Below are 230,686 nucleotides of genomic sequence, written 5' to 3'. Positions count from 1 at the left end.
GAAAGCAGGAATGATTTTCACCATTGAGCCAATGATTAATGCCGGTAAAGCCGCCACCAGCGTCCTGTCTGATGGTTGGACAGTCGTCACCAAAGACCGTTCTCTTTCAGCACAATGGGAACACACCATTGCCGTGACGGAAACCGGTTACGACCTACTGACACCTTGGCCTGAAGGCACCGGAGAATACGCTGCAATTTAGTTACTCTGGCTGCTGACAAAGTTAATTAGCGGGGAAATGTGCTGAATGGGTCCCTACTTGTTTAAAATACAAGTGGCGTAAGCCGTAGGAGCGCCTATTGATACAGTCGCCCCGCTAGTTTCCGAGTCATAAAATAACTTTGTCATTAGCCTTAACGGTAATAAACCGCGATATGTTGCTCTTGCACTTTTTCTATTCTGATTTTTATATCAAAAATTTCTTCTAGGATATCCGGCTGCATGATTTCTTCGGGTGCGCCGCGATAGATAACCGCACCGTCTTTCATGGCGATAATATGGTCGGAATAGGCAGAAGCAAAATTGATATCATGAATCACTAAAATGATTGTTTTCTTCAATTCATCCGCCGCACGCCGCAATTGCTTCATCATCGCGACACAATGTTTCATGTCCAGATTATTTAATGGCTCATCCAGCAGGATATATTTCGTATCCTGACACAACACCATCGCCACATAAGCACGTTGCCGTTGTCCACCCGACAACTCATCAAGATAGCGGTCTTTCAGCGGCATCAGATTGAGGAATTCCATCGCCGCATCAATATATTGGCGATCGTTTTCATTGAGCCGCCCTTTCGAATAAGGGTAACGGCCAAATCCTACCAAATCTGAAACTGTCAGTCGGCTGGTAAAGTGGTTTTCTTGCCGTAGGACTGAAAGGATAGTCGCCAATTTATCCCCGGAGGTTTGGGCAACATCCAGCCCGTTAAACTGAACACGCCCGAGATCTGGCGTCAGTAAACGGCTCATAATCGACAATAACGTCGACTTACCCGCACCATTTGGCCCGATAATTGACGTTATTCCGCCAGAAGGAATGCTCTCATTTATATTACTGAGTACCGTTGTATTCTGGTATTTTTTATTAATATCCGTTATTTCAATCACACCGGAGCCTTTTTTATTAAAAGATAAATAAACAGCGCGCCACCCACAAACTCAATGACCACAGAGAGTGTTCCCGACATGTTCAGCAAACGTTCAAGGATCAATTGCCCACCGACCAGCGTAATGACCCCTAGCAGAAAGACCCCTGGCAACAAATATTGATGCCGGAATGATCCTACCAGCGGATAAGCCAGATTCGCGATAAGCAGACCTAAGAAGGTTAATGGCCCGACAAGTGCTGTTGATATAGCGACCAGTAACGAGACTAATAGTAAGATAGTGGTGATCTTTTTCTGGTAAGCAACGCCCAAATTAATTGCTGTATTTCTACCCAAAGCAATAATATCGAGGCAATGGCGCATGCGCCAAATGGTTATCGCCACGAGAATAATTATCCCAGTAGAAAGCGCAATAATTTCCGGCGCGGCGCGGGTAAAGGTAGCAAATACCCGGCCCTGCAAAACAGCAAACTCTCCGGGGGAGAGCAGGCGCTGCATCAAGCTGGATAAACTGCGGAACAACGTGCCACATACCAACCCGACCAATAGCACCTTGTGCAGATTAATCCCTACTCCGGTCAGCAACCAGCGATAGAGAAATACTGAAAACAGCAGTAGCAAAGCCGATTCACAAAGAAACTTTCCAGTAATTCCGAGCACCCTGAACCCATTAGCATCGACAAAAAAGATCAACATAGTTTGGATCAGGATAAACAGCGCCTCAAGTCCCATCACTGACGGCGTCAAAATCCGGTTATTAGTGACAGTTTGGAATAACACGGTGGCAATACCGGCGGCAAAGGCAACCAATACCATAGTGGCTAAAATAAGGCCACGATGCACCAGAACATATTGAATATTGCCTCTAAGATTAATGGTCATGAAAATAACCATTGCGATAAGAGCAATAATACTCAATAACAATAATCGTTTTGCCGGGGAGCTTAAGCTTTTATTTTTCTCTTGGGATAGAGAGTTTAGTGAAGAAGACTCATTAGCCTGCATGACGTTTTGTCCTAACAATTAATAATAGGAAAACGAGTGCGCCAATTGCGCCCAGAATAACGCTGGCAGGTATTTCAAACGGGTAACTGACTAATCGACCAATGATATCGCATAACACCACTAGGCCACCGCCACACAACGCCACCCAAGGGATGGTTCGCCGTAGGTTATCACCCATCGCCATGCTGACAATATTGGGAACTATTAATCCGAGGAAAGGCAGTACACCGATCACTACCACTACCACGCCGCTGGTGATAGCAATAATGGACATCCCCATGAGCATAACCCGCTGATAATTCAAGCCGACATTAACCGAGAAATCCCGCCCCATACCAGCGACAGTAAAGCGGTCAGCGATCAAACAAGCAATCAACGTCAATGCACCCACTATCCACAGCAGTTCATAGCGGCCTTGCAACACACCCGAGAAATCACCCGATTCCCAACTGCCCAATGATTGCAGCAGATCAAACTCCATTGCCAAGAAAGTGGTGACTGCGCTAAATACCGCCCCCAGCATAATGCCGGTCAGCGGCACCATCAGCGCCGATTTCATTCTCATTCGTGCCAGTAGCAGCATAAAAAGTGCGGTACCGCCCATAGCAAAAACGGTCGCTACTAACATCTTAACCATTACCGGTGCGGCGGGGCTAAATACCATAACCAACAGTAAGCCGAGACTGGCCGACTGGGTGGTACCGGCAATCGAGGGTTCGACAAACCGGTTCTGAGTGAGCATCTGCATAATAAGGCCAGCAACACTCATGGCACTGCCAGCCAGAACCAAGGCTAATGTTCGCGGTACACGGCTTATCAAAAAGATGTCGCTCATGTCGGGATCTGACCACACCTCGGACAAGGTGACATTCCCGGCACCAATAAATAGGCTGCATGCCATAAGGCCCAGTAAAATAACCAGGCCTGCTATAAAGCTAAGATTTTTCATTAGTGGGTATTACTGCGCAGCAGCTTGTTTATCCAGCACTGAGCTGATTTTATCCATCAGTTGCATATAGCTCTGCACACCACCGGCAATATAGAGCGAGGCAGAATCGAGATAAATCACGTGATTATTTTGCCATGCTTTGGTCTTGCGAATCAGAGGGTTATCCAAGATTTGTTGTGCAGACTGATTTTCAGTACGGCCAATGGCATTATCGCGATCAAGGACAAATAACCACTCAGGGTTAGCATTGAGGATAAACTCAGAAGTCACCACGTTGCCATGATTACCGGCTTCAGTGAAGCTGGCCGCAGGAGTGAAGCCTAACTCGTCAAAAATAAAGCCAAAACGCGACCCCGGTGTGTAGGCCGACATTTTTCCGCCACTGACCATCACTACCATGGCAGACCCAGCATTAGCTGACTTCTGCTTGATAGCATCTATCTGAGAAGTAAATTTACCCAGCAGTGTTTTCGCCTCTTCTTCTTTACCGAAGATAGATGCTAATTGTTCCGTACGCTGTGTCAGACTTTGGGTAAAGTGCTTAGGATCGATATCCAGTGCGATAGTCGGGGCAATGGCACTCAGTTTGTCATAGGCGTCTTGAGCACGCCCCCCAGCGATAATTAGGTCAGGTTTAGCCTGACTCAGGGCTTCATAGTCAGGTTCAAATAAGGTGCCGGCATTCAGGTATTCTGAACCGGTGTATTTGGATAAAAACGCCGGAAGGTGTGTGCTGGTTTGGGGAACACCGGCCACTTTGATATTCAGGGCATCGGCCGTATCCAATACGGAAGGGTTCAGTATGATGACTTTTTGCGGATTAAGTGGAACCTGAGTGGTGCCTTGTGCATGTTCGATACTGATTTTTGCTGTGTCTTCAGGGGTTGCCGATGAGTTATCACACCCGGTAAGCACCGCTGTGAGCGCCAGTAATGATGAAAATAAAGCTAAACGTAATCGCATTTTCTCTCCTGAAAAGTGGGGATGTAGATATCCTTGATTGGGAACGACAATGATTTGCATTAGTAATATCAGGATAATACCGATATATGTCTGTTATTAATAGTTTAGGTCACCGAATCAGCGGATAAATCTTCACTCGGACGAGGAATCAAACCCGTCATTCAAGTTTTTCAGATGAGAGTTTTAACTCTAATTAATTGTTTTAATTAAATATAAATTCAACCATGACACATACTGTTCCATGATTTCGCCCCGCGCAGATTGGCAGTCAGCAGCTCTGATGATAAAGGGTAGTTCCTAGCGCTAAACCGTCTCAACTACTGATAGGAAACTATCGGTTTCTATCAGGCGGTTTAATTTAAGTATTCTTATCTATGGCTGGCTTTATTGTATCAGCACCCAAATTTCGTGAAAATCCCAAGCAGTTATATGACAGTTTCGTGAACAATCTCTAAAGTAATGATAATTAATTTGACCTATCTACGCGGGTAGATACACTAAAAAGACGAAACAATATTAATGTTATCTAATATTTTCTCGTTTAACTCAGTTTTGCTGATTAAGCCCGGCAACGGAGTAACAGACGTATAAAGACACATTAATGCGTGAACACGATGCTTCAACACCAGGGGAACTTTTTTAATGACTTCACTAAATAGCTCGGCGGCAGACAATGCTCCATCAGAGAGCATGGCTGCAGAAGAGCGTTTGGCTACGCCCGAAGGTCGCAAAGACTTTTGGCGCGCAACCTTTTCGTGTTGGCTCGGCACGGCCATGGAGTATGCAGACTTTGCACTTTATGGTTTAGCGGCTGGCATAATATTTGGTGATGTCTTCTTCCCGGAAGCAACACCTGCAATCGCGTTGTTATCCAGCTTCGCCACTTACTCTGTCGGCTTTATTGCCCGCCCTATTGGCGCGCTGCTGTTCGGTAGATTAGGTGACCGCAAAGGCCGGAAAGTGGTGATGATTACGACCATCAGCTTGATGGGAGCGTCCACTACCATGATTGGCCTGATCCCAAGTTACGCCTCTATCGGCTTGTGGGCTCCGGCCTGTCTGGCTTTCTTGCGTTTTATGCAAGGTCTGGGAGCGGGTGCCGAACTGTCTGGCGGCGCGGTGATGTTGGGGGAATATGCCCCAGCTAAAAGGCGAGGTTTAGTCTCCTCCATTATTGCATTGGGATCTAACAGCGGTACGCTGCTGGCGGCACTGGTGTGGTTGCTGGTCTTGCAGATGGACAAACAAACTCTGCTTGACTGGGGCTGGCGCATTCCATTCCTTTCCAGCATTTTAATCGCTGGTGCAGCACTGTTTATCCGTCGTCACATGCGTGAAACTCCGGTCTTTGAGCGCCAAAAATTGGTGTTGGAACAACAGCGCCAACAAGCATTAGCCTTCGGCCGCGAGCATACGGCCGAAGTGGATAATCGCACTTTCTGGCAGCGCAGCAAATCGTTTTGGATAATGGTGGGCTTGCGTATTGGCGAGAACGGCCCGTCTTATCTGGCTCAAGGTTTTATGATTGGCTATGTTGCCAAAGTGCTGATGGTGGATAAATCGGTGCCCACCATGGCGGTATTTATTGCTTCCTGTCTGGGCTTCTTGATTATTCCATTGGCCGGCTATCTATCAGACCGCTTTGGCCGCCGTATTACTTATCGTTGGTTCTGCTTGTTATTAATTATCTATGCTTTCCCGGCATTTATGCTGTTGGAAACCCGCGAGCCGATTATTGTAATGGGGACTATCATTGTAGGTATGGGTTTGGCGTCACTGGGTATCTTTGGGGTGCAAGCAGCATGGGGTGTCGAGTTATTTGGTGTGACTAATCGCTATACCAAAATGGCAGTCGCGAAAGAGTTAGGCTCCATTTTATCCGGTGGGACTGCACCATTAATAGCGGCAGCCATGTTGACACTGACTGGCCACTGGTGGCCAATTGCACTGTATTTCGCCGTAATGGCGGGAATTGGGTTTGTTACCACGTTCTTTGCACCAGAAACTCGTGGGCGTGACCTCAATTTACCAGAAGATGCGGTTTAGTAGTAGAAAACGCCATTCTCTGATGTAACTATCTGTTATTCCCAGTAAAGTGAGTTTATTCCCACCTTTACTGGGATTTCCCCAGATATCTCCTTCAGGGATGTTTAGTATTGAGGTAACTTTGGTCAACCCGCAGTCTCGTCGTATTACACGTTCTGATGTTGCTCGCGAAGCAGGAACTTCTGTGGCGGTAGTGAGTTACGTCATTAATAATGGGCCACGGCCCGTTGCTCCTGCCACTAAACAGCGCGTGCTTGATGCGATTAAAAAAACCGGTTACCGCCCCAATGAGATTGCCCGATCATTAGCGCGTGGGACCACTCAAACCTATGGCTTAATTGTTCCCAATATTTCCAACCCTTTTATCTCTTCAATGGCCCATGCTCTGCAACGTGAAGCCTTTGCCAACGGGCAAGTGTTGTTATTGGGCGACGCGGGAGATGACCGACAGCGCGAACGCGAACTTATCAATAATCTGCTGCATCGTCAGGTTGATGGTTTGTTGTATACCAGTGTTGACCGCCATCCCTATATCGAATTAATTCAGGCTACTGGTACGCCTTTTGTCATGCTCGACAGAGTCGACGATGCACAACAGATCAGTGCTATTCGTGTGGATGAACGCGCTGCGGCATTTCAGGCAACTCAACATCTGATTGACCATGGTCATCGTGACATCGCCATTATTTGCGGCCCGCTGGACATGCTCAACACTCAAGATAGATTGAACGGCTGGCGCGATGCATTGCAACAAGCAGGGCTAAAAGTACGTAATGAGTGGGTTTTTTCGACCACATATACCCGCCCCGGCGGGTATCAAGCCGCGCAACAAATGTTGAAAGGGGCATTGCCACAGGCACTTTTCGCCACCAATGAATTACAAGCATTAGGTTGTTTACGCGCGATGGCCGAGCATAATCTGATCGCACCGAGAGATCTGGCGCTTATCTGTTTTAACGGCACCATTGAGTCTGAATATAACGTGCCCTCATTAACGACCGTACGCCAGCCGTTGGATGCCATGGCGAAAACCGCCATCGAAATGCTAAAAAATTGGGACGGTAAACCGACTATTCGTGAATTCGATTTTTCGCTGCAAATCGGTGAATCCTGCGGTTGTTCCCATACCCAAAGAAATTGATTTCCCATTATAAAAGTTAAAAACATGCGTTTAATTATTGATTGTGACCCAGGAAATGGCGTACCCGGCGCCAATGTCGATGATGGTTTGGCACTCGCACTTGCCATCGCCGCCCCAGAAATAACATTAGAATTAATCACTATCGTGGCGGGAAATACCCCAAGCGAAGTAGGATTTTCTGTTGCCCATGATTTAGTGAGCCGTCTGGGATTAGATATCCCCATCATTCGAGGCGCGTCGCAAGCTCTGGTGGAGCCAGCGGCACTTTGGCGCGATAAACTCGATAATGGTGCTGCCAGAAATGGATTAACCGCACTTTGGCAACAAACACCCGTGCCACCCAAGGTGGCTTCCGGCGCGCCGTTAGCGGCCCACGCCATCGGTGAGTTAATTTGCAATAACCCCGGTGAAATAACCTTAGTGGCTATTGGCCCACTGACAAATATCGCCCATGCCATGCAGCTTTACCCGCAAATGGCGTCATCGGTGGCAGAAATTGCTATCATGGGAGGTGTCTTTAATGTCGAGGGTTATCTTAAAGACACTAATTTTGGTATCGATCCCGAAGCTGCACATGTGGTGCTGACCAGCGGTGCTAACATTACACTAGCACCTTTGGATGTCACTACGCAGACCCAAATGCTGCATCAAGATTTGGATAAGATAGCGCAAATTGACTCGCCACTCAGCCGCTATCTGGTAGAAACCCTGCGCCCGTGGATCAGCTACTCGATGCAAACACGCGGTCTGCCGGGCTGTTGGGTTCATGACGCATTGGTTGTCGCCTGGTTACTGGATAAAAGCATTGTAGCCACCACTCGCGACTATATTGATGTTGCGCTGGGAGGGGCACTGACCCGTGGTATGACATTACGCTTTAGCCCGGAGAATCTGCGTTTGGATGTCGGCATTCCGGCCCCACAGGGCAAACCGGTAAAAATACTGCAAACCGTTGATAATAAAAGGCTTCTGGATACTATCTATCAATCCTTAAGCAATTTCACCTATGCCCAAAATAATTCGAGTTGCAGGAAGACGGCAACTGAGAAAATCCCCGGGAGCTTACACAAGTAAGTGACTGGGGTGAGCGAAGGCAGCTAACGCACATGCAGCTTGAAGAATGACGGGAATAATCTGGAGCCACTCACCACAATCTGAGACTGACCATGCTGACACTGCTTCATCTGCTTTCATCCGTCGCCCTGCTAGTGTGGGGCACACACATCGTCCGTACAGGTATTATGCGGGTTTATGGTGCTGATTTACGCCGAGTTCTGAGCGCCAGTATCCAGAAAAAACCAACGGCATTTATGGCTGGGATTGGCGTCACCGCGCTGGTACAAAGCAGTAATGCTACGGCGTTACTGGTGATTTCCTTTGTCTCTCAGGGACTGATTTCATTGTCCCCTGCCCTGGTGATTATGCTAGGGGCCGATGTCGGCACCGCACTCATGGCGCGGGTGCTGACCTTTGATCTCTCCTGGTTGTCGCCCCTGCTGATTTTGGGCGGGGTAATTGTCTTCCTCGGGCAACGCAAAGCGCGTGTGGGCCAGATGGGGCGAGTGTGTATTGGTCTCGGGCTGATTATTCTGGCGCTGCAACTGATTGTCACCGCTGCCGGGCCGATTACACAGGCGACTGCGGTTCAGGCTATTTTCTCCTCCCTGACCGGCGATACCATTCTGGCGCTACTGATTGGCGCGCTGTTTGCCATGATCAGTTATTCCAGTTTAGCTGCCGTGCTGCTGACCGCGACACTCGCGGCCACCGGTCTGGTGCCGCTGAATATCGCGCTCTGCATTGTAATTGGTTCAAATCTGGGCAGCGGATTTCTGGCCTTAATCAGTAGCCGTGGGCAGAATGCCGTCTCCCGTCAAGTGGTGTTGGGGAGCCTGCTATTTAAGGTTATTGGCTGTATTTTGGTGCTTCCCTGGATCAATATGTTAGGGCAATGGCTGTTCGGGCGAGACTTACCTGCCGCCGAAGTGGTTATTTACTTCCATGTTTTCTATAACCTGCTGCGCTGCTTGTTGATGTTGCCACTTGTTGGAGTGATGGCTCGTATTTGTAGCCGGTTAGTCAGTGATGATCCCAATACCGCACAACCCTCAGCACCGCGCTATCTCGATATTACCGCTATCGATACTCCGTCACTGGCATTAGCCAACGCAGTACGGGAAACCCTGCGCATGGGGGATGTGCTAGAGCAGATGTTATTTCGCTTTAAGGAAGTGTTGGAAGGTAATAAACAGCAAAAGCATGAAGTGAGCTTGTTGGAAGATGAAGTCGACATGCTGTATAGCGCGATAAAACTGTATTTAGCCCAAATTCAGCAAGATGAATTAGGTGAGATTGATTCACGGCGATGGGCTGAAATTATTGATACCGCAGTCAATCTGCAGCAAGCGGGCGATATTATTGGCCGCATGACCTCGGATGTCGCCGCCAAATCACTCAATGCGCGTAAGCCGTTTTCAGCCGAAGGGTTGGAGGAATTAAATACCCTGCATGCCCGGTTGGTGACGAATCTGGATTTAGGGATGTCAGTGTTTTTATCGCGCGATATCAATAATGCCAAGCGCCTGCGCCGCGCCAAACATCGTTTTCGCTTACTAAACCGCCGTTACTCTCATGCTCACGTTGAGCGCTTGCATCAACAAAACGTGCTAAGTATTGAGACCAGTAGCTTGCATATGGGATTATTGGGGGATATGAAGCGCTTGAACTCATTATTCTGTTCAACGGCATATCATGTATTAGAAGTGCAAGAAGAAGCATTGGATTAAGTCAAAAATGGGGAGTAAAAACGCTCCCCAAATTATCTTAGATAAATAGCATTAAGAAAATATATCCAAAACATTTAACCAGCCCAATCTGCAAGAATTTGCTGTGTGGTTTTTACAGTAATACGATTTCCCGGAATGGCAAGTTCGGACCAAACTTCATTATGTTGCGCGATAAGCTGCTGGGCTGTGACGTGTTGCCTATCCGCAGTGGTATGGGCATCAGAGGCAATGGTCAGAGCGTATCCCTTGCTAGCTGCAATTTTAACTGTGGTATCAACACAATAATCCGTGGCACAACCGCAGATAGTGAGATGAGTCGCCCCCAATTTAGCAATAACATTATCGAGTGAAGTTCGATAAAACGAATCACAAGCCGTTTTGTTCACAGATATTGCGCTTTCAGGGTGATGAAGCTCCGGCAATAGCTGCCACAACTCACTCCCCTCGGTCATTTCATCTTCAATGTGCTGTATGAAAATAACCTGGTCAGCATGATCTATCAGTTGATTAATACGGGCTACTCTACCGGCGCTATCAAAACGAGGATTAGCTAAAACGCCATTTTGCATATCAATGACGACAACCACTTTTTCTCGACCCATAGCCAACCTTTGCCTTTTATGCGAAATATTGACCTAAGTTAAAACAAAATCAGCTGGAACAACATAGGTTAAGTAAATTCAGGCTTTATCCCAAAGGCTAACTCTAGAACAGAACAGACTGGTCTCTGCCGCTATTTTTCGCCTGATAGAGGGCTTTATCTGCTAACTCAATGGCATCATCAAATGAGCTATCTTTGACATACAAAGCGGCACCAATTGAGATAGTAATGTTTAAAGAGTGGTTGTCCGGAGTAAAAAATAGGGTGTCTCGAATATGTAAAATAATTCGTTCCAAAATCTCACTAGCAATCTTTCTATCAGCAGTATGAATCAACAACAGAAACTCCTCACCACCATAACGCCCCAGAAAATCATTTCCTCTAATTATTGATTTCAGCTCCTGAGCAATATCATATAAAATTTTATCACCCGCCGAGTGACCATGACCATCATTGACCTTTTTGAAAAAATCTATATCAATCAAAGCAATAAAGCAGTCTTTTCGTGTTTGCTTAAAATTATCCAAATGACGATTGATACTAAATCTATTCGGTAGCTTAGTGAGTTGGTCAGTCGAGGACTGAAATTTCAGAATAGAGAATTTGCTGAATGTTTTTTTAAAGCGGGTAAAAATCAGATAGAGCATTGAGAGTAGGATGATACTCATTGCTGATTTAAATATGGAACGAGGAAGAAATCCCAAATGTACTAGCCTATCAAAATTAAGGGCTATATTTATGCACTGAGGAATGAATATCGAGAGAAAGAAAGTATAATATTTTTTGTTATCCCAAATTTTCAGTGCTATTGATAAGAACATAAAGGACATTATAAAAATATCATAAAACGGTGATAAGCCGAACACAAAAATAGCATGAATAACATAACTGACCAATAATGAAATGGGGCCGAAAACCAATGCGGTAAGCACAATCGGACTGATGATCAATCCATACAGTGTAGTACTGGTTTGATTATGAAAATCGGCCAGGTAAGTTGCTGTAAAACCTGCAATTATCCCCATCAAAATTTTATAATGAAGTTGATTGGGATCTTTTCGGGTAAGAATATATAGATAAGGTAACGAGATACAAAAATAGATAATGCACACCGCATTAAAAGAACTGGTCAAAACACTTTGTATCAGTTGAAACATAATGAAATCTTCTGTACATAATAAAACCGATTATGATAAACATCAGTCGGAAATTCAGAGAGGAAATACTGATGACATTGGTTGTTTTTGTCTAAGATTACATATGGCATCATAAAGAAAAAGATTATAGCTCAAAAAGTGTTTTTTTATAAATAACTTATTCATCGAGTATTTTATTTTTAATAATTTTAAATAAAAATTATCTTACCATGACATTTTAAACCAACATAACAAGCATAGACAGGATTTAATAATTTAAAAACACCAATAATATGATATTACGCACCTCTAAAGATACCCAATAATAGACAATCAGCCGCTAAGCTGATTATCTAATTAACCTTTATCTTAGACTGACTGTAGTCAGGATTATTTCTGCAAATGCAATGTTGTCATACAAGTTTGGCTTTCAGCTTGGGTCGCAAAAGGTGATATCGCTTTGAGACCTTGATAGCTCATTTCAATCGTCCCTTCTATATTACGTGGTAACCACACACCAATAAAACCATTCTGATAGCTGCTCAGTGTATCTTGCAGAATAACTTTCCCGGCTTTATCAGTAATTTTCACATCAAATACGGTATCAGCCAATTCACCACGACAGCCTGATAAACTGTGGTTAAAACAGGGATGGGTTTGGTTTATATAAGGAGCAAATGAGAGATAGAACTTATCTCCCACCGGGAAAGAAAACTGCTGCTGCCCATCTGATAATTTTAATTCAGTCCCTGTTACCGCAGCTGAATAGGACAAAGGCCGTTCTTGTTTGGATTGATCGATAGTTTCAATCATCTGCTCAGTGGTTTTTCCAGATAAACCATGTTGAGCCAAAAATTCTGTTTGTGTCGTCGCCAAGGCGAAATGGCTGAAAGTGACGGCGGCTAAAGCAATAATAGCCAGTCGGGCAGTTGAAGCAAATGTCTTTTTCACTGTCATGGTATCCTTCCGGTAAGAGGAAAATATTTAGGTAAGTTGGAATCATGACCGATAATTTAAACCCTCCCCCAAGGGGAGGGTCAAAGACAGATTTGAATGGAAACGTAAGCTATTGTATAGAAAAGAATTTTATTGATCCAGATCAAACTAAAACTGTGATACTCCTCTCAAACAGTTTTAATTAATATCCGGATGTTGAGCAATCAGATTCTTTCTTTTTTTCTCAAGCTCCACTATTTGCTCGTCAATATCCTCAATATTTTGTTCAATGTGATCATGATGTTCCTGCAATATCTCTTTGGCTTCGGCCTTATCTGAAGCCGCAGGTGTAGCCCCTTTCAACGGCTTATTTGCCGTTTCCTTCATAAACACCCCAGTAACCAAACCAATAACCGCTACCACCATCAGATAATAAGCTGGCATAAACAGATTCTGAGTGGTTTCAACCAACCATGCGGCTGCTGTCGGTGTCAGGCCTGCAACCAATACAGAGATATTAAAGGCAATAGCCAGTGCGCTGTAGCGAATATGGGTTGGGAACATTGCCGGTAATATCGATGCCATCACACCGGTAAAGCAGTTAAGTAAAATCGCCAGAATCAACAAGCCACAGAATATCAAACCGATAATGCCACTGTTAATCAAAATGAAGCTTGGGATAGCGAGAATAAACAGCCCAATACTGCCGCATATAACAAAAGGTTTACGGCCAAATCGGTCACTCATTAACCCCATGACGGGCTGAACAAATAACATACCCAACATGATGGCAATAATAATTAATACACCGTGATCTTCTGAATAATGCAGGCTGTGAGACAGATAGCTCGGCATATAGGTCAGCAGCATGTAATAAGTGACGTTAGTTGCAATCACCATACCGACACAAATAGTCAGGTTCTTCCATTGTTTAGTCAGAATTTCGCGGAAAGAAACCTTCGGTGGCTGAGCAATATTATGGCGCGAGTCGTTATCTATTTTGTCGACGTGTTGCTGGAAAGTCGGTGTTTCTTCCAGCGCATGGCGCAAATAGATACCAATAAGCCCTAATGGGGCTGCCACAAAGAACGGGATACGCCATCCCCATTCAAGGAAACTAGCCTCGCCGACAATACTGGATATCAGTAATACAACTCCCGCCCCAAGAACAAAACCGGCAATGGAACCAAAATCCAGCCAACTGCCGAGGAAGCCACGTTTTCTGTCCGGTGAATACTCAGCAACAAAAATAGCTGCACCGGTATATTCGCCGCCAACCGAAAAGCCCTGCGCCAATTTGGCTAATAACAGCAAGATGGGCGCCCAAATACCTATCGAAGCATAGGAGGGAATCAACCCAATACAGAAGGTACTGACTGACATAATAATGATGGTGACTGACAGAACTTTTTGTCGCCCATACTTATCACCCAATGCACCGAAGAATAGGCCACCGAGAGGCCGAACCAGGAAAGGAACGGAAAAAGTCGCCAGTGCGGCAATCATCTGAATACCGGGGTCAGCGCCGGGGAAAAACACCTGACCAAGTGCAAATGCGACAAAACCATAGACCCCAAAGTCGAACCACTCCATAGCGTTGCCCAGCGCAGCTGCAGTGATAGCTTTCTTTAGTTTAACATCATCAATGATCGTAATGTCGTTGATTTGCATAGGTTTAACACTTTTTCTTCGTAGTCCCATTTTTTCTTCCTTATGTTCCTGATAGTTCCACTGCATAAAGTATGAAAATGATGGTGCGCAGCAATACCCAATTAGTATTAAAATTTCGTGAGATATTTATAAGAATAGTTGTAAAACGAGGAGGTGCGTAGGTGACCTAGCCTGCAATTATTAAGATATATTAACTTATTATCACCCAAAATGCATTAATAACAACCATAAAATAACGAAAAAAATGGATTTTTATATCAAATTCACTATAAAAATCAGATACATATTTTATGCTGCGACCAACTACATAAGTGAAGCTTATACGCCAGATAAACTTCTCTCATGGTCACTAATCAGTCAAACTCGAAGATATAGCATTGTCAGAGGAACTCTTCAGATCATTTGAAATCGATCAATCTGTCTCTGTTGACGATAATGCCCCCGCAATCATCATTCATCTCACTATCTTATGTACCATACTCCGCGATATATGGTTTCTTGGCAAAATATAGCTATCAAAATATAGCTATATAGATGTTTTCTTTCTTACTTCTTCATCCATTTCCCATATATGCTCGAGATGCTCATTGATTATACCATAAGTGTTTTTTGCAAAAATCATGTGCTCTCTTCTTTCATCCCCAATAATAACTAAGATACATAATGTTGACTATCAGGTTTTTTATTTTAGACATAAAATCGTCTTGCGATATCTGATATAAGATGAATACAAAATCACTGAGGTATTCTTCACAGCCAAAAATCTATATTAATATTACGGACTAGAAAAATAGCGTTGCAACACTATTTTGAAAAAAATCGGTATGCCGCATAAAACCCGGAGTCAATAAATCAATAATAATGATGCTGCCATCGCAATATTTTAACCTCACGAAATTTTGACATTAAGAAAACATATAGGCCACATCAAATAGCAATATTTATATCAGAGTGATTAAACATCTATCACTAATAAATATCCATAAAAATAATGATCTTTTTTACTACTAAACGCAGGTATTCATCTCAACGAATGAATGATAAAAGGCGAGGAGTTGATACACAAACCTCGTTCAGGTTTTCAGATATCAACTCGTCGCCGACTATAGCACTTTAGTGCGGGAAATCGGATTTTGGTTAATTAATGCTGTGGGTCATTATCCGAAGGCTGTTTACGCGATTTTGCCCATTCGCGTAACCGCTGAATATGCAGATACAGGGCAGGAATAAACAAAATTCCAACAGCGGTGGCCATCAACATCCCGCCAAACACAGTGATACCAATAATCTGACGACTCATTGCTCCCGCACCACTGGCAAACACCAACGGCATCACGCCAAGGATAAACGAGATTGCCGTCATCATCACCGCGCGGAAACGCTGTTTGGCGCCATCTTGTGCTGCCTGTGCAATAGTCGCCCCCTCTTCCCGCCGGGCTTTGGAGAATTCGACAATCAATATCGCATTCTTGGCCGCCAGCCCTATCAAGAGCACCAGTCCGATTTGTGCGTACACATCATTGGCAAAGCCCATCGCTGACAACCCTGCAACCGCACCGCCTACCGCAAATACCACCGAGAGGATCACCACCAGCGGTATGCTCCAGCTTTCATACTGAGCCACCAGGAACAGGTAAGCGAACACTAACGCCGCCAGATAAATAAACACGACCTGCCCGCCGGTTTGCTGCTCTTGCCATGACATCCCGCTCCAGCTATAGCTATAACCTTGCGGTAAATTCTGTGCCAATAGCGCCTCCATCGCCGCCATTGCCTGTCCAGAACTGGCCCCATCAGCCGCAGATCCGCTAATCGCTACCGAGGGGAACTGATTAAAATTACTGATAAACGGCGCGCCAACTGAGGGGGTCAAAGTGACTAGATTCGCTAAACTGACCAATACGCCGTTATCACTGCGCACATTTAAACTGTTGATCTGCGCGGTACGCTGACGGAAATCCATATCATTTTGTAATTGCACTCTAAACATACGGTTATTGAGGGTGAAATCACCGGCATTCATCCCCCCAAGTGAGGTCTGTAAAGTCTGGAAAATACGGCTAACTGGCACCTGTAATAACGCCGCACGATCGCGATCAATACTTAGGTTAGTTTCAGGGACTGAAGCACTGAAGGTGGTAAATACCCGGCTCAGTTTTGGGTCTTGATTAGCAGCAAAAATAACCCCCTGACTCACCTGTGCCAGTTCCTGTGGGGTTTGCCCCAACAGGGCTTGAATCCGCAAATCAAAACCCGAAGCACTGCCTAAACCGGCAATCGCCGGTGGGTTAACTGCCATGATCATCGCGGAGGGAATGGCCGCCAGATTGGCCTGAATACTCGCCAGCACCTGATCAATATGTGGCCGTTGCCCCCAAGGTTTGAGCATCACAATCGCAAAACCGGCATTCGGCGAATTATTGCCACTAAGCAAGCTGAACCCAGTGATTTTGATCACATCCTCGACCGCATCATTGGCAGTGACCTGCTGGTACATCTGCTCCATTACCGTCTGTGTGCGATTCAAAGACGCCCCATCGGGCAGCTGCAAGCTGACAAAGAAATAGCCCTGGTCCTCTTCCGGCAAGAATGAGGTCGGCAAGCGGCTATAGCCCCACCAGGTTGCCAATCCCACCAACAGCAATGCGGCAATACTGAATACGGCGCGGCTACTGATTCGTCCTGTTAATGAGACATAGCCATCACGGGCACTGTCCAACCCGCGGTTGATACCACCAAACACGCCGGTAGTCGACAACGTACGGCGCTTAAGTAATACCGCACATAGCGCGGGGCTCAAGGTTAATGCATTGATACTGGATAAAATAACCGCTGCCGAGAGGGTGACAGCAAACTGTCGATACAGCTCTCCAACAATGCCGGGCAAGATAGCAATGGGCACAAATACCGCCATCAGCACCAGTGTGGTGGCAATAATTGGCCCTGCAATCTGGCTCATTGCCTGTTTGGTTGCTTGCGCTGGGGTGAGATCTGGATCATTTGATAATAAACGCTCGACGTTTTCGACCACCACAATGGCATCATCCACCACAATAGTCAGGGCCAAGATAATAGCAAATAGACTGAGCGTATTTGCTGAATAACCAAAGACATACAACACAGCAAAGGTGCCCAGCAGTGAAACCGGAATGGTGAGCGCGACAATGAAGGTCGCCCGCATACTTTGTAAAAACAGATACACCACCGCTAACACCACAATCAGCGTCAATGTCAGTGAAAGCGCGATTTCGTGCAAGGTTGCGGTGACCGGCAAAGTGGAATCGTAGTTGATTTCATAGGTCAGATCGGGAGGGAAAGAGGCTGACAGGCGAGCCATCTCATCCCGCACGCCATTTGCCACATTTAACGCATTGGCACCGGGTACCGGATAAACTACCAAAAAGGCTGACTCAGTTTGGTTTTGTGCCGCACTGACTTGATAGTTTTGCGCCCCGAGCGCCACGCGTGCAACATCACCCAGCCGAATCATTCCCCCCTGGGAATTGCTGCGAATAATGACATTGGCAAATTCCTGAGGGTCACTTAGCCGCCCTTGCCCGCTAATGGTCAGGGTTTGCTGCTGGTCTGGCGTCGACGGCGACGAGCCAACCTGTCCTGCTGCTGCCTGCACGTTCTGCTGTTGTAATGCAGCTACAATGTCCTGCACGCTAACATTCAGAGACTCCATGCGTTGCGGATTCAACCACACGCGCATGCTGTAATCCCTCGCACCAAACACCTGCACATCACCCACACCATTGATTCGCGCAATAGCATCACGCAGCTGTATGCTGGTGTAGTTACTCACAAATAAGGCGTCATGAGTCTGTTTCGGTGAAAAGACACTCACACCTAGTAGCAGGTTAGAAGCGCGTTTGCGCACTGAAATACCGTTCTCATTCACTTCAGCCGGGAGCTGAGCGCTCACCTGAGAAATACGATTTTGCACCTCAACCGCCGCCATATCGGGGTCAGTACCGCTGGCAAAAGTAATACTCAGTTGATAGCTACCGTTATTGCCACTGGTGGACTCCATATACAGCATATTGCTGACACCATTGACCTGAGCCTCCAGCGGCGACGCAATAGCTTGCGCCACATCGCGGGCACTGGCTCCCGGATAAACAGCACTGACCGACACAACCGGCGGCGTGATATCCGGATATTGTTCGACTGGAATCACATGCAGTGACACCCAGCCAACAAGGGTTATCACTAGCGCAATAACAATGGCGAATTTGGGGCGACGAATAAAGAAATGTAGCATCTGTCCTTCCTCTTAGTTCGCAGTCAGTGGCGTCGCAACACTGGCGCTCACTGTCATACCCGGACGAACATGCTGTAGCCCCGACACAATCACTCTCTCGCCCACTTTCAGCCCATCTTTCACTTCATATTGCTGTTCAAACTGCTCGCCGAGGGTAACCGGCCGCACTTCTACCTGATCTTTGTCTGTAACTACCAACACAAAATGGCCCTGCTTATTCTGTTGCAATGCGGCAATTGGGATGGCGGTAACCGCTTTTGCCGTTTCGGCAGCCAGCGACACATTCACCACCCCACCGGGCAATAACAAATGTCGAGGGTTATCAAAACGGGTGCGAATCGTCACCGTGCCGGTCTGTTTATCAATTTGATTATCAACAGATTCAAAAATACCGCTTTCTGGATATTGCTTACCATTTGCCAGTTGAATATGCGGAGTAAAATGCACAAATGCCAATGCGCTGTTGTCGCTGGTAGAGGCGGCGCCGGTGGTGGATAACTGATAAGTGGCAGTGATGTAATCTCTTTCATTTACCGCTATAGCCACCCGAATAGGGTCAAGTTGTACAATACTCACTAAGGTGCCACTGGCTGGGTTAATTAAACTGCCAACATTGAAGCGACTATGACCAATTTGGCCGCTAATCGGAGCATAAATACGGGTAAAACTGAGTTGCAGTTGCTGAATCTGTAAGTTTGCTTGCGCCTGAGCTACCGCCGCTCGATTGATATCTCGCTGCGCTTGAGCTTCATCGACCTCAGCCTGGCTGACCGAGCGGTTATTGCCTAAACGCTGTAAGCGGGTGAAATTCACCTGCGCATGGTTGGCGCTGGCGGTTGCACTGTCTAACTGGGCTTGTGCCTGAGTCACAGACGCCTGATGCAAAGCTGGATCAATTTCATATAGGAGATCACCCTGCTTAACCATCTGGCCTTCAGTAAACAATCTGTCGGCAATAAATCCTTCTGTTCGGGTTGTTACATCCACTGCCTGAATAGCTTCCACCCGTCCGAGAAACTGCAATGCGCTATCAGGAGTTGCTGAGGTCACCACTGCGACTGTCACCGCCGGTAAAGGTGTTGCGGCATTGACGCTATGAGTGCTAATACCCAGTATTAATACAGCAGCATATACGGGCAGATAATCGCGCCGAGCACATAAGACTCGCTGCACGTTAAGCATTATCGTGTCGCGAACCCAATTTAGTGTAGACATGGTCATTCATTCCTTGCTCTCGGCGGGTAATTAATTTCGACAGGATGTAAAAAGCTTAGCTTGATTAATAATAATCTGAAGTCACTTTAACGCCTTGCGACAAAAATTCATATTGTTGACCGCTACCAGGGCCATAACCATCTCAGTACACCTAAATAGATTCATAGCGCAGTAAATAGGGTAGGTAAATCGCATATTTGGCTTTATTCTCATTCTTTTCGAAAGAAAAAAAGCAAGAAAACATCATATTATTCTAAGCTCAAATAATAAGTCAGATGAATTATGCTAGTTTGTATTGCCTCTGAGCCTTCATTTCCTGTGGATTAAACCGATATTTAATAAGTATGCCCCAGAGATTTCCAGTTACCGGGAGATGCAGTAAGCGAGAAATTAATCAGTCTGGAGCCAATTTGGACGATGACGGGTATAAAGGAATTGACTATGACAAACTCCACCCCGCCAGAACCGCGGGCAAGAGGGGAAAATGTTTTCTTTGCCAAGCGGACTTTGCAAGCCATGGCATTGCTAGTTGCGGCAACGATTATTATTGCCGCAGCGGGCATTATCTACATCGCTTCACAATTAAATGAACAGGCGGTATCTCAAAGTCGGTTTATGGTGGAAAAAGCATGGGAAATGCGCCAAAAATCCATAAAAGCCAGAATAAAAGATAACGCTTTTTGGGGGGATGCTTATAAACATTTGCATGTCACAGTTGACTCTGACTGGGCCTTTATCAGCCAAAATATGGGGCCATCACTTTACAAAAACTTTGGGTATGAGGGTATTTTTGTTATTGATGGGCAAGGTAACTCTCGTTATTCCGTCATTAACGGCCAATTGGCGGATACCCGCCTACAAGACTGGCTCCACGAAGATATTACGCCGTTTATAGATTCGGTGCGTAGTCAGGCTGAAAAAGAGTATGCAGCCACGGAAATCATCAATGTGAATGGGCTACCGGCAGTCATTGCTGCGGCCGCCATCACCCCTGGCAATGACCCTCGAGTTCAAGCAGTTGCTGGCCCGCCGTCAGTCCTGGTCTTCGCCAACTTATTGACCCAAAGTGAGTTGAATATTCTGGGGGAGAATTACGGTCTTCATAAACTCCGCATTCCCCAAGATGAAAAAGATGTCGCGTCCAATCCCTCAGTACAATTATCGTCGAATGACAACAGTAGTGTAACCCTGCTTTGGAATCAAAACATGCCAGGCGCTCAACTACTCAATATCTTGCTGCCACTGCTGGGATTGGTTGCCTTGGTGCTTGGACTGAGCGGTTGGTGGGTTCTGCGCCGTGCCATGACCGAGGCACGCGCTGCCGATGAAAATAAAGCAGCGTTAATCGCCAGCGAAGAGCGCTTTCGTCACGTGGCGGAAGCGGCCACTGATTGGCTGTGGGAAACGGATGCCGATCTACGCATCACTTATCTATCTCAACGATTCTTAACTATTACCGGGCTAAGTGTTGAGCACTGGCTGGGACGTAATCTCGATTCACTGTTAAATTGTGACGTGATCCCGCTGCGCTCCTGGCTGCAATACACACATTTGACTGAGTCGCGCAATGAGCTGCAATGCACTTATTTCTCAGCCAAAGGCGACAAACGTATTTGTCGGATTTATGCCAAACCTATCATTAAAAATGACCAAAACATTGGTTTTCGGGGTACCGCGTCGGACATCACCCGAGAGATAGAAGCGCAGGAGCGAATCCAACATCTTTCTCTCCATGATGCACTGACCGGTTTACCCAACCGCCTGCGAATGAAAGAGTTTTTGGAAAACAAACTGCGCAACCTGGCCGCTGCACCGCATCCGTTAGCTATCCTCAATGTTGATCTAGATCAATTCAAACCAGTTAACGATACTTTCGGTCATGTCGCGGGCGATCAGGTGTTACATCAGGTGTCTGAACGCCTGAGAAGCTGTTTGCGCGATCAGGATTTAGTGGCTCGCCAGGGAGGGGATGAGTTCATTCTGATTATTAGCGGACTATCTTCAACCAAAGAAATAGAACAGCTCTGTGCCCGTGTTATCTCACGTATCGAAAGCCCATATCTCATTAATGAGAAAGATATTTTCATCAGTGCCAGCATCGGTATTGCCTTAGCACCGCGAGACTCTATGCAAGCTGAGGAGCTGTTGCGTTTTGCTGATATTGCCATGTATGAGGCTAAAAACAGTGGCAGCAACCGTTGGAGTTTCTATTCCAGTGAAATGAATGACCGCCTGATGCAGCGCAGTGAACTGGAACGCTTCTTGCGCCAGGCGATTAAGCATAATGAATTCAGTCTTTACTATCAGCCGCGCTATCGTATTAAAGGAACGCAACTCACCGGAGCTGAAGCACTGGTGCGCTGGAACCACCCAGTATTGGGGCTGCTGATGCCAGACCAATTTATTGCTCTGGCAGAAGAAACCGGCCTTATCACTGCCATCAGTGATTGGACAATGCTTCAGGCCTGTCAGGATGCGGTAACATGGCCGGCATCACTGATTATATCAGTCAATATTTCTGCTATTGAATTCAGAAGCCAACGGCTAATTGAACGAGTACGGCAAGTCCTACTGTTGAGCGGGTTACCCAGTCATCGGCTGGAACTGGAAATCACTGAGCGGATAATGATTGAAGATGCAGATGGAGCATTTAAAACCATGACAGCCTTGAAAGCCTTGGGTGTGCGTTTATCAATGGATGATTTTGGAACCGGATATTCGTCACTAAATTATCTGCGTCGTTTCCCCTTCGATGGTCTGAAAATTGATAAAAGCTTTATTGATGAACTCACACAATCCCATGAGGGTCAGTCGATTGTGGAGGGTATTATTAACCTCGGCCATGCCTTGTCCATGACCGTGACCGCTGAGGGGGTTGAAACCACAGCACAACTTGAGCATTTGCAAACGTTAATGTGTGATGAGGCTCAGGGTTATCTGTTAGGAAAACCGATGAAATTAAGTGAGCTGTTAAATATTACTCATCAGGCTGGATACAGTGAATAACCTTTCAAGAGTTACCGCTCAGCCTCCAGATTAATAGCCTCACAGAGGCTGAACGGTAATAGGTATTTTACGAGGCGGGTTGGCTTTTGGCTTTGAAATTAATAATGTCGTAGACCAATCCATCTATTGTACTTTTTACTTCATCAGCGGTAATAGGTTCACCACTGTTACTCACTTCCTTACCATAAGCTTTACGTACCACGACAATGACCGGTTTTCCGGTATTGGAGTCGATAACCTGTACTTCCAGGTAAAGTGCGGCTTGTTGTGCCCTATTACCACTGGCTGCCATGGTTCCGGCAATAACAGCGGCGATAGGTATCATCTCATAGACTTCAAGATTTTTATCTTCGGCGGAAACAGCAGTAATGGCGGCCCGAACAATCAGTGTATTACGTCTTTTCGGAGAATTGACTAGCGGCAATTGGTGGCTAATAGCTTCTTTAAGTCTTTTATTCGCGTAAGCCAGTATTTCGTCTAATGTTTTCTGATTTACTCGATAAGTAGGTGTAGAACTTGGATAATAGACCAATGGTGTATAATAAACACCGGTGTATTTCTTAGCATTAAAATCAGGGGAGACCCACCTTAATACTTTTTGGCCACTCGCGGATTCAGCTTCTTGTAACTTACTATAATCACTAATAAAACCGGAGTATTGCGCGCTGGTTGTTACGTTTGAAGTGCATCCTGCCACAAATATTCCGATGGTAAATAACGCCGCTATTTTATAACTATTCAGAATGGCCATTGTATTTTCCTATATGTTTATTAGGGAACTAAAAAACAGGGATGTAGAAAAAGACCAAGAAGACAAAAAAATGACAGTTCTCTCCATTCAAATTTTAAACCATGCCAAAACATTTGCTGAATATTATTTAAATAATAAAAAGCCTCCCAAAGAGGCTCATAATTAATTTGAATTTGGAAATAAAATCAGGCGAGACTTAATACGTCAGGGTTTCCAATTGATACAGACCATCAAGGAAGGCTGGCACAAAACTCCCCGGCCCTGCAACGTGTTGAGAGACTTGCCCTCCCACCTGCGACATAATCCGACAAGCGGTCGCAACATGGTGCAAACGGTCCCCTTCTAGCGCACAAAACGCCGCCACTACCGCAGACAACGCGCAGCCGGTTCCGACCACACGAGTCATTAGCTTATCGCCACCGGTCACTGCAACATCGCGCTGGCCATCAGTGATGTAATCTACCTCTCCCGTCACCGCAACCACTGTCTGGACGCGCTGTGCTAATTGGCGAGCTGCCGGTAATGCCGCCCGTGACGTATCGACACTATCAACACCACGCCCCATGGTTGCCATACCACTCAATGCCATGATCTCTGAGGCATTTCCGCGTATAGCCGCAGGTTTTAGGGTGAGTAAATGACGGGCAAAATCAGTGCGATATGCCAGACCACCCACAGCAACCGGATCGAGTACCCATGGCGTGCCCGCTTGATTCGCCGCGGTTATCGCGCTCAGCATCGACTCTGCTCGCGCCCGATGCAAAGTACCAATATTAATAAGCAAACTGTTCGCCATCGTACTGAATTGCGCCGCCTCTTGTGGCTCTACCACCATCGCAGGGAAAGCCCCCAGTGCGAGTAACACATTGGCTGTAAATGACTGCACCACTTCGTTGGTCAGACAATGTACCAATGGCGGCGTGGCACGAAATTGCTGTAAGCAAGCGCTGGCCTGTGCATCTGGGAATAAATCCATCAAATAATCCTCCAATAGCCACTTTTGGTCGCACCAACTCTAACAAGGCAACCTTTCTGTTGTAGTCGTTTGATATTACCTGTGATCAGCTGCGCGCAGCCGCTATTAATGCCTGCCCCAGCGCCAGACCACCATCACCGGCTGGCAGGCGCTGGGGCATCAATAGCTGGAAATCATGCAATTGTTCGCAGAGTAATTCACGGAGCAATCGGTTATGCAGCACGCCGCCAGAAAATGCAATAGTTTCAATGCCAAAGCGCTGTGCTGCCTGTCGGGCCAAAGTTGAAAACCCCTGTGCGAGAGCGAAATGGAAAGCATAAGCCCTTTCAGCCGGTGCAGCATCAAAAGCCAGCCATTGACGCCAAAAGGTCGCTAAGTCCAATTGATTATCGCGCAGCGGCACAGTTACGGGAGGAACTGCTCTGGAACTTTGCCATGCCAGTGCCTCCAGCAGACATGCCGCCTCACCCTCCCAGCTGATGATCTGCGGTACAATATTTAGCGCCGCCGCTACCGCATCAAATAGTCGCCCCGCCGACGAGGCTAATGGCGCATTAATACCGCGCACAATCGCTCGCGCCAGTACTTCACCCTGCGATTGAGGGATAGCCCCCGCTTCCGGCAAGTTTTGCCAATTCGGTACAAAGCGCTGAAACTGCGCCAGTAAATTGCGCCACGGCTGACGTGAGGCTAGATCCCCACCGGGTAAGGACACCGCAGGCAAACCGCCAACATATTCACAATTCACATAATCCACTCGTAGGCATTCGCCGCCCCATAACTTCCCTTCCGCGCCATATCCCAACCCGTCCAGCGCCAAGCCTATCACCTCACCAGCTTGACGCGGCCAACCATGTTCTGCCAAGCAAGCTGCCAAATGAGCATGATGATGCAGCACTTCCACGCAGGGAATGTTGTGCTGTGCCGCCCATTCTTGACCAAATTGGTGACTAACATAATCGGGGTGCGCATCCACCACCACCGCCTGCGGGGTAAAATGATAAATATCGCAAAATAGCGCGAGTAACTGCTGCTGTTGCTGCGCAATATCGCGATCGTCCAGATCACCCAAATGCTGACTTAGCACCGCGTTGCTGTCTCGCAGCAAGCAAAAGGTATTTTTCATATCGGCCCCCAGCGCCAAAATAGCGGGTTGCTGGCTAAACCCTGGCGGCAGCTCGAAAGTGTCTGGTACATAACCTCGGGCACGGCGCAGCATTTCAGCCCCGCGCGGTGTCAGGCGCACCAATGAGTCATCTGCGCGTTGCACGATTTCCCTATCGTGCAGCAGCCAGTGATCGGCAATGTCACTCAAGGCACTCAGGGCCTGTTGATTACTCAGTGCAGGCGGCTTACCTCTACCATTACCGGAGGTCATCACCAACGGGCGCGCCACTTGTTGCAGCAGCAAATGTTGCAGTGGGTTAGCAGGCAGCATCACGCCAATTTCGGGTAACTCGGGCGCGAGCGCGGCACAAAGTGGGCTTTCCGGCGACTTTGCCACCAGAACTATCGGGGCGGCCGGGCTGCGTAGTAAACCGAGCAATGCAGCATGATCAGCACTTGGTACACAGCTTTGCAACCAGTCGGTATCCGGTAACATTACCGCCAACGGCTTAGATGGCCGATGTTTACGCGCGCGCAAGCGGGCCACGGCGACAGCATTGGTGGCATCCACCGCCAGATGAAAACCACCCAATCCTTTGACGGCCACAATTTCGCCCGCCAACAGCGCAGCAGCGGCTTGCTCTAGTGCGGAAAACCCCTGCGCCACGGCCTGCCCGTCAGCTCTCGTCAGCCACAGTTGCGGGCCACAATCCGCACAGGCATTGGGCTGGGCATGAAAACGGCGGTCTGCGGGGTGATCATATTCGGCCTGACAAGCCGTACACAACGGGAATTTACTCATGGCGGTAAAGGGGCGGTCATATGGCATGCGCTGGATAATAGTAAAACGTGGGCCGCAATGGGTGCAGTTGATAAAGGGATAATGGTAGCGACGGTTAGTGGGGTTATTCATTTCACTCAGGCAAGCATCACAGGTCGCGGCATCCGGTACAATTTGGGTGTCCATCTGCCCGGCCCCGCTGTGCTGAATGACGAAATCCAGCGGCGGCTGCGCCCAGTGGTAGGGCGTGGTGGCGATGCTGTCAATATGCGCCAATGGCGGGCAATCTTGTGGCAATGCTTGTAAAAAATCCGCCACCGCTGGGGCTTGCCATAGGTGAACCGTCACCCCCGCGCTGTCGTTACTGACATCCCCTTGCAGCCCAAAACGGTGAGCAAGTTGCCAGATATAAGGGCGAAAACCCACCCCTTGCACTTTGCCCTTTATCCGCAGACTAAGACCGTTTTTATCCACAGAAACTCCTTCACGAGGTTGCTAGCAACCTATTTTATAGCCAGGAGATTGCGGGGCGACTGCACCGATGGGCACTCCGACGACTTACGTCGCTACGACCCATTCGGCACATTTCCCCACTTATCAACTTGTTAATCGCCTGTTACTTCCATGACAAATGGGATCCCAAAAGTCATTGGAGTTGCAGGTAGGCAGCGAGTAAGTAAATCCCGATGAGCTGACACTAGTCAGTGATTCGGGTGCGCGACCGCAGCTAACACCCTTGCGGCTTCCATGACAAATGGGATCAGCAGATTCGAGGTAGCGGCTCATCTAACGGCAAATCCAGTTTACGTGAAACACCAAATGCGCCGCATAACCGCACCTGTTTATTCTCAGTCACCTGCCCGATTACTGCGGCATCACGGCCCAGTGGATGGCGCTGTAATTCAGCTAAAACAGCATCTTGCGCCTCAGGTGAGACCACCAGCACCAGCTTGCCCTCATTGGCAAAGTTGAGTGCATCTAGCCCAAGTAATTCGCAAATGCCGCGTACCGCCGGTTTTAATGGTAAATCCGCTTCGTTGATTTCCATCCCACAGCCGCTGGCGGCGGCAAATTCGTGCAGAATTGCCGTAACCCCACCGCGAGTGGCATCACGCAGCGCTCGCACACCCGCAATATGGCGTAGTGGCGCAATCAACGGTGCCAGTAGCGCGCAATCACTGGTCAGTTCCACCTCCAACCCCAAACCTTCGCGTAGATTCAGGATGGTTGCGCCATGATCACCTAGGGTGCCGCTGACGATGATCCGATCGCCCACACGGATCATCGCCGTTCCCCACTGGATATCCGCTGGGATCACGCCGATGCCAGTGGTATTGATAAAGATCTTATCCGCCGCGCCGCGCTGAACCACTTTGGTATCGCCGGTGACTATCTGAATGCCCGCTTGCTGTGCGGTGACCGCCATTGAATGCACAATGCGCTCCAGAGAAGCCATCGGTAGCCCTTCTTCCAGAATAAAACCACAGGAAAGATAACGCGGAGTCGCGCCACTCACCGCCACATCATTGGCCGTGCCGCACACCGCCAGTTTGCCGATGTCACCGCCGGGAAAGAAAATAGGATCAATCACATAGCTGTCGGTCGATACCGCCAGTCGATCTCCCTGTATAACCAGATCCGCCAGCGCAATACGCGCCTGATCTTCCCGCTCATTCAGTGCCGGATTAGAAAACGCCGCCAAAAACAGAGATTCGATCAAGCTCTGCATTGCCCGCCCGCCACTGCCATGTGCCAGGGTAATCTCTTTTTTATTCATTTAGTTGTGACCCATTGAAGATAATACCCAAAGTAATTGGAGTAGCAGATAGGCAGCAAGCGAACGCATCCCGATGAGCTTACACAAGTAAGTGATTCGGGTAAGTGAACGCCGCTAACCCCCTGCGGCTTCAAGTACGAAGGGCTATCGGTATTGGTGATAGGCAGAGCAAGCCCCTTCGGAGGAAACCATCAGCGCCCCAAATGCATTATCTGGTGTGCATTCGCCACCAAACAGCGGACATTGATCCGGTTTGCAACGTCCGGTCAGTACATCGCCGCAACGAGATCGCGGATCATCTGCCACTCGCTGCTGCTGCGGGGTGAAACGCTGCTCAGCATCAAACATCTGATAAGCCGGGCTAAGTTGTACACCGGAATCGACGATTTCGCCCAATCCACGCCACTCGCTGCGCTCTTTGGTTACAAATACCTCGGTCAGCGCCTGTTGTGCTAGCAAGTTACCGCTGTCGGGAACAATGCGCCGATATTGGTTTTCAACCTCACAGCGCCCACTGACCATCTGCTCCAGCAGCATCACCAGCCCTTGCAAAATATCCAGCGGCTCAAAGCCGGTGACCACCAGCGGTTTATTGAATTGGCTGCATATGAAGTCGTATGGCGTAGTGCCGATCACCATGCTGACATGGCCGGGTGCGAGGAAACCGTCAATGCGCACATCGGGTTGTTGTAGCAGGCTGCGCAAGGTCGGAATGATGGTGATGTGCTGGCAGAACACGGTGAAATTGGTCAGCCCCAGTCGTTTGGCCTGTTGCAGTGTTAAGGCCGTGGCGGGCATGGTAGTTTCAAAACCGAGGCCGAAAAATACCACTTCGCGATCCGGATGCTGCTGTGCCAACGTCAGGGCATCCAGCGGCGAGTAAACCACACGGATATCTGCTCCGCGCCGCTTGGCATCCAGCATTGAGCCATTACGCCCCGGCACCCGCATGGCATCGCCGTAAGTGCAGAAAATCACCTGTGGGTGAGCGGCAATTTCCAGGCAACTGTCGATACGGCCCATCGGCAATACACACACCGGGCAACCCGGCCCGTGAACAAATTCCAAACCGTCTGGCAGCAGTTTATCCAGACCAAATTTGAAGATTGCGTGCGTGTGGCCGCCACACACTTCCATAATTTGTAGCGGCAAGCGTTGTTGATCGGCAAGTTGTGGCAGTAAGTTTTCGATCCGCTGTAATAATGCACTGACCAGTGCCGGATCGCGGAATTCATCAACGTAGCGCATCATTAGCCCCGCTGGCGACATCATCCAGATCCAGCCCAACAGCTTGCATATGGGCTAATGCCGCCAGTGTTTGCTGGGCTTCTTCTTCATCAAGCAAGCTCATAGCAAACCCGACATGCACCAATACCCATTGGCCGAGCAGATCAGACGGTGACTCGTCGCACACCAACGCGATATTGATTTCACGTTTGACACCGCTCACTTCCACCCATGCCAGTTGATGGATATCTTCCCCCACCCCTATAATTTTGCCGGGTACGCCTAAGCACATCGCTGCGCCTCCAGCCATTCAAGCCACATATCCATTCCCTCGCCACTACTGGCTGACAGCGCAATCACCTGAATTTCAGGATTCACCTGACGGGCATAATGAATACACTGCTCAATATCAAAATCCAGATACGGCAGCAGGTCGATTTTGTTGATAATCATCAGAGTGGAAGCGGCAAACATATGGGGATATTTCAGCGGTTTATCTTCGCCTTCCGTCACCGAAAGCACCGCCACTTTATGCCGTTCGCCCAGATCAAAGCTGGCCGGGCATACCAAATTACCCACGTTCTCAATAAACAACAGGCTGTCATTACTAAGATTCAAGCGGTCCGCGGCATCATGCACCATCTGCGCATCCAGATGACAGCCTTTGCCGGTATTGACCTGAATCGCCGGGACACCGGTGGCGCGAATGCGTTCGGCATCATGAGTCGTCTGCTGATCACCTTCAATCACCGCGCAAGGCACTTGCCCAGCCAGCAGTTGCAAAGTGGTGGTCAACAGCGTGGTTTTGCCGGAACCGGGGCTGGAAACCAAATTCAGCGCCAGAATATGTTGCTCGACAAAATGCTCACGGTTATGGCTGGCTAAATGATTATTTTTGCTCAGCACATCTTGCTCGATCTGTAACAAACGGCGCTGCCCCATGCCCGGCGCATGGCTACCGGCTTCACCCTGACCATAATGCAGCCCTTGCTGGTCAGCATGAACTTGCGGGGTGAAAGGCTCGGTGGCAGGGACGTCTGTGTTATCGGGTACGATGTGTTCAGATGCAATGGTCGCCATCGGCTCTGGCGCTTTGCCATGATAGTGATGATGAACATCGCCCTGATGGTAATAGTAGTGGTGGTGAACAATCACCGGTTGTGTCCCCTTGGCAACATATTTTTGTTTATGTTTATGCTGAATCTTTTGCGCCGAAGTATCACATTCATGCTGATCATGGTGGTGATGATCGCGGTGGTGGCCGTCATCGTGATGATGGTGGTGATCGTCATGGTGGTCGTGGTGGTGATCATCATGTTGATGATTGTCGTCGCCCTCGATCTTTCTCTCGCCGCTGGCGCAACCACAAGTCGTACACATAGGAATTCACTCCTTCAGAATTATTCCACTTCTATCTGTTTCACCTGCAAATTGCTGCCACTCTCTACTTGCAGAGCATGGCTGCCGCAATGCGGGCACCCGGCATCATGCCGTTCAATGGCAACACTGTTGCTGCACTCCCAACACCAGGCCACCGCGGGCAAGGTGCTGAGATGCAATTGGCAATTTTCTGCCAGTGTTTTGCGGCTGGCGGCCTCAAAACTGAAGCGTAAGGCACTCTCTTCAATACAGGAGAGCGCGCCAATTTCCAGCCAGACCGCGGTTATCCGTGTAGCACCGTTAAGCCGCGCCTGTTTTTCAATCAGCTCCAGCGTGCTGAGACACAAACTGATTTCATGCATGCTGATTCTTTATTTGGCTAACTTTGTTAAACAAAGCTCGCCGCCGTGGGTTGGCGGGAGCATCGGCATCCATCACCGGCAGTGAGAGCGCCATACGTGCACTTTGTTCCGCCAGTTGTAACGCCCGTTCAGCGCTGAGTGAGGTGTCCAGCGGTGACATCAATGAGCGGCTCAAATACTGACCGCAGCCTGCAATCTCGCTAACGGTAAACCCCATGCTGCCGCAAGGAAGTGCCAGCATCAGGCGCTCCCCCACTGCACGACGTTGCCAGCTCTGCTGCGGCCCCGGTAATACCACCAAACTCAGCATCCACGGGGTCAATAACGCACCGATCCATTGCTGCTCGAATAACTGAAATCCGCAGGCACGCAGCGGAATGTGGTCACGGTAAAATGGCAAGTCGCGCATTTCCTCGGCAGCCACCTGACCGAAAACCTGTTCCAGCAATGCCGCTGGGTTTTGTTCATGACCGGCAATAACATCAGACATGACTTTCTTCTCGTGCCTTAAGTGTGATCCCACTGGCCTGTAATGCCGCCAGAATCTGTTCCAGCGCTGGCTCTATGGCCCGCGTGACTGTCGGCGTCAGGCCGATATTCGGTGCCAGTGATTCGGGCACCACCCCCACCAGAGTCAGCTGGCGCGGGAACTCATCGGTCAATTGCAGCGCCATCAGCACATCACATAACCCCAACTGATGCGGTGACACTTTGCGGCTAAACATCGTCGGGATCTCTTTATCGCGCAGTACCGCAACACTGCCCGGTGGTTGCCCGGTCAGCACTGCATCAGCCACAATCAAATGCTCACGATTCGCCATAGCTTCCATCAGTTCCAGCCCAGCCGTGCCACCATCCAGCACGTCAAGCTCCGGTGGGATGTGAAAGCGCTGCTCCAGCGCTTCAACAATTCGCACACCGACAGCTTCATCGCTGAGTAATAAATTACCTATACCTAATACCAAAATCCCCATCACAGCACCTTGACTTTGGTCACTTCGTTGCCCGTTGTATCAACAATATGTACAGCACAGGACATACACGGGTCGAATGAGTGAATGGTCCGCACCACTTCGAGTGGTTTGGCTGGATCTGCAACGGGTGTCCCCACCAGCGCTTGCTCGTAAGGCCCCGGCTCATCGTTATAATTGCGTGGGCCAGCGTTCCAGGTTGATGGCACCACCGCCTGATAGTTGGCGATTTTGCCATCCTTGATAACCACCCAGTGCGACAACATGCCGCGCGGCGCTTCTTCAAAGCCCACGCCACGGATTTCACCGCTCAAAGGGATATCCGGCTTGATAAAGGTTTCGACATCACCAGTACCAATGTTGGTGACCAGCGCCGTCCATTGCTGGGCCAAGGTTTCATGCAGCACACAGCAATGCACCGCACGGCCAATAATACGCCCCAGAGTCGAGGGTAATTGTTCGGCGGTAATGGTCTGCCCGCTCAGTTTGTGGTAAGCCGCACCGATATCAGTGAAATGCTGTTTAGTCGGTGCATATCCGGCGGCCAACCCGCACATGAGCCACGCCAGCGGCCCCACTTCCACCGTTTTGCCGTAGAAAGTGGGGGCCTTTACCCACGAATATTTGCCGTCTTCCTGCCAGCCGGTGTAATTCGGGTTGGTTTTCCCCTCCCACGGTGCCAGCGGTTCGTCATCCTGATACCAGGCGTGTTTGCCGCTCTCGGCAATGCCTTTAATCAAGTACGGATCGTTGTGATTGGCGATCGGGCGGAAAGACCCTTTTTCCAGATATCCCCCCGGTAACAGGAAGGTTTCCCCTTTACGATCGGTTGGCAGCTCCGGCACGCTAAGGTAGTAATCTGCCCCTTTGCCCAGATTGAGCCAGTTCGGATAGTGAGCGGCGATCACCGCGGTATCGACCTTATAAACCTGCTCAATAAAGCTGCCCAGCCGGTCAATAAAGGATTTCACCAACATCAGGCGCTCTAGATTGAGCACACTGGGCATATCCAGATTAATGGGGTTGGCAACCCCGCCTACTGCCAGATTCTGAATATGCGGTGTTTTGCCGCCGAGCACCGCCACTATACGGTTGGCATCGCGCTGGCACTCCAGTGCTTGCAGATAATGCGCCACCGCAATCAGATTGACCTCTGGCGGCAATGCCATCGCCGGATGGCCCCAGTAGCCATTAGCAAAAATACCTAACTGCCCGCTGGCGACCAAATCTTTGATTTTCTGCTGCACACGGGTGAATTCTTCCGCGCTGTTCAACGGCCAACTGGACAACCCACTCAGCATCGCGGCCGCTTTTTGCGGAGAAGCTTGCAGCGCCGAGGTGACATCCACCCAATCCAGTGCCGAGAGTTGATAGAAATGCACGATATGGTCATGAATACTGTGCGCGGCCAGAATCAAGTTACGGATATGCTGAGCATTAACCGGCACTTCCATTCCTAATGCATTTTCCACCGCTCGCACCGAAGCAATGGCGTGAATGGTGGTACAGACGCCGCAAATGCGCTGCACAATCATCCAGGCATCGCGCGGATCATTGCCTTGTAAAATTTCTTCCATGCCACGCCACATGGTGCCGGAAGACCAGGCTTTAATGACTTTGCCGTCCTCAATTTCGCAGTCGATCCGCAGGTGCCCCTCAATACGGGTGACGGGATCAATGGTGATGCGTTGGCTCATGCTTTACCTCTGTCTGATTATTCTTATGTAACTGTCCGTGAGCAGGAAGCACCGGCAACAGTCGAATCAATAAAATGTAGGCGCAGACCTCAATGGCAACGAAGCCGATGGAGATCAGGATTTCACTGGTGGTGGGGAAGTAGTTATAGCCGCCGCCGGGGTTGAAGGCTAAGAGTGAGTAATTAAGCCGCCACAGCGCCCCACCACTTATCATGCAAAGCGCTCCGATAAACAGTAAGCGGCTATCTTCTCTGGCCCGCCGAATGCGGAAGATCAGTAGCGGCAAGGCCATCAGGACAATTTCAGCCCAGAAAGCGATGGCATAGCGGTCAAAATGCCACAAGTATTCCGTCTTATGGCGCACCATAACTTCACCAAGACGTAGCACAATAAACAGCAGTAAAAAGACGTCGATGATGGTGGTTAATCGTCTGAATAATGGCGCTTCATTGGCTCCCCTTCCTCGTAATCCGGCCTGTACCAGAGAACCTTCGAAAATAACAATCGAGAAGCCCAAAATGGCGGCGGTCAGTAGTGAGAACAGCGGCAACATCTCGTAGCTTTGCCATAACGGATGGATCTTGGCACCGGCGGCGATCATTAATGATCCCATTGAAGACTGATGCATGGTCGGCAACAGCGCACCGAGCGCGATAACAAAAAACATCACTTTGTTCAGCCGCTTAAGCGAGACTTTCCACCCCAACCGTTCAAACAGCGCCGGAGCAAACTCCACTGCCATCACGCCGATATAAATAGTCATACAGACGGCGGTTTCGAATAGCACCGAATTGACGTTGAAATGGCCGGGAATAAAGAAGTAAGGCAGGTTCCAGTATCGGCCCACGTCGATGGTGATGGAAAGTCCACCAAGCGCGTAACCAAACAAACTGGCGAGCAGTGCTGGGCGCACCAACGGGTGATATTCACCCCGATTAAACACGTAAACCGCCCAGGCCAATGCCCAACCGCCACACGCCAAACCGGTGCCGACCAGTAAATCGAAAGCAATCCAGATCCCCCACGGGAAACCACCATTCAAGTCACTGACCGACCCCAAACCCAAGACCAAACGTTTGACAATCAACAGCGCGCACAGCACAACAAAAGGCGCTAACAGCATCACCGGCCAACTGACCAGCCGCCCACCCAGTGGGCTGGATTTATGCATCGTCATCATGACCGTCCTTTTTATCGTGCTTGTCAGTATCACTGTCTTTGCGCTCATCACGGGTATTGCGATGCACCAACGCAGTAACTCCAGCCAACACCGCCAGCGGCAGGATCATGCCCTTGTACAAGGTATGCTGGACATGCTCAGAACGCGCGCCGGTCGCCAGCTCTGCCAGAGGAGGCAAATCCAGTTTCTCGGTCGGGATGCCCGCCAGCACCAATACCTGAGTGCCACCGCCCTCCTTCTCGCCATAAACATGCGGATCATAGTGGGCAACCGGATGCTCGTAGGTGTCATTGGCGCTGAGAGTTTGGCGTGGGAAGCGGTAATTTTCGCCCGGTTTCAGCGTCAACCGCCGCTGCGCCTCGGACAATAACTCCTCGCGGGTGCCAAATATCACCGCTCCAGTCGGGCAAACCTCGACACAACCTGGTAAGCCGCCGTTATCAAGCCGCTCGACGCCCTTCTGGTTGCACAATTCACATTTATGAATCTGGCCAAACGGATTGTGATAATCGTATTTCGGCACATTGAACGGACAACCAACCATGCAGTAGCGGCAACCGGTGCAGACATCCGGGTCGTAGTGAACAATGCCGGTTTTAGCATCTTTGCGCAGCGCACTCACCGGACAGACGGAAACACAATTGGGATCAACGCAGTGCATGCATTGCTTTTTGATATAGGCGTAACCGTCTTCCAATTGATCTTTATGAATGCCCGCGCCGCTAGTCCAGACCTGAATGATATTGTTGGTGTAGGGGCTGAGTTTGTCGTTGTCTGACCAAAGGGCCTCGCCACTGGCATAGACCTCACTATGATTGACCTGCTGACATTTGCTCACGCAGGCCTGACAACCAACACATAACGTAGAGTCATACAACATGCCCAGCGCACCGGGGATCGGTGGTCGATTCTGTACCTCAGCTTTGCTGTTGGGGGAAAGCCCCGCCAACAGCACGCCGCCGGAAGCTAGTTTGAAAAAGTGACGTCGATTCACGGCTATTCCTCCCGCGATGAGTGATCGTCATCTTTGCGGCGCTGCTTCTGTTGCCGCCCCAGTTCACGAACCGTCATCAGGCTGACACCGGCGACCAATCCCACTACGCCGCCCAGTAGTGCCGTCGCGGTCGTCGAAATCTCGCCGCCTTCTGGATTATGAATGAGGGGTTTTTCAGCACGCGGTGTTGGATTCTCGACATTCGCCAGTTGGGCGATGCCTTTGGTGAACCCAATTCCTTCTTCATTACAGCCATAGCAAGGGTGCCCAATCCCCACCGGCCAGACCCCGCCGCCAACATCGCAGAACTCCAGTGTCGGGCAGTTGCCGTAGGTCTCCGGCCCTTTGCAGCCAAGATGATAAAGGCACCAACCCTGCCGATGACCTTCATCACCAAACTGACGGGCAAAACGGCCAGCATCAAAGTGTGGTCGGCGCTCGCAGTTTTCATGGATCAAGCGACCATAAGCAAAGGTCGGACGGTTTTTGCTGTCCAATGCCGGTGACCGCCCGAAGGTAATGATATGGGCCACTGTTGCCAGGAAATTATGTGGATTGGGTGGGCAGCCAGGGATATTTATTACAGTTTTACCCGGTAGTGCTGCTTGTAAACTCACCGCGCCGGTCGGATTCCCACCGGTCGCTGGCACACCGCCCCAGGCGGAGCAGGAACCAATGGCAATAATGGCAGCCGCATGTTCTGCGGCTTCACGGATATGCTCGACAATCGGTTTACCCGCCACCATGCAGTAAATTCCACCGTCTTTCAGTGGAATCGACCCATCCACCACCAGCACATATTTTCCTTTGTATTGCTCGATGGCCCGGTGTTTATTCTCCTCCGCTTGCTCACCAAAAGCGGCAGAGAGCACTTCGTGATACTCCATTGAGATAACACTCAACAGCAAATTCTCAATGGTCGGGTGAGTTGAACGTAACAGTGATTCAGTACAACCGGTACACTCCTGAGCGCCAATCCAGATAACCGGCGGGCGCTGGGGTGAACTGACTGTGTTGGCAATTTCAGCGGCAGCCTTGCTGCTGAGACCCATGGTGGCCGCCAATGCGGCACAGAGCTTCATAAAATCACGACGGTTAACGCCATGCTGGGAAAGCATGTCTTTTTCCCCTGTATTATTATTCTATTGTTCACATACCCGATATTAACAACGGGTATATCCCCATTAAAAACGTGGCTTTCTGTTAATAGTTTGTAACTCTGCAACTTTAATTAAGTTGATCTTTATCAATGGAAATTGATTGAATTAGCGCGGGGGAAATATCTGTGAACTAAAACCGTTTCAGCAACTATTTCATTTGCCAGAAATTTAAAAATCTGTCAGGTAGCAATATGAAGTGGGTTAATACAATTGAATATCATTAGGCCAAAAAGTGTGATTCGCCATAATGAATTTAATTAATTATTAGTTTTTTTAGTTACTTAACTAGAAACGAAAATTTCATTACTATAGAAAATGAAATGAAAAAAATTCGTAAATATAAATCTAACCAGGGAATTTATAATTAATTTAACAGCGACACTAATATGAATTGTTAAATCTGGCGACTATCAGATTTTTATTACTCTCATTCATTTTGAAGATTTATCACTCGTGTTTTTATCCTTTTAGCCACACATCTTAATGTTAAAAAACGGATCAGCATGGGATAACGGGTAAAATACAATGAGTTAATTATATATTTTGTGCATGAATCAATTTATGGCAAAGCAAGTCGTGCTATGATTAATTTACCGGTCACTATTCAACCGGTTATGTGATAAATGTTATCTGGCAACAACTTCAACCAGGAAGGGTCTCTATGATTAAGCCACTCATTGCTGTTGCTATCGCCGTTGCCACACTCAGTGGCTGCGCCAATAATAATACTCTTTCAGGCGACACATTCAGCAGTTCTCAGGCCGGTCAAGCCCAGGCTGTCAGTTATGGAACGCTGGTCTCGGTACGCCCGGTCACGATTCAGGGCGGAGATGGCAATAATATTGCCGGTGCCGTTGGCGGCGCGGTAGTCGGCGGGTTCCTGGGTAACACTATCGGTGGCGGAACAGGCCGTCGTCTCGGTACCGCGGCGGGGGCTGTTGCTGGTGGGGTTGTTGGTCAGCAGGTCCAAAGCATGATGAACCGCAATAGTGGGGTTGAATTGGAAGTGCGCCGTGATAATGGCACCACCTTCCTGGTGGTTCAGGCTCAAGGGGTAACGCAGTTCCAGCCGGGCCAGCGAGTCACTATTGCAACTCACGGCAATACGGTCACCATCACACCTCGATAAATACTCACTATGTCTCAAGTTACTGGGAGGATTAACTGCCTCCCTACACCACGAAATCAATAAGGTATCTAATAGCTTTATTTCATCATCATCGCCAGTGGCAATACCTAATTCCAGCAGCGAATAGCGTTCAGATTTATTATCACCCAGAGTAATAATCATATTCTTCAATTCTACAAACTGAACCACTTTGTCGCCACGGACAAAAGACTTACTGACAGCCACTAACTCATGGTTTAACTTCGCCCAAGACGCGTTATAGCTAAATAGAATTATGCTGGTTAAAATAATTAAACATAGAAATAACCACATTCTCAAAGAAAATTTTTCTGCCTAATAAAGGTATTGACGAGGAAAGATCAACAAAAAAACCGCCTATTCATCAATACTGCAAACCGCTCCCACTAACTTCTCCAGTTTATTAAAGACACTGCCAGCGATCGTGCTTTAGTCTTTACCTTTCACCAAAGGTAAATGCATCCCTTAATGATGAGAAGTACTGATACGACCACTTGCTTAGGATTGTCGAAAAATAATATGAAAAACTGCACGTATATCGTTAATTATTGGTCAATTGATATGACTTCGGGTTTTATTACTCACCAAATCACACAAGAACAAAAGCGGTTGGGTGAATATCAGCTCAAACTTGTTTCAGCTTTACTGGAACATACCGGTGAAGTTTTATCCCGCGAGCAATTAACCCTACGGGTATGGCAACACCGAGTTATTGGTAACAATAGCCTGCCGAATGCTATTCATACTTTGCGTGTCGCGCTGGGTGACGAAAATAAGCAGCAGCGGATTATTCAAACTATTCCGAAAATGGGTTATAGGATAGACCCCTGCTTTTGCAACATGATTGCTACTGCCGAAAGAACTGAAACCGAGCGGGTTAAGTTCAGTGAACCCGTAGTTAACGAGCAGAAGTCTACTGTTTACATCATGTCAGAGCAAACAGCGGATTCCTCAGAAAATGAACAAGCTGCAATGACGGTAGAAACGGACCATCACTCACGAGTATCGATACTTAACGCAATAATGCCTGTGCAAGGTATTTTCAGCAACAAACGTCTTTCTGCCTGTTTGTTATTAACCATCATGGTAATTTTCAGTTTGGGCTATTTGATGCAGGAACGAAATGGTGGCTCAAAACATCAGACCATCGAGCAGAATTCGTACGATTACATGAGTTCATTCCAGCCAGCAGTGAGTGATGATAATTTATCATTAGCATCAGAACGCTCATCAACTTCAGAGTAATTCTAGTCACTACAATTGGCTGAATGTCATCAGGAATTAATGGATTTGATCGCACATAATTGCCTATTTAGTTTAGATAGGTGGAAGTATAAAAATGGGCAATTACATAAAAACATCACAGTATTGATATACTGATTTTATCGGCGATAAAACATGCTATTTTCACAGAAATAAAATAGCATGTCATTCGTGGGGTGGATATTAATCTCCATTAAAATAAAAGTTATAATTAAATATTCTATTTTTCTTTTTTTCCAAAAAAGACATCCAGAATGATAGGCTTGTTTATTTTTATACCCAGTCATTTCTTCAAATAGAATATTTATTAATATCTTTATTGATATCTAAAAAATGAAAATTAACAACCTTACTTTATATTTAAAGCCAATCAATAACATATGCTAACTTAAAATTATTTTTATAGCCAAATTCATCTAGCAATAACGTACCACCATCAGCTTGCTCAAATTTACCGGCAATACTGGAGGGCGCGTTAGCAACAAAACCATGATCATGATTAGAAAACACCCCGCCAGCATCTTGCTAGTAGGGTGGCAGCTATTCAAATTAATATTATTAAGCAGCCTGAGTCTTATCCGATAGATTAAAAGCAGACACCGCTTCTGTTAGTTGACGGGCTTGTTCTTCTAATGAAGCAGCTGCGGCAGCAGATTCTTGTACTAAGGATGCATTTTGCTGCGTGACTCCATCCATTTCAGCGACGGCCTGACCAATTTGGCTAATACCACGACTTTGCTCATCTGAAGCTGAAGCAATTTCGCCCATAATATCGGTCACATTCGTCACCGCCTGAACAATGCTGTCCATGGTTTCCCCCGCTCTTGAAACTTGCTGTGACCCCATATTAACCCTTGATACCGACTCACTAATTAGCCCTTCAATTTCCTTAGCCGCCTGTGCGCTGCGTTGTGCTAAATTGCGGACTTCACTGGCAACCACTGCAAAACCCCGCCCTTGTTCACCGGCACGTGCTGCTTCAACCGCCGCGTTTAATGCCAGAATATTGGTTTGGAATGCGATACTGTTTATCACGCCGATAATATCGGCGATGCGGCGTGAGCTTTCAGTAATGCTGCTCATGGTCGCAACAACATCATTAACAATGCGGCCTCCATTTTTGGCTGTTGTAGAAGCATTCTCGGCTAACTTGCTGGCCTGATGGGCATTCTCGGCATTCTGTTTCACCGTCGCATTTAACTGTTCCATGCTGGCAGCGGTTTCTTCCAATGCCGCAGCTTGTTGCTCGGTACGCGAAGAAAGATCGGCATTTCCAGCGGCTATTTCGCCAGCACCAGTGTAAATCGCATCGGTACTACTTCGAATAGTCGATACTGTATTTACCAGGCTATTTTGCATTTCTTGCAAGTATGGGATTAATTGTCCAACACAGTTACGGCCAAATCCAGACATTGGCCTACCTAATTGCCCTTGTGCTAATCGTCTAAAATGCACCTTAATTGAATCCAGTGGGCGCACCAAATAGCTAACAATATAACGATCGGTTAATACCAAAATAACGATGCCAGCAATAAGTGCCGCCAGTAGCGCCCGCTCACACCATGTAACCAGAAATTCCACTCGCAAACTGGCTGCCTCTGTTGATTTATCCACTGCCGAATTGTATTTCTCGATTGTGGCGCCAAACTCTCGGCTGAATTGTGGATACTCATTGTTAAACATCCGGTTATAGTCTTCAAAGCGACTCGCAGACACCGCTTTAAACATCGGTTCAATCCCTTTATCCAACAGTGTTGACCAGCTTTGGATGGTTTTCTCTGTCAGAGCCGTATCCATTTCTTCATGAGATTGCAGCTTAAATTTCTGCAATGCTTCTTGTGTGTTTTTAAGGGCAACACCGGCTGAAGCTAATTCACGATCAGCATCGGCAATTGCCCCATTTTGACGATAAGCAGCAGCACGAGTTAAACGAGTAACCACACGGAAATATTGGTCATTACCCCGATTAATAATATTAACGCTTTTCTGTTGCTCCGAACTCAAATGGAGGGACTGCGTTAATTGGTTAAGTGAAAATAATGTCAATGTTGAAACGCCTCCCCATAGCAACAAAAATACAACAAGAATAGAGAATAACGCCATCCTGATGGTGATATGTTTTAGAAAATTCACGGGAATACCCCTGTATTTTATTTTTTTAGTTTATTTCCTTGAGATTTCAAGGTGTTTATCGCTGATAATTTAGGCAGGGAAAAAGCTGATTATCAGGATTAAACAATAAAATAGCATAAAACCAATACAAAAGATCAAGCTCACCGATCAATAGCAGCTAACCGATTGATTTCATCTATTAAAATGTAAATGACCATCGTTTATTTTGATTTTAAAAATCATTAATAAATTTCAGTATTTTTACGAAATATGTATTTATTTTGAATATAAATACAGCGCCGATATTCTTATTAAATTAAAAAATCATAAGCAAACAAATTAATTTAATTACAGGTAGGTCATTACCCATTTTTTCATTAACAGAATTAAATATCTTATTAAATAAGATTTAGCGTGATAAATAAAATACTAACAAAAATTCATATCAAACCATCAGGCGTGATATACAGCAAAATTAATCTATTTATCCGAGTAGTTTTATGTGGTGTTTTTTTGAGCAATAAAATAGGAACAGAGAAATAATCTTTTTATTCATTCAAATGTGATTAGACATATCACACCGCATATGATCGCTGGCTCCAACATTTAGGTAATCTCACTGTCACAGCTCTCTGTGACACGGACGATTAGCAATGGCTAGCCACAGAGGGTCTGCGATTATTAACCGCGCACAAATGATAATAATAATTACTACTATTCATTTTTTGCATGCTAAATTACGACTTATTTTCAAACAGTATGAGCAAACAGCGATATGTTCCATTACCCACATGCTATTCAATCCCAAGGATGGCGCTCATGGTTGGCTGGGCTGGCTTGCCTGAGTCTGATGTTCAGCTTATCCGCTTGCAAACCTGCACAAGAAAAACACACTTCACCGGCAGACGAAAAACCATCGGCATGGACTCGTACCGTAGAAACGGCGAAAGGGCCGGTGACACTGACCCAGCAGCCCATGCGGATTGTTTCCACCAGCATCACTATCACCGGAACTTTGCTGGCAATCAATGCTCCAGTCATTGCCAGTGGGGCGACCGTACCTGGTACCACAGTAGCTGATAACCAAGGTTTCTTTACTCAATGGTCAGAGGTTGCCAAAGCTAAAAAACTGGTGCCGATATACCAGACAGAGCCAAATGCGGAAGCTGTCGCGGGAATGAATCCAGATTTGATTATTATTTCTGCCACTGGCGGAGATTCAGCGTTGAAGTTGTATGAGCAGTTGTCGGTTATCGCCCCCATATTGGTGATTAATTATGATGACAAGAGTTGGCAGCAGCTGGCGATTTTGCTTGGGCAGGCGACAGGGCATGAGGCTGATGCGCAGCGAGTCATTGCAACATTCACTGATCGACTCAATGAGGTAAAGCAGAACATTACGCTGCCACCACAACCCACCTCAGCCTTTGTCTATCAAGCGGCCGACAGTACCGCCAATTTGTGGACTGAAAATTCAGCGCAGGGAAAATTGTTGCAGGAATTGGGCTTCACACTGGCTCAGGTTCCTGATGCAGTGAAAGGCAATACCAGTATGGGTCACCGCAAAGACATTATTCAACTGGGTGGAGAGAAGCTGGCCGAGGGCCTGAATGGCGAGACTATTTTACTGTTTTCCGGCGATCAACCGGCAATTGATGCATTGAAAAGTAATAAGTTTTTAGCTCATATCCCCGCAATTGAACACAATCGAGTGTATGCCGCAGGCTATGATACCTTCCGATTGGATTACTACAGTGCGAGTAAATTGTTAACACGGCTTGAGGAAATGTTTAAAGCTAAGTCTTAATCATCTTAAAGCAGGGCGATAGAGAGAATATTAATCTTACTTAGCATGGGGTTTTACCCATGCATTCTCATAATAAGTCGTGTTAACATATATTAGAAAATAATAATGATAATTAAAACGATAACCATTTATAAATAATCAGCATTTGTTAAAAAGAGTGACAATGCCAGCGACTGTTCCCCCAAACCAATTTTCATCAAAGCGGCTCAAACCTGCCCCTGCACTCGGTAAATGCACTCGACCTCACCGTGGACTTTTACTATTACTCAGCATTGTTATATTGATGCTAGTGATGGCCGCCAGCTTGATGCTCGGTGCCAAAGCCATCCCCTTTTCAGTGGTCTGGCAAAGTTTACTGGGCGAACACAGCAATGCTGATAGTATTTTAATTCTGGAGTCCCGCCTACCCCGCACCTTGATTGGTGTGCTCGCCGGTGCCGCCTTAGGGTTATCGGGTGCCGTCATTCAAGCACTGACCCGTAACCCACTAGCTGATCCGGGAATTTTGGGGGTCAATGCTGGGGCCAGTTTTGCCGTGGTGATAGGTATTACTCTTTTTGGCGTTCATGCCATTCACGGCTATATGCTTTCGGCCTTTATCGGCGCGATGATCACGACCCTAATCGTGTATTGGGTAGGAACTCAGGGCGGCGGGCGAGTCAACCCTTTGCGCCTAACACTCTCTGGGGTGGCTATCGGGGCAGTATTACTCGGGATCTCGACCGGTATCTCATTGACACATCCACAGGTCTACGACCGGGTTCGCTTCTGGCAAGCAGGCTCACTGGATATCCGTGATATGTCGGTCGTGGCGGCAGTCGCGCCCGCTATTCTTCTCGGCAGTGTAATTGCCTTGCTATTGGCACGCCCTCTCAATGCCATGCACATGGGGGAAGATTTAGCCGCCGCAATTGGTGCACGCATTGCCCAAACCCAGTTTTGGGCCGTGGTGACAGTGACCTTGCTGTGTGGTGCTGCTACCGCCGCTGTTGGTCCGATCGCCTTTGTCGGCCTGATGGTGCCACATATTGCCCGCTGGATTGTCGGCCCGGATCAATGCTGGATCCTCCCTTTCACCCTGGTAATGACCCCCATTTTGCTATTAGTTTCAGATATTGTGGGGCGCTTTCTGGTTCCCGGTGAATTACGAGTTTCCATCGTGACGGCGTTCATTGGCGCTCCTTTATTGATCTGGCTGGTTCGCCGTAATAAAAGGATGACCGCGCTATGAAACACGCCACTCCGCCGTGGTTATTTGGCCGTTCTAATGGCCCCATCAATCTGCGCATCCAGCCCCGTAGCTTGATGGTCGGTGGGTTGCTGCTATTGGCCTGCTTGCTGGCGGCCATGCTGGCTTTAATGGTCGGGACATTACCGCTTACTCCGGGGCAAGTATTTGAAGCCTTATTCGGCCATGCCAGCGGTGCGGCGAATATTATCGTCAATCAATGGCGTTTACCGCGGGCAATGATGGCGTTGATTTTCGGGGCCGCACTGGGGGTCAGTGGTGCCATATTTCAGTCTCTGGTACGTAACCCATTGGGTAGCCCCGATATTATCGGCTTTAATGCAGGCGCTTATACTGGCGCGTTGGTGGCGATTACTCTGTTCAATGGCAACTATTTTGAGATTGCCAGTAGTGCACTGGGAGGCGGATTACTGTCTGCTATCGCGGTATATCTGTTGGCCTACCGTCAGGGGATTCAGGGCTTTCGGCTGATTATTATCGGTATCGCCATGGGCGCGATGTTAACGGCATTTAATACCTGGCTGACTATCACCGCTTCATTAGAAGCGGCTATCACTGCCGCCGCCTGGGGAGCCGGTTCTCTCAATGGTTTGACGTGGGCAAAGGGCCTGCCATCAGTGATGTTTATTGCCATCGCCGCCGTGGTGGCTATGTTACTGAGCCGCCGTATGCCGTTGCTGGAAATGGGTGATGATGCTGCGGGCGCTTTAGGTGTTCCAGTCGAAAAAACGCGGTTGGGCCTGATGGCTATTGGCGTCATTTTAATGGCAGCAGTCACGGCGGCGGCAGGGCCGATTTCCTTTATTGCACTGGCCGCACCGCAAATCGCCAAACGCCTGTCAGGCACATCATCAGTGACATTGACCGCGTCTGCGTTAATGGGAGCCCTGTTATTAATTGCCGCTGATTTGTGCGCCCAACATCTGTTTTCACCTAATCAATTGCCAGTCGGTGTTGTGACTATCAGCATCGGTGGTCTGTATCTTATTTGGCTTTTAATCCGCGAGTCTGGACGATCATGAGTAATGCTAGTTCCACCACTTCACCTATCCCTCGCTTACGGGCTGAAGCGCTGACCTTGGGTTATGACGGCAAGATAATCAGCGAAAACCTGAGTGTCGCCATTCCTGATGGTGAGTTTACGGTTATCGTCGGCCCCAACGCCTGTGGTAAATCGACACTGCTGCGCGCCTTGAGTCGCTTACTGAAACCGCAGGCAGGTCAGGTGATTTTGGATGGTAAGAACATTGCCAGCCTTGATACCCGACATGTTGCGCGCCATTTGGGCTTATTACCACAAAGCTCGCAGGCACCGGACGGGATCAGTGTGCTGGACCTAGTGGCGCGTGGCCGCTACCCTCACCAGAAATTATTGCAGCAATGGACACTGGCTGATAAGCAGGCAGTCAGCGATGCCATGCAGGCCACTGGCGTCAGTGAACTGGCAGACAGGTCAGTGGATGCTTTATCAGGCGGGCAACGCCAGCGGGTTTGGATAGCGATGGTGCTGGCCCAGCAAACACCATTATTGTTATTGGATGAGCCAACCACCTATCTGGATATCGCCCATCAGATTGATTTACTTGAATTATTTAGTAACCTGAATCAACAGCATAACCATACCCTGGTTGCTGTGTTGCATGATCTGAATCATGCCTGCCGCTATGCCACGCATATTATCGCCATGCGCGATGGAAAGATTGTCACCCAAGGAAAGCCGCGTGAAGTGATCACCGCAGATCTGGTGGAGCATGTCTTTGGTATGCCCTGTTTGATCATTGATGATCCAGTGTCGCACACCCCTCTGGTTATTCCAAAGGGGCGGTTTAAGGTGTGACTTAGGCTCCGATTTTAGTAGGCAAGCAAGCGGTGTAATCCATCAATCAACCCACCGCGCCAGCAGAGCGAGTCATGCCCGCCAGCATAAATCCGATAATGTAATCGATGCCCCGCCTGACGCAGCGCCTCGCTCATGGCCTCATTAACCTGATAAATCACATCTTCACGGCGACCCGCCTCCATAAAAATATTCAATGGATGATCATTACCCAAACCTTGGTAAACCTGTTCTGTCAGCCAGCCCTGACGCTCGGCAGTTCCGGCAGTCAGAGCTTTGAAGTTATCAACATCCGGCCACCAGAAGGAACCGGACTGACTCAGCACACAACCAAAACGCTGCGGCCAATGTAATCCGGCATATAGCGAGGCCAATCCACCAAAACTTTGCCCTGCCACCACGGTGCGCGAGGCTTGGTCAGTAAAGGGTTGTCGCGCAGCAACTTGCGGCAATAACTCTGTTTGTAGCGCCAGCCAAAAATCCTGATTGCAAGGCAACTCTACTGAGCGATGGGGCTGGTCAATAATGTCGATCAGCACATACACACTGGCGGGCAAACGTCCGGCATCAGTTTCATTATCCAGCACACCGAATATCGGTTGCCTGGTCGCCCAATACTGCCCATCAAGCAAGATAGCCAATGGCCGCTCGGCGTTATCTGCTGTGCCGTGTGTGTGGTAAATCCACACATTGCGGCTGTTACCTAGCAATTCGCTATGCCAGGTAATCAATTGCAGCCGTTGCGTATCCGTTGGGAGTTGCTGGCCTGCATCAATTGGCTGCCAGGCGGTCTGAGGTAGGGCATCAGTTAAATGCACCGCAGAAAGTAGCCTTCCGCGATAGCTGGAATGGGGGGCGGTGTGATTGAACGGATCGTTTTGTGCCAAATCCATCAAGGAGATCCACCAATTGCGCTGTGCCTGCCGGCGTTCTTGTGGCGTTCCCTCAGGTACATTCAGGCAATGTTCCGCAGTAACCGGCATAAAACTGTAGCTGCCACGAAAATCAGATTCCACTTCAGCCTGCCAATACCACACATCTGTTTGGCCCAGGCGTTGTAGGGTTTCAGGATGAGTACTGTGATGGTCTGTCACGCCGTTAACATCAATGTAGACACGACTATAAGTCGGTTCATCTGCCTCTGCTACCGGCTCCCGCCAAAGAAACGTCAGTCTGACTTTATCCTCAGATATCGGCTCCACCAGCGGCGTTCCCCACTGTGCAATCTGCTGCCACCATGATTCACTACCGGCTAAAGTGTCTGCTAGTAAGCGCTGGCTATCAGGATGTTCATTCGTCGTGCTCACACTCAATCCTCTTGATTTCATTGCCAAGTCTATTCACCACTCATCGCACAAAGGTATGCCCGCAAGTGGTCAGGTTAAATACATTTGAGGTTAATGATAAAGCTATTGATAACTCAGTGAGTAAAGGGTTTACCCCACCTCGGGGCACTCCGGTGGCTTACGCCACTACGACCCCAACGGCGCGCTTCCCCTTCGTTTGACGTTGTTATAAATCCAATGTATTTGTTATTTCCATATGAATACAAATAATATTGAGAAGTATTATTATTTGCAATAACATAGTATGCGTTCTTTCTTGAGCGTCACCTTATTCCCGAATATGTATAAGGATACAGCCGCAACTGATTGAATGGGCAGAAATCTTTTTTATATCCATACCGGATAATAAATAAATCTGGGTGGATCCAGCACTTTTATTATTGTATTTCCAGGTAGGGATAAATCATGTTTGATATTTCCGGCAAGAAAATGCCAAGGAAATTGCCATTCCAGGCAAGCTACACCTCAAAAACCTTATTATTGACCTCCGCACTGATATTCATACCCTCTCTACAGACTTTAGCGGCAGCTACCGCGCAAGAAACGGTAGCAGCAAAAGAAGATAAATTAGTGGTAGTTGCCAAAACGGATAGCGGACAACAAGATACGGGTTTTGCCGCCAAAAACAGTTCAACCGGCACAAAAACTGATACTCCGCTGATGCGCACTCCGCAATCTATTTCGGTTATTACCCGCCAGCAAATACAGGATCAAGGCGCAACTTCTGTTGCTCAAGCATTGCGTTATACCGCTGGTGTGGTACCGGAATATCGCGGTGGCTCTAATATGAATGACGAAGTGATCATTCGTGGTTTCGGCTATGCACCGCGTTTTCTCGATGGCTTGAGCTACAACTCACTGGGTGGCGCACGGCGTGGTGGTCAGATTGATCCGTGGTTATTGGCGCGGGTGGAAGTGGTTCGTGGCCCGGCATCAGTGCTGTATGGCCAGGTCAATCCGGGTGGTCTGATCAACATGGTCAGCAAGCGCCCAACGGCTGAAAGTATTCACAAAGTGCAGATAGGAGCGGGTAATAATAGCCTAGCGGAAGCTGCTTTTGATTTCGGCGGTATCTTAGATGATGAAGGGAAAGTTCTCTATCGCCTGAATGGGATTGGCAGAACGCAGGATGATGCGGTGAATACCTACAAGCAGGAACGTTTTGCTATCGCCCCGGCAATAACCTTTATTCCGAATGAAGACACCACCTTTACCTTATTAACCAGCTATCAGAAAGAACCCAAAGCCGGTTCACGTAACTTCTTACCGGCGACCGGCACGGTATTTGGTACCGCTTACGGCAAAATACCTTACGATTTTAACGTCAGTGATCCGTCATTTGATCAATCTGAACGCGAGCAAACCTCAGTCGGTTATGCCCTTGAGCATTACATCAATGACACCTTTAAATTCCGTCAGAATCTGCGTTACAGCTATAACAAGCAAGACTATAAGTATCTGGTCTTTATGGATTTACTGGCCGATAGCCGCACCATGACACGCCGCCCACAAATTGAACGCCAGACCACCGCTGAGTTTGCAGTCGATAACCAATTGCAAGCTGATTTCTGGACCGGTCAACTCAACCATACGGTGCTCACCGGGTTGGATTACAAACGCACCCGCATTGATAGCCGATTCTACATGGGCACGGTACAGACAAAATATAATCTGGATTGGGTATCACCGGTTTATGGCCTGAATATCAAAGACAGTGACCTGTCACTGAATAGTAGTGATTTGACCAAACTGGATCAGGTGGGGGTGTATTTACAAGATCAAATCGAACTGGATAAGTGGAACTTCCTGTTGTCCGGGCGCTATGACTGGTCACAGTTAAAAACCATGAACCGTAAAACCGTCATGCAAGATCAACAAGACGATCATGCATTTACCGGCCGTGGCGGTGTGTTGTATGCCTTTGATTCTGGTATCTCACCCTATGTTAGCTACAGCACCTCATTTGAGCCAAGTACCGCCAAAGGTGCACCTGGTACCGGTGCATTAGACCCGGTCACGGCACGTCAGGTCGAACTCGGCGTTAAATACCAGCCGCCGGGCAGCAGCACTTTGCTGACCACCGCACTGTATGATTTACGTCAGAAAAACATTAGCCAATACGATCAGTCACTGGCCTATAACGTACCCATTGGCGAAGTTCAGTCTCAGGGGATCGAAACGCAGTTAAACAGTGAGATTAACGATAATATCAACCTTATTGCCGCCTATACCTACACCAAAGGGAAAGTACGTGAAACCAAGACCGCCGCTGAATTAGGCAAAATGCCCGCTCGCACACCCAGTCATTCGGCCTCACTGTGGGGTATGTACAGCTTTGATAAAGGTGTGATAGATGGTTTATCCACCGGTGTTGGCGTGCGCTACATCGGCACCAGTTGGGGTGATGCGAAAAACAGCTTTAAAGTCCCGGCGGTTACGTTATATGACTGGATGATGCGTTATGAACTGGGGCAAGCTTTACCATCAATGAAAGGCACCAGTTTGCAGGTCAACGTTAATAACGTATTTAACAAAGAATATGTAGCCAGTTGTGCACAAATGGCGGCCTGTTTCTATGGCAGCGGCCGTGTTGCTACCGCCACCGTCAGTTATTCCTGGTAGATTTTCACTTTCAGCCGCGCCGGTTATATATGCTGGCGCGGTTTTTACCCTAATGCGTTTTTATCCTAACGAATAAGAATTGCTTAAAGAAAAGTAAATTTTTGCTCCAACCTATGCCATCTTAGCGGTTTTATTAAAAATAAATATAATAAATTCAACAGTATAACCTTTAGGCAACCTTTCATTTCATTTAGCGTAACCGGACAATCCATTCTAAAAACAGTGGGATAATTCTATACTCGCCAATAGCATCATTTAATTGCGCCATATTCAGGGTAAACATGCCAGCATTTAAAGGAATATCACAGCTTATGCACCGAACGCGCGCCTGTAAAAAGCGCCTGTGCGGCATGCTGCTGATTACCTGCTGGTTTTTTCTGAATACCCAACTGGCGATAGCCGGCCATCAGTGTGATATAGCCCCTGCCGACTCGCCGGTCTTTAGCCAGCATCAAGGGCATTTACAATCAGACCCGATGCAACACATGTTGTCGGCGATGGAAATGTCTCATGGTCAGGCGCAAAACTCTCTGTGTGAAAAGCATTGTATTCCTGACTCAGTTCAATCTGACAGCGGGATGCTGGTACTGGCAGCTTTGCCGACCCACACTGAATTAGTGTTGGCGGATATACAGCAAGCCCCACGCATTCACCGCCTTGACTGGCATATGCCGCCCATTGTCGGGCCACCCACCGAAATCGCGCTCTGCCGATTTAGAGAATAGATCCAGACAGATTTAACCACATTATTCACGCGCCTTGCGTGCTGTGCTTATTTTATGTTTTGGAGCTATTCCTATGAGTACTTTATTTAACGCCGTATCTACCACTTTAGTTTGCGCTGTTGTTCTTTTCTCTGCCCCGCTGTTGGCCGCCACCCTATCAATAACAGAAAGTATGCCGATGTCCCATAACCACGGGGCAATGATGGCTGATACCACCACGACCCATACCAATGACTATCACTCTCGTGGGCAAATAAAAGCCTGGAATGCCAGCAGCGTATCCATCGCCCACAGTGCCATTCCAGCCCTAAACTGGCCACCAATGACTATGTCCTTTGACCTGCCGAATAACCTTGCTGCAACCTCAATCCCAGTAGGCACCCAGGTCACATTTAGCTTCCGCCAGACTGAACAGGGCTATCAGCTCACCGCCATTTCAGCACAGCAACCGTAAGGCGGGAGCCATCATGAACCCCTTATTGAATCACCCAATGCCGGTGCGGCCTGCGGCTGCGTTGCGCTTAGGAATAGCCCGCCTGTTGATGGCTGCGACATTCAGTTTACCCGCCCTGAGCCACGCGGCGGACATCACTCTGGATCAGGCGCTGGTTTCCGCAGAGCGCTACTCTGCTGAGTTATCTGCCAATCAGCATCAGGTTAATGCGCTGGAAAATATGGCCAGTTCTGCCACCCAACTGCCTGATCCCAAATTGAAATTTGGTATAGAAAACCTGCCTGTTGGGGGCAACAATGCCCGCCGTTTTACCCGCGAGGGCATGACCATGCAGCGGATCGGCATCATGCAGGATTATGTCAGCAGTGATAAACGGCAAAGAAAAGCCGATACCCTCAGTGCCGAAGCGCGTAAAACTGCAGCGGGCAGCGAAACCATCCGTACCCGATTACAAAAGGAAACCGCGCAAGCCTGGCTGGATCTGGCGCTCACCGAGCAAGCCGCGAGTGATGCCAAGGTTTTAGTGCAGGAGAGCGAAAAACAGGTAGCACTACAACGGGCTGGAGTTGCCAGCGGTGGTGCGTTACCCAGCAGTGTGCTGGATGCACGTCTGACCCTGGCGGCGATGCAAGATAGATTAACCACCGCACAACGCGACGTGACTTTGGCGCAAACCCAACTGACCCAGTTAACCGGTATTGATGTTCAGCACGTCGATGGCCCATTGCCCAAGTTCTCCCGCCTGCCAGCGGATATCACCGTATTGCGAGACACCATCAATCAACATCCGGAAATCTTGCTCGCCAGCCGCGAAGCGGAGGTTGCTAAAGCACGTTCGGCGCAATCAGCCATTGCGGCGATACCGGATGTCGGTATTGAAGTTTATTACGCCAAACGTGCAGAAGAATATGAGGATATGGCAGGAGTGATGGTAACCATCGATCTGCCGCTATTTCGCTCGCAACGTCAGGATAAAGACTATGCCGCGGATGTCTCGCGAACCTTGGAAGCCAATGACCAGCTTACCCTATTGACCCGCGACCATCGGGCGCAGCTCGACACGCTGCTGGCGCAATATCAGGCTACACAGCAATTATGGCAGCGACAGATTAATGATGTTTTACCGCTGCAAAAACAACGTGTTGATTTGATGATGGCACAGTATCAAGCCAATAAAAGCGATTTGAGCAGTGTACTGGAAGCCCGGCGCGCCCTGCTCGATAGCCAGCTCAACACCAGCAATGCCGCCAGAGAATTAGCTCGTACCTGGGCTGCTATCCGTTATCTGACCCCGCAGGAGAGCGTGCGATGAAAAAGTATTTTAGCCTGACTTTAGTGGCCGTCGCCGCCATCATTGGCATCGCGGGTTATCTGCTCGGAAAACCGGCATCACATACCACATCAACCGTTGCTGCAAGCCCTGAAGTCGTAGCAGAAAACAGCCGCACAGTGCTGTATTGGTACGATCCGATGTCCCCCGGCCAACGCTTTGATAAACCGGGAAAATCACCGTTTATGGATATGGAACTGGTACCGCGCTATGCCGGTGAAACCGCGGAAGATGGCGGCGTCACGATCAGCGCCCGTCAACAGCAAAACTTGGGGCTGCGCACCGCGTCAGCAGAAATGCGCACACTCAACTATCGCCTTACTGGCTACGGTACCGTGGCAACAGATGAGCGCAGTGTACAAGTCATCGCTGCCCGCGCTAACGGCATTATCGAGCAATTATATGTACGCGCTAATCAGCAGCCAGTGACAAAAAATCAACCCTTGGCGCAGTTATGGATTCCCGATTGGAGTGCTGCTCAGCAAGAATATCTGGCTATCCGTAAATTGAGGGACGGCGCATTGACTGCGGCGGCTCGCCAGCGTCTACAACTGCAATTTATGCCGGAAGAGGTGATTCGCAGTGTCGAAAAAAGTGGCCAGCCACAAACTCGGGTGACACTGCGCTCCCCTGCCAATGGCTATGTCAATAAACTGGATATCCGTGCCGGTTCGCAAGTCACAGCAACGCAATCCCTGTTTGAGTTAGCCAGCCTCGATCCAGTATGGATCGTGATGGATTATCCGCAATCTCAAGCCAGTTTAGTCCGGATCGGCAGTGAAGTTACTGCGACTACGGCCAGCTGGCCGGGTGAGTCCTTTCACGGCAAAATCAGTGAATTATTGCCCAATATGGATCTCACAACCCGTACTCTTAAAGCGCGTATCACCTTGGAAAATCCACAACAAAAGCTCAAACCAGGTATGTACCTGAATGTGCAATCGACACAAACGGATACGCTTGAACCGGTGCTGGTCATTCCACAGGAAGCCTTACTGATGACGGGCAATCGCAACACCGTATTACTGGCAGAAGGAAATGGTCACTTTAAGCCGGTTGAAGTCAGTGCCGGGCAAACTCAGGACGGTTGGGTCGAAATCAAATCGGGGCTGAGTCATGGTCAGTTGGTGGTGACCTCCGGACAGTTCCTGATTGATTCAGAAGCCAGCTTGCAAAGTGCCTTGCCACAAATGGCTGACACTCCAGAAACCGTAGTGCCAGCCGTTGATAACACCGTATCGGCGCCGGTCGATATTTACTCGGTACAAGGGGAGGTCAATGCGATTAATGGCTCAACAATCACGCTTTCTCATGGCCCGATAGCCGCCTTGAAATGGAGCGCGATGACGATGGATTTCCTGCTACCACCGGGCAAACTATCAGCGGATATCCATGTTGGTAGTGAAGTCAATTTCACCTTTACGTTGACTGAGCAAGGCGCGCAGATCCGTCAGATCCAACCGGTAAAAACCAATAACGCCAATAACAACATGGATACTCATGGGAGTCACTTATGATTGCCGCCATTATTCGCTGGTCGTTGCGCAACCGGCTATTGGTGCTGTTGGGCGCAGTAATGATGGCCGCCTGGGGGATTTGGTCACTGCAACAAACCCCACTGGATGCGTTACCAGATTTGTCGGACACGCAAGTGATCATTCGCGTCAGTTACCCTGGCAAAGCCCCACAAGTGGTGGAGGATCAGGTTACTTATCCGCTGACGACCACCATGTTGTCGGTGCCCGGCGCTAAAACTGTGCGAGGTTTTTCCATGTTCGGCGATGCCTATGTCTATATTTTATTTGATGATGGCACCGATCCTTACTGGGCGCGCTCAAGGGTACTGGAGTACCTCAGCCAAGTGCAATCTACCCTGCCCTCCGAGGCTAAAGCGGCTCTGGGGCCAGACGCCACCGGTGTCGGCTGGATTTATGAATATGCACTAATTGATAGAACCGGCAAACACAGTCTGGCCGATTTACGCGCGTTGCAGGATTGGACACTGAAGTTTGAACTGAAAACGGTGCCCAATGTGTCGGAAGTTGCCAGTGTCGGCGGCATGGTACGCCAATATCAGGTGATTCTTGATCCGGAAAGGATGCGTGCGCTGAATCTATCTCATCAGCAAATCGCCAGTGCCATTGCCGACAGTAATCAGGAAGGCGGCGGCTCAGTACTGGAAATGGGGGCCGCCGAATATATGGTGCGCGCCAGCGGCTACCTGAAAACGCCGGATGATTTTAGAAATATTGTGATTACCGCCCGTGATGGCATTCCTATCTTACTGTCTGATGTTGCCAGCGTGCGCATGGGGCCAGAAATGCGGCGCGGCGTGGCCGAATTGAATGGTGAAGGGGAAGTCGCTGGCGGCATCATTGTGATGCGCTACGGCAAAAATGCCTTAGAAACCATCAACGGCGTGAAAGAGAAGCTACAACAGATTCAGCGCAGCTTACCCGTCGGAGTAGAAATTGTGCCGGTTTATGACCGCTCACATTTGATTACTCAGGCCATCGACAGCTTGTCATTTAAGTTGTTGGAAGAGTTTTTAGTGGTCGCGGTTATCTGCTCGCTGTTTTTGTTCCACTTCCGTTCGGCGCTGGTCGCCATCATCACCCTGCCCCTTGGCATCCTTGGTGCCTTTATCGTTATGCACTATCAAGGGGTTAATGCCAATATTATGTCGCTGGGTGGCATCGCCATAGCCATTGGTGCCATGGTAGATGCGGCGATCGTCATGATCGAAAACATGCACAAAGTATTAGAACAATGGCGGCGGGATCACCCCGGTCAAACACCCGTCAGCCAAGATTATTGGCGCATTTCAGAGCAGGCGGCGATTGAAGTCGGCCCGGCTCTGTTTTGCAGTTTATTGATTATCACTTTGTCATTCATTCCGGTCTTTACCCTACAGGCGCAGGAGGGGCGGATGTTTTCCCCACTGGCCTTTACGAAAACCTATGCCATGGCGGTTTCTGCCGGTTTAGCGATAACGTTGGTGCCGGTATTAATGGGGTATTTTATTCGCGGAAAAATCCCTGACGAAAATGCGAATCCGATTAACCGCTGGCTCATCGCCCTTTATCACCCGGTATTGACCGCGGTGCTGGCGCGCCCCAAAACTACCCTGGCCGTCGCAGGGATGTTATTGCTGGTAACCTTGTACCCGCTAAGCCACTTGGGCAGCGAGTTCATGCCCGCTTTGGATGAAGGCGATTTACTGTATATGCCCTCAACCTTGCCGGGAATTTCAGTGCGAGAAGCCAGCCATTTGCTGCAACAAACGGATCGTTTAATCAAAACAGTACCCGAAGTGGATACCGTGTTTGGTAAAGCGGGGCGTGCAGAAACAGCCACCGATCCCGCGCCACTCACTATGATCGAAACCACCATTCGGTTTAAACCCAAAGAACAATGGCATCCGGGCATGACTATGAATAAGTTGATCGAGGAACTGGACGCCACGGTCAATGTTCCCGGTATTGCCAATTTGTGGGTGCCACCGATCCGCAATCGACTAGACATGCTATCTACCGGGATCAAAAGCCCGGTGGGGATCAAAGTGAACGGCAAAAATGTGCAGCAAATTGAACAGGTGGCACAGCAAATTGAGCAGGTGGTACGTAAAGTGCCGGGCGTAACCTCAGCGCTGTCTGAACGGCTGACCGGGGGCCGCTATGTGGATATCGACATCGATCGCAAACGAGCCGCCCGCTATGGTGTTTCAGTCAAAGAGCTGCAATCGTTGGTGGAAACCGTGATTGGCGGACAAAACATCGGTGAAACCATTGAAGGCCGCGAGCGCTATCCCATCAATCTGCGTTATCCACGGGAAATTCGTGATTCACTACAGAAATTACGCGACTTACCGGTTGTCACCGCCAGTGGCGGGCAAGTGGCATTATCTGAACTGGCGGATATTAAAATCACAGAAGGCCCGCCAATGCTGAAAAGTGAAAATGCGCGCTTATCCGATTGGGTTTATGTCGATCTGCGAGGGCGGGATTTAAAATCGGCCGTCACAGATATGCAGCAAGCCGTCGCACAGCAAGTCAAACTGCCGGAGGGCGTATCACTCAGTTGGTCTGGGCAATTTGAATATCTGGAGCGGGCAACAGCGAAACTGAAAATTGTCCTACCGGTTACCTTGACTATCATTTTCGTGCTGCTGTATGTGACTTTCAGCAGTGTCCGCGATGCCGCCTTGATTATGGCAACCCTGCCGTTTGCCTTGATTGGCGGGGTCTGGTTGCTCTATGGGCTGGGCTATAACTTTTCAGTTGCCGCCGCCGTCGGCTTTATTGCGTTGGCGGGGGTAGCGGCAGAGTTCGGCGTGATCATGGTGCTGTATCTCAATCAGGCAGTGAAAAAATATCAACGGCCCGGTATCCCGATGACGGCCAAGGAAATGAGTGCTGCCATTCACGAAGGTGCGGTATTGCGAGTTAGACCAAAAGCCATGACAGTCGCCACGATTATGGCCGGCTTGCTGCCCATTATGTGGGGAGGTGGTACTGGTTCGGAAGTTATGCAGCGCATCGCCGCCCCGATGATCGGTGGAATGGTGAGCGCGCCATTGCTTTCCATGCTGGTTATTCCGGCGGTGTATATGTTGCTACATAAAAAAGACAGGAAACAACACTAAATCTCAAAAGTATGACTATAGCCCTGCGTTCTGGTTTGCAGGACTCAGGGCTTTGTTATTGATTTCTCATAACTTCTCAGCGCGCCCAGTACGACGAAAGGTTAAGTTAATCCGGTATGCTCTCGCAGCAGGAGAACACCCAGCTTTGATCGGCAATACACCATGATAATTCAAACGTGATGGCTCCCCCCACACCACCACATCACCTTCGCTCAATAAAACTCTCTGACATTTAGCTTCACGGGATGCGCCACCAAATTGAAATACCGCTGGCAGGCCCAACGAAATGGAGACAATGGGTTGGCGTAAATCCAATTCATCTTTATCTTGATGCAAGGATAACTTAGCCCCCACCTCATAACGATTTATCAAACAGGCATCGGGCTGAAAATGCGCAAAACCGGCTTGTTGCGCCGCAGAAACTGCCAGCGATATAAAACTTTGCGGCATGGCGGGCCAGCGTAATTCTGTTAACGGATCAATCGAGCTGTAGCGGTAACCCCGAGCATCGCTAACCCATCCCAACAGACCACAATTACTCATGGCGACCGACATCCGGTAACCACCTGGAGTAATTAAATGCCGAAAAGGAGCTACGGTGGTGATAGTAGTGATCTCAGCCAACAGCGAGGATGCCTGCTGTTGTGCAAAATGATGTAAAACAAAAGCGCCAGGAGCTAACTCTTCAATCCAAGGCTCATTGGGTAACTGAGAAAACAGATCCATGGTCATGATGGCCTCACTATATCTCAAGATAACGCATGACTAAAATCAACATAGTTTACGCTACGTACTCATTTAGCGTCATAACGTTATCGCCCAATTTTCTTCATCTTTATAAAGTGAAAATAGTAAGATTAAAAATCTTAAAGATAATAAAATTCAGAATAACGACATTTCAATAACAGTTAAACAAAAGAGAGAGGATAATAGGAAAATGATAAATAATGATAAATAATAACAAAAAATAGTATATTCAGGTTAAATACCCGCTTGTTTAGTGAAATTAAATTATGCAAAAATATGCAGCGTAGTTATTTAAAGAATTCTAAGAGTTAAAACAAAGACAGATAAGTAATAGATTAATAACCTTAGAATTAACAATACATGGTAAAAAGCCATTTTCAACATACACAACATCAAAGAGAAATACTTACTTAGCGTAAATCTTATTTATCGATAATAAGATAAAAACTCATACACCGCAAAGAGTAAATATACACCTTATACAGGATAGGTAGCCGTCGATATGGAGACAAATGAGATTGTGTTTGAACTAGAAGGAACAGTGCTATTTTCTCCAGCACAGCGTTGCTTGAATGGCCCCAATGGTTCAGTGGTAATTTTAACTGAAAATAATCTGAGATTCTTACAATTGTTACTTGAAGGAGTAACTGAGAAAGAACTGATTATCAATCAGGTATGGAAAGAACAGCGCGGAGCTATCAGTGAAAGTAGCTATTATGGGCAACTCTATATGCTGCGTAAGGCTTTTATTCAGGTAGGGCTGAATGAATCTCTTATTCATACTATTCCACGCAAAGGGGTTCGTTATACCGGTTCAGTAAGTCAGGTGATGACAAGTAAGGGACAAGAAAAACAATCAAAAATTGATGATAACCATGAGGTGATTGCGCCCCCTGCTCTTTCTCATATAGCTACGCTTGCTGTGCCTACACATAGTGCGATATCACCAGTTGCTCCGGTACACATTAAACAAAGTTTTTTGCAAAGCAATCGCTGGAAAAAATTGATCTCATTACTCGCTTTTTTCTCTTTCTGCTGGCTCTCATTTCTCTCAGCCTTGGTCATTATTATCTTATTAGATCGAAGCAAGTAAAAGCCTTAATAGATTCACTTAAATAAATATGATTTTAAAAGACTAAATGATGGTATTAAAAAGGATTTAATACTGACAAAAGCATTTAATAGCTGCCACTACGAACGAGGCGAAAATAAAAATATCAATTCTGGTAGTAGCGATATACGGCCTCAGTACAAAATTTAAAGTGCTGGGAAAATCTCAATATAATTAACAAGGATAGTAAATCATGATAAACCTAATAACTAAAGGTTATGTAGCAGTACAAGTTAATGCGCAAGAGTTTCTGAAAGATAATCGTGGTTCTATTATTGAATACGTCATGATTATTGCATTAGCGGGTATCCTTATTACTGCGGCTAAAGACCCACTAACCAAGCTGGTAACCGATTTAGTTGCAGCAGCTCAAGTAGCTGTGACTAAATAACTTATATTCAACACTGTTAATATGGCAGCACAAGGCTGCCATATTTTAGTCATAGCTAGTGCAGGAAAAGTAGTGAATATATTACAAATATCGTTAACCACATTTTTAGTATTGCAATTACTATTAATCTGTTATAGCGATATTCGCCATCGGGTCATCAGCAATAAACGGGTGACAACAGTTGCCATCAATACGTTGTTCTTAAGTCTAATCATATACGATGCGGTTAGCTTTATTATTCCTCTATTAGCATTACTTACAGGATATATTGTCTTTTACTTCAAATTGATAGGGGGCGGCGATGTTAAATTAATCACCGTACTCTTGTTTGCATTAAATCCAGAACAATCACTTAATTTCATTCTCTATACGGCAATTATGGGCGGAGTTGTGATGATAATAGGTCTACTGTTCAATCGTGCTGACATTCACCAGAGAGGTGTCCCTTATGCTGTTGCGATTTCAGCTGGCTTCTTAATATCTTTTTTTCCCTAAATACCAATCGCATCACTGCAGTTAATATAGGGTTATTAATATGAATCGTAAGTTTATTTTATTATTATCTATTCTTATTATCGCGATAGGTATCACTGGCATACTGATGGGATCCGAAGATGATAAAAAAGTAATAAATAATCTCACAACAAGCAACGGTGAAAATGTCACTATTGTATTAGCACAAACTACCAGAGATTTATCTTCAGGCACTTTATTAAACCATGAAGACTATGCAGTAAAAAAATTAAGTGTCTCAGAATCCAGTGAACTGATAAATAATGACATATCAGGAAATAAAAACATTAACAGCCACTTATTAAAGACCAACACGTTAGCTGGATCCTACATCACGAAAGACATGTTAGTTTCACCTGAAAGTGATGAATTTAATTATCTGAATTTACAGAAAGGCCAGATTATCTATAAGTTCCAAATAAAACAAAAAGATGATTATTTACTGGATGCACTGAGTATTGGTAATATACTGACTCTCCAGTTAATGGTTCTTGAGACAGATAAAAGAAAAGGAATGGAACATGGCACTGGCATTAATACAAAAGAAATAAACGATAAAAAGAAACAGAGCTATTCATTGAATGATGTAATATCTAACATGAAGATATTAAGAATAAAAAAGTATTCTACCAGTGAGTTATCAGAAAAAAATAACAATAATCAAAAGACTGAAGACATGTTAGTAGGTTATATTGCCGTCATAATAAAAACAGAGGATCTTGAACTTATACATATCGCAGAAAAATCAGGTGATACATTACTAATACCAACTAAAAAAGATGATGACAATAAGGGTATATCAAAAAATTTATATGACATCATTCCTAAATTACGTACAACAAGAGAGCTAAGAGGATGAAAGTATTTAAGCTCGGGTATAGAGTTTGTAGCATATTAATTTTTATGTCTATTTTTATCCCTTGGCAAATCTTGGTAAATTATGCACATGCTAAACCTATTTTATTATCCACTGGCGAGTCATATATTCTTAAAACACAAAATGAAATAGATACTGTCTTTGTTTCTGCAGCAGCGATAGCTGACTATGAACTCATTGGTAAAAAAAGCGTTATTGTTTACGCAAAAAAAGAAGGAGTAGCAGAGTTTATCTTATTCGACATAAACAATAAACCGCTTATAAAATCAAAAGTTTTCGTCAATAACATCATTACTGCTGCACATAAGAGAGTTCAACTCGAATATCCAGATAGCAACATAGAGATAAATAAAGTAGGTGATAGTTATGTGCTAACGGGCACAGCAGAATCAGAGGATGCTAAAGACACTATTACCACTATTGTTGGTGAGGCTATTGGTAGTAAAAAAAAAGGAAATAGCGATAGCCAATTTATTAATCATTCTGATTATTCAGCTATTATCAATAAAATTAAATTACCACAATCCAATCAAGTGAATGTGAAACTAACAATTGCCGAGGTCACAAAAGATTTTACTGAAAATATCGGAATAAATTGGAGCACACCAGGAGACTCAGTTGGTAGTTTTCAATTTTTCAAGTTCAATGCAAAAGGAATTAGTACCTTAGTTCATGCTATTAACGACAATTCTATAGCTCGTGTTTTAGCTGAACCAAACCTCTCGGTATTATCAGGTGAAAGCGCATCATTTCTAGTCGGTGGTGAAATACCCATCGTGAGTACTACACAAAATAGTAAAGAAATTAGCTATAAAGAATTTGGCATAAAACTAAACATTGGTGCCAAAGTAAATGATAAAAAACGTATTCGTATTATCTTAAATGAAGAGGTCAGCAGCATAGGAAAATCATTTAATATTCAAGGAGGAGACTCCTATCCTTCATTAAGAACACGCAAGGCGGCCACAACATTAGAACTGGGAGATGGGGAGAGTTTTATTTTAGGCGGGCTTATCAGCAATACGGAGAGGGAGTCACTGAAAAAAATACCATTAATTGGAGATATTCCTATATTAGGTGCATTTTTCCGTAACGCACAAACAGAACAAAGCCAAACAGAATTGGTGGTGATAGCAACTGTGAACCTGGTGAATCCAGTCTCAGAAAAAGAAATTGAGTTACCCGATTTTATGCATACCTCAACACTTGAGCGATTTTTTAATTTTACCCCTATAATGGAAGGGAAAAGAGAAAAAATTGCCAGGGAATTTCTACGTAAAGGTGGTTTTATTAAATTAAACTATCAATAATAGGTATGATAATACTATTTACTCACATAAGTCAGGCAGCGCCAACCATCAAACCGATTGATGATGATCATTCATTTTATATAATGAAAGAAAATCAAGAAAAAAAAATAAATAATCCCAGCATCAAAAATTATAATGTTTGCATTAAGAATAAAAGTTGTAATTATAGTACTAATGATTTTCGTCACGAAAAAAAAATGGAAGTTGGTTGCGCAGTAAAGACGAATAGAAAGAAGTCAATATTAATGGTGACATATGCAATTAATCCTAAATAAGGACTTACTGAAGAAACAAGATAGTAAGGTTAAAAACGCTATCGTAGTTATTTCCAAGAGAAGTTGGCTGATAGAAAAAGTATCAGAGAAAATCCGCCTGGCGGATATAAAAAATATTAAGGAAATAAATAACAATATATTCATCACATCATCAATTCATTTATCAGAACAAACAATGGGTGTTATTATTGATGTGGAGGATAATAAGAATATAGAAGAAATAATAGATTTAGTAAAAACTCATACACCGCGAAATTGTTGGTGCATATTAGTAGGCGACATAGACTCAATCAGTATTGCACAGCAATTTACGGAGCGAGGGATATTATACTTAAATATACACTCACAATCCGATGAGTTAACTCAACTATTACTTAAAGGCATTCAGATAGAATCAGAGAGGAAAGCTTTCTTTATTAGTACCCTTGGTTGTAAAGGAGGAATAGGAACTACGTTACTCAGTTATCATTTAGCGTATGAAATCACTCGAATAAAAAAAGCGCCCACATTATTATTGCAAGGTAATCAAGGTTCTCAAGACCTTGACCTTGTTACAGAGAAGAAAATGAGCGCAGAGGTCACTGAATATCATAAAAACCTAGACCTTATGCTATGTAAAGAGAATGAATTAATTGATATTGATAACCTAACAAATAAAAAACATAATTTCATCATTTTAGATCAGCCTATCAATAATGTTTCAAAAGAAAAAATAATCGATTATATTGTCCAATTCAACTGTATTATTATATTACTTGATAACAGTATGATGTCAGTTCGTGTGGCCAAGGAGTTTATTTCAACCTATGACAGATTCCAAAGAGATAATAGGCAAACTACTCGACTAATTATTTGTTTAAACGAAAGTAGGCCTGTAACCAAAGATATGTTAGACAGCGCTGATATACAATCATTATTAAAACGAGATATAGACGTACATATACCTTATATAAATAGCACTAAATCATCATTAAGTGATCCTAACTACTTCGGTAGAAAAAAATCCAAAATAAGTGAGCTGGCAAAAAATACGCTGGGTATAAAAACAAAAAAAATGATTAATGAAATAATCTGGATAAACAAAGTAATAACGATATTTAAAGGAAGAAAATAACAATGGGAATATCATTAATCACTCAAGAATTAATTCGTGAAAAGATGCTGTCAAATATTGACATAGATAAAGTCGAACATCTTATTACTGACTATAGCAAACTTAGCGAGTTATTATCTCAAACATTTGATGACTTATTTAATGATAATGAATACCAACTTACAACTCAGGATCAGAAACAGATAATTTCAATGATTGCTGATGAAATTACGGGATTTGGACCATTAAGAGAACTCATGGAGGATGACTCTATTAGCGATATTATGGTCAATGGCCCTAATAAAATATTTATTGAGCGATACGGCCTGATAACCTTAACTGATCGTCATTTTATTAATAATACTCAACTAACAGATATCGCCAAGCGTTTGATGCAAAGAGTAAATCGCCGTATTGATGAAGGCCGCCCCTTAGCTGATGCTCGATTAATTGATGGTAGCCGTATTAATGTAGCAATGAGCCCGATTGCGCTTGATGGAACTGCGCTTTCAATTCGAAAATTTAGTAAAAATAAACGAAAATTAGAAGACTTAGTTGATATGGGAGCGATGAGCAGTGATATGGCAAATTTTCTGATTATTGCAGCTAGTTGTAGAGTCAATATCATTATTTCTGGCGGCACCGGCTCAGGTAAAACAACTTTGCTCAATGCATTATCAAAGTATATCTCTCAAAATGAGAGAGTTATTACCTTAGAAGATGCAGCAGAGTTAAACCTTGAACAGCCTCATGTTGTCAGAATGGAAACTCGACTCGCTGGTTTGGAAAATACTGGGCAGATCACTATGCGGGACTTGGTGATTAACTCATTGCGGATGCGCCCAGATAGGATAATTATTGGCGAATGCCGGGGTGAAGAAACCTTTGAAATGCTGCAAGCAATGAACACCGGACATAATGGCTCAATGTCAACATTACATGCTAATACCCCTCGCGATGCTATTGCCCGTTTGGAAAGTATGATCATGATGGGGCCAGTTAATATGCCCATCTTCACTATCCGGCGGAATATAGCGTCTGCAATCAATCTTATTGTCCAGGTTTCGCGGATGAATGATGGTACAAGAAAAGTACGCTATATCAGTGAAATTATGGGGATGGAAGGCGACAATGTTGTATTACAGAATATATTTTCATTTAAACCAAAAAAGATACGTGATGAACAGGGTAGAATTCAGGGTGATTTCATCAACCATGGATTATTCAATCGCTCCTCCGTCAGAATAAACGCTGACATATATAACTTATCTCAGGAATTAAATAGTATTTTTTCCATGGTGGAAAAATGATTTATTACGTAATATTACTTTCTGGATTATCATTACTATTATTAAGTAATCTTAAATGGATGAAAATAAAGAAATCAGTCAGTGACTCGGAAAAAACAAGATCTAGAAATATTTTTTTTATGAATTTACTTTTGAAAAAAATGTTTTCAGAGTGGTTACACTATTGTCATGAAATCACTAAAGAAAAAAATAAGCCTCATATAATTATCCCTATAGTTTATTCAATATGCATTTATACTGCCAATATTTTTTGGTTTCATTTAAACATATTTATCATTCTACCTTTTACATTAATAAGCATTATATATTTTCAATTAATAGTATCGAGGAAGGCACACCATTCTCTTTTTAAACAGAACTTCCCAGAAGTCCTCTTGATGATAAATATGGCAGTCAGTAGTGGTGCGAATATTAATCAAGTATTAGAGCGCTGCGGACAAGAAATCAGCGGCCCATTAGGGCAGGAAATGAGTCTTATTTGTCGAAGACTCAATCTGGGTGAATCACCAGAAACTGTTTTTTATGATGCTTATAAACGGTTTAATTATCCCGAATTTTATTTCTTTATAACAATTATCTTGCTTAATCTACAACAAGGCGGTCAACTAAAAGAATTGATTAATAGATTATCGCAAGTGATAACAAAAAATAAAACATCCGAACAGAAAAAATCAGTAATGACTGCTCAAACAAGGACGTCAGTTAATATCATTTCTATTATGCCTATTGCATTCTCTCTTTTGCTATATTTTATTGATCCTACAAATATAGACTCCATGTGGAACCACGCCATAGGAAAAGTCATTTTTTACTATATTATTATCAGTGAAATAATCGGTATTTATTTAATAAGAATAATGCTAAGGAAGGCGTTATGAAGATAACTTTTATTTTATTTTTATTATTAGGATTTACGATCCTATTTAGATCGAAATCAAAAGTAAAAAGACTTTTGATATATAACAAGTTAAATAAAAATGAAAATAATCAAGAAAAAAAAGATAGTAAAAAAGACATCAATGAACAAGATAAAAATATCTCTCATTTCATCATCATTCCTTTTTTTCTTAAAAAAATAATTTACTTAAAATCGCTCATTGTAGTTTTAAACCTGATAATAATATCTTTGTTAGTGACATTAGATATTATATTAGTTAGTTTTTTAAATTTAATAACTTGTGGGTTAATAGTTTTAACGTTGACCATATACATTCCTAAGGTAGTCATAAAAAATGTTGTCACCAAAAGAACTGAGTCTGTACTTAGATCACTTCCCTTTTTCATTGATATTACAGCTGCGTGTGTTCAATCTGGAATGACAATAGATAACGCTCTTAGTTATGCCGCGAAAAAATTCAAATTAATCAACTCAGATTTAAGTTTAATTATCATTAAAATGACTAAACGAGCAGAGTTGCATGGGCTAGAGTCAGCAATTAAAGAGTTCCATCAATGCTCTTCAGCCACAGAAATAAGAATGTTTTGTAATACACTTCAATACAGCATCATTTTTGGCTCAAGTATATATGAACAACTTAATAAATTATCTCAAGACATGAGAGAGATGCAATTATTAGTAACAGAAGAGAAGAACAGTAAATTATCAGCAAAAATAACATTCCCACTATTTATATTTATTCTTATTCCATTTATCGTATTAGTTATATCACCGAGCATATTAGAGATACTTACCTATGTACAAAAAAACCAATAAATTTATTATTTTTACAATTTTCACTTTACTACTAAATGGTTGTTCCTGGAAAAATAACATGAGTCAAAAGGATTTTTATTATCGTGAAAACATTTTAACCAAAGCAAATAATTATGGTGGGCTAATTAACTTATATAGTAATAAATTAAAAGTAAAAGAAGATGATAGTATCAGACTAAAACTAGCTAATGCTTACTATCTTGCAGGTGATACTCATTCCTCATTATATTATTTGGGCCCTATAGCCCATAAGAGGAATGAATATATTTATTTATTACTCGCAAAAAACCTTATTAATAATAATGATAATGTAGGGGCAAAAGTTGCTGTTGATAAATTATTAGAGATGTCACCAAGTAATGCTGAAGGTCATAATATTAATGGTATTATTTTAGCAAATAATGGTGATCTCAACAAAGCGGAAAAAGCTATTGAAAAATCCAGACATCTATTTATTTCTGATGAAACTGCCATGAATAATCTTGCTGTAATAGCTATACTCGATGAACGCTATAGAGATGCTGTCAGAATATTACTCCCTGATTATCTGGCAGGGAAAAGAGGCAGCTTAATGTTACATAACTTAATATTTTCATTGGTAAAACTTAAAGACAAAAAATATGCCAAAAAGATAATCATAGCAGAGAAAATAACTCGAAAACCTGATGAGTTAATACTTGCACTTAGTCAAGTTAGTACCCCATACCAAGGTAAATTATCTGAAGAGATCAAACAATGAAGGGAATGCTTCAATATTTTTTTCACTCAAATAGAGGCTCTATCACTGTAGAGTTCTCATTCGTACTTATTTTATTTTTATTTATTCTACTGTCTGGTGTTGAAATTGCTCGTTTGTTTTATATTTCCGCGAGTTTGGATTTAGCTGTTTCTGAAGCAGCGAAATCAGCTAAGAACAAGGAACCCACTAATAATTCTAGCTATACTTCTGTATTACAGCAGAAATTAACCACACACTATGGCGTGTTAGGCTCATTTATCACTACAGAAAACGAGATAAAAACTAATGTTGTTTTTAGTGAAAATATTTTAGATATGATTAACAATAAAACTTCAAATAACAATAAACTCCCTCTAGCCAGATACAGCGTAAGTTATTTATATCGTCCCGTTTTCTTTCCTCTTTCACTCTCTTGGGCGAATACATTATTATTAAGAGAGGTTATTTTTGTGCAAGAAAACTAACCCCAAAAATCTACTTTCAAACACTCATGGTGCGGTTATTGTTGAGTTTTCTTTTATTATTTTCGTCATAATTATCTTTATAAAGACGTTACTGTCAGTTTCAGAGTATTATTCTACTATAGGAAAATTAGATCGAATCTCATATTCATTAGCTGGAATAGTGCGTGAAAGAACCCTCTTATACCAGAGTGATAATGAATTAACACAATTGCAAGTTGATCAATTAAAAAAATTAGCCGAAAATATGTTATCTAATTCAGGATTAGCTGAAGATAACCTTGCTATAAAGATAGAAACTGTACACTTCAATCCCACTCAATCATCAGCGGTCGGAAATAAAATCATCAACAATGCGAAAAGTTTATCATTCAACATTGGTTCTTGTGGGCCGGATAAACCACTTAGAGAGTTAATCCAATTATCATCATTCAGTAATACCGGAAGGTGGATACCTCTGTATCAAGTGACATTGTGCTTACCTGCCAACACTTGGTATAACACGTTATTTAATCAAAAAGGTGCGACCACTTTTATTAAGTCATCCGCCATGACTATAGAACGCTAACTTATAAATAACACCGATAAGACTATCACAATAGTAAAGGCTATTTATGTTTAAAAAGCACATTAATTTTATAAAAAATGAAAGCGGCGCTATATTACTACCATTTATTATCCTATTACCTTTTATTATTGGACTGATTTTTTTGTCTTTTGAAATCTCTTATTTTATACAAAAAAAAGCCAAACTTTCGGATGCCATAGAACAAGCCACATTAGCGCTGACTGTGGAGAACGACAGTAATAACCCCACTGCAACACAGATAGCAAGAAACACTGCCTTGGTAACTTCTTATGCTAATGCCTATCTGCCATCAGAAAATTTTACCGTCCCGGAAATCGAGATAATACCTCATTCTACTCATCTTGAATATCGGGCAACAACAACAATGAGTTACGCCCCTCCATTCTTAACCAAAAGTACTATTACAAAAACAGATATGAATATCCGCATGACTGACAATGCGACAGCCAGAAAAAACATATTTTCAGCGCCAGTTGAAAAAACTGAAGTGGTTTTTGTTGTAGATTATTCCACTTCAATGAATGAGCCATTTAATAAGGGAGAATCAACTAAAAAAATAGATGTATTGAGAAGAATATTTAAAAAATTAAATGATACTATATTGAGAAGTGATTATGTTAAGAGTGTTGGATTTGTTCCATTCACATGGGGAACGAAAAAGAGAGTTAAAACTAAAGAGGATGTTAATGAGTATTGTCACTTTCCTTACTCCCCCAAAAAATATAGGCCAAATAGAGATTATCTACGCGGATACACATCTGAAGAGTTAATGAACCTCCCTGAGTTAAGCCACATAGAAGGTCTTGATAAACTCGAGTCTGGCAACATTAAGTACGATGACTTTATCAAAATAAAGAAAGAATTGTATAGGGTGTATGGAATAAAAGGAGAACCTATAGATTATGGATATGGTTCATACTTTGAAGATGATAGAGATAAAAACCATGTGGCTATTGAACGTCTTAATAATATGTACTATGCAAAAACGCCTGTTTTTGTACAAAGTATAATAGCTAAAAATATCGACTATACAGAAACTATTAATTCAATAGTAAACGACTCAAAGACAATTGATATTCCTATGAGTGATATATATTTAAAAAGTTTATGTCTAAAAAATTCTGAAGCACATTCTTTAGTGCTAGATGATACTAATGATAGTTTGAGTAGCATAGAAGAATTTGAGCCAGTCGGGGATACATTAATAAGCTCTGGGATATTAACTGGTAATAAACTACTGAGGGAATCAGATAGTACAAATAATAAACTGATGGTTATTTTATCTGATGGCAAGGATAGTGTTTCTCAATATAACGTAACAAAAATGCTTATAGCAAAAGGAATGTGCGATAAGATAAAACAAAATAGTATCAGAATGGTATTTATTGCTATTGGATACTCAGCAGATGATTCAGGTAGCATTGATTGGAAAGAGTGTGTTGGTGAAGGCAATTATTATGAGGCATACAATGCCCATGAGCTAGAAACCGATCTTCGCCAGGCTTTAGGGGAAACTAAAATTCGTGAAGTTGGCCGTAATATACCTAAAAACTGAGATCAGGCGCAGTAATATTCACCGCGCCTGCTTTGATTATTTCGCGCCGCCCGCTTCCATGCCGACTAACCCAACTTTGAGATATCCTGATTTACGTAATGCATCCATCACGCTCATCAGTGTTTCATAATCCACCACTTTATCCGCCTGGAAGAAAATGGTGGTTTCTTTATTTGATTGGGTCACTTTATCCAGCGCAGCCGCCAGTGTATCGCGGTCAACCTGCTGATCACCAACATAAAGCTGATTATCGGCTTTCACTGTCAGAAATACCGGTTTCTCTGGCCGCGGCTGTGGTACCGCTGAAGATGCGGGTAAATCAACTTTGATATCAACTGTGGCCAATGGCGCTGCCACCATAAAAATAATCAGCAATACCAGCATGACATCGATGAAAGGGGTCACGTTAATTTCGTGCAGTTCACCGCTTTCATCAAGGTTATCGTTCATCCGCATGGCCATAAATCACCCCGCACGCAATTGATGAGGTTGCTTAGGAGACTTTGCTTCAGCGCTGCTGCTCAAATCAAGATCACGGCTCAGTAGTAATAATACCTGCGCAGCAACATCCCCTACCTGAGCACGGTAAGACCCAATCAAGCGAGCGAAGATATTATAGATAACCACCGCGGGGATTGCGGCCACCAAGCCGAGTGCTGTCGCCAGCAATGCTTCTGCAATACCCGGAGCAACAACCGCCAGATTAGTTGTTTGTGAGTGGGCAATACCGATAAAGCTATTCATAATGCCCCAAACCGTACCAAATAAGCCGACAAATGGAGAAATAGCACCGATGGTTGCCAGGAAGCCGTTGCCTTTACCCATTTGGCGGCTGATGGATGCCACTCGGCGCTCCAGACGGAAAGCAGTACGTTCTTTAATACCGTTGTTATCGTTCGATTCTGCCGATAACAAGCGCTCATTTTGTGCCTCACGCAGTAACAGGCCGCTGATACTCTCTGGAGAAAAAGCCTCTGCCCGCTCGGATGCAGTATCAAGGTCAGTAACCGTACCAATAACCTCATGCTCTTGCTGTAAGCGGCGACGTGCGCGGAATAACTCGGTACCTTTGGAGAATAAAATAGTCCAGGTCACAATGGATGCCAGAACCAGACCTATCATTACGCCTTTAACCACCACGTCGGCATGTTGATACATGCCCCAAACAGAGAGGTCCATTGCCAGCCCCTGTGGTGCTGGAGCCGTTAGTGACTGCACCATTGGCGCTGATGTGGTAGGGGTAACAGTGTCTGCATTAGCAGGAGTTGCCGCGACTGGGGTGATTTCCGGCGCAGGTAACGGGGTTGATGTTGCCGTAGCAGCAGATGCAGCAACGGCACTGCTGTTGCCTGGCGCGGCAAATGCATGACTGGTTAAACCTACCACCAGCAATAATGCCATCGCACCTTTCATCATTCGGCCCTGCACGAATGACTTATCTTTAATTTTTTTGCCAGCTGTTTTCACGCTGTGCCTCCACCCAATATACAGATCAATTTAAGGACGAAATCAGCTGCCGATCATATCAAACAAATGGGGGATTGATAGTAATTATCATTAGTATTTACGCCTATTTTTTGAGAAAAAACAAGAATTGCCCTGATATCAGGGACTACGCGGCATGATAATCGGGTAGGAGATCTTGGCTGTAAAGACGGAATGACATGTGGTGTAAAGATAAGAAAGGATTAATTGCATAAGCTACGCCCACATCATTAAGGCATCACTTAACGCCCCTTCCTTAATAAATTCCCTATTTTGCTACTTACGCAGCATTTTTACATCGCAAATTAACAGAAAACAGCAAGTCACCCTCTTGAGTTATTTTCATGGTGAAAGCTACTCTCACACCACAATCATCATGCTAACGTAAGTAATAAATACATCCCAATAATGAATGCTGGCCATCGAATAATGGGCACGCTGATAAGAAGGTGACAACGCGACATGTCTGCAAATAAACCTACGATAGAAAAACTGGAAACAGCCTTAGTTAGCGCGGGCAGGAGTAAGAGATTCACCCAAGGCTCGGTCAATACCGTTATTCAGCGCGCATCTTCTCTGATATTTGACTCGGTGAAAGCGAAAAAACATGCCACGATTAATCGCGGCAATGGTGAGTTATTCTATGGCCGCAGAGGCACGCTAACCCACTTCTCCTTGCAAGAAGCGATGACTGAACTCGAAGGCGGCGCGGGTTGTGTGCTTTATCCTTGCGGTGCAGCGGCTATCAGCAATGCCATTTTATCATTTGTTTCCACCGGTGATCACGTGTTGATGACCGGCTCGGCCTATGAACCGGCGCAAAGTTTTTGCGATAAAATTTTATCGCGCATGAACATCGCCACCACTTATTTCGACCCCATGATGGGCGCGGAGATAGCCACATTAATCACACCGGAAACCAAAGTGGTTTTCCTTGAATCACCTGGCTCCATCACCATGGAAGTGCAAGATATTCCCGCCATAGTGAAAGCTATCCGTACAGTTGCTCCTGAAATGATTATCATGATGGACAATACATGGGCGGCAGGAGTGCTATTTAAAGCATTGGATTTTGATATTGATATATCCATCCAATCAGGTACTAAATATATTATTGGCCATTCCGATGCCATGCTGGGGATTGCTGTTGCCAATGAGCGTTGTTGGGAGCAACTGCGGGAAGACTCATACCTGATGGGGCAAATGGTGGATGCCGATACCGCTTATCTTGCCAGTCGAGGCTTACGTACGCTGGGTGTGCGCTTAAAGCAGCACGAAAAAAACAGCATTGAAATTGCCAACTGGCTAGCAAAGCGCCCGGAAGTTTCTACGGTTTATCACCCCGCACTGCCCGGCTGTAAAGGGCATGAATTCTACAAACGAGATTTTACCGGCTGCAATGGTCTGTTTTCTTTTGAATTAAAAGAAGAGTTAACGCAGCAACAATTAGAGGCCTATCTCGACCACTTTACCCATTTCAGTATGGCTTTCTCATGGGGTGGATTTGAGTCCTTGATTCTGGGTTATCAGCCCAAAGATATCCAGGCAATCCGCAAATATGAGGGAGAGGGAATCAAAGGCACACTATTGCGTCTGCATATTGGACTAGAGAATGTGCAAGATTTGAAGGACGATTTAACCGCTGGGTTTGAGCGCATCAAAGCCACGCAGTAAAACTTCTGAGTGATAGGGTTTGTTAATGCGCGGTGACAATATCTGCGCATTAATCCCCTCTTACATTAATAATATCAACAGCACGTATATATACCCTCAAAAATTTGGTTATTGAGGATAAGATCAATGTGGATCAGCGCCATTACGGATACACTAGGTAAGACCTTACAACAATATCCTCACACGATAGGCAAACAGGAACAGAAATGGATGTATTACGCGAAATCCTTCATGCCTTATGGCAGCAGGATTTTAGTAAACTTGCCGACCCGAATGTGATTTGGGTTATTTACGGCATACTCTTTACCACCCTCTTTTTAGAAAATGGTTTGCTACCGGCTTCTTTCCTCCCCGGTGATAGCTTGTTGCTATTGGCGGGTGCATTAATTGCCAAGGGTGTCATGGGATTCTTGCCCACCATGATAATTTTGACCGCCGCGGCCAGCCTGGGTTGTTGGCTGAGTTACTTGCAAGGGTTGTGGTTGGGGGATACCAAAGTGGTGAAAAGGTGGCTGTTACAACTGCCGGTTCACTATCGCCAGCGCGCCCATAACCTGTTTGTGCGCCACGGTTTGGCGGCGCTAATTATTGGCCGATTCCTGGCTTTTGTACGGACTTTACTACCGACTCTGGCAGGCATTTCCGGCTTAAACAGCACTCGTTTTCAGTTCTTTAACTGGCTCAGTGGGCTGCTATGGGTGGGGAGTGTCGTGGGGTTGGGCTTTGCACTGAGCCATATTCCGCTGGTTAAGCACTATGAAAATCAAGTCATGACAGCATTGATGATTTTGCCGATTGTCTTGTTACTGGTAGGGTTGGTTGGTACGCTGGTGTTGGTCTGGTGTAAACGTAAAAGTGTGACTGAGTAAAGCTCTGCTACTCAAGCAGTTAAACGGCGCTTGATGCGCCGTTTTTCTTGAATGTCACCTCAGTTAGTACGCAGCTTGGCGACTTCTTCGCTCGGCGTGAGACCAAAATAGCGCTTAAACTCACGGCTAAATTGTGATGCGCTCTCATATCCCACCTTATTCGCAGCGGTACTGGCTTTTAGCCCATCGTGTAGCATCATCATTCGCGCACGGTGCAACCGGTAAGATTTCAGATATTGCAGCGGAGAGGTGTTGGTCACCGCTTTGAAATTATGATGAAACGCCGAGACGCTCATGTTCACATCCGCGGCTAATTGTTCAACATTCAAGTTATCTGCAAACTGATTTTCGATACGCCGCAATGTCTTGGTAATTTGATTGAAATGACCGTGGCGATTAACTAATGCCTGCAATGCCCCGCCACACTTGCCACACAACACGTAGTAGATAATTTCCCGCACGATTTGTGGGCCAAGCACTTTGGCATCACGCGGTTTGGACATCACATCCAGTAGCCGCTCGGTGGCGCACAGCATCTCTTCAGTTAATACAGATGAATTGACGCCGGAAGTATTGCCGAAAGGTTTATCCAGCTCATCATCACCAATATCGATTAATAAATCCTGTAGCATCTGGCTATCAATATGAATAGAAATCCCAGCCAAAGGCATCTCTGGACTGGCAAAAGTCTCACACTCGAATGGTAGCGGTACTGTCATGATCAGATAGTTTCTAGGGTCATACTGAAACACTTTACTGCCCAGATAACCGACTTTGTGCCCTTGAAAAATAATCACCACGCTGGGAGTGTACATTACCGGGGTACGCGGTTGATGCACGGTGGAATACAGAATCTTTACTCGAGGTACCGCAGAAAGCGTTAAACCATTGCCCTGAGCCAACAGAGTAATCTTCGCCGCCATCTGCGCCTGAATATTATCAACTTCAACCATAGTGCCCTCACCTGCCCTGTTAGCCGGATATGACCGACTACCTATCTTACAAATTATTTATTGTGCATATAATCTGACACTAATTGTGCCTTATTTATCCCAATTTCCACAGTATTTTGTAGGAATAGGCAAGAACAAGGCAGGAATGTGTCAATAGAAAGTAGGTTGATTCAGCTTTGCGGTGCAATCACTGAATCCTTAGAGGATAAAACCATATTAATCAATCATATAATTGGCATTAAAAGTATTAATACTCGTTTTATGATATTAATAATAATAATTCATATTTAATATCTATCAATGGTTTTTCTAGATTGGTTTCACATATAAATAAGCTTTTATCTTAATATCTCAATGTATTTATCAACATGCTATAGGTATGAAATTACATTTATCGAAATTTTAGGATTGGTGGCCCCTAGAAAAAAACGTTATATTGATTTTATAAGGAAGTTATAGAATGAAGTATTATCGGACATTATTAAATTTAATGGTTTCAGGAGCATTATCTATTACTGCAGTGAACGTTAATGCCGCTAAACCTGGTTGTGCCGGTGAAGAAATACCATCGATAAGCAATGCAACACTCATCTGTGCTACCGAACTTGGCATTAAACCCAATCAAGAGATAGATCTATCAACTGAAATTCGTGCAGCATTGTCTGATGGTAAGTCCATATTTTTCCCTGCTGGTAGATATCTTATTGGCAATGATATTGTGCTGAATGAAAAAAAATAGTTTGGTGGGTTCTGAATCCGGTACGACGATTTTTTATGGTGTAAATCAGGATAAGTCCATAACTATTGGCAATAAAGTTTATGGCGTCCCTGTTAACCAACTGACAATACAAAACATTATCTTTGATAATGCAACGGTTGATTTTTACGGTAACAAAAAAAACATAGAAATAAAAAACAATGCTTTTATTAATACAATTTCTGCAGAACAGCAACTTACTGTATCGCATCATCCTTTCACTATTCATGGCAATGTTTTTTTGCGGGATAAAAACCATCCTGGAAAGGGTATTAGCACCTATAGAAACTCTAAAACAAGAATTGAGAATAATGTCATAGGCGATATCTCTGACGAAAATATCCTTCTAACGATGAATTATTATGATATTGGTACCTTTAATGTCATTAATAAAATTAAAGAATCAGCAAAAAACCAGCAACTTAACGTTTTAGATGAACAAGGGCACTTTATATCAGCATGGTATGCGACCGATGGACTAATTAACTCCAACTTTAGTAACAATGTTATTTCTGGTAATACACTGAATTGTTTAGATGTTAATAAAAAGACCGGCAACTCTAAATGTACAATGATCAGAGACCACGTTATTTATATAAAACAATATAATAATGTGAATGTGGTTAATAATTACTTTAGTGGTTGGCCCCTTGGTGCGACTGGTCATTTAAAGTTCCGGAATGCATCACATCTTTATTTTGCTGGTAATTATCTCAATAAAACTGAATTCAATGCCAGACCTTACTCTGGTGGAGTTAATCTAAATATGAATAACACATTCATATTTAATAATATCATAAAAGAGAGTGTCGTTAGCTATTGGCAGAATTTTACAGATACCGATGATCAATATATAAATACGAATAATTTTACAGTTTTCGATAATTTATTTATCGCTGAAGATCAAGCTATCAAGCGGATCAGTGGTACCTGGCGTAGTACTCATGGTGAATTCTTAGAGGCTAATAATCTCTATGCTGATCAGACTCCAGTGGGGACTCAAGAGTTTAAGTCGGTGGATATTATCAGTGCTAAAGAACGCTTGCCTGCTGACAAAGCAGCATTGTTAGCAGTGAAACCGATTCCATTATGGAAAAAGGTAGGCGATATCAGTGGCAAAGAACTGAAAGATAACCAATTGGTCAGATTAGATATTGAAACTGACGGTTATCCATCTCAATTTGTAGTTTATGCACCCGATAGAAAAGATAATTATCACCCCCACCGTTGGGCGGCAAAGTTAACAGCTTTATTTAATGAAAAAATAAAAGGGGCGTGTGCCGGGGTACTAACCAATAGCGTGACCACAGACAATAGCTGTAAATTTATGGCGCCAAAAGGATCAAGTTATTTAAACAATATTTATACCACTGAAGGTGGGGCTGCCACTTACACCACCAAGATCATCGATAAATATCTCGAGGTTGGCTATATTTCCGGTTCAAAAATCCAACTGGGTCAGACTGTGAAATTAGCGGTAACGTTCGAGGATGGAACACATAAGGAAGTGACTTATACGCCTGACGACGAAAGCCGCACAGCAGACCATCGCTGGACAACCGAGTTGGCACATAAAATCAATGCCAATATACCGGGCTTGTGTGCAGGTCAGTATGGTGAATCCACAGACCAGGGCAATAACATCTCTAAATGCGGATCCGTAATCCCCACGAGCTCATCATATTTAAACAAGATTTATACTGTTAACGGCCAGTCAGCAAAAATAGCTATCAATACTCATTAATTATTAAGCCTGAAAAGGTAAAATGCTGGCAATTAATTAAACGGACAGATAAATTTATTTTCTGTCCGTTTTTTATACATTACGATATCGAGTTAGACAGTGGCAAAGCCCACAACATCCATTTCGAAAAATTACTTTACAAAATAATCTGACAATAAATTATGCAATATTTTGCTTGTTTTCTACAGTGATTTAGAGAAATAGGCAAGAGCAAGGCAGAAATGTGCATTGAGGTATGGCATCAGGTTGCCGACAATAGCTATCACAGATACGGCGATAAAAACTATTGCGCCGAAAGCGAACCTTCAGTTCTTATTATTCATTACCCAACGCTGGAAGACAAATCATGCAAAATTTTACCCTTCACACCCCAACGAAAGTACTGTTTGGTACTGGCCAAATCGCGCAACTGACGAAAGAAATTCCTGCTAATGCACGTATTTTGATTACTTATGGCGGCGGCAGCATTAAACAAAATGGTGTGCTCGACCAGGTTCACCAAGCACTGAAAGGCTTTGATTTTCTAGAGTTTGGTGGCATTGAGCCGAATCCTACCTATGAAACTCTGATGAAAGCGGTTGAGGTTTGCCGGAAAGAGAAAATTACTTTCCTGCTGGCAGTTGGTGGTGGTTCTGTATTGGATGGCACTAAATTTATCGCCGCGGCCGTCAATTATCCACAAGACCCGTGGCATATTCTGGAAACTACTGGCAGCGATATCAAAGAAGCTCTGCCGATGGGTTCAGTATTAACCTTGCCCGCAACAGGCTCCGAAGCTAATAACGGCGCAGTTATCAGCCGCCGTAGCACGGGTGATAAACAGCATTTCTTCTCCGCTCATGTGCAACCGCTTTTTGCCGTACTTGACCCAGAGGTGACTTATACTTTGCCACCGCGTCAGGTCGCCAATGGCGTGGTCGATGCTTTTGTTCACACTATCGAGCAATATCTGACTTATCCGGTCGATGCCAAGGTACAAGATCGCTTTGCTGAAGGCTTGTTACTAACACTGATTGAAGACGGCCCTAAAGCTTTAAGCGATCCTGAAAATTACAATGTACGTGTCAACATTATGTGGAGCGCGACTATGGCATTAAATGGCCTGATTGGCGCAGGTGTCCCGCAAGACTGGGCAACACATATGCTGGGTCACGAACTGACCGCACGTCACGGGCTGGATCATGCACAAACATTAGCGGTGGTATTGCCGGCTTTGTTGGTGGCGAAGAAACAACAAAAACGCGCCAAACTGCTGCAATACGCAGAACGAGTTTGGGGGCTGCATGACGGTAGTGAAGAACAACGAATTAATGCTGCCATTGAAGCAACTCGTGACTTCTTTGAAGGCATGGGTGTCGCCACTCGCTTGTCCGCTTACAAACTGGATGGCAGTACTATTCCTGATCTCATTAAAAAGCTAGAAGAGCATGGTATGACTGCGCTTGGTGAGCACGGTGATATCACTTTAGCCGATAGCAAACGTATCTACGAAGCTGCGGTCTAATAGTCATAGCTTGGCGGAATGTTAAGAGGTTAATAATATGGTTCTTTACAGTCCGCCTTTGAGCTATTTCCAGGCAAGCTAATAAGTCGAGTCATCACGACTAGACTTAGATCATCGGCAACAGGCTGATACAGCCCAATCACGACCCCAAGACATTGCAGTTGTAGGCTTCCTTGCAACTGCATATACGAAGGGTACGTATGCTAAGGAGATAAATATGGCGACGCAACCCATTATCAAATTGCACGATGGAAATCTGATGCCACAGCTCGGCCTTGGCGTTTGGCAAGCAAGTATTGAAGAAACACAAATTGCTGTCAGCAAGGCGCTGGAGGTGGGCTATCGATCAATCGACACTGCGGCTATTTATAAAAATGAAGAGGGTGTTGGTCAGGCGCTGAAATCAGCACATGTCGACCGTGATGAGCTATTTATCACCACTAAGCTGTGGAATAGCGACCAGGATAATCCGCAGCAAGCCCTGAAAGAGAGTCTGAAAAAACTTCAACTCGATTATGTGGATCTCTATCTGATCCATTGGCCAGATCCAACACAAGATCGCTATGTCAGTGCCTGGCGTGAGCTGATCGCATTGAAAGAGCAAGGGTTGATCCGCAGTATCGGCGTTTGTAACTTTAATATTCCCCATCTACAGCGGTTAATTGACGAAACTGGCGTTGCGCCTACCGTCAATCAGATTGAGCTTCATCCCTTACTACAGCAACGGCAAATCCATGCCTGGAATGCCACTCATCATATTGCGACAGAATCCTGGAGCCCGCTGGCCCAAGGCGGAGATGGCGTTTTTGATCAGGCAATTATCCGTCAGTTAGCGCAGAAATACAGTAAAACACCCGCACAGATAGTGATCCGCTGGCATCTCGACAGCGGGTTGATTGTGATTCCGAAATCGGTGACACCTACGCGTATTAGAGAAAACTTTGAAGTGTTTGATTTTAAATTGCACAAAGATGAACTGACGGCAATTTCGAAGTTGGATAGCGGCAAGCGGCTGGGGCCAGACCCGGATGTCTTCGGATCTGACCGCTAGTTTAATGCTTGGCTTTCCCTCTGCCTGCACTACCGAAAGGTTTATTTCCCGGTGCTCTGTTTGCGCCGGGTTTGTTGCCTGTTGTTTTCGGTGCTGAACTGCCGGTCGTTGTCTGCGCCGCTTTGCCCGAAGGTGCTTTACTCGCAGGAACCTTACCTGCTGAAGCTACATTTGTTCGGTTACCCGGCTGACGCTGACGCGTGATCGAGGTGTGCTTGGTCAGCGCTGGCGTATGCTGGCGATACGCCCGACGTGCTTCACGTTGTTCTTCCAGCGTAGGAGCAGGAACCAAACATTCGCGGCGGCTACCAATCAAATGTTGTAACCCCATTTCTTCTAATGCTGTGCGGATCATCGGCCAGTTAGCAGGATCATGATAACGCAGCAATGCCTTATGCAACCGACGCTGACGATCGCCTTTCGGCACCACAACATCTTCACTCTTGTAGTCCACTTTACTCAGCGGATTCTTGCCGGTGTAATACATGGTGGTGGAGTTAGCCAACGGTGATGGATAGAAGTTCTGCACCTGATCTAAACGGAAGCGGTTTTTCTTCAACCAGAGCGCCAAATTGACCATATCTTTATCTTCGGTTCCCGGATGAGCCGAGATGAAATACGGAATCAAATATTGCTCTTTACCCGCTTGCTTGGAATAGGTATCAAACAGCTCTTTAAAGCGCTGATAGCTGCCCATCCCCGGTTTCATCATTTTTGAAAGCGGCCCTTCTTCAGTGTGCTCCGGGGCTATCTTCAAGTAACCGCCCACATGGTGGCTGGCTAGTTCTTTGATATAACGAGGATCTTCTACTGCCAAGTCATAGCGGACACCGGAGGCGATCAGGATTTTTTTAATCCCTTTCAAATCCCGCGCTCGTCGATACAGAGAAATGGTCGGCTCATGGTTAGTATCCATGTGCTGGCAGATTTCAGGATAAACACAAGATGCACGTCGGCAAGTTTGCTCGGCTCGCGGCGACTGGCAACGCAGCATATACATGTTGGCTGTCGGGCCACCCAAATCAGAGATAATACCGGTAAAACCAGGAACTTTATCGCGAATTTCTTCTATTTCACGAATGATGGAATCTTCAGAGCGGCTCTGGATAATGCGTCCTTCATGTTCGGTAATTGAACAGAACGAGCAACCGCCGTAGCAGCCACGCATGATATTAATCGAGAAACGAATCATATCGTAAGCCGGGATCGGCGATTTCCCATAAGACGGATGCGGCACACGTTGATAAGGCAGGGCAAAAACGCTGTCCATTTCTTCGGTGCTGAGCGGGATTGCCGGCGGATTAATCCAGATATAGCGGTCGCCATGTTTTTGCATCAAAGCTCGCGCACAACCGGGATTCGTTTCATGATGTAAAATCCGCGAAGTGTGGGCATACAGCACTTTGTCAGCTTTCACTTTTTCATAAGAGGGCAGCAAGACATAGGTCTTTTCCCAGGGCTTAGGTTTGGCAGCCCGCACAGTAATAGGTTTGGCTTCTGGTTCGGGAACGCTGTCTGTTGCACAGGGTAAATCGTCACCGTAAGGGTTAGGAATCGCTTCGATACGGCCCGGTTTATCCAACCGTGTAGAATCCACACCACTCCAGCCCGGCAATGCCGTTTTGCGCATCACAACGGTGTTACGGACGTCCTGAATATCAGCAATTTTCTCACCCGCCGCCAAGCGGTGTGCGACTTCAACCAGAGGTCGTTCACCATTGCCGTACACCAGCATATCGGCTTTGGCATCAACAATAACCGAGCGGCGCACAGTATCCGACCAATAGTCATAATGAGCGATGCGGCGCAAGCTGGCTTCAATCCCACCAAGCAAAACCGGCACATGGCTATAGGCTTCTTTACAGCGCTGGCTATACACCAACGTGGCGCGGTCTGGCCGTTTACCACTTTGATTATCCGGTGTATAAGCATCGTCATGGCGTAACTTGCGGTCAGCGGTATAGCGGTTGATCATCGAATCCATATTGCCCGCAGTGACCCCAAAGAACAGATTTGGCTCCCCCAATCGCATGAAATCGTTTTTATTGGTCCAATCAGGCTGAGCAATGATTCCCACACGGAAACCCTGAGCTTCCAGCATGCGGCCAATGATAGCCATACCAAAACTGGGGTGGTCAACGTAAGCATCGCCGGTGATCACAATAATGTCGCAGCTATCCCAGCCTAATATGTCCATTTCTGCGCGAGACATCGGTAAAAATGGCGCAGTGCCATAGCACTCAGCCCAATATGGCTGATAAGAAAACAGGTCACGCTCTGGCTGGATCAGGCTGGTACTCATGGCAATACTCTTTGAATTGGGGAAAGTTGAGGTGGTTCGGGTTAAGAAATCATCACCGGGCGGCGATTATACGCATTTATCCATGAAAAGAGGAAGGATATATCTTTTGATAATGTGATTAACGCTAGCAGTTAAAACAGGATCACCGAACGATTATTCATCGAAACAATGATCCCATTCTTCTTAACCGAGCGTCGGTGCCGCTTGTGTCACCAACTGACCTACGGAGCCGCGATCTGCCATCTCAAGGCTTTGGCTGTAGAATAGGAATGGAAAATGCTCGGAAGAAACCTGATTGAAGTACACCAGTAGCTCCACACTCCCATCAACCCAGACGGTATCTTTCCAGCCACGATCTTCAGCCATCGCCGGTGCACCATTCACATTTTTCACCAAGAACGAGACGCCCTGTATATGGAATGCTTGCGGCATGTCTGCGTGTATGGTCCAGCGCTCCCAAGTCCCTTGCTGTGCTTGAGCATCAACCCGACTCATATCCCAGATAACGCCATTGATTCCCGGCAGGTCATCCCCCAAGCGAAACTCTCGGGTACGCACCACACTGCCATCAAGAATCTGATCAGAGAGCAAACGCATTGGCAAGTTATCAGTAACCAACGGCAGCAAGCCGGTCGGCTTTAATGTCAGAACCAAAGTAGAAATTAAAATACTCGATGGCTCAAATAGCCCGCGCAGTCTGTCCATAATCCCGGCTGACTCCCCCGCCGTGATAGACACTTCACTACCCTGCGACATATCAATAACCACTTCACGCCGCTCACCGGGAGCCAGTGAGAGCTGTTGTACTGCAACTGGTGCAGGCAGGAAACCTTGATCACTGGCCACCACATGCAGTGGGCGACCGTCACTCAATTGCAAGGTATAGCGGCGGGCATTGGACGCATTGAGTAAACGTAAGCGCACCCAACCACGGGAAACTTCAACAAATGGGCTTTGCACCCCGTTAACCAGCAATGTATCGCCGATAAAGCCGCCTTTGGCGGGCGGGTCGTATTCCGGCACACCAAAGTTATCAAGCCGCTTATCCTGGATAATAATCGGAAAATCATCAACGCCGTAATGGCTTGGCAATGGCATCGCTTTGCTGGCTTCATCTTCCACCAGCCACATACCCGCCAGCCCATTATAAACGTGGGGAGCCATGCGGTTGGGCGTATTGGCATGATACCAACAAGTTGCAGCGGGTTGGCGTACCGGCAAAACCGGTGACCAATCAACGCCAGGGGAAATCATGCGTGCCGCCCCCCCCATTAACGTACCCGGCACCTGTAACCCACTGATCGTCATGGATACCGGCTCAATCAGGCGATTGCTGTAAATGAGCTTAACATCATCACCGCTGTACACCCGAACCGTCGGCCCCAGATACATCCCGTTAATACCCCACACCGCAGCTTTCTGCCTGCCACTGAATGCCCAATGCGCCCGTTGTAAAGTCAAAAACAGCGGTTGACCACGACGAGATTCCAGTAAAGGTGGAACAGGTAACGAGGGTTGCTGGGTACTATTAGCCTGTGCCCTCAATGGCAACGAACCCGCGCCAAGCGCTAAGCCCGTAGCCTGAATGAACTGGCGACGACTGAGTGACATATCTTCTCCGTGAAAACCACAATCAAACCTACTGCAAAATTTTGCCTGACTGCGAATAACGCTGAAGGACGGCAAAACGCTCACGACCAGAGTCGTTTAAATAAAAATAAAAATGGATTCAGGCAAAATAATCAATGCTGAATCAACCTACGGCAAACAACTCATAGATTATTTTTCAGTTGCTGCCTGTTGGGCTATTTCTGCATCAAGTTGCTCAATTTTAGCCAGCATTAAATTGCGGCAATGCTCTGACAACTCGCGCACGCGTTCTTTACCATAACCAGTGGTATCAACGGGTGGCATTATTTCTACAATAACTTTGCCATTTGACCAACGGTTTAACTTGATATTATTGGTGCTGGATACGCAGATTGGCACAATGGGCACCCCAGCCGCGATAGCAGCATGGAAGGCTCCGGTCTTAAACGGCAGCAAACCACGGCCACGGCTACGAGTTCCTTCAGGGAACATCCAGATAGAAACGTTCTTTTTTTTCACTTGCTCAACCACTTGAGCAATAGTGCCATGTGCTTTGGCGCGATTATCGCGGTCAATAAGCAGGTTGCCAGTCAACCAATACAATGGGCCAAATAGAGGTATCCACAACAAGCTCTTTTTGCCCACAGTGACGGTGCCGGATTGAACCACATTAGACATCGTGACCATATCGTAGTTATTTTGATGGTTAGCGATGTAAATGCAGGTACCGTAGTTCGCTGCTTCTGCCGGAATCCGTTGTTCAACGGTAATCCCAAATAACACTGACATCCGGCCAAATAGATGGGCGAATGTGGCGAGATTACGCGGATTTCGTGGGCGAAACAGGCAATAAATCGAACCAAATACACACACCAGAACACAATATAAAACTGCCAGTACCGTGCGCAAAATTAATAGCATAACAACCTCTTAAACACTTATTTTTATGAAACACTCACTTCTATTAAACACAGACTCTTAGATTTGTAATCGGCGCTAGTATAGCGGCTTCCTGATAAAATACCGCGCAGATTCCTTACCTAATGATGTTACGCGAAAGCGCGCGAATGATGCGCGCGCTCTGTTACATCGACTAGCTACCTCATGATTCTTCATTATCTGTTGGTGTCGCCCGCTCTGGCGCATCAACATCAACACGGTCAATACGCTGTAGCCCACGAGGCAATGGTGAACCTTTGCGACCGCGTTCGGCACGGAATTTCTGCAAATCTTCCGGCCGTAAGGTTAGCTTACGTTTGCCGAAGTGAAGTGTAATTGACGTTTGCGGAGGTAAGACGAATAACCATACCAGGCGATCTTTACCCGCCGCCGCATCTGCCGCCGGGATCGAGACAATTTTATTACCTTTACCTTTTGATAATTCAGGTAAATCCGCCACTGGGAACATTAACATACGGCCAGCCGCAGTTATGGATAACAACATGTCATCCGGCCCATAAATCTCTAATGGTGGCAGCGCTTTAGCATTTTCCGGCAAGGTAATCATGGTCTTGCCTGCACGGTTTTTGGCGACCAAATCATTGAAAGTACATACAAAGCCATAGCCGGCATCTGAAGCCATCAATAACTTCTGGTCATCTGCGGCCATGAGTACGTGTTCAATATTGGCTCCCGGCGGCAGAGTCAACTTACCGGTCAACGGCTCCCCTTGTCCACGCGCAGATGGCAGAGTCAGTGGATCTAGTGCGTAGCTGCGGCCGGTGGAGTCCATAAACACCACTGGTTGGTTGCTCTTACCGCGGGCGGCTGCACGGAAACTATCCCCAGCTTTATAACTTAGCCCACTCGGGTCAATATCATGGCCTTTGGCACTGCGCACCCAGCCCATTTCTGACAGCACGATGGTCACCGGCTCAGACGGCACAATGTCATGCTCACTCATGGCTTTAGCTTCTTCACGCTCAGTCAGCGGCGAACGACGATCATCACCATAAGCGGCTGCATCAGCCTGAATTTCTTTCTTAATCAGAGTATTAAGTTTGCGTTCTGACGCCAACAAAGCTTGTAACTGGTCACGTTCTTTGGCTAATTCATCTTGTTCACCACGGATCTTCATCTCTTCCAATTTGGCTAAATGGCGGAGTTTCAGTTCGAGGATCGCTTCAGCCTGAGTTTCAGAAATTGCGAAACGCTGCATCAGCAGCGGTTTTGGCTCATCTTCAGTACGGATGATATGAATAACTTCGTCGATATTCAGGAAGGCAATCAATAAGCCTTCTAAAATATGCAGCCGCTTCAGTACTTTTTCCAGGCGATAATTCAATCGGTTACGTACGGTTTGACGACGGAAGACCAACCACTCGGTTAGGATCTCCACCAGCCCTTTCACCGTTGGGCGATGATCCAGGCCGATCATATTCATGTTGATACGATAACTTCTCTCCAGATCCGTGGTGGCGAACAGATGGTTCATCACTTGATCCAGATCGACGCGATTGGTACGTGGAACTATTACCAGACGAGTAGGGTTTTCATGGTCAGATTCATCACGTAAATCTTCAACCATTGGCAATTTCTTGGCGCGCATCTGGCTGGCAATCTGTTCCAACACCTTAGCACCAGAAACCTGATGCGGTAGTGCAGTGATGACCGCGCTGCCGTCTTCTTTTTTCCACAAGGCGCGCATCCGCACCGAGCCACGACCACTCTGGTAAATCTTACGAATCTCATTACGTGGCGTGATAATTTCCGCTTCAGTCGGGAAATCAGGCCCTTGCACAAACTCCAGCAACTCTTCCAGTGAAGACGTTGGCTTATCAATCAGCGCAAGCACCGCCTGCGCAATTTCTCGCACGTTATGTGGCGGAATATCGGTCGCCATGCCCACCGCAATACCGGTCGTGCCATTGAGCAGAATATTGGGCAGGCGTGCAGGTAGCATTTTCGGCTCCTGCATGGTGCCATCAAAGTTCGGTACCCAATCGACAGTTCCCTGCCCCAACTCCCCCAACAACACTTCTGCATATTTGGATAAGCGAGATTCGGTATAACGCATTGCCGCAAAGGATTTAGGGTCATCCGGTGCCCCCCAGTTCCCTTGTCCATCAACCAATGGATAGCGGTAAGAGAATGGCTGCGCCATCAGTACCATTGCTTCATAACACGCGCTGTCACCATGTGGATGATATTTACCCAGCACGTCACCCACGGTACGGGCTGATTTTTTGAATTTAGCGCTATTGTTCAGCCCCAGTTCGGACATTGCGTAGATAATGCGCCGTTGCACCGGCTTCAAACCATCGCCGATAAACGGCAACGCCCGATCCATGATGACGTACATGGAATAGTTCAGATAGGCGTTTTCAGTAAAGGTGTGCAGCGGTAAGCGTTCTGCACCGTCATGAGTCAAATCACTCATTACTCAATTATCCTCAGACTCTGGAGGCGATCACTGTCAGTCAGCAGATCGGCACCGCAAGTTCATTGTCAATTTCTGCCCGCGATAGTACCTCATCTGCGGGGTTACTGTCACAACCCACAGAATCAATGTCGTGTCGGCTGATACGCAATTTTGCAGTTAAACCGCTGCAATCCAGGTGCTTTATTGCTTATGAAGCAACAGTGTTATGCATTGTTGTCTATTTTTCTCTGGTAGAGAAACCATTAGCATACTCAGTATTCCGGGTTGGGCAGTTTCAAGCCCCTATTATTTAAATGAGTTATAGCTTTAAAAAGGTATATCAATGAGTAACGTACTAATTATTAACGCAATGAAAGAGTTTGCGCACTCCAAAGGGGCGCTCAATCTGACTCTCACTAATGTCGCTACCGATTTTCTACAAGAAAATGGTCATCAGGTTAAGATCACGACTGTTGACCAAGGTTATGATATTGAAAGTCAAATTGAAAACTATCTGTGGGCCGATACTGTCATTTATCAAATGCCGGGTTGGTGGATGGGCGAACCCTGGATTTTGAAAAAATATATTGATGAAGTCTTTACCTATGGCCATGGCCGCTTGTACCAAAGTGATGGTCGTACTCGTTCAGATGCCACTAAGAGCTATGGTTCTGGTGGTTTGATTCAGGGTAAAACCTATATGCTTTCAGTGACCTGGAACGCACCTCTTGAAGCATTTACTGATCCGAATCAGTTCTTCGAAGGGGTCGGTGTTGACGGTGTTTACTTGCATTTCCATAAAGCAAACCAGTTCCTTGGCATGAAGCCATTGCCGACATTCATATGTAACGATGTGATTAAACAACCCGATATTGAAGGTGACATTAACCGTTATCGTCAACATTTGGCCGAAAACTTTAAGTGTCAGGCTATTTGATATCACAGCATCACACTTAAGTTGGAGTCACTATGATTACCGTTTTTGCAGAAATAAAGGTCAAACCGGGCCGTCGCCAGGCGGTGTTGAATGCCATTGAAAAACTGATACCTGTCGTGCTGGCGGAAGAGGGTTGTGGCGGTTACGTGCCGATGATTGACGTACCCACTCAGCTTGACTGGCAAAAGAATTCGCCGGACTCAATTTTCATGTTGGAGAAGTGGCAAAGTGTTCACCATCTGGAATTGCATTTACAGATGGAACACATGCATCAACATCGTGAAGTGATTAAAGATGATGTTCTGGATGTGAATATTCATATTTTAGATAACGCTTAATCAACCGATCCCCAAAGTAATTGAAGTTACAGGCAGGCGGCAAGCAAACACATCCCGATGAGCTTACTCAAGTAAGTGATTCGGGTAAGTGAGAGTGGCCAACCCCCCTGCGGCGTTAAGAACGAAGGGGATCTTTTAGCCAATGACTGCCCTGCAACTTGATCTGCTCACTCACGTAATCCAGAAAACAGGTAATCCGCGCTGCAAGCTGAGTATTGCGATAATAAACCGCGTTAATCGGCTGCCAGGTTTCCAGAATTTGATCTGCCATTACCTCAACTAAACGCCCCTCCAGCTGATCTTCTCGGGTCATAAAATCAGAGAGTTCGACGATCCCTTCCCCCTGTAAAGCCAACAAGCGCAGTGTTTCACCACTAGAGGCGGCCAGATTAGGGGTAATTGATGTGCGCCCACCGGGCAATTGAGGTAGCGACCACTGATTAAGAAACTCCGGCTGAGTGAAACCGAGCAAGCTGTGATTTGCCAGGTCATCAATGGTGTGGGGAGTGCCGTGGCGTTGCAGATAATCAGGGCTGGCGAGGATACGCACCCGACTGGCCCCCAGCAGACGTGCATGGATGGTCGAATCGCGCAACGCACCAATACGAATCGCAATATCAGTGCGTTGTTCTAGTAAATCGATATTCAGGTCATCGGTATTCAGTTCAAGAATGATTTGCGGATATAGTGCGCGGAAACCGCTGATCATCGGCAAAATCACATGCTGCATAAAAGGAACTGCCGCATTCACCCGCAACCGCCCGGCAGGTTTTAGCCGCCGTAGCGCAATCTGCTCTTCAGCATCATCAACCGCACCGAGGATCTGCCGTGCGTGAGAGAGGAACAACTCCCCCTCTTCCGTCAATTCCAATCGCCGAGTGGTACGGCGCAGCAAGGTGGTCGCCAGCTTCTGTTCCAGCCGACTTAATGCCCGGCTGATGCCCGATGTGGTTTGTCCGCGCTGCTCCGCAGCCGCCGTAATAGAGCCGCAGTCGACGACCGAGGTGAACGCCAGCAACTCTTCTAAGGTGACCTTCATCGATCAGACCTCAATCTCGGCGGTATCCCCTTTCTCTTGTAGCCAATTACGGCGATCTTCTGAACGCTTCTTCGCCAATAGCATATCCATCATCGCCATTGTTTTATCAATATCGTCATCACCAATGGTCAACTGCACCAAACGACGAGTATTGGGATCAAGCGTTGTTTCGCGTAACTGCAACGGGTTCATTTCACCCAATCCTTTAAAGCGCTGTACATTCGGCTTGCCACGTTTGCGTTTTAGCTGCTCCAACACACCGGCTTTCTCTTCTTCATCCAGCGCATAAAATACTTCTTTACCCAAATCGATGCGATACAACGGTGGCATGGCCACATACACATGCCCATTACGAACCAGGGCACGGAAGTGGCGCACAAACAGTGCACACAGCAAGGTGGCGATATGCAAACCATCGGAATCCGCATCCGCAAGGATACAGATTTTACCGTAGCGCAGTTGGCTCAGATCTTCGCTGTCGGGGTCAATACCAATCGCAACTGAGATATCATGGACTTCCTGCGAGGCCAGGACTTCATCAGAAGACACTTCCCAGGTATTCAGGATCTTCCCTTTCAGCGGCATGATCGCCTGATATTCACGGTCACGTGCTTGCTTGGCAGAACCGCCCGCGGAATCCCCTTCCACCAAAAACAGTTCGGTCATGCTTAAATCTTGCGAAGTACAATCGGCCAGTTTGCCGGGCAGTGCCGGGCCGCTGGTCAGTTTCTTACGCACCACTTTTTTGGCCGCACGCATGCGGCGCTGGGCGCTGGAAATAGCCAATTCAGCTAGCTGTTCAGCCGCTTGTACGTTCTGATTCAGCCATAAGCTAAATGCATCTTTTACCACGCCGGACACAAAGGCCGCGCACTGACGCGAGGAAAGTCGCTCTTTCGTCTGACCAGCAAATTGTGGATCTTGCATTTTAACTGACAACACGTAAGCACAGCGTTCCCAGATATCATCTGCCGAGAGTTTGACGCCACGCGGCAGAATATTGCGGTATTCACAAAATTCGCGCATCGCATCAAGCAAACCCTGACGTAAGCCATTAACGTGAGTGCCACCCTGCATGGTTGGGATCAAGTTGACGTAACTTTCAGTCAGCAACTCGCCGCCCTCCGGTAACCATAACAGCGCCCAATCAATCGCTTCGGTATCCCCGGCAAAAGAACCGACAAACGGCACTTCTGGCAAGGTAATCAAGCCGTTAACCGCTTCCATTAGATAATCGGTTAAACCATCAGCATAACACCAGCGCTGCTCAGTATTATTGACCTGATCTTTAAAGACGATTTCTACACCGGGGCACAGTACCGCTTTCGCTTTGAGCAAATGAGATAAGCGAGATACTGAGAAACGCGGGCTATCGAAGAAAGAAACATCTGGCCAGAAATGTACGCTGGTACCGGTATTGCGCTTACCGCATGTGCCGATAACCTGTAGTTCCTGCACTTTGTCGCCATTTTCAAAGGCAATGCTGTAGATTTGACTATCGCGACGCACCGTCACTTCTACACGCTTGGATAAGGCATTCACAACTGAAATACCTACACCATGCAAGCCACCAGAGAACTGATAGTTTTTATTTGAGAATTTACCGCCTGCATGCAAACGGCACAAAATCAGTTCAACCGCAGGAACGCCTTCTTCAGGATGGATATCAACCGGCATTCCACGGCCATCGTCAATCACTTCCAGTGATTGATCGGCGTGCAGGATGACATCAATGCGACGGGCATGTCCTGCCAGTGCCTCATCGACGCTGTTATCAATCACCTCTTGACCAAGGTGGTTTGGTCGCGTGGTGTCCGTATACATTCCCGGACGACGACGCACTGGTTCTAAACCGCTGAGTACTTCAATGGCATCAGCGTTATAGCTGGATTCAGTCATGGTTTGATTAATATTCGGCTAATGGTTGGAAGGCTAGCGTCGATAGGCCTGACAGGCCATAACGGCCTGCGGTACCCTACCCGCTGTATTGGGTGATGCTTAAACCGCCAGATATCAAGCGGTCGCTAGCCCTAAAAAAGTCACAATCGGGGAGAAATAATGATCAAAACCGACAAAGGCATGATTCCCACCTGATTCTACTGTTTGCCGACAAGAGGTGTAATAGGCAACCGCTTGACGGTAATCGAGGACTTCATCCCCGGTTTGTTGCAATAACCAGAGTAAATCCGGTGATTCCAACTTTTCAATCTGCATAGCTTTCAGATCGTAAATATGCCGAGACTCTAACACATATTTTTGCCCGGTGTAGGGGTTCTGATTTTCGCCCAGATAATCACCGAGTAGCTCAAATGGCCGGACTGCCGGGTTAACTACCACTGCGGGGATACTGAATCGCTGAGAAAGCCAGGTCGCAAAATAGCCACCAAGAGAAGAGCCAACAATACCCATGGATTGTCCAGCTTTATCCATGACGATGCTTTCCAGCATTTCTGCTGCCTCCGCCGGATAAGGCGGTAATTGAGGTATCAGCATCTCAATATGAGGATGGTGTTGCTGCAACCAACTTTTGAATGTCGTTGCTTTGACCGAGCCAGGCGAGCCATTAAAGCCATGAATATATAGAAGAGTACTCATCAATAACCATCCGAGTCCATGTCCGGGCAGAACTCATCACTGGCTAATCGACGAACTTCAGTTTCAAGTCTTCCATCAGGCAGTAAGTCGAGGTAGCGCCATCCCGGTGCCACGGTATCAAGTGTAAAATTAGTACAGTGCGGTTTGAACTGCACGCAAGTAGAAGGGCTAGCCAACAGGCGCTTACCATACCAATCAAGATCCAAATCCTGATGGATATGGCCACACAATAAGGTGGTTACACGCGGATAGCGGGTCAATACTGCCGCGAGCATATGTGCATTACGCAAGCTGTGCTGATCAAGCCAGGTGCAGCCTGAAGGCATGGGATGATGGTGCAATAATATCAGTGTGTAGCGTTCTGGATGTGCCACCAGACAGCGCTCCATCCACTCCAACTGATACTCACTCAATTCACCATAAGGAACACCAAAGACCTGACTGTCCAATAATAGAATTTGCCAGTTATCACCCACCAAAACATGCTTTGAAGGGGCGATGCCAGCACTGGCTAAGGCATCCACCATAGCCGGTTGGAAATCATGATTACCAGGAAGCCAGACACAGGGCGCTGGCAAACGGGAGATACCCTTTGCGAAATTTTGATATGCGGCAACAGAATGATCCTGAGCCAGATCACCTGTTGCAACAATAAGATCAAAGGAGTGTTGCTCAGCAATAATCGCATCCAGCACAGCGCGATAACTGCGAGAAGTATTTACACCCAGCAAGGTCTCATGTTCCCCCGCGAAGAGATGGGTATCTGTTATTTGTAAAATTCTAACCCTGGCCCCACTCGCCATAGGCAGTTTAAACAGGCTTTCCAAATGGTGTCCTTGTTTTTGCACCCTTCCCAACCAGATTCGTCATGTAGCTTTATCTTTGTAGGTCAGGCTATAAGTCTGTCTAACAAACCGGAACTGCCACCGCTCCATGCGCCAAGCAATAGCGCAACCAGTCAGCAAGAAACTGGTTAATTTGATGCTTTTCGTCCCGCTGATGCAACTTTTTATTCGGATAATCATAACTTGCTTTGAAGCGGAAGATCTGCTGACTGGCACACACTTCCGCGACCATAGCATCATGATAAAGCCGTACCACCATAGAGGGTAGGCTCCAGTATCTGACGGCGGGCTCGATTTGGACAATCTCAACGACAGAAGTGTAGCGGGTCGATTCAATAATTGTCAGTTGATAACTGGCGCCATTAACCTGATAAGCCACGCTTTCGCCCACTTCGTCGACTCGTGGTATCAAACGACGTAATTGGGCAAAGTTAGTTTCGCATACCCGCATCATCTCAGGGAAATCAGGTGTGTAGCGCTTATTCATTATTTTCTCTCTTTCTTATTACCGCCATTCTGCTCTTAGCGACTGATGGTGCAACGCCAGCCATTGTAATGCAATGATTGAGGCTGCGTTATCAATAGCACCTTCGTCGACCCAGCGACAGGCTTGCTCACGGCTGACAACATGTACCCTGATATCTTCATTTTCATCGGCCAGCCCATGAATCCCACTCGCCGTTGTTGCATCGACTTCCCCGACCATAATGGACAACCGTTCACTGGTGCCACCAGGGCTGGCTAAGTAACTCAGCACAGGTTTACAGCGGCCAATATGAATTCCCGCTTCTTCCTCAGCCTCGCGCCGCGCTACTTCCTCAACGGTTTCGCCCTCTTCAATCATCCCTGCAACCATTTCTAATAACCAAGGTGATGGGCTGCTGTCAATGGCAGCAATACGCAACTGTTCAACCAACACCACTTCATCACGCACCGGATCGTAAGGTAATAGTACAGCGGCGTGGCCGCGCTCAAAAATCTCGCGTTTAACTTCTCCACTCATTTCGCCATTAAACAAACGATGACGAAATCGGTATAAATTCAGTGAAAAAAAGCCCTTATACAGTGACTCTCGTGCAATAATTTCCACATCGTTTTTATCGAAAGTCACCGGTGAGGGTTGTTTTGATGACATATACTTCTCTCCAGATGTCAGTATCAGACCTAAATTGTACTTTTTGATGACAGCCAAACGACACAGGCTACACCCTAAATAATTCGAGTTGCCGGAAGGCGGCAAGCGAGTGACTAATCGGTTGAAAACCGATTTGAACAGCATTTATGCTAGCCCGCAGGGTGAGCCTCTTCGAGGCTCATTAATCCCCATGAGCTTACATAAGTAAGTGACTGGGGTGAACGAAAGCAGCCAACGCACACGCAGCTCGAAGTATGACGGGTATCCAGGATTTTAAAATAGCAAGCATAGCGTTAGCCGATAGAAATGATTTTGATAAAGATTATTTGACAAAGATGGCCGATACAGATTAGTTGTCTGAATACTCACATAGCTTTGTGTTAGATTTAGGTAAATTAAGGCAGGATGGCACAATCAGCCACCTCATCCCATTGGCAGACTCTGATAGAATCGGCAACAATTCGTCTATCGACAGCTACCATAGTAATATTGTCGCACAACTGCTGCACAACAAGGACTGCAAATGAAGAAACTGCTCCCCCTTCTTATCGGGCTGAGTCTGGCTGGTTTCAGTAGCATGAGCCAGGCAGAGAACTTGCTGCAAGTTTATAAGCAAGCCAGGGATAGTAACCCGGATTTACGCAAATCAGCGGCTGACCGCGATGCTGCATATGAAAAAATTAATGAAGCTCGCAGCCCACTGTTACCACAGTTAGGTTTAGGTGCGGGTTACACCCATACCAATGGCTTCCGTGATGCTTCTGATAACCCGGATAGCAATTCAACGTCAGGCTCACTGCAACTGACGCAAACTATTTTCGACATGTCCAAATGGCGCGTTCTGACTTTGCAAGAGAAAGCCGCCGGTATTCAGGATGTGACGTTCCAAACCAATGAACAAGCGCTGATTCTGAACACGGCAACCGCCTACTTCAATGTCCTTAGAGCCATTGATAGTTTGTCTTATACCGAAGCGCAGAAACAATCCGTTTATCGCCAGTTAGACCAAACAACCCAGCGCTTTAATGTCGGTTTAGTGGCTATTACCGATGTGCAAAATGCCCGTGCTAGCTACGATACCGTGTTAGCAGATGAAGTTACTGCGCGTAATAACCTCGATAATGCGCTGGAAAACTTGCGCCAAATTACCGGCGTTTACTATCCAGAGCTGGCATCACTCAATGTTTCTCGTTTGAAGACGGAACGCCCACAAGCCGTAACTAACCTGCTGAAAGAAGCTGAAAAACGTAACCTTTCATTGCTTTCTGCACGTTTGAGTCAAGATTTGGCGCGTGAGCAAATTAAGTCAGCAGAAACTGGGTATATGCCAACCATCGATTTGACGGCATCAACTTCAGTCACTAATACTCGTTACAGTGGCGGTACACCAAGCACTCAGCAACAGAATAACGATGCGGGTCAGAATAAAATTGGCGTACAACTGAGCTTACCGCTGTACAGCGGTGGAGCGACTAATTCTGCCGTGAAACAGGCACAATACAACTTCGTTGGTGCCAGCGAGCAGTTGGAAAGCGCACACCGCGGTGTGGTGCAAACTGTACGTTCCTCATTCAACAATATCTCAGCCTCCATCAGCAGCATCAAGGCTTATGAGCAGGTGGTTATTTCTAACCAAAGCTCATTAGATGCAATGGAAGCGGGCTATCAGGTGGGCACTCGTACTATTCTGGATGTATTGACTGCAACGACTAACTTGTATCAATCCAAACAGCAATTAGCCGACGCGCGTTATAACTACCTGATAAATCAGTTAAATATAAAGTCCGCTCTGGGCACGTTGAATATGAACGACTTGATGGCACTGAACGGTGTACTGGATAAACCCGTCCCGACATCGGCCACCAGCCTGGCACCGGATAACGCTAACCAGAATGCTTATGCTGATGGTACCAGCACGCAGGCTGCACCGCGTGTTACCACGGTTAGCCAACCGACGACCACAGCGCCAGCCGCTGCGCGTAACGGCAACCCATTCCGTAACTGATTTTACGGATTTGGACTCACCGGGCATAGCATTAAGCCGTGCCCGGTTTATTTTTCTTGACTCCCTCTCTTGGCTCCCCAGCATTTTTCGGCAATGAAAAAAGCGAAGTTAGTCGCAGCATTTCGTATAACTTTGTAAAGTCTGCGTCTCATCAGCCCTCACGCTTTAATTTCATACACATTTCCCCTATTCTTAGGACACTTACTGGGAAAGGGCATTGAACGCCCGGAAATGAGACAAATAAAGATGAAACGGACTCAAAACATCAATCAAGAGACTTTCCGTAAATCCTGGCGCAGCTATCGCCTGGCGCCAGTTGCTTTAGCTATCAGTGCCGTATTTATGCTGGCTGGCTGTGAAAAAACCGATGAAACCGTCTCTTTGTACCAAAATGCTGATGATTGCTCATCGGCAAATCCGTCCAAGAGCGCGGAATGTACCACTGCTTACAATACGGCTTTGCAGGAAGCAGCTAAAACTGCGCCCAAGTATGCAACTCGTGAAGATTGCGTAGCGGAATTCGGTGAATCACAGTGTACTCAAGCTCCTGCGCAAGCAGGTATGGTACCAACATCTTCGTCACCTTCTGAAACAACTGCCGCTGCACCACAGCAAAGCGGTAGCATGTGGATGCCACTGATGGCGGGTTATATGATGGGCCGAATGATGGGCGGCGGTGCAAGTCAGCCGTTGTTTACCTCTAAAGCACCTAATAGCCCGGCTAACGGCAAGTTTGTCGATGCAACTGGCAAAAACTTTGGTTCAGCCACCACTGGCCGTACTATGACAGTGCCAAGAACGGCGATGGCTCCGAAGCCAGCGGTGACCAATACCATCACCCGTGGCGGTTTTGGTGAGTCAGTAGCTAAGCAGTCTTCGATGCAACGCAGTGCGGCAACCTCATCCAAAACCAGCACGCGCAGCATGGGTGGCTAAGGTCTGATTAATGAAACGTTTAGCGATTAGTGAACGCCCGGACTGGCGCGAAAAAGCCACTGAATTTGGTTTCCGTTTCCACACCATGTATGGCGAACCGTACTGGTGTGAAGATGCATATTACCAATTCACACTCGCACAAATTGAAGAGTTAGAAGATACCACCGCAGAGTTGCATCAGATGTGTCTGCAAGTGGTTGAGAAAGTGGTTAATAGCGATCAACTGATGGCAAAATTCCGCATTCCAAAACATTGCTGGGATTTTGTTCGTAGCTCATGGAAGACCAATCAGCCTTCACTCTATTCGCGTCTTGATCTGGCCTATGACGGTGTCAATCCAGCTAAATTGCTGGAAAACAATGCAGATACCCCAACGTCATTGTACGAGGCTGCTTTTTTCCAATGGTTATGGTTAGAAGATCAGATCAATGCAGGCAATCTGGACTCAGAGTCTGATCAGTTCAACAGCATGCAAGAGAAGCTCATTGAGCGTTTTGCTGATTTGCGTGATAACCACGGTTTTAGTTTACTGCATCTGGCTTGCTGCCAGGACAGCGAAGAAGATCGTGGAACTGTGCAGTATCTGCAAGATTGCGCATTAGAAGCCGGTTTGCCGACTGAATTCATGTTTATGGAAGAAATTGGCTTAGGGGAAAAAGGGCAATTTACCGATCTGGATAATCAGGTTATCAGTAATCTGTTCAAGCTCTACCCGTGGGAATTTATGTTCCGCGAAATGTTCTCCACTAAACTGGAAGATGCAGGTGTACGCTGGCTGGAGCCGGCCTGGAAGAGCATTATCTCCAATAAAGCCTTGCTGCCACTGCTGTGGGAGATGTTCCCAAATCACCCTAATCTGTTGCCTGCGTATTTTGCTGAAGATGATCATCCAGCCATGGATCATTATGTCACCAAGCCGTTATTCTCGCGGGAAGGTGCCAATATCCAGATAGTGGAAAACGGAAAAGAAGTGGCGCGAGTTGATGGGCCATATGGTGAGGAAGGTATGATTGTTCAGCAATTCCATCCTTTACCTAAGTTTGGTGACAGCTACACGTTGATTGGTAGCTGGTTGGTTAACGATCAACCATGCGGCATTGGTTTGCGTGAAGACCGAGAATTGATCACCCAAGATCTGTCACGTTTTTACCCACATATCATTTTGGGTTAAAGCTGCGTAAGAGCAGATATAAAGGCTAATACCTTAAAATTATTGATAAAACTGAACCAAGGGGAAACACTCCGTTGGGGCCGTAACGGTGTAAACCGTCGGAGTGCCCGTAGGAGTGGTCAACCCTTGGCTCACTGACTTTATCAGTTCAAGCGTTTTTTATAACACCTAACTATCCAATTCTTACCGACAACATACTCAGCGATCCCATCTCAATCCCATCGGTTGGAATCGAAATCGGCTCTTCACCATCCCAACTCCCCAACACATACAGTAATGGCAGATAATGCTCAGGTGACGGGTTAGATAACGCTGCCCCTTCATGTTGCATAAAGTTCACCAATGGATGGCTACTACCCTGATAATTCAGGTTATCCCGTACAAATTGGTTGAAAGACTCTGCCCACGGATACGGACTACTTTCCCCCTGCCATTTCACCATGCGCAAGTTATGTACCACGTTTCCGCTAGCGACAATCATCACGCCCTGCTCACGCAGTACCGCCAGCTTACGACCTAATTCATAGTGATACTCTGCCGGTTGTGTGCCATCAATACTCAATTGCACCACCGGGATATCCGCATCAGGGTACATTTTGATCAACACTCCCCAGCTGCCGTGGTCCAAACCCCACTCACTGGTATCAGCTTGCACGGCAATAGGTGCCAGTAGTTGCTGAATCTGGGTTGCCAACTCTGGCGAACCAGGAGCCGGATATTGCGTATCAAACAACGCCTGTGGGAAACCACCAAAATCATGAATCGTCCGAGGTTTCTCCATCGCAGTCACCGCGGTGCCTCGGGTATACCAATGAGCGGAAATAGCCAAAATTGCCTTTGGACGCGGCAATGTCTCACCCAACGCACGCCATGCCTGAGTGTGACTGTTTTCTTCCAGCACGTTCATCGGGCTACCGTGGCCGAGAAACAGTGCAGGCATACGAGAGGTGTTCATAGATAATCCTTACTGTTAAGAAAAAGTGCGGCGCTAAAACCATAAACAATACATTACGCGCTTTTTTTTCATTACACAGCCGGATAACAGTGATGAAGATATTCAATAATTTTGAAAAGGAAAAATCGTGGAAAAACATCAAGGATAGAGGGAACGTCACGAAATAGCCGGGCGGCGATCTATTCGATAGAATACTGGCAACCCGGTGTGTAAACCACGTTATCAATAGGCAATATCAGTAGATATTGCCATCAGAAATCAGCTGGCTTTTTTTTCTTGAGACTGGCGGTACTCAGCCAAGTCATCAATAGTTACGACTGGCATATCATGCAATTTGGCAAACTCAATCACTTCTGGTGCATGCGCCATGCTACCGTCATCATTGGTCAGTTCACACAAAACGCCCGCTGGTTTGTAGCCTGCTAAGGTCGCTAAATCGATGGAAGCTTCCGTATGCCCACGGCGTGATAATACACCACCCGGCTGACCGCGTAGAGGGAATACATGGCCTGGACGATTAAGGTCAGTAGGTTTTGCGTTATCAGCGATTGCCGCACGGATAGTGGTCAAACGGTCAGCCGCAGAAACCCCAGTTGTCACGCCTTTAGCCGCTTCGATTGTTACGGTAAATGCAGTTTGGAACTGGCTGGAGTTGTTGGCTACCATCATTGGTAAATCAAGCTGCTGACGGCGTTCATCAGTGATACAGAGACATACGATGCCACTGCCGTGGCGGATAGTCAGCGCCATTTGCTCTACAGTCATTGCTTCAGCAGCAAAAACCATATCGCCTTCGTTTTCACGACTTTCGTCATCCAACACCATAACGCCGCGGCCATTACGCAGAGCGTCAATAGCACGTTCAACACGCTCAACAGGCGTGCCGAAATCTGATAGAAGGGTCTGATTCATGGTAAGAAACCTCATTAAAATTATGGATTACCAGAACCAGGGCGGTCTTGAGGAGTAAATGGCCACTTTAATATATCAATAACTGCATATATCAATATAAATAGCCGAAATAACGCAAGCGAGCTACTTAATACAATAAATAGGCTCGGCAGATACCGTTACTCTCTCCCATCCGGACTATAACCGTCGGCCCCGGAATTACACCGGATCTGCTGACCTCTACCCTGCTCTCTTTGATAAGAGAAACAACGTGAGCGCTCGCGGGCTTTTGCACCACGACATGATATGCCGCAACACAATTTACCGCCGGTGGGGACTTGCACCCCGCCCTGAGAATAAGCCCTACGACTATAGCGCTATTGATTCGTCGGAGCAATTAACAAAATGGTGATTGAGAAGGTTTATACATTCGGCATCAAGCATTACACTAGTAGGAGTAACTTCACATCTAATTAGGGAAATACCATGATTGACCCGAAAAAAATTGAACAAATCGCTCGCCAGGTGCATGAGTCTATGCCGAAAGGTATTCGCGAATTCGGGGACGACGTCGAAAAGAAAATTCGGATGGTGCTGCAATCACAGTTAACCCGTCTGGATTTGGTTAATCGTGAAGAGTTCGACGTGCAAACTCAAGTACTGCTGCGTACCAGAGAAAAGCTGGCGTTGTTGGAACAACGTATGAGCGAACTGGAGGCCAAGTTCAACAGTGCTCCGACCACCGCTGAAGCAACGGCCACTATTGATGATAAAACCGGCGAGTAATCTGAGTCGATTATTATGATTGGGGCGCCATCTGGCGCCCTTTTTAGTGCTGTATTATGGCTCCACGCGACGTCGACATTAGCATCCACAACAGCGCAAACATCAGTAAAGCATATAAGCTCTTCCAACCAATCATCACCAGCAATACACAACACAGAATACTGCCAATCACCGACATTATCCGCGAGCGCCCACTTAATAAGCGGATCCCAGCCAGCATGCACAGCAAATAAATCAGCACAAAGATGCCGTTGGCATACACAATCAGCAGATCTAATGGCAGAGACAGCCAGTAAGTCAGTAAAGTAAACAGCAGGCAACTACCAACTACTGCCGTCAGTGCATTCACTGGAGTTTGCCCGACAGACAGCTGTGCCAACTTGCTTTGTGGGCGCGCCTGCGACCACACCATGCGAGCGAAACTCTGGGTATAAATATTTACACTGGCAAAACAAGCTAAATAGCCAATAATGCAGGCAATCCATAGCGCATGTTCACCGAACAGTTGCACCACAATTCCCGGCAAGGAGGCGGCAGCAGCTTGCTGTTCACCATAGGCATGGAAATGCAGCACCGCCACGGTACATCCCCAATAGACCGCACCCGCGACCAATAGTCCGACCATCAGGGCGCGCGGAAAATCACGTTCTGGGTGACGGAATTCTGTCGCCAGATGAGCGAAAGCTTCCAGCCCGACAAAGCACCAGAACATCACTGCCAGCGCACTGAACATATTCGATGGGATAATATCTTGTGGTACGGGCCAAGGAATTTGTGATGGCTGAATGTCACCCTGCCACCAAATAGCCACCACCAGCGCGATGACCAGTAAGGCAATCAATGTTTGCACGTTGGCACTGGAGCCAGCACTGCGGGTTCCCAGCAACCAAATAACCAGCAAAGTCACCAGTTGCACCATCAATAATCCGCTGTCACTCCAACCAAAAGTGGCTTGCCAGAAACCAGCCGCAATTTGGAGCGCGGCGGGTAAACCGACCGGAATGACGGACAAAAATAGCCAACCGGTGACTTTGCCAAGCTTCGGCCCGAATGCCATGGTGACAAAGTGGGCCGCGCCACCGGCACTGGGAAAGTGGCGGCCTAAAGCAGCAAAGGCGATAGCAATCGGGAAAACCAGCACAATCAATACCGGCCAAGCCCATAAACTATCTTCACCGGCCAACATTGCCGCCAGTGCAGGCACGGCAAAGACACCGGTTCCCAACAGTGAAGTAGACAATAACCCAACTCCCTGGGCCAGACTCAATTCCTGTTTTAGTCCACTCACACACTTCGCCTTTTCTATATTTATAGCTGGCCTATATCCAAATTAATGGGGGTATAACACGACTAGACTAGAGCTGAATCACCCCAAGCCATTCTTGATGGACTGAATAATATTAGTGGTAGAAACACCATCTTCGAAATTCAGCACTTTCACTTCCCCACCAGCAGCCCATACCTCTGCACTACCGGCAATTTCATCAGGTTTATAATCCCCGCCCTTCACCAGTAAATCCGGCAAAATATCGGCAATTAAGCGCTGCGGAGTATCTTCTTCAAATGGCACCACCCAATCCACAGCTTCCAACGCGCCCAGCACAATCATGCGCTGATCCAATGGATTCACCGGGCGTTTCTCACCTTTCAACCGTTTGGTAGAGGCATCACTGTTCACTGCCACAATCAGGCGGTCACCCAGCTTACGGGCATTGGCTAAGTAAGAAACATGACCGGCATGAAGGATGTCAAAGATGCCGTTAGTCATGACAACTTTTTCACCACGCTGGCGGGCCTGAGCCACCGCTTTTTTCAGTTGCTGCTCGTCCATCACGCCGAAACCGGTTTCAGCACGGCCACGAATCGCATTTTCCAGCTCAATCGGGGAAACAGTAGATGTCCCCAATTTACCGACCACCACACCGGCTGCGGCATTGGCCAGGAAACATGACTCTTCAAGCGAATTTCCAGCCGCTAATGCAGCCGCTAGCACACCAATAACCGTGTCACCGGCACCGGTCACATCAAACACTTCTTGTGCTTGAGTCGGTAAATGTAATGGAGATTTGCCCGGCTGTAATAAGGTCATCCCTTGCTCAGAACGGGTCACCAGCAAAGCGGAAAGCTCAAAGTCAGCTACCAGCTTCATGCCACGGCTCACCAACTCTTCTTCGCTTTTGCAATGCCCCACCACCGCTTCAAACTCGGATAAGTTTGGTGTCAGTAGTGTTGCGCCACGATATCGTTCGAAATCGCTACCTTTGGGATCGATAAGCACCGGAACTTTTGCTTTTCGCGCCAGTTGGATCATCTTCTGCACACTGTTCAGCGCACCTTTAGCATAGTCGGACAGCACCAGAGCACCAATCTGTGGCAGCGCTTGTTGAATGCGCTCAAAGATAGGTTGAGGGTCAACGCCATCAAAACCTTCTTCGAAATCCAGGCGAATGAGCTGCTGATTACGGGAAAGTACCCGTAGCTTGGTGATAGTTGGATGAGTGGGCACCGAGACAAAATCACAACGCACCTGCACTTCGTTTAGCTTGCTGGTCAGTGCGCGTGCGGCATCATCAATACCCGTCAACCCAACTAATCGGGAGATAGCGCCAAGGGAGGCGATGTTCATCGCAACGTTTGCAGCACCGCCGGGGCGTTCTTCGATGGTATCAACTTTGACAACCGGCACCGGTGCTTCTGGTGAAATGCGGCTGGTTGGGCCATACCAATAACGGTCTAACATGACATCACCAACGACTAATACACCGGCGCGGCGAAAGTCAGGCAGCGTGACTTTCATACGTTAGCCCCCCAAAGTGAGCTGTTATTAACCCCGAAAACACACATCCCTTCGCTCCAATTTTGTGTTTGTTATATGGTGACGGATAATATCACAGACGCCCTGCATACCATTAATAACTGGAATCTATACGCCCGAAGGCGCTGCAACCAACCATTTATGCCAACTGGCGGCTACTTGTTTTCTTTCTGTGGCAAAACAATCAGCTGAGACCTTGCTTGATTGCTCCTGCAATGCCAGATGATGAATTTCATCACGCATGGTGACATAAGCGCGAGTCAATGCCGCCGCTTCCGCCTCCGGCATAATATCGTAATTGGCCATTAGCTCGAAAATTCGCACATTATCAGACCAACGGGTCAAGCGCGGTTCGTTGGCGGCATAGCGCAGCACCAAATATTGAGCGATAAATTCAATATCGGTGATTCCTCCCTCATCGGCTTTGATATCAAAAACATCACGCTGTTTACTGCCTAAATGATTGCGCATCTTCTCGCGCATTTCGCGAACTTCCTGCTGTAATTGCGAGCCTTCGCGCGGGCGACAAAGAATTTGCTGGCGAATAGCGTCAAACTTTTGTTGCAATTCAGGGCAACCATAGACAATGCGAGCGCGCACCAGCGCCTGATGTTCCCACGTCCAGGCTTCATTTTGCTGATAGTCAGCAAAGGCCTCTATGGTACTCACCAACATACCCGCTTCACCGGATGGTCTTAGCCGCGCATCAACTTCATACAAAATACCTGATGAGGTGCGAGTGCTGAATAAGTGCATCACGCGTTGTGCCAAACGCAAATAGAACTGGCGGCCATCAATACTACGCTCACCGTCTGTCATCACATCCAGCGGGCAATCAAGCAAGAACACCAAGTCCAGATCTGAGCTGTAACCCAGCTCCCAGCCACCCAATTTGCCATAACCAATCACAGCAAAACCACGACCTTCGCGCTGTTGCAAATGACTTGGCTGACCATAACGGGCCACCATTTGATTCCATGCTTGCTGGATAACCGCATCAATCATGGCTTCTGCCAGATAAGTTAAGTGATCACTCACTTTCATTACCGGCAGCGCTTCGGTGATATCTCCAGAGGCAATACGCAATTGTTGCGCCTGCTTAAACTGACGTAACGCCTCCAGTTGTTGCTCCTCATCATCGGGCGGCACCCGTAACAAGTATTGACGCAATTCATCACGATAGGCACTGGGTTCCAAAGGCTGATAGAGTGATTGCGGATCAAGTAATTCGTCCAATAACAGTGGATAACGGGCGAGCTGGCTGGCGACCATCGGGGAGGCAGAACACAAGCGAATAACATGCTTCAGTGCCGCGTGATATTCCACCAGCAATTCCAGATAGGTGGTACGAGTCACAATACTTAGCAACAGTTGAATCAGTCGGCTAAGAGCAACATTAGCGTCTGGGCGTGGGCAGACTTCAGCGAACAGACGTGGCATCAGTTGATCCAACACCTCTCGGCCACGCGGACCAATGGTGCGCTTATCCACATCATGGCGAAAATGATTAATTGTGACCAATAATTGGCTGCGCGCCGTTTCATCTAAATGTGGTGTTAGTGGCGCTAAATCACTCTCTTCCAATGCATCCTGCCACAAACTTTTATACAAACCGTGACTGGGATCTTCGCCAATATCGGGGGTATCGTCGCCAATCAGATCATCAAATACCAAACGCACTGCTTGCATATGCTGTTCTAGTGCAGCATTCATCGCTGCCCAGTCCACATAGCCCATACCACAAGCTAAACGGGCCTGGTTCAAGGTATCACCGGGCAAAGTCTGAGTTTGCTCGTCGGCAATGGCTTGCAGTAGGTTTTCCAAACGGCGCAAAAATAGATAGCTACCACTGAGATCCGCCACCTGTTGTTCCGGCAATAATCCCAACTCGGCCACGGCCTGTAAGGTCGGCAGCAAAGCACGCTCTTGTAGACGCGGTTCACGGCCCCCCCGAATCAACTGAAATACCTGGGTAATGAACTCGATTTCACGAATTCCACCCGCGCCCAGTTTGATATTGTCTTTCAAGCCGCGCCGACGAACTTCACGGGCGATCATCCCTTTCATATTACGCAGCGACTGAATCACACTGAAATCGATATAACGGCGAAAAACGAAGGGGCGTAAAGTTTGGCGCAGTTCCTTGCTGTAGTAGTCTTCCGCTCCACCCATCAGGCGAGCTTTCACCATAGCGTAGCGCTCCCAGTCGCGCCCTTGCTCTTGGTAATAATCTTCCAGTGCAGCAAAGCTCAACACCAGCGGGCCACTATCACCAAACGGGCGCAGACGCATATCTACCCGATAGACAAAGCCGTCTATCGTTTGCTGGTCTAATGCTTTAATCAGCCGTTGCCCCAGGCGAGTAAAGAACTGGGCATTATCCAACTGACGCCGCCCACCCTGGGTCTGGCCACTTTCTGGATAAGCAAAGATCAAGTCGATATCCGACGAGAAATTCAGCTCGCCGCCACCTAATTTCCCCATACCTAAAATAAGCAAAGGCTGCGGCACACCTTCACTGTTACAGGGCGTACCGAACTCGCGACAGCACGCCTGATATAACCAGTCGCGTGCAGCAATAATCAGACTTTCAGCCAACCAACTTAGCTGTTGCAGGGTATCCGTCGTGGTGCTGGTTTCCAGTGCCTGCGACCAGGCGATACGCACCATAATTCGGCGGCGAAATAGTCGCAATGCTGCTAGCAGCGCGGCTTCATCTTGCACCTCGGCCAGTGCCTGACTGAGCCATTGTTGATAAAATTGCCACTCCTGGGGTTGTGGCGGCTGCTGATGCAGCTCATCCAGCCAATCAGGGTGAATCAGTAACATATCACTGACAAAATCACTCAATACCAATACTGCGATATCTTCTTCACGTAAGCTCCGTGGAGCCGGTAACTCATAAAAGCGCTGCTGTATATTCTGCGCCTGAATCTGTAATTCTGAAGGGAGTGGCAACATATCATTCCTCAAGCGGCAATCGATTAACGCACAGCCCCATTCAACCAGAACGCGGGCTGAGACAGCGCTTCTTTACGGGCGGTATCACGCCAGTGACCCTGCCGCTCCATAATGGCCTGCTGTAAACCAAACCAGCCATCAATATATGGATGCCATTCACTTTGTGGATAGAAACCGGAAAGTAACTGGAAAGACATAATCTGCCGGTTTAAACGCGGAAGTTGTGCCAAATAACCGTCATCATCCATATTATGGCCAAAGGCCTCTTTTAGGTCAGCAGCGCTACGGCTCAGCATGATGTCGCAGAAGCGTTTGAACGAACCCTCAAACTTGGTTCTCGCTTTGTCATCCATAAATGGCCGCCAGCCAGAAGTCACCAACCACGATGTGAGCGCTAACTTACATTTCAGATAATCGGCGCTATAACAAATGAGCTCAGCCTTAGCATTTTTCGGCTCTAACTGGGGTTCCAACGCAATTAATGCCGCACGTAATTCAGTGCTGGCTTTGCGTGGCACCAACCCACCAAAAATAGCCAATGTCTGACGAATCATCCCTAAAGCCTCGATGATCATTGGCTTGGCCGCAGTCTCACCGCGCAACCATAATTCCTCATGATACTGCCAGTGGTCCAACGCCATTTCCAGCCCGGCAACCATGCCTTGCTCGACGGTTGATTTCGGCGCAGGTTGTAACACTAATAACGGGCGCAATGCACATGCCGGATTGCCTTGTGCTAAATGATAGCCGCGTGCCGCTTTACTCAAGTTTCCCTGTCGTAAACCCCCGATTTGTGCCAGTTCAGTCGCCAATGCCAGTAAATCGGTCTGATTGCCTTTCTTGAGTTCCAATTCAATTTCACTCAATGGCTCTGACAACTCACCTGCACTAATAGTCCCTTGGTCAAGAGCAAGCTCTATCTCGCTCTCACCGTAAGTAATTACCCACTTCTCACGGGTAAAATCGGTACGGAATAATGGCTGTAACTCGGCTTGTAGCGCGTCAACCGCCCACCCCTCTGGCCAAATATCAGCGGGGAAACGCGCCAGATCTAATTTATCATTATCAATATCAACGTTATATTCAGGCCGTTGATGCAAACCGCCGACCACTTTGCCGCCAGTCTTAACTGTCATTTCATAGTGGCCATCATAACCACGAATACGTAAGCCAATATCATGTTGGCGCAGACGGTTTTCCGCCGTTTCAAAATAGATATTCGTCAGAGTTTGCGGCGCAGAATGCTGGCTTTGCCAAGAGGTGATTCGCTCTGGCAAAGCGGCAATGGCCGCAGGAGTAGCAATAAATTTTAATTCTATTTCAACGGTCATAATTTCATTCACACCGGTATGTTGTGAGATTATGGGCATTATGCCTTTTTCGCGGTGATTTGCCTGTTTTACACAAACTTCTCTGCTAGAAAACAAAAAACACGCATGCGGCAGCCCTGAGTCAAACTCTATTTTAACCTGTTTTCACCGGACTACCCTAAGGCTTCATAAGACAAATTTTCACCGTCGTTAAAATAAGCAATCAAAGGGCTAAAGCCGCGCTGGCTATGAGAGTAAGATAGTTCTCATTCCGGTTTATGCGTTGCGTCGGCAAACTGAACACACTACTATCGTCCCATAAATTCACTCATAAATGACTCTCTAATGCAGAAATTACGCCTAATTTGCCTCACTGTGCTAAGTCTCACTCTTTCCTTGAGCGCTTACGCTGAAGAAAAACGTTACATCTCTGATGAGCTGGATACCTACGTTCATAGCGGCCCCGGTAACCAATACCGTATTGTGGGTACGCTAAAAGGTGGGGATGAAGTTACCCTGATAAGCGTTAATGACGGCACAAATTACGGTCAAATCCGCGACAGTAAAGGGAAAACCACCTGGATTCCACTAGATCAATTGAGCGAAACACCCAGCTTACGCGTTCGGGTTCCCGACCTTGAACAACAGGTCAAAACACTCACCGATAAACTGGCTAATATTGATAATAGCTGGAATCAACGCACCGCTGAAATGCAGCAAAAAGTAGCCGCCAGTGATAGCGTTATTTCCGAATTACAAAAAGAAAATGAGTCATTGAAAAACCAGTTAGTGGTGGCTCAGAAGAAAGTCAACGCGGTAAATCTGCAATTGGATGACAAGCAGCGCACTATTATTCTGCAATGGTTTATGTACGGCGGCGGTGTTGCGGGGATCGGCTTATTACTGGGCCTGATTCTGCCACATCTGATCCCCAGCCGTAAAAAGAATAACCGCTGGATGAACTGATCACGGTTCAATAAAACTGCAACGTCAAGAACGAAGGGCCTATATGGAGATCTATTTAGTCGGCGGTGCCGTACGCGACAGCTTATTAAACCTACCTGTGACCGAGCAGGACTGGGTGGTAGTAGGCGCTACGCCAGAACAGCTACTCGCGCAGGGTTACCAACAGGTCGGTAAAGATTTCCCGGTATTTCTTCACCCCGTCACCCATGAAGAATACGCATTGGCCCGTACCGAACGTAAATCAGGCCAGGGCTATACCGGTTTTACTTGCTACGCCGCCCCGGATGTCACTCTGGAAGAAGATTTACTGCGCCGCGATTTGACCATCAACGCTATTGCGCGTAATAGCGAAGGTGAATTATTTGATCCCTACAATGGCCAACAAGATATAGAGAACCGAGTATTACGCCATGTCTCAGATGCATTTGGTGAGGATCCACTGCGGGTTCTGCGAGTAGCTCGTTTCGCTGCCCGTTTTGCGCATCTGGGCTTTACTGTCGCCTCAGAAACTCAATTATTGATGGCAGCAATGGCTAGAAGCGGCGAACTTTCTGCTTTGACACCAGAACGCGTGTGGAAAGAGACCGAAAAAGCACTCAAAACGCAAAGCCCGCAAATCTATTTTCAGGTATTACGCGATTGCGGCGCACTGGCGGTGCTATTCCCAGAGATTGAGCGATTATTTGGTGTCCCTGCGCCGGAAAAATGGCACCCGGAAATCGATACCGGCATTCATACTCTGATGACGCTGGCTATGGCGGCGCAACTCAGCCCTGCGGTTGATGTGCGCTTTGCCGCACTCTGCCATGATCTAGGTAAGGGCCTGACACCTAAAGAGCTCTGGCCCCATCATTATGGGCATGGCCCTGCGGGCGTGAAATTGGTCAAACGGCTATGCCAGCGTTTACGGGTACCAAACCCAGTGCGAGATTTAGCAAAACTGGTCGCTGAATACCATGACCTCATCCATACGGTGAATAAGCTCCGGCCTGAGACCCTGCTTAAACTGTTCGATGCTATTGATGTATGGCGTAAACCAGAACGCCTTGAGCAAATGATAATGACCAGCGAAGCTGATGCTCGAGGCCGTACTGGATTTGAAGAAAACCCCTACCCGCAGGGAGACTATTTACGTGCTGCATTCCGTATTGCTAGTGGAGTCTCAGTGCAGGAAGTGGTTGCCAGTGGGCTGCAGGGTTTGGCTATTCGTGATGAACTGAAACGCCGCCGCCAGCAAGCTTTAGCCGAATGGAAACAGAATCAGGAAGTGGTTTCTCCCTAAATTGACTTTCTGGCGATAAAACAAAAAAGCCCTGATAATTCAGGGCTTTTTTATATTTTGCTGCACTTTTTATACCCTAAATAATTCGAGTTGCAGGAAGGCGGCAAGCGAGAGAACCCGATGAGCTTACATAAGTAAGTGATTCCGATGATGAACGTAGCCAACGCACATGCAGCTTGAAGTATAACGGGTATATTACATAAAGACCCAGTACACCGCTCCCGCGACAATAAAGCGATAAATCGCAAAAGGTACGAAAGAGATACGCTTAATCAGTGACAGGAAGGTTTTGATAGCAATTAGCGCGACAACAAATGCGGTGATAAACCCAACGGCAAACATCGGTAAATCGCCCCAACTCAAGAAATGTAGACTCTTATACAAATCTAATCCGCTGGCCCCGAGCATCATCGGTACGGCTAAGATAAAGGAAAATTCAGAGGCTGCGTAGCGGTTTACACCGACCAGCATCCCACCTGAAATGGTGGCACCCGAGCGGGAAAAACCCGGCCATAACGCCAAGCACTGGAAACAACCAATGGCAAAAGCCTGCCGATAGGTAATATCATCCAGCCCGATAGCCTTAGGATTTTTAGGTTTAAACCACTCCGCGGCCAGCAAGAGCAAACCGCCGGCGACTAATGCATACATGACACTTTGCGGGTTAAATAACGATTTAATGACATCATGGAAAGCCAATCCCAAGCCAACCGCGGGGATCATCGCCAGCAAAATATGGCCTAATGTCAGGTGGCCGTTGGTTTTCCCTTCATGAGGCACTTTACCAAAATGGATACCGATCAGGCCAAATAAGCGCCGCCAGAACACTACCACTACGGCTAGAATCGACCCTAACTGAATAATGACCTCAAAGGTTTTTGCTTTGTCGCCGGTAAAGCCTAATAGCTCACCGACAATAATCATATGTCCAGTAGATGAAACCGGCAGGAACTCAGTAAGCCCTTCAACCACGCCCAAAACAAAAGCCACAAACAGCGAATACATATCCGTCATCTACGATACCCAATGCCCTGTAATAGAAATCCACAAAAAAACGGCAATGTGAGAAACAGTGCCGTTCAATTTCAGTCTGTAAAAAATATCACGTTAATCAATAATTCGGACCATATTATCAGTATAGGGTTGCATTTTTATGTCGTGGCGCGGAAAAAATCAGCCAATCCGTTGACCGCGTTCAATAACCACACCGACATTACGCGCCTGAGCAACCGCTCCCGGCTTGCTCACCTTAATCCGCACCCAAGGCGAATTAAATCGTTGCAACAATAGATCGGCAATCTCTTCAGCCACTCGCTCAACCAGCGCAAAACGCTGTATTTCTACGTGTTTGATGACTGCATCGCTGATATCTGCATAGCTCAGGCAATCATTGACATCATCGCTGGCAGCAGCTTTGCGGTTATCCCAACCCATTTCGATATCGAACACGAGTTTTTGCTGAATGGTTTGTTCCCAGTCATAAACACCGATGGTGGTTATGACACTGAGTTCCTCAATAAATACGATATCCATCACGTCATTCTCTGTTTTTGTGCCTGCCGGATACCACTTCCAGCCGAATATGCGTATTATCCACAGATGTTGCGATTAAAACGATCAATATTCAACAGGGCGGTGTTATGAGTGCTATCGCGCTTGGCATGATTATCTTCGCGTATTTGTGTGGCTCAATTTCCAGTGCTGTCCTGGTATGTCGAGTTGCCAAGCTACCCGATCCGCGTGAACATGGCTCCGGTAATCCCGGGGCCACCAACGTACTACGTATCGGTGGCCGCGCCGCCGCGGCAACCGTACTGATTTTTGATGTGCTGAAAGGTATGTTACCGGTTTGGATAGCTTACCTGCTGCATGTTTCGCCACTGTATCTTGGACTTACTGCTATTGCTGCCTGTCTGGGCCATATTTATCCGGTATTTTTCCACTTTAAAGGCGGCAAAGGCGTCGCCACTGCCTTTGGTGCCATCGCACCTATCGGCTGGGATCTGACTGGCCTGATGACGGGCACTTGGCTACTGACGGTTTTATTAAGCGGCTATTCATCTTTGGGCGCAATTATCAGCGCGCTGATCGCACCATTTTATGTCTGGTGGTTCAAACCACAATTCACCTTCCCTGTCGCTATGCTCTCCTGTCTGATCCTGATGCGTCATCACGACAATATCCAGCGTTTATGGCGCGGCAAAGAAAGTAAAATCTGGGACAAACTCAGAAAGAAAAAGCAAAAAACCTCCGCTGAAGAAGCCGCAGAGTTGGAAGAGAAAGAAGAAGATTAATAGCAATGTGCTCAGTGCGGAGAGAACAGGCAGATCGTAAAGACGTCGTCAACACGTCCATGTAGGTTCAAGCCGCGCCATCCTTGGCGCGGACGCTTTACTCTCTACCTGCCCCCACCACTTAAGATCGAGTTATCGGAATCTAACGTTGGAGATTTAAATAGCGAGTCCAGAATGACGCTAGCACAGCCCCGCTCAGACTTTCGGCAACTCAGCCAAAGGCCAGCGCGGCCTAACCGACACACTCAACTCGCTATTCACACCACTTTTCAGCCTGATCAACCCAGCATAGGCGATCATCGCACCATTATCGGTGCAAAATTCTGGCCGGGCGTAGAATACTTCGCCGCCACGTTTTTGCATCATTTCAGCCAATTTACTGCGCAACGTGCGATTAGCACTCACGCCGCCAGCAATCACTAAACGTTTAAAACCGGTTTGATCCAGCGCGCGTTTTGATTTGATTGCCAGTGTATCGACCACCGCATCTTCGAATGCTCGCGCAATATCAGCCCGAGTCTGATCATCAGTGCCGTTGGCACGAATAGTATTAGCGGCGAAAGTTTTCAGGCCAGAAAAACTGAAATCCAGACCCGGACGGTCAGTCATTGGGCGCGGGAAAGTGAACCGTCCAGCCGTTCCAAGCTGTGCCATCCGCGACAACATTGGCCCGCCGGGGTAATCCAGACCTAGCAATTTCGCTGTTTTATCAAAAGCTTCACCTGCTGCATCATCGACAGACTCGCCCAGCAACAGATATTCGCCAATGCCAGTCACACTAATTAATTGCGTATGGCCACCGGACACCAACAAGGCGACAAACGGAAACTCGGGTGCATTTTCTTCCAGCATTGGAGCCAATAAGTGGCCTTCCATATGATGAACGGGCACGGCGGGAACACCCCAGGCAAAAGCTAATGCACGCCCTACAGTGGCACCGACCAGCAATGCGCCAACCAAGCCGGGGCCTGCGGTATACGCCACGCCATCAATATCTTTGGCGGTCAAATTAGCTTCTTTCAATGCAGCCTGAATCAATGGCACGGTTTTGCGCACATGATCTCGGGAAGCCAGTTCAGGCACAACGCCGCCATAATCAGCATGCAATTTAACCTGACTGTACAATTGGTTAGCTAACAGACCGGTTTCATCGTCATACACTGCAATTCCGGTTTCATCGCAGGATGTTTCTATACCCAAAACTCGCATTACATTTCCCATCATTCACGTGCGGCTGGTAGTTTAGCATAACCGTGTCGCTCGTCATGATTTCTGATACCAAATTGAACGGAAAACCGGCATTTTGGCTATCCAACAGGATGAATGTTGTTGATAGTTGTCACATTTGAAAATAATGTTGATAAATTCGATCAATGGCCCTGTTTAGTATATAATCAGCGGCCGTCGCACTCCTGGCACCAACTTTCTTGTAAAGAACGAGGGCGACATCACAGGGGCGTGCCTGTTTCAATTTGCTGTGGTGCTTTACAAAGCAGCATCCATTGAAGTAAAATTCCGCACCATTTTGAGAAGGCTGGCGATTGGCCAGCAGCAAACCGATTTCTATTGAGGTGAGAGGCACATGCCGGTAATTAAAGTACGTGAAAACGAGCCATTCGACGTAGCTCTTCGTCGTTTTAAACGCTCTTGCGAAAAAGCAGGTGTATTAGCTGAAGTTCGTCGTCGTGAGTTCTATGAAAAACCGACTACCGAACGTAAACGCGCTAAAGCTTCTGCTGTAAAACGTCACGCGAAGAAATTGGCTCGCGAAAACGCACGCCGCACTCGTCTGTATTAATTCTTCGGGGGTAACCCCACCGCGTAGTTTTTTATGTTCTAAGAACGCGCAGATCGAGTAGTTGCATATGAAGGCCGTGCTTTCCGAAAGGAATGCGCGGCTTGTTCTCGTTTATGGACTGACCGAATAGGGGCTTATGGCTGGACGAATTCCACGTGTATTTATCAATGACTTGCTGGCTCGCACCGACATCGTCGATCTTATCGATGCTCGGGTAAAGCTGAAGAAGCAAGGCAAAAATTACCATGCGTGCTGTCCGTTCCATCATGAGAAAACACCCTCATTCACCGTTAACGGCGAAAAACAGTTTTACCACTGTTTTGGCTGTGGTGCGCATGGCAATGCTGTTGATTTCTTGATGAATTACGACAGGCTTGAGTTTGTCGAAAGTATTGAAGAATTAGCCACCATGCACGGGCTGGAAGTGCCTTACGAGGCAGGAACCGGCACCACCCAGTTAGAACGCCATCAGCGACAAAGTCTTTATCAACTGATGGAAAGCCTGAGTGCATTCTATCAACAATCACTCAAAGGCCAGAATGCTAATCAGGCACGCGAATATCTTAAACATCGCGGTTTGAGTGAAGAAATCATCCAACATTTTGCTATCGGTTTTGCCCCCCCAGGTTGGGACAACGCCTTAAAACGTTTTGGTCGCGATGGTGAAAGCCGTACCGCGCTGAACGATGCCGGGATGCTGGTGACTAATGATACAGGGCGGGTTTACGATCGTTTTCGTGAACGTGTTATGTTCCCCATCCGCGATAAACGCGGGCGGGTTATCGCTTTTGGCGGGCGAATTCTGGGTGACGGAGTGCCGAAGTACCTCAACTCCCCAGAAACAGAAATATTTCATAAGGGCCGCCAGTTATACGGCTTGTATGAAGCGCAAGTGAGCCACCCTAACCCAACACGGCTACTCGTCGTGGAAGGTTATATGGATGTAGTGGCACTGGCGCAATTTGGTATTGATTATGCTGTTGCCTCACTGGGTACAGCTACAACTGCGGAACATATTCAATTATTATTCCGCGCAACGGACAACGTAATTTGTTGTTATGACGGCGATCGTGCCGGTAGAGATGCCGCCTGGCGCGCATTAGAGACAGCGTTGCCCTATCTAAATGATGGGCGTCAGCTACGCTTTATGTTTTTGCCTGATGGCGAAGATCCAGACACTCTGGTACGCAAAGAAGGGAAAGATGCATTCGAACAGCGGATGGAGGAGGCGCAGCCACTCTCAACCTTCTTGTTCGAAACATTAATGCCACAGGTGGATTTGAGCAGCCCAGATGGGCGCGCTAAGTTAAGTACACTGGCACTTCCATTAATCAGTCAGGTGCCTGGTGAAACCTTACGGCTATACCTGCGCCAGCAACTCGGTAATAAGTTGGGTCTGCTTGATGACAGCCAGCTCGATAAGCTGATGCCAAAGCAGGCTGAAAATGCAAATACCTACCAGCCTCCCCAGCTAAAACGCACAACCATGCGTATACTTATAGGGCTACTGGTACAAAACCCACAACTGGCGACACTCATCCCCTCACTACAAGGTGTCGAGCAAGCCAAGTTGGCCGGTTTACCGTTATTTATTGAGTTGGTTGAGACGTGTTTAGCCCAACCAGGGCTGACAACCGGGCAGTTATTAGAACGGTATCGTGATAATAAATTCAGCCAACAACTTGAAACTCTCGCAACATGGAACCACATGATTGTTGAGGACATGGTTGAACAGACTTTTGTCGACACGCTAACCAGCCTGTATGACTCCATATTGGAGCAACGTCAGGAAACACTTATAGCGCGTGATCGTACTCATGGATTAAACGCCGAAGAACGTAAAGAGCTTTGGTCTTTGAATCTGGCGTTAGCCAGAAAAAAATGAAACACCCAACGGCTTAATTGCCGATAAATGTGGGGGCAAATCCCCACAATATGCCGTCATGGCGGGCAGCGGCGACAAAAAAAAGCCCCAAATGCTATTGTTGGCGGTTTCGCCGACCGACACCAACCCAAATACTCTGAAGTGTGGATACCGTCTTATGGAGCAAAACCCGCAGTCACAGCTGAAGCTACTTGTCACCCGTGGTAAGGAGCAAGGCTATCTGACCTATGCTGAGGTCAATGACCATCTGCCGGAAGATATCGTCGATTCCGATCAGATCGAAGACATCATCCAGATGATTAATGACATGGGCATACAGGTGCTGGAAGAAGCCCCTGATGCCGATGATTTAATGCTGGCCGAGAACACCACTGATACCGACGATGACGCGGCTGAAGCTGCTGCACAGGTGTTGTCCAGTGTTGAATCCGAAATCGGGCGTACAACCGACCCGGTGCGTATGTACATGCGCGAAATGGGTACCGTTGAGCTATTGACGCGTGAAGGCGAGATTGATATTGCCAAACGTATCGAAGACGGTATCAATCAGGTCCAGTGCTCAGTGGCTGAATACCCTGAAGCGATTACTTACCTATTGGAACAATATGATCGCGTTGAGGCGGGTGAAGCCCGTCTATCTGACCTGATCACCGGCTTTGTTGATCCAAACGCCGAAGAAGATATTGCGCCGACTGCAACTCACGTTGGTTCTGAATTATCCACTGAAGAAATGGATGATGACGACGACGAAGATGAAGACGAAGAAGAAGAAGAAGACGACAACAGCATCGATCCAGAGCTGGCACGCCAGAAATTCAGCGAATTGCGTGAGCAGTACGAAAACGCACGTTTGGAAATCAAGAAAAATGGTCGTAGCCACGCCAATGCTGCTGCTGAGATCCTGAAGCTTTCTGAAGTGTTCAAACAGTTCCGCCTGGTACCGAAGCAGTTCGACTATCTGGTCAATAACATGCGTGCCATGATGGACCGCGTTCGTACTCAAGAACGTATCATCATGAAACTGTGTGTTGAACAGTGCAAAATGCCGAAGAAGAATTTCGTTACCCTGTTTGCCAGCAATGAAACCAGCGATACTTGGTTTGCAGCTGCAATTGCTATGGGTAAGCCATGGTCTGAAAAACTGAAAGATGTTTCAGACGATGTGCAACGTAGCTTGCAAAAACTGCGTCAGATCGAAGAAGAAACCGGCCTGACCATTGAGCAAGTGAAAGACATCAACCGCCGTATGTCTATTGGTGAAGCGAAAGCGCGTCGCGCCAAGAAAGAAATGGTTGAGGCTAACCTACGTCTGGTTATCTCTATTGCGAAAAAATACACTAACCGTGGCTTGCAGTTCCTTGATTTAATTCAGGAAGGCAATATCGGTTTGATGAAAGCAGTAGATAAATTCGAATACCGCCGTGGTTATAAGTTCTCAACCTATGCAACTTGGTGGATTCGTCAGGCTATCACCCGCTCTATCGCGGACCAGGCACGTACCATCCGTATTCCGGTGCATATGATTGAGACCATTAACAAACTCAACCGTATTTCGCGCCAGATGCTGCAAGAGATGGGTCGCGAGCCAACGCCGGAAGAGTTGGCTGAACGCATGCTAATGCCGGAAGACAAAATTCGTAAAGTATTGAAGATTGCGAAAGAGCCAATCTCAATGGAAACCCCAATCGGTGATGATGAAGATTCACATTTGGGTGATTTCATTGAAGATACCACTTTGGAACTGCCGCTGGACTCTGCCACCTCTGAGAGTCTGCGTTCTGCCACTCACGACGTGTTAGCTGGCCTGACCGCGCGTGAAGCGAAAGTTCTGCGCATGCGTTTCGGTATCGATATGAACACTGACCACACTCTGGAAGAAGTGGGCAAGCAGTTCGACGTCACCCGTGAGCGTATCCGTCAGATAGAAGCTAAGGCACTACGTAAACTGCGTCACCCAAGCCGCTCTGAAGTGCTGCGCAGCTTCCTTGACGATTAATCGTCGGTTGCCGTGACAAGCACACAAAAACCCCGGCCTGCCGGGGTTTTTCTTTTTGGCCATTCAGGCCCTTCTTAAGACCAATATTCATGCGCCGTTAGCTGCTATGTCCGTAAAAAACCTTAATTTTGCGCAGAAAACATCCATCTGATTTATCAGCTCTAGACCGCAGGATAAAAACTACCGTATAATCAGCGTCCAAGTTTGGCCCCTTAGCTCAGTTGGTTAGAGCACGCGACTCATAATCGCTTGGTCACTGGTTCAAGTCCAGTAGGGGCCACCAAATTTGTAAGGAGTCAGATGAGCATTCATCTGACTCCTTTTTATTTGGTTTGAATGAATGATTGCACTACCCAAGATAATCATCATAAAAAAGGGGGGCAGCTGTCACAACGTCAAAGAAAAATAATAGGATTTAAGGATAAATTTTATATTTCTCTCGTAACTTCAGATAATTATCAAGATCGGGCTGCCAGCTAGATTCCAGATGATTCACGGTTTCATCGATAGTTAATTTCTTCTTGTCTGCCTCTTCCATTAATTTAACCAGATTGCGCGTACCTGCTAATTTAGCCAACCATGTTGGTCGTATTAGAAAATACTTCTCCTGATGTTCCAGATAATTTGCTTCCATCTGAGTTGGGATCACCATGGAATAACCCGCATCTTTAAATTTAAACCACCATTCAACAAAGTAACGTATCGTCGGCTTAATCTCAGTTATATTGGCGGCATTAAATCTTTCGCCACACACTTCTTTGCCCGCTTGCGGCCACCCTGTCTTCTGCTGGTTAATATCTACGTGATAGCAGGTGTTAATATAAAACTTCTTGGATGGGAAACCCAACTGCTCAAAGGGATAGTCTGAACCTCGGCCCATATTGACACTGGTTGCTTCAAATAATCCCAAAGAAGGGTAAAGCTGAATAGCCAAATCACTGCGTAAATTTGGCGAAGGTCTTACTGGCAATGAATAAGGCGAATTATGTGTGTAATTGCCCATGGCGATAACAGTCAAATCTTCGGGAGGAAACTGGTAAGCTTTGATACCAAATGCCTGCCAATTAGAATCATTGAAATGTGTTAACCAGCCCTCATTTATTATCATACGAGCAAACTCTCCAGACGTCAGCCCGTGCACTATAGGGACAGGATGCATACCAATACCAGAAATGTTCTCCTCTTCAAGAATTGGGCCATAAACATGATTTCCGAGCGGGTTCGGACGATCAAATACCATAAACTGTTTATGAGACTCCTGCAGACTTTCTAACATATGATGCATAGAAATAGTGTAGGTAAAATAACGAACACCAACATCCTGTAAATCATAAATAACGATATCAACATCAGATAACTGCGCTTCAGTGGGATGTGCTCTCATTCGCCCATCTTTATCTCTTCCATATAAAGAAATAATAGGAAGACCGCTCGGTTTATCGATGTGATTATCATCCCCCAGTCCGGCATCTGCATTCCCGCGGATACCGTGCTCAACAGAGAATAACTTTGTCACTGTAAAATGGAATTTATTTTGCTCGGATAACAATTTATCGATGGTATGACGTCCTTCCTTATTAATCGAGCTTTGGTTGACCATTAAGCCAATACGCTTATTTTTAAGCAGTGGCCCATAAACATTTTCCTGGTCAATGCCTAAAATAACTTTTTGCGTAACGCTGGCATGTCCAGTAGTTATAATAAATAGTCCATACAGACATAATAATATTCGCAGGAAATACCCCATCCCTAGTCTCTCACTATTAATAAATTGATGTTCTGACATCTCTTATTAAGTATCAGAAATTATGCCTCAACTCCACAGCCCAAAACCAAAAATTATTGCTGGTTTTGTTGTTGTTAGTCCAGGTTTGCTCAGGGCGATAATAGGTGTCAGCAAAAATTGAAGTCTGCTTCGTTAACGGATAGAGCAACTGTAAACCATAGCGACTGCGATTCTTTTCTTTATGTATAGTTTCATGATTATTCGAGTCACGAAAACTCTGCGATCCTTTAACCAAGGCCAGACGCGTATAAGGCATAAACATAAGACCATTATCAAACTTATAGCGGTAAATTCCCCATAAGAAATGCTCTTTATTATAAAGCGTATTGACCAATTGCTCATCAATGTATAAATAGTTTAACCAGAGTGAGTTTTTCTGATTAAAGATGATATTGGTGCCAGCAAAATGCTCATTGATTTGGCTCCAATCTCGTTTATATACTCCATAGTTCCCTTTAGCACGAGCATAGTCTAATTTACGATCAATCAGGCGAAATGAGAAACTGGCGTTAAAACTTAGATTCTCAGAATATTGATAATATGCCTGTGGACGGATCCAAATTTCATGCCGCTCTTCACCTTTACGAACATCCCCCTTGTACTCAGGAGTGGCCAATGCTGGATTGCTTATTGAAGGATAATGCCAGTTATCATTACGGTAGCCTAAGCGTAATTTCGTATTACCACTCTTACCATCGTAGGTGAAAGGAAAAGTTCTGGTGACCCCTGCCTGCCAACGAGTACGATCATACTCTGGATTATTATCCAGATATGTTTTTAAAAACTGAACGTCATATAGCCACAGTGAGTCATTCTGGTAAATATAGGCTCCAACATAAGGTGAGGTTGCCATACTGCCTTTAATAAACTTCCAACTTTCATCACTGTCTATCTCTTGTTCTGCACCAACATAAGTTTCGAAGTTCCAGGATTTTTGCCTTAACTTATCCTGTATTTCTTTTTTTTCATTTTCTATTTGCTGAATTCTCTTATTTAATTTATAAATCTCCTGGTCATAGTCAGTTTCAAATTCATCTGCTAATACGGGCGAACACATTGCTAGTGTGCTGAAAACCACCATTCCTTTTAAGATATTCATTTTCACCTTCCGTATTTTATAACGTCGTTAATCCATAACCACGTGGATAGAGTATCTGGCTATTATCAGGACTTCTAATATCTACTGGTAATTTCCCATGTGGCTCTGCCAATACATCTAATGTCCCTTTTGGCCCCTGAAATAACGTTCTTAGCCCACTACGGATATTAGTTTCTAAACTGTTTCGTACATTATTGGTTACATCGAACCCCGTAATACCATAAATAGCAATATTAGCCCTTACACCGGATAAATAAGCAATATCATAAGGATTACGACTTGATATAACGACTAAAGAAATATTAGCCTTATTGGCTTCATCGATGATTCGCTGCGCATTAATTGGTTCGACTTTAAGATTGTATGTAGCAAGAATAATAATATCCTGGCCTTTAATTTGTTCGGCGATATATTGAGAACTTGCCTCACTTTTATCCAGTTTTATTACTTCATCTTTAATGGTAAAGTTAACATTAAATTTATTAGCAATTTCATGAAGATGTTTAGTAATGAGTTCGTTGCGTGGTTTCTCGTCAGAGAATACTATTATGTTATTTTGTGGTTTTACTCGATAAGGTAAAACATGATCATTTTTGATTAACGTGATAGCCTGTTCAGAAATAAAGTTTTCAATATTCTTATGATTTTTTGATGCGACAACTTTTTCCGCGATAGCAATATCATGCGGTTCAGGAGAAATACGCTTATTCAGTTTGGTGTAAATGACTCGCTGGGCTGAGTCCTCAATACGCTGTTTAAGCTCAGGATCTTTTACGGTTTCGATTTTTAAATAATCATAAAGTGCATCGAGTTGTTTAATACTGGCACGATTTTTAATTTCCATTGGCATTAAGACAATATCATTACCTGCCATAATGGCCTGTTTGATAGACCAGTTACGTTCAAAGTTACTGGTAATCGCGCCCATATCCATAGCATCTGTCAGGATCAAGCCATCAAACTTGAGCTGATTACGTAAGATATCAGTCAGAATGGGCTTTGATAATGTGGCTGGAGTGCCCACTTTTTCGCCCTTAATATTTGTTAACATTGAATTATCCAGAGCTGGCACAACCACATGGGCAGTCATAATTGCATCAGTAACTGGCATGACTTCAACAAAGGGTTTCAGTTCGACTTGCTGCCATGCAGTTTTATCAATATTGACCGTTGGCAAGGCAAAATGTGTATCCGAGGTGACATTCCCATGGCCTGGAAAATGTTTGAGTGAGGTGAGTACATTGTATTTGTGAATGCCACTGATATAACTACGGGCTAACTCCGCAACCAGCACCGGATCATTGGAATATGAACGCACGCCAATGACAGGGTTATTCTGGTTATTATTAACATCAACGACGGGGCCAAAATTAAAGTTAAAACCCAAGCTAGATAATTCATAACCGTGGATACTTCCGGCCTGCTGAGCAAACTTAGATGATCCAGTAGCCCCTAGTGCCATATTTCCTGGCATTTCAGTACCCACACGTAGCCGGGTGACATACCCTCCTTCCTGATCGGTGCTAATAAATAGAGGGAGATTGCTGCGCGCATTTTGAAGATTATTAATTAACGTAACTGTTTGTGGAGTATCAATCAGGTTTTCACGGAAAAGAATAATAGAACCTAAATGATAATCGCGAATCATCTTACTAACAGCCTCATTAATTTCAATGAATGCTGTTTTATCGCTGTTATCCGCATGCCCCCAGGAACGAATATCAACCATTAATATTTGCCCCAGTTTTTCTTCAAAACTCATTTTTGAAATGACTTTTTCAGCAGATATCTTTGGCGACGACCACATATCTTTAAGTTGTGCATCTGGAATAACATCTGCATAAGCACAGGTGCTAAATAAGAGAATCGCAGGTATTAATTTTTTCATTAACTCCTCCATTAGTTATGTGAGTCGGGCGATTTTACTTTTTAGCTCGCACAATAAAGTGATAATTATCACAGTTGATTGATTCGCCTTTTTACTCGAATAAGGAATAATAACACTTATTTTTTGTGAATTCATTTCCGTAAACCCACTATACAAGGCAGTAAAGCCAGGAATAACTTATTACCATCAGGAATACTTATTAATAAATTAGTGTAAATATAATCATCTAATGGCAACGAGAGTTTGTAGGTAATTTCTGATAAAAATAAAAAACTGAAAGTAGCATAGGGCAATGAGATAATTAAAATATATTACCTTCATTACCTTCATTACCTTAAATTTATGAATTGATATGCCCTCACATCAGTCATCCAAATTGTTTATTGTCATACTGGCATTTAGAATCAAGGGTTTAGCTATTTCTTTCCGTTGCTGCATCAGTGCCAAGAATATCAGATCAGTTAGGGTATTTTGGGCCGTTCGGGAAGAAATTGAAGAACTCCGCCACTCATTTTCATCCGAAATACTTTCAAGGACATAATCAGCGATCTTAGCCAACGGCGAGACTTTACTGCCAGTAATCGCGATGACAGTTGCTCCTTGCGCTTTAGCAACTGTTGCAGCAATTCTCATGTCTTTTCTTCTGCCGGTGAAAGAAAGAACAATCTGTACATCTTTGGGTGTGAGGGTGAGTGCTGCCGCAATCTGCACATGTAGATCGGCTTCAACCAGGGTCATTATGCCTATTTTTTGTAATTTATAGCTCAGATCTTTTGCAGTAAGTCCTGACCCCCAAATACCCACTATTTGTACGCGTTGAGCAGTATTAATGAGCGAGATCACTTGCTGGAAAACAGAAAAATTAATTTTCCGCGTTGTTTCCATAATTGATGCCATCTTTTCATGCGCAAGCTTTTGCGCCATCACCATCAATGAATCTTCGGATGAAATAGAATTGTGTAGCGCTTTATGTGGATAGGATTTAAATAAGTTATTTCTGCTTAATTCTTCACTGATGGCGATTTTTAGTGCTGGAAAGCCTTTCATGCCAATCTTCTGACTAAATTTGACAATCGCAGATTGGCTGACGCCTGCATCCTCTGCAAACTGAGAGGAAGATATACTGAGAATAGACTCCGGATTATCAAGAATGCACTTCGCTATTTTTTTTTGGTTTTCAGCCAGTTCAGGTAGTAACCAGGTTATTTCATTCAAAATCGACATCAAAGATTTCCCGTTAAAGATAAAAGATTATTCCAGCCAAATACCTTTCATGACTAAGGTGTAACTGCATAAATGTAATGAAGATAATTTATTTATTTGTTCTATTTTATCTGTATTTATTCCTCATAACCCCAGTAATTAGAATAGATTTTACCGTGATATATATCACGTTTAATAAATAATTAATTACTTAACATCGCCGATAATTTAAATAAAAGGAAGTCCCCATGACAATTAATCTAAGCTCAATGGTTACGGAAAGCCGAAACCCTGCCAGTGCTCAAATTGATACTCTTTCAGCACTGGAGATACTCAAGATTATCAATCATGAGGATAAAAAGGTGCCCTTTGCAGTTGAGGAAAAACTGCCCGAGATTGCCCAAGCCGTTTCGCTTATCGCCGAGTCTTTCGCGCACGGCGGTAGATTAATTTACTGTGGGGCTGGTACTTCCGGGCGACTGGGAATTCTGGATGCTAGTGAGTGCCCGCCAACCTATGGGACGCCGCGAGAAATGGTCGTCGGCCTTATCGCTGGCGGCAATACAGCTATTTTACAAGCGGTTGAGAATGCAGAAGATAGCCACGAAATGGGTGAGCAAGACCTGCGAGACCTACATTTCAATGCACGAGATGTGCTCGTTGGAATTGCAGCCAGTGGTCGCACACCTTATGTGCTGGGGGCGATGGCCTATGCCCGTAGTGTTGGGGCTAGTGTAGTGGCGATTTCTTGTAATCAGAATAGCGAAATGAGTAAAGCGGCAGATATCGCTATTGAGGTGCTAGTCGGCCCTGAGATTGTCACGGGGTCATCACGGATGAAAGCAGGAACTGCACAGAAGTTAATTCTGAATATGCTGACAACTGGCGCAATGATTCGTAGTGGGAAAGTGTATAGCAATCTGATGGTAGATGTTGAGGCGACAAACGCCAAGCTGGTGCAACGTCAGGTAGATATTGTTGTTCAAGCGACGGAGTGCTCCCCCAAGGAGGCACAAGCTGCACTTGATGAATGTAACCGTCACTGCAAAACAGCCATTATGATGATTCTGAGTGGTATGTCTGCAGAAGAAGCTGCCGATATCCTTATAAAAAATAAAGGATTCATCCGTAAAGCGCTTAAGGAGATCAAAGTATAAACATGGCGAAAATAACCAGCACTACGATAGACCAGATCTTACTCTTGATTGGTGGGAGTCAGAATATCATCGTCTGTGGAAACTGCATGACGAGACTGCGCCTGACCTTAAAAGATCGTCAACTCATACAGCATGAAAGCTTAAAAAAGATACCCGGAGTAATGGGGATCGTTAACGGCGATGATCAGTTACAAATCATTCTCGGGCCGGGCAAAGCTCAAACTGCCAGTGAGATGATGAATAAAGTGCTGAGTTCTGAACCGCAGCCGCAACATGAAAGTACTCAGGATGCAGATTTGCATGTACTGGCCAGCCAGACAAAACAACAAATGAAAGCGAGACAACAAAGTACTGTTCACAATTTTCTGACCAAATTCGCCACCATATTTACCCCACTCATTCCCGGATTTATTGCCGCAGGATTACTGTTGGGGATCGCAACATTGCTCCAGCAAACACTGGCATTGGATGGAGTGATTCAATCCCCGTGGTTGGCGGCGCTGATTGCTTACATGAAAGTATTCAGTATCGGTTTATTCACCTTTCTCAGCATTTTGATTGGCTTTAATACACAGAAAGCTTTTGGCGGGACAGGGGTTAACGGCGCAATTATCGCTTCGTTGTTTATTTTACGCTATGTGCCGGAAGGCACTGTCGGCTACTACGGCGGGATGGAAAGCTTCTTTGGCCTGGCGATTGACCCACGCGGCAATATCATCGGCGTTCTGTTGGCCTGTATGTTAGGTGCCTGGATTGAGCGGCAAGTGCGTCGTTTTATTCCCGATAATCTGGATATGATTCTGACATCGGCAATCACGTTATTGATTACAGGTGCAATCACTTTCGTTGCCATCATGCCAGTAGGGGGCGAGCTATTTAAGGGCATGTCATGGCTGTTTATGCATTTAAATGGTAACCCGTTCGGCACCGCGATTCTGGCTGGCTTATTCCTAATTGCCGTGGTGTTCGGTATTCACCAAGGTTTTGTTCCGGTCTATTTTGCCTTAATGGACGCACAAGGTTTCAACTCATTATTCCCTATTCTGGCGATGGCAGGAGCGGGCCAGGTGGGTGCAGCACTGGCACTATATGCCCGTTCGCCAAAAGGTTCCATCCTGCGCACACAGATTAAAGGGGCCATTTTCCCAGGGTTATTAGGGATTGGTGAGCCACTTATTTATGGTGTGACATTGCCGCGCCTGAAACCTTTTATTACGGCGTGTTTAGGTGGTGCTGTAGGCGGCTTCTTTATCGGTCTGGTTGCCTGGTTGGGGCTGCCGGTTGGGTTGAATACGGTATTTGGCCCATCGGGATTGGTGTCTATTCCACTCATGACATCGGCCCAGGGGATTTTTGCCGGGATGATGGTTTACGTGGTTGGTCTTCTCATATCATATGTGGCGGGTTTTATTCTGACGTGGTTTTTCGGCCATAAAGATATTGATTTAAGCTAGTTACGATATTTAATTTGGCCCTGCTGCACCGCAGGGCCGCTATTAGAGATTAAAGCGAACCTTTATAGAGGTTATATCCCAACTGTTGCGCCACTGATGCCACCATTTTTTGGCCACGTACACTATTGCCTACCGGGTCAAGAGGCGGCGAAAATGCCGCAATGCCCATGACACCCGGCACGACCGCCAGGATCCCGCCACCGACACCACTTTTACCCGGTAAACCCACGGTATATGCCCAATCTCCAGAGCTGCCATACATCCCTTCCATGGTCATTTCAGCCAAAATAAATGGCGTATTACTGGCCGTCAGCACCCGCTTTTTAGTCACCGGGTTGACTCCCGCTGCCGCAAAGGTTGCCCCCATCGTGGCCAGTTCAATAGTATTAAGCAATGTTGAGCACTGACGAGTATATACGTCACAAGCCTCCATCGGGTCGCAGTACATAGCCTGAGCCGAATAAAGCAGCCATGCAATGGCACGATTATGAAAATTGGTGGTTTGTTCTGAATGGTTAACTTCATCAGAAAGTGCAATTGGCGCACCAACCAGTTGCTGTTGCATATCCAAAATCCGTGCCCAGCGATCCTCTCTATTACTGGCCTTAATCGCACTTACTGTCGACATCGCTCCTGCATTTACCAATGGCGACAAAGGTTTACCATTGTGCAGCTCCAACGCAATGACCGAGTTAAAAGGTAGACCGGTAGGATCTGCGCCTATCTTGTCTTGCACAGCTTGCGGACCAATATCTTCTAACGCTAAGGCAAGAGAGCACACTTTCGAAATAGATTCCAAGGCAAAACGAAAATCGGTATCACCTTGTGAAATAATATCACCATCAATCGTGACAATAGCTAACCCAGCAAGCTGACTGGGAACACTGGCCAGATAAGGAATGTAGCTGGCATTCTCCCCTCCGGCGAGGGTGGAATATTGTGAATAACTATCCTTTACAACTTGATTCAGGCGAGCTAGGTCAATAGTCATAACACTGACTCCAACACTAAATATTATTGAGCAGGGGGCCGAAACCACCCTGCATGAAGAGGAAGAACGTTAACTTTTCGGCGCTTTTGCTGCCGCCGCAGTGACGTCATTGGTATGTGTCGCCGAAGTGTTCGGAATACCTGGATGACTATTTTCTGCTTGCCAGGTAAATGGGGCAAAATCACTATTGGCATCACGCCAGTGGGGTTTGCGAACGATATATATCAAGAATGGCAACACAACAAAGAACAGCGTGCTGGCGATCAGAATGCCGACATATTCTGTTGGACTGCCTACTGTAATTTGGCTGGGGGGAATAAAGCTGAATACGAAAGCCAAAATTGACCCAATAAGCCCCGCTCCACCAATAATCCACATGCCAATTGCCCCTCCGGGAATATGATATGGGCGTGGACGATTCGGCTGGCTATAACGCAGATAAATAGCAGAGCTGAACATCAGCATATACATGATGAGATATAAAATAACGGTCATTTGACTCATTATTTGATACGCCGCCTGCACCGAAGGTAATACTACAAACAGTATTGCCAACAAGGAAACCAGCAGAGCCTGTAGTAGCAGAATATGGGTCGCCATGCCATTCTTATTGGTATGTTGCCACCAGCGTGGCAAATAGCCCGCTTTCGCCACTACCAACAAACCTGAAGATGGGCCAGCAACCCAAGTCACCACCCCCGCCAACACGCCAATAGCCAAAGCAAAAGCAACCACTGGCCCCAACCATTCCAAATGCGCCCACTTGAACATATCATCGTAAGCCACTAATAGGCTTTGCGTCAGGCTAATTTCAGACTGTGGAATAATAAAGGCGATTGCCAGAGTTCCTAATACGAAAATAAGTACCGTCCCGACAGCGGACAACATAATAGCAATAGGATAGTTTCTATTCGGGTTATCCACATCTTTAACATGGATGGCATTCATCTCCATACCGGCATAGAACAAGAAAATACTGGCGGCCAGCACTACGTTATCAAAGTTGGTAAAGTCGGGAACCACCTGATCCCAGGCTAATTCTACTTGTGGGGCCCCACCGCCAATTAAGTAAGAAAAACCCAACACAATCAAAATTACCGCAGGAATAATCGTACCGATAATACCGCCCCATTTTGAAACTTTGGCGAATGTATCGACGCCTTTAAAGGCAATAAAGGTGGCGAGCCAATAAATAAATAGCACTATTCCCAAGACAAAGAATTTATTGGCAGACAGGGCCTCGTCCCATCTTTGTTCTGGGCCAATAAAGGCCAGTGATACCGCGGCAAATGTCAGTGCGGTGGGGAACCAGACGGTGACCTCAACCCACAGCATAAACATGGCAAGAAAAGCTAACCGCGGACCAAATGCTTCGCCAACCCAGCGAAATACCCCGCCTTTTTCAGGCCAACCTGTGGCTAACTCCGCTGCCACCAGTGAGACAGGAATTAAGAAAAATACCGCAGCAAACAGATAATAGAAAATTGAACTCAAGCCATATTCGGCTTCAGCGGGTAATCCCCTGAGGCTAACTACAGCCACAATATTCATGATCGCTAGTGTAGCGATACTCAGCTTTTTAACGGGAACAGCGGATTTACCTGTCCCGGAGCTATTATTCGACATAATTTATCCACCTTATTTGCGGGCATAACGCCATCTTGAAGGTTAATAATCAGAATAAAGACCACTATCCGGTTTATGTATGGCTAAAACTATTCTGACTTGCCTCGCCTCCAAGAGATGGATGTTCACTCAGATATTTCAGTGAGGATTTAAAATCATCCAAGAGCAGCCCGGCGAAATCCATCTCGAACCCACGACGGCACATAATGCGCATAACTACCACATCAGACATCTTGCCACTAAGGGTAAATGCGGGAACCTGCCAGCCACGAAGCCTTAAACGCTCGGAGAGGTCGTAGAGGGTATACCCCGCCTTGGCTCCTTTTTTGATGCGGAAACAAATAGCTGGAATGCCCTCGTATGGGCCACCGCTGCAATAGAATTCATAAGGCCCAAGCGGGGCTATTTCTTTAGCGAGGAATTCAGCTACCTGATAGCAGGCGCTTTGTACTTTGGTATAACCTTCACGACCTAAGCGTATAAATTCATAGTATTGGGAAATAACTTGCCCCGCCGGACGTGAAAAGTTGATAGCAAATGTGCCGACCTGACCACCAAGATAATCGACATTAAATATCAGTTCTTCAGGCAACGCCGCAGCATCACGCCAAATAACCCAACCACATCCCAGCGGGGCCAGCCCGAATTTATGCCCGGAAGTACTGATTGATTTGACCCGTGGCAAGCGGAAGTCCCACTCAATATCCGGCGCAACAAAGGGAGCTAAAAAGCCACCGCTCGCCGCATCAATATGCATATCAATATCGAGGCCAGTATCCTTTTGCAGTTTATCCAGCGCGTCATGCAAGGGTTTAGGTAATTCATAATTGCCGGTGTAAGTCACACCGAAAGTTGGCACTACACCAATAGTATTTTCGTCACAGGCCTCTATCATCCGCTGCGGGTCCATAAATAATTGCCCTGGAATCATAGGGATTTCTCGAATTTCCACATCCCAATAACGTGCAAATTTATGCCAGCAAACTTGTACTGGCCCACAGACAAAATTAGGCTTATTGGTGGGTTTACCTGCCGCTTCCATTTTTTTGCGCCAGCGCCACTTCATAGCCATGCCACCCAGCATGCAAGCTTCTGAAGAACCAATGGTATTCGTCCCTACCCCTTGCTCACCGTTTGGTGTTGGGGCATTCCACAAATCAGCCATCATATTCACGCAGCGCATATCTATTGCCGCTGATTGCGGATATTCCTCTTTATCAATCCAGTTTTTATTTATCGAAAGATCCATCAGTTTGTGGACATTATCGTCATCCCACGTCTGACAGAATGTGGCGAGGTTTTGTCGCGCATTACCATCAAGAAATAGCTCATCACTGATGATTTGAAAAGCAATATCCTCACGCATCTCCTCTTTAGGGAACACTTTATTTTCTGAAATATTACGAATCGCTTTAGAGCCAAAGCGAGAGTCTAATAAATCTGAGCGATAATTATCCAGAGACTTTCTAGTCATTTCCTACCCCTATCCTAAATGATATAAAATTCGATTAAAAATGATTGAAATCAAAAAATTATAGAAATTAAAATTATTTATTATTGAGCACAGAAAATATATCGATAGAGCACTATTATGATTTCATATGCTAATAAACGTTAGCACTGGAAAAAAAATGTGCCACTACAAATACGAATATGTTTGTTTTAGGTAGGGGTGATTATTGTATTATTTTCATGCTAGTTTCTATTTATTAAGAAATTTTACGAGTAGTCTTTTCGAAAAGATATTCCTCCTTTTTTATCACTCAGGTTCTGTGAATAAAACTATTTCTATAGTGAATTATTTAACATTTAATCACTTTTTCCCGATGGCAATCACTGGCCTCCAGAACCTGACCTTGCTGCGAAGATACCGCCAATTTACTGATAGGTCGCCCACTCAGATTATCAACTAAAATAGAATGTTTCTCGCCCGCTGAAAATAGATGCTCTTCGCCCCATTGGCGTAAGCTGACAATAATCGGGAATAATTGATGGCCCTTCTCAGTCAGCACATATTCATGGTAAGCGCTGCCATCAGAGGCGGGAGCTACCCTCAAAATTCCGTGTTCCACTAGATCGCGCAGACGGCCAGCCAAGATATTTTTCGCCAATCCAAGATTGTTACGAAACTCGCCAAAGCGGCGAATCCCATCAAAAGCATCACGAATAATCATCAACGACCAGCGATCTCCCAAGATCTCAAGTGTTCTGGCAACTGGGCACTCTGCTGCTTCGGCCTGCTCTTCACTCATTTTAGACATTCTTTGACTCCGGTCTGGCGTAGAAAACTAGTTGCATATTAAAACCACCTCTGTTAAAAATCAATTAAGTGGTTTTAATTAGAAACCAGACTATGAATCAGGCATTTTATGTCCACTGTAAAAGAATCGGTAAAAAATCGCATCCAGCCATTACCTAAACCGGCTTTTACGCCGCACCTCAGCTCAATTATGGTACTGCTTTTTGCGATGATATCGGCCATGGCTGTGGCCAATGTCTATTTTGCTCAGCCTCTACTAGACATTATGGCGGGGGAGCTGAACGTTAGCCCATCGACGATTGGCCTGGTGGTAACACTGACACAAACAGGTTATGCCCTGGGGCTCATATTCATAGTACCGCTGGGTGATCTTTGGGATCGTCGAAAATTAATTATTGGGCAGTTATTGCTGTCTGCTGCGGCATTGACCTCGGCAAGCTTTGCCCCCACTTTTTCACTGCTACTGATAGCAATGCTGATTATCGGGCTGATGGCTGTTGTAGTGCAGGTAGTAGTTGCCTTTGCCGCAACCCTGGCACCCGAACAACAAAGAGGAAAAGTGGTGGGTAAAGTCACCAGCGGAATTGTATTGGGGATTCTGTTGGCGCGCTTTATCTCCGGTGTAATGGCCGATTTTGCCGGTTGGCGTTCAGTCTATTTTTGTTCAGCTGCAATGATGTTATTGATGGCAATAGTGCTCTATCTAGTGATACCTCCCGCAGCTAAATCAGCTCCGTCATCCTATCGGCAACTGCTGCTTTCGCTGTGTGAGTTATTTATCAATGAGCGTGAACTTCGCATACGAGCAACCCTCGCATTGTTGATATTTATGGCTTTTAGTGTGCTATGGACAGCAATGGTATTACCACTGAGCAGCCCACACTATGCTTTGTCTCATAACCAGGTGGGGTTATTTGGACTCGCGGGTGTCGCTGGAGCATTAGCCGCAAGCCACGCTGGGCAACGTGCCGATCGGGGATTGGGGGCGAAAACAACACAGATTGCCTTGGTGCTGCTGCTATTTTCCTGGCTTCCTATCGCATTTTTGCCCCACTCCTTGTGGTGGTTAGTTATCGGTGTAGTGATATTGGATTTTGCCGTACAAGCGGTGCATGTCACCAATCAGAGCATCATATTTGCACTCCGACCAGACGCCCAAAGCCGTCTGGTCGCGGGTTATATGCTGTTCTACTCGATTGGCAGTGCCGTCGGGGCTATCGCCACAACTTGGGTATTTGCCCATGCTGGATGGTCAGGTGTTTGTATGCTTGGCGCGACAATAAGTGCCGTTGCAATCCTGTTTTCACGTCTGACTTACAGAAAAGATTCCATACATGTAATCAATTGAATATCATAAATTTTATTTATGTTTCTATTATTCGGCTTATACTAATGTTAGTTATCTATAACTGAGTTCAGACCTTACAGGAGTAGTCGTTATGCTGAATATAGATCGGAAATACCTTCTGAGTATTGATGAAGGAACCTTAAAGAAACAACGGCTTATCATGCGAATCATTGCCATATTACTGCTGCTCGGTGGGATTTTTTGTCTGATTAACCCATTAGCTTCAGGAGCGGCCTTGAGTATGATTATCGGTATTCTGCTGTTGCTCAGCGGGATCGCGATGATAGTTGGGATGATAGCCAATCGCACTAATAACCTTTGGCCGATGGTCTCCGGTATATTGCTGGGTGTGGCATATATCGTAATGGGCTATGTATTTATTACCAACCCTGCGGTGGGAATGATAAGTCTGGCGATAGTGCTGGCGGTGCTGTTTGCCTTCGGTGGGGTTATGCGCCTGATAACTGGCTACAGAACATGGGGATTGCCGGGTGCATGGCTGCATATTTTACTGGGGATATTGGACTTAGTTATTACCTATTTGCTGGTCAGTGCCGGGCCGTTGATGTCAATCACTATGGTAACCACCTTGGTGGGGATTGAAATGCTCTTCAGCTCATTTAGCTGTTTTATGGTCGCGGGTTTATATAAACGCCAATCTTAATTCTTCTTCCTTAGCGGTATCGTGGACTGCGATACCGCTGTCCTGGAAATATTTTCATGTTCTCTAACAATTATTGATACTCGCCGTGGGAACTGCCACAGTGATATCCATCTACTCAAATTAATTGCCCAAAAAAAATATAGGCAGGTTATGTGAAACTCACTGATTTTTTAATTGCTCTATTGATCACTGCCATCTGGGGCGTAAACTTCTCTATTATCAAACTTGGTCTAATTACCGCAGATCCGCTTATTTTAGCGGGTATTCGCTTCACTCTTTGCGCGTTACCAGCGGTCTTTTTTATTAAGAAACCAGAGACTTCATGGCGTTATATAATAGGTTACGGACTCTTATTTGGTATCGGTCTCTGGGGGATTGTTAATCTGGGTATCAAAGCCGGCGTATCTGCAGGAATTGCATCTTTAGTGCTGCAATTTGGTGCTTTTTTTACTATGATTCTTGGCGCATTCTTATTTCACGAGAATCTATCGAAATATCAATATAGGGGTATTATCGTCGCACTATTAGGGCTAACTAGCATCATATTTATCAGTGACGGCTCAGTGACATTTATTGGTCTGGCTTTGGTATTATGCGGCGCAGTGGTTTGGGGGTTAGTCAGTATTATTATTAAAAAATCTAATACTAAGCAGGTATTTTCATTTTTGGTATGGTCGAGTTTATTCTCTCCTATTCCACTGTTCATTCTGAGTTATCTCTTTAATGGGCCAAGTGGATTTACTGAATTCGTTATGCATTTTAATACAACCACGCTATTTTCTATTTTGTTTCAGGTTTATCCAAATACATTATTCGCCTATTGGGTGTGGAATTCATTGCTCACTAAATATCCCGTTTCAGTCGTCGCACCGTTATCCCTGTTAGTGCCGATTTTCGGCATGCTAGGCTCAGTGATGATTTTCAATGAAAGTATTCCCTCTGGGAAAATTATCGCGATGGTATTCATTATTAGCGGACTAATTATAGGTCTATATGGTCAACGACTGAGGAACCTACTAAAGAAAAAATCTTCAGTTTCCCTCATTGAATAAAACGCAGTCATATTCATGACGGCTATCACAATCAGCACATTGTGATTTCCCAAGTTGCATTGCACCGTCTAAATTTGAATAAAAAATCTCATCCGACCACTGGCGAAACGCAGTTGTAACGGAGAGGAATAACAATAATGGAGACTGCAATGTTAGCTTACCCTCACCTGCTCGCCCCCTTAGATCTTGGTTTCACCACCCTGAAAAATCGCGTATTAATGGGCTCGATGCATACTGGGCTGGAAGAGTTGCCTGATGGTCCACAACGCCTAGCGGCATTCTACGCTGAGCGCGCTGCAGGAGGCGTCGGCCTGATTGTCACTGGTGGTATTGCGCCCAATAAAAAAGGCGTCGTGTATCAAGGTGCATCGGTGCTAAATGACGCCACACAAGTGCCACACCATCAAATTGTGACTGATGCGGTACATCGTGCAGGCGGTAAAATCGCGCTACAAATTTTGCATGCGGGCCGTTATAGCTATCAAAAACAGCCAGTCGCCCCCTCAACATTACAAGCTCCGATTAACCCGTTTGCCCCTCAGGCATTAAGTCACGACGAAGTGCTGCAAACCATTACTGACTTCGCTCACTGCGCACAGTTAGCCAAACAAGCGGGTTACGACGGCGTCGAGGTAATGGGGTCTGAAGGGTATTTGATTAATCAGTTTCTGACCGCGCGAACTAATCAGCGCAATGATGAATGGGGTGGTGACTTTACTCGTCGCATGCGTTTTGCCGTTGAAATCGTACGGGCCGTTCGAGCGGCAACGGGCCCAGATTTTATCTTGATTTACCGCCTCTCGATGCTCGATTTAGTGGAGGATGGCTCCAGTTGGGATGAAATTGAACTGTTGGCGCGAGCAGTCGAGCAAGCCGGTGCTACCTTGATTAATACCGGTATCGGCTGGCATGAAGCCAGAATTCCTACGATCGCCACCATGGTGCCACGCGCTGGATTCAGTTGGGTGACCCGCAAATTGATGGGGAAAGTGAATATACCGCTCATCACCACCAACCGGATCAATGACCCCTCAGTGGCAGAGCAAGTTCTGACCGACGGCTGTGCAGATATGGTATCGATGGCACGCCCCTTCCTTGCTGATGCGGCTTTCGTGCAAAAAGCGGCACAGGATAGGGCTGATGAAATTAACACCTGTATCGGATGCAATCAGGCCTGTCTGGATCAAATTTTTGACGGCAAGCTGACTTCGTGTTTGGTCAATCCTCGCGCCTGCCGTGAAACCGAAATGCCCGTATTAGCGACAGAAGCGCCAAAACGGCTTGCTGTCGTCGGTTCTGGCCCAGCCGGATTAGCTTTTGCCGTCACCGCCGCCAGCCGTGGCCATCAAGTCACACTCTTTGATGCCGCAACCGATATTGGCGGCCAGTTTAATATCGCCAAACAGATCCCCGGCAAAGAGGAGTTCTACGAAACTCTGCGTTATTTCCGCCGTCAATTAGTGCTTCATGGTGTTATTCAACAGTTGAATACTCCAGTTCAGCCGGAGCAACTGGCTGATTTTGATGAAGTGATCCTTGCCTGCGGTATTCAGCCACGGTTACCTGCTATTAAAGGTATCGAACATCCCAAAGTACTCACCTATCTGGATGTCTTGCGTGATAAAAAACCGGTGGGAGAACGAGTCGCTATTATTGGTGCGGGTGGAATTGGGTTTGATACTGCCGAATATCTCAGCCAATCGGGTGATTCCAGCAGCCTGGATAGCCGCGCATTCAGCCAAGAATGGGGCATTGATCAGGATTTGGCCCATCGCGGCGGTTTATCTCCCGCCGGGGGAAAAGTCCATCTATCACCACGACAGATTTTTCTGTTACAACGAAAAAGCAGTAAAGTGGGTGAAGGATTAGGGAAAACAACCGGTTGGATACACCGCACCAGCCTGGCTATGCGCGGAGTGAAAATGCTCAACAGTGTCAGCTACGAAAGTATTGATGATGAGGGCTTACATATCATTCGAGCAGAACAAGCCAGTTGCCTGCCTGTCGATACCATTATTATTTGTGCCGGTCAGGAGCCGCGCCGGGAGTTGCATCAACCCTTGCTGGAAATGGGAAAAACGGTGCATTTAATTGGTGGTGCTGATATCGCCGCCGAACTGGATGCCCGTCGGGCAATAGATCAAGGAACGCGGCTGGCGCTGGCGATATGAGCATGAAGTTAGCTAAATAGGAGCGAGGTTAATTATAGTTTAGTGAGTGAAGGGTTGACCGCACCTCGGGGCACTCCGACGGCTTACGCCGTTACGGCCCCAACGGCACGTTTCCCCTTCATTTGACTTTGTCAGTAGAATCACAGGAGGTAGAAGCCGCCTGTGACTCTACGATTAGAAATCGCTGTACGACATGTCGAGGCTACCCGACCCACCACCCTCAGAGCGTGATGAGGCCGTCTTCACGGCCTTGAGCACCATAAACTTCTGATTGGAATCCAGCGTCTCGCAGTTTCCAAATAACCGTTTTAGTTTGTGGAAATAATCCAGATGACGGTTACCAACAATCATCAGTTCGCCGCCCACTTTCAGACAGCGTTTGGCATCACAGAACATCTGCCAGGCCACATGGTCACTGACGGCGTGTTGTTGATGGAATGGCGGGTTACATAACACCAACTGTAAGCTCTCGCGCTCAACACCAGCCAAACCATGACTCACCATAAATTCACAACGCGGCAAATCTTGCGGGCGGTTATAGGTCACATTCAGCTCACTGGATGCCACCGCCATGTATGACTCATCAACGAATAACATTTCTGCCAGCGGGTTTTGCTCCAACGCGATTAAACCCACTACCCCATTACCGCAACCCAGATCGGCTATTTTACCCTCAACATCATAGGGCAGAATTTCCATAAAGAAGCGCGCACCAATATCCAAATTATTGCGCGAGAAAACGTTCGCATGGTTATGGATGACATATTCGGTATTTGCCAGCGGCCAATCGATCGTTTCCGGCGCATCCTCAGCCAGAGGAATATCGGCCACTTCGCAGTGAATCAGGCGTGCTTTTTTCCATGCCAGCGTGGTTTTGGTCGGCCCGAGAATTTTTTCGAACAATTGCAGGGTTGAATTATGCACATCACGAGATTTCGCCCCGGCAATAATCACCGTGTCTGGCGCAACGACACGACGCAAAGCACGTAATTGATGCTCCAACAACGCCAAAGCTTTAGGGATCTTAATCACCACCAGCTTAGGGGCCTCAGGCAAAGCATCCATACTGCTCAGCAATGTGACAGCGTCTTCATCCAGATGGTTTAAACGTAAATTATGTGCCGTTGCCAGTTGGCTCATATAAGAGTCGCTGACACTAAACGGGCGATAAGCATGTAAAGCACAGGTCAGCGTACCGAACTGATCATTAAACACCAGCACCGGACGGCCATCAATTTGGTTTAAGTCAATGTTTTGTAGCAGATATTCATCTGCTGCTTCCCATGCCTGTAAGGTATTGGAATTTTCTTGTGGGGGGAAACGCTCAAGCTCAAAGCTTTGTGTCCCCAGTAAGACTTGGCTCATCACCGCTCCTGGCTTCTATTAGAAATAACAAATTTGGGCTGTTTATCCCCTAAAACAGGCGCTCAGTAAAATGTTTTTTTACTTAAATGCTGTTTTAGGTACAGACATGTAGCCTTCGGCTATGCCGTTGGAGGCAGATTTTACACTTTTGCGCTGAAAACATCCTGCTAAACCATAGCTCTTAATTATAAAAGGAGATAAATATCTCTTATTAAAATATGAGAATAATAAATCACAAGGAAATTAAGACTTATTAATAAATAATTTCCGCATGAAAAAATAAAACATTATAAATACTAAGTCACATTGCAACATAATCAACAGTTACAAGACTTACTGATCATAGTCATTATAAATTTAAATCAACCATCAGAACCTCACCCCCCAAAACAATAAGTCATGGGGTACTCAGCCATTATAAGGATTAGTGATATTAAATTATGGAAAATATAAATAACTCAAGAAGAAACATATTAAAAAAAAGCCCTATAGCTAAATTTATTGCATCCGTATTATTTATATTAGGGAGTGCATCTACAAACGTAAACGCAAATATAGCTAACACTCATGAGGGAGCAGTGAATGATGAAAATGTAAAACTAATATTGAATCAAAAAGCAAAGAATTCCAGCCTAAATGGCTCTAGTTCATTAACACTCACTGATAAGGCGGAAGCTTCCGATACCATAATTGATACCGATAGTATATCTTCATTATTTTTATTAACAGGAAAAAGTCAAGCCAATACCACTAAAATTCGAAATGGTAGGATGGAGGTAACAGACAGCGCCACTGCATCTAAGACCTTTATCGGTTTAACTAAAGAGGAAAATGAACCGCTACCAGCAGATCCTGAAATAACGGGAAGAATGGATATATACAAAATCGGAAAAGCCGAAGATACCACGGTTGGAATGCATGGCGAATTCTACCATGGTGGTAGTGGAACTGCAGAAAAAACACATATTAAAAAAGGAGGGAAATTAGTCGTTCAAAGTATCGAGATATTATATCCAACACTATCAAACACCTCAGTTGAAGGTATCTTAGAATTAAACAGTGATGTAAACCTAAATGGCACTACCGAATTTTCGCCTGGCTCAGAATTAAAAACAAATGGTTATGATATTATAAACGATGGAGATATTATTTTCAGCGGCATAGGTGGAGGAATAGTAGCAAATATAGAAGGCAGTGGTTCATTAACTATAGACAGCCCTGAGAAAACATTCACATTACAAGGTAGCAGTTCTAGTACATATATGTACTCCGGCCTAACACATATACGAGCAGGTACATTAAAACTATTAGAAGCAGATTTTTCTTCCAGCCCAATTATAGGTAAGGCGGATGCTGAACTCATATTATCTCATAGTACACTAGATACAAAAGTTAACGGTGTTCGTATGATTATCGATGGGAAAAGTAAATGGTATATGGCTGGAGATTCAAGTGTTGCTGCACTTAATATTTCAGAAAATAGCCAGATCCATCTAAATCATGGCCAGGCAGGTAATAAATTAGCTATTGCAGGGGATTATCACAGCGATGGCGGAACGCTAGTTTTTTATAGCAAGCTAGAGGGAGATGAGTCTGAAACTGACAGTATGTTGGTTGAGGGTAATACATCGGGACATACGAAGATTGTAATTAATAATTTAGGCGGTAAAGGTGCGAAAACTGATTTAGGTATTCCATTGATTGAGGTTAAAGGTGAATCTAATGGTGAATTCGAACAAGATGGTCGTGACGTCGCTGGCGCGCATGAATATTTTCTCAGACGTGGGAGTGAAGCTGATCTTAACAAGAACTGGTATATGATCAGTGATGCTGCAAATATTGAAAAGAAACCTATGGCTGAGAAAAAGGTAGAGGAGGTTATACCAGAGTCAGAAGTAAATAAGACAAAGGTAAATCCACAGCTACCAGAGTTAGCAAAAAATGATGATTCAGATAACTCAGGCGATGGTCTATATCATCAGGTTGAAAAAACACGCAGCAAGCATGGCCTCCCTGGCCCTAGCAACAATCCAGTAAGTGCATTATTCGCTTATCTACCAGAAAAAATAAAAGAAGAGGAGGCTGAATTAGCTGCCACATCTCAAGAGAAGGATTGGAAAAAAAATTCAGATAACACGCTAGCAGCTAAAGGTGCTGAGGAACAAGAAAATCCGCAAACAAAAGACACTGTAGTAACAGCACCAAATAAAGCCAAAACTGAGAACAAAAACATTCCCCAAAAAACCTATCAGCCCGTTTATCGCCCAGAAAATGGCAGTTATATTGCCAATCTATCAATGGCGAGACATCTATTCACCTCTGACTTAGACAATCGTTCTGGGAATTATAAATATAAGGATGCTGCTACCGGAGAATGGCGCACTTCCAGTATGTGGATACAAACTCAGGGTGGAATAAAGCAGTTTGGTAATACAGTTGACCAACTGAATATCAAAGGGAAATACTACTCAATTCAGTTTGGCGGCGATGTTGCTCAGTGGGATATTGGCACGCAAGGCAGCGGGCGAATCGGTATGTTGGCTGGGTTGGGTAAAGCAACCAACCACAGCAAGTCTAAGGTTACAGGCTATTATTCTAATGGTTCTGTTAATGGCTATAACCTTGGTGTATATGCGACCTGGCTATCGGATCAGCAAAATAAGACAGGGCTTTACATTGATACCTTGGCGCAATACAGCTGGTTTAATAATGCCGTTAACGGCCAAGAACTAGCAGAGGAAAAATATAAGTCCTCCGGTTTTACCAACTCAATAGAAAGCGGTTATACCTTTAATATTGGTAGTACTGAGCAATTGAGTTACTTCATCCAGCCCAATGCAAAAATCACCTTGGTAGGAATCAATGCTCAAAATCATACTGCAACCAATAAAGATATCATCAATTATACTAACAAAGGCCAATTGATAACCCGTATTGGTGCTAAAACATATCTGCAAACCACCAATAACTCAGGTCAAGAATTCATGCCATTTGTTGCTGTTAACTGGCTTCATCAAAATTACAATACCGGCACACAACTTTCAGGACAAGGTATTGAGAACATCAGTAAAAACAGTGCTGAAATCAAAATTGGCGTAGAAAGTAAAATTGACCAACGTTTGCATGCCTGGGCAAATATCAATCATCAGATTGGAAATTATAATACCAACGATACTAATGCCTTGGTTGGCATAAAATACGCTTTCTGATAACAATAAAAGATACCTGTAAATATAATATTGCAGGTATCTTCACTTTAACAATACGTCACAACTCACATACCCTCTCCGGTGTAAAAATAATATTGGTATTGCTCCTCTGTGGCTAATAGTTAGAAACCATTCAAACGGCTGGATTTTTCTAAGCAACCGGATTTTGTCTAACCCATTGGAAAACGCTATTATCAGCATCAAGATACACAAAACTATTGGCAGCCAGAGCACATATATATGCAGGAACTCACCTATCTGCAAGGTTATCCAGAACACTTACAGTCCCAAGTACAGCAGCTTATCAGTGAACAGCGGTTGGGAAGTGTATTACGGCAACGCTATCCGCAACCTCATGATTACAATACAGATAAAATGTTGTATCAATATACGATAGATTTAAAGAATCAATATCTGCGGAATGCTCAACCACTCAGTAAAGTGGCCTATGACAGTAAAATCCAAGTGATGAAACATGCGCTAGGGCTGCACACCGCTATCTCCAGAGTGCAAGGTGGCAAATTAAAGGCCAAAGCAGAGATCCGGGTAGCTACGGTATTTAAAAATGCCCCTGAAGCTTTTTTAAAAATGATCGTGGTGCATGAATTAGCACATTTGAAAGAGAAAGATCACAACAAAGCGTTCTATAGTTTGTGCTGCCATATGGAACCGCAATATCATCAATTAGAATTTGATACGCGCCTTTATCTGACACATTTGGATCTGTTTGGTGCGATTTACTAGCCTTTAAAAAACCAATCCGTTGTTCGCGGGGCGGTTCAATGTGTTTTTCTTCTGTAAGAATGGAGTTCACTATGATTCGCTTCGCTGTTATTGGTACCAATTGGATCACCGCGCGCTTTGTTGATGCCGCCCACGAAAGTGGTAAAATGAAACTGGCTGCTGTTTACTCGCGTAAATTGGAGCAAGCTAAAGAGTTTGGTGATAATTATAACGTTACTGAATGTTTTGATGATCTTGAAGCTATGGCGGCAAGCGATCAGATTGATTCAGTGTATATCGCCAGCCCAAACGCCTTGCATTACTCCCAAGCCAGATTGTTTCTCAGCCATAAAAAACACGTTATCTGTGAAAAGTCATTAGCCTCAAATATTGCAGAGGTTGAAGCGTTGACTGCCTGTGCCCGCGAGCATGATGTGGTGTTATTCGAAGCGTTTAAAACGGCCTATCTTCCTAACTTTATTCAATTAAAACAATCTCTTCCGCGTGTGGGGAAATTGCGTAAAGCCTTTATCAATTTCTGCCAATACTCTTCACGTTACCAGCGCTACCTGAATGGCGAAAACCCTAATACCTTTAACCCAGCATTTTCAAATGGCTCTATCATGGATATCGGTTACTACTGCCTGGCCAGTGCTTTGGCATTATGGGGAGAGCCTAAATCCGTGATGGCGAGCGCGAGTTTATTACCGAGTGGTGTTGATGCGCATGGTACAGTTTGCCTAAATTATGGTGATTTTGATGTGGTGATTATCCATTCAAAAGTGAGCCAATCCGATATTCCCAGTGAAATACAGGGCGAAGATGGTTCATTGGTTATCGAAAGCATCTCTGAATGCCTGTCTGTGGCCTTTACCCCCCGAGGCAGCCATTCACAAGATCTGACGCAGCCCCAGCATATTAATACTATGCTGTATGAAGCTGAGGTTTTTGCCAATCTGGTTGAAACCAATCAGGTCGAACATGATGGCTTGCAACTGTCATTACTGACGTCACGTATCCAGACGGATATCCGCCGCCAAACAGGGGTTATCTTCCCAGCGGATTCCCAGCCACCGGCAGTATAGCCAAAGTCATTGGTGTTGCTGGTAAGCTGCGCATATGAAGGATACATAGTTAATATTTTGTTTCAGCGATTGACGTGTCGGCCATTTTCCATTATTTTTGCGCGGCAAAGGGGAGTAACTTCATTGCCGGTTTGCCGTCATTACGGTGCGAAAGCACCCGGTTACCGGGCACCTCATTAATGTTCTGGCATCTGTTTAGATGCTTCCATACCCAAAATAATTCGAGTTGTAGGAAGGCGGCAAGTGAGTGAGTCCCGAGGAGCTTACATCAGTAAGTGACTGGGTGAATGAATGCAGCCAACGCACATACAGCTTGAAAGATAACGGGTATACATTAATAGAGTTGTAAGTGAGACCTTGCCGGAAGGCGAGGTTTGCTTGCAGCTCAGACATAGCGGCTGGCGTCTTCCGACGTTGGCCGTTTTTGTTTTTATGAGGTTCCTTAATGATGAATACCGTGGGTACACCCTTATTGTGGGGTTGTTTTGCCGTTGTTGTGACAATTATGCTCGCCATCGACTTATTGTTGCAGGGGCGTCGTGGCTCACAAACCATGACTCTACGTCAGGCTGCCTGTTGGTCGCTGGTGTGGGTGAGTTTATCTTTGCTGTTTAACGCCGGTTTCTGGTGGTATCTGACCGAAACTATGGGCCGGGAAATCGCCGACAAACAGGCGCTGGCCTTCCTCACCGGCTATCTGATTGAAAAAGCACTCGCTGTCGATAACGTCTTCGTCTGGCTGATGCTATTTAGCTATTTTGCTGTTCCTGCCAATTTGCAGCGCCGAGTACTGATTTACGGTGTATTGGGCGCGATCGTGCTGCGTACTATCATGATCTTCGCAGGAAGCTGGTTGGTATCACAATTCAGTTGGATTTTGTACCTGTTCGGCGCCTTCCTCCTGTTTACTGGTATCAAAATGGCATTGGCGAAAGAAGACAGTACACCGATCGGCGAGAAGCCGCTGGTACGCTGGATTCGCAATCACCTGCGCATGACTGACGAGCTACATGGTGATCGCTTTACTGTACGCAAAAATGGCCTGCTCTATGCCACGCCATTAGTATTGGTACTAATTCTGGTAGAACTGAGTGATGTGATTTTTGCCGTCGACAGTATCCCGGCTATCTTCGCGGTTACCACCGATCCCTTTATTGTTTTGACCTCTAACCTATTTGCGATTTTAGGCCTGCGCGCCATGTATTTCTTGTTAGCAAACGTGGCTGAGCGTTTCTCCATGTTGAAATACGGTTTATCCGTGATATTGGTGTTTATCGGTGTCAAAATGATGATTATCGATCTGTTCCATATCCCTATTGGCATTTCATTAGGCGTGGTGGCAGGTATTCTTGCCCTAACATTGTTAATTAATACGTGGGTAAATCATCGTGCAGATAAGCATTTAGCAGCAGATAATACTACCAATAAATAGTTATCATCACGATACAATATATTATGCGGGGTGGTTACTGCCCCGCATTTATCTCGCTTATTTCGCCAGCAACCAAATGTTATTGCCATCACACAAATGTAAACGAAATGTTATGCAAATTTGATCTGCATTGGATTTTGCCGATTGTTTCTTTCCTGCTCAATAGATTCCCTTATACTGTCAAAGCAAACACACCCAGTTACAAATAATACAAAGTTACAGGTGTGAAAACTCTACCCCAAATAATTCGAGTTGTAGGAAGGCGGCAACTGAGTGCACCCCGATGAGCTTACTTAGGTAAGTGATTCGGGTAAGCGAGGGCAGCCAACGCACATACAGCTTGAAGTATGACGGGTATCAGTGCGTAGCCCCGTTCCGGCTCATGCGCTAATTAACTAAAGATTGGGAAGAGGTATCACTGGAAACTATGGAAAAGACACAGTCTGGCTTTATCGGATTTATTATCCGCGGCAGTTTGGTCAAGCAAATTCTGGTCGGGTTGATTGCCGGGATTATTTTAGCGCTGGTATCAACTCAAGCCGCACTGGCAGTGGGTTTGCTGGGTACATTGTTCGTCGGCGCATTAAAAGCAGTCGCCCCTGTTTTGGTTTTGATGCTAGTTATGGCCTCCATTGCCAACCATAAGCAAGGCCAAAAAACCAGTATCCGCCCTATTCTGTTTTTATATCTGTTAGGCACATTCTCGGCAGCTCTGATTGCGGTTGCTGTTAGCTTTATGTTCCCATCCACTTTAGTATTGGCTACGCAGAACGCGGATATCACCCCGCCAGGTGGGATTGTTGACGTACTGAAGGGCTTGTTAAACAGTGTGATAGCAAACCCAATCCATGCGCTGCTGAATGCAAACTATATCGGTATTCTGGCCTGGGCTGTTGGTCTGGGTGTTGCTTTGCGTCACGCGGCAGATACCACCAAGGCATTGATTAATGATATGTCTGATGCCGTCACTGTGGTGGTACGTGTGGTTATCCGCTTCGCACCATTAGGTATTTTTGGTCTGGTGGCATCCACGATGGCCGAAACCGGCTTTGGCGTGTTGCTGGGCTATGCACACCTGCTGGTGGTATTAATTGGCTGTATGTTAGTCGTAGCGTTAATAGTTAACCCACTGATTGTTTACTGGAAAATCTGCAGCAATCCCTATCCACTGGTCTTCGCCTGCCTGCGCGAAAGTGGCGTTACCGCTTTCTTTACCCGCAGCTCAGCCGCAAATATTCCCGTTAATATGGAAATGTGTAAGAAGATGAACTTACACGAAGATACATACTCCGTTTCTATTCCATTGGGTGCCACCATCAATATGGCGGGTGCCGCTATCACCATTACCGTGTTAACGCTGGCGGCGGTTCATACCTTAGGTATCCCAGTAGATTTGCCAACTGCGCTGCTATTAAGTGTGGTGGCTGCTATCTGTGCTTGTGGGGCATCCGGTGTTGCCGGTGGCTCATTACTGTTGATCCCACTGGCTTGCGGTATGTTTGGTATCCCCAATGAAATCGCTATGCAAGTAGTGGCGGTTGGTTTCATTATTGGCGTATTGCAGGATTCAGCTGAAACTGCGCTGAACTCGTCAACTGACGTTATTTTTACCGCCGCAGCTTGTCAGGCAGATGATGCCAGATTAGCAAATCCTGATCCGCTGGCGAGCCGTAAATCAGTCTGAACCATATTATAGAGATAACTATCGGGGGCAATTTGGCCCCCGTTTCTTATTATTTTGCGACGTTCTTTTCGACCAGAAAAGGGTCTATCCCTTGCCGTTGCAGACGATAAAAACGGATAATATTAAAGCCATTAAGTAATAAGAAACTGCCCTCAATCAATGACCCTCCGATCGACCCCAACCAGACGTTATGAATAACCCAACAAACGGTGGAGACCCACATCACGCAGCGGGTTGTTAGGCCTGTAGTGCGAAATATCGCCCAGGTGCTGATAACGGTGCCAAAAATTGGCAAGATCTCGATGGCATGCTGCATACGCCAGAGGCCAAAAGCCACTATCAGAATAATAAACACCAACATAGCAATACTGCTGCGGGTCTTAGCCGCGACCAGATTACGTAATGCATTCAGCATAGCGCTGCTACCGGCAGCACTGGCCCCCATCAGGAAGAAATGGCAGCCAATAATGGCGCTATAAGCAGAAAGTTGTAACCTGAAACGCCGCTCATCGCGGTTGAAGAACATGGTAATGCCGACAAAAAATGCCAGCACACCAACGGCTTGAGCAAACCAATAGAAAGTCATGAAGGGATAATCCTGGTGTACGGTAACCGTACAAATTAATAAGCAAACGGCACTCCCCTTCGTGCTTGAAGTCGCAGGAGCTAGCTACCTGCGACTTCAATACCTTGGTAGAGTGTCTTATCCATAAAAAATAAAACACCGTTTCATATTAATCAAAAGGCACAATATTTACAAGGTGACACCGCTTTTAAAGATTGCCAGTTCACGGAAGTCATTGACTTCATTGCGCGCGGGTTTGCCATTGGCAATGTCGACAATCAAATCAACAAACTCTGCCAGCAAATCATCCATTGACGTGCCATGAATCAGTTTACCGGCATCGAAATCAATCCAATGGGGCTTTTTCGCAGCCAGTTCACTGTTAGTTGCCAGTTTCACTGTCGGCACAAAACCGCCATAAGGTGTACCACGTCCGGTACTGAACAACACCATATGACAACCTGCGCCCGCTAATGCACTGGTGGCTACTGCATCATTACCTGGTGCACTGAGTAAATTCAGCCCAGGGTGCTGTAAACGCTCACCATACTTCAACACATCAACCACTTTGCTCTGACCCGCTTTTTGGGTACAACCCAGTGATTTCTCTTCCAGCGTGGTGATACCACCTGCTTTATTGCCCGGAGATGGGTTTTCGTAAATCGGCTGGTTGTGCGCAATAAAGTACTGTTTGAAGTCATTGACCATGCTAACCGTCTTTTCAAACGTCGCTTCATCACGGCAGCGACTCATCAGAATCCGCTCAGCGCCGAACATTTCCGGCACTTCGGTTAGAACAGAAGTTCCGCCATTGGCAATCACATAGTCGGAGAAGCGGCCCAGTAATGGGTTAGCGGTGATACCAGATAACCCATCAGAACCCCCGCATTCCAGACCAAACTTGAGTTCACTCAGCTTACCCGCAACCCGTGGGTCATTGCGCATAACCTGATACAAAGCATGCAGATGCTCAAGACCGGCTTCGACTTCATCATCCTGCTGCTGACAGACCATAAAGTGCACACGATCTTCATCAACCTGCCCCAACGTGGTTTGGAAAACGTCTACCTGGTTGTTTTCACAGCCCAAACCGATGACCAGCACCGCACCAGCATTGGGGTGACGCACCATGTTTTGCAGCATGGTACGGGTATTTTCGTGGTCCTGACCCAGTTGTGAACAACCGAATGGATGGCTGAACAGATAGACCCCATCAATACCATCCGCGTCTTGTGTTTCTTTCAGAAAACGTTGTTGGATCTGACGGGCGATCCCATTCACGCAACCTACCGTTGGGATAATCCACAATTCATTGCGCACCGCCACATCTCCGTTGGCCCGGCGATAGATCTGCACTTCGCGATCTGCCATTTGCGGTGGTAACTCACTGAATTCTGGCTGATACTGATACTCATCCAGATCGCTAAGGTTAGTTTTAGCATTTTGCGAATGAATATGTTCGCCGGGCTGGATCAGGGTTAATGCATGGCCGATCGGCAAACCATACTTAACGATCATTTGCCCCGGTGCGATGGCCGTTAAAGCAAATTTATGACCACGCGCTACTGGCTGAGCCAATTTAACACTGAAGTCTCCAATTTCGAGAACATCATCTGTGGCTAAATCTTGCAGTGCGACAGCAACATTATCCAACGGGTGAATTTTTATAATACTTTGCATAGTTAAACCTTTAGCTGTATGCCGCGACCGCAGCTCTCATTCCGCTGTCAATGATGGTCTGTAGTTGCTCTGTCACTTGATTTGCCAGTTGTGGTACCGCAGTCAGATCCTGTCCCCAATGGGCGGTATCAGACAGTACCGTGTTAACCAATTCAGCCAGCTTGATATCGCCGTGCTTTACACCATTCCACAAGGTGGAATAGCGCTCCAGCCAGTGAGCATCATCCTGCAACGGGTAAGTTTGACCATCACGTTCACCACGATAAAAGGCGATCAGAGCGGCCAGTGCAAAAGTCAGGCGTGGCGGCAACTTGCCTTGTTGCTGCTGATAAGTTAGCAATTGCGGTAAAATGCGAGTACGGAATTTGGTCATGCCATTCAAGGCAATAGATAACAACTGATGCTGAATGAACGGGTTACGGAAACGGCTCAATACAGCCTGAGAGAATGACAACAACTCGTCTTCCGGTAAATCCAATACCGGCACAATCTCTTCAGTAATGGTTTTCTCAACAAAGCTGCTGATTTGCGCGTCATCCATCGTCTGACCAACCGTGTCCAGCCCAGACAGGTAAGCCACTGGCACCAATGCAGTGTGCGCACCGTTCAGAATCGCAACTTTGCGTTCTTTATAAGGTTTGATGTCATCGACGATACGGACATTCAGGTCTAATTTATCGAGGCGAAGCTCTTGTGCTAATTCTTTTGGCCCTTGGATAACAAACAGATAGAAGTATTCGGCGGTATCCAGGAAGCTGTCTTGATAACCTAATTCGGCTTGCAATGCTGCTACTTCATCACGCGGATAACCTGTCACAATGCGGTCAACCAATGTGGAGCAGAACGTGTTGTTCTCAGTCAACCACTGGGTAAATGCCGCAGGCAGTTGCCAATGGCTGGCATAGCGTAGAACTAACTCACGCAGCGCTTCACCATTATAATCAATTAGTTCGCAAGGCAGCAGCACCCAACCTTTGTCCGCGGCACCGGAAAAATGCTCAAAACGTTCGAACAGTAAACGGGTCAATTTAGCTGGGAAAGAACTTGGCGGTGCATCGTTGAATTGATCCGCTTCGTTCCAGGCAATACCGGCTTCAGTGGTGTTCGAAAACATAAAGCGAATATTAGGATCACGAGCTAGCGCCAGATATTCATCAAACTGGCGGTAAATATTAATTTCACGGTTAACCGAACGGATCAGGCGGGATTCACGCACCGCTTCGCCTTGTTCGTTCAGACCGCGGATCACCGCAGTATACAGGCCATCCTGAGTGCTGAGTGACGGTGGAAAATCGGTGTCAATCGGACGGATCACCACAATCCCGGCATTGAGATCGGTGTGCTCATTCAGTAAATCGATCTGCCAGTCAACAAAGGCTCGCAGGAAGTTACCTTCACCGAATTGAATGATTTTGTCAGGGTGGCTACGGCCAGGAAAGTCACGACGGTTCAAAGTTTGCATCAGGATTCACCTCATAACGCATACAGCCGGGCGTTAAATATTCAATATGTTAATGTTATAAGGGGCTGATATTCAGCCCCGAGATTGTTATTAGTTATTCATCACAGAAGCAGTTCAGCGATTACAATTCGATGGCAAAATATTGCTTAGCGTTATCAAAGCAGATGTTTTTCACCATAGAACCTAGCAGTTCAATATCCGCTGGAGCTTCGCCATCCTCGACCCAGCGGCCAATCATTTGGCACAGGATGCGACGGAAGTATTCATGGCGGGTATAAGACAAGAAGCTACGGCTATCAGTCAGCATGCCGACAAAGCGGCTCAGTAAACCAAGCTGTGCCAGTTGGGTCATTTGACGTTGCATGCCATCTTTTTGGTCATTGAACCACCAGCCAGAACCAAATTGCATTTTCCCGGCAGCGCCTTCGCCCTGGAAGTTACCCACCATAGTGCCGATCACTTCGTTATCACGTGGATTCAGGCAGTAAAGGATGGTTTTTGGCAGTGCATTACGCAGGCCTTGCGCATCCAATAAGCGAGATAAAGGTTGAGCCAGTGGCTGGTCATTGATGGAGTCAAAGCCGATATCCGGCCCGACCAGATTGAACATGCGGCTGTTATTGTTGCGCAATGCGCCGATGTGATATTGCTGCACCCATTCGCGGCGGTGATATTCGCCAGACAGGAAGATCAACACGGCTGTTTTGAACTGTGCGATTTCTTCAGTACTTGGCTGATTACCCGCCAGGCGGCGAGCAAGGATGCCGTCCAGCGTCGCTTCATCTGCTTCACCGTAAACCACCACATCCAACGCATGATCAGACACTTTGCAACCATGAGCGGCAAAGTGATCCATACGTTTATTCAGCGCGGTACACAAATCGGCGAAGCGACTAATTGACGTGTCAGCGGCAGCTTCGAGGCGCTGCATATAGTCATTGAAACCTGCGGCTTCAATATTGAAAGCTTTATCTGGACGCCAGCTTGGCAAAACTTTGATATTGAAACTGCCATCAGCAGCAATCGCTTTATGATGGCGCAGGTCATCGATCGGGTCATCAGTAGTACCGACCATTTTGACATTCATCTGCTGCATGATACCGCGGGCAGAGAAGCTATCCTGAGCCAGTAGTTCGTTTCCGCGCTGCCAGATTTCATCTGCAGTGGCTGGGGACAATAACTTACCTGTAATACCAAACGGGCGGCGTAATTCGAGATGCGTCCAATGGTAGAGCGGGTTACCAATAGTATGAGGAACCGTTGCTGCCCAAGCATCAAACTTCTCGCGATCACTGGCATCACCGGTACAGAAACGCTCAGCCACACCATTAGTGCGCATCGCGCGCCATTTATAGTGGTCACCTTTCAACCAGATGTCATACAGATTCTTAAAACGGGTGTTTTCTGCAATCTGTTCTGGGGGTAAATGGCAGTGATAATCATAGATCGGCTGATCTTTTGCATAATCATGATAGAGACGACGGGCAAATTCGGTGTCGAGCAAAAAGTCTTCGGTCAAAAACTGCGCCATATTAGGTTCCTCACTTGAGTACATCTAGAGTACTGCTTTCTGTTATCGCGAAGTTATCACACCAATTTCATCTATCGTCCAGCATTTTTTGTAGATAGAGATCGCAAAAATCTAACAAAAAGAACAAATACCCAACATTTATAGTCCATTTAGTCCCTTGCGGCACTAAGTCTGGTGGGTTCTATTATTCCCTAATTGAAAAGTGGTTTTTGTGATATCACTCAACTTTTAAATCTGTATGACAAGTTATTGTTGCGTCGCCATCAGTCATCTCATTCGTCATGTTCATCAAACGCACTGATTTGACCTCAATGGAAATACCTAGAGTGAGCGCCGCGCCAGCACTACGGCCTCAAACAAGAGAAGGGATAGCCAAAGAGTTGAAGTTGGCACAGCACGGCCAGCCTCAATTAAATAAGAAGAGCCAGGTACCACCGCGATGTCGGATTGGACCAAATTGCGCCATGAAACGTCACGACAGGCGGCGTTTCATGGCAGTAATCTAAGACTGGGAGAAGTTATAAATGATGCGTAAAATTAAAGGCTTACGCTGGTATATGATCGCTTTGGTCACCGTTGGCACCATATTAGGTTACCTAACACGTAACGCTATTGCCGTTGCCGCACCAACGTTGCAAGAGCAGTTACATATCACCACTCAGCAATATTCTTATATTATCGCCGCTTATTCAGCCGCTTACACCCTGATGCAACCGGTAGCCGGTTATATTCTGGATGTGATGGGGACGAAAGTCGGTTATGCCATGTTTGCCGTTATGTGGGCCATATTCTGTATGAGTACCGCATTAGCCAGCAGCTGGGGTGGTTTAGCGATCGCTCGTGGTGCTGTGGGTGCAGCAGAGGCAGCGATGATCCCTGCGGGTCTGAAAGCAACCAGTGAATGGTTCCCGGCAAAAGAGCGTTCTATTGCTGTAGGATATTTCAACGTAGGTTCTTCTATTGGCGGCATGATTGCACCACCATTAGTGGTGTGGGCTATCGTGATGCACAGCTGGCAGATGGCATTTATCATCACCGGTGTACTCAGCCTGATTTGGGCCATTGCCTGGTTAATCCTGTACAAACACCCGAAAGATCAGAAAAAACTGTCTGATGAAGAACGTGAGTACATCCTGAGTGGTCAGGAAGCGCAGCACTCTACTGCAAACTCCAAAAAGATGTCCGCACTACAGATTATCCGTAACCGCCAGTTCTGGGGTATCGCAATTCCACGTTTCCTGGCAGAACCCGCCTGGGGAACATTCAACGCGTGGATCCCACTGTTCATGTTTAAAGCTTATGGCTTTAACCTGAAAGAAATTGCCATGTTTGCCTGGATGCCTATGCTGTTTGCCGACCTGGGCTGCATTCTGGGTGGTTATCTGCCACCTTTGTTCCAGAAATACCTGAAAGTTAACCTGATTGTGTCACGTAAGTTAGTGGTAACAATGGGCGGCTTGTTGATGATTGGGCCGGGGACCATTGGCCTGTTTACCAGCCCTTATGCTGCTATCGCCCTATTGTGTGTTGGGGGCTTTGCTCACCAATCATTGTCTGGCGCACTAATCACACTGTCTTCTGACGTCTTTGGTCGTAACGAAGTGGCCACCGCCAACGGCTTGACGGGAATGGCAGCCTGGACTGCCAGTACCATGTTCGCTCTGGTGGTAGGTGCTTTGGCAGATACTATGGGCTTCAGCCCACTGTTTGCCGCACTGGCGGTGTTTGACGTGTTGGCCGTCGTGGTTATCTGGACGGTGCTGCAAAACCGTCCGGCAGCGGAACCGGCTATTGATCCGGTGCAACAAACACCAGCCGGACAGAATTAATTCACATCACGATTTGAAGTTATTGACATCACCAGCCCGGCAAAATCTGCCGGGCTTTTTTATACCCGGCCTCCCCCTTCTACCGCACATTTTCCATCATAACTGTGATAGCAATAACTAGAACACAATTGGGATAAGTGGTATAACAAGTCCCATTGTATCTCCTACGGGATATCATGCCTTCCAGACAAAATGAGCCGCAAAATTTGCTGCCTCAATTGATCCCAAGAGCCTTAATCATGGAATTCACAGAAACCAGACGGTTGTACCAACAGTTAGCCGCAGAGTTAAAGCAGCGCATCGAAGCCGGTGTTTATCCGGTGGGCGATAAATTGCCCGCAGAACGCTACATTTCCGAAGAAATGAATGTCAGCCGCACCGTGGTCCGTGAAGCGATTATCATGCTGGAAGTAGAAGGCTATGTAGAAGTGCGCAAAGGCTCCGGCATCCATGTGATGTCGAATAAACAAAAGCACTTGGTTATGCCTAACCATGGCATTGAATTCGCTACAGCGGGTCCTTTTGAGCTGTTACAAGCGCGCCAATTGATCGAAAGTAACATTGCCGAATTTGCGGCCACGCAAGTGACGCGACAAGATATCGTGCAATTAATCGAGATCCAAAAGCATGCGCGGCAAGAGGATCGTTTTCGCGACTCGCAGTGGGATTTGAAATTCCATGTACAGGTAGCGCTGGCGACACAAAACACCGCCATGGCAACGATTGTCGAAAAAATGTGGAGCCAGCGGGTACATAACCCTTACTGGATCAAGCTGCATGAACATATCGATGATAAATCGATCGAGAGCTGGTGTGAGGATCACGACAGGATCCTCGAAGCCTTGATGCGTAAAGATCCTTACGCGAGCAAGCTGGCCATGTGGCAACATCTGGAAAATACCAAGCAGATGCTGTTCCGCGCAACCACCGATGATTTTGAGTTTAATGTGGACCGCTATTTATTCACTGAGAACCCGGTTGTTCACCTCGATATACCCAGTGTTGCCAATAGTGTTGCTAATAGCAAAAACTGATCTCTATCCTATAAAGAGATAATCCGTGGGGGGAGAAAGTGACTCTATTCTTTCTCTTCCCGGCAAGATTATGCCGCTTTGAGGTCAGTAAATGTCGAGTTCTGTCAGCAAACGTCAGTGTCATGCCTGTTTTTTAACTATTGCTTAAAAAACACTCAATTAGCATCTATATTTCCCTGTTTCATATCCTGCTATTTTGCTAAAGTGACAGCACTTTTTTATTCGGATATGTTGGGAGCGAAACGCAAATATATGCGCTGGTTGTTTGCTCTGTTTATTGCAGTGTCTGGCTGGGCCGCTTCGGCTTCCGGCAACCTGCTATCGCCCACGCACCCAACACCAGGTATCGCCTTACCTGCGCTTGACTGTAACTATGTCAGCAGTACTTCATCATCGATGAATATAGCTTCGTCAGATTTGCGTCTGCAAAAAAAAGCCTTTTATTCTCAATTACGTTTAATGGGCATGCCCGCCAAAAAAACCGCCATAAAAAACCGGTTGGGTACACTTAAATTTATCGGTCCAGTTAATCCTTCGCTTGCCAACAACATCTGGCATGGCACCTATCTGGCGATGTACCGCAGTCATCGTGCGGATGAAATCTACAAACAGCCACGGCAATCTCAGCCGCTGCTGAATTATTCCAATTGGATATTCCATGCATCGACACAGCAAAATCGTGTGGGTGGTTGGAAAGAGAGTAATACTCAATATAGCGGGATGCTTACCTATCACATTATGGCGTGATGCTTTTTCTATTGTCGTAATACATGGGCATCGCAACAAGAAGTAAATTTACCTCAAGATATCAGCGAATTGGTTTGCCCTGGTTTATTTATCATAACCATCGCTAAGACACGAGAAAGTATCAGATATCTTTGTGATCGTGTTTATATCCATAACGATGCATACAACAAACAATGACGTTTTAGGAATACCAGATGGATATCATTAAAGAACTCTTACATGCTTTATGGGCACAAGACTACGAGACGCTCGCGAACCCGTCGTTAGTATGGGCCATCTACATCCTGCTATTTGTGATACTTTTTCTGGAAAATGGCTTGCTCCCGGCAGCCTTTTTACCTGGCGATAGCCTGTTAATTCTGGTGGGCGTACTGATTGCAAAAGGTGCCATGAGTTTCCCAGTCACACTGGTGGTGTTAACCACCGCAGCCAGCCTGGGTTGCTGGGTCAGTTATATTCAAGGCCGATGGCTGGGGAATACAAAGGTGGTACAAGGGTGGCTATCCCACCTTCCAGCACATTATCACCAACGCGCGCATAACCTGTTCCACCGTCATGGGTTATCCGCACTGTTAGTCGGGCGTTTCCTGGCATTTGTGCGCACCTTGTTACCAACAATTGCCGGTCTTTCCGGTCTGAATAATGCACGCTTTCAATTCTTTAACTGGATGAGTGGCTTCCTGTGGGTGTTGATCTTAACCACGATGGGCTTCGCTTTTGGTAAAACGCCGGTATTCCTGAAATACGAAGATGAAGTGATGTTTTTCCTGATGTTACTGCCTCTGGCACTACTGGTGATCGGCTTGTTTGGTTCTTTATATGTACTTTGGCGCAAAAAAAATACCACGTCAGTGAATGATAGTAATGACAAAGGTAAGCCAGAGTGATTAACCTCCGTGGCCGTTTTGGCCGCCAAGTTTGGCACTATCTTATCCTGCCGGTGACAGTTTTATTGCTGGCAGCCCTGCTGTTTACGCCCATTATTATGTGCACCGAAAGCGCGCTAAAAATTCGGCCTAATCAGCATGGGCTGTCATTACCTGATGGTTTTTATCTGTACCAGCATCTTGATCAGCGGGGGATTCGCATCAAAAGTATCACTCCAGAAAATGGCAGTTTGGTGGTGAGTCTTGAGTCTCCAGAGCAGCAACAAGAAGCCATTACAGCCTTACAAGATATCCTGCCAGGCGGTTATGTCATTGTCTCCAGTGAGTCAAAGAAACGTCAGAGTTTATTGCCCGCACTCAGAAATAACCTACAGAATGTAGGATAATCCGCATCCCGGGGAGTGGTTTTTCCTTAATTATTGCCAGATTATCCTGCTGATTTATGATTAATCTATAAAAAATCCTGTAATAGACTTGGGTATCATATAATTCAGCGCTATGCTTAGTCATTCATAGTTGCCTATTTCATCCCGACTCTTGTTGTAAAAGGAAGCAATACCATGTTGTTACGTACTATTTTTTCTCCACGGGCCTTTCTCCTGCTAGCATTACCGATGACCGTATTTTGCAGTGTCGCCCAGGCAAATGAATGCGATATCAAAGCCAATGAGATCCAACAACAGATTGATTATGCGAAAAAACATGGCAATACTCATCGCGTCGCAGGTCTGGAAACGGCCTTGAACCAAGTTAAGAATAATTGTACGGTTGAAAGCCTGGAAGCCGACCGCCAGAGCAAAATTAAAGAAAAGCAGCACAAAGTCGCTGAGCGTCAGGAAGAGCTAAAAGAGGCTCAAGAAACAGGTAATGCTGAGAAAATCACTAAAAAACAGAAGAAGTTAACGGAAGCGCAAGCCGAGTTAGAGCAAGCTCTGGCACATAAGTAGCGACTCCGGGTTTAAATACAGACACAGTGAGTCATTTGAAAATTATTAGGATAATTAACCTATCAACTTTCAGAGAAATTCACTAGATTAAGTATTCACCTCAGTTATTCTAAGGAGTTATTAAATGCCACAAGATAAAACCTCTGAACATTTGCGCGCTGAACTTAAGTCACTTGCGGATACTTTGGAAGAAGTGCTGCAATCTTCGACCGATAAGCCGAAAGCTGAGCTAGATAAGCTACGGGCCAAAGCGGAAAACGCGTTGAAAGATACGCGTGAACGTCTTAGCGAAACGGGTGATAGAATCGCCGCCCAAACCAAAGAAATTGCTGATAAAGCCGATAACTATGTCCATGACAACCCTTGGGCTGGCGTAGGTATCGGTGCGGCTGTTGGCGTGGTGTTAGGCGTTCTGTTGTCTCGCCGCTGATTATGGCTGAACTTCCTCAAACTAAGGGCCCCGGTAAAGGGGTCCTCGATACTGTCCACCGCATCGCTACCATCGTGGTTGGCATGGTCGAAACCCGTATTCGGCTAGCGGCTATTGAACTGGAAGAAGAAAAAGCAACACTGATTCAGTTGCTGATGATGGCGGGAATTACTCTGCTGTTTACCGCTTTCGGTTTGATGAGTCTGCTGGTGTTGGTGATATGGGCGATTGATCCTGCTTATCGCTTAGTTGCATTGGGGTCGACAACGGCAGTGCTCTTAGCACTGGCGATAATCGGTGTTATCTGGACACTCACCAAAGCGCGCCATTCCACCCTGCTGGGGTCAACCCGCAAGCAACTGGAAACGGATCGCGAGTTATTGGAGAAAGAGCGTTGAGTCGCCGTCAATTAGCACAGGAAAAGGCCGCATTGTTACGGGAGATCCAGCAGCAACGTCTGGATCTCGCTAACAGCGCCGCGCATTGGATCGAAGTCACCGCACCTTATGATCGTGGCTGGGCGAAAATCGTCAGTATGCGAAAATATCTGATGGTGGGTTCAAGTCTGGTGGCGTTATATGGCATTCGCCATCCCAGTAAGTTAATCCGCTGGTCGCGCAGAGCGGTCAGTGCATGGGGTGCTATCCGATTGTTTCGCAGTACTTTTTTATTACGTTGATCCCTCATTCCACTGCACTGTACTGACACGCAGCCATCATCTTATGTTTGATAAAGCCAGCATATCATTCAGCCTGCTGTAGCATCATTCCCCATAAGCAGGCTTTTATATTCTGTCACTTCAATTTTTTTGATAAAAAACGACAGTTTTACTTGCTAACAACTTATCAACTTCTCGACTAACATTCTCTCATCAAGTCAGGGCGTTTGCAGAAATACACCGGCAAACAATCACATATATACTTTTTGATTAAAAATTAACGCCAGCAGATGCCAGGCATTAATACAAAACACTTTTTGGAGAAGTCGTCGATGAACAAATTACAAGATACTGGTCTGTTGGTAGCACGTATTCTGATGCCAATTCTGTTTATTGTTGCCGGTTACGGCAAAATGGGTGATGCCTATGCCGGGACCCAACAATATATGCAAGCAATGGGTGTCCCTGGTTTCTTCCTGCCACTGACTATCCTGTTGGAATTTGGCGGCGGTTTGGCCATTCTGTTTGGTTTCCTGACTCGCACCACCGCGCTGTTCACTGCCGGTTTCACCATTCTGACCGCACTGATCTTCCACACTAACTTTGCGGAAGGTGTTAACCAACTGATGTTCATGAAAAACCTGACCATCGCTGGCGGTTACATTGTCTTAGCGGTTGCCGGCCCTGGTGGTTTCAGTATCGACCGCCTGTTGGGTAAGAAGTGGTAAGGCTATACTTTAATATGCAATCCCCCAAGTAATTGGAGTTGCAGCCAGGCAGCAAACGAATGCATCCCGATGAGCTGACTCAGATCAGTGATTCGGGTAAACGAGAGCAGCTAACAACTCTGCAATTTCAAAAACGAAGGGGATAAAATGGGACAACTTGTAGACGGTATTTGGAAAGATATTTGGTATGACACCAAATCTACCGGTGGTCACTTCAAGCGCAGTACCTCACAGTTCCGCAATTGGATCACGGCTGATGGCCAGGCTGGGCCCCAGGGCAAAGCCGGTTTTAAAGCCGAAGCAGACCGCTACCATTTGTATGTTTCTCTCGCCTGCCCGTGGGCGCATCGAACTTTACTTTTACGTACTCTGAAGGGCCTGGAGTCACTGATTTCTGTTTCCGTCGTGCATCCGCTAATGAAAGAGCATGGCTGGACATTCGGTGATGATTTCCCCGCCGCCACCGGCGATTCGCTTTATCACCTCGATTATCTTTATCAACTCTATTTGCGTGCTGACCCCCACTATAGCGGGCGCGTCACCGTTCCAGTGTTATGGGACAAACAGCAGCAAACGGTTGTTAGCAATGAGTCAGCCGATATTATTCGTATGTTCAATAGTGCTTTTGATGGCGTGGGTGCCAGAGCCGGGGATTATTACCCATCCGCATTACAACGCAATATTGATGACATAAATGGGTGGGTCTACGATCAGGTTAACAATGGTGTATATAAAGCGGGCTTTGCTACCACACAAGCAGCCTATGACGAAGCCGTCAATACCCTGTTTGATGCCTTGGCGAAGCTGGAGCAGATTCTGGGAAAACACCGTTATCTGACCGGTGACCAACTTACCGAAGCGGATTTGCGTTTATGGACCACATTGGTACGTTTTGATCCCGTGTATGTCACACATTTTAAATGTGATAAACACCGGATCAGCGATTATCTAAATTTGTACGGTTTCCTGCGTGATATTTATCAAATGCCAGGTATTGCCGAGACGGTAGATTTTGCTCATATCCGCAATCACTACTATCGCAGCCACGACACGATTAATCCTTATGGCATTATCTCCATCGGCCCACAGCAAGATCTGCTGGAGCCACATGACCGAGATATCCGTTTTGCTTAGTTAACCGATTAACGCACAGTCGCCGTTTATTTATTCACAAAGAGTTTAGGGATCTCGCGCAGACACCACGACTTAGCCTCACCCATACTGTCACGCCGCCAGGCCATAATAATATCGGCCTCGCGGCTGTATTCTGGCCCGACAACCCGTAAGCGCCCTGCTTCAATATCTTTCTCAACCATTTCATACGGCATGGTCGCCACCCCCAAACCGGCCAGCAATGCCCGCCGCTTATCTTCGATGGTGCTCACCGTTAACCGCTGCTGTTTATCCAGCAATTGCACGGTCAAAACCGGCCGTTCACGAGCGGTATCGGCTACAGCAACACCACGGTATTTCACCCGAGTTAGCTCTGATAGCGGCTCTGGTTCCTGATGGATTGGATGGTCAGGGCTGGCCACATAAACACTGGTGACTTTGTACAGTTTGCGACTATTAATTTCCGACGATGCGCGAAAATGCATGTCTGGCGCAATCACAATATCTGCTCGCCCCTGCTCCAACCGTTCCCAAGCACCTGCCAATACTTCAGTAAAAATAGAGACTTGCGTATTTGCTTTCAGCGCCAGTCGATCAATCAACGGGAACAGTTTCCATGCCGGAGACAACGTTTCACTGACGATAGTGATATGGGTTTCCCAACCACGCGCCAATGCCTCAGCATCCGTGGTCAGCTTATCTGCAGCTTCCAGCAGTACTCGCCCACGATCCAACAGCATACGACCCACATTGGTAAACTTGGTGCGATGCCCGGAACGGTCGAATAGCACCACATCCAGCTCTTCTTCGAGTTTTTGCATGGTGTAGCTCAATGCCGAAGGTACACGCCCCAATTCATCGGCAGCTGCAGCAAAACTGCCACGGCGGTCAATGGCATCCATCACTCTCAAGGCTTCTAACGTTAGCGCCCGATCTTTGCCCATCGTTTTCTCAATCAGGAAATTTGAATATAGTGACCAGATTAACTGGCTAACAATCTGGCGTCCAGACGCTTACCATTTGTTTATCGATTAATATCAGCAAAGAGCGATCATTGTCATGATTACATGCAGAACAGCAAAACAGTGCGGGCAAGCAGACTTTGGTTGGCTCCAGGCGCGCTATACCTTTTCATTCGGCCACTATTTTGATCCAAAATTATTAGGCTATGCTTCACTGCGCGTGCTGAATCAGGAGGTTCTCGCGCCGGGTGCATCATTCCAGCCGCGAACTTATCCACGGGTTGATATTTTGAATATCATTCTACAAGGCGAAGCAGAATACCGAGATAGCTTAGGTAACCATGTGCGCGGTAAAACTGGCGATGTCCTGCTATTTTCTACCCAAGCGGGTGTTAGCTATAGCGAGCATAATCTCAGTGCCGACAAACCATTAACGCGAATTCAGTTATGGCTCAATGCTTGCCCCGAGCAAGAAAGTCAATCGGCTCAGCATTTATCGCTGTGTACCCAACCATTAAGACTATTGGCTTCCCCTGATGGTGAAAAAGGCAGCCTGAAGTTGCGCCAGCAAGTGTGGATCCATCACCTGAATTTGGCAGCGGGTGAGCAATATACGATTGATTTGCACGGCTCGAGGGCTTATCTGCAATCTATTCACGGAACCGTAGAAGTGACAGGCCCGCAAGTGAGCGAAGCTCAGGGCTTGACCTGTGGTGATGGCGCTTTTGTGCAAGAAGAGCAGCATTTAGTGATTAGAGCGCAAACCCCCCTGCGGGCATTGCTGATTGATTTACCAGAATGACCGGGCATTCGCCCGGTCGATTTTAAATGCTGCAGTCGTATTTATATCTATCATTGATGAGCTTCTTACGCTTTCAATGATGCCATATCAATAACAAAACGGTATTTCACATCACTTTTCAGCATACGTTCGTAGGCATGATTAATATCCTGAATATTAATCATTTCGATATCTGAAGCAATGCCGTGCTTCGCGCAGAAATCCAACATTTCTTGTGTCTCAGCAATACCGCCGATGCATGAACCCGTCACCGAACGCCGTCCCAAAATCATCGGTAAAGTGCTCACCATTGGGCTGATATCCCCCAGGAAACCGACAAATACCAATGTGCCATTAATATTCAGCGTCGGCATATAAGGGTTGATATCATGCACATAAGGCACAGTATCAATAATCAAATCAAACTGCCCTTTGGCCGTAGCCATTTGTGCATCATCGGTAGATAAAACAATATGATGAGCGCCCAAACGACGAGCATCCGCCTCTTTGTTAGGTGAGCGGGTAAAGAGAGTCACTTCAGCACCGAGCGCATTAGCCAGCTTCAAGGCCATATGACCCAACCCACCCAGCCCCACCACTGCCACTTTACTGCCTTTACCCACCTTCCAGTGACGCAATGGTGACCAGGTGGTGATGCCAGCACACAGCAGTGGTGCGGCCGCTTTTAGATCCAGGCCAGCCGGCATCTTTAACACGAAATCTTGTGATGCAATAATAGATTGTGAATAACCGCCATAGGTTGGGGTATGGTCATGGCGGTCAATACCATTGTAGGTCTGCACATTCCCTTCTTCGCAATACTGCTCTAATCCCTGTTGACAGGGTTGGCAATGTCGACAGGAATCCACCATGCAGCCAATGCCAGCAAGGTCACCGACCTTGAACTTTGTGACATCCTTACCCACTGCAGTGACGCGCCCAACGACTTCATGACCGGGAACTATAGGATAGGTACTAAATCCCCAGTCATTACGCGCCTGATGCAGATCAGAATGGCAAACGCCGCAGTAGAGCACCTCCATCACCACATCATCGGGTCGAGGAGCACGACGAGTAAACTCAAAGGGTGCCAGAGGAACTTTTGCTGACGTGGCAGCATAACCGAGCACTTTCATTGTCATGGTGTATCTCCGGTATTATAAACACTGTGATTTACAGCTCGATAAACCTTAAAAAGATCAAGGTAAGCGGTATAACTGTAGACGCTACGAGCCATTTCACCGTGATTCCTGAGGGTGTTCAGGTGACAGATCAAAGTCCGGTCAGTTTTTCCAGTGCTTCAGGGTAGCGCTCCCCGATTAATGTCACTTTTGCAGCAGCGCTGTCGATTTGCTGAAGATCTGCAGCGGTCAACTCAAGGTTGGCGGCACCCATATTTTCTTCCAGCCGATTGAGCTTGCGTGTCCCTGGAATCGGCACAATCCACGGTTTTTTTCGCCAATAACCAAGCCAAGGCAATTTGCGCCGGTGTCGCACCTTTTTGCTGCGCCACATCCTGAATCAAGGCTATCAGCCCCTGATTCGCTTTTAATGCCTCCGGTGTGAAACGCGGCAAAGTGCTACGGAAATCATCACTGGAAAACTCGGTGCTTTCCGTCATTTTACCAGTCAAATAGCCTTTACCTAGTGGACTGTAAGGCACCAAACCAATACCTAATTCTTCCAGCGTGGGGATAATTTCCAGCTCCGGTTTTCGCCACCACAAAGAATATTCACTCTGTAGTGCAGTAACCGGCTGAACCGCATGGGCACGACGAATCGTTGCAGCCCCCGCCTCGGACAAACCAAAGTGTTTAACTTTGCCTTCTTTAATGAGATCTTGTACCACTCCAGCCACATCTTCGATAGGCACATTCGGATCCACACGATGTTGATAAAATAGATCAATAACATCGGTTTTCAGGCGCTTAAGAGAGGCTTCCGCGACTTTCTTGATATGTTCAGGTCGGCTATTTAAACCCACCCATCTTGGCCCACCATTCGGATCGGCCTGAAAACCAAATTTGGTCGCAATGACCACCTTATCGCGCAAAGGAGCCAACGCCTCACCCAATAATTCTTCATTGGTATAAGGCCCGTAGACCTCTGCGGTATCAAAGAATGTCACCCCAAGATCTACCGCTTTGCGTAGCAATGAAATCATTTCCTGTTTATCTGTTGCTGGGCCATAGCCAAAGCTCATTCCCATGCAACCTAAACCCATTGCTGACACTTCAAGATTACTGCGGCCCAATCTGCGCTTTTGCATTGTCTCTACCCCTGTCTATTGTTGTTTACCATCACATGGCATTCACCAAATGAATATCGGTTGCAGAAAAGGTAGCAAATGCCTGAGCGGAGTATTAGAGGGAGAAATACGCATGAGTATATGAATTTAATTCATAAATTGAGCTACACTCAAAATCCTCAAGGCTAACAGGCAGGAACCCTGATGTTAAAAGAGAATTTTAACGATTTAATTTCATTTCTTATGGTCGCCAGAGAACGTAGCTTTACTAAGGCTGCGGCGAAACTGGGGGTTTCCCAATCAGCCTTGAGTCACTCAATTCGCGGGCTGGAGGAGCGCCTTGAGCTGCGCTTGCTGACCCGCACCACCCGCAGTGTTGCCCCGACGGAAGCCGGCGAAAGGTTGGCAAATAGCCTCGAACCCCGTTTTGCAGAAATTGAGAGCGAGCTGGATGCACTGAGTGAGATGCGGGCCCGCCCCGCGGGAAATATTCGTATCACTGCCGGTGAACATGCTGTCGATTCAGTGCTCTGGCCGGTGCTGAAATCCTTTCTGGCCGAATACCCTGATATTAATGTAGAAATCACGGTCGACAATACCTTAACCGACATTGTAGCAGGCCGTTTTGACGCGGATATTCGCTTGGGAGAACAGGTCGCAAAGGATATGGTCGCCGTGCGGATTGGACCAGATATGAGTATGGCCGTGGTAGGCTCCCCTTCTTATGTGGCTAAATATGGCATCCCAACCACGCCAGCAGATTTACAAAATCATCGCTGTATCAATATGCGCCTACCAACTATGGGTGGCCTGTATGCGTGGGAGTTTGAAAAAGAAGGGCGTGAGTTAAAAGTACGTGTTGATGGTCAGTTAACTTTCAATAGCATACGACAACGTATTGATGCCGCCGCCATCGGTTTTGGTCTGACAATGGCACCAGAAGATGCTGTGAAAGCTGAAATTGCCAGTGGCAACTTAATTCGCGTTCTGGAAGAGTGGTGTGAGCCTTTCCCCGGTTACTATCTTTATTATCCCAGCCGCAAGCAACATACCACTGCATTTTCGTTACTCGTCGATGCTTTACGTTATCAGCGATGAACAAACAAAAACCCCGCCGAAGCGGGGTTTTATGGAATGAGTGGAGTTGACCGGTAAGGCAACTAGCCAAATGAAAGGCCGTTTCCTGCTGCATTTACACGCAGTTATAAGGTTAGTGTGTATCTCAGTTTGTATCCCATCATAGCAAGCTAATTGTCTTAGCGCAGCCCGATGATGTATCTCACTTGCTGGGGGAGCCCCATTATCTGCACTATTTCGTTTACTCCACATAAAACACAATTTCAGTTTTAATTGCCTGATCCATCATTATCCCTTACCTTTTGGGCAGATTGCCAAAGTGATATTGGCAAATGGGTAAATAAGGGATAATCATGGCAACAGGATATTGGATAGTCAAAGGTGATAAGACAAGCTGTGGCGGAATAGTGCATGAGGGGATGCCAGAGAGACAGTTTGCAGGTCATCCGATCGCAGTGAATGGCAGTAAAGTCTCGTGCGGCAAACACCCCGGTAGCTATAGCGTGGGGGGAGGACATCCGGGCGAGATAGTGTATGGGCATTACGTTGCCAGCACGCTGTATAGCCGCTCGACGTGTCCATGCAAAGCATTTTTTATCCCGTCACAGACATGGGCATCTCATGGTCCTTATCAAGGAGGGCAACAGCAGACAGTGGCTTCCCGGGCAGCGGTAGATTCAACGACGACTGAGCCACAACAGTTCGCTCAGTCGGCTAAAAAAGCCAGTTTCCCCCCCTATCTCACCGGTGAAAAACCACTTTCTGAGTTTGTCCCAGATTACCCAGTGTTACGTAATACCCATACTCTACCGGATGACGCTTTACGCGCTATGTTGGCACGAACCAATCAAGATGTGATGCTACTGACTCTCTCGGAGAGTTTGGAAGTGCTCCAATCATGGGGTTGGAAAGACACGAAAACAGCTTGGGTGGAAACGACTCAGTCCGGTGTCGGGCAAGTGATGGTTAATTACGGTGTGAATGGAAAGGATGTTGTCACCACCTCGATGATTATTGCTCGATTAGGTGACTTCGGTATTAGGGCTACGGTCTACGTTAATCATAAAGGCACTGAGTTAATCAAACTGACAGGCTACGCTGGTGTTAGAAAAGTATTAACCGCGCCGGTATTTGCATTAAAAAACCCGAAGGTGGTTGATTTGGGTATTGGTAAGTATGGGCTGAAAAACTCGATTATCAGTGGTGCACGATTAACGTTTTATGTGGCAGCAGCTTACCGAACGCTTGATTTTATATTGAACGATGCCAACTCACTGGCTGAGTTTATCGGTTCCTTGGCAACTGATGTGGTGAAAATAGGTATTGCGTCGGCTGTTAGTTGGGGGATTGGGACAATCGCTCTAGGCGTTGTTTCTACCGTTGCAGTTCCTTTGGTTGTAGTCGTTGTCGCTGGGTTGGTTTCTGCAATTGGTTTAAACTATTTAGATGATAAATTTGGTTTTACAGATCAAGTTGTTAAGTGCATTGAAGGTGCACAGCAAGAATTTTTAGAAAAAGCTCGCGAGGTGGAACAGGGGCTTTGGGATTTGGGATTTGGGATTTGGGATTTGGGGGCAATGTATGCAGATAAGATGCTTGATAAAGGTAAAGACGTTATTGAGTATGAAGTCAGAAACTATATCAAAGAAGTATTGAGTAACTTTAATACTAGGTGGTTTTAATGTACGAACTCACATTAAAAAGAAGAGTATCTATGTTTTTTGGTGTGCTATTTTTAGTTATACCTTTAAGCGTAGGAGGTGTATATCTGACTTTAGATACCATAAATGAGTATTTATCATTTCCTGATATTATCGTTTTCTCATCTTTTATCATATATGGAATTACGTGTTTTCTTATACTTACCCCTCTTACCTTTCTTTCTATTCCCCCTATTTTTTTAGGTCGTCAAGCACCCGATTCCATCCAAAAGCCTCTATCTAGATTTATTGTCTTCTGCTTTCTTACATCTATTATTTTTCAGATAGGGTTCAGATTTTATTTTATAAATGAATTTGAAAAAAGAGGATATGTAGCTTGTCAGGGCATACCATCAGGCTGGATGCCGGGAATGGCAACTAAATATGTAACGAGTCAAGCGCTGTGCTTGAAAAAGCCCAATTGAAACGCTCTTCTCTCAGAGAATTTCTTAAGCACTCAACGACCGCCACTGCTACTGACAGTGGCTTTTCATTTTCAATAAGCTATTCAGTGCCGCTTAGCCGTTTCCATAAAGTACAAAACCTAGCGCCGATCTTTCTCAAATATCACCCATCATCTGTCTTAGATACCGAATCGGATGGTTTCACCCTAGAAAGGGTAGTAGGCATTGCTGGCGATGAAATATATAAGGTATTTGAACAATGACCGAGGGATTAATTAAACAGTTGATTTTGCTATTGGCTGTAATTTCGGCAATTTTAATATACTTTTCATTCTTCTATTCATATCTTAAAAAGAATAGTCATATAAAATTATGTAAGCTATTCTCAGATAGGTTCGGTTCTTTACCAGAACTATTTTACCCTATAGAAATGGGGGTTTTATGTTTACTTTTCAAAAAGATACATACTTCCATGTAATTCTGACATTTAAAAAACATTCTTGGCCTGTAAGAAACATCCCAGATGAATATTACGACTTTATAAGGAACCTCCCTCCCCAATTTACTCGATGGATAAAAATAAAATTCTATCTTTTTTTTATTGGTTTAGCCGGATTATTCCTAAGTGCATTGCTATTCTCTTACTTAAGATAATTATTGATATCAATTGGGAAGATCATTTTGAAGTGATTGACTCTCGGCCCCGTAATAGCGAGCTACTCGTCTAGAGACAGTCATTCCTTTAACTTTGTACTGCACCAAACAAAAACCCCGCCGAAGCGGGGTTTTATGGAATGAGTGGAGTTGACCGGTAAGCCGGGTTCTGTCGTGGACAGTCATTCCTCTAGGCCAGCAATCGCTCACTGGCTCAAGCAGCCTACCCGGGTTCAGTACGGGCCGTACCATGTGAACCCCTATTTGGCCTTGCTCCGGGTGGAGTTTACCGTGCCACGGACTGTTGCCAGCCGCGCGGTGCGCTCTTACCGCACCCTTTCACCCTTACCTGATCCCACTTGCGTGGGCCATCGGCGGTTTGCTCTCTGTTGCACTTGTCGTAGGCTTGCGCCTCCCAGGCGTTACCTGGCACCCTGCCCTATGGAGCCCGGACTTTCCTCCCCTTCACCTGTCTCCCCCGAAAGGGACGGCAGCGAAGCGGCGACTGTCTAGTCAACTCCGCGGCGGATTATAGTCACATTAGCGCTGAATGTCATCTTCCCGTTGCACTAGATCACCATCAAGCTGTTCAAGTGCGTACTTATAAAGCGCATTCTTTTTCACGCCGTGGATTTCAGCGGCCAGCGCGGCCGCTTTTTTCAGTGGCAGCTCTTTTTGCAACAGCGCTAAAGTGCGTAAGGCAGCGGCAGGCAGTGCATCATCAACCTGTACTTTATGGCCTTCGACTATCAGCACCATTTCGCCACGACGGCGGGTTTCTTCTTCCTGAACCCAAGCCAATAACTCGCCAACCGGCGCGCCGTGGATAGATTCCCAGGTTTTGGTCAGTTCTCTGGCGAGTACCACATAGCGTTGTGGGCCAAGTACGGTTACCATGTCCTGTAAACTTTCCAACAAGCGGTGAGTTGATTCGTAGAAGATCAGTGTTCGAGGTTCCTCAATCAGCGCTTGCAGAGTATCCTTACGTCCTTTGGTTTTTGCTGGCAGGAAGCCTTCGTAGCAAAAACGATCTGAGGCAAGACCCGCGGCGGAGAGTGCGGTAATCGCCGCGCAAGCGCCCGGTAATGGCACAACTCGGATGCCAGCTTCACGGCAACGGCGCACCAGATGGTAGCCCGGATCGTTAATAAGTGGCGTACCTGCATCTGAAACCAGCGCAATACTCTGGCCTTCTTGCAGTTTCGCCAGTAAATGATCGGCTTTTTGTTGTTCGTTATGGTCATGAAGTGCAAACAGGCGGGCGTTGATCGCGAAATGCTGTAACAGCAACCCTGTATGACGTGTATCTTCTGCCGCAATCAAATCAACGCCTTTCAGTACCTCTAACGCCCGGTGGGTAATATCCCCTAAATTACCGATGGGGGTAGGTACCACATAAAGCGTAGATGCAGAAATCACTGCTCGATCGTGTTGATTCATTGTTTCATCCGAATTACCGATTTAATATTGAGCATCTTGAAAAAAACATCACTGGATACAGTATGCTTTCCTCAACATTCGTTCGTTCCAAAGCAGGGCTTGTCCCTGTTGTTCTGGCTGCGTTGATACTGGCAGCTTGTTCAGGCAGAGCACCACAGACGCCGCCACCCACAAATATACAGGACGAAGCAAGCGCTAACTCTGACTATTATCTGCAGCAGTTGCAACAGAGCAGTGATGATAACAAGGCTGACTGGCAATTACTCGCCATTCGTGCCCTGCTACGTGAAGGGAAGCTCCCTCAAGCGGCAGAACAGCTCAGTACTCTGTCCGCTAATCTGAGTGACGCGCAACGTCAGGAGCAGCAATTACTGACCGCAGAACTGCTGGTGGCTCAGAAAAATAATCCTGCGGCTGCTGATATTCTTGGTAAGTTGGATGCAACTCAGCTCTCAGCTAACCAACAGGTTCGCTTCTATCAGGCACAAATTGCCGCCAATCAGGGTAAAGCCACATTGCCGCTGATACGTGCCTTTATTGCTCAAGAACCCCTGCTAAAAGATAAAGCACATCAAGATAATATTGATGGAACCTGGCAAGCGCTGGCGCAACTCACCCCACAAGAATTGAATAATATTGTCATTAACGCAGACGAAAACGTGCTGCAAGGCTGGCTAGATTTGCTGCATGTATATCAGGATAACAAGCAAGACCCTGATCTGCTGAAAGCCGGTATTAAAGATTGGCAAAACCGTTATCCACAAAATCCGGCGGCGAAAAGCTTGCCAACGGCATTAACGCAGATCAGTAACTTCAGCCAGGCATCTACGGCGAAAATTGCTTTATTGCTGCCATTAAGTGGCCCGGCACAAGTCTTTGCTGACGCCATCCAACAAGGCTTTACTGCGGCGCAAAATGGCTTGCCAGTGAATGCCCCAGCGCCGGTGACACCAGATGCCACGGCCACGACACCAGCTGATGCCACTGCAACACCAGTGACTGACATTGCCACGCCAGCGCCAGTGGCAACCCCTGTTGCCACCAGCAATGCACAGGTAAAAGTCTACGATACCACCACTCAGCCCGTTGCTGCTTTGTTGGCACAAGCCCAGCAAGATGGTGCCACATTAGTTGTCGGCCCACTGCTGAAACCTGAAGTGGAACAACTGAATGCGACACCCAGCACCCTGAATATTCTGGCGCTAAATCAGCCGGAAGTTAGCACTAACAGCCCGAATATCTGTTACTTCGCCCTGTCTCCAGAAGATGAAGCTCGTGATGCAGCGCATCATCTGTGGAGCCAGGAGAAGAGAATGCCATTGTTGCTAACCCCGCGTGGTGCCTTTGGTGATCGCGTTGCCAAAGCCTTTGCAGAAGAGTGGCAGAAACAAGGTGGGCAGACAGTATTGCAACAAAACTTCGGCTCTACTGCTGAGTTGAAACAAGCCATCAACAGTGGTGCAGGCATCCGCCTGACAGGCCAACCGGTGAGTGTTTCAAGCGCACCTGCCGCAGCACCTGCATCAGTCACCATTGCCGGCTTGACCATTCCTGCACCACCAGTCGATGCACCAGTGGTATCAACATCTGCTGGCGGTAATATTGATGCGGTATATATCATTGCAACACCTGCTGAGTTGACACTGATTAAGCCAATGATTGATATGGCGACCAGTACACGCAGCAAACCAGCGCTGTTTGCCAGCTCACGCAGCTATCAGGCAGGCGCTGGCCCGGATTATCGGCTGGAAATGGAAGGTATTCAGTTTAGTGATATCCCATTGATGGCAGGGGCAAATCCTGCGCTGATGCAACAAGCATCGGCCAAATTTGCCAACGACTATTCACTGGTACGTTTATACGCCATGGGCATTGATGCGTGGACATTATCGAATCATTTTGCTGAAATGCGCCAAATTCCTGGTTTCCAGGTGAGCGGAACTACCGGTGATTTAACCGCATCAGCCGATTGTGTTATCACCCGTAAATTGCCTTGGCTGCAATACCGCCAAGGCATGGTAGTACCGGCGGCGTAAAGTGATCAGGGGGCACCCCTGCAACTTCAAGGACGAAGGGAATATGAGCCAAAGGGATACTGGCACACACTACGAAAACCAAGCCCGCCACTATCTTGAGCGGGCAGGTTTAGTGTTTAAAGCAGCAAATGTCACCTATCAAAGTGGTGAGATTGACCTTATCATGCGCGATGGCGACACTTGGGTATTTGTTGAAGTACGCTTTCGCCGCAATGGCCGATTCGGCGGGGCTGCCGCCAGTATCACTTACAGCAAACAACAACGGCTACTCCGAGCCGCCGCCATTTGGCTGGCGCAGCGAAACGCCTGTTTTGCTACTACACCGTGCCGTTTTGATGTTTTTGCCATCACTGGTAGCGAGCTAGAATGGCTGCCAAACGCCTTCAATGCGGATTGATGATTCCTTTTCGGTTTTATACCGGAATTTTAAATATTAAGTGAGTTAAATCAACGTGCTGGATAGAATCAAAGGTTGCTTTACAGAAAGTATTCAAACCCAGATTGCCGCGGCTGAGGCACTACCTGATGCCATATCCCGTGCAGCAATGACGTTGGTTCAGTCACTGCTCAACGGCAATAAAATTCTCTGCTGCGGTAATGGGACTTCTGCAGCTAACGCACAACACTTTGCAGCCAGCATGATAAACCGTTTTGAAACAGAGCGACCAAGCCTGCCTGCCATAGCATTGAATGCTGATAATGTTGTGCTGACAGCCATTGCCAATGACCGTTTGCATGACGAAGTCTATGCAAAACAGGTGCGCGCGCTCGGTCATGCCGGAGATGTTTTGCTCGCCATTTCCACTCGTGGCAATAGCCGTGATATTGTGAAGGCGGTCGAAGCAGCAGTCACCCGTGATATGACCATTGTTGCGCTTACAGGTTATGATGGTGGTGAACTGGCTGGCCTGTTAGGTCAGCAGGATGTGGAAATCCGCATACCTTCGCACCGTAGCGCCCGGGTTCAAGAATTACACATGCTGACAGTGAATTGCTTGTGTGACTTAATTGATAACACTCTATTTCCCCATCAGGACGATTAAAGGAGCACGAATGAAGGTTGGTTATATTTTTGCCATGCTATTCAGCGCCCTGCTATTACAAGGTTGTGTCGGTGCTGTCGTAGTTGGCAGTGCGGCCGTTGCAACTAAATCTGCCACAGACCCTCGTTCTGTCGGCACTCAGGTAGATGATGGCACACTTGAAGCCAGAGTCGTCAACGCGCTGAGCAAAGATCAGCAGATAAAGAGCCAAACACGTTTTGTTGTGACAGCTTACCAAGGAAAAGTTTTGCTGACCGGGCAATCGCCAACTGCTGAGCTGTCCAACCGCGCCAAGCAAATTGCAGCCGGTGTTGACGGTGCCACTGAAGTGTATAACGAGATGCGCCTGGGTAAACCGGTCGATCTGACGACTGCATCAATGGATACCTGGATTACCACCAAAGTCCGCTCACAGTTACTGACCGCGGACTCGGTTAAATCCTCCAATGTAAAAGTGACCACAGAGAATGGCGAAGTGTTCCTTTTGGGCCTGGTGACTCAGCAAGAAGGGCAATCAGCCGCTCAGATAGCCAGCCAGGTCAGTGGCGTTAAGCATGTAACCACTGCATTTACTATTGTAAAATAATCAATTAGTTAGAAGAAGCAACACTATCATGGGCCGGGAGAAATCCAGGCCCATTTTTAGCGCTACAAAACATGAAGCCATTAATCTAAATCATTCGCCTGTATGAAGTCTTTCCCACCCAATTGCCGCATTTGGCGCAAAATCCACTGTTGGCGGGAAATAACATAACCGGATGCTGCATTCGCCTTAAAACGCAGTGGATTGGGCAGAACTGCGGCTAATAGAGCAGCTTCTGATGCGCTCAATTTGCTGGCCGGTTTATTGAAGAAATGGCGAGCGGCTGCTTCTACGCCAAAAATACCCTCACCAAACTCCGCAATATTCAGATAAACCGTCAGAATACGCCGCTTGGTCCACACCAACTCAATACCGGCGGTCAATCCGACTTCCAGCCCTTTGCGTACCCAGCTACGGCCATCCCACAGGAACAGATTTTTGGCAGTTTGTTGCGATAAAGTCGACGCACCGCGGATACGGTTTTGGTTACGCTGATTATGGGCTAGCGCTGACTCTATAGCACCGACATCAAAGCCCCAATGCTCGGGGAATTTTTGATCTTCCGCAGCCATTACCGCCAACGCCATGTAAGGTGAAATCTCATCCATCGGCACCCAATCAGAGTGCGCGACGTACGAAAAATCGCCGGTCAACCAGGCACCGAGTTGTCTTTCAATCATGACCATGGAAAAGGGAACCGGTAGGAAAGCAAAAATCAAAATACCGGCCAACCACAGGGCAACAATGCCGATGACGGCCCGTTTCCCCCAATACCAAAGCCAATTTAATCCACGGCGGACTAAAATCATTCGGTTAAATCCAGCACCTTCGCCACCAGTTTATCAATTCCTTTTGCTGCTTCAGAAATTGATGCCGCCAACATGTAAGCAGGTGTTGTGACCACTTTATTCTCTGCATCGACCACGACGTCATCAGCAGGGCAAATAACATGCTCGCCCCCCATAATTTCAATCGCCTCAATGGTATCGGGATCGTTACCAATTGTTAGACGAACAGGCTTACCCAATAACTTTGGTAACATAACGGGAGAAATACACATAAACCCAATTGGTTTGTTCGCCTTATGCATTGATTGAGTTAGCTTATATAAATCCGGATCGATAGCACATTCAGAACTCTTAATAGCAAAATCGCTGAGGTTCTTTGCCGCACCAAAACCACCAGGAACAATAAGGGCATCCAAGTCCTCTGGATTAGCGGAGGAAAGTGCTTTAATCACGCCACGAGCAATGCGTGCGGACTCCACTAAAACATTCCGCTGCTCGGTGGACTCTTCACCGTTAAGATGATTAATAACATGGAGTTGTGGCTTATCTGGTGCGAAGAATACAATACGTGCTCCAGCACGATCTAATGCCAATATAGTTAAGACAGACTCATGTATCTCTGTGCCATCGAAAACGCCACACCCGCTAAGCACTACACCGACTGTTTTCATCACACCTCTCCTTTTCTTACTCTGTCAATTGCTTAACTCGTTCTAGTGACAAAGACGTATCTCTATCACATATTTTAATGAATCTTGTAACAAGAGCGCTTACATTTGCTATGTTATTGCTTGTATGATGTATGAAAGAATTCTAACAACCTGCAAATCCACTCGAAATCGAAATTATTATGCCCTAAATAATTCGAGTTACAGGAAGGCGGCAACTGAGCGAATCCCCAAGACCTTACATCAGTAAGTGACTGGGGTGAACGAAGGCAGCCAACGCACATGCAACTTGAAGTATGACGGGTATTGCAGGTTGACGATTTCCCTGGTGTTGGCGCAGTATTCGCGCACCCCGGCCTCGGTCGGGGTTATTTTTTTTCAGCTTCAGCTGCCCACTCACGTAACACCTGAACATCATTACGCCATTCTGATTTTAATTCATCGACCCAATCTTGCACGTTGTCCCACCATGCGGGCAGTGTTGGGGTTTGAATTTGCTGTGCAAGTTGCTGGATATGACGTAAGCCAACGGAACCGGCCGCCCCTTTAATTTTATGCGCTTCCTCCGTAATACCCTTTTGATCTCGCGCCGTCATGTTTGAATCCAATACAGCCAAATAGCTCGGCATCATTTGCTCAAACATTTCCAGACTTTGATGAATTAATTGTGGACCAACCAAATCGATGTATTGTTCCAGCATGGCAGTATCAAGTAACGATTCATGGGTTTGCATCACAATGTGTTCCTGTTTTTTAGCGGCAGAAGAAGGCTTATGATCCCAGAATTGCTTAATCATGGCCGTGAGCGCAGGAACAGATAACGGCTTACTCAGCACATCATCCATCCCAGCATCTAAATACTCTTTTTTGTCTTTAAGCACGTTGGCAGTCAAGGCCACCAATGGCGGTAAGGATTGCTGCCCATAATCAGCCCTAATTTGGCGAGCAATATCCAACCCACTCATATCTGGCAATTGAATATCCAGCAGTACTAAATCAAAATCATCGGGTTTGAACATCGCCAGAGCGTCATGACCATTCATCGCCACCTCGACACTGTTGCCCAGTTTTTCCAACACTGAGCGCGCAACAATGACATTCAGCTCGATATCCTCCACCAGCAATATGTGAAGAGCTGGGAGCGGGGTATCGTCGCCTAATGGTGCACTAGACGCGGCCTGCACGACAGGTGCTTTAATGGTCAGGGTAAAGCATGAACCGGCCCCTTGGATACTTTTCACCGTAATATCGCCGCCCATGCTCTGTGCCAGACGTTTAGACACCGCCAGCCCAATGCCGGTGCCGGTTGCCGGACGGCCGCCATTACTGTCTTTTACCTGATAATACATGGCGAAAATCTTGTCCTGCTCGTCTTCAGGGATCCCCATGCCGGAATCTTCCACTTCGAAAATCAAGCGGTCATTGCTTTCACGCCTAACCCGCACCACAATTTCACCTTGCTGGGTAAACTTCACTGCGTTGCCGATTAAGTTCCATAAAATCTGACGCAAGCGGGTGCCATCGGTAATCACTTTCTCCGGCAATGGTAACTGCGGTTCCATAATGAACTTCAGCCCTTTCGGTTGCACCAACAGGCCAGAAAGGTTCTCTAAATCCGCCATAAAGCCAGTAAAATCAATTGGTTGATTATCAAGCTGAACTTTACGTCGCTCCAATTTATCCATCTCTATAATATCGTTGAAGATATTACCGAGAGTAATAGCACTGACATGAATGGTTTTCAGGTATTTTAGTTGTTCGCTGTCTAATTCGGTATCTAACAGGATACGGCTTAGGCCCACAATGCCATTAAGCGGCGTCCGCAGCTCATGGCTGATGGTTGAGATGAAAGTCGTCTTATCCCTACTGGCATTCTCCAGCGCATCCTGATAGCGCTTACGCTCAGTTATATCGCGCCCAAACCCCATCAACCCATGTCGTTTACCGACTCGGTCATAAAATGGTACTTTTCGCAATTCAAAACAGGCTTTACGCCCATCGGGATACACCAACCATTGCTCATAAGTCAGAGAAACGTTGTGACGGAAAACTTTCTCATCGGTTTCCATGACTTTTTCAGCGATGTCCGGCGCATAGACATCTTTAGGGGTCAAGCCGACCAACTGTTTCTCACTTTTGCCAGTCAATAGTTCCATCGCCCGGTTACAGCCGGAGAACTCATTATCTTCGTTACGGTAATAAACCAAATCAGGTGAAGCATCCAAAAAAGAGCGTAATAAGGCCGACTGTTGCCCTAATTCAACCTGTGCCTGCTCACGGTGGCCCATCTCTTCTTTCAGTTTGTCGACCACTTGCAGGTGAGCTTTCTCCGCTTTCTCACGTTCGACAATTTCCTGATTGAGTTGAGCAATGTTTTCCGTTAGTTGTTTATTCAGCTCTAAATCGCGATAACGCATTACTTCAAGCTTATCAACCAACCGGGATAAGCGCTGGCGCGACTCTTCCAGTTGCTCAACCACCACCGACAGGAAATACACAGCCCACGGGGTTATCAGCAAGCCAAAGAAAATGGAACGCACCAGATCGAGGGTTTCCACCGAGCCACTCAATACAAATGTCACCGCCATCTGAACCACCATGGCCAGTAACACCAGCACAGATGCCAGCAGCAGTGAGAAGCGAACCAGCCCTAACTTAACCATTAAATCAACGTAGTACTGGGCTAATACCCTGATTTGCTTCATAGCAACCCCTGTCTGTGTTTCTGGATATCCCTTGGAATCTATACCCAAAGTCATTGGAGTCGCAGGTAGGCAGCCAGCAAGCGAATCCCGATGAGCTTACACAAGTAAGTGATTCGGGTAAGTGCGCACAGCTAACAACCCTGCGACTTCAAGTACGAAGGGTATAAATCATACCGTAAAACTGGGCCAAGATAAGATGGCTTGCTGAGAAGTGTGGAAAAGATTGCAAATCACAATGAGAGATTGAGAAACAAAGCGCAGTAGCCGATCACAGCGCAGAGGCTTGCCCGCCATGAGCCAGCATATAATTATTCAGCTCATTCATACCCGTCCAACGATTCGCGCACCATAGTGGCGCAAGCAAAGTTGGTCTGCGGGCGCTGGCAGAAATGCGGTGATAGACAATTCCGGCGGGGGTATGGCGGATCATTTCACCGGCGGTAAACACATAATCTTCCAGTGCCAGTTCGGGCAAACGCCCCGCCCGCCATGCTTTGGCCATGATACTGCCCTCCACGATATGCAGTGGGTGCAGTTTTATCCCATCAACGCCAGTGACCACCACTTTCTCCAGTGTTTCCATACACTGCGCCTGCTCCTCACCGGGTAGACCGACAATCAAATGGCAACACACTTTTAACCCTCGGGCACGAGCGCGACGGGCTGTTTGTTGGTAACAGGCAAAATCATGACCACGGTTAATACGTTTGAGTGTTTTATCATTAGCAGTCTGTAACCCCAGCTCTAGCCAAACTTCATAGCCTTGCTGGTGATAGCCACTTAATAAATCCAACACCGCGTCTGGCACACAATCGGGCCGAGTTCCCACACACAAGCCGACAATGTCAGCTTCAGCCAAAGCTTGCTCATACATCACCGCCAGCGCATTGACCTCTGCATAAGTACTGGTATAGGCCTGGAAGTAAGCCAGGTAGCGTTTTGCCCGATTGGCTTTTTTAGCTTGCTCCGCCAATTGCTGCGCAATGCCCTGTTGCTGCATTTGTTCATCAGCAAATGAAGCCACATTACAAAAAGTACAGCCCCCGCGACCAAGGGTTCCGTCCCGATTAGGGCAGCTAAACCCGCCGTGTAGCGTGAGTTTATGAATTTTTTCACCATAGCGGCGCTGTAAATCCGCACCAAACATATTGACTAATTGCTGCAACTGCATAATCTTGGCACTGCCTGTCAAAAAAGAGCTTTAGGCTACCCGCTAGCGATATAATTCGCGATGACAGAGATCAACTCCCAAGCCCTTGGGTGCAACTGTGCATAACCATTCATTATAAATGCAAATAAAATCACTTGACCGATGATTAAATTTTCTTATTTCCACTCTGTTCTGAGTGCTTCTATTACAATTCAGTGAAAAATAGTGTTAAAAACCAGAAAATACACACCATACAGAACATTACCCCACAATCCCCGCCAGCACTAGCATGGTGCAGAGATTTGTCGATTGCACTATAGTGAGACAGCTCACACTTTACCATCAACCCTATGAAGCATAGTGGCATGAAAAAATGCCAATAAATTCATATTTTTCATTACCATAAACCTCTTTATTACCTTAAAGATAGTTCTTAAGCCTATATTTGACCTGAGTATTCTTTCTCGCTAAGTTGGAAGTCCGCTGGAAGCTTTCTAGACGGGCAAACGTCTAGTCATAATTATGCAGTAATTTAAGACTCCCTCTTAAAACAAGTCTTATACCACTTGTGAGAACCGTCACAAGAGGCCATTGCCGGAGGGCGGAAAAGCAGATTTGCCGCGAAATACGCGCCTGTCAGCCCAGCCCGCCTGATGTCGAGATGGTCTTCTGGAGTCGGTTTGTGAGAGTCTCGCAGAGCCTGGGGAGGTTCACTGATATGTTGTACGATAAATCCCTTGAGAGGGACAACTGTGGTTTCGGCCTAATCGCCCACATAGAAGGCGAACCTAGCCATAAGGTCGTGCGTACCGCAATACACGCACTGGCCCGCATGCAACACCGTGGCGCGATACTTGCTGATGGCAAGACCGGCGACGGCTGTGGCCTGCTATTACAAAAGCCGGATCGTTTTTTCCGGATGGTCGCCGAAGAACGCGGATGGCGTTTGGCCAAAAACTATGCCGTCGGCATGATGTTTCTCAGTCAGGACGAAGAACTCGCCAAGGCAAGCCGCCGCATTGTAGAAGAAGAATTACAAAACGAAACGCTGTCGATTATCGGCTGGCGTGAAGTGCCGACCAACCCAGACGTTCTTGGTGAAATCGCCCTCTCCTCCCTGCCTCGGATTGAACAAATTTTTGTGAACGCCCCTGCTGGCTGGCGTCCACGCGATATGGAACGTCGCCTGTTTGTGGCGCGTCGCCGTATTGAGAAACGCATTGCAAACGACAAAGATTTCTACGTTTGTAGTTTCTCAAACCTGGTCACGATCTATAAAGGCTTATGTATGCCTGCGGATCTGCCCCGTTTTTATCTTGATTTGGCTGATCTGCGTATGGAATCGGCTATCTGCCTGTTCCATCAGCGCTTCTCAACCAACACCGTGCCGCGCTGGCCACTGGCTCAGCCGTTCCGCTATCTGGCGCACAATGGCGAAATCAACACTATCGCCGGTAACCGCCAATGGGCACGGGCACGCGCTTACAAATTCAAAACGCCATTAATCCCCGATTTGCAGGATGCGGCTCCTTTCGTCAATGAGACCGGCTCGGACTCCAGTTCACTGGATAACATGCTGGAGCTGTTCCTCAGCGGCGGGATGGACTTGATTCGTGCGATGCGTCTGTTAGTGCCACCGGCCTGGCAGAACAACCCGGATATGGATACCGACCTGCGCGCCTTCTTTGACTTCAACTCCATGCATATGGAGCCATGGGATGGCCCGGCCGGGATTGTGATGTCAGATGGCCGCTATGCTGCCTGTAACCTTGACCGTAATGGCCTGCGCCCTGCGCGCTATGTTATCACCAAAGATAAGCTCATCACCTGCGCTTCTGAAGTCGGTATCTGGGATTATCAGCCCGATGAAGTGGTGGAGAAAGGCCGTGTTGGCCCCGGCGAACTGATGGTTATCGATACCCGCAGCGGCAAGATCCTGCATTCCGCCGAAACAGATAACGATCTGAAAAGCCGCCATCCGTATAAAGAGTGGATGGAGAAGAACGTTAAGCGCCTGGTGCCGTTTGAAGATCTACCAGAAGATCAGGTAGGTAGCCGCCAGTTAGATGACTCACAGCTCGAAACCTATCAAAAGCAATTCGGTTACAGCAGCGAAGAGCTGGATCAAGTCATCCGCGTGCTGGGTGAAATTGGTCAGGAAGCCACCGGTTCAATGGGTGATGACACTCCATTTGCGGTGCTTTCCAGCGGCCCGCGTATTATTTACGATTACTTCCGCCAGCAATTTGCGCAGGTCACCAACCCGCCAATCGATCCGCTGCGTGAAGCACACGTGATGTCGCTGGCGACCAGTATTGGCCGTGAAATGAACGTGTTCTGCGAAGCTGAAGGTCAGGCGCACCGTCTGAGCTTTAAATCGCCGATCTTGCTGTTCTCCGACTTCCAGCAGTTAACCACCTTGGAAGGCGAGCACTACCGCGCTGATCGGCTGGATCTCACCTTTGACCCCGCAGAAACTGATCTGGAACAAGCGGTTTTGGCCTTGTGCGAAGAGGCTGAGCGCAAAGTGCGTGATGGTGCCGTGATGCTGGTGCTGTCAGACCGTGCCATTGCACCTCACCGCTTGCCGGTTCCGGCACCTATGGCTGTGGGTGCTATCCAGACTCGCCTGGTAGAAAAAAACCTGCGTTGCGATGCCAATATTATTGTTGAAACCGCCAGCGCCCGTGACCCCCATCACTTCGCTGTATTGCTCGGTTTTGGTGCTACTGCGATTTACCCTTATTTAGCTTATGAATCACTGGCTAAATTGGTTGATACCCAAGCTATTGATAAGAAGTATCGCGATGTGATGCTGAACTATCGTAACGGTATCAATAAAGGGCTGTACAAAATCATGTCCAAAATGGGCATTTCAACCGTGGCATCATACCGTTGCGCCAAACTGTTTGAAGCGGTTGGCCTGCATCGTGACCTGACCAATCTGTGTTTCCAGGGCGTGGTAAGTCGCATCGGCGGAGCCAGTTTCAGTGATTTCCAACAGGATTTACAGAATCTGTCCAAACGCGCCTGGCTGAAACGCAAGCCACTGGATCAGGGCGGATTGCTGAAATTTGTCCACAACGGCGAATATCATGCGTATAACCCGGATGTAGTCAGCACCTTACAAACTGCAGTCCACAGCGGCGAATACAGTGATTATCAGGTTTACGCCAAACTGGTGAATGAGCGCCCGGTAGCCACATTGCGCGATCTGTTGGCCATTAAACCGCAAGGCACCCCGATCCCTGTGGATCAGGTTGAACCAGCTGAATCTCTGTTTAAGCGCTTTGATACTGCTGCCATGTCTATCGGCGCACTCAGCCCGGAAGCCCATGAGTCATTAGCCATCGCAATGAACAGCCTCGGCGGGTTCTCCAACTCCGGTGAGGGCGGCGAAGACCCCGCGCGTTACGGCACCAATAAGGTTTCTCGTATCAAGCAGGTAGCATCAGGCCGTTTCGGTGTTACACCGGCGTATTTGGTGAATGCGGATGTTATCCAAATCAAAGTAGCACAAGGTGCAAAACCGGGTGAAGGCGGCCAATTACCGGGTGATAAAGTCACGCCGTATATCGCCAAACTGCGTTATTCCGTGCCAGGTGTGACCTTGATTTCCCCACCGCCGCACCATGATATTTATTCAATCGAAGACTTGGCACAGCTGATTTTCGACTTGAAACAGGTCAATCCGAAAGCAATGATTTCGGTGAAACTGGTTTCTGAACCCGGTGTTGGCACCATTGCCACCGGTGTAGCAAAAGCCTATGCCGACTTGATTACTATTGCAGGATACGACGGTGGCACCGGTGCCAGCCCACTGTCCTCAGTGAAATATGCGGGTTGCCCGTGGGAACTGGGGCTGGTGGAAACACAACAAGCACTGGTTGCCAACGGCCTACGCCATAAAATTCGTCTGCAAGTGGATGGTGGTCTGAAAACGGGTGTTGATATTGTTAAAGCGGCGATTCTGGGCGCAGAAAGCTTCGGTTTCGGTACTGGTCCTATGGTGGCGCTGGGTTGTAAATACTTACGTATTTGTCACCTGAATAACTGCGCAACAGGTGTAGCAACCCAGGATGAAAAGCTGCGTCGTGACCATTACCACGGCTTGCCTGAGCGTGTAGTGAACTACTTCCAGTTTATTGCCCGTGAAACCCGCGAAATCATGGCTGAGCTGGGTGTGAGCCAACTAGTTGATTTGATTGGCCGTACTGACATGCTGTTGGAACTTGATGGCATCTCAGCCAAACAAAATAAACTGGATCTGTCGCCAATGCTGAAAACCGCAACGCCACATCCAGGCAAAGCGCTGTATTGCACCGAAAATAATCCACCGTTCGATAAAGGCTTATTGAATAAAGAGTTGTTGGCGCAAGCCGAGCCGTATATTGAAGCTAAACAGAGCAAGACGTTTTACTTTGATATCCGCAACACCGACCGTTCCGTGGGTGCAGCGTTATCCGGCGCGATTGCCACCAAGCATCGCGACCAAGGGCTGGCAACCGATCCTATCAAAGCCTACTTCTCCGGTACTGCCGGTCAGAGCTTTGGGGTGTGGAATGCCGGTGGCGTTGAGCTGACCCTAACAGGCGATGCCAACGACTATGTCGGTAAAGGCATGGCCGGTGGCCGCATTGCGGTGCGCCCTCCAGTGGGTTCCAACTTCCGCAGCCACGAAGCCAGCATTGTCGGCAACACTTGCCTATATGGTGCTACTGGCGGCAAGTTGTTCGCTGCTGGTCGTGCCGGTGAGCGTTTCGCGGTACGTAACTCCGGGGCAATTACCGTCGTGGAAGGTATCGGCGATAACGGTTGTGAATATATGACTGGTGGAATTGTTTGCGTACTGGGTCGTACCGGAATTAACTTCGGTGCAGGTATGACCGGTGGTTTCGCTTATGTCCTTGATGAAGATGGTGAATTCCGTAAACGTGTTAACCCTGAGCTGGTTGAAGTTCTGGATGTTGATCAATTGGCAATCCATGAAGAACATCTGCGCGGCCTGATCACTGAACATGTGCAGTTGACGGGCTCTAGCCGTGGTGAAGAAATTCTGGCTAACTGGCCGGAATGGGTGACCAAGTTTGCTTTGGTTAAACCGAAATCCAGCGATGTGAAAGCACTGTTGGGTCACCGTAGCCGTTCCGCAGCTGAGCTGCGGGTTCAAGCGCAGTAAGGGGTTGAAATGAGTCAGAATGTTTATCAGTTTATCGACCTACAGCGTGTAGATCCGCCGAAAAAACCGCTGAAGATCCGCAAAATTGAATTTGTTGAGATTTACGAGCCATTCTCGGAAACACAGGCTAAAGCACAGGCAGACCGCTGTTTGTCGTGCGGTAATCCCTATTGCGAATGGAAATGCCCGGTGCATAACTATATCCCTAACTGGCTGAAACTGGCCAACGAAGGGCGAATTATGGAAGCAGCGGATCTTGCTCATCAAACCAATAGCTTGCCAGAAGTCTGTGGCCGCGTATGCCCGCAAGACCGTTTGTGCGAAGGGTCTTGTACTCTGAATGATGAGTTTGGCGCGGTGACCATCGGTAACATCGAACGCTATATCAGTGACAAAGCCATTGAAATGGGCTGGAAACCTGATATGTCTCATGTTCATCCGACCGGTAAACGTGTGGCGGTGATTGGTGCTGGCCCCGCCGGGCTGGCCTGTGCTGATGTTCTGGCGCGTAACGGTGTACAAGCGGTGGTGTTTGACCGTCATCCAGAAATTGGTGGCTTACTGACCTTTGGTATTCCGGCCTTTAAGCTGGAAAAAGAAGTGATGATTAAGCGCCGTAAAATCTTCTCCGAGATGGGTATTGAATTCCAATTGAATACCGAAGTCGGCAAAGACATCACTATGGATGCGCTGTTGCAAGAGTATGACGCAGTGTTCCTCGGTGTGGGCACTTACCAATCCATGCGCGGTGGCCTGGAAAACGAAGATGCATCTGGAGTATATGATGCCCTGCCGTTCCTGATTGCCAATACCAAACAGCTGATGGGCTACGACGCTGCACCTCACGAGCCCTATATCAATATGCAAGGCAAACGCGTTGTGGTGCTGGGTGGTGGTGATACCGCGATGGACTGTGTACGTTCCTCCATTCGCCAAGGGGCAACTGATGTAGTTTGTGCCTATCGCCGTGATGAAGCCAACATGCCGGGCTCCAAGCGGGAAGTGAAAAACGCGCGTGAGGAAGGCGTTGAATTTAAATTCAATCTGCAACCTTTGAGCATCGAAGTGAACAGTAACGGCAAAGTCTGTGGTGTGAAGATGGTTCGAACCCAACTGGGTGCGCCAGATGCGCAGGGGCGTCGCATGGCTGAGCAGATCCCAGGCTCAGAACATGTTCTGCCAGCAGATGCTGTGGTTATGGCATTTGGCTTCCGCCCACACAGCATGGAATGGCTGGCCGCTCATGACGTAGCATTGGATAAACAAGGCCGTGTTGTGGCACCAGAACGCACTGATAATGCCTTCCAGACCAGTAACCCAAAAATCTTTGCCGGTGGTGATATTGTTCGTGGCTCTGATTTAGTGGTGACCGCCATTGCTGAAGGCCGAAAAGCAGCAGAAGGCATCATGAATTATTTGGAAGTTTGACACCAAAGATCCTGTCATATACATGCAAAACATCGAGGGCTGGTTATCCAGCCCTTTTTATTGTCTTTTTTCGCGCGCAACGTCATTCACTCAAGATTTTGTAACAATCTCAGCCCGCCTTATTTGCAGCATTTTGACCATGAAGCGCTATAGTAAGGGCCGAGTTTAGATTTATTTATACTTTATGGGCCAACACTTCCAGGCCCGACACAGCTATTTTCCTGTATATGTTGTTACGCCTTGTTTTAAAGAAAGGATCATCTGTTATGAAATCTCACTTACTTTTTATTGCTGGCGGCTTACTGGCTATCAGCGGAAGTGCATTTGCAATGTCACTTAATTATCAAGAGGTTGGTTATAACATTGAGGCTCGGGGTGCTCGAGCTGTGGTGGCTGAACTGGCAAAAGCGGGGCAATTACCTGCGGTAGAGAATAATATCAAGCTAGGTGATGATAACTGGATTGCCATGGCCCCTAAGCTGGCCGATGGTGGTAATGCAAGTTTCACCGCGGGCGTAAAATCAGCCCTATCTTCGGCGCTGATTTATAATCCAGCCGCAGTACTAAAAGCAGTAAGTGACAGCAAAACACTCACATTGTCAGACATTTGTACTGCACCAGCCGATGCTAAAGACAGTGCTGCGAAAGCCAGTTTCCAACAGCGCGCCACTCATACTCTGTCAACTATCAGAAATAGCGATATGATGAGCCAGCGTGATAACTGCCTGGCCGAATTGAAAAAGTTATCTTAGCGTTAATAGTACAATACAAATAATCAGGGCGGCCAAAGCCGCCCTGATAAAACATTTACCGAGAAATTAAAACGACTACTTAACAACACGCAATGCTGGGCGACCACCACTACGTGGCGGTTGCGGCGGCTCATCATCTGGTGAGCTACCATCACCTTGCGGTGCCTGAGTATCATCCGTTACCAACATCAAATTTTCTGTCGGTGTAGTCTCGTCGTTTTCTTCTTCCATGCCAACAAAATTGCCATCAGCATCAGAATCGTAAGCTTCTTCAGGTTCAAACATAGTGCCAGAACCATTTTCCCGCGCATAGATTGCCATCACCGCCCCCATAGGGACAGTAACTTGACAGGGAATACCACCAAAACGGGCATTGAAACTCACGCCTTCATTACCCAGTTCCAGATTAGCCACGGCGCGCGGTGCCACATTCAATACAATTTGCCCATCACGGGCGAACTCCATTGGCACCGATACACCCGGCCGTGTGACATCCACGACCAGATGTGGAGTCAGTTGATTATCAATCAACCACTCATAGAATGCGCGCAACAGGTAAGGACGGCGCGGAGACATATCAGACGTCGCCATAAAAATTAACCCCGGGTTTGCAGGCGCATTTCACGTTCAGCTTCAGTCAGAGAAGCCAGGAATGCATCACGCTCAAACACTCGAGTCATATAGCCTTTCAGCTCTTTAGAACCCGCACCGGTGAATTCAATGCCCAATTCTGGCAAACGCCATAGCAACGGAGCCAGGTAGCAATCAACCAGACTGAATTCTTCGCTCATGAAGTAAGGTGCTTCATTAAACACTGGCGCGATGGACAACAGTTCTTCACGCAACTGTTTACGTGCAGCTTCTGCTTCCTGTGCATTACCTTGCTCGATTTTGTGCAGCAGGGAATACCAGTCATGCTCAATACGGTGCATCATCAAGCGGCTGCTACCACGTGCAACTGGGTATACCGGCATCAATGGTGGGTGAGGAAAACGCTCATCCAAATATTCCATGATGATGCGGGATTCATACAGAGTCAGCTCGCGGTCAACCAAAGTAGGAACTGTACGGTAAGGATTGAGGTCAATCAGGTCCTGCGGCAGATTATCAGCTTCAACCTGCTCAATCTCAACACTGACACCTTTCTCCGCCAGTACGATACGTACTTGATGGCTAAAAATGTCGGTCGGGCCGGAAAACAGCGTCATTACCGAACGTTTGTTGGCAGCGACAGCCATGAAAACCTCCAAGATTATCTAGAAAACAATGCGAATAGCCCACGGTGACGTTGCTATCCTGAGTCGTTTTACCGCCGGTTCGCAATCAAGGTAGTTGCTGCCGTAAATAAGCCTTGGTCGAGAGAATAATTCAGCCAGGGAGATACACGGATGCAAACAGTTCGCCGAACAGGCACAAAAGTGAGTGATAGTTTACCAGATTTTGCATGTTTTGTGGGGATGCTGCTGCGATTTCATCAATAATTGTCTATCAGACAACAGCTTAGCGATAAAAATATAATGAATAAAATGATGGAAGTGTGTTTTTCAGCTATTTATCTTGTTTCATACCAATAAAAAAACCCGGTGAGACACCGGGTTTTTACCATTAATCTGCTGCCATGACGGCAAAAAATTAACGCTTGGAGAACTGTGGACGACGACGTGCTTTACGCAGACCCACTTTCTTACGCTCAACTTCACGCGCATCACGCGTTACGAAGCCAGCTTTACGCAGTTCACCACGTAGAGACTCGTCATATTCCATCAGTGCACGGGTGATACCGTGACGGATAGCACCAGCCTGACCTGAAATACCACCACCTTTAACAGTGATGTACATGTCAAACTTGCTAACCATATCCAGCAGTACTAGCGGTTGCATAACAACCATACGGCCAGTTTCGCGACCGAAGTACTCTTCGATGCTACGTTGGTTAATAACGATATTACCGCTACCCGGCTTAAGAAAAACGCGTGCAGCGGAACTTTTGCGGCGACCAGTGCCGTAGTATTGATTTTCAGCCATTGCCATAATCCCGATTAAATGTCCAGAACTTGCGGTTGCTGTGCCGCATGATTGTGCTCAGTACCTGCATAAACTTTCAGTTTACGATACATTGCACGGCCCAGCGGACCCTTCGGCAGCATGCCTTTAACCGCGATTTCAATCACACGCTCAGGACTGCGGGCAATCATCTCTTCAAAGGTCGCTTGTTTGATACCACCGATGTGACCGGTGTGACGGTAATAAATCTTGTCTGTACGCTTGTTACCGGTTACGGCAACTTTTTCTGCGTTCAGAACGATGATGTAATCACCAGTATCAACGTGCGGGGTGTATTCCGCTTTATGCTTGCCGCGTAAGCGACTAGCCAGTTCAGTAGCGAGGCGACCCAAGGTCTTACCATTCGCGTCAACAACATACCAGTCGCGTTTTACAGTTTCTGGTTTAGCTGTGAAAGTTTTCATTATAAAAGCTTACCCAATTAATAAGTTACACGTTGGTGAACACCCAAACGTTCAAAAACAGTTGAGGCTCACACGACCATCAGTCCAGCAAACCTACCCCTTCGAATAGCCAATGCTGGCACTATACAAAGTTCTGGGAAAAAAACTTTGTTGTAACGTGGGGTCGCAAGATTATAGAGAAGTCGACGTCAAAGATCGAACTGTTTTTGGCAAGAAAGGTATAAATTAAACATGTTAAGTTAGGGCGAAGAATAATCGCCCTGCACAGAATAGCATTTTAGTCAGTTAAAAGTGAATAACTGCGGCGCAGATAGCTTTTACCACACGTGCGATTACGGTAAGTGCGGTAAAGAGAGGTATTCCTCACTTTGCATCTCTTGTAGCCGTGATAAACAACGCTGATATTCAAATTTAAGCCGCTCACCACAATAAATTTCGAACATTGATGCTTCCGCTGCAATGATCAATTTCACCCGCCGCTCATAAAACTCATCAACTAATGCCAAAAAGCGTCGAGCGGTATTTTCATCTTGCGTCGCCATTTTGTGGACATTATGCAGCAATACGGTGTGGTAAAGCTTAGACAGCGCGATGTAATCAAGTTGGCTGCGCGCCTCTTCGCATAATGTGTGGAAGTCTACGGCCAGCACGCCTTGCGCCGAGCAGATGGCAGACAAAGGTCGGTGATTGACCTCTAGAATAGGTGCTTTTTCGCCCTCTTTCTCTTTACCCGCAAGACCTGCAAGTTTGACGAAAATATCCTCCATAGCCTGCTCGGTTTGTGGATTGAGCGGCGTCAAATACAGGTTTGCCTGAGTCAATGTACGCAGACGATAGTCAATACCGGCATCAACATTCATCACATCACAATATTGTTTAATCAGTTCGATGGCAGGTACGAAACGCGCTCGCTGTAAACCGTTGCGGTACAAGTCATCCGGTGGAATATTGGAGGTTGCGACTAGGGTGATACCACGCGCAAACAGTGCTTCCAGCAATGTTGCCAGCAGCATGGCATCAGTAATATCCGAAACAAAGAACTCATCAAAACACAGCACATCCGTCTGCGCTTTGAAGCCATCAGCGATAATTTCTAACGGATTTTCATGACCTTGCAATGTTGTTAGCTCTTGATGCACTCGCAACATAAAACGGTGAAAATGCAGACGCAGCTTACGATCACCCGGCAAACTGTGGAAAAACAGATCCATCAGCCAGGTTTTGCCCCGCCCAACGCCCCCCCACATGTATAAACCTTGAGCCGGAAGTATTGGTATTTTTGGCGCGCTGCGGCCCAGTAAGCGCCCCAAGCGCCCTCGTATACCATGACTAGCCGCAGGGGTACGGTGTTGACTCAGTTCCTGATAAAGGGTGTCCAGTCGTGCTACGGTGCGCCGTTGAACATCGTCTGGTTGGTAGTCGCCGGCATCAATTGCCTGCTGGTAAAGTGCTATAGGTGAACTCGGTTGCATGTTTATCAATAATCCCTGATAAAATAATTATCTACTTTTGGCAGTACTTTCTTGCTGATTTATCGGGCAATCGCAGCATTTACCGACTTGGTCGCTGCAGAAAAAACCTAATAACCCTAGGCAAAGTTGCATCAGGATTCCACTCAGACAAGGTTAACGGTTATAGTGGGTATTATTAAGTGAAAAAGCCCTGCTGAACAATGAAGTCAAAAAAGGAGTCATCATGACCTGGGAGTATGCGCTTATTGGGTTGGTTGTTGGTATTGTGATTGGCGCGGTGGCTATGCGCTTTGGCAACCGTAAATTGCGTCAGCAGCAAGTGCTGCAAAATGAGCTGGAGAAGAGCAAAACAGATCTGGAAGAATACCGTCAGGAACTGGTTGGGCATTTTGCCCGCAGCGCAGAATTGCTTGATAATATGGCTCGCGACTATCGCCAGCTTTATCAACATATGGCGAAAAGCTCCAATAACTTATTGCCGGACTTGCCAATGCAAGATAATCCGTTCCGCTACCGTCTGACTGAATCTGAAGCTGATAATGATCAGGCACCGGTCAAAATGCCACCTCGCGATTACTCCGAAGGGGCATCAGGCTTACTACGCCCGGAACATCAGACTCGAGACTAAGCTAAATTTCTATCTATACCCTAAATAATTCAAGTTGTAGGAAGGCGGCAAGTGAGATAATCCCGATAAGCTTACTGTGGTAAGTGATTCGGATTATTGAGTGTAGCCAACTCACATGCGGCTTGAAGTATGACGGGGATATAAAGCTGACTACAGCACTCACCGCTGTAGTCAGCACATTTACACTTCTATACTTACCTCTTCTTGAATTGCTTTATCCTAACCCCTATATCAAGTGACATCTTAGGGTGCTTATTTTTAGAACAGCAGTAGCCTTTTGAAATAAGTGAATTTTTTAGCTAATTCAGAGTCTAAAATTTTAACAGGCCTGTAGCAGCCATCCCCCTATTCATTCACCGTTAGGTATTGAGAGAGTTCAAATCAATGAAGAAAAAGTCATTATTTCTTAGTGCATTGGCCATGAGTGTCGGCTTAGGTCTCGCATCTGTTCCTATGGTGAACGCAGCAGCTCTCCCTGCAGCCGTCGCAGGGCAATCAGTCCCAAGCTTGGCCCCTATGTTAGAAAAGGTGCTGCCAGCGGTCGTCAGCGTTCACGTTTCTGGTACTCAGGCACAGCAGCAGCGCTTGCCAGAAGAGTTCAAATTCTTCTTTGGCCCCAATGCGCCAACAGGTAAAGAGAGTAATCGCCCATTTGAAGGTTTAGGATCTGGTGTCATTATTAACGCGGAAAAAGGTTATATATTAACCAACAACCACGTTATCAATAACGCAGATAAAATTCGTGTTCAGCTCAATGATGGTCGTGAATATGATGCCAAACTACTGGGCCGTGACGAACAAACTGATATCGCTTTATTACAACTAACTGATGCCAAGAATTTGACCGCCATTAAAATCGCAGATTCTGACAACCTGCGAGTCGGTGATTTTGCAGTCGCCGTGGGCAACCCATTTGGTCTGGGGCAAACCGCGACCTCAGGTATTATTTCCGCACTGGGCCGCAGTGGTTTGAATCTGGAAGGGTTAGAAAACTTCATTCAGACTGATGCCTCTATCAACCGAGGTAACTCGGGTGGCGCGCTGGTTAACTTAAACGGCGAATTGATTGGGATTAACACCGCTATTTTGGCTCCAGGCGGCGGTAATATTGGTATTGGTTTCGCGATCCCAAGCAACATGGCGCAAAACCTCAGCCAGCAGTTGATTGAGTTTGGTGAAGTGAAGCGCGGCCTGCTGGGTATTCGTGGTAGTGAAATGACCGCTGACATGGCTAAAGCCTTTAATATTGATGCTCAGCGAGGTGCTTTCGTCAGTGAAGTCTTGCCAAAATCTGCAGCATCTAAAGCGGGTATAAAAGCGGGCGACGTCTTGGTTTCTGTGGATGGCAAACCTATCAGCAGCTTTGCTGAGTTACGCGCCAAAGTGGGCACCACCGGGCCGGGTAAAGCCATTAAAGTGGGCTTATTGCGCGAAGGCAAACCACTTGAAGTCACCGTCACTCTGGAGAACAGCAGCCCATCATCAACTAGCGCTGACACCTTATCCCCATCGTTGCAGGGTGCATCGCTGAGCAATGGCGAAATCAAAGGTGGCAGCAAGGGTGTTAAAGTTGAAAACGTGACGAAAGGTTCTCCGGCAGCACAGTCTGGCTTGCAGAAAGACGATGTGATAATTGCGGTAAACCGTGTGCGAGTTAAGGATATCGCCGAGTTACGTAAAGCTATTGAAGCCAAACCAGCTGTCATTGCACTGAATATTGTGCGCGGTGAAGAGAATATTTATCTTTTAATCCGCTAATTTGCAGAAAAATCGGACACAGCACAATGCTGTGTCCGTCAAACTCATGCTATTCTCCGGTTACCTATTCATTTATGCCTTAAAATTCATGTTTCTTAAGCTATTGCGTTCTATTATTTTGGGGCTAATTGTTGCCGGTATCTTGCTGGTCGCAATGCCTATGCTCCGCAGTCCGGGTCATTTTTTTTCCGGCAATGGTGATAGCGTAGATGAAGAGGTTCCTGCCAGTTATAATCAAGCAGTGCGCAGGGCTGCTCCTGCCGTTGTTAATGTTTATAACCGCAGCCTAAGCTCTACTCAGGATGGATTAGCCATTCGAACCTTGGGTTCTGGCGTCATCATGAGTGACAAGGGTTATATCCTTACCAATAAACACGTTATCAATAATGCTGAACAAATTATTGTCGCATTACAAAATGGCCGTATCTCTGAAGCATTGCTGGTCGGTTCAGATAACCTGACTGATTTAGCCGTTTTGAAAATTGATGCTGTAAACCTGCCTGTGATTCCCATTAATATTAATCGTGCTCCACACATTGGTGACGTCGTGCTGGCAATCGGTAACCCCTATAATCTCGGTCAAACCGTCACACAAGGTATTATCAGTGCCACTGGGCGTATTGGTTTAAGTGATTCTGGGCGGCAAAACTTCCTTCAGACAGATGCCTCAATCAACCAGGGTAATTCCGGTGGTGCGTTGGTAAATACCTTGGGTGAGTTGATGGGGATTAACACTCTGTCCTTTGATAAAAGCAGCAATGGCGAAACCCCAGAAGGAATTGGCTTTGCCATCCCGACGGCACTTGCAACCAAAGTGATGGAAAAACTGATTCGTGATGGGCGAGTTATTCGCGGCTATATTGGGATTACCGGCGAGGAATACCCGCCATTCAATGCCAGTGGCAATAGCGGCGAGCGAATCCACGGTATTAAAGTGAACAAGATATCGCCAAGTGGCCCGGCGGCAAATGCCAACTTACAAGTGGGCGATATTATTCTTAGCGTTAATAATAAGCCTGCAACATCCGTGATAGAAACCATGGACCAGGTGGCAGAGATTCGCCCTGGAACCACCATTCCGGTTTTATTATTACGTAATGGCCAACAAATCATGGCACAAATCACTATCAGCGAATTGGATCAAAACGAAGTTCTTAGTCAGCAACCTGCACCATAATTTCTCTTATGTATGGCTAAAAAAAATGCCAGCTCGATATCATCGACTGGCATTTTTATGACTCGATCAGAAAAGGCTTATTCGCCTTTTACACGTTCGATTTTAGCGCCTAGCGCACGCAATTTATCTTCGATACCTTCATAACCACGGTCGATATGATAAATACGGTCAACAATCGTTACCCCGTCAGCAATACAACCTGCGAGTACTAAACTAGCAGAAGCACGCAAATCGGTTGCCATGACCTGAGCTCCAGACAATTGCTCAACACCATAGCAAATCACAGTATTGCTCTCGATTTCTGCATGTGCGCCCATACGAATCAGTTCTGGCACATGCATAAAACGGTTTTCGAAAATAGTTTCGGTGATGACACCCGTCCCTTCAGCCACTAAATTCAATAAGCTGAACTGGGCCTGCATATCTGTTGGAAAACCTGGGTGTGGAGCCGTTCGCAAAGTAACCGCTTTAGGGCGTTTACCATGCATATCAAGGCTTATCCAGTCGTCGCCAACTTCAATATCAGCACCTGCTTCGCGCAGTTTAGCCAGTACGGCATCCAGCGTATCAGGGCGAGTCTGACGACAAACCACTTTGCCGCCCGAGATAGCAGCCGCAACCAGGAAAGTCCCGGTTTCAATACGGTCTGGCAGCACTCGATACACACCACCGCCCAAACGAGCAACGCCTTCGATGGTGATACGGTCGGTGCCTGCACCACTGATTTTAGCGCCCAGCGTATTCAAGAAATTCGCTGTATCGACAATTTCTGGCTCGCGAGCAGCATTTTCAATGACCGTGGTACCTTCCGCCAAGGTTGCAGCGCTCATAATGGTCACGGTTGCGCCAACACTGACTTTATCCATCACGATATGTGCCGCTTTCAGACGACCATTGACAGAGGCTTTAACGTAACCTTCTTCCAGCTTAATTTCAGCACTCAGCTGTTCCAAACCGGTGATATGCAAATCGACTGGGCGTGCGCCGATAGCACAACCACCCGGTAATGAGACCTGCCCTTTACCAAAGCGAGCAACCAGTGGGCCCAATGCCCAAATAGAGGCACGCATGGTCTTAACCAAATCGTACGGTGCGCAGAACTCATCCACCCCACTAGCATCAACAAAAACCGAGCCAGAAACAGCGTCACGCTCAATTTTGACGCCTAATTGGCTTAGCAACTTAATGGTGGTATCAATATCTTTTAGCTTTGGGACATTTTGCAACTCAACCGGCTCTTCCGCTAATAACGCAGCAAATAATATCGGTAATGCCGCGTTTTTTGCTCCGGAAATGGTGACTTCACCGCTTAGGCGGGTCCGCCCCTGCACACGAAACTTATCCATTGTGACCACTCTTTGTTGTCAAATTCGAATTCACCGCCCGCTTAAGAAACTGCCGGTAGACTAGACTGTAGGCAGTTTTGAAGCCAGTAGCATTAAAAGCCGTTTAGTTTGCGATCCCGCTGCCACTCTTGTGGCGTATAGGCCTTAATCGATAAGGCATGAATACGGTTATCAGCGATATATTCCATCAAAGGCGCGTACACAGCCTGCTGTTTTTTCACCCGGCTCATATCGGCAAATAAGTCACCCACAGCAATCACCTGAAAGTGGCTGCCGTCACCGGTAACATGAGCTTCTTGTAATGCCAATGCTTGCATCAGCACGTCTTTAATTTCGTTAGTATCCATAAGATTCATTCTATTTTATAAGGATCATAGCCAGTTCAACATATTAGTGGAATACGGCTTTCTCTGAAACTAAAGAAAAGCCCCTGTTTTGCTATTGCACACAGAGGCTTGAAAACTTTAGTTATTTGCTTTGTGAATAAACGACACAAAATAGCGCTAACTTAATGCTACTTGCTATGTGTTGCTTGTTTCTACAGGGGTGATTGTTTCTACCGGGATGACGTCACGCAGATTGTACAGTTCAATCAAGGTAGATAGCCGATCACTGACACCGATAATCGCTAGTGAGCCGCCTTGTTTGCTGCGCAATTCACGAAAGTGAACCAGTAGCGCCAGACCAGATGAGTCAACACGACGTAATTGGCTCACATCAATGCGCGTCTTATCGGTCAATAATGCTTCACGCTGTTGCCACAGAGGTAACAGCGTTTCGCGATCCAATTCACCTTGCAGTACCAGCGTTTCCTGCTGAGACTGCCAATTCAGCTCATCTGCCATAATCACTGCTTATCCAGAGTTATCGGCTGTTTCGCGGCAATCAGCAATTGTTGAGTCAAACCATCTACACCTTTCTGACGCAAGATAGAAGCCCACTCATTTTGCTTGGTACTGATCATGCTAACCCCTTCGGCTATCATGTCATACGCCTGCCAGTGGCCAGTTTGGCTATTTTTACGCCATTGGAAATCTAAACGCACTGGCGGACGACCATTAGGGTCAAGGATAGTCACGCGAATGGCAACAATATTGGCATCACCCAACGGTTGGTCCGGTGCAACATCGTAAGTTTGGCCGTGATATAGCGCCAAGGCCTGACCATATGCCTGTTCCAGATATTGGCTGAATGCATTGAAATACGCCTCGCGCTGTGCAGGTGTAGCGGCTTTGTAATAGCTGCCCAGTACTAACGCACCTGCATATTTAATCTGAACGAATGGCAATAACTCTTCACGTACGATCGTACGCAAATAGTCTGGATTCTGTTTAATTTTCGCTTGTTCAGTTTTCAGGCGCGTGAAGGTTCTTTGCGCGGCTTCATCCATCAGACGGTATGGGTTGGTCTGATCGACAGCATTCGCCAGTGGGGCGACCACCAACAATGCGACCATAAGTAAACGTTTAAACATTCAGATACCCTCTCAAGGATGTTGGGTTGCAGGTAAGCCGCCATTTGCTGCCGCGGATGCTGATGCAGCAGTTGGTTCACTGGCTGGCGTACCAGAATTACCATCACCGCTACTCTTGTACAAGAACTGGCCGATAAGGTCTTCCAGAACCAAAGCAGATTTGGTGTCTTGAATAACACCACCATCTTTCAAAATACCGGTGCCCATATCGGGGTCTTCAAAGCCGACATTGAGTGCCAAGAACTGTTCACCCAATAAACCTGAAGTACGTACCGCCAGGGAGCTGGTGTCTGGGATATGGTTATAGCGCTGCTGGATATCCATCGCCACACGTGGGCTATAATTTTTGGTATCCAGCGTTATCTCAGCGATCCGACCCACTACGACACCACCAATTTTGACTGGGGAATTGTTTTTCAGGCCACCAATATTGTCAAAAGTGGCATAAATCCGATAAGTCGGCTGATTGCCCACTGCTTTGATATCGGCCACTTTTAAGCAGAGGAACACGACCGCCAGAATAGCAATCAGTATAAACGCCCCTACCCAGACTTCACTTTTCTTCGTTTGCATCGACTCAGTTCCCAAACATCAGTGCTGTCAGCACAAAATCTAATCCCAATACCGCCAGTGACGAATGCACCACAGTACGGGTCGTTGCCCGGCTAATCCCTTCAGATGTTGGGACTGCATCATAACCGTTAAATAGCGCAATCCACGTCACGGTAATAGCAAATACCAGGCTTTTAATCAGGCAATTCAGTAAATCTGTACGCCACTCAACGGCATTTTGCATCGCTGACCAGAAGAAACCGCCGTCAATCCCCTTCCAGTCGACACCGACTACAGAGCCGCCCCAGATGCCTACAGCGACAAAGATAGCCGTCAATAGTGGCATACTGATAAGCCCTGCCCAGAACCGGGGAGCAACCACCCTCCGCAGAGGGTCAATCGCCATCATTTCCAGGCTGGAAATCTGCTCTGTGGCTTTCATCAGACCAATTTCTGCCGTCAGGGCTGAACCGGCACGGCCAGCAAAGAGCAATGCCGTCACTACTGGCCCCAACTCTCGCAGTAATGATAAAGAAACCATCATCCCGAGGCTGGCTTCCGCACTGTAAGTGGTGAGGATCAAAAAGCCCTGCAAGCCCAAAACCATACCGATAAACAGACCGGAAACCACAATAATCAGTAAGGATTGCACCCCAACGCTATATAGCTGCTTGACCAATAATGGCCACTGTTTTCGCGGTTCAGGCCGGCCAACCAGCGCATTAAATAGCATTAAACCCGCGCGACCAAAGGATGCGCAGACATTAATGCCCCGGCGACCTAGAGACGCCAAAGCCTGTACTAACATGAATACTCCATCAGCCTAACAGCTCAGTTTTATAATCACCCGCCGGAAAACGGAACGGCACCGGCCCGTCGGCAATACCATCAAGGAACTGACGCACCCGCATATCGTCATTGGCTTGTAGCTGCTCGGGTGTTCCTTCAGCAATCACATGCTGATCTGCCACTATATAAGCATAATCAGCAATGCTCAGCACTTCCGGTACATCGTGGGAAACCACCACACAAGTGACTCCCAGTGCATGATTCAGCTCATCAATCAGCTTTACCAGTACGCCCATGGTAATAGGGTCCTGACCGACAAAAGGCTCATCAAACATAATTAATTCCGGATCAAGAGCAATTGCTCGCGCCAACGCAGCACGACGAGCCATACCGCCTGAAAGCTCAGCTGGCATTAAATTAGCCGCACCACGTAACCCCACGGCTTCTAACTTCATCATCACCGTGCTGTGCAGCAACTCTTCGGGCAAATGGCTATGCTCCCGTAATGGGAAAGCCACATTCTCAAATACCGTTAAATCGGTGAATAACGCCCCCGATTGAAACAACATGCTCATTTTCTTGCGCACATCATACAAACGCTGACGAGAAAGCGCCGGAATATTATCGCCATCGAACCAGATTTCACCGGTATCTGGTGCAAGTTGCCCGCCAATGAGGCGCAGCAGTGTGGTTTTACCAATCCCCGAAGGCCCCATAATCGCCGTGACTTTGCCGCGCGGGACCGTCATGTTGATATCGGCGAATATCGGGCGCTCACCACGGGTAAAACTCATCCCGCGGATCTCTATCAAATTCGACGCCAGTTGGTTCATTATCATTCGTCCCTTAGGCCTTTTTATGGCTCATCTAGCGCCAATGTTACAGCAAATGGCGATAACGAGCGCAATTGAGAAGTATTCTGACAATTTATTAACGCTTTTTCGTAGCCAAAGTTGCCATAAGTTTTACTTTTCTGGCTCTCACAGTCAAAATTAGGAGGTAACCCAGATTAGCGTAAAGCGCTTTTAGTGATGTCGACCATCGGTTACCAATAGCCAGTTTATGCCAACGGATCGGTATTATACCTAATAAAGGACTCTGCATGTTTCTTGCAATAACACTATTAATCATTGGCTTGGTGCTATTAGTGTACGGCGCTGACCGATTAGTTTATGGCGCAGCGGTGTTAGCCCGTTCTTTCGGTATCCCGCCACTCATTATCGGGATAACCATTGTAGGTATTGGCACCTCGCTGCCGGAACTGATTGTGTCCGTCACTGCTGCGCTGAATAACCAAACGGATATGGCCGTTGGCAATGTACTGGGTTCTAATATTACCAATCTCTTGCTGATTGTGGGTGGTGCCGCCCTGATACGCCCACTGACCGTGCGCTCAGAGATTTTACGTCGCGAGTTACCCTTGATGTTGGTCGTGACGGTATTGTGTGGTTTCTTGCTGGCAGATAACCATCTTAGTCGGGGCGATGGCGTTATATTGCTCTTGGCAGCCGCCGCGTTTATTGTCCTGATGGTAAAAATTGCCCGTCTGGCCCATTCGCAAGGAAATGACATTTTCACTCGCGAACAATTGGCGGAATTACCGCAAGACAGCAGTAATACCGTCGCATTATTATGGCTGGTGCTGGCCTTCATTATTTTGCCGCTGTCAGCCAAAATGATTATCGACAATGCCACTGTTATCGCCAGAGTCGCGGGAGTCAGCGAACTGGTCATCGGGCTGACTGTTATTGCCATCGGTACCAGTTTACCTGAATTGGCGACATTCATCGCGGGCGCATTGAAAGGTGAAGATGATATGGCGGTTGGTAATATCATCGGCTCAAATATTTTTAATATCGTTATTGTATTAGGCGTTCCCGCATTACTGTCCCCTGGTGATATCAACCCCGAAGCGTTCCAGCGAGATTATTGGGTCATGCTCGGTGTCAGTGTGATATTCACTGTACTTTGTTTGGGGCGTAAACATCGAATCGGCCATATGGCAGGCGCTCTGTTATTATGTGGGTTTATTGCCTACCTGGCGGTGCTACTTTTTACTCCCTTTAGTGCCGCATAACATAAACAATGCCGCATACAGGAACCCAGTATGTCTTCTTCTGATTTACAGCCGAGTATGGATTTACAACCAAGAGTAGATTTCCAACAGGCGGGTAAACAAGTTCTACAGATTGAGCGCGAAGGGTTGGCACAGCTTGATCAATATATTAACGATGATTTTACCGAAGCTTGTGAGGCAATATTTAACTGCCACGGTAAAGTTGTCGTTATGGGGATGGGTAAATCTGGCCATATCGGATGCAAAATGGCCGCGACTTTCGCCAGCACCGGCACTCCGTCATTCTTTGTCCATCCCGGCGAGGCCAGCCATGGCGACTTGGGGATGATCACGCCGCAAGATATTGTATTAGCCATATCCAACTCGGGTGAGTCCAACGAGATTCTGGCTTTGATCCCGGTACTTAAACGCCAGAAAATTCAGCTTATTTGCATGAGCAACAACCCTGAAAGCACTATGGGTAAAGCGGCTGATATTCACTTGTGTATCAAAGTGCCGCAAGAGGCCTGCCCGCTGGGATTAGCACCGACCACCAGCACCACGGCAACATTAGTGATGGGTGATGCGCTCGCCGTGGCCTTGCTACAGGCCCGGGGCTTCACGCAAGAAGACTTTGCACTCTCCCATCCGGGGGGCGCACTGGGGCGCAAGTTGTTATTACGAATCAGCGATATCATGCATACCGGAGCCGACATTCCTCACGTCAGCCCTGATGCCTCATTACGCGACGCATTACTGGAAATTACTCGGAAAAATCTGGGTTTAACCGTAATCTGTGATGACTTAATGATGATTAAAGGTATCTTTACCGATGGTGATTTGCGCCGGGTATTTGATATGGGTATTGATTTGAATAATGCGAAAATCGCCGATGTGATGACCAGCGGTGGCATTCGAGTTCGTCCCTCCTTGTTGGCAGTAGATGCTCTCAACCTAATGGAGTCACGTCATATTACTGCGGTGTTAGTCGCCGATGGTGACCAATTGCTGGGTGTGGTGCATATGCACGACATGCTGAGAGCCGGTGTCGTTTAATAAAAGGTAAATTATGAGTAGCATTGTATATCTGGACACATGCTATGGCCCGGTGGCTAGCAGCGTTATGGAACGTGCGGCCAACATTCGCTTATTGATCTGTGATGTTGATGGCGTCATGTCAGATGGCCTGATTTATATGGGCAATCAGGGTGAAGAGCTGAAAGCTTTCAATGTGCGGGATGGCTATGGTATTCGCTGCCTGATAACCTCCGGTATCGAAGTGGCTATTATTACTGGCCGTAACGCCAAATTGCTGGAAGACCGTGCCAACACTTTAGGTATTACCCACCTTTATCAAGGGCAATCTGATAAGCTGGTCGCCTATAACGAGTTATTAGTCGCCTTAAAATGTCTGCCTGAGCAAGTTGCTTATATCGGCGATGATCTGATTGATTGGCCGGTGATGGCACAAGTCGGTTTATCTGTCGCGGTGGCGGATGCCCATCCATTGCTCATTCCCAAGGCGCATTATGTTACACACATCAATGGCGGCCGCGGTGCAGTACGCGAGTTATGTGATTTGATATTATTGGCCCAAGGTAAACTCGAAGGTGCCAAAGGATTGTCGATATGAGTAAAACAAGACTATGGATAACTTTATCCTTAGCACTGATTGCTTTAGCCCTGATTGGCTGGAACATTTCCGGTTTTAATCAAAAAGATACACAAGCTACGATTGATGATAATGAACCCTCATCGCAAAGCCAGCATACGGTGACGGTAGTTTTTAATCCGGTCGGGCAACTGAATTATAAATTGGTGGCAGAAGAGGTTAAGAACTTCAGCGCACAGGAGCTGACCTGGTTTACCAAGCCGGTGATGACGATGTTCGATGAGCATGCTGTCGCCACTTGGACAGTACGAGCAGATCGCGCCAAGCTGACCGATGATAAGATGCTTTATTTGTATGGTCATGTTGAGGTTGATAGCCTAACCCCTGACGCACAGTTACAAAAAATTAAAACTGATAACGCCCAGGTTAATTTGATCACTCAGGATGTATTCTCCGATGATGAAGTTACCCTCTTTGGTGTTGGATTTACATCTAACGGCATGAAAATGCGTGGCAACTTGCGGGATAAAACCGCCGAGCTGATTGAAAAGGTTAAAACCTCTTATGAAATCCAAAAATAAAATTCTTCATCTTTTGCTTGCCAGCTCACTTTTGGCCGCAAGCCTGCCCGCGTTAGCGTTAACCGGCGATACTGATCAGCCCGTCCTGGTCGACTCGGTTAAACAAGCATTGGATATGGGGGCCAATACAGTCACCTTTACCGATAATGTGGTTATCAAGCAAGGTACCATTGAGATTAAGGCTGATAAAGTCGTGGTGACCCGCCCTGGCGGCGATCAGAGCAAAATGGTCATCGAAGGTTTTGGTAATCCCGTGACTTTCTATCAGATGCAAGATAGCGGCAAACCGGTTAAAGGCCACGGCCAGAAACTGCGTTACGAAGTCGCTAATGATTTTGTGGTCTTGACCGGTAATGCCTATCTGGAGCAGCTTGATAGTAATATCAAAGGTGATCGCATCACGTATCTGGTGAAAAAACAGCAGATGGAAGCCTTCAGTGATAAAGGCAAACGTGTTACCACCGTGCTATTACCGTCTCAATTACAAGATAAAGGGCCAGCAGCTTCAGGCCAAAAGAAGAGTAAATAATCATTTATGGCAACATTAATCGCAGAAAAACTGGCTAAGGCGTATAAAGGCCGTAAAGTGGTCGAAGACGTTAGCCTGAAAGTAAAATCCGGTGAAATTGTCGGTTTACTTGGGCCGAACGGTGCGGGTAAGACCACCACTTTTTATATGGTCGTCGGCATTGTCCAGCGTGATGCCGGGCGCATTGTGATTGATGACGAAGATATCAGCCTCTTGCCGTTACATGAGCGCGCCCTGCGCGGGATTGGCTATTTGCCGCAAGAAGCCTCTATCTTCCGCCGTCTGAGTGTCTTTAACAATTTGATGGCGGTGCTGGAAATCCGTAAAGACCTCTCATCTGAGCAACGTCAGGAGCGGGCTGATGAGTTAATGGAAGAGTTCCATATTACTCATTTACGTGACAGTCTGGGCCAATCGCTTTCCGGCGGTGAACGCCGCCGTGTCGAAATCGCCCGTGCGCTGGCTGCCAATCCCAAATTTATTCTGCTGGATGAGCCGTTTGCCGGGGTTGATCCGATTTCTGTTATTGATATCAAAAAGATAATTGAGCATCTGCGCGACAGCGGCCTCGGTGTACTGATTACCGACCATAATGTGCGTGAGACGCTAGACGTTTGTGAGCGGGCTTATATTGTAAGCCAAGGGCATTTAATCGCTCACGGCACACCACAGGAAATTTTGGCTGACGAACAAGTTAAACGTGTTTATCTGGGCGAAGAATTCCGTCTTTAATCCAATACCAGACACTGTTAATGATTTTGTTAGTCATCAGGAAAATTGATACCGCATTATGAAGCAAGGTTTGCAACTCAAGTTCAGCCAACAACTGGCTATGACTCCACAGCTGCAGCAGGCTATTCGCCTGTTGCAACTTTCTACGCTAGAACTCCAGCAGGAGATTCAGTTAGCGCTGGAGAGCAACCCCCTGCTTGAGCAAACTGATCTTCATGAAGAGATAGATGCAAAAGAAACAATAGACAGTGAATCGCTTGATACCCGCGAAGCACTGGAACAGAAAGATATGCCGGAAGAGTTACCACTGGATGCGACTTGGGATGAAATTTATACCGCAGGCACGCCATCAGGTATGGGCAATGATTACAGCGACGACGAACTGCCGGTCTATCAGGGGGAAACCACTCAAACTCTCCAAGACTATTTGATGTGGCAAGTAGACTTGACCCCGTTCTCAGAAACTGATGCCGCCATTGCAACGTCGATCGTCGATGCGGTTGATGAAACTGGCTATCTCACTGTGTCACTGGAAGACATTCTGGAAAGCATGGGGGATGAGAATGTCGCATTGGACGAAGTCGAAGCTGTACTCAAGCGAATACAACACTTTGATCCCATTGGCGTAGCCGCGCGTAACCTGCGCGAGTGTCTATTGGTACAGCTATCGCAATATGACAAAGATACCCCCTATCTCGCTGAAGCACGTTTGGTCATTAGCGAATATCTGGATTTGCTAGGCAACCATGATTTCCGTACGATGATTCGTTTAAGTCGGCTAAAAGAAGATACACTTAAAGAAGCCATTGCTCTGATTCAGTCACTGGATCCGCGCCCGGGTCAGTCTATCAATACAGGGGAATCTGAGTATGTGATTCCAGATGTTCTGGTACGAAAAGACAAAGGGCACTGGACGGTCGAGCTTAATGCCGATAGCATTCCACGCCTGAAAATCAACCAACAGTACGCAGCGATGGGCAGCAATACCCGTAATGACAGTGATGGGCAGTTCATCCGTAGCAATTTGCAAGAAGCAAAATGGTTGATAAAAAGCCTTGAGAGCCGCAATGAAACGCTATTGAAAGTAGCACGTTGCATTGTAGAGCAGCAGGTAGCTTTTTTTGACAATGGGCCTGAATTTATGAAACCCATGGTGCTGGCAGACATTGCCCAAGCCGTGGATATGCATGAGTCGACAATTTCCCGAGTAACTACGCAGAAGTTCCTGCACAGTCCTCGAGGAATTTTCGAACTGAAATATTTCTTCTCCAGCCATGTCAATACAGATAGCGGAGGCGAAGCTTCTTCTACTGCGATTCGTGCACTGGTGAAAAAATTGGTTGCGGCAGAAAATCCAGCCAAACCACTTAGTGACAGTAAACTGACCACACTATTATGTGAACAAGGCATTATGGTGGCTCGGCGAACCGTCGCGAAGTATCGAGAGTCGTTATCCATCCCGCCGTCAAACCAGCGTAAACAGTTGGTTTGACCTGAACTGAGAAGGAAGACACTATGCAACTCAATATTACCGGACATCATGTCGAAATAACCGACGCATTACGCGAGTTTGTTACCACTAAATTTGCCAAACTTGAGCAATATTTTGATCGAATTAACCAGGTGTATGTGGTTTTAAGTGTCGAAAAAGTAAAACAAATTGCAGAAGCCACGGTACATGTGAATGGAGGCGAGTTGCACGCAAGTTCAGAGCAGGAAGATATGTACGCCGCAATTGATATTTTGGTTGATAAACTGGCCCGCCAGTTGAACAAACACAAAGATAAATTGAAACAACATTAGGAACCCTTGTTGCTGTTATATACCCTAGATAATTCGAGTTGCATGAAGGCGGCAACTGAGCGAATCCTCAGGAACTTACACCAGTAAGTGACTGAGGTGAACGAGGGCAGTCAACGCACATGCGGCTTGAAGTATGACGGGTAGACAGCAAAGGTTCTACACTCGCTACACAACCTGATGCCAGCAGAGAAGAATATTCCGCTGGCATCAGGCGTAAAACAGCGCTTAAGTGAAAGATGAAATGATCAACGATCCAGCATTGCAATTAAGCTCGGTATTAAATATCGAGTGCACCAAAAGCTCCGTACATTGCTCAAGTAAAAAGCGGGCTTTGGAAATTATCAGCGAGTTAGCTGCCAAACAGCTTAACCTGCCATCACAGATCGTTTTCGATGCTGTGTTAACCCGCGAACGCATGGGCAGTACTGGCATTGGTAGTGGTATCGCGATACCACATGGCAAGCTGGAGGAAGATACACTGCGCGCTGTAGGTGTATTTATCCGCCTGGAGCAACCCATTGCTTTCGATGCTATTGATAACCAACCGGTTGATCTATTATTTGCCTTGTTGGTTCCAGCAGATCAATGTAAAACTCACTTACACACTTTGTCTTTAGTGGCTAAGAGATTAGCTGATAAAACAGTGTGCCGTCGTTTACGAGCAGCGCAAAGTGATGATGAGCTTTATCAGATCATCACTGAATTACCGCCAGAAACAGAGTAATTAGGTAAGCAACGTCGTTTTATCCGTTATGCCCGGCTCCTGTAGCCGGATTACTGGGTTCTACAAGGGGAGTCACTCACATGGTGCTGATGATTGTCAGCGGCCGTTCCGGTTCAGGGAAGTCTGTTGCTTTGCGCGCATTGGAAGATATGGGCTTTTATTGTGTCGATAACTTGCCCGTGGTTCTGTTGCCGCAATTGGCAAGTACACTTGCCGATAGGAATATCTCCGCTGCAGTGAGCATTGACGTACGCAATATGCCTGAGTCTCCTGAGGTATTTGAGCATGCCATGACCCAACTGCCAGACAGCTTTTCACCGCAGTTGCTGTTTTTAGATGCTGATCGCAATACCCTGATTCGTCGCTATAGTGATACCCGTCGTCTGCATCCGCTGTCGACTAAAAACCTGTCATTAGAAAGTGCTATCGATGAAGAGAGCGACCTGCTGGAGCCTTTGCGCTCGCGGGCTGACTTGATTATTGATACCTCTGAAATGTCAGTGCATGAATTAGCTGAGATGCTCCGCACTCGCCTATTGGGTAAACGTGAGCGCGAGTTAACCATGGTGTTTGAATCCTTCGGCTTTAAACACGGCATCCCTATTGATGCAGATTATGTCTTCGACGTACGCTTCCTACCTAACCCGCACTGGGACCCTAAATTACGCCCGATGACAGGTCTGGATAAGCCGGTGATCTCCTTCCTTGATCGCCATACTGAAGTGCATAACTTTATTTATCAGACCCGCAGTTATCTGGAACTGTGGTTGCCGATGCTGGAAACCAATAACCGCAGTTATCTGACGGTAGCTATTGGATGTACCGGCGGTAAACACCGCTCAGTCTATGTTGCTGAACAATTGGCCGATTATTTCCGCGCCCGCGGTAAGAACGTCCAATCACGTCATCGTACTCTGGAAAAGCGTAAATAAATGACAGTTAAACAAACCGTTGAGATCAAAAACAAGCTGGGAATGCATGCCAGGCCCGCAATGAAATTGTTCGAGCTGGTTCAGAGTTTTGATGCAGAAGTGATGTTACGTAATGACAGTGGTACCGAAGCCGAAGCCAGCAGTGTGATTGCACTGCTGATGCTTGATTCTGCCAAAGGCCGCCAGATTGAGGTTGAAGCTACCGGGCCTGATGAGATTCAAGCGCTGGCAGCAGTGATTGAACTGTTTAATTCGGGATTTGATGAGGATTAAGTTTTCATTTTGCGGTTCGGTTGATATTGGATTAGATGATAGGTTCGGTTGTTAGAATTTCATTACCCACTTAATCTCCGATGCATCAACAACCAAACCAGTCACTGAACAAATCATATCTAAACAAACATTACCCAACTTAAGATATTTGAAATCAAAATGTACCAGGTAATCGTTTGCTAATCATAAAAAATGCGGCGATCCCCTCTTGCAGAGAAATCCCACGCGAGTATAATTCGCCACAATTTGCCGGGAGAAATGATGAAAAGCCGTTTGAATTTTGCTAAACATCGTCGTTTTGTTGAAAATGATTCTATCGATGGTCGACAAAATAGACTGCTAGCAGGCAGCCAATTGCCATTCTTTCTCCCGTTGCTAAACCGATCCTGAAAGGCCCCTCATTGAGGGGCTTTTTTTTGTCTGCCGATCGGCACCGGATTCATCTATTACCGTATGACAACTGATTAAAGAAACCAGGGTAGCCCGAGACCACGGGCAACTATAGAGGAGAGCGAAAATGGCCAACCCGTTGTATCACAAGCACATCATCTCAATTAACGACTTATGTCGCGAGGAACTGGAACTGGTATTGCGCACCGCTGCCAGTTTGAAAAGCCACCCGCAACCCGAGCTGTTAAAACACAAAGTGATCGCCAGTTGCTTTTTCGAAGCCTCAACCCGCACCCGTTTGTCGTTTGAAACCTCAATTCATCGCCTTGGGGCATCCGTTGTCGGTTTTTCTGATAGCAGCAACACCTCGCTAGGTAAGAAAGGTGAGACACTAGCTGATACCATGTCAGTCATCAGTACCTATGTCGATGCCATTGTCATGCGCCATCCACAAGAAGGGGCTGCACGCCTTGCCACCCAGTTCTCCGGTAATGTGCCGGTGGTTAATGCCGGTGATGGTGCCAACCAGCATCCAACCCAAACACTGCTCGATTTATTCACCATTCAAGAAACCCAAGGCCGACTGGATAACATCAATATCGCTATGGTCGGTGATCTAAAATATGGCCGCACCGTGCATTCACTGACGCAAGCGCTGGCAAAATTTAACGGCAATCGCTTCTTCTTTATCGCCCCCGATGCATTAGCAATGCCAGCTTATATTCTTGAAATGTTGGAAGAAAAAGGCATGGAATACAGCCTCCACGAAAGTATTGAAGAAGTGGTACCAGAGCTGGATATTCTCTATATGACCCGCGTGCAAAAAGAGCGCCTTGACCCATCAGAATATGCCAACGTCAAAGCACAGTTTGTCCTGCGCGCGGCTGATTTAAATGGCGCACAGGATAATCTCAAAGTGCTACACCCGCTGCCGCGTATTGATGAAATCACGACTGATGTTGATAAAACGCCTTACGCTTACTATTTCCAACAAGCAGGTAACGGCATTTTTGCACGTCAGGCGCTGCTGGCATTGGTATTAAACGCAGAATTGGCTCTTTAAGGGGATTGAATATGACTCAGGATTACAAACTACAGGTTGAAGCGATTAAATGCGGCACCGTGATTGACCATATTCCGGCGCAAATCGGGTTCAAATTGTTGTCGCTATTCAAACTGACCGCGACCGACCAGCGCATCACTATCGGGTTAAATTTGCCGTCTAAGAGATCAGGTCGTAAAGATTTGATTAAAATAGAAAATACCTTCCTGACAGAGCAACAAGCCAACCAATTGGCTATGTATGCCCCCGATGCCACAGTCAACCGCATCGACAATTACGAAGTGGTGAAGAAGCTGACACTCAGTTTGCCAGATCATATCGACGGCGTCCTCACCTGCCCTAATAGCAACTGTATCAGCCATAATGAACTAGTCGATTCCAGCTTTAAAGTGAAGGCCAAACAAAGTGATATCCACCTTAAATGCAAATATTGCGAGAAAGAGTTCGACCATCAGGTCGTGCTACAAGCGGATCAAATGTCGTAAGCAGGTTGATACCTAAAGCCCAAACCCAAAGTCATTGGAGTTGCAGGTAGGCAGCAAGCAAGGAAACCCCGATGAGCTTATTTATGTAAGGTCAACGACAAGTAAGTGATTCGGGTGACAAATCGGTCAGGAATCGATTTGAACGCTGCTGGCAGCGGCCTCGCAGAGGCGAGGCCCATGGACGGGCCGAGTAACGAACGCAGCTAACAACCCTGCGACTTCAAGTACAAAGGATTTTACAATAGTGGCAATATTTGTCGTTGCGGAGTATCGCAAACTTGATTTGCGTTGGTTGCTGTAATTGAACCTACCTTTATAATACAGAAATAATTAAACCCAATAGATTTCATGGTGCAGGAAAGCGGCAAACGAAGAGTCCCGATGAGCTTACTCTCGTAAATGATTCGGGTGACTGAGTGCAGCCAACACACCTACAACGTGAAAAATAACGGGTTCCTTTCCGCATTACGTAAACCAGGAGTCTACATGTCCCGCACTATCAGCACTGAGCTCGCCCCTGCCGCTATTGGCCCTTATGTCCAAGGTGTCGATCTGGGCAGCATGATCATCACTTCCGGCCAGATCCCGGTGGATCCGAAAACCGGCCTGGTGGCTGATGACATTTCAGCTCAGGCACGCCAATCACTGGAAAATGTGAAAGCTATCGTTGAAGCCGCTGGCCTGAAAGTTGCCGATATCGTGAAAACCACGGTATTCGTGAAAGATCTGAACGATTTCAGTACCGTTAACGCCACTTACGAAGCTTTCTTCACTGAACACAATGCGCCATTCCCTGCGCGCTCTTGTGTAGAAGTCGCCCGTTTGCCAAAAGATGTAAAAATCGAAATCGAAGCTATCGCAGTACGTCGCTAATTCTGATGTGATTGCGTCTACGGCTGGTGCTTACCGGCCGTTTTTTATTATCCCGCCCCTATTTTCTCTCCGACTTTCGCAATGCGCTATTGCAGATCATCATCTGTAAGATGTCACAACATCCTGCTCAGTCATAAAGCATCTTGCTCAATCATTGCACCCAAATAGTGCTGAAATCGCGCTAACGTCCCTTATTTTGCCAGTTTGACGAGCTGGCACAGTTTATGCGTGATCCCGAATACAGCCTGTTCTGTTAGCGAGGTGATAATGCTGAACATCGACCTTTCCACACCACAATTTTTCGATGAAATGTTACTGGCTGAGGGGAAACATCGAGGCCATTACGACGCCTACTGGCAATGGTTGCAACAGGCCGACCAACTGACAATTGCGCGTAAACGCGAAGAGGCCGCGCTGCTGTTTCACCGAGTGGGCATTACCTTTAATGTGTATGGTGACGATGATGGCGCAGAGCGACTAATCCCGTTTGACAGTGTGCCGCGCATTATTCCGGCAAGTGAATGGCAGATGCTTGACCGCGGTATTCGCCAGCGAGTTCAGGCGTTAAATGCATTCCTGCATGATATCTATCACGAACAACATATTCTCAAAGCCGGGATTATTCCGGCCGAACAAGTGCTGGCTAATGACCAATATCAACCCTGTATGCAAGGGGTGAACCTGCACCGAGACACCTACGCTCATATTATTGGCGTGGATATGGTGCGTAATAGTGATGGTCTTTATTACGTACTGGAAGATAACCTACGCACCCCGTCCGGCGTCTCTTATATGCTGGAAAACCGCAAAATGATGATGCGACTCTATCCAGAGCTATTCGCCGAACAGCGCATTGCACCGGTGGAACGCTATCCTTCCCACTTGTTGCAAACCCTGCGCGAAAGTACACCGGTTAATGACCCTACCGTGGTGGTACTCACCCCAGGGCGCTTTAACAGCGCTTACTTTGAGCACAGTTTTCTGGCTCAGCAGATGGGGGTCGAACTGGTCGAAAGTGCCGATCTGTTCGTCAAAGAAGGGGCGGTATTTATGCGCACCACCGCTGGCCCCCGCAAAATTGATGTTATCTATCGTCGTGTTGACGATGCTTTCCTTGATCCATTGGCTTTCCGCCCTGACTCCATGCTGGGGATCCCCGGATTGCTGTCCGTCTATCGAGCCGGTGGGGTTGTATTAGCCAATGCTATTGGTACTGGTGTTGCAGATGATAAATCTATCTATCCGTATGTGCCGGAAATGATTCGCTTTTACCTCTCTGAAGAACCTATTCTGGCGAACGTTCCAACCTGGCAATGCCGTCAACCAGCTGATCTCTCTTATGTTTTAGCCAATCTTGAACAAATGGTAGTGAAAGAAGTTCATGGTGCCGGGGGCTATGGCATGTTAATTGGTCCTGCGGCGACACAAGCTGAAATTGCACAATTTCGCCAATTACTACTGGCGCGGCCACAAAACTATATTGCGCAGGAAACTCTCGCCCTCTCCACTTGCCCCACTTTTGTAAACAATGGGTTGGCTCCACGACACATTGATTTGCGCCCCTTTGCTTTATCCGGTGCGGAAATTCGTTTAGTCCCTGGTGGGTTAACTCGCGTAGCTCTGGCACAAGGCTCGCTGGTGGTTAACTCCTCACAAGGCGGCGGCACCAAGGACACCTGGGTACTGGAGGATGATGCATGCTAAGTCGAACAGCCAGCGAGCTTTATTGGATGGCCCGTTATCTTGAGAGGGCAGAAAACATTACCCGGGTACTGGATGTCACTAACCGGCTCTCGATGATGCCCACCAGCAATCGCGTGAATTTTGATTTACTGGTTCCCCTTAGCCTGAGTAATACCCAGGTTTTGTTTGCCGAGCACTATCCGCAGGTCTCGATGACCCACCTGCTGAATTTCTTCGTGCTCGACAGTAATAACCCCAGCAGCATTTTCAGTTGCTTACAGATGGCATGGAATAACGCCCATGCAGTACGCGGTAGCTTATCGTCCGAAGTGTGGGAAAGCATTAATGCCACCTGGATTGAGATAAAGCAGTTACGCCGCCAAGGGATTAGCGCGGCTGGAATCGATGCCTTTTTTGATTGGGTTAAGGAGCGCTCACATCTATTTCGTGGCGCAGTATATGGCACCTTGCTGCGTAGCGATGCGCTCTATTTCATTCGTCTGGGCACCTTAATTGAGCGGGCTGACAGCACTGCACGCCTATTGGATGTGAAAAACCAATTACGAGATAACGACGATGATCCGGTGCGAGAATATTACCGGATGGATACCTTATTGCGGGCAGTCAGCGCCCGTGAGGCCTACCACAGTTTGTATAAACAGCAACTGAGCCGCGAGGCTATTGCTGAGCTACTGATTTTACGTAATGAAATTCCGCGTTCCCTGTTGGCCTGTATCAACGATATGGAACAGCAGCTGGCATTGATTGGTGGTAATCGCAGTAACCAGCCTCGGCGGTTGGTCAGTATTTTGCTCGCTGAGTTGCGTTTTAGCAGCATCACAGATGTCATGGCCGATGGCCTGCATGTCTACCTGATGGATTTTTTAGGCAAGATAAATGCTATTGCCGATAGCATTCGTCAAACCTATCTGGAGGTCCAATGAGACTGAATGTCGATCACAGCACCCATTACACCTATGTCCAGCAGGTGCAGCACAGCACACAATATCTGCGCCTGACCCCGCAGGATTCAGCTCATCAGCGCATTTTATCCTGGCAACTGACTTTGCCGGAAGAAGCCATTTGCACCACGGATGCCTTTGGCAATGTGCTACATGTTTTGACGCTGGATAAACCGCATCAGGCCATCACTATTCAGGCTCAAGGCGTGGTCGAGATTGAAGATAATGTCGAGGATGACAGTGGCGACCACCTCTCTCCATTGGTTTTTTTACGCCACAGCCCACTGACGCAACCGGATGCTGCTATCCGTCAGTTTGCGGCAGGTTATTGTGAAGGGGTTAGCAGTGCCGCAGGGCAATTGGATTGCCTGACACATCTAATGGGAGAGCTGCTGGCTAAAATGCCCTACAGCCCCGGCACCACGACGGTACAAGACAGCGCAGCGCAGGCTTTTGCTGCCGAACAAGGCGTTTGTCAAGATCACACCCACGTTTTTCTTGCCTGTTGTCGAAGTTTAAATATTCCAGCACGCTATGTGAGCGGCTATCTTTATACAGAATCCTCCAGTCATGTTGCGACTCATGCTTGGGCTGAGGTCTGGCTGAATGGCTATTGGCAGAGCTTTGATGTCACCAATAATACCTGCAAACCCAATCAGCATTTGAAACTGGCGGTGGGCATAGATTATCTGGATGCCTGCCCGGTGCGCGGTATCCGCCGAGGCGGTGGTTATGAAGATATGCAAACCATAGCTGCCGTGCATATGCTATCAAACCCGCGGCTGGATATGTCGCAATAAACGTACCTGACTTAAGGATTGTTATGACCTACTGTGTGGCCATGCGGCTATCGTCCGGGCTAGTGTTTGCTTCTGATTCCCGCACCAACGCCGGGGTGGATCATATTTCCACTTTCCGCAAATTGCATCTATTTCAGCTAGATGGTGAACGAATGCTGGTGGTGCAAAGTGCGGGCAATCTTGCTACTACACAGAGCATTGTCAGTTTGCTGCAACGCCGATGTTTAGACTCTGAGCTGACTAATCTGATGAATGTGCCGTCGATGTATGAAGCGGCCACATTGTTGGGCGAAACGGTGCGGGAGGTGATTAACCGGGACAGCGGCGCGCAACAAAACAATGGCGGAACAGATTTTAGCTGTAACCTACTGTTAGGCGGTCAGATTAAAGGTGAAGGGCTGCGGTTGTTTCATATTTATCCGCAAGGAAATTTTATCGAAGCCACGCCAGATACGCCCTATTTTCAAATTGGTGAAAGTAAGTATGGTAAGCCCATTATTGATCGCGTGTTGAGCTACGACACCGCACTGGATCAGGCAATGCAATGCGCGTTGATTTCAATGGATTCAACCTTGCGCAGTAATCTGTCGGTGGGATTGCCGCTGGACGTGATGATCTACCCGCTGGACAGTTTCAGTACCGCCCAGCAGTACCGGATCACGGAAGATCACCCGTATTTTATGATGATCCGTAAAGGGTGGGGTGAGGGGCTGGTGAGTATCTTCTCTCAGCTTCCGGGGTTGAAGCTGGGGGAATAATAGAGTGAATCTGGTTTCGGTTGATATGAGATTTGTTCTCAATGCTGGCATTACCATCTCAACCGAAACCTGCGCCAAACTGGACTGGACTGATCTAAGCAAATCAATCCCTAATCCAATAAATCCCCTCGTAAGCTCGTAATTCCATGGCCTGCGGCTGGAAGGCGCTTTCACCATAGCTGCTCATCAACAGCTGCCAGTGACCATCCAGCTCGATATCCTCTGGCTGCCATTGTTGCGGCTCACCACTTAGATTCGCCACCACCAGCAGCTGCTTACCTTGCCAACGACGTAAATAACACCATAAATCTGGGTGCTGCGGGCAAAGATCCTGATAGCCCCCAAAAGTGAACACATCGTGTTGCTTACGCAGGGCTATCAGATATTGATAGGCATAAAATACCGAATCAGCATCTGCCAGCGCGGCATCGACGTTAATCTCACCATAGTTACTGCAAGGCTCAATCCACGGAGTTCCTTGGCTAAAACCTGCATTATGACTGCGGTCCCATTGCATCGGGGTACGACCATTATCACGGGATTTAGTCGCCAAAATTGCTAATAACTCATCAGTATCGCGACCTTTTGCTCTTAATTCGGCAAACATATTTAGACTTTCAACATCACGGTATTGATCAATAGAGCTGAAGTTTGGATTGGTCATTCCAATCTCTTCGCCCTGATAAATATACGGTGTGCCCTGCATACCGTGCAGCACCATCGCTAACATTTTAGCAGCAGGTACTCGCAGTGCCCCCTCATCACCAAAACGCGAGACAATGCGTGGTTGGTCATGGTTACACCAGAACAGCGCATTCCAGGCACGATTATGCATCCCCTGCTGCCATTGGTTAAAAATCTGCTTAAGTTCGACGCGATCTGGCGGCATCAGCGACCATTTCTCTCCATTGAGGTAATCCACTTTCAAATGATGGAAATTGAAGGTCATCGACAGTTCATCGCCACCCAATGCAGCATAGCGCTGACAATGCTCTAGACGGGTGGAAGACATCTCACCTACCGTCATCAGGCCGCGCGGTTGAAACACATCACGGCTCATTTCTTGCAAAAATTCGTGGATACGTGGACCATCGGTATAGAAACGGCGGCCATCGCCGTCAAAGTCATCGGGGAAGTCTTGCTGCTTGGACACCAAATTGATCACATCCAGACGTAAGCCATCCACGCCAATATCCGCCCAGAACTCACATACTTTTTTCAATTCATCGCGCACGGATTGGTGTTCCCAGTTGAGATCAGCCTGCTCTGTGGCAAATAAATGCAGATAATACTGGCCACTGGCCGCATGCCATTGCCAGGCATTGCCACCAAATTTAGAACGCCAGTTGTTAGGTAAATCATCCCCCTTCCCGTCACGCCAAATATAGAATTGGCGGTAAGGGCTGTTGCGGTCTGTTGATGCTTTAAACCAGGCATGTTCAGTGGATGTATGGTTGAACACCATATCCATCACAATACGAATACCGCGCTGATGGGCTTGTTCCACAAGATGTTTAAAATCATCCAGGGTGCCATAAGCCGGATCAATGGCGCAGTAATCGGCCACGTCATAACCATTATCCACCTGCGGCGAAACATAAACCGGCGTTAGCCAGATAGCATCAACACCCAGTTTTTGCAGATAATCCAACCGGTGCGTCACCCCCGCCAGATCACCGAAACCATTACCGGTGCTGTCCTGAAAACTCTTCGGGTAAATCTGATAGATGACGCCGTTTTGCCACCAAGGGATAGGATTATTCATAGCAGACTCTTATTCATTGAGAAAATAACTCCGCCAGGGAATAACCACTGGCGGAGATTTGCGATTCAGACCGGCAATTCACCGCGGCTATCTTTGCGTTTATAAACCAGTATGGTCAGCACCAGTGGTACGACAATCGCCACTAACATTGCCAGAGAATAAATCGCCCAGAACTGCGGTTTTATCGACAAAATGCCCGGCAAGCCACCGACACCAATACCGTTTGCCATCACCCCTGTCAGCCCGCAAATCAGGCCTGCCAGTCCAGAACCAATCATGGCGCACAACATTGGGAAGCGATATTTCAAGTTGATACCGTACATGGCGGGCTCCGTCACACCGAGATAGGCTGAGATGGCCGCCGGAACAGAAATTTCTCGTTCATTGATCTTACGGCTAATAATAATGATACCCAGCACCGCAGAGGCTTGCGCGATATTAGATAAAGCAATCAGCGGCCAAACAGGTGTACCGCCCATGCTCTGAATCATCTGCATATCAATAGCCAGTGTGGTTTGATGCACCCCGGTTATCACTAACGGTGCATACAAGAAACCAAACAGCGCAGCGCCAATAGGGGCGAAACTGCCGGTCATCACGGCTTTCACTCCCCATGCCACACCATCACCAATCATGCGACCAAATGGCCCAATCAAGGTGTGAGCAAGGAATACGGCCAGCAATAAGGACACCACAGGCACGATAACTAAGTAGAGATAAGCAGGAATAATTTTCTTCAGATTGGTTTCAATCCAGCCCAATGCTAAACCAGCCAGAATAGAAGGGATAACTTGTGCCTGATAACCCACTTTTTGGATAGTAAACCAACCGAAGTCCCATACATCAGGGATCTGCTGCCCCAACAGATAAGAGTTCATTAGCTGCGGAGAAACTAGCGTAATCCCCAGTACAATCCCCAATACCGGTGTGCCGCCCATTTTCTTCACCGTCGACCAACAGATAGCCACTGGCAGGTAGAAGAAGATGGCTTCGCCCAGTAACCATAGGAAGTCGTAAATGGTTTTCCACGCCGGATACATCTGCGCCAGCGTTTGGCCTTCGGACATTGGGATGTCGCCGATCACATTACGGAAACCGAGGATCAAACCGCCGCTGATCAAAGCCGGTAACAGCGGAAAGAAGATCTCGGCAAAGTGAGAAATACCACGCTCAAACCAGGTCATATTTTGGCGCGCAGCCAGCTTGGTTTGTTCTTTATCTGCTTCATTTTGGCCAATTTTAGCAATTAGCGCTTGGTAGTAATCATCGACTTCCGGCCCGATAACCACTTGAAATTGGCCGGCATTAGTAAAACAGCCTTTGACCATCGATAGCTTTTCGATCTCTTTAGGAAATGCTTTGGCTGGATCATTTAGTACAAAACGCAACCGGGTAATGCAATGACTGACGGTGGCAATATTTTCTCTGCCTCCCACCAGTACGATCAATTGATCGATGTCTTGTTGTTTTACTTTGCTCATTTCAGCATACCTTTCGTAAAGGTGGGATCGGTTCCAAGTGGTTTATTTAAGGTTAGCCAACTATTTATTTTTATGGAATGGGAACGTTCCCAACTTGCGTTCAAGATCACAATTTGACAATTTTCGTACAAATTTTCATCGAATATTAGTGAATGCTAAAGCGCCCCGAGACCCCACATGAGCGCGCAGGGAGCATAAAGATGAGAAAAAAGCCTCAAGCCAATTGACCGGGGATGATAATTTGTTGAAGGGGTTGGTTATTATTAAGTTGATCAAGCAGTTGCTGTGCCGCTTTCACACCTGCACTACCATAACCCAGTTCGACTGACAGGCTATTGGGGAACAAGAAGTGCAACAGCGGCGTGTTGCCGATACCACATACCTGGATGTGCTGTTGCCCTTGCTGCTGCAAGTACTTACTTACCCCCATAGCAATGGTATCAGAGGCACATACCAGTGCGGAGGTATCCGGTTTTATCACTTGAGGCGCGAGCTGAAAGCCGCTCTGATAGCTCAATTCTCCCAATGCCACAGTAGAAGTCAGCCCATGTTGCTGGCAGTAATCAAGATAAGATTGATGACGACGCATACCGGTCGTAGCATCCGAGGGCTGCACACCGATATAACTAATATGGCGATGCCCGGCCTGACGCAGTTTATCCATCAGCAGCCGCACCGCTCCTTCATCGTCATAACAAACCGAAGAAAAACCTGTGTATTCTCGCGCCAGCACCACCATTTTGTCCTGCCACGGTGCGAGCATGTCTGTGGTTAATCCGGTGAAACCAAACAGAATCACGCCATCCACATGACGCTGTTGTAAAACATGCAGATGCTCTCTGACCAGCTCAGGATCAAACTGGCTCTCCATTAAAATAGGATCGTAACCTTGCTGATAGAACAGCGGCAACATGGTGCGCACCGCCTGATTCTCAGATGGAGAATCCAGACGCGAGACAATAATCCCCACCACTTTATCACTCTGACCCCGCATCGCACGGGCCGATTTTGATGGGGTAAACCCCTGCTGACGGATAACCGCCTCAACTCGCTCGCGCGTCTGTGGGCTGACACTGCCTTCATTGTTCAATACCCGTGAAACCGTGGATTTTCCAACTCCACTCATGCGGGCAATATCCTTAATGGTCAAACGGTTTTGCATGGTTTACCTAATGTTTAGGTTTGAATACATATAATAAACTGATTATTTATAGCTACAGTATTATTTATATTTACCAGAACGGTGGGAAGCATACCATGCCCTGAATCAGACTCAGCGCATGATATCACCATGACTGGTAACATATTATTACCCTAACGGATGAAATTCCCGTCAGGGTGATTTTTGCCGTGGCAATAATTATCACGTAGTTTATTGTATGTATAACTGTTTAAGCGCGATGGTGTGCCGCTCAAACAAAGCGATTCTTCACTCACCGGAGGTTAATTACCCAGTGGACCCTGTTCCCTCAATCTACACCCTTTGGGTGTACCGATAAGGTAATTCCCCGTCTGACGTGGCTGCCTTATCGGATAACAATCTGATAAGCAGTCACTGCGCATTCTCCCTGCGTTGGTTTCTACTGCTGATGTTTTTGCCCTCTCTACGGCAGGTTTGTCGTGGGTGCTACCTGAAGAAAATTCAGGTATGACAGTAAGGTTTGAGCCATGCAAATTAAAAATTTCACCCGCCAATTGCTCAATGTATTGAGCCGCAACCTGCCCCGCCGCCTGATCCGTCGGGAAACCATGCTTGAGGGGGTTTCAGCAGGAAGTACGGCAAAAGATATCCCCGCAGAACTGGCCCGGCAGCGTTTGCAGTGTGCCAATGAAACACCGGCGCAGCTTTATCAACGCTTTCACAGCCACCCCGAAGGCCTGACTGAGCAAGAAGCCGAGGCTATTCGCCTAAACAGTGGCAGTAATTTGATTGAAAATCAGCAGGCTACCCCGTGGTGGGTTCACCTATGGCACTGTTATCGCAACCCCTTTAACTTGCTATTGACCATTCTGGCCTTAATTTCTTACGCCACGGAAGACCTCACCGCCGCGCTGGTGATTGGTGCTATGGTGCTGATTTCCACTCTGATGCATTTTATCCAGGAAGCCCGCTCTAACCGTGCAGCAGATGCGCTGAAAGCCATGGTCAGCAATACCGCCACGGTGCTGCGTAGTGATGCCCATAGTGGAAAAAGCGAACATCGCGAACTGCCGATTTCCCAATTAGTGCCTGGCGATATTATTAAACTCTCTGCCGGTGACATGATCCCGGCAGATTTACGTATTCTGGTGGCAAAAGATCTGTTTATCAGCCAAGCCGCCCTGACTGGTGAATCTCTGCCGGTGGAAAAAGTGGCGCAGTGCCGGGAATGTGATGAACAAAACCCATTGCAGCGGGATACCCTGTGCTTTATGGGAACCAATGTGGTGAGTGGATCAGCACTGGCCATCGTTATCGGTACCGGTAATCAAACCTATTTTGGCCTGTTGGCTGAACGTGTGACCCATCAGGATGAACAGCCCAATGCTTTCCAAAGTGGTATCAGCAAAGTCAGCTGGTTGTTGATTCGCTTTATGTTGGTCATGACACCCATTGTGTTGTTGATCAATGGGTTTACCAAAGGTGATTGGTGGGAAGCAGCACTATTTGCTCTCTCCGTTGCCGTGGGTTTGACCCCAGAAATGCTGCCGATGATTGTCACATCCACATTGGCAAAAGGGGCGGTAAAGCTGTCAAAACAAAAAGTTATCGTCAAACGGCTGGATGCTATTCAAAACTTTGGCGCGATGGATGTTCTGTGCACTGACAAGACCGGCACCTTGACCCAAGATAAGATTGTGCTGGAGAGCCATACCGACGTATTTGGAGCCAATTGTGAGCGGGTGCTGCGCTATGCCTGGCTCAACAGTTACTACCAAACCGGCTTGAAAAACCTGCTGGATGTGGCGGTACTTTCGTCCATGACTGATTCATCCCAGTCTGCTGAAATACTGGCGGGTTACCATAAAATCGATGAAATCCCATTTGATTTTGAGCGCCGCCGCATGTCCGTAGTGGTCAGCGACCAATCAGATTATCACGAGTTAATCTGCAAAGGCGCATTGGAAGAGATGCTATCTATTTGCCGCCATGTCCGCCAGGGAGATGACGTCATCCCAATGACCGATGCGCTGTTGGCACGTATCCGCCGCGTTACCGATGAGCAGAACCAGCAAGGGTTGAGAGTGGTAGCAGTCGCCACTCGGATTTTGCCAGCATATCAACGCAATTATGCGGTTATCGACGAATATGATTTGATTCTTGAAGGCTATATCGCCTTCCTCGACCCGCCAAAAGAGAGCACCGCGCCCGCACTACTGGCATTGAAAAACAGTGGCGTCAGCGTAAAAATTCTTACCGGTGACAATGAGTTAGTGGCGCGTAAAGTCTGTAAAGATGTCGGGCTGTCTGTCGAAAAAGTTTTGCGTGGCAGTGATATCGAACAAATGAGCGAGGCAGAACTGACTGAAGCCACCCGCACCACCACCGTATTTGCGAAGCTGACACCGATGCATAAAGAGCGCATCGTGCAAAATCTGCGGGAGGCAGGCCATGTGGTCGGCTTTATGGGCGATGGTATCAACGATGCTCCCGCACTGCGGGCGGCGGATATCGGGATCTCGGTGGATTCGGCAGTAGATATTGCCAAGGAAGCGGCTGATATCATTTTGCTGGAAAAAAGCCTGATGGTACTGGAACAGGGCGTGATAGAAGGCCGTCGCACCTTTGCCAACATGCTGAAGTACATCAAAATGACGGCTAGCTCTAACTTCGGCAATGTTTTCAGTGTGCTGATTGCCAGTGCATTTTTACCCTTCTTACCGATGCTGCCGCTGCATCTGCTGATCCAGAACCTGATGTATGATATTTCTCAGATTGCCATTCCATTTGATAATGTCGACGAAGAGCAACTGGCAAAACCACAACGCTGGAACGCCGGTGATCTTGGGCGCTTTATGGTGTTCTTTGGGCCGATAAGTTCAATCTTCGATGTTTTGACCTTCAGTTTGATGTGGTGGGTATTTAAAGCTAATACGCCGGAAATGCAGACTTTGTTCCAGTCTGGCTGGTTCGTTGAAGGGCTGCTGTCTCAGACCTTGATTGTACATATGATTCGTACACGTAAAATTCCCTTTATTCAAAGCCGCGCTTCATGGCCGTTGTGTCTGATGACACTAGCCGTTGTTGTCGTCGGTATCGGACTGACCTTCTCGCCACTGGCCGGATTCCTACAATTACAGGCTCTACCACTCTCATACTTCCCATGGCTGATTGTGATTTTGGCAGGTTACATGGTGACGACACAGCTAGTGAAAGGTTGGTTTGTTAGGCGATATGGCTGGCAGTGATTCGATTTAGTTATCGCTTCGGTTGATATGGGTTCAGTGTTCACTTAACTACAGATGCCTCAACCGCCAAAGGGGTTACAAGCGCGTAACCCCCTTGTAACCCCTGCGCTTACCCACGTATCACTTGCCTGCTTCGCAGGTGCCCTCGACTCATCATTTCGCTGACGGGACGGTGTGATTCGCATCCATGCTCAAGCACACCTCAACCCGCCGTCCATGGCGGGTTGCCCTTGCTACACTCTTCACTCGGCAGCTCAAATGTGCTTTTAACTTCAAGGCCAAAACCATGGCTTTTATCCTTTGACGTTGAGCGCAATCAGGAATGTTGCCGACAAGGAGTAAGGGTAGAGTGAGCGGGCATGGACGCCCGCGAAAAGCGCGCTTGAGCAGGAGTGAATCGCACTGGCTCGTCAGCCCGAAAGACGTAGGCGGTTTACCCGTAGGGCAATATTTCGCGCAAGCGCGGGATTCCACAAGGGTGCGCGCCCGCACCCTTTGGCGGTTGGAGCCACGGCAGTGATGTGAACTGTGAAGTATTAACAACCGACTCATCACCGTATAACACCACCGAGTCGATCACTCACTTAATCGGATAAAAATAAAAAATGAATTAAATTCGACTCAAACAATCAATCGCAATAGCCTTAAAACTATCAAAATGCTGGCTGCTCAATAAACGGCTCATCGAGCGCTCGCGCACAAAGGTCACGAACAAATCATAAATCGCCATCGCTTCTTCATAGTCGGTTTTGCTGATAGCTAACAGGAAAATGACATGAGCTACTTCGCCATCTCCCCAGACAATACCATTAGGGGCCAACAAAGTGACCACTACTGTTTTCTTGGCTAATAGGCCCAGGGAATGTGGTAATGCTATCCCTTCACCCAGCATGGTAGAGACAATCGCTTCTCGCTCCACCACGGACGGGTAGAAATCCGCATCCACAAAACCTTCTTCTTCCAGCTGACGACAGACTTTTTTAAACAACTGCTCCTGCGTCATCGGCTGGTCGATAATCATAAAGTGTTGACTATCAAAGAACTTTTCCAGCATGTAAGGCCGGGTACGATCAACTAAAACCAACTTACCAAGCTGCTCTAACTGATATTCAGTCGGGAATGGGGACATCACGACTACCGGCTTGTTCTTTTCTGTTAGTCGAGAATTAGAAATAATGAAATCTTCGTCGATATTATTAAGATTTTCGTAATCACGCAGGGAAATGGTTTGAGTCATCACAATTTGCGGATACTTACGCGAGATCTGTGCCTGAATCATTCGGGTAGTGGAATTACCGGTATCACACACCAGCATCACCTGCGGATGGCGCTGATAACCAATGTTGTAATGACGCTCCAAACCCACCCCAATGTGCAACACCAGATAGCCAATTTCATTTTCACTTAAGCTGTAAGGCGTATATTTTCCCCAACTGGAAACCGCCGCCAATGTGACATCATAGGCCATCGGATAGTGCTGTTTAATGTTGTATAACAATGGGTTAGGAATCGTAATCTGATACTTCACCCGGGTTATCATGGTCTTGATATGGGTGAGTAAATCAACCCGCAGCTGCTTATCGCCCTGCAAATTGTAGTTATAGTGAGCATTAATGTACGAAAGGATGTAATCCACCAGCGTCTCTTCATCATCGGCATTGATTTCACTCGGTCGACTGGTATTTAGCTGGCTGGCCTGCACCCGACGGGCGGCAATATTCACCCGCAAATAAGCTTCTTCAGCCGCTGAAATATCTTTTTCTGACAGCAACTTAAGTTCGGCAGCCAAACGGCCCGAGGCTAACTTAACCGCTTCATCTACATCTTCAGCATCAAAATCAGATAAGGGATAACCGTCGGTAATACGTTTTATTGCCACCGCACAGTAGAAAATCAGATATTGCTCACCTTCATCGGTTAACCGTACGGCATATTGCGCGAGTAATTCATGCAACAACCGCGTCAATTCTGGAATGGTTTGGATACTTAAAAACTCATTTTTTAATAACGGGTTATCAGCATCTTGCAGTTGTAACTGAAACAGTAAATCTGTCAGGCAGGTACGGATGGCCAACTCAGAACCAAACAACTTCATACCGTAACGAGGCTTGGTTTCGATGGTCAAATGATAGCGGTTTAACCTTTCTCTCACCTCTGCCATATCATTTTGCAAGGTGCCACGGCTGACAAACCATTCATCGGCTAAATCTTCTAGCTTCAATGAAAAGGCTGAGGTTAAAAAGCGGATTAACAGATAATGCATCCGCTCATTGGCGGTGCGCGGCGTCAGGTGCACCTTACGATTTTGCTGCTGTAGGCTACGGAAGCGGTCTGTATCGTCCACCATCAGCCGATAACCGAAGCCACGATTATGCACAAAGTGCGCGCCATAATGCTCCAGAATCTCATTCAACGCCGTAATATCAGCCCGTACAGTACGTGTCGAGACCGCAAAACGTTTCGCCAACTCCTCCTGAGGTAGCGTTTCCGATTGCAGCGCATCGAACATATAGGCCAGGCGTTGATAGGGAAATCTCACTGCTCCACTCCGTTATTCAGAATATTAGCTCTCCCCCAGACAGCATGGCCGCAGGGGGCGCGTACCTCATATCATTTGTTCTGTGCAGCCGGGACGAACACCATTTGCGATGGGCTGCCGACGGCGGTATAGCCTGGTACAAAGGTCAATTTGCCACTTTGTGGAGAGACTTTAAAACGCGTTATGTTATCGCTACGTTGATTCATGGCGTATAAATAGTGCCCCGTAGGATCAAGCACCAGCGTGCGCGGGTAGTCACCCCGTGTCCATACGTCCTCTACGGCCTTAAATTCACCGTCAGCGCTTACGGCAAATTGGCCGATACTATTATGCAGACGGTTCGCGACATACAGGAATTTGCCGTCTTTCGAGAGCGTCAGGCCCGCTGCAAAGTTGGTGCCGCGATAATCAGCCGGGAGTGACGACAGAGTATGTAGCGGTTTCAGCGTACCTTTTTCCATATCCAACTGATAGCTGGTGAGGGTTGAGGCTTCTTCGTTGATTAAGAATAGTGTTTTGCCGTTAGGGTGGAACACGAAATGCCGTGGGCCTGCACCGGCAGATGAGGCATCAATGAACGGCGGCGAGTTCGGTATCAATTTGCCATTATCCGCATCAAAGCGGTATTGATAAATTCTGTCCAACCCCAGATCGGTGGAGAACACGAATTTGCCACTCGGTGAGCTGGCTATCATATGTGCATGTGGGCCATTGTGGTCACTGATGGCGAAGCTTCCTTCCACCGCAGCCGCAGGTCTTGCCGCCCCAGCAGGGCCTTCATCTTGCTGTACCGAACTGGCCTCAGTAAGTTTTCCGCCACTTTGTACCGGGAAAACAGCCACGGAACCGCTAATATAGTTAGCGGCCAGTAAGTGGCTGCCCGATGGCGTTAATGAGAGATACACCGGCCCACCCCCCTGAGAGTCAACCTGATTAATCAAAGTCAAATTACCATCAGCCGGGTTGATGCCGTATGCCGCAATCGAGCCGTGCTTGCCACCCTTGAAATCCGCAACCTCACTGGCGACATATAAGGTTTTCCCCTGAGCATCCACCACCAGTTGTGCTGGATTCGCTAGTGAGCTAACCAGCGTTTTCTCACTTAATTCACCCGATTCAGTATCAACCAAGAACCGGTAAACCCCTTCCCCGTTGGGATTATAAGTACCGACATAAGCAAAAGACTGATTGCCAGGCTGTGCAGCATGCGCCAGTGGATTAAACAGCGCGACCATAGCCAGAGCAATACCTGCGGACAGGTCTTTCAAACCAGAATCTGTTGAACAGTTATTCATGTTGGTCCTTACTCATAGGGAAGAGCGACCAGAAGGTAGGTGTAGCCGCAAGCCAAACCGCCATACCTACCTCCGCCGATACTGAGTTTCTAACAGGTAAATTAGTGGGTTATTGCACGATCTTTTTCACGATATCCAATAATGTTTTCACATCTTCCGGGCGGGTATTGCCGGTCTTGCTATCAATAATCGAGCTATAGATATGCGGGATAACTTTCGTCACACCCGCGTCCAGTGCGATTTGCACAATTTGTTCGAAATTATCCAGATCAATACCGCCGGTTGGCTCCAGCCAGAAACCGGTGGCTGCGCAAGCCTCAGCCACAAAACGGTATTCATCAATAGAATCCAACCCATTCATCGGGAAGAATTTTACCGAGCTACCGCCCATATCTTTCAACATCGCAATGGCGGTGGTGACCGGCACAATCGCGTCCTTTTGCTGTGAACTGAGCGGGCCGGTTGAAATCCTCACATAACCGACTTTGCCAGTCGGTGATATCAGGCCGTTGACCACAGTATCGTGTTGGCCCAGCAAGGCACGGCTGGTACCGACGCCGGTAAACACCTGATTCACATGCTGCGGCTGTACCTGTTGCGAAATCTGACTCACCATCACCGACTGCTTGGGATCACCCGCACCTAGCCCTACCGACAAAGCATTGTCGATAATAGCGGCGTACTCACGCATGTCTTTGACTGCACTATCAACATCGGGGTAATTCTTCGATAACACGCCCACCAGCACATGGCCTTCAGCAGCCTGATAAATCGCGCGCGCATTGTCTTTAGAACCGGCCAACACATTCAAGCACACGCGGTCACGGTAATAATTTGGGGTCAGCTTCATTGATTAGGCTCCTTTAACCAGGTGGCTAATACAGGTGTAAATAGTCTCAAGTTGCGCTGGCGTGACACTGCGCACATCTACCTCAATCTTGCCTTCATTGGCTTTGTAAGCACGGAAGTAAATAGCGATGTCGCCATTTTTTAGCGCATCAACCAAATCGGGTGTCAAACGGCCAATTTGAACTTCATCAAAACTGATTTCCGCGCGGGCAATATCGCGCCCCGCCGCATCCCAAACCACTTTGGCTGAAACCCCATCAATGGTATTCAACTGGCTGATAAACGGCGTCATTTTCTCTATCATCTGCTGGCCAGTTTCTTTCTCCAGCGTGATGTAACTTTCGATAGCGCGGGTCAAACCAAGGATACCCTCTTTACCCACTTTCATTGCCCGGCCGATGCCGTTTGATTGCAACTTCACCCAATCCACATAGGTTTTTTTGCCCAAAACCAAGCCACTGGTTGGGCCTTCAATCGCTTTGGCTCCGCTGTAAATCACCAAATCAGCGCCCATTTGGTAGTAGCACTGCAAATCTTCTTCTGCAGCCGCATCAACAATTAATGGCAGTTGATGCTTACGTGCAATCACCACCGCTTGTTCAACCGACAGAATGCTTTTTTGCACACAATGATGGGATTTTATATACAAGATTGCCGCAGTATTCGGCGTGATCGCAGCTTCCAGCTGTTCTGGTAGGCACTCATTGGCATAGCCCGCCTCTACCACTTTGCCGCCGCCCAATGTCACCATAGTATCGACTGGCGCACCAAAGTTAACATTGTGGCCCTTGGGTAAAACAATTTCATGGGGCACCGTGCGCGGTGCGGCATGTAGATTAACCAGTAAATTAGCGTTGTCTTTGACAATCACGGCCGCGACCGACTGGGCAATCCCGGCTGAGGCGCAAGACACCACCACCGCGCTTTCTACATTCAGTAAATTCGCAATATAAGCGCCGGTCTGATTCACTAAATCTTTCATGACAAAGTAATGATTCAGGCCCAACTCTACGGCTTCAACCACATCCTGTCGTGGCGTCGAAACACCCAGCATCGTCATGCGGCCAGAAGCATTAATGACATGCTTTAACTGGTATTTTTCATAGACTGAAGACATCTTTTGACCTCCCTTCATCAGTTAATACTAAGTCACCGGCGACGACCGCGGCCAGTGGCACCAGATACTTCTCACCGGTTACCGATTTCCCTTCAGAATCATTGAATACTTGAGGCTGCTGTTTCAGATCAAAAATAGTAAAATCAGCATCATAGCCTGTATCCAGTACCCCTTTATCGGTCAGGCGCAGGGCATGCGCGGCATTTTCTGTCACACAGCGAATGACTTGCTCAAGGCTCAGACCGAGGGTAAAAAATTTGGACATCACGGTCGCCAGGCTATGGACGGGGCCGTTCAGGCGGTTGCGGCAATAAATGTCGGAACTGATAGTGTGCGGATAAATACCTTGCTTGATAGCAAGCTCAGCCACATCAAAGCTAAAACTGGCGCTGCCGTGGCCCACGTCTAACAATACGCCGCGTTTCAGCGCCCGCTGGATAGACTCACGTAATGCGCCCGCAGGCGTCAAAATTCGGTTTGGTTTACCGTTATAGCAATGAGTAATAATATCGCCCTGGGTCAATAATTCGGCAATTTCATCCAGATCTGGTGGGTTATTACCGATATGCACCATCAGCGGTAACTGATTGTTTTCTTGCTGAATTTCTTTAGCACGCACCAAAGGTTTGATGCCATTTTTACCGACTACACTGCTGCTCATGCGCGCTTTAATGCCAAGAATAAAACCGGGATTGCGGGCTATCGCCTCAGCCACACTTTGCTTATCAATCTGCGCCATATCGGCTAATTCGTTTTGTGTCACAATCCCGGTTTTCGCAATATTCAGAAAAGCGTAAACATGGGTTTTAGCCGCGCGGGTTAAGCGGTAAAAATCGTCCACATCATTGGCTCCGGTGCTACCCGCATCCACCACCGTGGTAACGCCACTGGCAACCCCGACTAAATCAGCCTCATCATGATAAATAGGCGATGCGGGGTAACAGTGGACATGGGAATCAATCCAACCTGCACTGAGGTAATATTTCCCCGCCAAATCCAACACTTTTTTAGCGGAATAAATCTGAGATTTTGTCTGATTTTCTTTATCTTCAGTAATAACCGCACTGACCGTGACTATTTTTCCATTATTAATTGCGATATCAACCTGGCGACCGTCAACTAATAGAGCTCCGGTAATAATAAAATCATACATTATGTTCCCCTTCTTACTTGACGTCGCAGCGGTGTTAGCTGCTCTCACTTACCCGAATCACTTACTTATATAAGCTCATCGGGATGCATTCATTTGCTGCCTTGCTGCATCGCCAATTACTTTGGGTAAATGACCTTCTTACTTGACGTCGCTACGGAGTAAATATCCTGTTATTTGAATATTTACGCCGTGGATTAGGAAATGGCGACTGGGAAAATAGAACCTAGAATCATGGCCCCCAAAATTGCACCGCCAGTAATAGGTTTATTCCAGAGATAAAATAGTAATGCGCCAGCCAAAGAACCAATCCCAATTGGAATTGATGCAGTAATAGCAGACAAAATAATCAATGGCCCCAAGAAACGACCAGACGAATTACCTGCCCCCATCATAACATCAGCACCGTAGGTTGAATTACTTTGGTTGATAGTGAATTTACGCGCCAGAATGATCAGATAACCAATAGCTAAACCAATAATCAGACCAGTAGCCAAAGAGGCAGCAAAATTAGCAACCGGGAAGACAAATCCGGCCCCCAGCAATAATGCTGGTACTCCCAAACCAACACCGGTTTGAATGGCACCGCCGATATCTAAAATACCGACGAGTGAACCTTCAATAATTCGGGCGAATAAGAAGCTGGCACCAAATGCTGCAACTGCACCATAAACACCGGTATCCATCCCTGCACGTAGCATTGAAACAAAAGCGACTTCGTTAAATGCGCCAATTCCATATAAATAATACATATGGGTACCCGCAAATACGCCGGAGGATAATAATCCTACAAAGATCGGAAATGACCAGTCGGCATACCAGAAATTATTCTTGGTTTGTTCATCCATCATCAAGCTCCTCTCGCTGTGTTATTTTCCGCTTAATGCGTTATGAATAGTATCGAGCCATACTGGTGCACTCAGACTGAATGATTCCAAGAATTTCAGATCGAATCCGCGGAAGAAACCACTGAGCACGAATAACAGAACAATCACTGTCATCATAATTTTTGTGACTTTATTCCAACCACTTTCCTCAACACCTTTCCCAATTAAAATACCCAAAACCAAGCCAGGTACTGCGTTACCCATAATTAACTGTGCCAAACCGCCGAAAATAGTGGCCCAGAAACCAGAGCGACGCCCGGCATCAATGGCAGCTAACCAGAAAATAACCGGCATCACCGTGTTAACCAGAATATTTGCCGCCGGTACCAGCACTTTAATTGCTGTGACTTGCAATGCAGCAGGAACGGCTGATGCTGTGGTATTTAAGAAACTGACTACAATAACCCCGATAATCCCGCAGGCAATCGCCATCTTTTTCGGGTTATGCATGGTTTCCGCCACATTGCGATTTTTAATCATCAATGCTGCGGCACCCCAGTTAGGAATAATGCGGTGGTCAACGTCTTGAGTAAAGGCACCTGCTGCCACTGAAGAGGCCCAGGCGTTGAAGAAGAATCCTAATCCAAAGGAGAAATGCGAAGCCGGATCACCCTCACACGAGTTTAACTCGCCCAAAGTACGAAACGCCCCCATTCCCTGTATGGTCGGTGCATGGAACATACGGGCGGCCCCAACACCAACCCCCACACCGACCAGTCCGCCGATAATAATCGACTTAAAAAGAATGATTAGAAACATCAGTATATCCTTTTCATTTAGATATGAAGACGACCTTATCTGTATTAATGATTGTCACGTTCACGGTAATATCTAATTCGACGCTGTAGGTTTTTCTTTCCCGCGGCAGGAAAAAGAATAAAAACTTTTCATTTTTGACTGATAATTCGGCTTTTAATACTTTTACGTCTTGTGGTTCAATCCGCAGCAAAATATTTTGTGTCGACTTCAACACCGTATTCTGGACATTACCGAGTGCATTGGCGAAAGCCTTACCTTTAGTATCGCCTTTGCCTTTTACTTGCACCTGAGTGGTATATTGCTCTTTCATTACGGCTGACCATATTTCTTGATATAGGCTTCCACTAGCTTTTGCCCTAACTCTTCTTTGTCCATAAATCCGAAGCCTAATACCTTGCAGCCTTCGTTTATTGCCGTCACACCCTCTTCCACTGAACGCATACCGTATTTTGCTTTGTAACCATATTTATTTTGCGCCGTA

The 230,686-nt window shown here is 46.9% G+C and carries 198 protein-coding genes, 1 tRNA gene, 1 other RNA gene, 1 pseudogene and 1 riboswitch (2 of these 202 running past the window's edge); of the genes and pseudogenes, 105 read left to right on the top strand and 96 right to left on the bottom strand.

Annotated features, from left to right (window positions below; genetic code table 11):
* On the top strand, positions 1-202 hold the final stretch of the coding sequence (gene map, locus ACF3VQ_RS03115; RefSeq protein ID WP_392433356.1) for a type I methionyl aminopeptidase. Its footprint begins 584 nt before the window's first position; 202 of the gene's 786 nt are visible here — the last part of the coding sequence; its start codon lies beyond the left edge, outside the window; its stop codon occupies positions 200-202.
* Between the two features lie 151 nt (positions 203-353).
* On the opposite strand, the gene ACF3VQ_RS03110 is transcribed toward map, so the two are convergent.
* From ACF3VQ_RS03110 to ACF3VQ_RS03095, 4 genes are read right to left on the bottom strand one after another with little or no spacing between them, the layout of a single operon-like run.
* Positions 354-1,112 carry an ABC transporter ATP-binding protein gene (locus ACF3VQ_RS03110; RefSeq protein ID WP_392433355.1) on the bottom strand — a complete coding sequence of 253 codons (759 nt, stop codon included), beginning with the start codon at positions 1,110-1,112 and terminating at the stop codon, positions 354-356.
* Complete coding sequence (locus tag ACF3VQ_RS03105; RefSeq protein ID WP_392433354.1) at positions 1,109-2,116, bottom strand: iron chelate uptake ABC transporter family permease subunit; 1,008 nt, start codon at positions 2,114-2,116, stop codon at positions 1,109-1,111. The genes ACF3VQ_RS03110 and ACF3VQ_RS03105 overlap by 4 nt, the downstream gene beginning before the upstream one ends.
* Positions 2,106-3,065 carry an ABC transporter permease gene (locus tag ACF3VQ_RS03100; RefSeq protein ID WP_392433353.1) on the bottom strand — a complete coding sequence of 320 codons (960 nt, stop codon included), beginning with the start codon at positions 3,063-3,065 and terminating at the stop codon, positions 2,106-2,108. The genes ACF3VQ_RS03105 and ACF3VQ_RS03100 overlap by 11 nt, the downstream gene beginning before the upstream one ends.
* Positions 3,066-3,074: 9 nt before the next feature.
* Positions 3,075-4,028, bottom strand: coding sequence for a siderophore ABC transporter substrate-binding protein (locus ACF3VQ_RS03095; RefSeq protein WP_392433352.1), 954 nt, complete (start codon positions 4,026-4,028; stop codon positions 3,075-3,077).
* A gap of 642 nt (positions 4,029-4,670) precedes the next feature.
* Here ACF3VQ_RS03095 and ACF3VQ_RS03090 point away from each other — a divergent pair.
* From ACF3VQ_RS03090 to ACF3VQ_RS03075, 4 genes are all read left to right on the top strand, one after another.
* A complete protein-coding gene (locus tag ACF3VQ_RS03090) occupies positions 4,671-6,074 on the top strand; it encodes an MFS transporter (protein ID WP_392433351.1) in 1,404 nt (467 codons plus the stop codon).
* Positions 6,075-6,258: 184 nt separating this feature from the next.
* Positions 6,259-7,215 (top strand): LacI family DNA-binding transcriptional regulator, encoded by a 957-nt coding sequence (locus ACF3VQ_RS03085; RefSeq protein ID WP_392435429.1) that lies wholly within the window; start codon positions 6,259-6,261, stop codon positions 7,213-7,215.
* A 24-nt stretch (positions 7,216-7,239) separates the two neighbouring features.
* Positions 7,240-8,289 (top strand): nucleoside hydrolase, encoded by a 1,050-nt coding sequence (locus ACF3VQ_RS03080; protein WP_392433350.1) that lies wholly within the window; start codon positions 7,240-7,242, stop codon positions 8,287-8,289.
* Between the two features lie 92 nt (positions 8,290-8,381).
* The gene (locus ACF3VQ_RS03075) at positions 8,382-10,001 is read left to right on the top strand and encodes a Na/Pi cotransporter family protein (protein WP_392433349.1); all 1,620 of its coding nucleotides are present in this window, start codon (positions 8,382-8,384) and stop codon (positions 9,999-10,001) included.
* A 74-nt stretch (positions 10,002-10,075) separates the two neighbouring features.
* On the opposite strand, the gene ACF3VQ_RS03070 is transcribed toward ACF3VQ_RS03075, so the two are convergent.
* From ACF3VQ_RS03070 to ACF3VQ_RS03045, 6 genes are all read right to left on the bottom strand, one after another.
* Positions 10,076-10,603, bottom strand: coding sequence for an isochorismatase family protein (locus ACF3VQ_RS03070; RefSeq protein ID WP_392433348.1), 528 nt, complete (start codon positions 10,601-10,603; stop codon positions 10,076-10,078).
* A gap of 103 nt (positions 10,604-10,706) precedes the next feature.
* Complete coding sequence (locus tag ACF3VQ_RS03065) at positions 10,707-11,759, bottom strand: GGDEF domain-containing protein (RefSeq protein WP_392433347.1); 1,053 nt, start codon at positions 11,757-11,759, stop codon at positions 10,707-10,709.
* Positions 11,760-12,128: 369 nt separating this feature from the next.
* Positions 12,129-12,689, bottom strand: a complete 561-nt coding sequence (gene cueP, locus ACF3VQ_RS03060) for a copper-binding periplasmic metallochaperone CueP (protein ID WP_392435428.1) — start codon at positions 12,687-12,689, stop codon at positions 12,129-12,131.
* Between the two features lie 183 nt (positions 12,690-12,872).
* On the bottom strand, positions 12,873-14,345 hold the full coding sequence (gene proP / locus ACF3VQ_RS03055; RefSeq protein ID WP_392435427.1) for a glycine betaine/L-proline transporter ProP: 1,473 nt from the start codon (positions 14,343-14,345) through the stop codon (positions 12,873-12,875).
* A gap of 1,141 nt (positions 14,346-15,486) precedes the next feature.
* The gene (locus ACF3VQ_RS03050; RefSeq protein WP_392433346.1) at positions 15,487-18,612 is read right to left on the bottom strand and encodes an efflux RND transporter permease subunit; all 3,126 of its coding nucleotides are present in this window, start codon (positions 18,610-18,612) and stop codon (positions 15,487-15,489) included.
* 12 nt (positions 18,613-18,624) lie between these two features.
* Positions 18,625-19,827: an efflux RND transporter periplasmic adaptor subunit gene (locus tag ACF3VQ_RS03045; RefSeq protein ID WP_392433345.1), complete on the bottom strand. Its 1,203-nt coding sequence runs from the start codon at positions 19,825-19,827 to the stop codon at positions 18,625-18,627.
* A 441-nt stretch (positions 19,828-20,268) separates the two neighbouring features.
* Between ACF3VQ_RS03045 and ACF3VQ_RS03040 the strand changes: the two genes are divergently transcribed.
* A complete protein-coding gene (locus ACF3VQ_RS03040) occupies positions 20,269-22,833 on the top strand; it encodes an EAL domain-containing protein (RefSeq protein WP_392433344.1) in 2,565 nt (854 codons plus the stop codon).
* A 67-nt stretch (positions 22,834-22,900) separates the two neighbouring features.
* Here the strand turns inward: ACF3VQ_RS03040 and ACF3VQ_RS03035 are convergent, their stop codons facing one another.
* From ACF3VQ_RS03035 to hybO, 14 genes are all read right to left on the bottom strand, one after another.
* Positions 22,901-23,584, bottom strand: a complete 684-nt coding sequence (locus ACF3VQ_RS03035) for a DUF3313 domain-containing protein (protein ID WP_392433343.1) — start codon at positions 23,582-23,584, stop codon at positions 22,901-22,903.
* A 196-nt stretch (positions 23,585-23,780) separates the two neighbouring features.
* Positions 23,781-24,560, bottom strand: coding sequence for a hydroxyethylthiazole kinase (gene thiM, locus ACF3VQ_RS03030; RefSeq protein WP_392433342.1), 780 nt, complete (start codon positions 24,558-24,560; stop codon positions 23,781-23,783).
* Between the two features lie 85 nt (positions 24,561-24,645).
* Positions 24,646-26,922, bottom strand: coding sequence for a carbamoyltransferase HypF (gene hypF, locus ACF3VQ_RS03025; RefSeq protein ID WP_392433341.1), 2,277 nt, complete (start codon positions 26,920-26,922; stop codon positions 24,646-24,648).
* Positions 26,923-27,208: 286 nt separating this feature from the next.
* Complete coding sequence (gene hypE, locus ACF3VQ_RS03020; protein WP_392433340.1) at positions 27,209-28,225, bottom strand: hydrogenase expression/formation protein HypE; 1,017 nt, start codon at positions 28,223-28,225, stop codon at positions 27,209-27,211.
* Positions 28,226-28,369: 144 nt separating this feature from the next.
* Complete coding sequence (gene hypD, locus ACF3VQ_RS03015) at positions 28,370-29,473, bottom strand: hydrogenase formation protein HypD (protein WP_392435426.1); 1,104 nt, start codon at positions 29,471-29,473, stop codon at positions 28,370-28,372.
* Complete coding sequence (gene hybG / locus ACF3VQ_RS03010; protein ID WP_392435424.1) at positions 29,460-29,744, bottom strand: hydrogenase maturation factor HybG; 285 nt, start codon at positions 29,742-29,744, stop codon at positions 29,460-29,462. The genes hypD and hybG overlap by 14 nt, the downstream gene beginning before the upstream one ends.
* Positions 29,735-30,832 carry a hydrogenase nickel incorporation protein HypB gene (gene hypB, locus ACF3VQ_RS03005; RefSeq protein WP_392433339.1) on the bottom strand — a complete coding sequence of 366 codons (1,098 nt, stop codon included), beginning with the start codon at positions 30,830-30,832 and terminating at the stop codon, positions 29,735-29,737. Before hypB ends, hybG begins: the two co-directional genes overlap by 10 nt.
* Positions 30,833-30,852: 20 nt before the next feature.
* Positions 30,853-31,194, bottom strand: coding sequence for a hydrogenase maturation nickel metallochaperone HypA (gene hypA, locus ACF3VQ_RS03000; protein WP_019079065.1), 342 nt, complete (start codon positions 31,192-31,194; stop codon positions 30,853-30,855).
* On the bottom strand, positions 31,187-31,684 hold the full coding sequence (gene hybE, locus ACF3VQ_RS02995; protein ID WP_392433338.1) for a hydrogenase-2 assembly chaperone: 498 nt from the start codon (positions 31,682-31,684) through the stop codon (positions 31,187-31,189). Before hybE ends, hypA begins: the two co-directional genes overlap by 8 nt.
* Positions 31,677-32,168: a HyaD/HybD family hydrogenase maturation endopeptidase gene (locus tag ACF3VQ_RS02990; RefSeq protein ID WP_392433337.1), complete on the bottom strand. Its 492-nt coding sequence runs from the start codon at positions 32,166-32,168 to the stop codon at positions 31,677-31,679. Before ACF3VQ_RS02990 ends, hybE begins: the two co-directional genes overlap by 8 nt.
* Positions 32,168-33,862, bottom strand: coding sequence for a hydrogenase 2 large subunit (gene hybC, locus ACF3VQ_RS02985; RefSeq protein WP_392433336.1), 1,695 nt, complete (start codon positions 33,860-33,862; stop codon positions 32,168-32,170). Before hybC ends, ACF3VQ_RS02990 begins: the two co-directional genes overlap by 1 nt.
* The gene (gene hybB, locus ACF3VQ_RS02980) at positions 33,840-35,039 is read right to left on the bottom strand and encodes a Ni/Fe-hydrogenase cytochrome b subunit (protein ID WP_392435422.1); all 1,200 of its coding nucleotides are present in this window, start codon (positions 35,037-35,039) and stop codon (positions 33,840-33,842) included. Before hybB ends, hybC begins: the two co-directional genes overlap by 23 nt.
* On the bottom strand, positions 35,026-36,036 hold the full coding sequence (gene hybA, locus ACF3VQ_RS02975; protein WP_392433335.1) for a hydrogenase 2 operon protein HybA: 1,011 nt from the start codon (positions 36,034-36,036) through the stop codon (positions 35,026-35,028). The genes hybB and hybA overlap by 14 nt, the downstream gene beginning before the upstream one ends.
* 2 nt (positions 36,037-36,038) lie before the next feature.
* Complete coding sequence (hybO, locus tag ACF3VQ_RS02970) at positions 36,039-37,154, bottom strand: hydrogenase 2 small subunit (RefSeq protein ID WP_392433334.1); 1,116 nt, start codon at positions 37,152-37,154, stop codon at positions 36,039-36,041.
* 703 nt (positions 37,155-37,857) lie between these two features.
* Between hybO and ACF3VQ_RS02965 the strand changes: the two genes are divergently transcribed.
* Positions 37,858-38,325 (top strand): glycine zipper 2TM domain-containing protein, encoded by a 468-nt coding sequence (locus tag ACF3VQ_RS02965; RefSeq protein WP_005157253.1) that lies wholly within the window; start codon positions 37,858-37,860, stop codon positions 38,323-38,325.
* A gap of 537 nt (positions 38,326-38,862) precedes the next feature.
* Positions 38,863-39,588, top strand: coding sequence for a transcriptional regulator (locus ACF3VQ_RS02960; protein WP_392433333.1), 726 nt, complete (start codon positions 38,863-38,865; stop codon positions 39,586-39,588).
* Positions 39,589-39,966: 378 nt separating this feature from the next.
* Here ACF3VQ_RS02960 and ACF3VQ_RS02955 read toward each other — a convergent pair whose 3' ends face one another.
* Together ACF3VQ_RS02955 and ACF3VQ_RS02950 are read right to left on the bottom strand one after the other, a co-directional pair.
* A complete protein-coding gene (locus ACF3VQ_RS02955; protein ID WP_392433332.1) occupies positions 39,967-40,116 on the bottom strand; it encodes a sigma 54-interacting transcriptional regulator in 150 nt (49 codons plus the stop codon).
* 48 nt (positions 40,117-40,164) lie between these two features.
* Complete coding sequence (locus tag ACF3VQ_RS02950; RefSeq protein WP_392433331.1) at positions 40,165-41,739, bottom strand: methyl-accepting chemotaxis protein; 1,575 nt, start codon at positions 41,737-41,739, stop codon at positions 40,165-40,167.
* A 754-nt stretch (positions 41,740-42,493) separates the two neighbouring features.
* Between ACF3VQ_RS02950 and fepB the strand changes: the two genes are divergently transcribed.
* The 4 genes from fepB (at position 42,494) to ACF3VQ_RS02930 (ending at position 46,611) form a co-directional block, all read left to right on the top strand.
* On the top strand, positions 42,494-43,525 hold the full coding sequence (fepB, locus tag ACF3VQ_RS02945) for a Fe2+-enterobactin ABC transporter substrate-binding protein (RefSeq protein ID WP_392433330.1): 1,032 nt from the start codon (positions 42,494-42,496) through the stop codon (positions 43,523-43,525).
* A 163-nt stretch (positions 43,526-43,688) separates the two neighbouring features.
* The gene (gene fepD, locus ACF3VQ_RS02940) at positions 43,689-44,756 is read left to right on the top strand and encodes a Fe(3+)-siderophore ABC transporter permease (RefSeq protein WP_392433329.1); all 1,068 of its coding nucleotides are present in this window, start codon (positions 43,689-43,691) and stop codon (positions 44,754-44,756) included.
* Positions 44,753-45,796 carry an iron-enterobactin ABC transporter permease gene (gene fepG / locus ACF3VQ_RS02935; RefSeq protein ID WP_392433328.1) on the top strand — a complete coding sequence of 348 codons (1,044 nt, stop codon included), beginning with the start codon at positions 44,753-44,755 and terminating at the stop codon, positions 45,794-45,796. Before fepD ends, fepG begins: the two co-directional genes overlap by 4 nt.
* Entirely contained in the window at positions 45,793-46,611 is an 819-nt protein-coding gene (locus ACF3VQ_RS02930; RefSeq protein WP_392433327.1) for an ABC transporter ATP-binding protein, read from the top strand. The genes fepG and ACF3VQ_RS02930 overlap by 4 nt, the downstream gene beginning before the upstream one ends.
* Positions 46,612-46,625: 14 nt before the next feature.
* On the opposite strand, the gene fes is transcribed toward ACF3VQ_RS02930, so the two are convergent.
* On the bottom strand, positions 46,626-47,918 hold the full coding sequence (gene fes, locus ACF3VQ_RS02925) for an enterochelin esterase (protein ID WP_392433326.1): 1,293 nt from the start codon (positions 47,916-47,918) through the stop codon (positions 46,626-46,628).
* Positions 47,919-48,362: 444 nt separating this feature from the next.
* Here fes and ACF3VQ_RS02920 point away from each other — a divergent pair, with 444 nt between their 5' ends.
* The 6 genes from ACF3VQ_RS02920 (at position 48,363) to ACF3VQ_RS02895 (ending at position 57,733) form a co-directional block, all read left to right on the top strand.
* Complete coding sequence (locus tag ACF3VQ_RS02920; protein WP_392433325.1) at positions 48,363-50,579, top strand: TonB-dependent siderophore receptor; 2,217 nt, start codon at positions 48,363-48,365, stop codon at positions 50,577-50,579.
* A gap of 311 nt (positions 50,580-50,890) precedes the next feature.
* The gene (locus ACF3VQ_RS02915) at positions 50,891-51,304 is read left to right on the top strand and encodes a hypothetical protein (protein WP_005174009.1); all 414 of its coding nucleotides are present in this window, start codon (positions 50,891-50,893) and stop codon (positions 51,302-51,304) included.
* A gap of 73 nt (positions 51,305-51,377) precedes the next feature.
* Positions 51,378-51,758, top strand: coding sequence for a copper-binding protein (locus tag ACF3VQ_RS02910; RefSeq protein ID WP_392433324.1), 381 nt, complete (start codon positions 51,378-51,380; stop codon positions 51,756-51,758).
* A gap of 13 nt (positions 51,759-51,771) precedes the next feature.
* A complete protein-coding gene (locus tag ACF3VQ_RS02905; protein ID WP_392433323.1) occupies positions 51,772-53,070 on the top strand; it encodes a TolC family protein in 1,299 nt (432 codons plus the stop codon).
* Positions 53,067-54,605 (top strand): efflux RND transporter periplasmic adaptor subunit, encoded by a 1,539-nt coding sequence (locus tag ACF3VQ_RS02900; protein WP_392433322.1) that lies wholly within the window; start codon positions 53,067-53,069, stop codon positions 54,603-54,605. Before ACF3VQ_RS02905 ends, ACF3VQ_RS02900 begins: the two co-directional genes overlap by 4 nt.
* Entirely contained in the window at positions 54,602-57,733 is a 3,132-nt protein-coding gene (locus ACF3VQ_RS02895; RefSeq protein ID WP_392433321.1) for an efflux RND transporter permease subunit, read from the top strand. The genes ACF3VQ_RS02900 and ACF3VQ_RS02895 overlap by 4 nt, the downstream gene beginning before the upstream one ends.
* Before the next feature lie 66 nt (positions 57,734-57,799).
* Here the strand turns inward: ACF3VQ_RS02895 and alkB are convergent, their stop codons facing one another.
* The gene (gene alkB / locus ACF3VQ_RS02890) at positions 57,800-58,465 is read right to left on the bottom strand and encodes a DNA oxidative demethylase AlkB (protein ID WP_392433320.1); all 666 of its coding nucleotides are present in this window, start codon (positions 58,463-58,465) and stop codon (positions 57,800-57,802) included.
* 517 nt (positions 58,466-58,982) lie between these two features.
* Here alkB and ACF3VQ_RS02885 point away from each other — a divergent pair.
* From ACF3VQ_RS02885 to ACF3VQ_RS02825, 13 genes are all read left to right on the top strand, one after another.
* On the top strand, positions 58,983-59,573 hold the full coding sequence (locus ACF3VQ_RS02885) for a transcriptional regulator (protein WP_392433319.1): 591 nt from the start codon (positions 58,983-58,985) through the stop codon (positions 59,571-59,573).
* A gap of 211 nt (positions 59,574-59,784) precedes the next feature.
* Positions 59,785-59,982: a pilus assembly protein gene (locus tag ACF3VQ_RS02880; RefSeq protein ID WP_392433318.1), complete on the top strand. Its 198-nt coding sequence runs from the start codon at positions 59,785-59,787 to the stop codon at positions 59,980-59,982.
* Positions 59,983-60,054: 72 nt separating this feature from the next.
* Positions 60,055-60,477, top strand: a complete 423-nt coding sequence (locus tag ACF3VQ_RS02875; RefSeq protein WP_392433317.1) for a prepilin peptidase — start codon at positions 60,055-60,057, stop codon at positions 60,475-60,477.
* 40 nt (positions 60,478-60,517) lie between these two features.
* Positions 60,518-61,354, top strand: coding sequence for a tight adherance operon protein (locus ACF3VQ_RS02870; protein WP_392433316.1), 837 nt, complete (start codon positions 60,518-60,520; stop codon positions 61,352-61,354).
* Positions 61,351-62,682, top strand: a complete 1,332-nt coding sequence (locus ACF3VQ_RS02865; protein ID WP_392433315.1) for a type II and III secretion system protein family protein — start codon at positions 61,351-61,353, stop codon at positions 62,680-62,682. Before ACF3VQ_RS02870 ends, ACF3VQ_RS02865 begins: the two co-directional genes overlap by 4 nt.
* Before the next feature lie 255 nt (positions 62,683-62,937).
* A complete protein-coding gene (locus ACF3VQ_RS02860; RefSeq protein ID WP_392433314.1) occupies positions 62,938-64,071 on the top strand; it encodes a pilus assembly protein CpaE in 1,134 nt (377 codons plus the stop codon).
* Between the two features lie 2 nt (positions 64,072-64,073).
* On the top strand, positions 64,074-65,360 hold the full coding sequence (locus ACF3VQ_RS02855; protein ID WP_392433313.1) for a CpaF family protein: 1,287 nt from the start codon (positions 64,074-64,076) through the stop codon (positions 65,358-65,360).
* Positions 65,357-66,238 carry a type II secretion system F family protein gene (locus ACF3VQ_RS02850; protein ID WP_392433312.1) on the top strand — a complete coding sequence of 294 codons (882 nt, stop codon included), beginning with the start codon at positions 65,357-65,359 and terminating at the stop codon, positions 66,236-66,238. Before ACF3VQ_RS02855 ends, ACF3VQ_RS02850 begins: the two co-directional genes overlap by 4 nt.
* Positions 66,235-67,074, top strand: coding sequence for a type II secretion system F family protein (locus ACF3VQ_RS02845; protein WP_392433311.1), 840 nt, complete (start codon positions 66,235-66,237; stop codon positions 67,072-67,074). Before ACF3VQ_RS02850 ends, ACF3VQ_RS02845 begins: the two co-directional genes overlap by 4 nt.
* On the top strand, positions 67,055-67,813 hold the full coding sequence (locus tag ACF3VQ_RS02840) for a tetratricopeptide repeat protein (protein ID WP_392433310.1): 759 nt from the start codon (positions 67,055-67,057) through the stop codon (positions 67,811-67,813). Before ACF3VQ_RS02845 ends, ACF3VQ_RS02840 begins: the two co-directional genes overlap by 20 nt.
* Positions 67,810-68,277, top strand: a complete 468-nt coding sequence (locus ACF3VQ_RS02835; protein ID WP_392433309.1) for a TadE/TadG family type IV pilus assembly protein — start codon at positions 67,810-67,812, stop codon at positions 68,275-68,277. Before ACF3VQ_RS02840 ends, ACF3VQ_RS02835 begins: the two co-directional genes overlap by 4 nt.
* Positions 68,261-68,842 (top strand): tight adherence pilus pseudopilin TadF, encoded by a 582-nt coding sequence (tadF, locus tag ACF3VQ_RS02830; protein WP_392433308.1) that lies wholly within the window; start codon positions 68,261-68,263, stop codon positions 68,840-68,842. The genes ACF3VQ_RS02835 and tadF overlap by 17 nt, the downstream gene beginning before the upstream one ends.
* Positions 68,843-68,888: 46 nt before the next feature.
* Positions 68,889-70,418, top strand: a complete 1,530-nt coding sequence (locus tag ACF3VQ_RS02825; RefSeq protein WP_392433307.1) for a TadE/TadG family type IV pilus assembly protein — start codon at positions 68,889-68,891, stop codon at positions 70,416-70,418.
* A 36-nt stretch (positions 70,419-70,454) separates the two neighbouring features.
* Here ACF3VQ_RS02825 and exbD read toward each other — a convergent pair whose 3' ends face one another.
* A complete protein-coding gene (gene exbD, locus ACF3VQ_RS02820) occupies positions 70,455-70,880 on the bottom strand; it encodes a TonB system transport protein ExbD (RefSeq protein ID WP_004390102.1) in 426 nt (141 codons plus the stop codon).
* Positions 70,881-70,883: 3 nt separating this feature from the next.
* Positions 70,884-71,885, bottom strand: coding sequence for a tol-pal system-associated acyl-CoA thioesterase (gene exbB / locus ACF3VQ_RS02815; protein ID WP_392433306.1), 1,002 nt, complete (start codon positions 71,883-71,885; stop codon positions 70,884-70,886).
* A gap of 480 nt (positions 71,886-72,365) precedes the next feature.
* On the opposite strand from exbB, the gene metC reads away from it, so the two are divergent.
* Both metC and ACF3VQ_RS02805 read left to right on the top strand, forming a co-directional pair.
* Positions 72,366-73,577 (top strand): cystathionine beta-lyase, encoded by a 1,212-nt coding sequence (gene metC / locus ACF3VQ_RS02810; protein WP_392433305.1) that lies wholly within the window; start codon positions 72,366-72,368, stop codon positions 73,575-73,577.
* A gap of 206 nt (positions 73,578-73,783) precedes the next feature.
* Entirely contained in the window at positions 73,784-74,446 is a 663-nt protein-coding gene (locus ACF3VQ_RS02805) for a DedA family protein (protein WP_005160739.1), read from the top strand.
* Positions 74,447-74,505: 59 nt separating this feature from the next.
* On the opposite strand, the gene ACF3VQ_RS02800 is transcribed toward ACF3VQ_RS02805, so the two are convergent.
* Positions 74,506-75,399: an AraC family transcriptional regulator N-terminal domain-containing protein gene (locus ACF3VQ_RS02800; RefSeq protein WP_392433304.1), complete on the bottom strand. Its 894-nt coding sequence runs from the start codon at positions 75,397-75,399 to the stop codon at positions 74,506-74,508.
* A gap of 460 nt (positions 75,400-75,859) precedes the next feature.
* On the opposite strand from ACF3VQ_RS02800, the gene ACF3VQ_RS02795 reads away from it, so the two are divergent.
* The 4 genes from ACF3VQ_RS02795 (at position 75,860) to dkgA (ending at position 80,455) form a co-directional block, all read left to right on the top strand.
* Positions 75,860-76,138: a hypothetical protein gene (locus ACF3VQ_RS02795; protein ID WP_392433303.1), complete on the top strand. Its 279-nt coding sequence runs from the start codon at positions 75,860-75,862 to the stop codon at positions 76,136-76,138.
* Positions 76,125-77,900 (top strand): hypothetical protein, encoded by a 1,776-nt coding sequence (locus tag ACF3VQ_RS02790; protein ID WP_392433302.1) that lies wholly within the window; start codon positions 76,125-76,127, stop codon positions 77,898-77,900. The genes ACF3VQ_RS02795 and ACF3VQ_RS02790 overlap by 14 nt, the downstream gene beginning before the upstream one ends.
* 346 nt (positions 77,901-78,246) lie before the next feature.
* Positions 78,247-79,404 carry an alcohol dehydrogenase gene (gene yqhD / locus ACF3VQ_RS02785; RefSeq protein WP_392433301.1) on the top strand — a complete coding sequence of 386 codons (1,158 nt, stop codon included), beginning with the start codon at positions 78,247-78,249 and terminating at the stop codon, positions 79,402-79,404.
* A 217-nt stretch (positions 79,405-79,621) separates the two neighbouring features.
* Complete coding sequence (gene dkgA / locus ACF3VQ_RS02780) at positions 79,622-80,455, top strand: 2,5-didehydrogluconate reductase DkgA (RefSeq protein ID WP_392433300.1); 834 nt, start codon at positions 79,622-79,624, stop codon at positions 80,453-80,455.
* Between the two features lies 1 nt (position 80,456).
* Here the strand turns inward: dkgA and ACF3VQ_RS02775 are convergent, their stop codons facing one another.
* The 4 genes from ACF3VQ_RS02775 to parC form a co-directional block, all read right to left on the bottom strand.
* On the bottom strand, positions 80,457-82,757 hold the full coding sequence (locus tag ACF3VQ_RS02775; protein ID WP_392433299.1) for a YgiQ family radical SAM protein: 2,301 nt from the start codon (positions 82,755-82,757) through the stop codon (positions 80,457-80,459).
* Between the two features lie 183 nt (positions 82,758-82,940).
* A complete protein-coding gene (ftsP, locus tag ACF3VQ_RS02770) occupies positions 82,941-84,368 on the bottom strand; it encodes a cell division protein FtsP (protein ID WP_392433298.1) in 1,428 nt (475 codons plus the stop codon).
* Between the two features lie 168 nt (positions 84,369-84,536).
* A complete protein-coding gene (locus tag ACF3VQ_RS02765) occupies positions 84,537-85,268 on the bottom strand; it encodes a 1-acylglycerol-3-phosphate O-acyltransferase (RefSeq protein WP_005174094.1) in 732 nt (243 codons plus the stop codon).
* Positions 85,269-85,449: 181 nt separating this feature from the next.
* On the bottom strand, positions 85,450-87,726 hold the full coding sequence (gene parC / locus ACF3VQ_RS02760; protein ID WP_019079111.1) for a DNA topoisomerase IV subunit A: 2,277 nt from the start codon (positions 87,724-87,726) through the stop codon (positions 85,450-85,452).
* A 325-nt stretch (positions 87,727-88,051) separates the two neighbouring features.
* Here parC and ACF3VQ_RS02755 point away from each other — a divergent pair, with 325 nt between their 5' ends.
* Positions 88,052-88,645 (top strand): NAD(P)H-dependent oxidoreductase, encoded by a 594-nt coding sequence (locus ACF3VQ_RS02755; RefSeq protein ID WP_392433297.1) that lies wholly within the window; start codon positions 88,052-88,054, stop codon positions 88,643-88,645.
* A 32-nt stretch (positions 88,646-88,677) separates the two neighbouring features.
* Positions 88,678-88,983: a putative quinol monooxygenase gene (locus ACF3VQ_RS02750; protein ID WP_392433296.1), complete on the top strand. Its 306-nt coding sequence runs from the start codon at positions 88,678-88,680 to the stop codon at positions 88,981-88,983.
* Positions 88,984-89,098: 115 nt separating this feature from the next.
* Here the strand turns inward: ACF3VQ_RS02750 and ACF3VQ_RS02745 are convergent, their stop codons facing one another.
* The 6 genes from ACF3VQ_RS02745 to nudF all read right to left on the bottom strand — a co-directional run bounded on the left by ACF3VQ_RS02745 (position 89,099) and on the right by nudF (position 94,597).
* Positions 89,099-90,022 (bottom strand): LysR substrate-binding domain-containing protein, encoded by a 924-nt coding sequence (locus ACF3VQ_RS02745; protein ID WP_392433295.1) that lies wholly within the window; start codon positions 90,020-90,022, stop codon positions 89,099-89,101.
* Positions 90,023-90,025: 3 nt separating this feature from the next.
* Positions 90,026-91,921, bottom strand: a complete 1,896-nt coding sequence (gene parE, locus ACF3VQ_RS02740) for a DNA topoisomerase IV subunit B (protein ID WP_019079114.1) — start codon at positions 91,919-91,921, stop codon at positions 90,026-90,028.
* A gap of 114 nt (positions 91,922-92,035) precedes the next feature.
* The gene (gene yqiA, locus ACF3VQ_RS02735) at positions 92,036-92,617 is read right to left on the bottom strand and encodes an esterase YqiA (protein ID WP_019079115.1); all 582 of its coding nucleotides are present in this window, start codon (positions 92,615-92,617) and stop codon (positions 92,036-92,038) included.
* Positions 92,617-93,444 (bottom strand): 3',5'-cyclic-AMP phosphodiesterase, encoded by an 828-nt coding sequence (cpdA, locus tag ACF3VQ_RS02730; protein WP_392435420.1) that lies wholly within the window; start codon positions 93,442-93,444, stop codon positions 92,617-92,619. The genes yqiA and cpdA overlap by 1 nt, the downstream gene beginning before the upstream one ends.
* A 79-nt stretch (positions 93,445-93,523) precedes the next feature.
* The gene (locus ACF3VQ_RS02725) at positions 93,524-93,949 is read right to left on the bottom strand and encodes a DUF1249 family protein (protein ID WP_221862750.1); all 426 of its coding nucleotides are present in this window, start codon (positions 93,947-93,949) and stop codon (positions 93,524-93,526) included.
* Positions 93,950-93,967: 18 nt separating this feature from the next.
* Entirely contained in the window at positions 93,968-94,597 is a 630-nt protein-coding gene (nudF, locus tag ACF3VQ_RS02720; RefSeq protein ID WP_392433294.1) for an ADP-ribose diphosphatase, read from the bottom strand.
* A 523-nt stretch (positions 94,598-95,120) separates the two neighbouring features.
* Here nudF and tolC point away from each other — a divergent pair.
* The 3 genes from tolC (at position 95,121) to ACF3VQ_RS02705 (ending at position 98,709) form a co-directional block, all read left to right on the top strand.
* Positions 95,121-96,602, top strand: coding sequence for an outer membrane channel protein TolC (tolC, locus tag ACF3VQ_RS02715; protein ID WP_392433293.1), 1,482 nt, complete (start codon positions 95,121-95,123; stop codon positions 96,600-96,602).
* A 246-nt stretch (positions 96,603-96,848) separates the two neighbouring features.
* Positions 96,849-97,538: a DUF1190 family protein gene (locus ACF3VQ_RS02710; protein ID WP_392433292.1), complete on the top strand. Its 690-nt coding sequence runs from the start codon at positions 96,849-96,851 to the stop codon at positions 97,536-97,538.
* A gap of 10 nt (positions 97,539-97,548) precedes the next feature.
* On the top strand, positions 97,549-98,709 hold the full coding sequence (locus tag ACF3VQ_RS02705; protein ID WP_005160795.1) for a glutathionylspermidine synthase family protein: 1,161 nt from the start codon (positions 97,549-97,551) through the stop codon (positions 98,707-98,709).
* A 172-nt stretch (positions 98,710-98,881) separates the two neighbouring features.
* On the opposite strand, the gene ygiD is transcribed toward ACF3VQ_RS02705, so the two are convergent.
* Together ygiD and ribB are read right to left on the bottom strand one after the other, a co-directional pair.
* Positions 98,882-99,664 carry a 4,5-DOPA dioxygenase extradiol gene (gene ygiD, locus ACF3VQ_RS02700; protein WP_392433291.1) on the bottom strand — a complete coding sequence of 261 codons (783 nt, stop codon included), beginning with the start codon at positions 99,662-99,664 and terminating at the stop codon, positions 98,882-98,884.
* Between the two features lie 258 nt (positions 99,665-99,922).
* Positions 99,923-100,576 (bottom strand): 3,4-dihydroxy-2-butanone-4-phosphate synthase, encoded by a 654-nt coding sequence (gene ribB, locus ACF3VQ_RS02695; protein ID WP_011817217.1) that lies wholly within the window; start codon positions 100,574-100,576, stop codon positions 99,923-99,925.
* A 156-nt stretch (positions 100,577-100,732) separates the two neighbouring features.
* Positions 100,733-100,917: riboswitch (FMN riboswitch) on the bottom strand.
* A 124-nt stretch (positions 100,918-101,041) separates the two neighbouring features.
* On the opposite strand from ribB, the gene ACF3VQ_RS02690 reads away from it, so the two are divergent.
* The gene (locus tag ACF3VQ_RS02690) at positions 101,042-101,341 is read left to right on the top strand and encodes an accessory factor UbiK family protein (protein ID WP_392433290.1); all 300 of its coding nucleotides are present in this window, start codon (positions 101,042-101,044) and stop codon (positions 101,339-101,341) included.
* Between the two features lie 43 nt (positions 101,342-101,384).
* Here the strand turns inward: ACF3VQ_RS02690 and yjeH are convergent, their stop codons facing one another.
* The 4 genes from yjeH to ACF3VQ_RS02670 form a co-directional block, all read right to left on the bottom strand.
* Positions 101,385-102,629, bottom strand: a complete 1,245-nt coding sequence (gene yjeH, locus ACF3VQ_RS02685) for an L-methionine/branched-chain amino acid transporter (RefSeq protein ID WP_392433289.1) — start codon at positions 102,627-102,629, stop codon at positions 101,385-101,387.
* Positions 102,630-102,707: 78 nt separating this feature from the next.
* Positions 102,708-104,138, bottom strand: a complete 1,431-nt coding sequence (gene hldE, locus ACF3VQ_RS02680; protein WP_392433288.1) for a bifunctional D-glycero-beta-D-manno-heptose-7-phosphate kinase/D-glycero-beta-D-manno-heptose 1-phosphate adenylyltransferase HldE — start codon at positions 104,136-104,138, stop codon at positions 102,708-102,710.
* Between the two features lie 126 nt (positions 104,139-104,264).
* Positions 104,265-107,117 (bottom strand): bifunctional [glutamate--ammonia ligase]-adenylyl-L-tyrosine phosphorylase/[glutamate--ammonia-ligase] adenylyltransferase, encoded by a 2,853-nt coding sequence (gene glnE / locus ACF3VQ_RS02675; protein WP_392433287.1) that lies wholly within the window; start codon positions 107,115-107,117, stop codon positions 104,265-104,267.
* A gap of 23 nt (positions 107,118-107,140) precedes the next feature.
* A complete protein-coding gene (locus tag ACF3VQ_RS02670; protein WP_392433286.1) occupies positions 107,141-108,448 on the bottom strand; it encodes an inorganic triphosphatase in 1,308 nt (435 codons plus the stop codon).
* 324 nt (positions 108,449-108,772) lie between these two features.
* On the opposite strand from ACF3VQ_RS02670, the gene ACF3VQ_RS02665 reads away from it, so the two are divergent.
* On the top strand, positions 108,773-109,393 hold the full coding sequence (locus tag ACF3VQ_RS02665) for a TIGR04211 family SH3 domain-containing protein (protein WP_005160811.1): 621 nt from the start codon (positions 108,773-108,775) through the stop codon (positions 109,391-109,393).
* Positions 109,394-109,436: 43 nt separating this feature from the next.
* Positions 109,437-110,675 carry a multifunctional CCA addition/repair protein gene (locus ACF3VQ_RS02660; RefSeq protein ID WP_392433285.1) on the top strand — a complete coding sequence of 413 codons (1,239 nt, stop codon included), beginning with the start codon at positions 109,437-109,439 and terminating at the stop codon, positions 110,673-110,675.
* 195 nt (positions 110,676-110,870) lie between these two features.
* Here the strand turns inward: ACF3VQ_RS02660 and bacA are convergent, their stop codons facing one another.
* Positions 110,871-111,689: an undecaprenyl-diphosphate phosphatase gene (gene bacA, locus ACF3VQ_RS02655; protein WP_392433284.1), complete on the bottom strand. Its 819-nt coding sequence runs from the start codon at positions 111,687-111,689 to the stop codon at positions 110,871-110,873.
* A 159-nt stretch (positions 111,690-111,848) separates the two neighbouring features.
* Complete coding sequence (gene folB / locus ACF3VQ_RS02650) at positions 111,849-112,208, bottom strand: bifunctional dihydroneopterin aldolase/7,8-dihydroneopterin epimerase (RefSeq protein ID WP_392435418.1); 360 nt, start codon at positions 112,206-112,208, stop codon at positions 111,849-111,851.
* Positions 112,209-112,315: 107 nt separating this feature from the next.
* Between folB and plsY the strand changes: the two genes are divergently transcribed.
* Positions 112,316-112,969 (top strand): glycerol-3-phosphate 1-O-acyltransferase PlsY, encoded by a 654-nt coding sequence (plsY, locus tag ACF3VQ_RS02645; RefSeq protein WP_392433283.1) that lies wholly within the window; start codon positions 112,316-112,318, stop codon positions 112,967-112,969.
* Positions 112,970-113,164: 195 nt separating this feature from the next.
* Here the strand turns inward: plsY and tsaD are convergent, their stop codons facing one another.
* Positions 113,165-114,178, bottom strand: a complete 1,014-nt coding sequence (gene tsaD / locus ACF3VQ_RS02640; RefSeq protein ID WP_392435416.1) for a tRNA (adenosine(37)-N6)-threonylcarbamoyltransferase complex transferase subunit TsaD — start codon at positions 114,176-114,178, stop codon at positions 113,165-113,167.
* A 373-nt stretch (positions 114,179-114,551) separates the two neighbouring features.
* Here tsaD and rpsU point away from each other — a divergent pair, with 373 nt between their 5' ends.
* The 4 genes from rpsU to ACF3VQ_RS02620 all read left to right on the top strand — a co-directional run bounded on the left by rpsU (position 114,552) and on the right by ACF3VQ_RS02620 (position 118,931).
* Positions 114,552-114,767: a 30S ribosomal protein S21 gene (gene rpsU, locus ACF3VQ_RS02635; RefSeq protein WP_001144069.1), complete on the top strand. Its 216-nt coding sequence runs from the start codon at positions 114,552-114,554 to the stop codon at positions 114,765-114,767.
* Positions 114,768-114,903: 136 nt separating this feature from the next.
* Entirely contained in the window at positions 114,904-116,652 is a 1,749-nt protein-coding gene (dnaG, locus tag ACF3VQ_RS02630; protein WP_392433282.1) for a DNA primase, read from the top strand.
* A 157-nt stretch (positions 116,653-116,809) separates the two neighbouring features.
* Positions 116,810-118,648, top strand: coding sequence for an RNA polymerase sigma factor RpoD (gene rpoD / locus ACF3VQ_RS02625; RefSeq protein ID WP_050155643.1), 1,839 nt, complete (start codon positions 116,810-116,812; stop codon positions 118,646-118,648).
* A gap of 206 nt (positions 118,649-118,854) precedes the next feature.
* Positions 118,855-118,931 (top strand) — tRNA-Ile (locus ACF3VQ_RS02620).
* 132 nt (positions 118,932-119,063) lie between these two features.
* Here the strand turns inward: ACF3VQ_RS02620 and ACF3VQ_RS02615 are convergent.
* The 4 genes from ACF3VQ_RS02615 to ACF3VQ_RS02600 all read right to left on the bottom strand — a co-directional run bounded on the left by ACF3VQ_RS02615 (position 119,064) and on the right by ACF3VQ_RS02600 (position 124,645).
* Positions 119,064-120,395 (bottom strand): exo-beta-N-acetylmuramidase NamZ domain-containing protein, encoded by a 1,332-nt coding sequence (locus tag ACF3VQ_RS02615; protein ID WP_392435415.1) that lies wholly within the window; start codon positions 120,393-120,395, stop codon positions 119,064-119,066.
* Positions 120,396-120,447: 52 nt separating this feature from the next.
* The gene (locus tag ACF3VQ_RS02610; RefSeq protein ID WP_392433281.1) at positions 120,448-121,533 is read right to left on the bottom strand and encodes a hypothetical protein; all 1,086 of its coding nucleotides are present in this window, start codon (positions 121,531-121,533) and stop codon (positions 120,448-120,450) included.
* Positions 121,534-121,549: 16 nt separating this feature from the next.
* Positions 121,550-123,421 carry a glycoside hydrolase family 3 N-terminal domain-containing protein gene (locus tag ACF3VQ_RS02605; protein ID WP_392433280.1) on the bottom strand — a complete coding sequence of 624 codons (1,872 nt, stop codon included), beginning with the start codon at positions 123,419-123,421 and terminating at the stop codon, positions 121,550-121,552.
* 363 nt (positions 123,422-123,784) lie between these two features.
* Positions 123,785-124,645: an SIS domain-containing protein gene (locus ACF3VQ_RS02600; protein WP_392433279.1), complete on the bottom strand. Its 861-nt coding sequence runs from the start codon at positions 124,643-124,645 to the stop codon at positions 123,785-123,787.
* Positions 124,646-124,872: 227 nt separating this feature from the next.
* On the opposite strand from ACF3VQ_RS02600, the gene murQ reads away from it, so the two are divergent.
* Positions 124,873-125,781, top strand: a complete 909-nt coding sequence (murQ, locus tag ACF3VQ_RS02595) for an N-acetylmuramic acid 6-phosphate etherase (RefSeq protein ID WP_392433278.1) — start codon at positions 124,873-124,875, stop codon at positions 125,779-125,781.
* A 2-nt stretch (positions 125,782-125,783) separates the two neighbouring features.
* On the top strand, positions 125,784-127,235 hold the full coding sequence (gene murP / locus ACF3VQ_RS02590) for a PTS N-acetylmuramic acid transporter subunit IIBC (RefSeq protein ID WP_392433277.1): 1,452 nt from the start codon (positions 125,784-125,786) through the stop codon (positions 127,233-127,235).
* 49 nt (positions 127,236-127,284) lie between these two features.
* Here murP and glsA read toward each other — a convergent pair whose 3' ends face one another.
* From glsA to ACF3VQ_RS02570, 4 genes are all read right to left on the bottom strand, one after another.
* Positions 127,285-128,226 (bottom strand): glutaminase A, encoded by a 942-nt coding sequence (gene glsA, locus ACF3VQ_RS02585; protein WP_392433276.1) that lies wholly within the window; start codon positions 128,224-128,226, stop codon positions 127,285-127,287.
* Between the two features lie 69 nt (positions 128,227-128,295).
* Complete coding sequence (gene gadC / locus ACF3VQ_RS02580) at positions 128,296-129,852, bottom strand: putative glutamine/gamma-aminobutyrate antiporter GadC (protein ID WP_392433275.1); 1,557 nt, start codon at positions 129,850-129,852, stop codon at positions 128,296-128,298.
* A gap of 73 nt (positions 129,853-129,925) precedes the next feature.
* Entirely contained in the window at positions 129,926-131,326 is a 1,401-nt protein-coding gene (locus tag ACF3VQ_RS02575; RefSeq protein ID WP_392433274.1) for a glutamate decarboxylase, read from the bottom strand.
* A 328-nt stretch (positions 131,327-131,654) separates the two neighbouring features.
* Positions 131,655-132,113: a winged helix-turn-helix transcriptional regulator gene (locus ACF3VQ_RS02570; protein ID WP_392433273.1), complete on the bottom strand. Its 459-nt coding sequence runs from the start codon at positions 132,111-132,113 to the stop codon at positions 131,655-131,657.
* 108 nt (positions 132,114-132,221) lie between these two features.
* Here ACF3VQ_RS02570 and ACF3VQ_RS02565 point away from each other — a divergent pair, with 108 nt between their 5' ends.
* The 4 genes from ACF3VQ_RS02565 to ACF3VQ_RS02550 all read left to right on the top strand — a co-directional run bounded on the left by ACF3VQ_RS02565 (position 132,222) and on the right by ACF3VQ_RS02550 (position 137,347).
* A complete protein-coding gene (locus tag ACF3VQ_RS02565) occupies positions 132,222-133,460 on the top strand; it encodes an MFS transporter (RefSeq protein ID WP_392433272.1) in 1,239 nt (412 codons plus the stop codon).
* A 91-nt stretch (positions 133,461-133,551) separates the two neighbouring features.
* The gene (locus ACF3VQ_RS02560; protein WP_392433271.1) at positions 133,552-134,124 is read left to right on the top strand and encodes an HdeD family acid-resistance protein; all 573 of its coding nucleotides are present in this window, start codon (positions 133,552-133,554) and stop codon (positions 134,122-134,124) included.
* Positions 134,125-134,276: 152 nt separating this feature from the next.
* Complete coding sequence (locus ACF3VQ_RS02555) at positions 134,277-135,176, top strand: EamA family transporter (protein WP_392433270.1); 900 nt, start codon at positions 134,277-134,279, stop codon at positions 135,174-135,176.
* A gap of 149 nt (positions 135,177-135,325) precedes the next feature.
* Positions 135,326-137,347, top strand: coding sequence for an FAD-dependent oxidoreductase (locus ACF3VQ_RS02550; protein ID WP_392433269.1), 2,022 nt, complete (start codon positions 135,326-135,328; stop codon positions 137,345-137,347).
* Between the two features lie 174 nt (positions 137,348-137,521).
* Here the strand turns inward: ACF3VQ_RS02550 and rlmG are convergent, their stop codons facing one another.
* A complete protein-coding gene (rlmG, locus tag ACF3VQ_RS02545) occupies positions 137,522-138,712 on the bottom strand; it encodes a 23S rRNA (guanine(1835)-N(2))-methyltransferase RlmG (protein ID WP_019080009.1) in 1,191 nt (396 codons plus the stop codon).
* A gap of 440 nt (positions 138,713-139,152) precedes the next feature.
* Between rlmG and ACF3VQ_RS02540 the strand changes: the two genes are divergently transcribed.
* From ACF3VQ_RS02540 to sstT, 5 genes are all read left to right on the top strand, one after another.
* Positions 139,153-141,921: an autotransporter outer membrane beta-barrel domain-containing protein gene (locus ACF3VQ_RS02540; RefSeq protein ID WP_392433268.1), complete on the top strand. Its 2,769-nt coding sequence runs from the start codon at positions 139,153-139,155 to the stop codon at positions 141,919-141,921.
* Between the two features lie 240 nt (positions 141,922-142,161).
* Positions 142,162-142,665, top strand: a complete 504-nt coding sequence (locus ACF3VQ_RS02535; protein ID WP_392433267.1) for a M48 family metallopeptidase — start codon at positions 142,162-142,164, stop codon at positions 142,663-142,665.
* Between the two features lie 71 nt (positions 142,666-142,736).
* Positions 142,737-143,729 carry a Gfo/Idh/MocA family protein gene (locus ACF3VQ_RS02530; protein ID WP_392433266.1) on the top strand — a complete coding sequence of 331 codons (993 nt, stop codon included), beginning with the start codon at positions 142,737-142,739 and terminating at the stop codon, positions 143,727-143,729.
* Positions 143,730-144,174: 445 nt separating this feature from the next.
* Positions 144,175-145,161 carry a TerC family protein gene (locus ACF3VQ_RS02525; RefSeq protein WP_392433265.1) on the top strand — a complete coding sequence of 329 codons (987 nt, stop codon included), beginning with the start codon at positions 144,175-144,177 and terminating at the stop codon, positions 145,159-145,161.
* Positions 145,162-145,588: 427 nt separating this feature from the next.
* Positions 145,589-146,845: a serine/threonine transporter SstT gene (gene sstT, locus ACF3VQ_RS02520; RefSeq protein WP_392433264.1), complete on the top strand. Its 1,257-nt coding sequence runs from the start codon at positions 145,589-145,591 to the stop codon at positions 146,843-146,845.
* A 49-nt stretch (positions 146,846-146,894) separates the two neighbouring features.
* Here the strand turns inward: sstT and ACF3VQ_RS02515 are convergent, their stop codons facing one another.
* From ACF3VQ_RS02515 to uxaC, 4 genes are all read right to left on the bottom strand, one after another.
* A complete protein-coding gene (locus tag ACF3VQ_RS02515) occupies positions 146,895-147,431 on the bottom strand; it encodes a YgjV family protein (RefSeq protein WP_392433263.1) in 537 nt (178 codons plus the stop codon).
* Between the two features lie 168 nt (positions 147,432-147,599).
* Entirely contained in the window at positions 147,600-149,090 is a 1,491-nt protein-coding gene (locus ACF3VQ_RS02510; RefSeq protein WP_392433262.1) for a UxaA family hydrolase, read from the bottom strand.
* Positions 149,091-149,100: 10 nt separating this feature from the next.
* Positions 149,101-150,552: a tagaturonate reductase gene (locus ACF3VQ_RS02505; RefSeq protein WP_392433261.1), complete on the bottom strand. Its 1,452-nt coding sequence runs from the start codon at positions 150,550-150,552 to the stop codon at positions 149,101-149,103.
* 121 nt (positions 150,553-150,673) lie between these two features.
* Positions 150,674-152,083 (bottom strand): glucuronate isomerase, encoded by a 1,410-nt coding sequence (gene uxaC / locus ACF3VQ_RS02500; protein ID WP_392433260.1) that lies wholly within the window; start codon positions 152,081-152,083, stop codon positions 150,674-150,676.
* Positions 152,084-152,607: 524 nt separating this feature from the next.
* Between uxaC and ACF3VQ_RS02495 the strand changes: the two genes are divergently transcribed.
* The 11 genes from ACF3VQ_RS02495 (at position 152,608) to ACF3VQ_RS02445 (ending at position 160,477) form a co-directional block, all read left to right on the top strand.
* Entirely contained in the window at positions 152,608-153,912 is a 1,305-nt protein-coding gene (locus tag ACF3VQ_RS02495) for an MFS transporter (RefSeq protein ID WP_011817242.1), read from the top strand.
* 239 nt (positions 153,913-154,151) lie between these two features.
* Entirely contained in the window at positions 154,152-154,946 is a 795-nt protein-coding gene (exuR, locus tag ACF3VQ_RS02490) for a transcriptional regulator ExuR (RefSeq protein ID WP_392433259.1), read from the top strand.
* A 252-nt stretch (positions 154,947-155,198) separates the two neighbouring features.
* Positions 155,199-155,693 carry a hypothetical protein gene (locus ACF3VQ_RS02485; protein ID WP_392433258.1) on the top strand — a complete coding sequence of 165 codons (495 nt, stop codon included), beginning with the start codon at positions 155,199-155,201 and terminating at the stop codon, positions 155,691-155,693.
* A 194-nt stretch (positions 155,694-155,887) separates the two neighbouring features.
* Positions 155,888-156,580, top strand: coding sequence for a DedA family protein (locus ACF3VQ_RS02480; protein ID WP_392433257.1), 693 nt, complete (start codon positions 155,888-155,890; stop codon positions 156,578-156,580).
* Positions 156,577-156,966, top strand: a complete 390-nt coding sequence (mzrA, locus tag ACF3VQ_RS02475; protein ID WP_392433256.1) for an EnvZ/OmpR regulon moderator MzrA — start codon at positions 156,577-156,579, stop codon at positions 156,964-156,966. Before ACF3VQ_RS02480 ends, mzrA begins: the two co-directional genes overlap by 4 nt.
* 174 nt (positions 156,967-157,140) lie before the next feature.
* Positions 157,141-157,527 carry a DUF1090 domain-containing protein gene (locus ACF3VQ_RS02470; protein ID WP_392433255.1) on the top strand — a complete coding sequence of 129 codons (387 nt, stop codon included), beginning with the start codon at positions 157,141-157,143 and terminating at the stop codon, positions 157,525-157,527.
* A 124-nt stretch (positions 157,528-157,651) separates the two neighbouring features.
* Positions 157,652-157,957: a YqjD family protein gene (locus tag ACF3VQ_RS02465; RefSeq protein ID WP_392433254.1), complete on the top strand. Its 306-nt coding sequence runs from the start codon at positions 157,652-157,654 to the stop codon at positions 157,955-157,957.
* 2 nt (positions 157,958-157,959) lie between these two features.
* Positions 157,960-158,355: a phage holin family protein gene (locus ACF3VQ_RS02460; protein ID WP_392433253.1), complete on the top strand. Its 396-nt coding sequence runs from the start codon at positions 157,960-157,962 to the stop codon at positions 158,353-158,355.
* Positions 158,352-158,636: a YqjK-like family protein gene (locus tag ACF3VQ_RS02455; protein WP_005174201.1), complete on the top strand. Its 285-nt coding sequence runs from the start codon at positions 158,352-158,354 to the stop codon at positions 158,634-158,636. Before ACF3VQ_RS02460 ends, ACF3VQ_RS02455 begins: the two co-directional genes overlap by 4 nt.
* Positions 158,637-158,947: 311 nt before the next feature.
* The gene (locus ACF3VQ_RS02450) at positions 158,948-159,343 is read left to right on the top strand and encodes a DoxX family protein (protein WP_004391987.1); all 396 of its coding nucleotides are present in this window, start codon (positions 158,948-158,950) and stop codon (positions 159,341-159,343) included.
* A 147-nt stretch (positions 159,344-159,490) separates the two neighbouring features.
* Positions 159,491-160,477, top strand: a complete 987-nt coding sequence (locus ACF3VQ_RS02445; protein ID WP_392433252.1) for a glutathione S-transferase family protein — start codon at positions 159,491-159,493, stop codon at positions 160,475-160,477.
* 26 nt (positions 160,478-160,503) lie between these two features.
* On the opposite strand, the gene ACF3VQ_RS02440 is transcribed toward ACF3VQ_RS02445, so the two are convergent.
* Positions 160,504-161,400, bottom strand: a complete 897-nt coding sequence (locus tag ACF3VQ_RS02440; protein ID WP_392433251.1) for a LysR family transcriptional regulator — start codon at positions 161,398-161,400, stop codon at positions 160,504-160,506.
* A gap of 115 nt (positions 161,401-161,515) precedes the next feature.
* Here ACF3VQ_RS02440 and ACF3VQ_RS02435 point away from each other — a divergent pair, with 115 nt between their 5' ends.
* Positions 161,516-162,220, top strand: a complete 705-nt coding sequence (locus ACF3VQ_RS02435) for a pirin family protein (protein WP_392433250.1) — start codon at positions 161,516-161,518, stop codon at positions 162,218-162,220.
* Between the two features lie 65 nt (positions 162,221-162,285).
* Here the strand turns inward: ACF3VQ_RS02435 and ACF3VQ_RS02430 are convergent, their stop codons facing one another.
* Both ACF3VQ_RS02430 and ACF3VQ_RS02425 read right to left on the bottom strand, forming a co-directional pair.
* On the bottom strand, positions 162,286-163,341 hold the full coding sequence (locus ACF3VQ_RS02430; protein ID WP_392433249.1) for an NAD(P)-dependent alcohol dehydrogenase: 1,056 nt from the start codon (positions 163,339-163,341) through the stop codon (positions 162,286-162,288).
* 130 nt (positions 163,342-163,471) lie between these two features.
* A pseudogene (locus ACF3VQ_RS02425) lies at positions 163,472-164,468 on the bottom strand (aldo/keto reductase).
* 183 nt (positions 164,469-164,651) lie between these two features.
* Between ACF3VQ_RS02425 and ACF3VQ_RS02420 the strand changes: the two are divergent.
* From ACF3VQ_RS02420 to ACF3VQ_RS02410, 3 genes are all read left to right on the top strand, one after another.
* Positions 164,652-165,545, top strand: a complete 894-nt coding sequence (locus ACF3VQ_RS02420; RefSeq protein WP_392433248.1) for a LysR family transcriptional regulator — start codon at positions 164,652-164,654, stop codon at positions 165,543-165,545.
* A gap of 332 nt (positions 165,546-165,877) precedes the next feature.
* Positions 165,878-167,206: a PAAR domain-containing protein gene (locus tag ACF3VQ_RS02415; RefSeq protein ID WP_392433247.1), complete on the top strand. Its 1,329-nt coding sequence runs from the start codon at positions 165,878-165,880 to the stop codon at positions 167,204-167,206.
* On the top strand, positions 167,206-167,649 hold the full coding sequence (locus ACF3VQ_RS02410; RefSeq protein ID WP_392433246.1) for a hypothetical protein: 444 nt from the start codon (positions 167,206-167,208) through the stop codon (positions 167,647-167,649). The genes ACF3VQ_RS02415 and ACF3VQ_RS02410 overlap by 1 nt, the downstream gene beginning before the upstream one ends.
* 775 nt (positions 167,650-168,424) lie before the next feature.
* On the opposite strand, the gene rnpB is transcribed toward ACF3VQ_RS02410, so the two are convergent.
* Positions 168,425-168,803: RNase P RNA component class A (gene rnpB, locus ACF3VQ_RS02405), an RNA gene on the bottom strand.
* Positions 168,804-168,822: 19 nt separating this feature from the next.
* Positions 168,823-169,722: a 16S rRNA (cytidine(1402)-2'-O)-methyltransferase gene (rsmI, locus tag ACF3VQ_RS02400; RefSeq protein ID WP_392433245.1), complete on the bottom strand. Its 900-nt coding sequence runs from the start codon at positions 169,720-169,722 to the stop codon at positions 168,823-168,825.
* Positions 169,723-169,784: 62 nt separating this feature from the next.
* Here rsmI and ACF3VQ_RS02395 point away from each other — a divergent pair, with 62 nt between their 5' ends.
* The 4 genes from ACF3VQ_RS02395 to dolP are packed head-to-tail and all read left to right on the top strand — an operon-like array spanning position 169,785 to position 173,387.
* The gene (locus ACF3VQ_RS02395) at positions 169,785-171,758 is read left to right on the top strand and encodes a penicillin-binding protein activator (RefSeq protein WP_392433244.1); all 1,974 of its coding nucleotides are present in this window, start codon (positions 169,785-169,787) and stop codon (positions 171,756-171,758) included.
* Positions 171,759-171,801: 43 nt separating this feature from the next.
* Complete coding sequence (locus ACF3VQ_RS02390; protein ID WP_392433243.1) at positions 171,802-172,155, top strand: YraN family protein; 354 nt, start codon at positions 171,802-171,804, stop codon at positions 172,153-172,155.
* A 55-nt stretch (positions 172,156-172,210) separates the two neighbouring features.
* On the top strand, positions 172,211-172,801 hold the full coding sequence (gene diaA / locus ACF3VQ_RS02385; protein WP_004710884.1) for a DnaA initiator-associating protein DiaA: 591 nt from the start codon (positions 172,211-172,213) through the stop codon (positions 172,799-172,801).
* Between the two features lie 10 nt (positions 172,802-172,811).
* Positions 172,812-173,387, top strand: a complete 576-nt coding sequence (gene dolP, locus ACF3VQ_RS02380; protein WP_005166550.1) for a division/outer membrane stress-associated lipid-binding lipoprotein — start codon at positions 172,812-172,814, stop codon at positions 173,385-173,387.
* Positions 173,388-173,467: 80 nt separating this feature from the next.
* Here the strand turns inward: dolP and mtgA are convergent, their stop codons facing one another.
* The 4 genes from mtgA to ACF3VQ_RS02360 form a co-directional block, all read right to left on the bottom strand.
* Positions 173,468-174,193 (bottom strand): monofunctional biosynthetic peptidoglycan transglycosylase, encoded by a 726-nt coding sequence (mtgA, locus tag ACF3VQ_RS02375; protein ID WP_392433242.1) that lies wholly within the window; start codon positions 174,191-174,193, stop codon positions 173,468-173,470.
* Positions 174,190-174,843, bottom strand: a complete 654-nt coding sequence (gene elbB / locus ACF3VQ_RS02370; protein WP_392433241.1) for an isoprenoid biosynthesis glyoxalase ElbB — start codon at positions 174,841-174,843, stop codon at positions 174,190-174,192. The genes mtgA and elbB overlap by 4 nt, the downstream gene beginning before the upstream one ends.
* Positions 174,844-175,208: 365 nt before the next feature.
* The gene (arcB, locus tag ACF3VQ_RS02365) at positions 175,209-177,545 is read right to left on the bottom strand and encodes an aerobic respiration two-component sensor histidine kinase ArcB (RefSeq protein WP_026017906.1); all 2,337 of its coding nucleotides are present in this window, start codon (positions 177,543-177,545) and stop codon (positions 175,209-175,211) included.
* A gap of 268 nt (positions 177,546-177,813) precedes the next feature.
* Entirely contained in the window at positions 177,814-178,716 is a 903-nt protein-coding gene (locus ACF3VQ_RS02360) for a TIGR01212 family radical SAM protein (protein ID WP_392433240.1), read from the bottom strand.
* Positions 178,717-179,413: 697 nt separating this feature from the next.
* On the opposite strand from ACF3VQ_RS02360, the gene gltB reads away from it, so the two are divergent.
* From gltB to ACF3VQ_RS02345, 3 genes are all read left to right on the top strand, one after another.
* Positions 179,414-183,874, top strand: coding sequence for a glutamate synthase large subunit (gltB, locus tag ACF3VQ_RS02355; protein ID WP_392433239.1), 4,461 nt, complete (start codon positions 179,414-179,416; stop codon positions 183,872-183,874).
* 9 nt (positions 183,875-183,883) lie between these two features.
* Positions 183,884-185,302, top strand: coding sequence for a glutamate synthase small subunit (locus tag ACF3VQ_RS02350; RefSeq protein WP_019082232.1), 1,419 nt, complete (start codon positions 183,884-183,886; stop codon positions 185,300-185,302).
* A 266-nt stretch (positions 185,303-185,568) separates the two neighbouring features.
* A complete protein-coding gene (locus ACF3VQ_RS02345; protein ID WP_392433238.1) occupies positions 185,569-186,054 on the top strand; it encodes a hypothetical protein in 486 nt (161 codons plus the stop codon).
* A 75-nt stretch (positions 186,055-186,129) separates the two neighbouring features.
* On the opposite strand, the gene sspB is transcribed toward ACF3VQ_RS02345, so the two are convergent.
* The 5 genes from sspB to zapE all read right to left on the bottom strand — a co-directional run bounded on the left by sspB (position 186,130) and on the right by zapE (position 189,994).
* Complete coding sequence (gene sspB, locus ACF3VQ_RS02340; protein ID WP_392433237.1) at positions 186,130-186,645, bottom strand: ClpXP protease specificity-enhancing factor; 516 nt, start codon at positions 186,643-186,645, stop codon at positions 186,130-186,132.
* A 5-nt stretch (positions 186,646-186,650) separates the two neighbouring features.
* Positions 186,651-187,292 carry a stringent starvation protein SspA gene (gene sspA / locus ACF3VQ_RS02335; protein WP_005162411.1) on the bottom strand — a complete coding sequence of 214 codons (642 nt, stop codon included), beginning with the start codon at positions 187,290-187,292 and terminating at the stop codon, positions 186,651-186,653.
* 394 nt (positions 187,293-187,686) lie between these two features.
* Entirely contained in the window at positions 187,687-188,079 is a 393-nt protein-coding gene (gene rpsI, locus ACF3VQ_RS02330) for a 30S ribosomal protein S9 (RefSeq protein WP_019080041.1), read from the bottom strand.
* A 14-nt stretch (positions 188,080-188,093) separates the two neighbouring features.
* Positions 188,094-188,522, bottom strand: coding sequence for a 50S ribosomal protein L13 (rplM, locus tag ACF3VQ_RS02325; protein WP_004710905.1), 429 nt, complete (start codon positions 188,520-188,522; stop codon positions 188,094-188,096).
* A gap of 332 nt (positions 188,523-188,854) precedes the next feature.
* On the bottom strand, positions 188,855-189,994 hold the full coding sequence (zapE, locus tag ACF3VQ_RS02320; protein WP_392433236.1) for a cell division protein ZapE: 1,140 nt from the start codon (positions 189,992-189,994) through the stop codon (positions 188,855-188,857).
* 223 nt (positions 189,995-190,217) lie between these two features.
* Between zapE and zapG the strand changes: the two genes are divergently transcribed.
* From zapG to degS, 3 genes are all read left to right on the top strand, one after another.
* A complete protein-coding gene (gene zapG, locus ACF3VQ_RS02315; RefSeq protein ID WP_005162428.1) occupies positions 190,218-190,622 on the top strand; it encodes a Z-ring associated protein ZapG in 405 nt (134 codons plus the stop codon).
* Positions 190,623-191,006: 384 nt separating this feature from the next.
* Entirely contained in the window at positions 191,007-192,380 is a 1,374-nt protein-coding gene (degQ, locus tag ACF3VQ_RS02310) for a serine endoprotease DegQ (RefSeq protein ID WP_392433235.1), read from the top strand.
* Positions 192,381-192,468: 88 nt separating this feature from the next.
* Positions 192,469-193,557, top strand: coding sequence for an outer membrane-stress sensor serine endopeptidase DegS (gene degS, locus ACF3VQ_RS02305; RefSeq protein WP_392435413.1), 1,089 nt, complete (start codon positions 192,469-192,471; stop codon positions 193,555-193,557).
* A gap of 77 nt (positions 193,558-193,634) precedes the next feature.
* Here the strand turns inward: degS and murA are convergent, their stop codons facing one another.
* The 7 genes from murA to mlaF form a co-directional block, all read right to left on the bottom strand.
* A complete protein-coding gene (gene murA, locus ACF3VQ_RS02300) occupies positions 193,635-194,903 on the bottom strand; it encodes a UDP-N-acetylglucosamine 1-carboxyvinyltransferase (RefSeq protein ID WP_392433234.1) in 1,269 nt (422 codons plus the stop codon).
* A gap of 92 nt (positions 194,904-194,995) precedes the next feature.
* Entirely contained in the window at positions 194,996-195,250 is a 255-nt protein-coding gene (gene ibaG / locus ACF3VQ_RS02295; protein WP_050087609.1) for a BolA family iron metabolism protein IbaG, read from the bottom strand.
* A 174-nt stretch (positions 195,251-195,424) separates the two neighbouring features.
* Positions 195,425-195,748: a lipid asymmetry maintenance protein MlaB gene (gene mlaB / locus ACF3VQ_RS02290; protein WP_392433233.1), complete on the bottom strand. Its 324-nt coding sequence runs from the start codon at positions 195,746-195,748 to the stop codon at positions 195,425-195,427.
* Between the two features lie 2 nt (positions 195,749-195,750).
* A complete protein-coding gene (mlaC, locus tag ACF3VQ_RS02285) occupies positions 195,751-196,377 on the bottom strand; it encodes a phospholipid-binding protein MlaC (RefSeq protein ID WP_005162447.1) in 627 nt (208 codons plus the stop codon).
* A gap of 12 nt (positions 196,378-196,389) precedes the next feature.
* Complete coding sequence (gene mlaD / locus ACF3VQ_RS02280; RefSeq protein ID WP_392433232.1) at positions 196,390-196,950, bottom strand: outer membrane lipid asymmetry maintenance protein MlaD; 561 nt, start codon at positions 196,948-196,950, stop codon at positions 196,390-196,392.
* Between the two features lie 4 nt (positions 196,951-196,954).
* The gene (mlaE, locus tag ACF3VQ_RS02275; RefSeq protein ID WP_005188437.1) at positions 196,955-197,737 is read right to left on the bottom strand and encodes a lipid asymmetry maintenance ABC transporter permease subunit MlaE; all 783 of its coding nucleotides are present in this window, start codon (positions 197,735-197,737) and stop codon (positions 196,955-196,957) included.
* Between the two features lie 10 nt (positions 197,738-197,747).
* Positions 197,748-198,551, bottom strand: coding sequence for a phospholipid ABC transporter ATP-binding protein MlaF (gene mlaF / locus ACF3VQ_RS02270; RefSeq protein ID WP_019080047.1), 804 nt, complete (start codon positions 198,549-198,551; stop codon positions 197,748-197,750).
* Positions 198,552-198,820: 269 nt separating this feature from the next.
* Between mlaF and ACF3VQ_RS02265 the strand changes: the two genes are divergently transcribed.
* From ACF3VQ_RS02265 to ACF3VQ_RS02180, 18 genes are all read left to right on the top strand, one after another.
* On the top strand, positions 198,821-199,795 hold the full coding sequence (locus tag ACF3VQ_RS02265; protein WP_392433231.1) for a calcium/sodium antiporter: 975 nt from the start codon (positions 198,821-198,823) through the stop codon (positions 199,793-199,795).
* Positions 199,796-199,825: 30 nt separating this feature from the next.
* A complete protein-coding gene (kdsD, locus tag ACF3VQ_RS02260; protein ID WP_392433230.1) occupies positions 199,826-200,830 on the top strand; it encodes an arabinose-5-phosphate isomerase KdsD in 1,005 nt (334 codons plus the stop codon).
* Between the two features lie 13 nt (positions 200,831-200,843).
* On the top strand, positions 200,844-201,407 hold the full coding sequence (gene kdsC, locus ACF3VQ_RS02255; protein WP_392433229.1) for a 3-deoxy-manno-octulosonate-8-phosphatase KdsC: 564 nt from the start codon (positions 200,844-200,846) through the stop codon (positions 201,405-201,407).
* Positions 201,404-201,967, top strand: coding sequence for an LPS export ABC transporter periplasmic protein LptC (gene lptC, locus ACF3VQ_RS02250; protein ID WP_392433228.1), 564 nt, complete (start codon positions 201,404-201,406; stop codon positions 201,965-201,967). Before kdsC ends, lptC begins: the two co-directional genes overlap by 4 nt.
* Positions 201,951-202,496: a lipopolysaccharide ABC transporter substrate-binding protein LptA gene (lptA, locus tag ACF3VQ_RS02245; RefSeq protein ID WP_392433227.1), complete on the top strand. Its 546-nt coding sequence runs from the start codon at positions 201,951-201,953 to the stop codon at positions 202,494-202,496. Before lptC ends, lptA begins: the two co-directional genes overlap by 17 nt.
* 6 nt (positions 202,497-202,502) lie before the next feature.
* Complete coding sequence (gene lptB, locus ACF3VQ_RS02240; protein ID WP_004392029.1) at positions 202,503-203,228, top strand: LPS export ABC transporter ATP-binding protein; 726 nt, start codon at positions 202,503-202,505, stop codon at positions 203,226-203,228.
* A 58-nt stretch (positions 203,229-203,286) separates the two neighbouring features.
* Positions 203,287-204,720 carry an RNA polymerase factor sigma-54 gene (gene rpoN, locus ACF3VQ_RS02235; protein ID WP_392433226.1) on the top strand — a complete coding sequence of 478 codons (1,434 nt, stop codon included), beginning with the start codon at positions 203,287-203,289 and terminating at the stop codon, positions 204,718-204,720.
* Positions 204,721-204,743: 23 nt separating this feature from the next.
* Positions 204,744-205,031 (top strand): ribosome hibernation promoting factor, encoded by a 288-nt coding sequence (gene hpf, locus ACF3VQ_RS02230; RefSeq protein ID WP_005162480.1) that lies wholly within the window; start codon positions 204,744-204,746, stop codon positions 205,029-205,031.
* Positions 205,032-205,272: 241 nt separating this feature from the next.
* Complete coding sequence (gene ptsN / locus ACF3VQ_RS02225) at positions 205,273-205,755, top strand: PTS IIA-like nitrogen regulatory protein PtsN (protein WP_392433225.1); 483 nt, start codon at positions 205,273-205,275, stop codon at positions 205,753-205,755.
* Positions 205,756-205,835: 80 nt separating this feature from the next.
* The gene (rapZ, locus tag ACF3VQ_RS02220; protein WP_005162486.1) at positions 205,836-206,687 is read left to right on the top strand and encodes an RNase adapter RapZ; all 852 of its coding nucleotides are present in this window, start codon (positions 205,836-205,838) and stop codon (positions 206,685-206,687) included.
* Entirely contained in the window at positions 206,688-206,960 is a 273-nt protein-coding gene (npr, locus tag ACF3VQ_RS02215) for a PTS phosphocarrier protein NPr (protein ID WP_005162489.1), read from the top strand. It begins immediately after the preceding gene.
* Between the two features lie 517 nt (positions 206,961-207,477).
* Entirely contained in the window at positions 207,478-208,413 is a 936-nt protein-coding gene (gene pyrB / locus ACF3VQ_RS02210; protein WP_392433224.1) for an aspartate carbamoyltransferase, read from the top strand.
* A gap of 11 nt (positions 208,414-208,424) precedes the next feature.
* Positions 208,425-208,898, top strand: coding sequence for an aspartate carbamoyltransferase regulatory subunit (gene pyrI / locus ACF3VQ_RS02205; protein WP_392433223.1), 474 nt, complete (start codon positions 208,425-208,427; stop codon positions 208,896-208,898).
* Between the two features lie 486 nt (positions 208,899-209,384).
* Positions 209,385-209,771, top strand: coding sequence for a 2-iminobutanoate/2-iminopropanoate deaminase (gene ridA / locus ACF3VQ_RS02200; protein WP_005162498.1), 387 nt, complete (start codon positions 209,385-209,387; stop codon positions 209,769-209,771).
* Between the two features lie 267 nt (positions 209,772-210,038).
* Positions 210,039-211,475 (top strand): circularly permuted type 2 ATP-grasp protein, encoded by a 1,437-nt coding sequence (locus ACF3VQ_RS02195; protein WP_392433222.1) that lies wholly within the window; start codon positions 210,039-210,041, stop codon positions 211,473-211,475.
* On the top strand, positions 211,469-212,398 hold the full coding sequence (locus ACF3VQ_RS02190) for an alpha-E domain-containing protein (RefSeq protein ID WP_392433221.1): 930 nt from the start codon (positions 211,469-211,471) through the stop codon (positions 212,396-212,398). The genes ACF3VQ_RS02195 and ACF3VQ_RS02190 overlap by 7 nt, the downstream gene beginning before the upstream one ends.
* Positions 212,395-213,216: a transglutaminase domain-containing protein gene (locus ACF3VQ_RS02185; protein ID WP_392433220.1), complete on the top strand. Its 822-nt coding sequence runs from the start codon at positions 212,395-212,397 to the stop codon at positions 213,214-213,216. Before ACF3VQ_RS02190 ends, ACF3VQ_RS02185 begins: the two co-directional genes overlap by 4 nt.
* Positions 213,217-213,239: 23 nt before the next feature.
* Positions 213,240-213,974 (top strand): peptidase, encoded by a 735-nt coding sequence (locus tag ACF3VQ_RS02180; RefSeq protein WP_392433219.1) that lies wholly within the window; start codon positions 213,240-213,242, stop codon positions 213,972-213,974.
* A gap of 103 nt (positions 213,975-214,077) precedes the next feature.
* On the opposite strand, the gene treC is transcribed toward ACF3VQ_RS02180, so the two are convergent.
* The 3 genes from treC to treR all read right to left on the bottom strand — a co-directional run bounded on the left by treC (position 214,078) and on the right by treR (position 218,382).
* Positions 214,078-215,739 (bottom strand): alpha,alpha-phosphotrehalase, encoded by a 1,662-nt coding sequence (gene treC / locus ACF3VQ_RS02175; RefSeq protein WP_392433218.1) that lies wholly within the window; start codon positions 215,737-215,739, stop codon positions 214,078-214,080.
* Positions 215,740-215,804: 65 nt separating this feature from the next.
* Positions 215,805-217,220, bottom strand: coding sequence for a PTS trehalose transporter subunit IIBC (treB, locus tag ACF3VQ_RS02170; protein ID WP_392433217.1), 1,416 nt, complete (start codon positions 217,218-217,220; stop codon positions 215,805-215,807).
* 214 nt (positions 217,221-217,434) lie between these two features.
* On the bottom strand, positions 217,435-218,382 hold the full coding sequence (gene treR / locus ACF3VQ_RS02165) for a trehalose operon repressor TreR (protein WP_392433216.1): 948 nt from the start codon (positions 218,380-218,382) through the stop codon (positions 217,435-217,437).
* Between the two features lie 506 nt (positions 218,383-218,888).
* Between treR and mgtA the strand changes: the two genes are divergently transcribed.
* Positions 218,889-221,609 (top strand): magnesium-translocating P-type ATPase, encoded by a 2,721-nt coding sequence (gene mgtA / locus ACF3VQ_RS02160; RefSeq protein WP_392433215.1) that lies wholly within the window; start codon positions 218,889-218,891, stop codon positions 221,607-221,609.
* 610 nt (positions 221,610-222,219) lie between these two features.
* On the opposite strand, the gene ACF3VQ_RS02155 is transcribed toward mgtA, so the two are convergent.
* The 9 genes from ACF3VQ_RS02155 to ACF3VQ_RS02115 all read right to left on the bottom strand — a co-directional run.
* On the bottom strand, positions 222,220-224,148 hold the full coding sequence (locus ACF3VQ_RS02155) for a BglG family transcription antiterminator (RefSeq protein WP_392433214.1): 1,929 nt from the start codon (positions 224,146-224,148) through the stop codon (positions 222,220-222,222).
* A 71-nt stretch (positions 224,149-224,219) separates the two neighbouring features.
* On the bottom strand, positions 224,220-225,443 hold the full coding sequence (locus ACF3VQ_RS02150) for a lactonase family protein (RefSeq protein ID WP_392433213.1): 1,224 nt from the start codon (positions 225,441-225,443) through the stop codon (positions 224,220-224,222).
* A 109-nt stretch (positions 225,444-225,552) separates the two neighbouring features.
* On the bottom strand, positions 225,553-226,293 hold the full coding sequence (locus ACF3VQ_RS02145; protein WP_392433212.1) for a KDGP aldolase family protein: 741 nt from the start codon (positions 226,291-226,293) through the stop codon (positions 225,553-225,555).
* A gap of 3 nt (positions 226,294-226,296) precedes the next feature.
* On the bottom strand, positions 226,297-227,409 hold the full coding sequence (locus tag ACF3VQ_RS02140) for a DgaE family pyridoxal phosphate-dependent ammonia lyase (protein WP_392433211.1): 1,113 nt from the start codon (positions 227,407-227,409) through the stop codon (positions 226,297-226,299).
* Positions 227,393-228,562, bottom strand: coding sequence for an amidohydrolase/deacetylase family metallohydrolase (locus tag ACF3VQ_RS02135; RefSeq protein WP_392433210.1), 1,170 nt, complete (start codon positions 228,560-228,562; stop codon positions 227,393-227,395). The genes ACF3VQ_RS02140 and ACF3VQ_RS02135 overlap by 17 nt, the downstream gene beginning before the upstream one ends.
* 194 nt (positions 228,563-228,756) lie before the next feature.
* Entirely contained in the window at positions 228,757-229,407 is a 651-nt protein-coding gene (locus ACF3VQ_RS02130; protein WP_005174295.1) for a DUF4310 family protein, read from the bottom strand.
* Between the two features lie 21 nt (positions 229,408-229,428).
* Complete coding sequence (locus tag ACF3VQ_RS02125; protein WP_004392358.1) at positions 229,429-230,205, bottom strand: DUF4311 domain-containing protein; 777 nt, start codon at positions 230,203-230,205, stop codon at positions 229,429-229,431.
* Positions 230,206-230,218: 13 nt separating this feature from the next.
* Positions 230,219-230,515 (bottom strand): DUF4312 family protein, encoded by a 297-nt coding sequence (locus ACF3VQ_RS02120; RefSeq protein WP_050163080.1) that lies wholly within the window; start codon positions 230,513-230,515, stop codon positions 230,219-230,221.
* On the bottom strand, positions 230,515-230,686 hold the final stretch of the coding sequence (locus tag ACF3VQ_RS02115) for a glycine-rich SFCGS family protein (RefSeq protein ID WP_004392359.1). It continues 194 nt past the right edge of the window; only the last 172 of its 366 coding nucleotides appear in the window; its start codon lies beyond the right edge, outside the window — the gene reads right to left on this strand; the stop codon is at positions 230,515-230,517. The genes ACF3VQ_RS02120 and ACF3VQ_RS02115 overlap by 1 nt, the downstream gene beginning before the upstream one ends.

Source organism: Yersinia fenwicki, from assembly GCF_043099325.1.
GTDB lineage: Bacteria > Pseudomonadota > Gammaproteobacteria > Enterobacterales > Enterobacteriaceae > Yersinia.
This window is presented reverse-complemented; position numbering and strand designations above follow the sequence as displayed.

Bases quoted from the DNA above. Each gene is read 5' to 3' on its own strand.
- ACF3VQ_RS03105 (WP_392433354.1), bottom strand. From the start codon at position 2,116: ATGCAGGCTAATGAGTCTTCTTCACTAAACTCTCTATCCCAAGAGAAA.
- ACF3VQ_RS03100 (WP_392433353.1), bottom strand. From the start codon at position 3,065: ATGAAAAATCTTAGCTTTATAGCAGGCCTGGTTATTTTACTGGGCCTT.
- ACF3VQ_RS03095 (WP_392433352.1), bottom strand. From the start codon at position 4,028: ATGCGATTACGTTTAGCTTTATTTTCATCATTACTGGCGCTCACAGCG.
- ACF3VQ_RS03090 (WP_392433351.1), top strand. From the start codon at position 4,671: ATGACTTCACTAAATAGCTCGGCGGCAGACAATGCTCCATCAGAGAGC.
- ACF3VQ_RS03080 (WP_392433350.1), top strand. From the start codon at position 7,240: ATGCGTTTAATTATTGATTGTGACCCAGGAAATGGCGTACCCGGCGCC.
- ACF3VQ_RS03075 (WP_392433349.1), top strand. From the start codon at position 8,382: ATGCTGACACTGCTTCATCTGCTTTCATCCGTCGCCCTGCTAGTGTGG.
- ACF3VQ_RS03070 (WP_392433348.1), bottom strand. From the start codon at position 10,603: ATGGGTCGAGAAAAAGTGGTTGTCGTCATTGATATGCAAAATGGCGTT.
- ACF3VQ_RS03065 (WP_392433347.1), bottom strand. From the start codon at position 11,759: ATGTTTCAACTGATACAAAGTGTTTTGACCAGTTCTTTTAATGCGGTG.
- proP (WP_392435427.1), bottom strand. From the start codon at position 14,345: ATGCAAATCAACGACATTACGATCATTGATGATGTTAAACTAAAGAAA.
- ACF3VQ_RS03050 (WP_392433346.1), bottom strand. From the start codon at position 18,612: ATGCTACATTTCTTTATTCGTCGCCCCAAATTCGCCATTGTTATTGCG.
- ACF3VQ_RS03045 (WP_392433345.1), bottom strand. From the start codon at position 19,827: ATGTCTACACTAAATTGGGTTCGCGACACGATAATGCTTAACGTGCAG.
- ACF3VQ_RS03040 (WP_392433344.1), top strand. From the start codon at position 20,269: ATGACAAACTCCACCCCGCCAGAACCGCGGGCAAGAGGGGAAAATGTT.
- ACF3VQ_RS03035 (WP_392433343.1), bottom strand. From the start codon at position 23,584: ATGGCCATTCTGAATAGTTATAAAATAGCGGCGTTATTTACCATCGGA.
- thiM (WP_392433342.1), bottom strand. From the start codon at position 24,560: ATGGATTTATTCCCAGATGCACAGGCCAGCGCTTGCTTACAGCAATTT.
- hypE (WP_392433340.1), bottom strand. From the start codon at position 28,225: ATGAATAAAAAAGAGATTACCCTGGCACATGGCAGTGGCGGGCGGGCA.
- hypD (WP_392435426.1), bottom strand. From the start codon at position 29,473: ATGCGCTACGTTGATGAATTCCGCGATCCGGCACTGGTCAGTGCATTA.
- hybG (WP_392435424.1), bottom strand. From the start codon at position 29,744: ATGTGCTTAGGCGTACCCGGCAAAATTATAGGGGTGGGGGAAGATATC.
- hypB (WP_392433339.1), bottom strand. From the start codon at position 30,832: ATGTGTACGACTTGTGGTTGCGCCAGCGGCGAGAGAAAGATCGAGGGC.
- hypA (WP_019079065.1), bottom strand. From the start codon at position 31,194: ATGCATGAAATCAGTTTGTGTCTCAGCACGCTGGAGCTGATTGAAAAA.
- hybE (WP_392433338.1), bottom strand. From the start codon at position 31,684: ATGTCTGATGTTATTGCCGGTCATGAACAAAACCCAGCGGCATTGCTG.
- ACF3VQ_RS02990 (WP_392433337.1), bottom strand. From the start codon at position 32,168: ATGGGGATTTTGGTATTAGGTATAGGTAATTTATTACTCAGCGATGAA.
- hybC (WP_392433336.1), bottom strand. From the start codon at position 33,862: ATGAGCCAACGCATCACCATTGATCCCGTCACCCGTATTGAGGGGCAC.
- hybB (WP_392435422.1), bottom strand. From the start codon at position 35,039: ATGACGATGCATAAATCCAGCCCACTGGGTGGGCGGCTGGTCAGTTGG.
- hybO (WP_392433334.1), bottom strand. From the start codon at position 37,154: ATGCTTTCCCAGCATGGCGTTAACCGTCGTGATTTTATGAAGCTCTGT.
- ACF3VQ_RS02965 (WP_005157253.1), top strand. From the start codon at position 37,858: ATGATTAAGCCACTCATTGCTGTTGCTATCGCCGTTGCCACACTCAGT.
- ACF3VQ_RS02960 (WP_392433333.1), top strand. From the start codon at position 38,863: ATGAAAAACTGCACGTATATCGTTAATTATTGGTCAATTGATATGACT.
- fepB (WP_392433330.1), top strand. From the start codon at position 42,494: ATGTTCCATTACCCACATGCTATTCAATCCCAAGGATGGCGCTCATGG.
- fepD (WP_392433329.1), top strand. From the start codon at position 43,689: ATGCCAGCGACTGTTCCCCCAAACCAATTTTCATCAAAGCGGCTCAAA.
- fepG (WP_392433328.1), top strand. From the start codon at position 44,753: ATGAAACACGCCACTCCGCCGTGGTTATTTGGCCGTTCTAATGGCCCC.
- ACF3VQ_RS02930 (WP_392433327.1), top strand. From the start codon at position 45,793: ATGAGTAATGCTAGTTCCACCACTTCACCTATCCCTCGCTTACGGGCT.
- ACF3VQ_RS02920 (WP_392433325.1), top strand. From the start codon at position 48,363: ATGTTTGATATTTCCGGCAAGAAAATGCCAAGGAAATTGCCATTCCAG.
- ACF3VQ_RS02915 (WP_005174009.1), top strand. From the start codon at position 50,891: ATGCACCGAACGCGCGCCTGTAAAAAGCGCCTGTGCGGCATGCTGCTG.
- ACF3VQ_RS02910 (WP_392433324.1), top strand. From the start codon at position 51,378: ATGAGTACTTTATTTAACGCCGTATCTACCACTTTAGTTTGCGCTGTT.
- ACF3VQ_RS02905 (WP_392433323.1), top strand. From the start codon at position 51,772: ATGAACCCCTTATTGAATCACCCAATGCCGGTGCGGCCTGCGGCTGCG.
- ACF3VQ_RS02900 (WP_392433322.1), top strand. From the start codon at position 53,067: ATGAAAAAGTATTTTAGCCTGACTTTAGTGGCCGTCGCCGCCATCATT.
- ACF3VQ_RS02895 (WP_392433321.1), top strand. From the start codon at position 54,602: ATGATTGCCGCCATTATTCGCTGGTCGTTGCGCAACCGGCTATTGGTG.
- alkB (WP_392433320.1), bottom strand. From the start codon at position 58,465: ATGACCATGGATCTGTTTTCTCAGTTACCCAATGAGCCTTGGATTGAA.
- ACF3VQ_RS02885 (WP_392433319.1), top strand. From the start codon at position 58,983: ATGGAGACAAATGAGATTGTGTTTGAACTAGAAGGAACAGTGCTATTT.
- ACF3VQ_RS02880 (WP_392433318.1), top strand. From the start codon at position 59,785: ATGATAAACCTAATAACTAAAGGTTATGTAGCAGTACAAGTTAATGCG.
- ACF3VQ_RS02870 (WP_392433316.1), top strand. From the start codon at position 60,518: ATGAATCGTAAGTTTATTTTATTATTATCTATTCTTATTATCGCGATA.
- ACF3VQ_RS02865 (WP_392433315.1), top strand. From the start codon at position 61,351: ATGAAAGTATTTAAGCTCGGGTATAGAGTTTGTAGCATATTAATTTTT.
- ACF3VQ_RS02860 (WP_392433314.1), top strand. From the start codon at position 62,938: ATGCAATTAATCCTAAATAAGGACTTACTGAAGAAACAAGATAGTAAG.
- ACF3VQ_RS02855 (WP_392433313.1), top strand. From the start codon at position 64,074: ATGGGAATATCATTAATCACTCAAGAATTAATTCGTGAAAAGATGCTG.
- ACF3VQ_RS02850 (WP_392433312.1), top strand. From the start codon at position 65,357: ATGATTTATTACGTAATATTACTTTCTGGATTATCATTACTATTATTA.
- ACF3VQ_RS02845 (WP_392433311.1), top strand. From the start codon at position 66,235: ATGAAGATAACTTTTATTTTATTTTTATTATTAGGATTTACGATCCTA.
- ACF3VQ_RS02840 (WP_392433310.1), top strand. From the start codon at position 67,055: ATGTACAAAAAAACCAATAAATTTATTATTTTTACAATTTTCACTTTA.
- ACF3VQ_RS02835 (WP_392433309.1), top strand. From the start codon at position 67,810: ATGAAGGGAATGCTTCAATATTTTTTTCACTCAAATAGAGGCTCTATC.
- ACF3VQ_RS02825 (WP_392433307.1), top strand. From the start codon at position 68,889: ATGTTTAAAAAGCACATTAATTTTATAAAAAATGAAAGCGGCGCTATA.
- exbD (WP_004390102.1), bottom strand. From the start codon at position 70,880: ATGGCCATGCGGATGAACGATAACCTTGATGAAAGCGGTGAACTGCAC.
- metC (WP_392433305.1), top strand. From the start codon at position 72,366: ATGTCTGCAAATAAACCTACGATAGAAAAACTGGAAACAGCCTTAGTT.
- ACF3VQ_RS02805 (WP_005160739.1), top strand. From the start codon at position 73,784: ATGGATGTATTACGCGAAATCCTTCATGCCTTATGGCAGCAGGATTTT.
- ACF3VQ_RS02800 (WP_392433304.1), bottom strand. From the start codon at position 75,399: ATGGTTGAAGTTGATAATATTCAGGCGCAGATGGCGGCGAAGATTACT.
- ACF3VQ_RS02795 (WP_392433303.1), top strand. From the start codon at position 75,860: ATGAAGTATTATCGGACATTATTAAATTTAATGGTTTCAGGAGCATTA.
- ACF3VQ_RS02790 (WP_392433302.1), top strand. From the start codon at position 76,125: ATGAAAAAAAATAGTTTGGTGGGTTCTGAATCCGGTACGACGATTTTT.
- yqhD (WP_392433301.1), top strand. From the start codon at position 78,247: ATGCAAAATTTTACCCTTCACACCCCAACGAAAGTACTGTTTGGTACT.
- dkgA (WP_392433300.1), top strand. From the start codon at position 79,622: ATGGCGACGCAACCCATTATCAAATTGCACGATGGAAATCTGATGCCA.
- ACF3VQ_RS02775 (WP_392433299.1), bottom strand. From the start codon at position 82,757: ATGAGTACCAGCCTGATCCAGCCAGAGCGTGACCTGTTTTCTTATCAG.
- ftsP (WP_392433298.1), bottom strand. From the start codon at position 84,368: ATGTCACTCAGTCGTCGCCAGTTCATTCAGGCTACGGGCTTAGCGCTT.
- ACF3VQ_RS02765 (WP_005174094.1), bottom strand. From the start codon at position 85,268: ATGCTATTAATTTTGCGCACGGTACTGGCAGTTTTATATTGTGTTCTG.
- parC (WP_019079111.1), bottom strand. From the start codon at position 87,726: ATGAGTGATTTGACTCATGACGGTGCAGAACGCTTACCGCTGCACACC.
- ACF3VQ_RS02755 (WP_392433297.1), top strand. From the start codon at position 88,052: ATGAGTAACGTACTAATTATTAACGCAATGAAAGAGTTTGCGCACTCC.
- ACF3VQ_RS02750 (WP_392433296.1), top strand. From the start codon at position 88,678: ATGATTACCGTTTTTGCAGAAATAAAGGTCAAACCGGGCCGTCGCCAG.
- ACF3VQ_RS02745 (WP_392433295.1), bottom strand. From the start codon at position 90,022: ATGAAGGTCACCTTAGAAGAGTTGCTGGCGTTCACCTCGGTCGTCGAC.
- parE (WP_019079114.1), bottom strand. From the start codon at position 91,921: ATGACTGAATCCAGCTATAACGCTGATGCCATTGAAGTACTCAGCGGT.
- yqiA (WP_019079115.1), bottom strand. From the start codon at position 92,617: ATGAGTACTCTTCTATATATTCATGGCTTTAATGGCTCGCCTGGCTCG.
- ACF3VQ_RS02725 (WP_221862750.1), bottom strand. From the start codon at position 93,949: ATGAATAAGCGCTACACACCTGATTTCCCTGAGATGATGCGGGTATGC.
- nudF (WP_392433294.1), bottom strand. From the start codon at position 94,597: ATGTCATCAAAACAACCCTCACCGGTGACTTTCGATAAAAACGATGTG.
- tolC (WP_392433293.1), top strand. From the start codon at position 95,121: ATGAAGAAACTGCTCCCCCTTCTTATCGGGCTGAGTCTGGCTGGTTTC.
- ACF3VQ_RS02710 (WP_392433292.1), top strand. From the start codon at position 96,849: ATGAAACGGACTCAAAACATCAATCAAGAGACTTTCCGTAAATCCTGG.
- ACF3VQ_RS02705 (WP_005160795.1), top strand. From the start codon at position 97,549: ATGAAACGTTTAGCGATTAGTGAACGCCCGGACTGGCGCGAAAAAGCC.
- ygiD (WP_392433291.1), bottom strand. From the start codon at position 99,664: ATGAACACCTCTCGTATGCCTGCACTGTTTCTCGGCCACGGTAGCCCG.
- ribB (WP_011817217.1), bottom strand. From the start codon at position 100,576: ATGAATCAGACCCTTCTATCAGATTTCGGCACGCCTGTTGAGCGTGTT.
- ACF3VQ_RS02690 (WP_392433290.1), top strand. From the start codon at position 101,042: ATGATTGACCCGAAAAAAATTGAACAAATCGCTCGCCAGGTGCATGAG.
- hldE (WP_392433288.1), bottom strand. From the start codon at position 104,138: ATGAAAGTCACGCTGCCTGACTTTCGCCGCGCCGGTGTATTAGTCGTT.
- glnE (WP_392433287.1), bottom strand. From the start codon at position 107,117: ATGTTGCCACTCCCTTCAGAATTACAGATTCAGGCGCAGAATATACAG.
- ACF3VQ_RS02670 (WP_392433286.1), bottom strand. From the start codon at position 108,448: ATGACCGTTGAAATAGAATTAAAATTTATTGCTACTCCTGCGGCCATT.
- ACF3VQ_RS02665 (WP_005160811.1), top strand. From the start codon at position 108,773: ATGCAGAAATTACGCCTAATTTGCCTCACTGTGCTAAGTCTCACTCTT.
- ACF3VQ_RS02660 (WP_392433285.1), top strand. From the start codon at position 109,437: ATGGAGATCTATTTAGTCGGCGGTGCCGTACGCGACAGCTTATTAAAC.
- bacA (WP_392433284.1), bottom strand. From the start codon at position 111,689: ATGACGGATATGTATTCGCTGTTTGTGGCTTTTGTTTTGGGCGTGGTT.
- folB (WP_392435418.1), bottom strand. From the start codon at position 112,208: ATGGATATCGTATTTATTGAGGAACTCAGTGTCATAACCACCATCGGT.
- plsY (WP_392433283.1), top strand. From the start codon at position 112,316: ATGAGTGCTATCGCGCTTGGCATGATTATCTTCGCGTATTTGTGTGGC.
- tsaD (WP_392435416.1), bottom strand. From the start codon at position 114,178: ATGCGAGTTTTGGGTATAGAAACATCCTGCGATGAAACCGGAATTGCA.
- rpsU (WP_001144069.1), top strand. From the start codon at position 114,552: ATGCCGGTAATTAAAGTACGTGAAAACGAGCCATTCGACGTAGCTCTT.
- dnaG (WP_392433282.1), top strand. From the start codon at position 114,904: ATGGCTGGACGAATTCCACGTGTATTTATCAATGACTTGCTGGCTCGC.
- rpoD (WP_050155643.1), top strand. From the start codon at position 116,810: ATGGAGCAAAACCCGCAGTCACAGCTGAAGCTACTTGTCACCCGTGGT.
- ACF3VQ_RS02615 (WP_392435415.1), bottom strand. From the start codon at position 120,395: ATGGGGTATTTCCTGCGAATATTATTATGTCTGTATGGACTATTTATT.
- ACF3VQ_RS02610 (WP_392433281.1), bottom strand. From the start codon at position 121,533: ATGAATATCTTAAAAGGAATGGTGGTTTTCAGCACACTAGCAATGTGT.
- ACF3VQ_RS02605 (WP_392433280.1), bottom strand. From the start codon at position 123,421: ATGAAAAAATTAATACCTGCGATTCTCTTATTTAGCACCTGTGCTTAT.
- ACF3VQ_RS02600 (WP_392433279.1), bottom strand. From the start codon at position 124,645: ATGTCGATTTTGAATGAAATAACCTGGTTACTACCTGAACTGGCTGAA.
- murQ (WP_392433278.1), top strand. From the start codon at position 124,873: ATGACAATTAATCTAAGCTCAATGGTTACGGAAAGCCGAAACCCTGCC.
- murP (WP_392433277.1), top strand. From the start codon at position 125,784: ATGGCGAAAATAACCAGCACTACGATAGACCAGATCTTACTCTTGATT.
- glsA (WP_392433276.1), bottom strand. From the start codon at position 128,226: ATGACTATTGACCTAGCTCGCCTGAATCAAGTTGTAAAGGATAGTTAT.
- gadC (WP_392433275.1), bottom strand. From the start codon at position 129,852: ATGTCGAATAATAGCTCCGGGACAGGTAAATCCGCTGTTCCCGTTAAA.
- ACF3VQ_RS02575 (WP_392433274.1), bottom strand. From the start codon at position 131,326: ATGACTAGAAAGTCTCTGGATAATTATCGCTCAGATTTATTAGACTCT.
- ACF3VQ_RS02570 (WP_392433273.1), bottom strand. From the start codon at position 132,113: ATGTCTAAAATGAGTGAAGAGCAGGCCGAAGCAGCAGAGTGCCCAGTT.
- ACF3VQ_RS02565 (WP_392433272.1), top strand. From the start codon at position 132,222: ATGTCCACTGTAAAAGAATCGGTAAAAAATCGCATCCAGCCATTACCT.
- ACF3VQ_RS02560 (WP_392433271.1), top strand. From the start codon at position 133,552: ATGCTGAATATAGATCGGAAATACCTTCTGAGTATTGATGAAGGAACC.
- ACF3VQ_RS02550 (WP_392433269.1), top strand. From the start codon at position 135,326: ATGTTAGCTTACCCTCACCTGCTCGCCCCCTTAGATCTTGGTTTCACC.
- rlmG (WP_019080009.1), bottom strand. From the start codon at position 138,712: ATGAGCCAAGTCTTACTGGGGACACAAAGCTTTGAGCTTGAGCGTTTC.
- ACF3VQ_RS02540 (WP_392433268.1), top strand. From the start codon at position 139,153: ATGGAAAATATAAATAACTCAAGAAGAAACATATTAAAAAAAAGCCCT.
- ACF3VQ_RS02535 (WP_392433267.1), top strand. From the start codon at position 142,162: ATGCAGGAACTCACCTATCTGCAAGGTTATCCAGAACACTTACAGTCC.
- ACF3VQ_RS02530 (WP_392433266.1), top strand. From the start codon at position 142,737: ATGATTCGCTTCGCTGTTATTGGTACCAATTGGATCACCGCGCGCTTT.
- ACF3VQ_RS02525 (WP_392433265.1), top strand. From the start codon at position 144,175: ATGATGAATACCGTGGGTACACCCTTATTGTGGGGTTGTTTTGCCGTT.
- sstT (WP_392433264.1), top strand. From the start codon at position 145,589: ATGGAAAAGACACAGTCTGGCTTTATCGGATTTATTATCCGCGGCAGT.
- ACF3VQ_RS02515 (WP_392433263.1), bottom strand. From the start codon at position 147,431: ATGACTTTCTATTGGTTTGCTCAAGCCGTTGGTGTGCTGGCATTTTTT.
- ACF3VQ_RS02510 (WP_392433262.1), bottom strand. From the start codon at position 149,090: ATGCAAAGTATTATAAAAATTCACCCGTTGGATAATGTTGCTGTCGCA.
- ACF3VQ_RS02505 (WP_392433261.1), bottom strand. From the start codon at position 150,552: ATGCAAACTTTGAACCGTCGTGACTTTCCTGGCCGTAGCCACCCTGAC.
- uxaC (WP_392433260.1), bottom strand. From the start codon at position 152,083: ATGGCGCAGTTTTTGACCGAAGACTTTTTGCTCGACACCGAATTTGCC.
- ACF3VQ_RS02495 (WP_011817242.1), top strand. From the start codon at position 152,608: ATGATGCGTAAAATTAAAGGCTTACGCTGGTATATGATCGCTTTGGTC.
- exuR (WP_392433259.1), top strand. From the start codon at position 154,152: ATGGAATTCACAGAAACCAGACGGTTGTACCAACAGTTAGCCGCAGAG.
- ACF3VQ_RS02485 (WP_392433258.1), top strand. From the start codon at position 155,199: ATGCGCTGGTTGTTTGCTCTGTTTATTGCAGTGTCTGGCTGGGCCGCT.
- ACF3VQ_RS02480 (WP_392433257.1), top strand. From the start codon at position 155,888: ATGGATATCATTAAAGAACTCTTACATGCTTTATGGGCACAAGACTAC.
- ACF3VQ_RS02470 (WP_392433255.1), top strand. From the start codon at position 157,141: ATGTTGTTACGTACTATTTTTTCTCCACGGGCCTTTCTCCTGCTAGCA.
- ACF3VQ_RS02465 (WP_392433254.1), top strand. From the start codon at position 157,652: ATGCCACAAGATAAAACCTCTGAACATTTGCGCGCTGAACTTAAGTCA.
- ACF3VQ_RS02460 (WP_392433253.1), top strand. From the start codon at position 157,960: ATGGCTGAACTTCCTCAAACTAAGGGCCCCGGTAAAGGGGTCCTCGAT.
- ACF3VQ_RS02450 (WP_004391987.1), top strand. From the start codon at position 158,948: ATGAACAAATTACAAGATACTGGTCTGTTGGTAGCACGTATTCTGATG.
- ACF3VQ_RS02445 (WP_392433252.1), top strand. From the start codon at position 159,491: ATGGGACAACTTGTAGACGGTATTTGGAAAGATATTTGGTATGACACC.
- ACF3VQ_RS02440 (WP_392433251.1), bottom strand. From the start codon at position 161,400: ATGGGCAAAGATCGGGCGCTAACGTTAGAAGCCTTGAGAGTGATGGAT.
- ACF3VQ_RS02435 (WP_392433250.1), top strand. From the start codon at position 161,516: ATGATTACATGCAGAACAGCAAAACAGTGCGGGCAAGCAGACTTTGGT.
- ACF3VQ_RS02430 (WP_392433249.1), bottom strand. From the start codon at position 163,341: ATGACAATGAAAGTGCTCGGTTATGCTGCCACGTCAGCAAAAGTTCCT.
- ACF3VQ_RS02420 (WP_392433248.1), top strand. From the start codon at position 164,652: ATGTTAAAAGAGAATTTTAACGATTTAATTTCATTTCTTATGGTCGCC.
- ACF3VQ_RS02415 (WP_392433247.1), top strand. From the start codon at position 165,878: ATGGCAACAGGATATTGGATAGTCAAAGGTGATAAGACAAGCTGTGGC.
- ACF3VQ_RS02410 (WP_392433246.1), top strand. From the start codon at position 167,206: ATGTACGAACTCACATTAAAAAGAAGAGTATCTATGTTTTTTGGTGTG.
- rsmI (WP_392433245.1), bottom strand. From the start codon at position 169,722: ATGAATCAACACGATCGAGCAGTGATTTCTGCATCTACGCTTTATGTG.
- ACF3VQ_RS02395 (WP_392433244.1), top strand. From the start codon at position 169,785: ATGCTTTCCTCAACATTCGTTCGTTCCAAAGCAGGGCTTGTCCCTGTT.
- ACF3VQ_RS02390 (WP_392433243.1), top strand. From the start codon at position 171,802: ATGAGCCAAAGGGATACTGGCACACACTACGAAAACCAAGCCCGCCAC.
- dolP (WP_005166550.1), top strand. From the start codon at position 172,812: ATGAAGGTTGGTTATATTTTTGCCATGCTATTCAGCGCCCTGCTATTA.
- mtgA (WP_392433242.1), bottom strand. From the start codon at position 174,193: ATGATTTTAGTCCGCCGTGGATTAAATTGGCTTTGGTATTGGGGGAAA.
- elbB (WP_392433241.1), bottom strand. From the start codon at position 174,843: ATGAAAACAGTCGGTGTAGTGCTTAGCGGGTGTGGCGTTTTCGATGGC.
- arcB (WP_026017906.1), bottom strand. From the start codon at position 177,545: ATGAAGCAAATCAGGGTATTAGCCCAGTACTACGTTGATTTAATGGTT.
- ACF3VQ_RS02360 (WP_392433240.1), bottom strand. From the start codon at position 178,716: ATGCAGTTGCAGCAATTAGTCAATATGTTTGGTGCGGATTTACAGCGC.
- gltB (WP_392433239.1), top strand. From the start codon at position 179,414: ATGTTGTACGATAAATCCCTTGAGAGGGACAACTGTGGTTTCGGCCTA.
- ACF3VQ_RS02350 (WP_019082232.1), top strand. From the start codon at position 183,884: ATGAGTCAGAATGTTTATCAGTTTATCGACCTACAGCGTGTAGATCCG.
- ACF3VQ_RS02345 (WP_392433238.1), top strand. From the start codon at position 185,569: ATGAAATCTCACTTACTTTTTATTGCTGGCGGCTTACTGGCTATCAGC.
- sspB (WP_392433237.1), bottom strand. From the start codon at position 186,645: ATGGCGACGTCTGATATGTCTCCGCGCCGTCCTTACCTGTTGCGCGCA.
- sspA (WP_005162411.1), bottom strand. From the start codon at position 187,292: ATGGCTGTCGCTGCCAACAAACGTTCGGTAATGACGCTGTTTTCCGGC.
- rpsI (WP_019080041.1), bottom strand. From the start codon at position 188,079: ATGGCTGAAAATCAATACTACGGCACTGGTCGCCGCAAAAGTTCCGCT.
- rplM (WP_004710905.1), bottom strand. From the start codon at position 188,522: ATGAAAACTTTCACAGCTAAACCAGAAACTGTAAAACGCGACTGGTAT.
- zapE (WP_392433236.1), bottom strand. From the start codon at position 189,994: ATGCAACCGAGTTCACCTATAGCACTTTACCAGCAGGCAATTGATGCC.
- zapG (WP_005162428.1), top strand. From the start codon at position 190,218: ATGACCTGGGAGTATGCGCTTATTGGGTTGGTTGTTGGTATTGTGATT.
- degQ (WP_392433235.1), top strand. From the start codon at position 191,007: ATGAAGAAAAAGTCATTATTTCTTAGTGCATTGGCCATGAGTGTCGGC.
- degS (WP_392435413.1), top strand. From the start codon at position 192,469: ATGTTTCTTAAGCTATTGCGTTCTATTATTTTGGGGCTAATTGTTGCC.
- murA (WP_392433234.1), bottom strand. From the start codon at position 194,903: ATGGATAAGTTTCGTGTGCAGGGGCGGACCCGCCTAAGCGGTGAAGTC.
- ibaG (WP_050087609.1), bottom strand. From the start codon at position 195,250: ATGGATACTAACGAAATTAAAGACGTGCTGATGCAAGCATTGGCATTA.
- mlaB (WP_392433233.1), bottom strand. From the start codon at position 195,748: ATGGCAGATGAGCTGAATTGGCAGTCTCAGCAGGAAACGCTGGTACTG.
- mlaC (WP_005162447.1), bottom strand. From the start codon at position 196,377: ATGTTTAAACGTTTACTTATGGTCGCATTGTTGGTGGTCGCCCCACTG.
- mlaD (WP_392433232.1), bottom strand. From the start codon at position 196,950: ATGCAAACGAAGAAAAGTGAAGTCTGGGTAGGGGCGTTTATACTGATT.
- mlaE (WP_005188437.1), bottom strand. From the start codon at position 197,737: ATGTTAGTACAGGCTTTGGCGTCTCTAGGTCGCCGGGGCATTAATGTC.
- mlaF (WP_019080047.1), bottom strand. From the start codon at position 198,551: ATGAACCAACTGGCGTCGAATTTGATAGAGATCCGCGGGATGAGTTTT.
- ACF3VQ_RS02265 (WP_392433231.1), top strand. From the start codon at position 198,821: ATGTTTCTTGCAATAACACTATTAATCATTGGCTTGGTGCTATTAGTG.
- kdsD (WP_392433230.1), top strand. From the start codon at position 199,826: ATGTCTTCTTCTGATTTACAGCCGAGTATGGATTTACAACCAAGAGTA.
- kdsC (WP_392433229.1), top strand. From the start codon at position 200,844: ATGAGTAGCATTGTATATCTGGACACATGCTATGGCCCGGTGGCTAGC.
- lptC (WP_392433228.1), top strand. From the start codon at position 201,404: ATGAGTAAAACAAGACTATGGATAACTTTATCCTTAGCACTGATTGCT.
- lptA (WP_392433227.1), top strand. From the start codon at position 201,951: ATGAAATCCAAAAATAAAATTCTTCATCTTTTGCTTGCCAGCTCACTT.
- lptB (WP_004392029.1), top strand. From the start codon at position 202,503: ATGGCAACATTAATCGCAGAAAAACTGGCTAAGGCGTATAAAGGCCGT.
- rpoN (WP_392433226.1), top strand. From the start codon at position 203,287: ATGAAGCAAGGTTTGCAACTCAAGTTCAGCCAACAACTGGCTATGACT.
- hpf (WP_005162480.1), top strand. From the start codon at position 204,744: ATGCAACTCAATATTACCGGACATCATGTCGAAATAACCGACGCATTA.
- ptsN (WP_392433225.1), top strand. From the start codon at position 205,273: ATGATCAACGATCCAGCATTGCAATTAAGCTCGGTATTAAATATCGAG.
- rapZ (WP_005162486.1), top strand. From the start codon at position 205,836: ATGGTGCTGATGATTGTCAGCGGCCGTTCCGGTTCAGGGAAGTCTGTT.
- npr (WP_005162489.1), top strand. From the start codon at position 206,688: ATGACAGTTAAACAAACCGTTGAGATCAAAAACAAGCTGGGAATGCAT.
- pyrB (WP_392433224.1), top strand. From the start codon at position 207,478: ATGGCCAACCCGTTGTATCACAAGCACATCATCTCAATTAACGACTTA.
- pyrI (WP_392433223.1), top strand. From the start codon at position 208,425: ATGACTCAGGATTACAAACTACAGGTTGAAGCGATTAAATGCGGCACC.
- ridA (WP_005162498.1), top strand. From the start codon at position 209,385: ATGTCCCGCACTATCAGCACTGAGCTCGCCCCTGCCGCTATTGGCCCT.
- ACF3VQ_RS02195 (WP_392433222.1), top strand. From the start codon at position 210,039: ATGCTGAACATCGACCTTTCCACACCACAATTTTTCGATGAAATGTTA.
- ACF3VQ_RS02190 (WP_392433221.1), top strand. From the start codon at position 211,469: ATGCTAAGTCGAACAGCCAGCGAGCTTTATTGGATGGCCCGTTATCTT.
- ACF3VQ_RS02185 (WP_392433220.1), top strand. From the start codon at position 212,395: ATGAGACTGAATGTCGATCACAGCACCCATTACACCTATGTCCAGCAG.
- ACF3VQ_RS02180 (WP_392433219.1), top strand. From the start codon at position 213,240: ATGACCTACTGTGTGGCCATGCGGCTATCGTCCGGGCTAGTGTTTGCT.
- treC (WP_392433218.1), bottom strand. From the start codon at position 215,739: ATGAATAATCCTATCCCTTGGTGGCAAAACGGCGTCATCTATCAGATT.
- treB (WP_392433217.1), bottom strand. From the start codon at position 217,220: ATGAGCAAAGTAAAACAACAAGACATCGATCAATTGATCGTACTGGTG.
- treR (WP_392433216.1), bottom strand. From the start codon at position 218,382: ATGCAAAACCGTTTGACCATTAAGGATATTGCCCGCATGAGTGGAGTT.
- mgtA (WP_392433215.1), top strand. From the start codon at position 218,889: ATGCAAATTAAAAATTTCACCCGCCAATTGCTCAATGTATTGAGCCGC.
- ACF3VQ_RS02150 (WP_392433213.1), bottom strand. From the start codon at position 225,443: ATGAATAACTGTTCAACAGATTCTGGTTTGAAAGACCTGTCCGCAGGT.
- ACF3VQ_RS02145 (WP_392433212.1), bottom strand. From the start codon at position 226,293: ATGAAGCTGACCCCAAATTATTACCGTGACCGCGTGTGCTTGAATGTG.
- ACF3VQ_RS02140 (WP_392433211.1), bottom strand. From the start codon at position 227,409: ATGTCTTCAGTCTATGAAAAATACCAGTTAAAGCATGTCATTAATGCT.
- ACF3VQ_RS02135 (WP_392433210.1), bottom strand. From the start codon at position 228,562: ATGTATGATTTTATTATTACCGGAGCTCTATTAGTTGACGGTCGCCAG.
- ACF3VQ_RS02130 (WP_005174295.1), bottom strand. From the start codon at position 229,407: ATGGATGAACAAACCAAGAATAATTTCTGGTATGCCGACTGGTCATTT.
- ACF3VQ_RS02125 (WP_004392358.1), bottom strand. From the start codon at position 230,205: ATGTTTCTAATCATTCTTTTTAAGTCGATTATTATCGGCGGACTGGTC.
- ACF3VQ_RS02120 (WP_050163080.1), bottom strand. From the start codon at position 230,515: ATGAAAGAGCAATATACCACTCAGGTGCAAGTAAAAGGCAAAGGCGAT.